The 182021-nt window shown below is 72.2% G+C and carries 192 protein-coding genes and 2 pseudogenes (1 of these 194 only partly in view); 124 read left to right on the top strand and 70 right to left on the bottom strand.

The features are described from left to right. Positions 1 to 600: 600 nt before the first annotated feature. The 8 genes from rpmH (at position 601) to DEJ22_RS15760 (ending at position 5631) form a co-directional block, all read left to right on the top strand. A complete protein-coding gene (gene rpmH / locus DEJ22_RS15795; RefSeq protein WP_019181680.1) occupies positions 601 to 738 on the top strand; it encodes a 50S ribosomal protein L34 in 138 nt (45 codons plus the stop codon). Between the two features lie 61 nt (positions 739 to 799). Continuing rightward, positions 800 to 1162 (top strand): ribonuclease P protein component, encoded by a 363-nt coding sequence (rnpA, locus tag DEJ22_RS15790; RefSeq protein ID WP_111228139.1) that lies wholly within the window; start codon positions 800 to 802, stop codon positions 1160 to 1162. Next, on the top strand, positions 1159 to 1554 hold the full coding sequence (gene yidD / locus DEJ22_RS15785; RefSeq protein ID WP_111228140.1) for a membrane protein insertion efficiency factor YidD: 396 nt from the start codon (positions 1159 to 1161) through the stop codon (positions 1552 to 1554). Before rnpA ends, yidD begins: the two co-directional genes overlap by 4 nt. A gap of 8 nt (positions 1555 to 1562) precedes the next feature. Then, a complete protein-coding gene (yidC, locus tag DEJ22_RS15780; RefSeq protein ID WP_111228185.1) occupies positions 1563 to 2525 on the top strand; it encodes a membrane protein insertase YidC in 963 nt (320 codons plus the stop codon). Then, positions 2526 to 3035, top strand: coding sequence for a Jag family protein (locus DEJ22_RS15775; protein ID WP_111228141.1), 510 nt, complete (start codon positions 2526 to 2528; stop codon positions 3033 to 3035). Then, a complete protein-coding gene (gene rsmG / locus DEJ22_RS15770) occupies positions 3032 to 3676 on the top strand; it encodes a 16S rRNA (guanine(527)-N(7))-methyltransferase RsmG (protein WP_111228142.1) in 645 nt (214 codons plus the stop codon). Before DEJ22_RS15775 ends, rsmG begins: the two co-directional genes overlap by 4 nt. A gap of 81 nt (positions 3677 to 3757) precedes the next feature. Next, on the top strand, positions 3758 to 4651 hold the full coding sequence (locus DEJ22_RS15765; RefSeq protein ID WP_284174742.1) for a ParA family protein: 894 nt from the start codon (positions 3758 to 3760) through the stop codon (positions 4649 to 4651). Then, complete coding sequence (locus tag DEJ22_RS15760; protein ID WP_111228144.1) at positions 4651 to 5631, top strand: ParB/RepB/Spo0J family partition protein; 981 nt, start codon at positions 4651 to 4653, stop codon at positions 5629 to 5631. Before DEJ22_RS15765 ends, DEJ22_RS15760 begins: the two co-directional genes overlap by 1 nt. Before the next feature lie 1452 nt (positions 5632 to 7083). On the opposite strand, the gene DEJ22_RS15755 is transcribed toward DEJ22_RS15760, so the two are convergent. The 6 genes from DEJ22_RS15755 to DEJ22_RS15730 form a co-directional block, all read right to left on the bottom strand. Beyond that, positions 7084 to 7548 (bottom strand): YdcF family protein, encoded by a 465-nt coding sequence (locus DEJ22_RS15755; protein ID WP_181430966.1) that lies wholly within the window; start codon positions 7546 to 7548, stop codon positions 7084 to 7086. A gap of 197 nt (positions 7549 to 7745) precedes the next feature. After that, positions 7746 to 8708, bottom strand: a complete 963-nt coding sequence (locus DEJ22_RS15750; protein WP_111228146.1) for a D-alanine--D-alanine ligase family protein — start codon at positions 8706 to 8708, stop codon at positions 7746 to 7748. Positions 8709 to 8748: 40 nt separating this feature from the next. Next, on the bottom strand, positions 8749 to 10053 hold the full coding sequence (locus DEJ22_RS15745) for an aminotransferase-like domain-containing protein (RefSeq protein WP_111228147.1): 1305 nt from the start codon (positions 10051 to 10053) through the stop codon (positions 8749 to 8751). Between the two features lie 190 nt (positions 10054 to 10243). After that, a complete protein-coding gene (gene trxA, locus DEJ22_RS15740) occupies positions 10244 to 10570 on the bottom strand; it encodes a thioredoxin (protein ID WP_022832611.1) in 327 nt (108 codons plus the stop codon). 84 nt (positions 10571 to 10654) lie between these two features. Beyond that, positions 10655 to 11653, bottom strand: coding sequence for a thioredoxin-disulfide reductase (gene trxB / locus DEJ22_RS15735; protein WP_111228148.1), 999 nt, complete (start codon positions 11651 to 11653; stop codon positions 10655 to 10657). Between the two features lie 89 nt (positions 11654 to 11742). Beyond that, the gene (locus DEJ22_RS15730) at positions 11743 to 15933 is read right to left on the bottom strand and encodes a DUF6049 family protein (RefSeq protein WP_111228149.1); all 4191 of its coding nucleotides are present in this window, start codon (positions 15931 to 15933) and stop codon (positions 11743 to 11745) included. Positions 15934 to 16057: 124 nt separating this feature from the next. Between DEJ22_RS15730 and DEJ22_RS15725 the strand changes: the two genes are divergently transcribed. The 7 genes from DEJ22_RS15725 (at position 16058) to DEJ22_RS15695 (ending at position 22953) form a co-directional block, all read left to right on the top strand. After that, a complete protein-coding gene (locus DEJ22_RS15725; protein ID WP_111228150.1) occupies positions 16058 to 17494 on the top strand; it encodes a CCA tRNA nucleotidyltransferase in 1437 nt (478 codons plus the stop codon). A 197-nt stretch (positions 17495 to 17691) separates the two neighbouring features. After that, complete coding sequence (rpsF, locus tag DEJ22_RS15720) at positions 17692 to 18063, top strand: 30S ribosomal protein S6 (protein ID WP_058728349.1); 372 nt, start codon at positions 17692 to 17694, stop codon at positions 18061 to 18063. A gap of 3 nt (positions 18064 to 18066) precedes the next feature. After that, entirely contained in the window at positions 18067 to 18648 is a 582-nt protein-coding gene (locus tag DEJ22_RS15715; protein WP_111228151.1) for a single-stranded DNA-binding protein, read from the top strand. A 50-nt stretch (positions 18649 to 18698) separates the two neighbouring features. Further along, positions 18699 to 18956 (top strand): 30S ribosomal protein S18, encoded by a 258-nt coding sequence (gene rpsR / locus DEJ22_RS15710; RefSeq protein ID WP_017887834.1) that lies wholly within the window; start codon positions 18699 to 18701, stop codon positions 18954 to 18956. Between the two features lie 14 nt (positions 18957 to 18970). Then, positions 18971 to 19423 carry a 50S ribosomal protein L9 gene (gene rplI / locus DEJ22_RS15705; protein ID WP_058728351.1) on the top strand — a complete coding sequence of 151 codons (453 nt, stop codon included), beginning with the start codon at positions 18971 to 18973 and terminating at the stop codon, positions 19421 to 19423. A 556-nt stretch (positions 19424 to 19979) separates the two neighbouring features. Further along, positions 19980 to 21344, top strand: a complete 1365-nt coding sequence (dnaB, locus tag DEJ22_RS15700; protein WP_411914184.1) for a replicative DNA helicase — start codon at positions 19980 to 19982, stop codon at positions 21342 to 21344. A gap of 358 nt (positions 21345 to 21702) precedes the next feature. Then, positions 21703 to 22953, top strand: a complete 1251-nt coding sequence (locus DEJ22_RS15695) for an APC family permease (RefSeq protein WP_111228152.1) — start codon at positions 21703 to 21705, stop codon at positions 22951 to 22953. Positions 22954 to 22978: 25 nt separating this feature from the next. On the opposite strand, the gene DEJ22_RS15690 is transcribed toward DEJ22_RS15695, so the two are convergent. Next, a complete protein-coding gene (locus DEJ22_RS15690) occupies positions 22979 to 24313 on the bottom strand; it encodes an FAD-dependent oxidoreductase (protein ID WP_111228153.1) in 1335 nt (444 codons plus the stop codon). A 16-nt stretch (positions 24314 to 24329) separates the two neighbouring features. Next, on the bottom strand, positions 24330 to 24743 hold the full coding sequence (locus tag DEJ22_RS15685; RefSeq protein WP_111228154.1) for an arsenate reductase ArsC: 414 nt from the start codon (positions 24741 to 24743) through the stop codon (positions 24330 to 24332). A 97-nt stretch (positions 24744 to 24840) separates the two neighbouring features. Between DEJ22_RS15685 and DEJ22_RS15680 the strand changes: the two genes are divergently transcribed. The 4 genes from DEJ22_RS15680 to DEJ22_RS15665 all read left to right on the top strand — a co-directional run bounded on the left by DEJ22_RS15680 (position 24841) and on the right by DEJ22_RS15665 (position 26982). Further along, positions 24841 to 25194 carry an ArsR/SmtB family transcription factor gene (locus DEJ22_RS15680; protein ID WP_111228155.1) on the top strand — a complete coding sequence of 118 codons (354 nt, stop codon included), beginning with the start codon at positions 24841 to 24843 and terminating at the stop codon, positions 25192 to 25194. A gap of 71 nt (positions 25195 to 25265) precedes the next feature. Then, positions 25266 to 25628, top strand: coding sequence for an ArsR/SmtB family transcription factor (locus DEJ22_RS15675; protein WP_111228187.1), 363 nt, complete (start codon positions 25266 to 25268; stop codon positions 25626 to 25628). A gap of 179 nt (positions 25629 to 25807) precedes the next feature. Beyond that, positions 25808 to 26674, top strand: a complete 867-nt coding sequence (locus DEJ22_RS15670) for a cation diffusion facilitator family transporter (protein ID WP_258379722.1) — start codon at positions 25808 to 25810, stop codon at positions 26672 to 26674. 20 nt (positions 26675 to 26694) lie between these two features. After that, positions 26695 to 26982 (top strand): antibiotic biosynthesis monooxygenase family protein, encoded by a 288-nt coding sequence (locus tag DEJ22_RS15665; protein WP_111228157.1) that lies wholly within the window; start codon positions 26695 to 26697, stop codon positions 26980 to 26982. A 59-nt stretch (positions 26983 to 27041) separates the two neighbouring features. Here the strand turns inward: DEJ22_RS15665 and DEJ22_RS15660 are convergent, their stop codons facing one another. Further along, a complete protein-coding gene (locus DEJ22_RS15660; RefSeq protein ID WP_111228158.1) occupies positions 27042 to 27542 on the bottom strand; it encodes a DUF4396 domain-containing protein in 501 nt (166 codons plus the stop codon). Between the two features lie 203 nt (positions 27543 to 27745). Between DEJ22_RS15660 and DEJ22_RS15655 the strand changes: the two genes are divergently transcribed. The 3 genes from DEJ22_RS15655 to DEJ22_RS15645 all read left to right on the top strand — a co-directional run bounded on the left by DEJ22_RS15655 (position 27746) and on the right by DEJ22_RS15645 (position 29999). Then, a complete protein-coding gene (locus DEJ22_RS15655; protein WP_111228159.1) occupies positions 27746 to 28201 on the top strand; it encodes a hypothetical protein in 456 nt (151 codons plus the stop codon). A gap of 108 nt (positions 28202 to 28309) precedes the next feature. Continuing rightward, positions 28310 to 28906: a DUF305 domain-containing protein gene (locus DEJ22_RS15650; RefSeq protein ID WP_111228160.1), complete on the top strand. Its 597-nt coding sequence runs from the start codon at positions 28310 to 28312 to the stop codon at positions 28904 to 28906. A 382-nt stretch (positions 28907 to 29288) separates the two neighbouring features. Then, positions 29289 to 29999, top strand: coding sequence for a M23 family metallopeptidase (locus DEJ22_RS15645; RefSeq protein WP_181430967.1), 711 nt, complete (start codon positions 29289 to 29291; stop codon positions 29997 to 29999). Positions 30000 to 30332: 333 nt separating this feature from the next. On the opposite strand, the gene DEJ22_RS15640 is transcribed toward DEJ22_RS15645, so the two are convergent. The 3 genes from DEJ22_RS15640 to DEJ22_RS15630 form a co-directional block, all read right to left on the bottom strand. Continuing rightward, positions 30333 to 30611 (bottom strand): hypothetical protein, encoded by a 279-nt coding sequence (locus DEJ22_RS15640; RefSeq protein ID WP_284174741.1) that lies wholly within the window; start codon positions 30609 to 30611, stop codon positions 30333 to 30335. Continuing rightward, positions 30584 to 30853, bottom strand: coding sequence for a hypothetical protein (locus tag DEJ22_RS15635; protein WP_146241805.1), 270 nt, complete (start codon positions 30851 to 30853; stop codon positions 30584 to 30586). The genes DEJ22_RS15640 and DEJ22_RS15635 overlap by 28 nt, the downstream gene beginning before the upstream one ends. A gap of 203 nt (positions 30854 to 31056) precedes the next feature. Next, complete coding sequence (locus DEJ22_RS15630) at positions 31057 to 31968, bottom strand: helix-turn-helix transcriptional regulator (RefSeq protein WP_111228164.1); 912 nt, start codon at positions 31966 to 31968, stop codon at positions 31057 to 31059. A gap of 138 nt (positions 31969 to 32106) precedes the next feature. Here DEJ22_RS15630 and DEJ22_RS15625 point away from each other — a divergent pair, with 138 nt between their 5' ends. From DEJ22_RS15625 to DEJ22_RS15610, 5 genes and pseudogenes are all read left to right on the top strand, one after another. Next, positions 32107 to 32847: an SDR family oxidoreductase gene (locus DEJ22_RS15625; protein ID WP_111228165.1), complete on the top strand. Its 741-nt coding sequence runs from the start codon at positions 32107 to 32109 to the stop codon at positions 32845 to 32847. A 92-nt stretch (positions 32848 to 32939) separates the two neighbouring features. Continuing rightward, a complete protein-coding gene (locus DEJ22_RS15620) occupies positions 32940 to 33080 on the top strand; it encodes an HTH domain-containing protein (protein WP_258379717.1) in 141 nt (46 codons plus the stop codon). Between the two features lie 186 nt (positions 33081 to 33266). Then, a pseudogene (locus tag DEJ22_RS15840) lies at positions 33267 to 33509 on the top strand (helix-turn-helix transcriptional regulator); the annotation flags it as partial. A 243-nt stretch (positions 33510 to 33752) separates the two neighbouring features. Beyond that, the gene (locus tag DEJ22_RS15615; RefSeq protein ID WP_111228166.1) at positions 33753 to 34127 is read left to right on the top strand and encodes a VOC family protein; all 375 of its coding nucleotides are present in this window, start codon (positions 33753 to 33755) and stop codon (positions 34125 to 34127) included. Positions 34128 to 34416: 289 nt separating this feature from the next. Beyond that, entirely contained in the window at positions 34417 to 35520 is a 1104-nt protein-coding gene (locus tag DEJ22_RS15610; protein ID WP_146241806.1) for a GAF domain-containing protein, read from the top strand. Positions 35521 to 35650: 130 nt separating this feature from the next. Here DEJ22_RS15610 and DEJ22_RS15605 read toward each other — a convergent pair whose 3' ends face one another. After that, positions 35651 to 36514 carry a 3-hydroxyacyl-CoA dehydrogenase family protein gene (locus tag DEJ22_RS15605; protein ID WP_111228168.1) on the bottom strand — a complete coding sequence of 288 codons (864 nt, stop codon included), beginning with the start codon at positions 36512 to 36514 and terminating at the stop codon, positions 35651 to 35653. A 109-nt stretch (positions 36515 to 36623) separates the two neighbouring features. Here DEJ22_RS15605 and DEJ22_RS15600 point away from each other — a divergent pair, with 109 nt between their 5' ends. The 3 genes from DEJ22_RS15600 to DEJ22_RS15590 are packed head-to-tail and all read left to right on the top strand — an operon-like array spanning position 36624 to position 38455. Then, the gene (locus DEJ22_RS15600) at positions 36624 to 37385 is read left to right on the top strand and encodes an acetoacetate decarboxylase (RefSeq protein ID WP_111228169.1); all 762 of its coding nucleotides are present in this window, start codon (positions 36624 to 36626) and stop codon (positions 37383 to 37385) included. A 9-nt stretch (positions 37386 to 37394) separates the two neighbouring features. Continuing rightward, positions 37395 to 38033: a TetR/AcrR family transcriptional regulator gene (locus DEJ22_RS15595; protein ID WP_111228170.1), complete on the top strand. Its 639-nt coding sequence runs from the start codon at positions 37395 to 37397 to the stop codon at positions 38031 to 38033. A gap of 59 nt (positions 38034 to 38092) precedes the next feature. Next, entirely contained in the window at positions 38093 to 38455 is a 363-nt protein-coding gene (locus DEJ22_RS15590) for a hypothetical protein (RefSeq protein ID WP_111228171.1), read from the top strand. Positions 38456 to 38460: 5 nt separating this feature from the next. Here the strand turns inward: DEJ22_RS15590 and DEJ22_RS15585 are convergent, their stop codons facing one another. Continuing rightward, entirely contained in the window at positions 38461 to 38628 is a 168-nt protein-coding gene (locus DEJ22_RS15585; protein WP_181430968.1) for a hypothetical protein, read from the bottom strand. A 163-nt stretch (positions 38629 to 38791) separates the two neighbouring features. Here DEJ22_RS15585 and DEJ22_RS15580 point away from each other — a divergent pair, with 163 nt between their 5' ends. Continuing rightward, on the top strand, positions 38792 to 39778 hold the full coding sequence (locus tag DEJ22_RS15580) for a helix-turn-helix transcriptional regulator (protein ID WP_111228172.1): 987 nt from the start codon (positions 38792 to 38794) through the stop codon (positions 39776 to 39778). A 30-nt stretch (positions 39779 to 39808) separates the two neighbouring features. Here the strand turns inward: DEJ22_RS15580 and DEJ22_RS15575 are convergent, their stop codons facing one another. From DEJ22_RS15575 to DEJ22_RS15560, 4 genes are all read right to left on the bottom strand, one after another. After that, positions 39809 to 40792: a TerC family protein gene (locus tag DEJ22_RS15575; protein ID WP_111228173.1), complete on the bottom strand. Its 984-nt coding sequence runs from the start codon at positions 40790 to 40792 to the stop codon at positions 39809 to 39811. 63 nt (positions 40793 to 40855) lie between these two features. Then, a complete protein-coding gene (locus DEJ22_RS15570; RefSeq protein ID WP_181430969.1) occupies positions 40856 to 41704 on the bottom strand; it encodes a hypothetical protein in 849 nt (282 codons plus the stop codon). Between the two features lie 79 nt (positions 41705 to 41783). Beyond that, positions 41784 to 42713 carry an NADP-dependent oxidoreductase gene (locus tag DEJ22_RS15565; protein ID WP_111228175.1) on the bottom strand — a complete coding sequence of 310 codons (930 nt, stop codon included), beginning with the start codon at positions 42711 to 42713 and terminating at the stop codon, positions 41784 to 41786. A gap of 159 nt (positions 42714 to 42872) precedes the next feature. Beyond that, positions 42873 to 43322, bottom strand: a complete 450-nt coding sequence (locus DEJ22_RS15560; RefSeq protein ID WP_284174740.1) for a MarR family winged helix-turn-helix transcriptional regulator — start codon at positions 43320 to 43322, stop codon at positions 42873 to 42875. Positions 43323 to 43485: 163 nt separating this feature from the next. Between DEJ22_RS15560 and DEJ22_RS15555 the strand changes: the two genes are divergently transcribed. From DEJ22_RS15555 to DEJ22_RS15505, 11 genes are all read left to right on the top strand, one after another. Beyond that, positions 43486 to 44151 carry a COG1361 family protein gene (locus DEJ22_RS15555; RefSeq protein ID WP_258379718.1) on the top strand — a complete coding sequence of 222 codons (666 nt, stop codon included), beginning with the start codon at positions 43486 to 43488 and terminating at the stop codon, positions 44149 to 44151. Positions 44152 to 44477: 326 nt separating this feature from the next. Continuing rightward, positions 44478 to 45359: a S26 family signal peptidase gene (locus tag DEJ22_RS15550; RefSeq protein WP_111228554.1), complete on the top strand. Its 882-nt coding sequence runs from the start codon at positions 44478 to 44480 to the stop codon at positions 45357 to 45359. Continuing rightward, the gene (locus tag DEJ22_RS15545) at positions 45356 to 46207 is read left to right on the top strand and encodes a LamG domain-containing protein (RefSeq protein ID WP_258379753.1); all 852 of its coding nucleotides are present in this window, start codon (positions 45356 to 45358) and stop codon (positions 46205 to 46207) included. The genes DEJ22_RS15550 and DEJ22_RS15545 overlap by 4 nt, the downstream gene beginning before the upstream one ends. A gap of 142 nt (positions 46208 to 46349) precedes the next feature. Next, complete coding sequence (locus DEJ22_RS15540; protein ID WP_181431004.1) at positions 46350 to 47564, top strand: sensor histidine kinase; 1215 nt, start codon at positions 46350 to 46352, stop codon at positions 47562 to 47564. Next, positions 47552 to 48214 carry a LuxR C-terminal-related transcriptional regulator gene (locus DEJ22_RS15535; RefSeq protein ID WP_111228556.1) on the top strand — a complete coding sequence of 221 codons (663 nt, stop codon included), beginning with the start codon at positions 47552 to 47554 and terminating at the stop codon, positions 48212 to 48214. Before DEJ22_RS15540 ends, DEJ22_RS15535 begins: the two co-directional genes overlap by 13 nt. A gap of 137 nt (positions 48215 to 48351) precedes the next feature. Further along, positions 48352 to 49059: a DUF4097 family beta strand repeat-containing protein gene (locus DEJ22_RS15530; protein ID WP_111227263.1), complete on the top strand. Its 708-nt coding sequence runs from the start codon at positions 48352 to 48354 to the stop codon at positions 49057 to 49059. A 166-nt stretch (positions 49060 to 49225) separates the two neighbouring features. Further along, the gene (locus DEJ22_RS15525; RefSeq protein ID WP_111227264.1) at positions 49226 to 49663 is read left to right on the top strand and encodes an ester cyclase; all 438 of its coding nucleotides are present in this window, start codon (positions 49226 to 49228) and stop codon (positions 49661 to 49663) included. Between the two features lie 79 nt (positions 49664 to 49742). Further along, the gene (locus DEJ22_RS15520) at positions 49743 to 50450 is read left to right on the top strand and encodes a copper resistance CopC family protein (protein WP_111227265.1); all 708 of its coding nucleotides are present in this window, start codon (positions 49743 to 49745) and stop codon (positions 50448 to 50450) included. Beyond that, positions 50447 to 51163: an NUDIX hydrolase gene (locus tag DEJ22_RS15515; protein ID WP_502862013.1), complete on the top strand. Its 717-nt coding sequence runs from the start codon at positions 50447 to 50449 to the stop codon at positions 51161 to 51163. The genes DEJ22_RS15520 and DEJ22_RS15515 overlap by 4 nt, the downstream gene beginning before the upstream one ends. Positions 51164 to 51190: 27 nt before the next feature. Next, complete coding sequence (locus DEJ22_RS15510; RefSeq protein ID WP_181430807.1) at positions 51191 to 51658, top strand: VanZ family protein; 468 nt, start codon at positions 51191 to 51193, stop codon at positions 51656 to 51658. Positions 51659 to 51680: 22 nt separating this feature from the next. Continuing rightward, positions 51681 to 52067, top strand: a complete 387-nt coding sequence (locus tag DEJ22_RS15505) for a DUF1304 domain-containing protein (RefSeq protein WP_111227267.1) — start codon at positions 51681 to 51683, stop codon at positions 52065 to 52067. Here DEJ22_RS15505 and DEJ22_RS15500 read toward each other — a convergent pair. The 3 genes from DEJ22_RS15500 to DEJ22_RS15490 all read right to left on the bottom strand — a co-directional run bounded on the left by DEJ22_RS15500 (position 52064) and on the right by DEJ22_RS15490 (position 53776). Continuing rightward, positions 52064 to 52465: an arsenate reductase ArsC gene (locus tag DEJ22_RS15500; protein ID WP_111227437.1), complete on the bottom strand. Its 402-nt coding sequence runs from the start codon at positions 52463 to 52465 to the stop codon at positions 52064 to 52066. The genes DEJ22_RS15505 and DEJ22_RS15500 overlap by 4 nt on opposite strands. A gap of 80 nt (positions 52466 to 52545) precedes the next feature. Continuing rightward, entirely contained in the window at positions 52546 to 53346 is an 801-nt protein-coding gene (locus tag DEJ22_RS15495; RefSeq protein ID WP_111227268.1) for a DNA-formamidopyrimidine glycosylase family protein, read from the bottom strand. 43 nt (positions 53347 to 53389) lie between these two features. Further along, entirely contained in the window at positions 53390 to 53776 is a 387-nt protein-coding gene (locus tag DEJ22_RS15490; protein WP_111227438.1) for a MerR family transcriptional regulator, read from the bottom strand. Between the two features lie 93 nt (positions 53777 to 53869). On the opposite strand from DEJ22_RS15490, the gene DEJ22_RS15485 reads away from it, so the two are divergent. Beyond that, entirely contained in the window at positions 53870 to 54571 is a 702-nt protein-coding gene (locus DEJ22_RS15485) for an SDR family oxidoreductase (protein ID WP_111227269.1), read from the top strand. Positions 54572 to 54642: 71 nt separating this feature from the next. On the opposite strand, the gene DEJ22_RS15480 is transcribed toward DEJ22_RS15485, so the two are convergent. Continuing rightward, on the bottom strand, positions 54643 to 56490 hold the full coding sequence (locus DEJ22_RS15480; RefSeq protein ID WP_111227270.1) for a BCCT family transporter: 1848 nt from the start codon (positions 56488 to 56490) through the stop codon (positions 54643 to 54645). Between the two features lie 94 nt (positions 56491 to 56584). Beyond that, a complete protein-coding gene (locus tag DEJ22_RS15475) occupies positions 56585 to 57229 on the bottom strand; it encodes an SDR family oxidoreductase (RefSeq protein WP_111227271.1) in 645 nt (214 codons plus the stop codon). A 97-nt stretch (positions 57230 to 57326) separates the two neighbouring features. On the opposite strand from DEJ22_RS15475, the gene DEJ22_RS15470 reads away from it, so the two are divergent. Both DEJ22_RS15470 and DEJ22_RS15465 read left to right on the top strand, forming a co-directional pair. Beyond that, a complete protein-coding gene (locus DEJ22_RS15470; RefSeq protein ID WP_111227272.1) occupies positions 57327 to 57812 on the top strand; it encodes a DUF4126 family protein in 486 nt (161 codons plus the stop codon). Positions 57813 to 57927: 115 nt separating this feature from the next. Then, the gene (locus DEJ22_RS15465) at positions 57928 to 58899 is read left to right on the top strand and encodes an NAD-dependent epimerase/dehydratase family protein (RefSeq protein ID WP_111227439.1); all 972 of its coding nucleotides are present in this window, start codon (positions 57928 to 57930) and stop codon (positions 58897 to 58899) included. A 10-nt stretch (positions 58900 to 58909) separates the two neighbouring features. On the opposite strand, the gene DEJ22_RS15460 is transcribed toward DEJ22_RS15465, so the two are convergent. Together DEJ22_RS15460 and DEJ22_RS15455 are read right to left on the bottom strand one after the other, a co-directional pair. Further along, positions 58910 to 60118 carry an MFS transporter gene (locus DEJ22_RS15460; protein WP_111227273.1) on the bottom strand — a complete coding sequence of 403 codons (1209 nt, stop codon included), beginning with the start codon at positions 60116 to 60118 and terminating at the stop codon, positions 58910 to 58912. A gap of 128 nt (positions 60119 to 60246) precedes the next feature. Further along, on the bottom strand, positions 60247 to 61398 hold the full coding sequence (locus DEJ22_RS15455) for a PQQ-dependent sugar dehydrogenase (RefSeq protein ID WP_111227274.1): 1152 nt from the start codon (positions 61396 to 61398) through the stop codon (positions 60247 to 60249). Between the two features lie 131 nt (positions 61399 to 61529). Here DEJ22_RS15455 and DEJ22_RS15450 point away from each other — a divergent pair, with 131 nt between their 5' ends. Further along, a complete protein-coding gene (locus DEJ22_RS15450) occupies positions 61530 to 62195 on the top strand; it encodes an SDR family NAD(P)-dependent oxidoreductase (RefSeq protein ID WP_111227275.1) in 666 nt (221 codons plus the stop codon). A gap of 1 nt (position 62196) precedes the next feature. Here DEJ22_RS15450 and DEJ22_RS15445 read toward each other — a convergent pair whose 3' ends face one another. The 6 genes from DEJ22_RS15445 to DEJ22_RS15420 all read right to left on the bottom strand — a co-directional run bounded on the left by DEJ22_RS15445 (position 62197) and on the right by DEJ22_RS15420 (position 66428). Next, positions 62197 to 62961 (bottom strand): SGNH/GDSL hydrolase family protein, encoded by a 765-nt coding sequence (locus DEJ22_RS15445; RefSeq protein ID WP_181430810.1) that lies wholly within the window; start codon positions 62959 to 62961, stop codon positions 62197 to 62199. A gap of 86 nt (positions 62962 to 63047) precedes the next feature. Beyond that, positions 63048 to 63689 (bottom strand): FtsE family protein, encoded by a 642-nt coding sequence (locus DEJ22_RS15440; RefSeq protein WP_181430813.1) that lies wholly within the window; start codon positions 63687 to 63689, stop codon positions 63048 to 63050. Positions 63690 to 63808: 119 nt separating this feature from the next. Further along, the gene (locus DEJ22_RS15435; RefSeq protein ID WP_111227277.1) at positions 63809 to 64690 is read right to left on the bottom strand and encodes an aldo/keto reductase; all 882 of its coding nucleotides are present in this window, start codon (positions 64688 to 64690) and stop codon (positions 63809 to 63811) included. Between the two features lie 195 nt (positions 64691 to 64885). Beyond that, positions 64886 to 65470 carry a YdeI/OmpD-associated family protein gene (locus DEJ22_RS15430; RefSeq protein ID WP_111227278.1) on the bottom strand — a complete coding sequence of 195 codons (585 nt, stop codon included), beginning with the start codon at positions 65468 to 65470 and terminating at the stop codon, positions 64886 to 64888. A gap of 43 nt (positions 65471 to 65513) precedes the next feature. Then, complete coding sequence (locus tag DEJ22_RS15425) at positions 65514 to 66059, bottom strand: acyl-CoA thioesterase (RefSeq protein WP_111227279.1); 546 nt, start codon at positions 66057 to 66059, stop codon at positions 65514 to 65516. Between the two features lie 135 nt (positions 66060 to 66194). Continuing rightward, positions 66195 to 66428, bottom strand: coding sequence for a hypothetical protein (locus DEJ22_RS15420; protein WP_111227280.1), 234 nt, complete (start codon positions 66426 to 66428; stop codon positions 66195 to 66197). Positions 66429 to 66524: 96 nt separating this feature from the next. Here DEJ22_RS15420 and DEJ22_RS15415 point away from each other — a divergent pair, with 96 nt between their 5' ends. Beyond that, positions 66525 to 67511, top strand: coding sequence for an aldo/keto reductase (locus DEJ22_RS15415; RefSeq protein ID WP_111227281.1), 987 nt, complete (start codon positions 66525 to 66527; stop codon positions 67509 to 67511). Between the two features lie 198 nt (positions 67512 to 67709). After that, a complete protein-coding gene (locus tag DEJ22_RS15410; RefSeq protein ID WP_258379625.1) occupies positions 67710 to 69113 on the top strand; it encodes a nucleobase:cation symporter-2 family protein in 1404 nt (467 codons plus the stop codon). A gap of 42 nt (positions 69114 to 69155) precedes the next feature. On the opposite strand, the gene uraH is transcribed toward DEJ22_RS15410, so the two are convergent. The 4 genes and pseudogenes from uraH to DEJ22_RS15390 all read right to left on the bottom strand — a co-directional run bounded on the left by uraH (position 69156) and on the right by DEJ22_RS15390 (position 71327). Beyond that, complete coding sequence (gene uraH / locus DEJ22_RS15405) at positions 69156 to 69482, bottom strand: hydroxyisourate hydrolase (protein WP_181430844.1); 327 nt, start codon at positions 69480 to 69482, stop codon at positions 69156 to 69158. A gap of 6 nt (positions 69483 to 69488) precedes the next feature. After that, a pseudogene (uraD, locus tag DEJ22_RS15400) lies at positions 69489 to 69953 on the bottom strand (2-oxo-4-hydroxy-4-carboxy-5-ureidoimidazoline decarboxylase); the annotation flags it as partial. A 45-nt stretch (positions 69954 to 69998) separates the two neighbouring features. Next, positions 69999 to 70481, bottom strand: a complete 483-nt coding sequence (locus tag DEJ22_RS15395; protein ID WP_111227282.1) for an FBP domain-containing protein — start codon at positions 70479 to 70481, stop codon at positions 69999 to 70001. 210 nt (positions 70482 to 70691) lie between these two features. Then, entirely contained in the window at positions 70692 to 71327 is a 636-nt protein-coding gene (locus DEJ22_RS15390; RefSeq protein WP_111227283.1) for an SAM-dependent methyltransferase, read from the bottom strand. Positions 71328 to 71374: 47 nt separating this feature from the next. Between DEJ22_RS15390 and DEJ22_RS15385 the strand changes: the two genes are divergently transcribed. After that, complete coding sequence (locus DEJ22_RS15385) at positions 71375 to 71626, top strand: hypothetical protein (RefSeq protein WP_111227284.1); 252 nt, start codon at positions 71375 to 71377, stop codon at positions 71624 to 71626. An 18-nt stretch (positions 71627 to 71644) separates the two neighbouring features. Here DEJ22_RS15385 and DEJ22_RS15380 read toward each other — a convergent pair whose 3' ends face one another. The 3 genes from DEJ22_RS15380 to DEJ22_RS15370 form a co-directional block, all read right to left on the bottom strand. Further along, positions 71645 to 72550, bottom strand: coding sequence for a helix-turn-helix transcriptional regulator (locus DEJ22_RS15380; RefSeq protein WP_181430815.1), 906 nt, complete (start codon positions 72548 to 72550; stop codon positions 71645 to 71647). Positions 72551 to 72788: 238 nt separating this feature from the next. Continuing rightward, positions 72789 to 74099: a hemolysin family protein gene (locus DEJ22_RS15375; protein ID WP_111227285.1), complete on the bottom strand. Its 1311-nt coding sequence runs from the start codon at positions 74097 to 74099 to the stop codon at positions 72789 to 72791. Between the two features lie 172 nt (positions 74100 to 74271). Beyond that, on the bottom strand, positions 74272 to 75336 hold the full coding sequence (locus DEJ22_RS15370) for a M23 family metallopeptidase (protein WP_111227286.1): 1065 nt from the start codon (positions 75334 to 75336) through the stop codon (positions 74272 to 74274). A 162-nt stretch (positions 75337 to 75498) separates the two neighbouring features. Here DEJ22_RS15370 and DEJ22_RS15365 point away from each other — a divergent pair, with 162 nt between their 5' ends. Both DEJ22_RS15365 and DEJ22_RS15360 read left to right on the top strand, forming a co-directional pair. Then, the gene (locus DEJ22_RS15365) at positions 75499 to 75987 is read left to right on the top strand and encodes a hypothetical protein (protein WP_111227287.1); all 489 of its coding nucleotides are present in this window, start codon (positions 75499 to 75501) and stop codon (positions 75985 to 75987) included. Positions 75988 to 76080: 93 nt separating this feature from the next. After that, entirely contained in the window at positions 76081 to 78291 is a 2211-nt protein-coding gene (locus DEJ22_RS15360; RefSeq protein WP_284174739.1) for an NADP-dependent isocitrate dehydrogenase, read from the top strand. Positions 78292 to 78511: 220 nt separating this feature from the next. Here the strand turns inward: DEJ22_RS15360 and DEJ22_RS15355 are convergent, their stop codons facing one another. After that, positions 78512 to 78964 (bottom strand): DUF3817 domain-containing protein, encoded by a 453-nt coding sequence (locus DEJ22_RS15355; RefSeq protein WP_111227441.1) that lies wholly within the window; start codon positions 78962 to 78964, stop codon positions 78512 to 78514. Positions 78965 to 79053: 89 nt separating this feature from the next. On the opposite strand from DEJ22_RS15355, the gene DEJ22_RS15350 reads away from it, so the two are divergent. Both DEJ22_RS15350 and DEJ22_RS15345 read left to right on the top strand, forming a co-directional pair. Then, positions 79054 to 79830: a ThuA domain-containing protein gene (locus DEJ22_RS15350; RefSeq protein WP_181430817.1), complete on the top strand. Its 777-nt coding sequence runs from the start codon at positions 79054 to 79056 to the stop codon at positions 79828 to 79830. Beyond that, positions 79827 to 80978: a SpoIIE family protein phosphatase gene (locus tag DEJ22_RS15345; RefSeq protein ID WP_111227288.1), complete on the top strand. Its 1152-nt coding sequence runs from the start codon at positions 79827 to 79829 to the stop codon at positions 80976 to 80978. The genes DEJ22_RS15350 and DEJ22_RS15345 overlap by 4 nt, the downstream gene beginning before the upstream one ends. Before the next feature lie 27 nt (positions 80979 to 81005). Here the strand turns inward: DEJ22_RS15345 and DEJ22_RS15340 are convergent, their stop codons facing one another. Beyond that, positions 81006 to 81437: a hypothetical protein gene (locus DEJ22_RS15340; protein WP_181430819.1), complete on the bottom strand. Its 432-nt coding sequence runs from the start codon at positions 81435 to 81437 to the stop codon at positions 81006 to 81008. A 79-nt stretch (positions 81438 to 81516) separates the two neighbouring features. Between DEJ22_RS15340 and DEJ22_RS15335 the strand changes: the two genes are divergently transcribed. The 8 genes from DEJ22_RS15335 to DEJ22_RS15300 all read left to right on the top strand — a co-directional run bounded on the left by DEJ22_RS15335 (position 81517) and on the right by DEJ22_RS15300 (position 88457). Continuing rightward, the gene (locus tag DEJ22_RS15335; RefSeq protein WP_181430821.1) at positions 81517 to 82182 is read left to right on the top strand and encodes a ScbR family autoregulator-binding transcription factor; all 666 of its coding nucleotides are present in this window, start codon (positions 81517 to 81519) and stop codon (positions 82180 to 82182) included. Between the two features lie 117 nt (positions 82183 to 82299). Next, complete coding sequence (locus DEJ22_RS15330; RefSeq protein WP_111227291.1) at positions 82300 to 83178, top strand: aminoglycoside phosphotransferase family protein; 879 nt, start codon at positions 82300 to 82302, stop codon at positions 83176 to 83178. Positions 83179 to 83236: 58 nt separating this feature from the next. After that, positions 83237 to 83872 (top strand): DUF6197 family protein, encoded by a 636-nt coding sequence (locus tag DEJ22_RS15325; protein WP_111227292.1) that lies wholly within the window; start codon positions 83237 to 83239, stop codon positions 83870 to 83872. Positions 83873 to 84079: 207 nt separating this feature from the next. Beyond that, the gene (locus DEJ22_RS15320; protein ID WP_111227293.1) at positions 84080 to 84727 is read left to right on the top strand and encodes an ABC transporter permease; all 648 of its coding nucleotides are present in this window, start codon (positions 84080 to 84082) and stop codon (positions 84725 to 84727) included. After that, entirely contained in the window at positions 84714 to 85991 is a 1278-nt protein-coding gene (locus DEJ22_RS15315; protein ID WP_111227294.1) for an ABC transporter ATP-binding protein, read from the top strand. The genes DEJ22_RS15320 and DEJ22_RS15315 overlap by 14 nt, the downstream gene beginning before the upstream one ends. Continuing rightward, complete coding sequence (locus DEJ22_RS15310) at positions 85988 to 86779, top strand: ABC transporter permease (protein WP_111227295.1); 792 nt, start codon at positions 85988 to 85990, stop codon at positions 86777 to 86779. Before DEJ22_RS15315 ends, DEJ22_RS15310 begins: the two co-directional genes overlap by 4 nt. Next, positions 86779 to 87795 (top strand): glycine betaine ABC transporter substrate-binding protein, encoded by a 1017-nt coding sequence (locus DEJ22_RS15305; protein WP_111227296.1) that lies wholly within the window; start codon positions 86779 to 86781, stop codon positions 87793 to 87795. Before DEJ22_RS15310 ends, DEJ22_RS15305 begins: the two co-directional genes overlap by 1 nt. Before the next feature lie 134 nt (positions 87796 to 87929). Beyond that, positions 87930 to 88457 carry a GNAT family N-acetyltransferase gene (locus DEJ22_RS15300; RefSeq protein ID WP_181430823.1) on the top strand — a complete coding sequence of 176 codons (528 nt, stop codon included), beginning with the start codon at positions 87930 to 87932 and terminating at the stop codon, positions 88455 to 88457. Positions 88458 to 88475: 18 nt separating this feature from the next. Here the strand turns inward: DEJ22_RS15300 and DEJ22_RS15295 are convergent, their stop codons facing one another. Next, positions 88476 to 88751: a hypothetical protein gene (locus tag DEJ22_RS15295; RefSeq protein ID WP_111227298.1), complete on the bottom strand. Its 276-nt coding sequence runs from the start codon at positions 88749 to 88751 to the stop codon at positions 88476 to 88478. A 100-nt stretch (positions 88752 to 88851) separates the two neighbouring features. Between DEJ22_RS15295 and DEJ22_RS15290 the strand changes: the two genes are divergently transcribed. Genes DEJ22_RS15290 through DEJ22_RS15280 form a run of 3 tightly spaced genes read left to right on the top strand, consistent with a single transcriptional unit; the run spans position 88852 to position 91467 of the window. Beyond that, positions 88852 to 89538, top strand: coding sequence for a hypothetical protein (locus DEJ22_RS15290; protein WP_111227299.1), 687 nt, complete (start codon positions 88852 to 88854; stop codon positions 89536 to 89538). A gap of 36 nt (positions 89539 to 89574) precedes the next feature. Further along, entirely contained in the window at positions 89575 to 91020 is a 1446-nt protein-coding gene (locus DEJ22_RS15285) for a phytoene desaturase family protein (protein WP_111227300.1), read from the top strand. A gap of 3 nt (positions 91021 to 91023) precedes the next feature. Beyond that, a complete protein-coding gene (locus tag DEJ22_RS15280; RefSeq protein ID WP_111227301.1) occupies positions 91024 to 91467 on the top strand; it encodes an SRPBCC family protein in 444 nt (147 codons plus the stop codon). Between the two features lie 52 nt (positions 91468 to 91519). Here the strand turns inward: DEJ22_RS15280 and DEJ22_RS15275 are convergent, their stop codons facing one another. Next, a complete protein-coding gene (locus DEJ22_RS15275; protein WP_111227302.1) occupies positions 91520 to 92338 on the bottom strand; it encodes a shikimate 5-dehydrogenase in 819 nt (272 codons plus the stop codon). An 87-nt stretch (positions 92339 to 92425) separates the two neighbouring features. Between DEJ22_RS15275 and DEJ22_RS15270 the strand changes: the two genes are divergently transcribed. Next, positions 92426 to 93799 carry an L-serine ammonia-lyase gene (locus DEJ22_RS15270; RefSeq protein ID WP_111227443.1) on the top strand — a complete coding sequence of 458 codons (1374 nt, stop codon included), beginning with the start codon at positions 92426 to 92428 and terminating at the stop codon, positions 93797 to 93799. Between the two features lie 18 nt (positions 93800 to 93817). Here DEJ22_RS15270 and DEJ22_RS15265 read toward each other — a convergent pair whose 3' ends face one another. Then, positions 93818 to 94039 carry a hypothetical protein gene (locus DEJ22_RS15265; protein WP_146241762.1) on the bottom strand — a complete coding sequence of 74 codons (222 nt, stop codon included), beginning with the start codon at positions 94037 to 94039 and terminating at the stop codon, positions 93818 to 93820. 101 nt (positions 94040 to 94140) lie between these two features. Between DEJ22_RS15265 and DEJ22_RS15260 the strand changes: the two genes are divergently transcribed. Continuing rightward, on the top strand, positions 94141 to 94389 hold the full coding sequence (locus DEJ22_RS15260; RefSeq protein ID WP_111227304.1) for a hypothetical protein: 249 nt from the start codon (positions 94141 to 94143) through the stop codon (positions 94387 to 94389). A 28-nt stretch (positions 94390 to 94417) separates the two neighbouring features. Here DEJ22_RS15260 and DEJ22_RS15255 read toward each other — a convergent pair whose 3' ends face one another. Genes DEJ22_RS15255 through DEJ22_RS15245 form a run of 3 tightly spaced genes read right to left on the bottom strand, consistent with a single transcriptional unit; the run spans position 94418 to position 97307 of the window. Then, positions 94418 to 95182, bottom strand: a complete 765-nt coding sequence (locus DEJ22_RS15255; protein ID WP_111227305.1) for an ABC transporter ATP-binding protein — start codon at positions 95180 to 95182, stop codon at positions 94418 to 94420. Next, positions 95179 to 96243 carry a FecCD family ABC transporter permease gene (locus DEJ22_RS15250; RefSeq protein WP_111227306.1) on the bottom strand — a complete coding sequence of 355 codons (1065 nt, stop codon included), beginning with the start codon at positions 96241 to 96243 and terminating at the stop codon, positions 95179 to 95181. The genes DEJ22_RS15255 and DEJ22_RS15250 overlap by 4 nt, the downstream gene beginning before the upstream one ends. Then, complete coding sequence (locus tag DEJ22_RS15245; protein ID WP_181430825.1) at positions 96240 to 97307, bottom strand: ABC transporter substrate-binding protein; 1068 nt, start codon at positions 97305 to 97307, stop codon at positions 96240 to 96242. The genes DEJ22_RS15250 and DEJ22_RS15245 overlap by 4 nt, the downstream gene beginning before the upstream one ends. 89 nt (positions 97308 to 97396) lie before the next feature. Here DEJ22_RS15245 and DEJ22_RS15240 point away from each other — a divergent pair, with 89 nt between their 5' ends. The 5 genes from DEJ22_RS15240 to DEJ22_RS15220 are packed head-to-tail and all read left to right on the top strand — an operon-like array spanning position 97397 to position 102272. Next, positions 97397 to 99082, top strand: coding sequence for a bifunctional 3'-5' exonuclease/DNA polymerase (locus tag DEJ22_RS15240; RefSeq protein ID WP_111227307.1), 1686 nt, complete (start codon positions 97397 to 97399; stop codon positions 99080 to 99082). A gap of 52 nt (positions 99083 to 99134) precedes the next feature. Then, on the top strand, positions 99135 to 100019 hold the full coding sequence (locus DEJ22_RS15235) for a phosphatase PAP2 family protein (protein ID WP_111227308.1): 885 nt from the start codon (positions 99135 to 99137) through the stop codon (positions 100017 to 100019). Between the two features lie 10 nt (positions 100020 to 100029). After that, entirely contained in the window at positions 100030 to 101736 is a 1707-nt protein-coding gene (locus DEJ22_RS15230) for a serine/threonine-protein kinase (RefSeq protein ID WP_111227309.1), read from the top strand. Positions 101737 to 101789: 53 nt separating this feature from the next. After that, positions 101790 to 102014, top strand: a complete 225-nt coding sequence (locus DEJ22_RS15225; RefSeq protein WP_146241763.1) for a hypothetical protein — start codon at positions 101790 to 101792, stop codon at positions 102012 to 102014. A 57-nt stretch (positions 102015 to 102071) separates the two neighbouring features. After that, positions 102072 to 102272, top strand: a complete 201-nt coding sequence (locus DEJ22_RS15220) for a hypothetical protein (protein ID WP_146241764.1) — start codon at positions 102072 to 102074, stop codon at positions 102270 to 102272. Positions 102273 to 102326: 54 nt separating this feature from the next. On the opposite strand, the gene DEJ22_RS15215 is transcribed toward DEJ22_RS15220, so the two are convergent. From DEJ22_RS15215 to DEJ22_RS15205, 3 genes are all read right to left on the bottom strand, one after another. Further along, positions 102327 to 103265 carry an aldo/keto reductase gene (locus DEJ22_RS15215; RefSeq protein WP_111227312.1) on the bottom strand — a complete coding sequence of 313 codons (939 nt, stop codon included), beginning with the start codon at positions 103263 to 103265 and terminating at the stop codon, positions 102327 to 102329. Between the two features lie 144 nt (positions 103266 to 103409). Beyond that, the gene (gene car / locus DEJ22_RS15210; RefSeq protein WP_111227313.1) at positions 103410 to 106760 is read right to left on the bottom strand and encodes a carboxylic acid reductase; all 3351 of its coding nucleotides are present in this window, start codon (positions 106758 to 106760) and stop codon (positions 103410 to 103412) included. A gap of 46 nt (positions 106761 to 106806) precedes the next feature. After that, a complete protein-coding gene (locus tag DEJ22_RS15205; RefSeq protein ID WP_258379626.1) occupies positions 106807 to 107418 on the bottom strand; it encodes a 4'-phosphopantetheinyl transferase family protein in 612 nt (203 codons plus the stop codon). Positions 107419 to 107689: 271 nt separating this feature from the next. On the opposite strand from DEJ22_RS15205, the gene DEJ22_RS15200 reads away from it, so the two are divergent. From DEJ22_RS15200 to DEJ22_RS15180, 5 genes are all read left to right on the top strand, one after another. Continuing rightward, the gene (locus DEJ22_RS15200; RefSeq protein WP_111227315.1) at positions 107690 to 108586 is read left to right on the top strand and encodes an O-methyltransferase; all 897 of its coding nucleotides are present in this window, start codon (positions 107690 to 107692) and stop codon (positions 108584 to 108586) included. Between the two features lie 166 nt (positions 108587 to 108752). Next, entirely contained in the window at positions 108753 to 109616 is an 864-nt protein-coding gene (locus tag DEJ22_RS15195; protein ID WP_111227316.1) for a diiron oxygenase, read from the top strand. Continuing rightward, entirely contained in the window at positions 109613 to 110137 is a 525-nt protein-coding gene (locus DEJ22_RS15190) for a GNAT family N-acetyltransferase (protein WP_111227317.1), read from the top strand. The genes DEJ22_RS15195 and DEJ22_RS15190 overlap by 4 nt, the downstream gene beginning before the upstream one ends. 83 nt (positions 110138 to 110220) lie before the next feature. Further along, a complete protein-coding gene (locus tag DEJ22_RS15185; RefSeq protein ID WP_146241765.1) occupies positions 110221 to 111366 on the top strand; it encodes a hypothetical protein in 1146 nt (381 codons plus the stop codon). Beyond that, positions 111363 to 111812: a gamma-glutamylcyclotransferase family protein gene (locus tag DEJ22_RS15180; RefSeq protein WP_111227319.1), complete on the top strand. Its 450-nt coding sequence runs from the start codon at positions 111363 to 111365 to the stop codon at positions 111810 to 111812. The genes DEJ22_RS15185 and DEJ22_RS15180 overlap by 4 nt, the downstream gene beginning before the upstream one ends. On the opposite strand, the gene DEJ22_RS15175 is transcribed toward DEJ22_RS15180, so the two are convergent. Continuing rightward, positions 111761 to 112417, bottom strand: coding sequence for an FMN-binding negative transcriptional regulator (locus tag DEJ22_RS15175; RefSeq protein ID WP_111227320.1), 657 nt, complete (start codon positions 112415 to 112417; stop codon positions 111761 to 111763). The genes DEJ22_RS15180 and DEJ22_RS15175 overlap by 52 nt on opposite strands. A gap of 3 nt (positions 112418 to 112420) precedes the next feature. Continuing rightward, a complete protein-coding gene (locus DEJ22_RS15170; protein WP_111227321.1) occupies positions 112421 to 113686 on the bottom strand; it encodes an ATP-grasp domain-containing protein in 1266 nt (421 codons plus the stop codon). 178 nt (positions 113687 to 113864) lie between these two features. Here DEJ22_RS15170 and DEJ22_RS15165 point away from each other — a divergent pair, with 178 nt between their 5' ends. Further along, a complete protein-coding gene (locus DEJ22_RS15165) occupies positions 113865 to 114839 on the top strand; it encodes a GNAT family N-acetyltransferase (RefSeq protein WP_181430827.1) in 975 nt (324 codons plus the stop codon). Further along, complete coding sequence (locus DEJ22_RS15160; protein WP_181430829.1) at positions 114836 to 116092, top strand: MFS transporter; 1257 nt, start codon at positions 114836 to 114838, stop codon at positions 116090 to 116092. The genes DEJ22_RS15165 and DEJ22_RS15160 overlap by 4 nt, the downstream gene beginning before the upstream one ends. Before the next feature lie 115 nt (positions 116093 to 116207). On the opposite strand, the gene DEJ22_RS15155 is transcribed toward DEJ22_RS15160, so the two are convergent. Continuing rightward, the gene (locus DEJ22_RS15155; protein WP_111227323.1) at positions 116208 to 116819 is read right to left on the bottom strand and encodes a CG0192-related protein; all 612 of its coding nucleotides are present in this window, start codon (positions 116817 to 116819) and stop codon (positions 116208 to 116210) included. A gap of 71 nt (positions 116820 to 116890) precedes the next feature. Next, entirely contained in the window at positions 116891 to 117646 is a 756-nt protein-coding gene (locus DEJ22_RS15150) for an SDR family NAD(P)-dependent oxidoreductase (RefSeq protein WP_111227324.1), read from the bottom strand. 34 nt (positions 117647 to 117680) lie between these two features. Here DEJ22_RS15150 and DEJ22_RS15145 point away from each other — a divergent pair, with 34 nt between their 5' ends. After that, positions 117681 to 118547: a putative RNA methyltransferase gene (locus DEJ22_RS15145; protein WP_111227325.1), complete on the top strand. Its 867-nt coding sequence runs from the start codon at positions 117681 to 117683 to the stop codon at positions 118545 to 118547. Positions 118548 to 118551: 4 nt separating this feature from the next. On the opposite strand, the gene DEJ22_RS15140 is transcribed toward DEJ22_RS15145, so the two are convergent. Next, complete coding sequence (locus DEJ22_RS15140; protein ID WP_111227326.1) at positions 118552 to 118971, bottom strand: VOC family protein; 420 nt, start codon at positions 118969 to 118971, stop codon at positions 118552 to 118554. A gap of 62 nt (positions 118972 to 119033) precedes the next feature. Here DEJ22_RS15140 and DEJ22_RS15135 point away from each other — a divergent pair, with 62 nt between their 5' ends. From DEJ22_RS15135 to DEJ22_RS15065, 15 genes are all read left to right on the top strand, one after another. Beyond that, complete coding sequence (locus DEJ22_RS15135) at positions 119034 to 119978, top strand: helix-turn-helix transcriptional regulator (RefSeq protein WP_111227446.1); 945 nt, start codon at positions 119034 to 119036, stop codon at positions 119976 to 119978. Positions 119979 to 120039: 61 nt separating this feature from the next. After that, positions 120040 to 120210: an RNA ligase family protein gene (locus DEJ22_RS15130; protein ID WP_181430831.1), complete on the top strand. Its 171-nt coding sequence runs from the start codon at positions 120040 to 120042 to the stop codon at positions 120208 to 120210. Continuing rightward, positions 120207 to 120296, top strand: coding sequence for a potassium-transporting ATPase subunit F (locus DEJ22_RS15125; protein ID WP_058729515.1), 90 nt, complete (start codon positions 120207 to 120209; stop codon positions 120294 to 120296). Before DEJ22_RS15130 ends, DEJ22_RS15125 begins: the two co-directional genes overlap by 4 nt. Next, positions 120296 to 121978 carry a potassium-transporting ATPase subunit KdpA gene (gene kdpA, locus DEJ22_RS15120; protein ID WP_111227327.1) on the top strand — a complete coding sequence of 561 codons (1683 nt, stop codon included), beginning with the start codon at positions 120296 to 120298 and terminating at the stop codon, positions 121976 to 121978. The genes DEJ22_RS15125 and kdpA overlap by 1 nt, the downstream gene beginning before the upstream one ends. Then, positions 121978 to 124107 (top strand): potassium-transporting ATPase subunit KdpB, encoded by a 2130-nt coding sequence (gene kdpB, locus DEJ22_RS15115; RefSeq protein ID WP_258379627.1) that lies wholly within the window; start codon positions 121978 to 121980, stop codon positions 124105 to 124107. Before kdpA ends, kdpB begins: the two co-directional genes overlap by 1 nt. Positions 124108 to 124110: 3 nt before the next feature. After that, a complete protein-coding gene (gene kdpC, locus DEJ22_RS15110; RefSeq protein ID WP_111227328.1) occupies positions 124111 to 124716 on the top strand; it encodes a potassium-transporting ATPase subunit KdpC in 606 nt (201 codons plus the stop codon). A gap of 130 nt (positions 124717 to 124846) precedes the next feature. Next, positions 124847 to 127339 carry an ATP-binding protein gene (locus DEJ22_RS15105; protein WP_111227329.1) on the top strand — a complete coding sequence of 831 codons (2493 nt, stop codon included), beginning with the start codon at positions 124847 to 124849 and terminating at the stop codon, positions 127337 to 127339. After that, entirely contained in the window at positions 127336 to 128037 is a 702-nt protein-coding gene (locus DEJ22_RS15100) for a response regulator (RefSeq protein ID WP_111227330.1), read from the top strand. Before DEJ22_RS15105 ends, DEJ22_RS15100 begins: the two co-directional genes overlap by 4 nt. A 45-nt stretch (positions 128038 to 128082) precedes the next feature. Further along, on the top strand, positions 128083 to 128760 hold the full coding sequence (locus tag DEJ22_RS15095; protein WP_111227331.1) for a response regulator transcription factor: 678 nt from the start codon (positions 128083 to 128085) through the stop codon (positions 128758 to 128760). Then, the gene (locus DEJ22_RS15090) at positions 128753 to 130102 is read left to right on the top strand and encodes a sensor histidine kinase (RefSeq protein WP_258379628.1); all 1350 of its coding nucleotides are present in this window, start codon (positions 128753 to 128755) and stop codon (positions 130100 to 130102) included. Before DEJ22_RS15095 ends, DEJ22_RS15090 begins: the two co-directional genes overlap by 8 nt. A 50-nt stretch (positions 130103 to 130152) precedes the next feature. Further along, a complete protein-coding gene (locus tag DEJ22_RS15085) occupies positions 130153 to 130791 on the top strand; it encodes a PepSY domain-containing protein (RefSeq protein ID WP_111227332.1) in 639 nt (212 codons plus the stop codon). A 43-nt stretch (positions 130792 to 130834) separates the two neighbouring features. Then, the gene (locus DEJ22_RS15080; RefSeq protein WP_258379629.1) at positions 130835 to 131320 is read left to right on the top strand and encodes a GNAT family N-acetyltransferase; all 486 of its coding nucleotides are present in this window, start codon (positions 130835 to 130837) and stop codon (positions 131318 to 131320) included. Between the two features lie 56 nt (positions 131321 to 131376). Then, positions 131377 to 133488 (top strand): glycosyltransferase family 39 protein, encoded by a 2112-nt coding sequence (locus DEJ22_RS15075; RefSeq protein WP_111227333.1) that lies wholly within the window; start codon positions 131377 to 131379, stop codon positions 133486 to 133488. A gap of 173 nt (positions 133489 to 133661) precedes the next feature. Further along, on the top strand, positions 133662 to 134747 hold the full coding sequence (locus tag DEJ22_RS15070) for a bifunctional GNAT family N-acetyltransferase/class I SAM-dependent methyltransferase (protein WP_181430832.1): 1086 nt from the start codon (positions 133662 to 133664) through the stop codon (positions 134745 to 134747). Further along, complete coding sequence (locus tag DEJ22_RS15065) at positions 134744 to 135466, top strand: alpha/beta hydrolase (RefSeq protein WP_181430834.1); 723 nt, start codon at positions 134744 to 134746, stop codon at positions 135464 to 135466. Before DEJ22_RS15070 ends, DEJ22_RS15065 begins: the two co-directional genes overlap by 4 nt. A gap of 75 nt (positions 135467 to 135541) precedes the next feature. Here the strand turns inward: DEJ22_RS15065 and DEJ22_RS15060 are convergent, their stop codons facing one another. Further along, entirely contained in the window at positions 135542 to 136897 is a 1356-nt protein-coding gene (locus DEJ22_RS15060; protein WP_111227451.1) for an APC family permease, read from the bottom strand. A gap of 253 nt (positions 136898 to 137150) precedes the next feature. Here DEJ22_RS15060 and DEJ22_RS15055 point away from each other — a divergent pair, with 253 nt between their 5' ends. The 3 genes from DEJ22_RS15055 to budC all read left to right on the top strand — a co-directional run bounded on the left by DEJ22_RS15055 (position 137151) and on the right by budC (position 141400). Beyond that, entirely contained in the window at positions 137151 to 137900 is a 750-nt protein-coding gene (locus DEJ22_RS15055) for an HAD family hydrolase (RefSeq protein ID WP_111227334.1), read from the top strand. Between the two features lie 44 nt (positions 137901 to 137944). Continuing rightward, positions 137945 to 140455, top strand: a complete 2511-nt coding sequence (locus DEJ22_RS15050) for a glycoside hydrolase family 65 protein (RefSeq protein ID WP_111227335.1) — start codon at positions 137945 to 137947, stop codon at positions 140453 to 140455. A gap of 177 nt (positions 140456 to 140632) precedes the next feature. Further along, entirely contained in the window at positions 140633 to 141400 is a 768-nt protein-coding gene (gene budC / locus DEJ22_RS15045) for a meso-2,3-butanediol dehydrogenase (RefSeq protein ID WP_111227336.1), read from the top strand. A 2-nt stretch (positions 141401 to 141402) separates the two neighbouring features. Here the strand turns inward: budC and DEJ22_RS15040 are convergent, their stop codons facing one another. Further along, the gene (locus tag DEJ22_RS15040) at positions 141403 to 141810 is read right to left on the bottom strand and encodes a VOC family protein (protein WP_111227337.1); all 408 of its coding nucleotides are present in this window, start codon (positions 141808 to 141810) and stop codon (positions 141403 to 141405) included. Next, positions 141807 to 142322 (bottom strand): DUF1697 domain-containing protein, encoded by a 516-nt coding sequence (locus tag DEJ22_RS15035; protein ID WP_111227338.1) that lies wholly within the window; start codon positions 142320 to 142322, stop codon positions 141807 to 141809. Before DEJ22_RS15035 ends, DEJ22_RS15040 begins: the two co-directional genes overlap by 4 nt. Before the next feature lie 97 nt (positions 142323 to 142419). Between DEJ22_RS15035 and DEJ22_RS15030 the strand changes: the two genes are divergently transcribed. From DEJ22_RS15030 to DEJ22_RS15010, 5 genes are read left to right on the top strand one after another with little or no spacing between them, the layout of a single operon-like run. After that, complete coding sequence (locus tag DEJ22_RS15030; protein ID WP_111227339.1) at positions 142420 to 142992, top strand: ArsR/SmtB family transcription factor; 573 nt, start codon at positions 142420 to 142422, stop codon at positions 142990 to 142992. Further along, positions 142989 to 144296, top strand: coding sequence for an MFS transporter (locus DEJ22_RS15025; RefSeq protein ID WP_111227340.1), 1308 nt, complete (start codon positions 142989 to 142991; stop codon positions 144294 to 144296). Before DEJ22_RS15030 ends, DEJ22_RS15025 begins: the two co-directional genes overlap by 4 nt. 9 nt (positions 144297 to 144305) lie before the next feature. After that, positions 144306 to 144770, top strand: a complete 465-nt coding sequence (locus tag DEJ22_RS15020; RefSeq protein WP_111227341.1) for a prevent-host-death protein — start codon at positions 144306 to 144308, stop codon at positions 144768 to 144770. 3 nt (positions 144771 to 144773) lie between these two features. Continuing rightward, on the top strand, positions 144774 to 145115 hold the full coding sequence (locus DEJ22_RS15015) for a hypothetical protein (protein WP_111227342.1): 342 nt from the start codon (positions 144774 to 144776) through the stop codon (positions 145113 to 145115). A 52-nt stretch (positions 145116 to 145167) separates the two neighbouring features. Continuing rightward, positions 145168 to 145647: a hypothetical protein gene (locus DEJ22_RS15010; protein WP_111227343.1), complete on the top strand. Its 480-nt coding sequence runs from the start codon at positions 145168 to 145170 to the stop codon at positions 145645 to 145647. Between the two features lie 140 nt (positions 145648 to 145787). On the opposite strand, the gene DEJ22_RS15005 is transcribed toward DEJ22_RS15010, so the two are convergent. Then, positions 145788 to 147260: an NCS2 family permease gene (locus DEJ22_RS15005; RefSeq protein ID WP_111227344.1), complete on the bottom strand. Its 1473-nt coding sequence runs from the start codon at positions 147258 to 147260 to the stop codon at positions 145788 to 145790. A 140-nt stretch (positions 147261 to 147400) separates the two neighbouring features. Here DEJ22_RS15005 and folE point away from each other — a divergent pair, with 140 nt between their 5' ends. The 5 genes from folE to DEJ22_RS14980 all read left to right on the top strand — a co-directional run bounded on the left by folE (position 147401) and on the right by DEJ22_RS14980 (position 150993). Beyond that, a complete protein-coding gene (folE, locus tag DEJ22_RS15000) occupies positions 147401 to 148024 on the top strand; it encodes a GTP cyclohydrolase I (RefSeq protein WP_258379630.1) in 624 nt (207 codons plus the stop codon). Continuing rightward, the gene (gene folP / locus DEJ22_RS14995) at positions 148021 to 148950 is read left to right on the top strand and encodes a dihydropteroate synthase (protein ID WP_111227345.1); all 930 of its coding nucleotides are present in this window, start codon (positions 148021 to 148023) and stop codon (positions 148948 to 148950) included. Before folE ends, folP begins: the two co-directional genes overlap by 4 nt. After that, positions 148947 to 149687, top strand: coding sequence for a pyrimidine reductase family protein (locus DEJ22_RS14990; RefSeq protein WP_111227346.1), 741 nt, complete (start codon positions 148947 to 148949; stop codon positions 149685 to 149687). The genes folP and DEJ22_RS14990 overlap by 4 nt, the downstream gene beginning before the upstream one ends. Positions 149688 to 149704: 17 nt before the next feature. Further along, positions 149705 to 150358, top strand: coding sequence for an HAD-IA family hydrolase (locus DEJ22_RS14985; RefSeq protein WP_111227347.1), 654 nt, complete (start codon positions 149705 to 149707; stop codon positions 150356 to 150358). Between the two features lie 89 nt (positions 150359 to 150447). Continuing rightward, the gene (locus DEJ22_RS14980; RefSeq protein ID WP_111227348.1) at positions 150448 to 150993 is read left to right on the top strand and encodes a type 1 glutamine amidotransferase domain-containing protein; all 546 of its coding nucleotides are present in this window, start codon (positions 150448 to 150450) and stop codon (positions 150991 to 150993) included. Positions 150994 to 151144: 151 nt separating this feature from the next. On the opposite strand, the gene DEJ22_RS14975 is transcribed toward DEJ22_RS14980, so the two are convergent. Further along, positions 151145 to 151642, bottom strand: a complete 498-nt coding sequence (locus DEJ22_RS14975) for a molybdenum cofactor biosysynthesis protein (protein WP_111227453.1) — start codon at positions 151640 to 151642, stop codon at positions 151145 to 151147. A gap of 338 nt (positions 151643 to 151980) precedes the next feature. On the opposite strand from DEJ22_RS14975, the gene DEJ22_RS14970 reads away from it, so the two are divergent. The 5 genes from DEJ22_RS14970 to DEJ22_RS14950 all read left to right on the top strand — a co-directional run bounded on the left by DEJ22_RS14970 (position 151981) and on the right by DEJ22_RS14950 (position 157757). Next, a complete protein-coding gene (locus DEJ22_RS14970) occupies positions 151981 to 153588 on the top strand; it encodes a DNA-3-methyladenine glycosylase 2 family protein (protein WP_502861980.1) in 1608 nt (535 codons plus the stop codon). Continuing rightward, positions 153585 to 154202: a methylated-DNA--[protein]-cysteine S-methyltransferase gene (locus tag DEJ22_RS14965; RefSeq protein ID WP_111227349.1), complete on the top strand. Its 618-nt coding sequence runs from the start codon at positions 153585 to 153587 to the stop codon at positions 154200 to 154202. Before DEJ22_RS14970 ends, DEJ22_RS14965 begins: the two co-directional genes overlap by 4 nt. A gap of 198 nt (positions 154203 to 154400) precedes the next feature. Further along, positions 154401 to 155249 (top strand): alpha/beta fold hydrolase, encoded by an 849-nt coding sequence (locus DEJ22_RS14960; RefSeq protein ID WP_111227350.1) that lies wholly within the window; start codon positions 154401 to 154403, stop codon positions 155247 to 155249. 47 nt (positions 155250 to 155296) lie between these two features. Further along, a complete protein-coding gene (locus DEJ22_RS14955; protein WP_111227351.1) occupies positions 155297 to 156166 on the top strand; it encodes a hypothetical protein in 870 nt (289 codons plus the stop codon). 115 nt (positions 156167 to 156281) lie between these two features. Then, the gene (locus DEJ22_RS14950) at positions 156282 to 157757 is read left to right on the top strand and encodes an APC family permease (RefSeq protein WP_111227352.1); all 1476 of its coding nucleotides are present in this window, start codon (positions 156282 to 156284) and stop codon (positions 157755 to 157757) included. Positions 157758 to 157855: 98 nt separating this feature from the next. Here the strand turns inward: DEJ22_RS14950 and DEJ22_RS14945 are convergent, their stop codons facing one another. After that, entirely contained in the window at positions 157856 to 158620 is a 765-nt protein-coding gene (locus tag DEJ22_RS14945) for a LysE/ArgO family amino acid transporter (RefSeq protein WP_258379631.1), read from the bottom strand. Positions 158621 to 158690: 70 nt separating this feature from the next. Between DEJ22_RS14945 and DEJ22_RS14940 the strand changes: the two genes are divergently transcribed. Continuing rightward, positions 158691 to 159611, top strand: a complete 921-nt coding sequence (locus DEJ22_RS14940; protein WP_220033775.1) for a LysR family transcriptional regulator ArgP — start codon at positions 158691 to 158693, stop codon at positions 159609 to 159611. Positions 159612 to 159657: 46 nt separating this feature from the next. On the opposite strand, the gene DEJ22_RS14935 is transcribed toward DEJ22_RS14940, so the two are convergent. Beyond that, positions 159658 to 160203: a TetR/AcrR family transcriptional regulator gene (locus DEJ22_RS14935; RefSeq protein ID WP_111227354.1), complete on the bottom strand. Its 546-nt coding sequence runs from the start codon at positions 160201 to 160203 to the stop codon at positions 159658 to 159660. Between the two features lie 131 nt (positions 160204 to 160334). On the opposite strand from DEJ22_RS14935, the gene DEJ22_RS14930 reads away from it, so the two are divergent. The 5 genes from DEJ22_RS14930 to DEJ22_RS14910 all read left to right on the top strand — a co-directional run bounded on the left by DEJ22_RS14930 (position 160335) and on the right by DEJ22_RS14910 (position 167165). Further along, positions 160335 to 161369: an aldo/keto reductase gene (locus tag DEJ22_RS14930; protein ID WP_111227355.1), complete on the top strand. Its 1035-nt coding sequence runs from the start codon at positions 160335 to 160337 to the stop codon at positions 161367 to 161369. 448 nt (positions 161370 to 161817) lie between these two features. Further along, the gene (locus DEJ22_RS14925; protein WP_258379632.1) at positions 161818 to 163731 is read left to right on the top strand and encodes a glycosyltransferase family 2 protein; all 1914 of its coding nucleotides are present in this window, start codon (positions 161818 to 161820) and stop codon (positions 163729 to 163731) included. Next, entirely contained in the window at positions 163728 to 164468 is a 741-nt protein-coding gene (locus DEJ22_RS14920) for an efflux RND transporter periplasmic adaptor subunit (RefSeq protein ID WP_111227356.1), read from the top strand. The genes DEJ22_RS14925 and DEJ22_RS14920 overlap by 4 nt, the downstream gene beginning before the upstream one ends. 3 nt (positions 164469 to 164471) lie before the next feature. Next, the gene (locus tag DEJ22_RS14915) at positions 164472 to 166535 is read left to right on the top strand and encodes a glycosyl hydrolase (RefSeq protein ID WP_111227357.1); all 2064 of its coding nucleotides are present in this window, start codon (positions 164472 to 164474) and stop codon (positions 166533 to 166535) included. A 132-nt stretch (positions 166536 to 166667) separates the two neighbouring features. Continuing rightward, positions 166668 to 167165 (top strand): hypothetical protein, encoded by a 498-nt coding sequence (locus DEJ22_RS14910; RefSeq protein ID WP_111227358.1) that lies wholly within the window; start codon positions 166668 to 166670, stop codon positions 167163 to 167165. 36 nt (positions 167166 to 167201) lie between these two features. Here DEJ22_RS14910 and DEJ22_RS14905 read toward each other — a convergent pair whose 3' ends face one another. Both DEJ22_RS14905 and DEJ22_RS14900 read right to left on the bottom strand, forming a co-directional pair. Continuing rightward, positions 167202 to 167981 (bottom strand): Fpg/Nei family DNA glycosylase, encoded by a 780-nt coding sequence (locus DEJ22_RS14905; RefSeq protein ID WP_111227359.1) that lies wholly within the window; start codon positions 167979 to 167981, stop codon positions 167202 to 167204. A 77-nt stretch (positions 167982 to 168058) separates the two neighbouring features. Continuing rightward, positions 168059 to 172801 carry an ATP-dependent helicase gene (locus DEJ22_RS14900; RefSeq protein WP_111227360.1) on the bottom strand — a complete coding sequence of 1581 codons (4743 nt, stop codon included), beginning with the start codon at positions 172799 to 172801 and terminating at the stop codon, positions 168059 to 168061. 150 nt (positions 172802 to 172951) lie between these two features. Between DEJ22_RS14900 and DEJ22_RS14895 the strand changes: the two genes are divergently transcribed. Together DEJ22_RS14895 and DEJ22_RS14890 are read left to right on the top strand one after the other, a co-directional pair. Further along, positions 172952 to 173623 (top strand): PadR family transcriptional regulator, encoded by a 672-nt coding sequence (locus DEJ22_RS14895; protein ID WP_111227361.1) that lies wholly within the window; start codon positions 172952 to 172954, stop codon positions 173621 to 173623. 335 nt (positions 173624 to 173958) lie between these two features. Beyond that, complete coding sequence (locus tag DEJ22_RS14890; RefSeq protein ID WP_111227362.1) at positions 173959 to 174501, top strand: NUDIX hydrolase family protein; 543 nt, start codon at positions 173959 to 173961, stop codon at positions 174499 to 174501. A gap of 80 nt (positions 174502 to 174581) precedes the next feature. Here DEJ22_RS14890 and DEJ22_RS14885 read toward each other — a convergent pair whose 3' ends face one another. Then, positions 174582 to 174782 carry a CsbD family protein gene (locus DEJ22_RS14885; protein ID WP_022903197.1) on the bottom strand — a complete coding sequence of 67 codons (201 nt, stop codon included), beginning with the start codon at positions 174780 to 174782 and terminating at the stop codon, positions 174582 to 174584. A gap of 208 nt (positions 174783 to 174990) precedes the next feature. Continuing rightward, positions 174991 to 176634 carry a DEAD/DEAH box helicase gene (locus DEJ22_RS14880; protein WP_111227363.1) on the bottom strand — a complete coding sequence of 548 codons (1644 nt, stop codon included), beginning with the start codon at positions 176632 to 176634 and terminating at the stop codon, positions 174991 to 174993. Positions 176635 to 176902: 268 nt separating this feature from the next. Between DEJ22_RS14880 and DEJ22_RS14875 the strand changes: the two genes are divergently transcribed. Further along, positions 176903 to 177751, top strand: a complete 849-nt coding sequence (locus tag DEJ22_RS14875; RefSeq protein WP_111227457.1) for an endo alpha-1,4 polygalactosaminidase — start codon at positions 176903 to 176905, stop codon at positions 177749 to 177751. Positions 177752 to 177821: 70 nt separating this feature from the next. Here the strand turns inward: DEJ22_RS14875 and DEJ22_RS14870 are convergent, their stop codons facing one another. Both DEJ22_RS14870 and DEJ22_RS14865 read right to left on the bottom strand, forming a co-directional pair. Next, positions 177822 to 178181: a GntR family transcriptional regulator gene (locus DEJ22_RS14870; protein ID WP_258379633.1), complete on the bottom strand. Its 360-nt coding sequence runs from the start codon at positions 178179 to 178181 to the stop codon at positions 177822 to 177824. A 52-nt stretch (positions 178182 to 178233) separates the two neighbouring features. After that, entirely contained in the window at positions 178234 to 178875 is a 642-nt protein-coding gene (locus tag DEJ22_RS14865) for a DUF1684 domain-containing protein (RefSeq protein ID WP_502861973.1), read from the bottom strand. 130 nt (positions 178876 to 179005) lie between these two features. On the opposite strand from DEJ22_RS14865, the gene DEJ22_RS14860 reads away from it, so the two are divergent. After that, positions 179006 to 179401, top strand: coding sequence for a DUF4333 domain-containing protein (locus DEJ22_RS14860; protein ID WP_181430836.1), 396 nt, complete (start codon positions 179006 to 179008; stop codon positions 179399 to 179401). A gap of 13 nt (positions 179402 to 179414) precedes the next feature. On the opposite strand, the gene DEJ22_RS14855 is transcribed toward DEJ22_RS14860, so the two are convergent. Together DEJ22_RS14855 and DEJ22_RS14850 are read right to left on the bottom strand one after the other, a co-directional pair. Further along, entirely contained in the window at positions 179415 to 179897 is a 483-nt protein-coding gene (locus tag DEJ22_RS14855) for a hypothetical protein (RefSeq protein ID WP_111227366.1), read from the bottom strand. Positions 179898 to 179958: 61 nt separating this feature from the next. Next, a complete protein-coding gene (locus DEJ22_RS14850) occupies positions 179959 to 180591 on the bottom strand; it encodes a GNAT family N-acetyltransferase (RefSeq protein ID WP_111227459.1) in 633 nt (210 codons plus the stop codon). Between the two features lie 116 nt (positions 180592 to 180707). Here DEJ22_RS14850 and DEJ22_RS14845 point away from each other — a divergent pair, with 116 nt between their 5' ends. Together DEJ22_RS14845 and DEJ22_RS14840 are read left to right on the top strand one after the other, a co-directional pair. Next, positions 180708 to 181319, top strand: coding sequence for a hypothetical protein (locus DEJ22_RS14845; protein ID WP_111227367.1), 612 nt, complete (start codon positions 180708 to 180710; stop codon positions 181317 to 181319). Between the two features lie 54 nt (positions 181320 to 181373). After that, on the top strand, positions 181374 to 181676 hold the full coding sequence (locus DEJ22_RS14840) for a DUF427 domain-containing protein (RefSeq protein WP_111227368.1): 303 nt from the start codon (positions 181374 to 181376) through the stop codon (positions 181674 to 181676). A 17-nt stretch (positions 181677 to 181693) separates the two neighbouring features. Here the strand turns inward: DEJ22_RS14840 and DEJ22_RS14835 are convergent, their stop codons facing one another. Continuing rightward, positions 181694 to 182021, bottom strand: partial view of an Nramp family divalent metal transporter gene (locus DEJ22_RS14835; protein WP_111227369.1) — the end only. The gene runs 998 nt beyond the window's last position; 328 of the gene's 1326 nt are visible here — the last part of the coding sequence; its start codon lies off the right edge, out of view; the stop codon is at positions 181694 to 181696.

The following is a 182021-nucleotide window of genomic DNA, read 5'->3' as shown; positions in this document are numbered from 1 at the left end:
GTCGCGCTCGTCTCCTGCTTCGCTGTCTCGTTCGGTGACTGGGTCGTCCGCTGTGTCGGTCGGGCTCGGGGTCACGGTGGTGTCGTGCCCCCGGGTCGTTCTGTCCGCTCCGGCGGTGCGGGGCGTGGGTCGGGCCGGGCCCGTCCTCCCGTGGGCGCTCAGAGCGCTCTCGGTCCTCCGCGCCGCTCGGACAGCGGTCGTGTCCGGACGGCACCGTCGTCGGTCCGGACCACCATCGTCCCGCGGAAGTGTTCCACAGGGTTGTCCACAGTCCTGTCCACGACGGCCCGGACAGGTGCGAGAGGGGGACTCCCCCGTCGCTCCGCGGAACGGGCCGATCGATCACCCCACTGTAAAGGGTCGGGGTGAGTCGTACCGAACGCACGTTTTCCCCAATGTGGATGATGATCGTGCGCCGGGGCCCCGGCAGCGCGGCCCGGGCGACCGTTTGACCTGCTCGCCGCTGTCACGTACCGTTAACCAGTTGACTGCGGCCACTTGGTCGCGCCCATCGCGTCGTTCGGCCTCGTCGAGCGGCTGTACAGACATACGTGTCGGTTCGCGCGGAGCCTCCTCCAGCGCAGCCGTGTGGAGATCATCATGAGCAAGCGCACCTTCCAGCCGAACAACCGTCGCCGCGCCAAGAAGCACGGCTTCCGCGCCCGCATGCGCACCCGCGCCGGCCGCGCCATCCTCGCCGCGCGCCGCAGCAAGGGCCGCACCGAGCTCAGCGCCTGATCGGGTCGCACCTGATCGGGTTCGTCCCGGTCCGGTCGTCGTCCGGAACCCGGTAGCGGTCGTGTTGGCACGCGCCAACCGCATCGTCCGCGGTGAGGACTACCGGTCCGTCGTGCGTCGTGGTCGCAGGAGCGCCACGGCGCACGTCGTCGTATCCGTGGTCCGACGCCCGCCGGGTGCCGAGCCGACCGCGGACGGTCCGACGCGGTTCGGGTTCATCGTCGCGAAGACGGTCGGCAACGCCGTGACCCGCAACGCGGTCCGGCGTCGACTCAAGGCCATCGCGCACGAGCTGCTGATCGAGGTCCCCACCGGCCACGACGTGGTCATCAGGGCCTTGCCAGCCGCAGCGCAGGCCGGATGGCCTACCCTGCTCGAAGACGTCTCGCGCTCCTTCGCGCGCGGGGTGGAGAAGGCAGCATGAACCGCATCCAGTGGACCCGGCTGGCGTTGAACCGACTGGCCTGGGTCGTCGCGTTGCTCCCGCGCAACGTGTGCGTCGTCGTGCTGCGTGCCTACCGGGCCGTCGTCTCTCCCCTGTACGGGAACGTCTGTCGCTACCACCCGTCGTGCTCACGGTACGCGCTCGAGGCCATCCAGCAGTACGGCGTCGTGCGCGGGTCGGCGATGGGGGCGTGGCGCATCGCCCGGTGCAACCCCTGGGCCGCCGGTGGCATCGACGACGTGCGCGAGCGCGACCGTCCGTACCGCCTGACCCGGTTCGGGTTCGTGCTCCCCCCGACCCAGCAGCACCCCCAGCCGTCCGGCGATGCCCGTCGTCCGGTCCTGCTCCCCCAGCGCACTCGAAAGGCGTGACCGTCCTCATGGACTTCATCGGAACGATCCTCTGGCCACTGAAGTGGGTGGTCTCGGCGATCCTCGTGGCCTTCCACTGGATCTTCGAGTCGATCGGCATGGACCCGTCGGCCGGCATCACCTGGGTGCTGTCGATCATCTTCCTGACCTTCGTGGTGCGCGCCGCGCTGATCCCGATCTTCGTGCGGCAGATCAAGTCGCAGCGACGGATGCTCGAGGTCGCGCCGCAGCTGAAGAAGATCCAGGACAAGTACAAGGGCAAGAAGGACCAGTTCTCGCGTGAGGCGATGAGCCGCGAGACCATGGCGCTCTACAAGGAGACCGGGACGAACCCGCTGAGCTCCTGCCTGCCGCTGCTCATCCAGATGCCGATCTTCTTCTCGCTGTACTCCGTGCTGCACGAGGCACAGATCAACAAGACGGGCATCGGCCTGCTCACGAACACCCTCGCGCAGGACTTCGGCAACGCCGCCCTGTTCGGGGCTCCCCTGCACGAGACCTTCACCAACGCCTCCGGGTGGGAGGTCCGCGTCATCGCCGGCGTCATGATCGTCGTGATGACCGCGTCGCAGTTCGTGACGCAGCTGCAGCTGGTGGCGAAGAACATGTCCCCGGAGACCAAGGCGTCCCCGATGTACCGGCAGCAGAAGATGATGCTGTACATCCTCCCGCTCGTCTTCGTGATCTCGGGTCTGAGCTTCCCCCTCGGTGTCATGTTCTACTGGCTCGCCTCGAACGTCTGGACGATGGCGCAGCAGTACTTCGTCATCCGCAGCATGCCGACGCCCGGTTCCGAGGCCGCCCTGGCCCGCGAGGCCCGCCTCGCCAAGAAGGCGCAGCGCCGTGGCACCCCGGTGCTGGCCGAGGCCGGTGCCGGTTCGGCCGCCGTCGAGGTCGAGCCCGTCCGGGTCACCACGCAGCGCCAGCAGCCCGTCGGCAAGAACCGCTCCAAGAAGAACGGGAAGAAGTAAGTGACCGAGCAGGACACCGAAGCCACCGTCGAGGCTCCCGTCGACGACGTCACCGTCGACGACGACGCTCGTGACGAGGCGGACATCGCCGCCGACTACATCGAGGAACTCCTCGACATCTGCGACCTGGACGGCGACATCGAGATCGAGGAGCGAGCTGGCCGCGTCTACCTCTCGGTGACCGACGAGGGCGGCGCCCTGCGCGTCCTGTCGAAGCCCGACACCGTGTCGGCGCTGCAGGAGCTCACGCGCATCGCCGTGCAGGCGGAGACGGGCGAGTTCAGCCGTCTCATCCTCGACGTGGGCGGCTCGCGTGACGCCCGCGCGACCGAGCTCCAGCGGCTCGTCGACACCGCCGTGGAGCGCATCGAGGCCGGTTCTGCCTCGGCGGCACTCCCCCCGATGTCGTCCTACGAGCGCAAGCTCGTGCACGACCTGGTCGCCGAGAAGGGCTTCCGCTCGGAGTCCGAGGGCGAGGGACGAGACCGGCACACGGTCGTCACGCGATGACCGACGCACCCGCGCCGGTTCTCGAGCAGGAACCGGCAGCTGCCGTCGCGCTGTTCGGGGACCGCATCGAGCTGGCTCGTTCGTTCACGGAGGACCTCGCCCGACGTGGCGAGGAGCTCGGCCTGATCGGCCCGCTCGAGCTGCCGCGCCTCTGGACTCGACACATCCTCAATTCTGCGCTGTTGGCGCCCCTCCTGGAGGCTGACGGTCGCGTTGCCGACGTCGGCTCCGGAGCGGGACTACCCGGCCTGGTGCTCGCCGTTGCGCGGCCTGACGTGTCCTTCACGCTCATCGAGCCGATGGAGCGGCGCTGTGACTGGTTGAACAGCGAGTCGGAGCGTCTCGGCCTCGAGAACGTCACCGTCCTCCGTGGCCGCGCCGAAGACGTGGCGGACGAGGTCGTGGTCGACCAGGTCACGGCACGCGCGGTGAGCGCGCTCTCGAAGCTCATCCCGCTCACGGTGCCGCTGGTTCGCTCGGGCGGGCAGTTGATCCTGATGAAGGGCGCGCGCGTCGGCGAGGAGATCGAGAAGGCGCGCAAGGTGATCCTGCGCAAGCGCCTGAGTGACGTCGAGGTCCTGGAGCTCGGGGACGGTGTGGTCGACGAGACCACGCGAGTCTTCCGGGCTACAGTTGACTGACGCTGCGGCTGGGCTCGGCTCCACCGAACACCACAAGCCCTTCGTTCCACGTGGAACATCGAACCGGGGAAGAGGCCTTCGTTGAGTTCATCGACCGACTACGACGCGTCGACGCCGCTTGCTCGCGAGATCGCTGACCTGAACCGTCGCCGTCGAGCGATCGCGACGCAGCAGTTCCCGCTGCCGCCGAGGACTCGAGTGTTCACGGTGTCGAACCAGAAGGGTGGCGTCGGCAAGACGACGACCACGGTGAACTTGGCCGCCGCGCTCGCGCACGGTGGTGCTCGGGTGCTCGTCATCGACCTCGATCCCCAGGGCAATGCCTCGACCGCGCTCGGCGTCGACCACCAGGCCGAGGTCACGAGCATCTACGACGTGATCGTGGACGAAGCACCGATCGCGGACGCCGTGCAGCGCTCCCCCGAGTCGGAGACCCTCTGGTGCGTACCCGCAACGATCCACCTCGCCGGCGCCGAGATCGAACTCGTCTCGCTGGTCGCCCGTGAGCAGCGGCTGCGCACCGCGCTCGACCAGTACCTGTCGTCGCTCGACGAGCCGTACCACTACGTCTTCATCGACTGCCCGCCGTCGCTGGGCCTCCTCACCATCAACGCGTTCGTCGCCGCGCAGGAGGTCCTGATCCCGATCCAGACCGAGTACTACGCGCTCGAGGGGCTCAGTCAGCTCCTGCGGAACATCGAGCTGATCGAGCGGCACCTCAACCCCAACCTCCGGGTGTCGACCATCCTGCTGACCATGTTCGACGGACGCACGAACCTGTCCAACCAGGTCGCAGCGGACGTTCGCGAACACTTCGGTGACCAGGTGTTGAACGCCGTGATCCCCCGATCGGTGCGGGTGAGCGAAGCACCGAGCTACGGGCAGAGTGTCGTGTCCTACGACGTCAACTCGTCCGGGTCGCTGTCCTACCTGGAGGCGGCCGCCGAGATCGCAGCACGAGGAGCGCAAGACTGATGGCACCCAAGCGGACCGGACTCGGACGAGGCATCGGCGCCCTGATCCCCACGGCGAGCGACCAGCAGGACCGGCCGGTCGACGTGTTCTTCCCCACGGGCGGCTCCCCTGCGTCCGCCCCGACCGCCGGCGGTTCCACAGCGGAGGACCTGGTCGCCGTCCCGGGTGCCCGTTTGGCGAACCTGAACCCGCTCGACGTGGTGCCCAACGCCCAGCAGCCGCGCAAGGAGTTCCGCGAGGAGGAGCTCCAGGAACTCGTGCACTCGATCCGCGAGATCGGCGTCCTGCAGCCGATCGTCGTTCGGCCGATCGCCGGCGCGACCGGAACCGACCCGCAGTACGAGCTCATCATGGGCGAGCGACGGCTCCGCGCCACCAAGGAGCTCGGCCTCCCGACCATCCCCGCGATCGTGAAGGACACTCCTGACGACGCGATGCTCCGCGACGCTCTGCTCGAGAACCTCCACCGGGCGCAGCTCAACCCGCTCGAGGAGGCTTCGGCGTACCAGCAGCTCCTCGCGGACTTCGGGATCACGCAGGAGCAGCTCGCGCAGCGGATCGGACGGTCGCGTCCGCAGATCACGAACACCATTCGTCTGCTCCGGCTCCCCTCCCCCGTGCAGCGGCGCGTTGCTGCCGGCGTGCTGTCGGCCGGCCACGCCCGAGCGATCCTGGCTGCACCTGATGCGGAAGCGATGGAGTACCTCGCCGAGAAGATCGTGAACGAGGACCTCTCCGTCCGCGCAGCAGAGGCGATCGCACAGCAGCTCGCGGCGAAGACGCCGGTCAAGCCGAAGGCGGAGCCATCGAAGCGCCAGGCCCACTTCAACGACCTCGCAGAACGCCTGGGTGATCGCCTGAACACCCGCGTGAAGATCGCAGTGGGGGCTCGGAAGAGCTCAGTGACGATCGACTTTGCGAACGGTGACGACCTCAACCGCATCCTCGGTGAGCTCGGTATTCGCGACATCGCTGAATAGGCCCTTCGTCGCTTGTCGCCTGGGCGGAGGGCCAGCAGCGCCTGAGCGCCCGTCTGAGGGCCGATCCGCCGTGCGGGCGATCGGGGGTGGTGCGGCGCGTGTTCCGGCGCCAGAGAGGCACTCAGGCGCTCCGAGACCTGTGCTGGGTGCGGATGTACGTCCCGATTCCGTGAAACCTCCTCTCGATCACGCCGTTCCACGTGAAACGTTTAGCCATCGCGGGTGGGGATGCATGACGGAAGTACGCGGGACTCTGTAGGACGCACAAGGCGGACGCGTGATCGCATCGTGGCGGCGCTGCGCTCGGGACGGTTGCGGACCTCGATCGTCGGGAGGCAACCCCCCGAGTAGCGCTCGTTCAGCTCCCTCGAATCGCGAGATGCACGGAGGACTGCCGGAGCAAGCGGGAACCGGACCCGGGAGTTCGCAGAACCCGGTGGCCGTCTGCGGCACCGCAATCGAGTAGCCCACTGACCACCGACGACACAGTCCTTTCGCCTGAGGAGGTGCGCCCGCGGTGCGATGACGGGCTCGTGGCGTTTCCGGAGGTCCGCCCTGCACGAGGGTGGCGCCCGGGCCCGTCGGCACCGGAGCGCAGGGCAGGTGCGGCGCGGGATGACGGCACTCGATTGCTTGCGGTCGGAACGATTCGCCGGTGACAGCAACCGCCCGCCCCCCATGGTCGGTCGACTGCCGACGGACGGCAGTCGACCGGACCTGCGCTCAGCGGTGCGGGCCGGGGCCGGCGGCGGCGGGCGCGTGGTTGTGGGGTCCGCGGGGTGGGCGCCGACGCACACGGCGGCATGAGCGTAATCACCGCTCCGGTCGACGGTGCACATCGGGCGGGCGATGCGACGCGATCCTGCCGACCTATCGGGCGCTTGGTCGAATCGTGGTGCACTGCAGAAGAGGCGATGGTCCCCGTCGGTGGGTTTCACACGCTCGCGAACTGCATGAGGGGGCCGTGCACGGTCGATCGGGGTACTGGGGACTCCGGAGGTGGTACGCGGCGCGCCGAACCTACGAGGTGAGGGCCGCGGCGACCGAGGCTACGGACGAGCGGGCACCTGCGGGATCGAACGGATGCTGTGATGCGCTCGTCCCCCCACGGGGAGGAGCGGAGTGCGGGACGGCCCAGATGAGGTTTCTCTCCACCAAGAGAGAACGAGGACGTCCCCGACGCCAGCGCTCCGACGACGTATGTGACGCGCTGGCGCACAGGACCAGCAGCCCGCGGCGGGATCCGGCTCCGCGTCCATCGGCGCTGTGTCCAGCCCGCGAACGAATCGGCGTGTGGCGGACGCCGCGGCGGAGCGCACCACCTGGGTTCATCATCGTCGACCTTTGGGTGATCGTGTCAGAGCGCCGATCGGCAACCAGCCCGCGTACGGCGCAGCGAAGGGGAATCGGAGCCGGTTCTCGGCGGGCAGCCCAACGAATCACTCGAGTGTTTCACGTGGAACGGCGGAGGCGGAGGAGCTTCCACAGCCCGACAGCAGCGAAGACCGGTTTCGCCCACACCATCTCGCCGACGCGGTAGTCGAACGAGGGCACCAGCAGCGCAGCCAGGGAGGGATCCAGGCGGCGGAGGTACTCGCGAGCCTTCGCGGCATGGAGCCCGTTCGAGCAGACTGCGACACGGTCGACCGTGGCGATGAGGGGCCGAGCGTTCGCGATGTTCTCCCACGTGGTGGTGCTCTCGCGATCCGTGCGGACCTCGCCGGTCCATCCGAGATCGCGCACCGCCGCCTCGAGCAGGTCCGCCTCTGGGACCGTTGCGCGCACCGCTCCCCCGCAGCAGACGATGACCACCACGTCGCCAATGGCTTCGTATCGCCGCGCGGTCCGAACGGCGATCCGCGCCCGCCATCGGTTCACGGCATTGGCTGTCGATCCCGCGTTCGAGAAGCCGAGCACGACGACGGCTGTCGTACCGTCTCCTCGCGGTGTCCCTTGGCCGTCCTGTCCTGGCCGCGGACCGAGGGCCTTCCGGGCGGACCTCGACGAGAGAGCGTGCGCCACTTCACCGAAGAGCACGGCCACGATGAGCGGCGACAAGATGACGAAGGGCAGTGTTCCACGTGGAACACTGCCCTTGCGCTGTCGCCGCATGCTCAGCTGCGGTGATCTCGGATGGCCTGCTCAGCGAGCTCCGCGTAGGTCCACCCCAGGTCGAATCCGGACGCACTGAGTGCCTGCGGCACGAGAGAGGTCTCGGTCAGTCCCGGAAGGACGTTGGCCTCGAGGAACCACGGCGTGCCCGCTGCATCGATGATCAGGTCGACGCGCGAGACGTGACGGAGGCCGAGTGCGGTGTGCGCCGCGACGGCGGCTTCGGACGCGGCGCGAGCGAATTCCTCGGATAGTCGAGCGGGGGTGAAGAAGGTGGTCTCCCCCGCGTTGTACCGGGCCTCGAACCCGTACGTTCCGCTCTTCGGCACGATCTCGACAGCGGCGAGAGCGACGGGGCCATCGCCCGTGTCGATGATGCCGACGGCAACCTCGGTCCCGCGGATGAGCTGCTCGACCACGACGTCGTCGCAGTACGTGTACGCCGTCACCATCGCACGCGGGAGGTCGTGGGCGTCTTCGACCAGGGTGACGCCTTGAGCACTCCCCCCACGCGCCGGCTTCACGGCGAGCGGAACGGGGTGCTCGGCGGCGATGGCGTCGAGGACACCGACCGCGCCGAGCTCACGGAAGACGTCGTGCGACAGCGTGACGGCCCGAGGCGTCCGGACACCAGCTCGGGCGACCAATGCCGAGGCTGTGGGCTTGTCCCATGCCAGCCGGGCAGACGTGGAACGTGAGCCGACGAACGGGATGTCCAGTGCCTCCAGGACGCCGCGCAGGGCACCGTCCTCACCGGAGGCGCCGTGCAGCGCTGGCCAGACGACGTCCGGCCGGGATTCCCGCAGTGCCGGCAGCAGCGAGGCGTCCGCGTCGCGGAGGTCCACCCGCCAGCCGTACCCGGTCAACGAGTCAGCGACGCGGCGGCCCGAGCGGAGTGAGATGTCGCGCTCGTGGGAGATCCCTCCCGCGACGACGACGACGTGACGACGGGTGAGCTCGGCCATGCGAGGGTCCTCCGGTGGAACTGAGCGGGAAAAGTGCTGGTCAGGAGACGTTGGGCGGCGGCGCGACCACCGAGGAACGCGACTCGGTGACCGCACTCGGGCGCGTGGCGTGCCCGAACGTCTCGAGCAGTTCGAGCTCGTCGTTGATCACGGTCGCGAGGCGCTTGACGCCGACGCGGATCTGCTCCGACGTGGGGTAGCAGAACGAGAGGCGGATGTTGCCACCACCGCGGCCGTCGGCGAAGAACGCCGTGCCGGGGGTGTAGGCGACGAGCTCCTTGACGGCGCGCGGGAGCATCCCCTTCGAGTCGAGTGACTCGGGGAGCGTCAGCCAGACGAAGAAGCCGCCGTTGGGCTTCGTCCACGACAGGTCGGGCAGGAACTCCCCCAGGGCGGACAGCATGGCGTCCCTGCGCTCCGCGTAGAGGCCCCGGAAGGTGTCGACCTGCCCCTTCCAGTCCGCGGCGTCCAGGTAGGCGTTCACGACGTACTGCCCGAAGGAGTTCGGCGCGAGGACCGCGGACTCGTTGGCCAGCACGAGCTTCTCACGGATGGCGTGCGGTGCGAGGGCCCAACCGACGCGGAACCCCGGCGCGAGGGTCTTCGAGAAGGAGCCGAGGTAGACCACGCCCTCGTCGTCGATCGAGCGGATCGCCTGCGGCGCGGGCTCGTCGAACCAGAGGAGCCCGTACGGGTTGTCCTCGAGCACGAGGATGCCGTTCGAGCGGCAGATGTCGAGCACCTCGATGCGACGCTCGCGGCTCATGGTGACCCCGGCCGGGTTGTGGAAGTTCGGGATCGTGTAGAGGAACTTGATCCGCTTGCCCTGGGTCCGGAGGTTCGCGATGGCCTCGCGCAGGGCCTCGGGCACCAGACCGTGCTCGTCGGTCGTGACGTGCACCGTCTCCGCCTGGTGCGAGCGGAAGACGCCGATGGCACCGACGTAGGACGGGGACTCGGCGAGCACGACGTCGCCCGGGTCGATGAAGAGCCGGGTGACGAGGTCGAGCGCGTGCTGCGAACCGGTGGTCACGACGACGTCCTCCGCGCTCGCGCGGATGCCCTCGAGGCTCATCACGTCGACGATGTGCTCGCGGAGGGAGCGGAGACCCTGTCCCCCGCCGTACTGGAGCGCCATGGCGGCGTCCTCGGTCATCACGCGGTCGATCGACCCGGTGACGAGCTCGCGCGGCAGCGCGGACACGTACGGCATGCCGCCGGCGAGCGAGACCACCTCGGGCCGCGATGCCACGGCGAACAGGGCTCGGACCTCGGAGGCGCTCAGCCCGGCGGTGCGCTGGGCGTAGGAGTCGTACCAGGGGTCGAGGCTGTTGCCGTTCGTCATCGTGTGCTCCGTTCAGTGGGACATTCCCGCCACACTACGACATCGGTCACCGGATCCGCGGTGGGAGGAGCGGGCCGATCCTGAAGCAGTGGCCCCGTTCCGCCCGTGTGCAGGGCGCCCGCGTCCCCAGGGACGAGGAACGGCCCCGCCCTCTGACGAGGAACGGGGCCGTTCGGCACTGCAGGTCGGACTACGCGAGGAACTCCGCGAGGTCCGCCTCGAGCGCGGGCTTCGGCTTGGCGCCGATGACGGTCTTGACGACCTCGCCGCCCTTGAACACCTTCATCGCCGGGATCGACGTGATCTGGTAGTTCATGGCCGACTGCGGGTTGTCGTCGACGTTGAGCTTGACGATCTCGATCTTGTCGGCGTGCTCCGCGGCGATCTGGTCGAGGATCGGGGAGACGGCGCGACACGGGCCGCACCACTCAGCCCAGAAGTCGACGAGGATGGTCTTGTCGGACTTGAGGACCTCGTCCGAGAAGGTGGCGTCGGTGACGGCCTTGGCGTTGGACATGTGTGCTCCTTCGAGAAGTTCAGTGGGTACAACGGCTGAGCCGCTGCGGTATTCCGGTGGGGCCGCTGGGGTGTTCGGGTGGGGTCAGACCCGGGCGGCCTCGACGTCGATGATCGCCGGGCCCTCCGGCGTGACGCCCTCGGCCTGGTCCACGATCGCGTCGTCGAGGTCGGCGAGGTACTTCTCCGCGTCGAGCGCCGCGACCGTTCCCGAACCGGCGGCGGTGATGGCCTGGCGGTAGGTCGGGTCGATGACGTCACCCGCGGCGAAGACACCCGGCAGGTTGGTCCGTGACGAGCGGCCCTGGACGGCGATGGTGCCCTCCGGCGCGATGTCGATCTGACCGTGGATGAGGTGCGTGCGCGGGTCGTTGCCGATCGCGATGAACAGGCCGTCGAGCGCGAGCTCCGACTCCTCGCCCGTCACGGTGTCCTGCAGGGTGACGCCGGTGACGGCGGACTCGCCCTGGATGCCCGTGACCTCCTTGTTCCACGCGAACTCGATCTTCGGGTCGTTCATCGCACGGTCCTGCATGATCTTCGACGCACGCAGGGTGTCCTTGCGGTGGATGACCGTGACCTTGTCGGCGAAGCGCGTGAGGAACGTCGCTTCCTCCATCGCGGAGTCGCCACCGCCGACGACGGCGATGTTCTTCTGCCGGAAGAAGAAGCCGTCGCACGTCGCGCACCAGCTGACGCCGTGGCCGGACAGCCGCTCCTCGTCAGCGAGACCCAGGTGGCGGTACGCCGAACCGGTCGCGTAGATCACCGCGAGGGCCTCGTACGTCTCGCCGGAGCCGACGGTGACCTTCTTGACCTCGCCGGTCAGGTCGACCGAGACCGCGTCGTCGTACAGGACCTCGGCGCCGAACTTCTCGGCCTGCTCCTGCATCTTGATCATGAGGTCCGGGCCCTGGATCCCCTCGGGGAAGCCCGGGAAGTTCTCGACCTCGGTGGTCTTGGTGAGCTCGCCGCCGGTCTCGACGCTCGACGCGACGATCAGGGGCTTGAGCTCTGCGCGCGCGGCGTAGATGCCGGCGGTGAACCCGGCGGGACCGGAACCGATGATGATGAGCTGGCGCATGCCTCGCTGCCCTTCCGTTGAGTGCTGACCGGGTCAACACATGGTACCGGCGGGACATTCCGCCCCACCGGTGAGCGGACAGCCGCCGGTCAGCGTCCGAGACGCCTGCGGAGCAGTGCGACCGCGTTGGCGATCTCGCCGTTCTTCGACACCACCAGGGCACCGAAGTACACGAGCGCCATCACGCCGCCGGCGAGAACGATCGTGACGAAGGCGCCGGTCCGGTCGGACATCGCGAAGCCGTCCGGCGAGAAGGTACCGAGGGCGTACACGACGGCCGCGCCGGCGACACCCGCGATGAGCGCCGCGATGACGAACTGCACGTGGGAGCGGGTGACCACGGGGCCCTCGATGCCGTTCAGGCGACGACGGACGAGCACGAGCGCGATGATCGTCTGCGCCGTGCCGGCGAGCGTCGTGCACGCCGCGATCGAGACGCCGACGATGCTCTGCGGGAACGTCGCGACGGCCAGGGCCCCGATGACGAAGAGCACCGACTGCACGCACTGCATGAGGAACGGCGTGCGGTGGTCGTGCATCGCCCAGAACACCCGCTGGATGATGAACAGCATGCTGAACAGGACCAGGCCGGGCATGTAGGCGAGGAGCACCGCGCCGATGGAGAGCGCCTGCTCGAAGGTGCCGGCGAACATGCGCCCGAACGGCACGGACACGACGATCAGCGCCACCGACGCGAACACCGTGAACAGTCCGACGATCCGCAGGGACAGCGACAGGTTGCGCCGGACGGCGTCGAGGTCGCCGCGGCCGGCGTCGTGACTCATCCGCGTGAAGTACGCCGTCGCGATCGACACCGCGAAGATCGAGTGCGGCAGCATGAACAGCAACCAGGCGTTCTGCAGCACCGCGTTGCCCGCGGCACCCGTGCCGAGCGACGCGACGCGCGACTGCACGATGCCCGCCAGCTGCGTGACGAGGATCATCGCGAACAGCCACCCGGCCGCGGTGCCGGTCGCCTTCAGGCCCACGCCCCGCCAGCGGAAGTCCGGGCGGAACGACAGGCCGGCTCGCTTCCAGAAGAACGGCAGGAACGCGGCCTGCGCGAAGACGCCGAGCGAGGCACTCCCCGCGAGCACCGCGATCTTGAGCGGCGTCCAGCCGTCGACCGAGGAGTTGACGTCCTGACCACCGAACATCGCGATGAACACGACGAGGCCGGCGATGGCGATGACGTTGTTGATGAGCGGTGCCCACGTGAAGGGGCCGAAGTACTGCTTGGCGTTGAGGACCTCGCCGAGGAGCGAGTACAGCGCGTAGAAGAGGATCTGCGGGAGGCACCAGAAGGCGAACGCCACCGCGAGGTCCGTCTGGGCCGGCGTGAAGCCCTTGCCGTCGCCGGTGGCCTGCTGGCTGTAGAGGGAGACGAGGAACGGCGCGAGGACCGTGGCGACGATCGTGATGACGACGAACACGGTGGCGCCGAGCGTCACGATCTTGTTGACGTAGGCTGCACCGCCGTCGCGGCTCTGCTGCATCGACCGCACGATCTGCGGGATGAGCACCGCGGAGAGCAGGCCTCCCGCGATGAGCGCGTAGATGTTGTTCGGGAGCTGGTTCGCGAGGGCGAAGGCGTCGGCGCCCGGCGAGTGCGCCTGGCCGATCGCGTACGCCAGCACGAAGGTCTTGCCGAAGCCGAGGACGCGCGAGAGCATCGTGCCCGCCGCGAGCATCGCGCTCGCCCGTCCGAGGTTCCGCTCGGCCGCGGGCTCCGCGTCGACGGCGGGCTGCTGCTGCGTGCTGATGATCGGCTCCTCGGCATCGGGGGTGGCGTCGCCCTGATCGTGTCGGCCGGCCTGGAGGCGCGGCTCGCCTCGGTCGGCCTCGGTCGCGTCCGCAGGACGCGCACCGTCCTGCTGCGGTGCGGCACGCGTGGGACCGGACGCGGCAGCGGTGCCGACCACCCCTGCGGCGGGTGCCGCCTGTGGGACGCGGGACGGGCCTCCCGACCGGGCGGTCGTGCGGGGGGCGTCGGGCTGGACCTCGAGCGGACGGTTCGGGTCGTCGTCGTCCTCGTCGTCGAGCTCACCGTTGCGACGGCGGATCCGCTTCCGGACGCTGCGGAAGATCCCGAAGCCGAAGATCGCGACCAGACCGATCGCGGCCACGGCGGTGATGACCGTCTCCCACTGCGCCTGCACGTTGAGCTCGACCGTGGTCGGCTGCGACACGGTGACCCCGGTCGGCGTGGTCAGGGACATGGTCAGGCTGACCGTGCCGTTCGCGACCGACCGCACCGGGACGGTCGTGCGGGCGGAGGACTGCGGCTGGAGCTTCACCTCGATGTCGTTCCGCACGACCTGCAGCGCCGAGCTCGACGGCTGGACGTTCAGGCGCACCGTGATCGGGTAGTCCGTGCGGTTGCGCACGGACACCGGCAGCGACGAGCGGTCCCCGAGCAGCGTCAGCGAGCTGGAGTCGGGGATGCTGACCTGGTCGGTGGTCTCGGTCCACGTCCGGACCTGCTTGTCGACGGCGGTGGTGAGGTCGTCGGTCTCGTCGCGCCATGCGTTGGACGACAGGGCGAGGAGCCGCAGCCGTGCGGGGGCGGTGACCGTCGTGGGGTCGTCGACCGCGGTTGCGAAGGCGGTGATGGCCCGCTCGCTCTCGACCAGACGGCGCAGCTGGTCGAGTCGTTCCGACCCGTCGTCCTCGGGCGCCAGCGTGAGGGAGCCGGCGGTGGCCTTCGCCGCGGTCGACAGGTCTGCCGGGGAGACCCAGGGCGTGCCCTCGAGCGCGTCGAGCGCGCTGCTCAGCATCGAGGAGTCGGTCGGCCACTCGCGGCCGAGGGTCAGGAGCACGGGGCTCTGTGCGCTGCCGGCACGGGCTGCCGTCGCGAGGGTCGCGGTGAGCTCGGCCACGGCCGCGTCGTGGTCGCGCTGGTCGGTGGCGTCGGCGGCGTCACGGAGCAGCGCCGACATCCCCTGGTCGGCGACGAGCACCTTCTGGTCGCCGATGCGCTCGGAGGCCGCGACGGTGGTGTCCGGGCCGGCCGAGGTGTTGCCGCTCGCGACGATCGTCGTGGTGGTGCCGGCCTTCGCCAGTGCGGGCAGGTCGTCCGTGGCCACGGTGTTCTCGACCGGCCAGGCGAGGTCGTCGATCGCGTAGGGGAAGTCCAGCAGGCTGGCGGTGGTCGGCAGTGTCGAGGTCGTGTCGTCGGTCTCGTCCTGGCCGGTCACGTCCTGCCCCGTGCCGTCCTGGCCCGCCCCGTCCTGGGCGCCGCCGGTCGCGTCGTCCGAGGGGGCCGGCGTCGCGTCCGAGGTCTTGTCCGGGGAAGCACCCGCGCTGGCGGAGGCCGTCGGCGTACCGGTCGCCGTCGGGGTCGGGGTCGGGGTGCTGGCGCCGGGGAAGTTCTGCTCCTCGACCTCCTGGTCGAGCGAGACCACGCCGGGGATGCCGTCCGCGCCGGCCTGGTGCAGCCCGGTGACGTCGGCGTCGGCGTACGGCAGCGCGAAGGTCTCGTTCCGGAGCCCCTCGAGTCGGTCGAGCCAGGTGCGTGCGCTGGACGGGGCGTTCTCGCCGAGCAGCCGGATCGAGGCGATGATCCTCGGGTCGACACCGACGGCGACGTTGTGGTCCACGGCGGCGTCGAGCTGCTGCGTGAGGGTGCCGTCCACCGAGGTTGCCGCCGCGAGGTCGTTCGCGCCGATCACACCGTCGACGGTGCTCGGCAGCGTGATCGGCATCGCGACCGAGACGCCTACGGGGCTCTGCTGGAAGTCCGGGTACCAGGTGATGGCGGACCGGGCGACGGCGACCGTGTCGCCGGCCGTGTACTCCGCGGCGATGCGGCGGGCGCCGAACGACGAGTACCCGCCGAGCGCGACGTTGCCGGGGACGATGGTCACCGTCTGCGTCACCGATCGGTGCGCCGGGACCGCGGGGACGTCGGCCGAGTCCATCGGGGCGCCCAGGTAACCGGTCGTGCTGGTGTCGCTCAACCAGTCGGAGAGGACGTCGCGCGTGCTCTCGGAGCGGAAGATGTCGAGCTCGACGGTGCCCGCGGGGACCTCGGCGTCGGTGTCGTTGGTGACCGTGACCGTGAGTTCGAGGTCCTCGTCGCGTCGGACGATGCCGCGGTCGGCCGGGGCGACCGAGACCGTGGTCTTCCCCGTCCCCCGCGCATCCGGCGCGACCGTGCTGGTGGTGGTCGTGCTCGCGGTGGCCGCGTGCACCGCGTCGTGCGCAGCAGGCGTGGCGACGAGGCCGATGGCGACGAGGGCCGTCGCGGCGGCGGCGAGCGTGGAGCGGAAGATCTGCATACAGGAGGGCCCGAGGGTCGGTTCCGGCCGAGCACGAGTGTATGAGGCACAGACGGGGACGATCCCGTGCGCGCTCGGGTTGTGCAGAACTCGTGGACGGTCATCTGGGAAGATGAGGTCCGTCATGCAGTCCGTTGCCCAGGCCGTCGAACGACTCGACGCACTCGCATCCACCGAGCCCGTCGCCCTCCTCGCTCGGGCGTTCGCCGACGCCGGACACGAGCTGGCCCTGGTCGGCGGTCCGGTGCGCGACGCGTTCCTCGGTCGCCCGGTCACCGACCTCGACTTCACGACCGACGCCCGGCCCGACGACGTCCTGCGCATCGTCGAGCCGATCGCGAGCGCCACCTGGGACGTCGGTCGGCAGTTCGGCACGATCGCCGCCCGGGTCGCCGGTGAGCAGGTGGAGGTCACCACCTACCGCAGCGACGTCTACGACGGTGCGACGCGCAAGCCCGAGGTCGCGTTCGGCGACACCATCGAGGACGACCTGCTCCGCCGCGACTTCACGGTCAACGCGATGGCGCTCCGACTCCCCCAGCGCGAGCTCGTCGACGTGCACGGCGGCGTCGAGGACCTGCTCGCCGAGCGGCTGCACACGCCGCAGGCCGCGCTCGTCTCGTTCCGCGACGACCCGCTCCGCATGATGCGCGCGGCCCGCTTCACCTCGCAGCTCGGGTTCACGGTGTCGGACGAGGTCCGCGACGCGATGGCCGAGCTCGCGGACTCGATCGGCATCGTCTCGGCCGAGCGGGTGCGCGACGAGCTCGTCAAGCTGCTGGACACGTCCGAGCCCGTCGCGGGCATCCGCCTGCTGGTGGACTCCGGGCTCGCCGAGCGCTTCTTGCCCGAGCTGCCGGCGATGCGGCTCGAGATCGACGAGCACCACCACCACAAGGACGTCTACGAGCACTCGCTCACGGTGCTGACCCAGGCGATCGGGTACGAGGCGGAGCGGCACCCGGGCGAGGCCCCGGACACCGTGCTGCGGCTCGCGGCGCTCCTGCACGACATCGGCAAGCCCGCGACCCGGAAGCTCGAGCCCGGCGGGGCCGTGAGCTTCCACCACCACGACCTGGTCGGCGCCAAGCTCGCGAAGAAGCGACTCCGCGCGCTGCGCTTCGACAACGACACCATCGCCGCGGTCTCGCGTCTGATCGAGCTGCACCTGCGGTTCTTCGGCTACACCGAGGGCGCGTGGACCGACTCCGCCGTCCGCCGCTACGTCCGCGACGCCGGCCCCCTGCTCGAGCGGCTCCACGAGCTCACCCGGTCGGACGTGACCACGCGCAATCGTCGGAAGGCCGACCGGCTCGGGTTTGCCTACGACGACCTCGAGGACCGCATCAAGGCGCTGGCCGACCAGGAGGAACTGGACTCGATCCGTCCGGACCTGACCGGTGACGACATCATGCGGATCCTCGGCATCCCGCCGGGCCGTGCGGTGGGCGAGGCGTACCGCTTCCTGCTCGAGGTCCGGATGGACGAGGGACCCCTCGGTCCGGAGGACGCCGAGCAGCGCCTGCGCGCCTGGTGGGCCGAGCGCGACGCGACGGCCTGAAGCCGGGAGACGCCGTCCGGCCCCGACGCGACCGCCTGACGGACGTCGGGTGCTCTCCACAGCCGGTGGCGCGCCTCCAGGCCGTGAGCTAGGCTAGTGGGGTTGTCCGCGCGCTCCTGCGTGTCCGGACACATGCATCAACCCTCCTGCTCCGGGAACCGCCCGGAGCCGCCGAGACCAAAGGAGGTGGGTTCCGCATGCACCAGTACGAACTGATGGCGATCCTCGACCCCGAGATCGACGAGCGCACCGTCGCTCCCAGCCTGGACAAGTTCCTCGCGGTCATCCGCAACGACGGTGGCACCGTCGACAACGTGGACGTCTGGGGCCGTCGTCGCCTGGCCTACGAGATCGCGAAGAAGTCCGAGGGCATCTACGCCGTCGTCGACTTCACCTCGACGCCCGAGGCCGCCAAGGAGCTCGACCGACAGCTCGGTCTCTCCGAGGCCGTGCTCCGCACGAAGGTCCTCCGCGCCGAAGAGGCGATCGCCCAGGTCGCCGCGCAGAAGCAGCGCGACGAGGCCCGTGCGGCCCGCAAGGCCGCGAACGCGACCGCGAGCGCCGAGTAAGTCATGGCCGGCGAAACCGTCATCACGGTGGTGGGCAACCTCACCGCGGATCCCGAGCTGCGCTACACGCAGAACGGGCTCGCGGTGGCGAACTTCACCATCGCATCCACCCCTCGCACGTTCGACCGTCAGGCGAACGAGTGGAAGGACGGCGACGCGCTGTTCCTCCGTGCGAGCGTGTGGCGCGAGTTCGCCGAGCACGTGGCGGGCTCGCTGACGAAGGGCTCGCGCGTCATCGCGCAGGGCCGTCTGCGTCAGCGCTCCTACCAGGACCGTGAGGGCCAGCAGCGCACGAGCATCGAGCTCGAGGTCGACGAGATCGGCCCGTCGCTCCGCTACGCGACCGCACAGGTCACCCGTGCTGCGGGTGGCTCCGGCGGCGGTCGTGGCCAGGTCGGGGGCGGCAACGCTTCCGGTGGTGGCCAGGGCGGCGGCAACGGCGGCGGCTGGAACGGCAACAGCAACGGCGGCGGTCAGTCGGACGCACCGTGGTCGCCCCAGGGCGGCCAGCAGGGCGGCAACGCACAGTCGAACGACGTGTGGAGCCAGCCCGGCGGCTCGTACGACGACGAGACCCCGTTCTGATCCTCAGCGGTCTGACGGACACACAACTTCTTCTTCTCTAAGGACAAACAATGGCTGGAAAGAGCACCGGCGACCGCCGGAAGCCTCGCGGCAAGGGCGGCAAGAACGCCGCTCCCGCGAAGTCGATCAAGGTCGGCGTCATCGACTACAAGGACGTCGCGACCCTTCGCAAGTTCATCTCGGAGCGTGGCAAGATCCGCGCCCGTCGCATCACCGGCGTCTCCGTCCAGGAGCAGCGCCTCATCGCCCGTGCCGTGAAGAACGCCCGTGAGATGGCGCTCCTCCCCTACGCCGGCTCCGGCCGCTGATCGGAGGACTTCCCATGTCGAAGCTCATCCTCACCCACGAGGTCTCCGGCCTCGGTTCCGCCGGTGACGTCGTCGACGTCAAGAACGGCTACGCCCGCAACTACCTCATCCCCCAGGGCTTCGCTGTCGCGTGGTCCAAGGGCGGCGAGAAGCAGGTCGAGTCGATCCGTGCGGCCCGTGCCGCTCGTGAGCTCGCCACCATCGAAGAGGCCCAGGACCTCAAGATGAAGCTCGAGAACGCGACCATCAAGCTGACCGTCAAGGCCGGCAAGGACGGCCGTCTGTTCGGCTCGGTCCGCCCGGCGGACGTCGCCGACGCGGTCCAGGCGCAGGGCGTCGGTTCGCTGGACAAGCGCAAGGTCGAGGTCCCCGCGACCATCAAGACCGTCGGTGACCACGAGGCCACCGTGCGTCTGCGCGAGGACATCACCGCGGTGATCTCCCTGCAGGTCGTCGCCGCCAAGTAAGGCTGCACGAACACCGTCGAAGGGCGGGTCTCCTCCGGGAGGCCCGCCCTTCGTCGTGCGCGGGCCGTCTCGTGCCGGGCGACGTCTCGTCCGTCGGTCTGGAGGCACGGCTCGCGTCGCACGCGCCGCCCGCGCTGGGTTGACTGGTTACCGCCGCGGCAGTGCCCGGTCTCCTGGGAGCAGCCCGAGAACGCTCCCCACAGGTGGGTCCCTTGTCAAGTCGTTCTACACAGTCGAAACGCCTGATTCCACAACCTTCAAGGTGTACTTGAACCACGGTTTTCCACACACGGTGTGGAACCGAAAAGCCCAGATCAAGCGGTCGAACGTGTGTTCGCTGCCAGACTTGTCCACATGATCGTCCACAGTTGTACACATGGGGGCTCGGCGTGTTCCGCAATGTCTCCACAGAGTTATCCACAGGCCTGTTTGCTGGGGATAACTCTGTCCCCGTAGCTTGGCCCAGCGACTCGGCGCCGTCGGGGGATGTCGGTCGTCCGGGGTAGGAATCGGGTGCGGGCTGCGGTCCGCACCGTTGACGACAAGAGGAGTCCGTGTGTCGATCGCGCATCTCGATCCGTCCCCGCAGGACATGGCCGACCGTGGGATGGAACGGACGCCGCCGCACGACCTGCTCGCGGAGCAGTCGACCATCGGCGGCATGCTGCTGTCGAAGGACGCCGTCGCCGACGTCATCGAGACCGCGCGCGGCGTCGACTTCTACATCCCGAAGCACGAGGTGATCTTCGACGCGATCCTGTCGCTCTACTCGCACGGCGAGCCGACCGACGTGATCGCCGTCACCGACGAGCTGACGAAGACCGGTCTGCTGTCCCGTGCGGGCGGCGCCGAGTACCTGCACAGCGTCACCAGCATGGTGCCGACCGCCGCGAACGCCGGCTACTACGCCGCGATCGTCGCCGAGAAGGCCGTCCTCCGCCGCCTCGTCGACGCCGGCACCCGTATCGTGCAGATGGGCTACGCGTCCGAGGGCGAGGTGACCGACCTGGTCAACAGCGCCCAGGCCGAGGTCTACAACGTCGCCGGCGGCGTGCAGACCGAGGACTACGTGCCGCTCACCGACGCCATCGGCGCCGCCATCGACGAGATCGAGGCCGCCAAGGGCCGTGACGGCCAGATGACCGGCGTCCCCACCGGGTTCAGCGGCCTCGACGCCCTGACGAACGGGTTCCACCCCGGACAGCTCATCATCGTCGCCGCGCGCCCCGCGCTCGGCAAGTCGACGCTCGCGCTCGACCTGTGCCGTGCGGCGGCGCTCAAGCACGACCAGACCGCCGCGTTCTTCTCGCTCGAGATGGGGCGCGCCGAGATCGCCATGCGTCTGCTCTCCGCCGAGTCGAGCGTGCCGCTGCAGAACATGCGCAAGGGCACCGTCGACTCCCGCGACTGGACCACGATCGCGCAGACCCGCGGGCGCATCAACGACGCACCGTTCTTCATCGACGACTCCCCTAACATGACCCTGGTCGAGATCCGGGCGAAGTGCCGTCGTCTCAAGCAGCAGCACAACCTGAAGCTCGTGGTCATCGACTACCTGCAGCTGATGACGTCCGGCAAGAAGGTCGAGAGCCGTCAGCAGGAGGTCTCGGAGTTCTCGCGTGCGCTCAAGCTGATGGCGAAGGAGCTCGGTGTGCCGGTCATCGCGCTGTCCCAGCTGAACCGTGGTCCCGAGCAGCGTGCCGACAAGAAGCCGATGATCTCGGACCTGCGTGAGTCCGGGTCGATCGAGCAGGACGCCGACATGGTCATCCTGCTGCACCGTGAGTCGGCGTACGAGAAGGACAACCCGCGGCAGGGTGAGGCGGACCTCATCGTGGCGAAGCACCGCAACGGGCCGACGGACACCATCACGGTGGCGTTCCACGGCATGTTCTCGCGGTTTGTCGACATGCCGCAGTAGGGCTCTGTTGTCGTCCGCCAGCTGACTTGTCCGACTGCCACCCAGCCTGTCTGAAATACGGATGTGGACCCGTTGTTTGGCAGCACCGAGCGGCAACGTGGACTAGCGCCCGGCTCAGCCTTCGTGCGTCGCGAGGCGTCCGTATGACGTGCGCGCACTGAGATTGTTCGCGGACCACCTATGTGAGACAGGGTTCGCTCCAGAGCAAAGCCGCAGGAGTCCGAAGCACCCGCAAGCGCCCCGGGGTCCACAGGCGGACCGTCTATTGAGACAGCGCTTGAAGAGCGTCAGATACCTCGACGTCACTCGGATTTGGTAGGACTTCTGGAATGGGCGAAACAGAGCAGGACGGCAGCGCGTGAGCCAGCAGGGGCGGCCGAGCGCGGGCACGCTCGCGCGTCGGCTCTCGCTCGGGGACGCAGTCGTGATCGGGCTCGGGTCGATGATCGGTGCGGGCATTTTCGCTTCGTTCAGTCCTGCGGCTGCTGCTGCGGGTGGTGGCCTGCTGGTTGGGTTGATGATCGCGGGGTTCATCGCGTTTTGCAACGCGACGTCGTCTGCGCAGCTCGCCGCGCAGTACCCGACCTCGGGCGGCTCGTACGTGTACGGGCGGAAACGGCTCGGGGAGTGGGCGGGCTTTTTTGCCGGCTGGTCGTTCGTGATCGGCAAGACCGCCAGTTCAGCGGCGATGGCGCTCACGTTCGCCACCTACGCCGTTCCCGCGCCCTGGGCGAAACCGGTCGCGATCCTCGCCGTGCTGGCCTTAACGGTCGTCAACACTCTTGGCATCACCCGCACCGCACTGCTGACCCGCATCCTCGTCACGGTGTCGCTGTTCGCCCTGACCGCCGCGGTCGTCATCGGTTTCACCCACACCGGCACCACCGCCGTGCAAGCCGGCCCGCCGGTCACCGCTCACGGGGTGCTGCAGTCAGCGGGGTTCCTCTTCTTCGCCTTCGCCGGCTACGCCCGCGTCGCGACGATGGGTGAGGAGGTCATCGACCCGGCACGGACGATCCCGCGGGCGATCACGACCGCGCTGACCATCGCCCTGGTCGTCTATGCCCTCGTCGCGACCTCCGCCCTCCACGCGCTCGGCTCGGCAGGACTCGCCGCGCTGAGCGCACCCCTCAGCGGTGTCGCCGGGCTCGCCGGTGGTCCGTGGACGGTCGTGATCCGGATCGGTGCAGCAGCGGCAGCGCTCGGTGCGTTGCTGGCGATGATCGCCGGAATCGGCCGGACGAGCCTCGCGATGGCGAGGAACCGGGACATCCCGGGATGGTTCGCCGCCGTCCACCCGCGGTTCAGCGTGCCGTACCGGGCGGAGATCACCCTCGGCGTGATCGTGTGCGTCCTGGTGGCGGTCACCGACCTCCGCGGTGCGATCGGGTTCTCTAGCTTCGGGGTGCTCCTGTACTACTTCATCGCCAACGCCTCCGCGTGGACCCAGGACAGGGCGCACCGCCGCTACCCGCGGTTCCTCGCGATCGCCGGTGCGATCGGGTGCGTCGTCCTGGTGGCAGCGCTCCCGGTGCCGTCGATCATCGCCGGCGTGATCGTCCTCGCCGTCGGGTTGCTCTACCGAGCAGTCCGGCTCCGCGTGCGCTGACCTCCGGCACAGGCGCCTCGGGCGCTCAGGAGCAGCAGGACCCTGACGAGGAGCCGCCGATGTCGGTGGAGGAGCCGCCGATGTCGGTGGAGCAAACGCCGGTCTCGGGGAGGACGAGCTGCACGTCCCGGGCGGCCTGGTGGTGGCCGGCGAGGTCCGCGGCGATGGAGCGGACCTGCTCGTAGCCGGTGAGGAGCAGGAATGTGGGGGCGCGGCCGTAGGACTTCATGCCGGCGATGAAGAAGTTCGGTTCCGGGTGAGCCAGCTCCGCGACGCCGTGCGGGGGGACGGAGCCGCAGGAGTGCAGGTTCGGGTCGATCAGTGGCGCGAGCGCCCGGGGCGCTTCGACGATGTCGTCGAGGCCGAGGCGGATCTCGCGGAGCATGTCGAGGTCGGGTCGGAACCCGGTCGCGTTCACGACGATGTCGACCGTCACCGCGAATGCCTCACCGGCACGGCGGCCGCCGACGGTGACCTGGTCGCCGTCGGGGCGGACGTCGTCGATTTCGAACGACGCGAGCTGCTCGACCTGCCCGGACTCGACGAGGCCGTGGACGTTGGAGCCGAGCTGCCCGCGGGCGGCGAGCCCGTCGGCGGCGTCTGCGCCGAGGCGTGCGGTGCCGGCGTTCCGGATCGCCCACAGCAGGGCCGTGCCTGGTTCGTCCTTCGCGAGGGCGGCGAGCTTGATGAGCGTGTTCGCGGCCGAGTGGCCGGCACCCACCACGAGGACCCGCTTCCCAGCGAACCGCGCCCGGTCAGCACCGAGCACGTCCGGGAGAGCGTGCACGACACTGTCGCCGAGGTCCGCTGCGGGTGTTAGGCCGGCGGCGGTCAACGGGTTCGGGGACGTGTACGTGCCGGAGGTGTCGACGATGGCGCGGGCGGTGACGTCCTCGACGCCGTCGGCGGTGTGGAGGCGGAGGAGGAACGGGGTGTCGGCGCGGCCGGTGGAGCGGGTGCGGTCCATGCCCTGCCGAGACACGGCGTCGACACGGACGCCGCACCGGATCACCGCTGCCAGCTCAGGCGTCTGGGCGAGGGGTTCGAGGTACTGGCTGACGAGGTCGTGGCCGGTCGGCAGCGAGGACCGGCGGGGCTCGGTCCAGCCGGTGGGTTCGAGGAGTCGGCGGGCGGCGTCGTCGATGACGTACCGCCACGGGGAGAACAGCCTGGTGTGACCCCACGCCCGGACGGATGTACCAACGGAGTCGCCGGCTTCGTAGACGACGACGGGGAGGCCCTGCTCGAGGAGGTGCGCGGCGGCTGCGAGCCCGACGGGGCCGGCGCCGATGACCGCGACGGGCAGTCCGGTCAGACGGTTCGCGTCAGCACGGGGCGGGACGGTGAGGGTGAGCGTCATGACGGTTGCCTCCTGGTCAGGCGGTCGGTTCGGGCAGCAGCTCGGCGAGGAGCGCGCTCACGCGGCGCTTGATGTCGTCGCGGATGGGCCGGACCTCGTCGATACCCTTCCCGGCGGGGTCGGTGAGTTCCCAGTCCTCGTACCGCTTGCCGGGGAAGATCGGGCACGCGTCGCCGCAGCCCATCGTGATGACAGCGTCCGATGCGCGGACGTCGTCGGTGAGCAGCAGCTGCGGGGTGTTGCCGGTGATGTCGATGCCTTCTTCGGCCATCGCTGCGACCGCGGTCGGGTTGATCTGGTTGCCGGGCTCGCTGCCGCCGGAGAGCACGCGGATGCGGTCCCCACCGATGGCCTTGGCGTATCCGGCGGCCATCTGGGAGCGGCCGGCGTTGTGGACGCAGACGAACAGGACAGTGGGCTGGTCGGACATCGGGCGTGCTCCTCGGGTCGTGGTGGGGCCAGCATGCACCGGAACATCGACACGCGTCAATATTGACGACTACCGATGTTCCGGCGATGATCGGTGCATGGCTACCGTCGAGCTGCTTCCCATCGAGGACGTCACCGCGTGCTGCGCGCCGCTCGCGAGCGCGCCACTCGACGCGGCCGGCGCTGACGCGCTCGCGCGGACGTTGAAGGCGATTGCCGACCCGGCACGGCTCCGGATCATCTCGATTGTCGCCGCGCACGGGGACACGGAGACGTGTGCCTGTGACCTGCAGGAACCGCTTGGGCTGTCGCAGCCGACGGTGTCACACCACACCAAGGTCCTCGTCGACGCCGGCATCCTCCACCGCGAGAAGCGCGGCACGTGGGCGTACTACTCACTCGTCCCGGGCGCACTCGCGACGCTCGCGCACCTTCTCAGTGGCCTGGACTAAGCCGATCGTCGGATAGCCCATCGGCTATCGAGACGCCTCATCGGCTCCGGTGCCTTGTGTATTATCTGCGTGTGTACGTAGACAAGCAGCCCTGCGGATTAAGTCCCGAGTCCGAGTACGTCGAACTCGCGGTAGAGGTGTTTGCCATGCTCGCGGACGCCACGCGCGTGAAGATCATCCTCGCGCTGCGCAGCGCTGAGGAGCTGTCCGTGAACCGGCTGGCCGAGGTCGTCGACAAGAGCGCTGCGGGCGTCTCGCAGCACCTGGCCAAGCTCCGTCTGGCACGGATGGTGTCGACCCGCCGGGAAGGGACCACCGTGTACTACCGGCTGACGGACGAGCACGCGTCGGAGCTGGTGATCGATGCCGTGAAGCAGGCCGAGCACGTCGTCGGTGCGGCACCGCACCACCGCGGGGAGCGGGAGAGCGCATGACCGGCCATGACCACGCGCCAGCACGCGCTGACCACGACCACCCCCACGGTCACGGTCATCCCCACGACCACGACCACGGTGAGCACGGCCACTCGCATCCGCACGGCGGCGTGAAGGGGTTCCTCTACGACCTGTTCGTGCCGCACACGCACGACTCCGCGGACTCGATCGACGACGCGATGGAAGCCAGCACCGCGGGCGTCCGCGCCCTGAAGATCAGCCTGTTCATCCTCCTGGCCACGACCGTGCTGCAGGCGGTGATCGTCGCGTTCACCGGGTCGATCGCGTTGCTCGCGGACACGATCCACAACTTCGCGGACGCGCTGACCGCGGTGCCGTTGTGGATCGCGTTCGTCCTCGGGCGCCGGATCGCGAACCGTCGGTACACCTACGGGTACGGCCGCGACGAAGACCTCGCGGGCATGTTCATTGTCTTCGTCGTCGCCCTCTCCGCCGTCATCGCGGGCTGGCAAGCCATCGACCGGTTCATCAACCCCCGGCCCATCGAGAACCCATGGCTGCTTGTCGCGGCCGGCCTCATCGGCTTCGCCGGCAACGAGGCAGTGGCGATCTACCGCATCCGGGTCGGGCAGAGGATCGGCTCCGCCGCCCTCGTCGCGGACGGTGTGCACGCGCGCCTCGACGGGTTCACGTCCCTGTCGGTGGTCCTCGGCGCGGTCGGCGTCCTGGTCGGGTTCCCGATTGCGGACCCGATCATCGGCCTGCTGATCTCCGTCTCGATCATGGTCCTGCTGTGGGGGACGGTGAAGTCGATCGGTGCCCGCCTCATGGACGCCATCGACCCCGCCCTCCTGAGCAGGGCCGAGCACGCCCTCGAACACACCACCGGCGTCGAGGGCGTCCGGAACCTCCGGCTCCGGTGGGTCGGCCACCGCCTCACCGGCTCCGCCACCGTCGAAGTCACCGCCACAACGCTGCACGACGCGGAACACATCGCCGAGCACGCGGCCGAGCACGTGCACGAAGCAATGCGCAACGTCGACGAGTTCACCGTCACGCCCGCCGCCCACGTACACCAGCACTGACCACCATCGAGAGGAACACCATGTCCGTCGTGAAGATCAACGCCATCACCGTCCCCGAGGGCAAGGGCTCCCACCTCGAAGCGCGCTTCGTCGGCCGGAACCACGACGTCGAGCAGCAGCCCGGCTTCGAGAGCTTCCAGCTCCTCCGCCCCACCGCCGGCGGAACCCGCTACTTCGTCGTCTCCATTTGGGCCGACGAGGACTCCTACCAGGCGTGGCGCACCGGGCAAGCCGGCGCACACCACGGCGGCAGCAACCCCGTCGCCACCGGCGCGGAACTCCTCGAGTTCGAGACCGTCACCCTCTGACGACGCACGGCAGGAAGCGTCGCCGAGCTGGTCATGCTCGGCGACGCCTCGTGCCGACCTCAGTGGTGGCCGTGGACGACGGCGTGTCCGAGTCCGCGGCTGATCATCCACCGGTTCACGGGGGTGGTGACCACGAACGCGAGGGCAAGGGACAGCGCCAGTGAGCCCCAGAACAAGAACTGGTTCAGCTGCGCGTCCATCGCTCCTGGGATCGCGACGATGACCGTGTTGTCGATGATCTCCATGACCGCGATCGAGACAGTGTCCGCCGCCAGCGCGACCTTGAACGCCGCCGCGAGCGTCAGACCCGACTTGATGACGCCGCGCATGGTGAGGGCGTAGCCGAAGATGAACGCGAGGACGATCGACAGGACGATGGTGCCGGCGTTGTGGAACCCGGCTGCGGTGCCGATCACCATGCCGAGGACTTCACCGATCGCGCAGCCGGTGAGGCAGTGCAGCGTCGCTTGCGCCGCCATCGACCATGTCGTCGTCCCGTGCCCGCCACCGTGGTCGGCGTGCTCGTGTCCGCTCATCTGGTGGTGCTCGTGCGTGTCCATGCTGCTCCGATCTGACGTGGCTGACGCCAACAGTTCACGTATACCCCCGGGGGGTACCATGCGCTGTAACGCGGAACCCTCCGCGGTGTTCCCGATCCGGCCGGTCGCGGCGGGTTCGGTGTGAATCCGGACACCGGGTTGCCGCCGACTGTTGGGGTACCGCACCATGGAAGCGCTCATCCGACCCGTCTGCTCGAAGACTGATGCTCACCACCACCGCCTCCCCGCGCCGCTGGCTGCTGTTGCAGGCCACGGCGACGCTGGCGTTGCTGCTGCTGGTCGGGTTCACGGTCCTGATGCACACGATGGCCGGACACACCGCTGGCCACGAGCACCCGATGGCTGCTCCCGCGGCCACCGCCGAGCACAGCCATGTCGCGGCTGCCAGCCACGGTGAGCACGCAGCTCCCGCGGCCGCGGTGATGACGGTCCTCACCGACGCCGGCTGTGACAGCGATCTGTGTGCGCTGATGTGCTCGCTGATGGGGATGGCGTGCGTGCTGACGATCGCCCTGTTCGCGTGGGCGCTGCTGCGCGCACGGACCGGCGGCATCCTCTCCCTGCTCGCGCGGCTGCTCGCGCTGGCCGATCGGCTGCCGCGCCGCTTCGCGGCACCGAAACCGCCGTCATTGACGGCGTTGCAGATCATCCGCATCTGATCCGCCCCCTGCGGGAACCCACCCTCAGGCGGTGGCTCCCGCATGCCCAGATCCGGGAGGCGTCCGCCTGCTCGGAACACCTGACGCATCCACGGGAACGGAAAGATCATGCACACCACACCCACCACGCGCACGCTCGCGATCGCTGCCGCGCTGACCCTCGGCCTCACCCTCGCCGGTTGCTCCATGAGCAACAACGGCTCCGACGCCAGCTCGTCGTCGTCGACGTCGGCGGCGTCGGCGCACAACAACCAGGACGTGATGTTCGCGCAGATGATGCTGCCGCACCACGAGCAGGCCGTCGAGATGAGCGACGTGCTCCTCGCCAAGGGCTCCGGCGTCGACGACCGTGTCACCGACCTGGCGAAGCAGATCAAGGCCGAGCAGTCCCCAGAGATCAACCAGCTCACCAACTGGCTCAAGGGTTGGGGTGAGCCGACCGAGTCGGAGCATTCCGGGATGGGGCACTCCATGTCCGGGATGATGTCCGACTCCGACATGAACGACCTCGACCAGGCGTCCGCGAAGGACGCCGCGAAGCTCTACCTCGAGCAGATGGTCCAGCACCACAACGGCGCCGTCGACATGGCCAAGACCGAAGTCGACAAGGGCAAGAACACCGACGCCGTCGCGATGGCGAAGTCGATCGTGTCGAGCCAGACCGAGCAGATCACCCAGATGCAGGACATGCTCGCGTCCCTCTAAACCCCGGCATGGGTCGCGGCGGGCTCCCCCCTTCCTGCCGCGGCTCACGACCGGCCCCCTCTTTTTCTCCCTACCCGAGTCGTGCTCGGGACACCCCACATCTCGGCCTGCCGACCACCACCACTCTTGGAGCCTGTCCGTGCCTCAGCAGCACCCCCAGACCCCCACCAGCCCCGCACCCCTGACGCGCCGCGAAGCCCTCGCCGCCGAACGCGCCGCCGCAACCCCGACCACCAGCCGCATCCGCCGCACGACGACCCCTGTCGCTACTCAACCGATGCCGCGGCCACTACCAACCGCGACGGTCGCGCCGGCAACGCCGGTACACTCGCTGCGATCACGCGTTCTCGCCGCAGTCCCGATCACCGGCGCCGCGGCCGCGATGGCACTGTTCACCGCTGCCGCAGCGCTGCCCGCGCAGGCAACGACCGGCCCCGCGGCCGTCGTGCCCGGTGTCGCTCCCGCCGCTACCGGGCAGAGCTTCACCGCCTCAGGGCTGGCTCTTGCGGTCGACCGCGACGGCTACACGATCACCAAGCCAGCCCCGAAGCCCGTCATCACCAAGACCACACCCGCTCCACGAACGACCTCGACCGGCTCCTCCGCGTCGACGAAGCAGAGCGTCCCCACGCCCACGGGCGGCACAATCGTGAACACGGGTACCGGCGACATTCGTTGGCCCATCGCCGGTACCATCACCATCAGCTCACCGTTCGGCCCACGCAGCGCACCTTGCGCTACCTGCTCATCCATCCACCAGGGCGTCGACCTCACTCCCGGTGCTGGCACCCCCATCGGAGCGATCGCTGCCGGCACCGTCCGCGTGTCAACGACGCACCCGGAGTACGGGCAGTACGTCATCATCGACCACCAGATCGACGGGCGTCTCGTGTCCACCCTCTACGCGCACATGATCTTCGGCTCCTCGCCACTGCGACCAGGCGACACGGTCGCGGTCGGGCAGCTCGTCGGACTCGTCGGCAACACCGGCGCGAGCACCGGCGCGCACCTGCACCTCCAAGTCATGCCCGGCGGCACCACGCCCATCAACCCGATCCCGTGGCTTACCGCCAATGCGGGGCGCACCCTGTAGGACACCAACTGGACTGGTCGAGCCCGATGGGCACAAGATGAGGTCAGGCAGGGGGAGCGTTGATGGGTACCAGGACCGGGAAGCGCGACGCCGATGGGGTGGAGCGCCGGATACAGTTCGCGGACGCTGCCTTGGCGCTGGCAGGTCACGAGGTGACTGACCCGACGTTGCGTGAGCTGAGTCGTCGCGTCGCCGCCGCCAGGATGAGTGCTGACGAGGCGATCGCTGCCGGCATGAAGCACCTCGACGCCCAGTGTCGGCGACCACCGTTCCGGTCGCCGACACTGATCGGGAGCCCTCGGCCGTCTCAGCCCTGGTGACGCAAGTGCCCCGCTACTCGCGGCGCGTCTGCGCCAGCGCTTCGAGCATATTGTCCGCATCGTTCGCCTGGGATTGCCCCTGCGACAGCAGAAGCCGCGCTTCGTTCAGCGCCTCGAAGGCCTCCTGATCGCCCTGCGCCGTGGCGTCGAGAATCAGATCCGTCAAAATCGAGTGCGCTTCGTCCCGATCGTCGTCGTTACCTGCAACGCTGTAGGCCCGAAGGGACCCGCTTGCTCGCGTCAGGTCCTCACCGCTGAGGGCCATCAGTCGAGGTCCGATCGTCGCGCCCACGCTGGGAACTCGCCGTTGAGGTCGGCCGCTAGACGTTCGAGCTGATCGACCTCAGCATCCGGCGCGATTTCGGCCAGCGCATCCTCCGTCTCGACGCGGGGGATCGTGGTCCAGTTGTAGCCGTCCGGTCCGTCGCGGTCGATGAACAGTCCAGCGTTGTTGGGGTCTACGAACGTCTCGCGGAACTTCGCGAGGACCTCAAGAGGACATCGCCGAGGATGAGAAGAAGGACAACGGCCCACCGGGGGTCGTACCGCTCTTGTTTCCCCCGATCGTTCCATCGCTCGCCCGAGCGGCCGTCGGTGGGCGTCCGCTGGCCCTTCGGTTGGGGACGACACGAACCCGGTGCGGCAAGCCGATCCTCGCGGCATGAGCGCCCTCCTGCTCGGGTACGTCCGCGTCTCCACCCGCGACGGAGCCACGCTGGTCATCGCGAAGTGGCTGGTCAGGACCCTCCGTGATGCGACGTCGGCCTCGGACTCGATCCGCGCGTGGACGCGTGAGGTTGCGGCTCCGCTGTCTCGGACCGCAGAGCAGGCTCGACAGATCCGACGAGCCCCGCGAGCAGCTGGAGCTTCTCGGCACTGTCACTGGCCGTGTCGGGGTAGTACACGACGAGCAGGAGCCCCTCCACCGGCAACTTGTCGCGGTGCATCCGCATCGCACCCACGACCGGGTGCTGGACGACCGTCGAGTTGCCGGTGAGCTGCCGCACGTCCTGCCGTGCCCAGAGCGTTCGGAACCGAGCGCTCGCCAGCGAGAGCTCGCCGACGATCTCCACGGCCCGGGCATCCGTGACGTCGTCGCCCACGACGTGCCGGAAGGATGCGACCGCGTCCGTGGTCGCGTTCTCCCAGTCGTCCTGGAACGCGCGCTCCTCGGCATCGAGGAACAGGGAGCGGAGCCGGTTCTGCCCCGGCCGTAGCCGCGGGGAGAAGACCTGCGCGAGGTCGTTCGCCGCGAGGACGTCGAAGTACCGGCCCTCGACGAACGCCGGGAGCTCGAGCGCTGCGAGGAGGTGGTGCAGCCGACCCGGTATCCGCTCGGCCGGTCGACGGCGCCTCGACCGTGTGCGGCGCGAACCGAGTGCGAGCAGGAACTCGGTCTCGACCTCGTCGAGCTGGAGGACCCGTGCGAGCGCCTCCAGGACCTGCGGGGACGGGTTCGTGTCGCGCCCGCGCTCGAGCCGCAGGTAGTAGTCACCGCTGATCCCGGCGAGCAGTGCCACCTCCTCGCGGCGGAGACCGGTCACCCGGCGGTTCGGACCGGTGGGCAGACCGACGTGCTCCGGCGTGACCAGACCGCGACGAGCCTGCAGGTACTCGCCGAGTCGGTTCTGCCCGGGGTCGCTCTCCATGCTGTCCACGGTACTGAGCACGTGCGTCGGGAGGGGGTGCCCCGCCAGCCCCCCGGACCAGCCGGGACCTCCCGGCGCCGTCGGCACGGCCGCACGATCGACCGGTACCGCTCGTGACGCACCACCAGGAAGGCTGACATGGACATCACCAACCGCACCGCCCTCGTCGTCGGAGGCACCTCCGGCATCGGACGCGGACTCGCTCGACGCCTCGCCGATGCCGGTTCGACCGTCGTCGTGGGTGGGCGCGACACCGGTCGCGTCGACGACCTCGAGACCGTCACCATCGACGTCACCGACCCCGGTTCGGTCAGCCGGGCGCGCGATGAGGTCCTCGCCGAGCACCCGGACCTCGACCTCGTCGTGACGATGTCCGGTGTCATGCTCTTCGAGGACCTCCGCGACCCGGCGCACTTCGCCCGGTCCGAGACGACGATCGACGTCAACCTGCTCGGGACGATCCGCGTCCTCGACGCGTTCACCCCGCACCTCCTGCAGCAGGGCCGCGGCGACCTCATCACCGTCACCTCCGGCATCGCGTTCATGCCGTTCCCGCTGATGGCCACCTACGGTGCATCGAAGGCCGCGGTGCACGCCTACAGCGAAGCACTCCGTCGGCACCTCGTCGGCACCGGCATCGGCGTGACCGAGCTGATCCCGCCCGCCGTCGCGACCGCCGGTCAGGAGCAGGTCAACCCGAACGCCCTCCCGCTCGAGGGGTTCCTCGACGAGGCCCTCGGACTCCTCACGCAGACCCCGACCCCGGATGAGATCGTCGTCGAGCGCGCACAGGCGCTCCGCTGGGCGGAACGCGACGGCACCTACGCGGAGTTGCTCGAGCAGCGTTCCCGACCGCTGAGCACCCTGCCGGGCCGGTGAGCGGACCGACGCCGGTGAGCGGACCGACGCCGGCGGCCGGGAGTGGGCGGACCGCGACGTGACTGCGGGGCGACCTGTCGGATGATGGGTCGGTGAACCGGACCGATCGTCTCTACGGGCTCGTGGAGGAGTTGCGCGCCGTGTCGCCGCGGCCGCGGAGTGCCCGCCGTCTCGCGGAACGGTTCGAGGTGTCCGTGCGCACGATCGAACGGGACCTCGCGGCACTGCAGTAGTCGGGCCTCCCGATCTGGGCGGAGCCCGGCCGGACCGGTGGGTACGTCATCGACGCGTCGGCGACGCTCGGACCCGCAGGCTTCACGCTGGACGAAGCCCTCGCGGTGCTGATCGGGCTCGGATCCCTCCGGCACGGTCCGTTCCGGCAGGCGGCCCGGACAGCAGCCCGCAAGGTGCTCGCGGTGATGCCCGACGGGGACGCCGCGCGCGCCACTGCGCTCGCCTCACGGGTGCACTTCCTGGAGGGCGACGAGGGCGATGAGGGCGGCGAGGACGACCCGGTCGTGCTTACTGCGTTCGCCGACGCGCTCCGTGCGGACCGCGTCGTGCGGCTCCGCTACCGGGACGCCAGCGGTGCGGAGTCCACCCGCGACGTCGAACCGTTGGGATCCATCGGCAAGGAAGGGCAGTGGTACCTGGTCGCGTGGTGCCGGCTCCGCGACGAGGTGCGCGCATTCCGGGGAGACCGGATGCTCTCGGTCGAGGTGACCGACGAGCGGCCCCGCAGCGTGCGCTCCGAGCCGAGGACCTCGCGATCCCCCACGGGCGGTTGCGGTCCGTCATCGACGACTGACACGCAGCGGAGCTCTTCCGGGAACACCGACAGGACGCTGTCGCGACCTCCGGTGAAGCTGGTGCACACACCCCGTCAGCTCCACCGGAGGAATCCCATGTCGTTCGCATCCATCCGCATCGTCACCGACGACCTCGACGGCCTCGTCGCCTTCTACGAGCGGGTCACCGGGCAGCAGGCCGAGCGTCCTGCACCGGTCTTCGCACAGTTCAGCGGCCCGGGCGTGACCCTCGCGATCGCGAGCACGGCGACCGTCGCCGTGCTCGACGGGGCGCTCCTCCCCGCGACGAACCGGTCCGTCGTGATCGAGTTCGAGGTCGCCGACGTCGACGCTGCGTTCGCGGCGCTCCAGCCCGCGCGGGAGGACGTCGTCCTCGGACCGACCACGATGCCGTGGGGCAACCGGTCCGCGCTCGTGCGCGACCCCGACGGCAACGTCGTCAACCTGTTCAGCAGGTCGGCGGCCCGCTGACCTCGGATCAGGCGGCCGTCGACCGGCGGAGCCGTGGAGGTCGCGCAGGTCGTCCTCGCACCGAGCCCGAGCCCGAGCCCGAGTCCGAGCCCCAGCCCCAGCCCGAGCCCGAGCCCGAGCCCGGCTGCGCATCAAACCGCCACCACGGACCGCAGTCAACCCCCAGCGCTGGGGCCGCACGTTCGATGAACCGCGGGGGAACAATTCGGGGACACCTGCCCCACGTGCTCCCGGGACCGCAGGTGATCCGGGAGCAGCTCCACCTCACCCAGGGATGTCGACGATGCCCATGCTGGAAGCCCCCCACCTGCCCACCCGTCCGTCCTCGACGCGGATCGTCACCGCGTCGGCGAGCGGCCCCGACCCGGACCGTGTCCTGGTCTTCGGGGACGCGGTCTTCGCACCCGGCCTCCCCCTGCACCCCGCTGCTCGACGGACGGCCCAGGCCCTGGCCGCCCGCACCGGACGCGGCGCCGACGTCACCGCCGTGCCCTGGTCGAGCTGGACCGGCCAGACCCTGGTCGCGGCCGGGAACGGGATCCACCTCGCCAACCACGACGTCGTGATGGTCTGCCTGTCCGGCAGCGTCGTCCACAGCCGCACGACGACCACCGCGGTCGTCGGCGCGGCCGAGGAGGCGCTCGTCCTGGTCGACCAGCTCCGGCCCCGGCTCGCACCGACCGCGGAGATCGTGCTCGCCCTCGCGCACGACGAGGACCGGACCGACCTCGTGGCAGCGCTCCACCGCGCACGTCCGGACCTGGTCGTCCTGCGGGTGGAGGCCGACGCGACCTCGGGCGTCCCGTCGTTCCTCCTCGAGGTCACGCAGCTGCTGCTGGAGCAGCAGCGCTCCCGTGCGGGGAGCCCGCAGTGGCTGCGCTCCACCCCGCAGCCCTTCGCACACCGCTACGACGCGATCCGTCGCCTCGGCATCGTGGACGCACCGGCCGACGCCGCGCTCGACCGGCTGGTCCAGCACATGACGGAGCTGTTCGGCACGAAGGGGGCCGCGATCACGTTCCTGCCGGAGGGACGGCAGTGGTCGGCGGCGAGCACCTGGATCCCGCGCGGGAGCCAGGCGCTGCAGGACTCCTTCTGCCGCTCGACCGTGCTGCGGTCCGGTGCGATGGTGATCGGGGACGCGTGGGACCCTGACCGCCCCCGGATCGCCCGGCGCGGGCGGATCCGCTTCTACGCGGGCCATCCGCTGGAGAGCGTGGACGGGACCAGGATCGGCGCGGTGTGCGTGTTCGACCCGACCCCGCGACGCGAGGACACGGTCGAGCTCGACCTGCTCCGGGACTTCGCCGTCCTGGCGCGCGACGCCCTGTACCGCCCCGAGGACTCCACCCGGTTCGGGTCCGGTGGAGCGCACCGCACGCCGGTGGCGTGACGGTTGCGGCGTCGGACGGGAGGCGCGGTGTCGGGTACCCCCGCGCCTCCCGTCCGACAGGCGGCCCGCCGGCCCGCCCGTCGGTCCAGCCGTGACGGTCCGTGCAGCCCTCGGGGCTGCACGTGGCCCGTCAGTGGTCGTAGGTGTAGAAGCCGCGGCCGGTCTTGACCCCGAGGTGGCCGGCGTCGACGTACTCGTGCAGGAGCTTCCGCGGGCCCTCGGGCAGGTGCGGGTCCTCTGCGGCGTAGTGGTCCTCGATGTCGAGCACGACGTCGAGGCCGACCTGGTCCATCATCCGGAACGGGCCGGCGGGTGCGCCGGAGTTCACCTGGAACATCGCGTCGACGTCCTCGGGCGTGGAGACGCCGTCGGCGACGACGGCCAGCGACTCCCGCTTGATGGCGGCCCAGATGCGGTTGAAGATGAAGCCGGTCGACTCCCGGTGCGCGACGAACGGGAAGACGCCGTAGCGGGGCAGCTGCTCCTGCAGGAAGGCCAGGACCGCCGGGTCGGTCTGGCCGTCGCTCATCAGGTCGACGGCGTTCTGCCGGGGCGGCATGTAGAAGTGCATGTTCAGCACCCGCTCGGGGTGCTCGACCTCGTCGATCATCAGGCGTGACGCGTACGACGACGAGTTGCTCGCGAGGATCGTGTCCGCGGCGACGGCTCGGTCGAGCTGCCCGAAGACCGTCGTCTTCAGTTCGAGGCGCTCGGGGATCGCCTCGACGACCAGCCACGCACCGTCGACCGCGGTCGTGAGGTCGTCGTCACCGCGGACCGTGCCCGCGACGGCGCCCTGGCGCGAGGCGACGACCTCCGGCAGGGTCTGCTCGACGTACGCCACCGCGTCGGAGCGGACCTGCTCGGACAGGTCGTACACCCGGGTGTCCGCGCCACCGCTGGCGAACATCAGGGCGATGCGGCGGCCGAGCGTGCCACCCCCGATCACGGTGACCGGACGGGACTGGACGTCCTGGGGCAGCTGGAAGGTCATGCCGGTTCCTCTCGTGGAGACGTGGTCCGGGAACCGGGCTTGTGTGCTCGATCCCGCCGATGCAAACTGTACTCAGTACGATCCGTATCGCAACCGGAAGGTCGACACCATGACTCCGCTCGAAGCACTGCAGCGCGGCACCACCCCGCTCGCCGCCCCCGTCTACCCGCTGCGCGCGACCCGGTTCACCGACCGCGAGTACCTGAACGTCGTGTACCGCACCGACCCCGACGCACTCCGCGCGGTCGTCCCGGAGCCGCTCGTGGTCGAGGAGCCCCTCGTGCGGTTCGAGGTCATGAAGATGGGCGAGGTCGACGGGTACGGCCCCTACGTCGAGTCCGGTCAGGCGATCCAGGTCACCCTCGACGGCGAGCACGGTGAGTACCTGCACGCGATGTACCTCGACAACTTCGCCGCGACCGTCTCCGGCCGTGAGCTCAGCGCCTACCCGAAGGTGCTCGGCACCCCGCGGCTCCGCGTCGACGAGGGCGCTCTCGTCGGCACCCTCGACCGCGGCACCGAGCGGGTCGCGACGGCGACGATGGCGTACGAGTGGGAGCCGCTCGACCACGAGGAAGCGAGGGCGCAGATCGCCGTCCCGACGTTCATGGTCAAGCTCGTGCCGGACGTCTTCACCCAGGGCCTCCGCGCGGCGCACCTGGTCCGCACCGAGATCACCGACCTCACGGTCAAGGAGGCCTGGACCGGCCCCGCCCGGCTGCAGTTGTTCGCGCACGCCCTGGCACCCATGGCGGACCTGCCCGTGCTCGAGGTCGTCAGTGCCTCGCACATCGTCACCGACCTGACCCTCGCACCCGTCCGGCCCGTCCACGACTACCTCGCCGCACTGGACACGCAGGCGACTCAGTAGCGTGACCACATGAGCACCCCAGCCCCGGATCGGCCGGTCCGACGCCGCAGCAGCACCCGCGCACAGCTCGTCGCCGCCGCCGAGGCCGTGTTCGACGAGACCGGCACCACCGCGGTGAGCGTCGAGGCGATCGTGACCCGGGCCGGGTTCACCCGTGGGGCGTTCTACTCGAACTTCCGCAGTGTCGACGAGCTCTTCTTCGCCGTCTACGAGCAGCAGGCCGCCCTGGTCTCCGAGCTCCTCGGCGGCATGCTCGACGACGCCCGGGCCGCCGAGCACCCCTCGCTCGACGACGTCGTCCGCGGTGTGGTCGGGGGGCTCCCGCCGGAGGAGAAGTGGTACGCCATCCGCTCGGTCCTCATCACCCGCGCCCGCCACGACGAGACCGTCAACCGGTTGCTGCGCGAGCACACGGACCACTTCCACGACACCCTGCAGCCGCTCCTGGTCGGCAGCCTCGCGCGCATCGGGCTCCGGCCCACCGTCGACCCGGCGCTCTTCACGCGCGCGGTGGTCGCGGCGCACGTGGGTGCCGTGAGCCAGAGCGTCCTGCACGACGACACCGAGCAGGTCCGGGTCACCGCGGTCGAGGGCTGCATCCTCGGTCTCACCGAACCGCTCCCGGAGGAGTCCCGCGCCGTCCGGTGAACTCCCCTGCCGCGGCCCCGTGGGCGTGCTGGTCGACCCGGACGACCTACCCTGGACCGATGCTCTCCCGACGTGACGCCGCCATCCGGCTCGACATCCCCCTCGAGATGGCGGCCCGCCACGGCGTCCCGTCGCACATCAGCGAGGCCGACCTCGCGGCGCTCGAGCAGGACCCGCCCGCCTGGCTCGCCCAGTCCCGCGCGAACCGGACCGGCGCGAAGAAGGTCTGGGCGCACCTCGAGTGCGCCGTGTGCGGCGCCTCCGAGCAGGAGCGGCCGAAGAAGTGGTGGCCGGACTGGACCCTGCTCGTGTGCGACGACCACGACCTGGACGAGGCACCGCGCCCCGCGGCCGGGACCACCCGGCACCAGGTGCACGGTGTCGGCAGTCGCTTCATCGCACTCGTCGACGAGCCCTCCTGACGGACTCAGTCGTCGAGCGTCAGGTCGTCCCACTCGAACGTCGTCGCGCGTCCTGACGCCCGGTCCCGGCGGAGGACGGCGCAGGCCACCGAGGCGAGCGGCGCGCTGCCCTCCACCGGCCACGCCTCCTGGTCGGCGCCCTGCGGGTCGGTCCTGGTCAGCGCCGTCGTCATGCGTCCACGGTACGGCCGGCGCAGTGGGACGGACGGGAGGCGCAGATCACCGCCTCCGGTCGGCTCACGCCGCGTGATCCGGACTTCTTCCTTCCCCGGACGCGCTGCTCCTCCGTAGCATCCGGTCACCGCCCCGGGGGACCAGGAGATCAGGAGGCCCACTGTGTCGAACGTGCGCACGCTCGGGACGGAGTCCGGCCCGTGGCGACCGGAGGTCCGGCTCGAGGCGGCGGGCACGACCCCGGACGAGGCGATGGCCACACTGCCGGGGATGTACGCGGGCAACCACTGGCACAGCACGACCACGGACGGACCGTACTCGTACCGCTACACCGCGGTCGGTGACGCGGCGCTGACCCTCCGGCGCTCGCAGGTGCACGGGTTCCTCCGCGGTGAGGTGCACGTCGGCGGGGACGACTACGTCGTGCACTGGCTCACGGCCGGCTCGATCGTCCTCGACACCCTCGGTGACCCGCTCCCCCTGCCGTCGATGCGGCCGGCCCTGTCCCCGGACGGCCACGAGCTCGTCTTCGAGGCGACCGACTTCGACGCGCGCCTGGTCCACCTCGACCGCACGCTCGTCCACGACGTGGCGAGCGAACGGGCCGGCACGGCGGTCCGGTCCCTGTGCCTCGACGTCGGGAGGCGTCCCGACCCCACCGCCCTCACGGCGTGGCGGGACGCCCTGACGGCGGCGACGGCCGTCCTCACCGACGCGGAGCCGGCGCCCCTGGCCTGGCACGAGGCGACGCGGTCGGTCGCGGCGGCGTTCCTCTCGCTCTTCCCGCCGCAGGAGGAGGAGCTGCCCCCGGAACTGCTCCGGCCGAGGAGCGCGCGGATCCGTGCCGCGGTCGAGTTCGTCCACGCCCACGCGGGAGAACCCCTGACCGTGGAGCAGATCGCCGCTGCCGCCGGGCTGAGCGTCCGGAGCACGCAGGAGGGGTTCCGACGGCTGCTCGGCGTGACGCCGATGACGTACGTGCACGAGCTGCGGTTGCGCCGTGTCCGTGCCGAACTGCTGGTCGCCGCACCCGGATCGGCGACCGTCTCGGCGATCGCCCGACGGTGGGGGTTCTTCCACCTCGGTCGGTTCTCGGGCACGTACCGGCAGCGCTTCGGCGAGACGCCGAAGGAGACGCTCCGCAGGTGAGCGTGCGGGTGGACGCCCCGGCGGGTCGGGTCAGCGCTGGCCGACCGTGCTGTCGTGCCGCATCCGCACCAGGCTCGCCCCGGTCGCACCCGCCATCGCGACGAGGATCACCACGAGTGACACCCACGTGGGGATCTCCGGCGCCCACGAGAAGCCCTCGCCGCCGTTGACGAACGGCAGCTCGTTCTCGTGCAGGGCGTGCAGGACGAGCTTGACGCCGATGAACGCGAGGATGAGCGCGATCCCGTACTTCAGGTAGACCAGGCGCTCGAGCAGCCCGCCGAGCAGGAAGTACAGCTGCCGGAGGCCCATCAGGGCGAAGACGTTCGCGGTGAAGACGATGAACGCGCTCTCGGTGATGCCGAAGATCGCCGGGATCGAGTCGAGCGCGAAGAGCAGGTCGGTGGTGCCGATCGCGATGAGGACGATGAGCAGCGGCGTGAAGTGCCGGGCCCCGTCGTGGGTCACCCGGAACTTCATGCCGTCGAACTCGTCCGTGATCCGGACGCGTCGGCGGAGCAGTCGGACGAGCGCGCTGTCCTGCTGTTCCTCGTCGTCGTCCTCGCGGAGCTGCTGGATCGCGGTCCAGATCAGCCACGCCCCGAACAGGTAGAAGATCCAGGTGAAGTCCTCGATGAGCTGGGCGCCCACCAGGATGAACACCCCGCGCAGCACCAGGGCGATGATGATGCCGAGCATCAGCACCTCCTGCTGGATCGCCTTCGGCACGCTGAACCGGGCCATGATGATGACGAAGACGAACAGGTTGTCGATGCTCAGGCTGTACTCGGTGAGCCAGCCGGCGACGAACTGCCCCGCGGCGTCCCCGCCCGCGAACACGAGCATGAGCACGGCGAAGACGAGCGCCAGCCCGACGTAGACGCCCACCCACGCCCCGGACTCCCGCAGGCTCGGCACGTGCGGTCGGCGGGCGACGATGAGCAGGTCGACGACCAGGATCGCGACGAGCGCGATGATGGAGCCGACCTCGAAGACGACGGGGAGCTGGGGCATCGTTCCAGTCTGGGGCATCACGGACCCGGTCGGTTCGCGTCTGTGCGCTGCGCGCCGGTCTGCTCACTCCCGGACGCAGTGCGTCCAGACCGTGACCTCCACGCTGGAGTGTCCCTCGTCGTCCGGCCCGTAGCGGTCGTGCAGCCGGACGGTGCCTTCCGTGGTGCGCACGACGACGCCGTCCGGTTCGCCGGTCTGGTCGTCGGACGTCCGGTCGACGGACCACCCGGCGTCCTCCGCGGTCCGGACCACCGCGTCGATCGTGTCCGCGAGGTCTGCCACGTCGAAACCGGGGTTGCTGACCACGGTCCACTCGACACCGTCGTGCCCGACCGAGAGTCGGCAGTCCGTGCGGTACCAGTCGTCCTGCTCGATGTGCCAGTCCGTCGATGCCCCGTCCCGCACGTCGACCCTGGCGTCGGGCAACGCCTGCACGGTCCGTGTGTACACGTCCTCGAGCACGCGCTGCATGTCCTCCCGCTGCTGCCGCTCGGCCGCCGGGGCCCGGTCGAGGTCCGCCGCGTACTGCCGGGCGTCCGGCAGGTACCGTCCGAGGATCGCCGGGACGAGGAGCACGGTCACGAGGAGTCCGGTGCAGCCGGCCACCAGGGCCCCGGCGAAGCGACGCGACCGCGTGCGGACGCAGACGACGGCGAGGGCCACCGCTCCGGCGAGGGGGAGCAGGCCGCCGACGACGAGTGCGGCGACGACGTTGCGGAGGAACTCGGGGGCGGTGGCCGGGTCGGTGAAGGTCGAGTGCAGGCTGAAGCCGGCGATCATCAGGAACGACGTGACCGCGAGCACCGGGCCGGCGACGGTGAGCAGGATCGACCAGCCCCGAGTCCGTGCTGGTCGTGGGCCTGCCCAGTCCGGTCTGCGCTGCTCCAGCTCGTCGCGCACGTCGTCACGCACGTCGTCACGATCGTCCGCCATGACCCCCCCGATCACTCCCACCCAACCGTAGTCGGCCACGTCGGCGGCGGTCCGGCGCTCAGACCGTCACGACGACCTTCCCGGCGATCCGCCCGGCCTCGGCCTCGGCGTGCAGCGCGGGCAGCTCGTCGAGGGTGATCCGCCGGGCGACCTCGACGTGGAGCTCCCCCGCGTCGACCAGCGAGACGAGCTCGGCCAAGCGCTGTCGATCGGGCCGGACGAACACGGTGGCCGCGCGGACGCCGCGGTCGTCGTCGCCGGGCGTCGCCATGAACGCCGTGGTGCTCACGACCGCGCCGCCGTCGCGCACGAGCGAGACGAGTCGCGCGAACACCTCGGGCTCGATCGGCGCGAGGTTGAGCAGCACGTCGACCTGCTCGTCGACCGCTGCGTGCAGGTCGGTGGTGGTGTGGTCGACGACCTGGTCGGCCCCCGCCGCCCGCACCGCCCCGGCGCTGCGCGGGCTGGCGGTGGCGACGACGTGCACGCCGAGGCGCTTCGCGAGCTGCACCGCGTACTTCCCGACGACGCCACCGGCGCCGTTGACCAGCAGCCGCTGCCCGGCGGTCAGGTGGCCGTCGTCGACGAGGGCCTGCCAGGCGGTGAGGGCGACCGACGGCAGTGCGGCAGCGTCGGTGAGCGGGAGGCTCGTGGGTGCGGCGACCAGGGCCCCGGCCGGTGCGACGACGTACTCCGCCGCCCCACCGTCCCGCTCCATGGGCAGGAACCCGACCACCGCGTCACCCACGGCGAGGTCCGGGACGCCCGCACCGATCGCGTCGACCGTGCCGGAGACGTCGTACCCGGGGACGTGCGGCAGGACCACGGGGATCGGGAGGAACCCGCCGCGCATCCCCCCGTCCGCCGCGTTGTACGCGGAGGCGGCGACTCGCACCCGCACCTGCCCGGCGCCCGGCTCGGGACGCTCGACGTCCTCGATGCGCAGGACCTCGGGTCCGCCGACCTTATGGAACCGTACTGCCTTCATGGTGTGCCCCTTCGTCTTGTGCTTCGAGTTCGAAGCATCTGACGATCACGCTACACTTGCTTCGGATTCGAAGCAACAGGCGGACGCAGAAACGGACGGGAGGCGCGTGGCGGACCCGCCACGCGCCTCCCGTCCGCCCGTCGGTCCGGGCTCGGCCTCCTACTCGCGCTCGCCGACCGTGTCGGCCGCCTGCTCGTACAGGCCCGTCGCCAGGGCGTTGAGCACCTGGTGGAGCTCGCCGCCGTGCGCGCTGTCGACGGCACGCAGCATCGCGCCGTAGCGCGCGCGGTAGTCCTCGACCACGGCCTCCCCCGGCGGGAGCAGGCGCAGCAGGGAGCCCCGTCGGTCCGAGGGGTTCGGCGCGCGCTCGAGCAGGCCGGCGCTCGTCATGCGGTCGATCATGTTCGTCACCGCGCCGGAGGTCAGTCCGAGGTACCCGGCGACCTCGGTCGGCGTCGAGTACCCGGTGTCGCTCACGAGCACGAGCGCGCGGAGGGCGTTCTCGTGGATGCCGGCGCGGGCGCTCAGCTGCCCGACCAGGCTCGTGTTCGCGCGGACGACCGCAGCGAACGCCGCCATGAGGTCGGCGTCGTCGGTGGTGGGGGCCACGGGACCTGCTTCCGTCGAAAGGGGGACACGGGCCGTCCCCCGCTCTGGGGTAAGTATACGAGTGGTCAAATTGGTGAACCGCTGACTATCTTGATCATTGAAGCAAGTGAGCCCGAGCCACTTGCTCCCGATCTTCCACCCGAGTCCGAACCACCACCGAACGATGAGGTACACCGTGTCCACCAAGCTCCGCACCTCCGCGCTGACGCGGATCCGTTTCGCCCCCGTGGCACTCCTCGCCGGCATCTTCGCCGCCGTCCTGCTGTCGCTGTCCCTCACCGGCACCCTCTCCGGGTTCGCGGCGAGCATCACCAACTCGAACAACACCGCCGCGACCGGCACCCTGGTCATGCAGGAGCAGAACGCCGGCGCGACCGTCACCTGTCTGAGCACCGACGGCGGCTCGGTCTCGACGAACTCGGCGACCTGCTCGACGATCAACAAGTTCGGTGGCAGCACGACGATGACGCCGGGCAACACCGTGAACACCGCGATCTCGATCAAGAACACCGGCACGGCCAACGCCGCGACCTTCACGCTCACCCCGGGCGCGACCTGCACGCAGTCGGCGAACGGCACCCAGAACGGCACCGCCACCGACCTGTGCGCGAAGATGAACCTCGTCATCACCTCGGGGTCGACCACCGTCTTCAGCGGCACGCTCGCCAGCTTCAAGGGCGCAGCGGCCTCGGCCTTCACCATGCCCCAGGCGCCCGCCGCCGGTGCGACCGTCCCGTTCAACTTCGCGGTGACCCTCGACCCGTCCGCCGGCAACACGTACCAGGGCCTCGCGGCCTCGGTCCCGATGACCTGGACCTTCACCGCCTGATCCGCGGCCACTGCTCCGGCGGGACGTGCTGACCCCGTCCCGCCGGTGTCCACCTCCATCACCTCGAGTCCCCCGAACCGACGTCTCCCGACCGGCCTCCCCCCTTCCGGCCGGGCGACGTCCCCCACGACGCGCCTCCCGACCGGCTTCCCCCCTTCCGGCCGGGCGACGTCCACCGGGCGGCGGCGCTCGATCGTCCCCCCACGACCGAGCGCCGCCACCCCTCCCACGCACGAACCAGCACCACCCCGCACCACCCCGCCGGACCCGACCGGCCCAGCACCCCCGCCGCCCCACCGAGGCGGCCGACCCCGCCGGAGCAGCAGATGAGCCAGACCACAGCGATCCCGCTCAGCGGCACGCTGGACCGGCCGTTCCTGCGCGGTCGCGCGGTCAGCCGCTCCGAGACCGTCCTCGCCTGGTCGGTCGCCGCGATCGCAGCCGTCCTGCTCGCCGCCGCGGTCCTGTTCCTCTCCGCCGGCGGTCGCTGGTTCGTCGTCGAGACCCCCTCGATGGGCGAGGCCGCCCCCGTCGGGACCCTCGTGCTCGACCTGCCGGTCGACGTGGCCACGCTCCGAGTCGGCGACATCGTCTCCTTCGAGACCGACGCGAACCCGGGCGTCGTCTACACGCACCGCATCATCGCGATCGACGCCGAGGGTCTGCACACCCGCGGCGACATCAACGGCGCCACCGACCCGTGGACGCTGACGCAGCACGAGGTCATCGGCACCCCCGCACTCCTGGTCCCGCACCTGGGCTGGCTGTTCCGCGCCGCCCCGATCCTGCTCGGCGGCACCCTGCTGATCTGGACCCTCACGAGCGCCTTCACCGACCGCGTGACCCGTACCTGCCTGCGCATCGCCGGTGGTGCCCTCACCACCGCGTACGCCGCGTTCGTCCTGAAGCCGTTCGTCAACGTGACCACGATCACCAACACCTCGAGCCCGCACGGCGTCGAGGCGACGATCGTCTCGTCCGGCATCTTCCCCGTCCGGGTCGACGCGCACGGCGGCACCACCGTGCACCTGGTCGACGGCGAGGTCGGTCGGGTCGTCGTCCACGAGCTCACGGAGAACGGCCACTACCAGCTGACGTCGAACATCGACCTCGACCCGGTCGGCTGGGCCGCGCTCATCGCCGTCTGCCTCGTCCCCCTCGTGCTCTGCCTGGCCGTCGGCCGCGTCGAACCGGTGCGTGCCTCGTGACCGCCCGCACGCTCCGCGACGGCCGGGTCGTCGCCGTCCTGCTCGTCGTCGCGCTCGCCGTGGTGGTCCTGCTCAACCAGTTCGCGCCCACCCGGTCCGCCTACAGCGCGACGGTGACGAACCCGACCAACTCCGCGGCCACCGCGCCGTACTTCACCTGCGCCGCTGCCGCCCGCGCCGACGCTGCGGGCGCCCTGTTCGCGTACGACCTCGACGAGGCATCGGGCTCGCGCACCGCGGCGGACTCGTCCGGCAAGGGCAACGCCGGCACCTACCAGGGCACCATGACCGCGACCGCGAACCCCGGAGCCTGCGCCCGCGACGGCGGTCCGGCCTACACGCTGAACGGCTCGAACAGCTTCGTCTCGACGCCACGCTCGTACGCGAACCCCACGACCTTCAGCGAGGAGGTCTGGTTCCGCACGACCGTGGCCGGCGGGCTGCTCATCGGCTTCGGCAGCAACCAGGTCGCCACCTCGGGGCAGCACGACCGCCAGATCTACCTCAACACCTCGGGGCAGCTCGTCTTCGGCACGTACAACAACACGACCCAGGTGATCACCTCGCCGAAGGCCGTCACCGACGGAGCGTGGCACCACGTCGTGTCGACCATGTCGCCGACGAACGGCATGCGCCTGTACCTCGACGGCACGCTCGTCGCCTCGAACACCGCGTTCAGGACGCCGGAGAACGCCACGGGCTACTTCCGCATCGGGTACGACACCATCAGCGGGTGGCCCGGTGCTCCGGCCAACTACTGGTTCACCGGCTCGATGCGGTACGCCGCCGTCTACTCGACGGAACTGTCCGCGACGCAGGTCGCGAACCACCACGCCGCCGGTCGCTGACGGACCGGCACGACGGACGGGAGGCACGGGGCGGGGCCGCCACGAGCCTCCCGTCCGTCCGTGCGCGGGTGGGGGAAACCCCCACCCGATCGTGCGGCCACCACCGTCGAGGGCTGCTCGCGTCCGCCCCTACTGTGAAGCCGTGCAGAAAGCGACCGCCCTCTGGAGCTCCGCAGTGGACCTCCTCCTCGACGCGTTCCTCGGGTTCGTCTGGCTCGTGCTCGTCGTCACGCTCCTCGCCACCTCGATCGGCAGCATCCCCGCGGCCGGTGTGGGGGTGCTGCTCCTGGTGGGCACCACCCTGACCGCCCGGTGGGTCGCCGAGGTCGAGCGCCGCCGCGCAGCGGCCCTCCACGACGTCGAGATCCCCCGCCCGGTCCGCCGGGCGACCCGCGTCACCGGGCCCTGGCGCCCCGTGGTGCAGGCGTTCGTCGACCTCGCCGACCCGGTGACCTGGCGGGCACTGGCGCACCACCTGGTGTCCCTCGTGCTCGGCTGGGGCTTCCTCGGGATCGTGACGCTCGCACCGTTCCTCGTGACGACGGCCCGGACCGGTTCGGTGCCGGGGCTGCGCTGGCTCCCCGGTGGCACGGTCGGCGGAGTCCTCGCCGGCGCGGTGCTCCTCGTGCTGACGGTGCTGTACGTGTGGGGCGCCGGCAGTCTCGACCGGGTGCTCGCGCCGCTGCTCCTCGGTTCGAGCCGGACCGCGGCGCTGCAGGACCGCATCGACCGTCTCACGGACGCCCGGCAGGGTGCGGTCGACGCCGCCACGACCGAACGGCTCCGCATCGAGCGGGACCTGCACGACGGCGTGCAGCCCCGGCTCGTGGCACTCGCGATGACCCTCGGCATGGCGCGGTCGCGGTTCGACAGCGACCCCGCGGCGACCCGGCAGCTCCTCGACCAGGCGCACCGTGACGCGAAGGACTCGATCACCGAGCTCCGACAGCTCGCCCGGGGCATCCACCCGGCGATCCTCACCGACCGAGGTCTCGACGCCGCACTGTCCGCCGTCGCAGCGCGCAACGCGGTCCCGACGACCGTCGACGTCGCACTCGACGCCCGCCCGCGGCCCGAGGTCGAGGCCGTCCTGTACTTCGCCGTCGCCGAGGCGCTCACGAACGTCGCGAAGCACTCCGGTGCGACGCGGTGCTCCGTCACCGTCGACCAGGTGCCCGGCGGCATCCGGACCGTGGTGTGGGACGACGGGGTCGGCGGTGCCGGCACCGACGGGCACCCCGGAGGCGGCCTGAGCGGGATGCGCGACCGCGTCCGCGCCGCGGGCGGCACCCTGCTGATCGAGAGCCCCGTCGGCGGCCCGACCCGAGTGACCGTGGAGGTCCCGTGCGCATCGTGATCGCCGAGGACGCCGTCCTCCTCCGTGCCGGACTCGTCCGCCTGCTGACCGACGCCGGACACGAGGTGACGGCGGCCGTCGACACCGCTCCGGCCCTGCTCGCCGCCGTCGCCGCGGACCGCCCCGACCTGGTGATCGTCGACGTCCGGATGCCCCCGACCTTCACCGACGAGGGGGTGCGGGCCGCCGTCCTCATCCGTGCGCAGCACCCCGGGGTCGCGGTGCTCGTGCTCTCCCAGTACGTCGAGGAACGCTACGCCGCCGACCTCATCACGAGCGACACGGCCGGACTCGGGTACCTGCTCAAGGACCGCGTGGTCGAGGTGGACGAGTTCCTCGGCGACGTCGCCCGGGTCGGGTCCGGCGGGACGGTCTTCGACCCCGAGGTGGTCGCGCAGATCCTCGCCCGCTCGCGCCGTACGGACGGCATCGACACCCTGACCCCGCGGGAGCTCCAGGTCCTGCAGCTCATGGCCGAGGGGCGCTCGAACAGCGCGGTCGGCGCCGAGCTGCACATCACCGAGAGCTCGGTCGAGAAGCACGTGTCCGCCGTGTTCACGAAGCTCGGCGTCCCCGCCGAGGGTACCGGCAACCGCCGCGTGCTCGCCGTGCTCCGCTACCTGTCCGAAGCCGCCGGTCGCGGCCGCTGACCGCACGCCCATCCCGCACGCCCATCCCGCACCAGCACCCGAAGGAACGAGGTCCCCGTGACGACGACCGCCCCATCCCCCAGCACCACGCCCCCGCCCGCTCCCCGGCGCCCCGCACCCTGCGGACCGTCCTGCTCGTGGTCGGCTCCGTGCTGCTCGTCGCGCTGCTCGCCCTCGTCGTCGTGCAGTCCGTCGCCGCTGCCGACCGCCAGGACCACTCACGGACGAGCGCCGTCGACGAGCCCGTCGACGGCATCCGGATCGAGACCGGGGCGACCGACGTCCGTGTCGAGCGGGCCGCCGTCGACCGTCCGGAGATCGTCTTCGTCGCCGGTGACACCCGGCTCCGTGAGCGGCACGCGGTCCGCGACGGCGTGCTCGACCTCACGGTCGCCGGGCCCGCCTGGAGCATCGTCGACCTGTCCGTCGGCGTCCGGCAGGGTGCCCACCTGACCGTGCGGGTCCCCGAGGACACCCCGGACGACCTGCCGATCGAGGTCAGCGCCACCGCCGGTGACGTGCTGCTCGCGGGCAGCTGGGGCGACGTCGCACTGACGAGCACCGCCGGTGACGTCACGCTCGACGGCCGGGCGGACACCCTGACGGTCGAGGCGACCTCGGGCGACGTGGACCTCGCACTCAGCGCGGCACCGCGGAGCATCTCGGTCGAGACGACCTCCGGTGACCAGGAGGTCCGCCTGCCGGACGGCGACTACCAGATCACCGCCGAGGCGACCGTCGGCGACGTCGACAACGAGCTCGGCACCGACCCCGGTGCCGAGCAGCGGTACCGGTTCTCGGCGGTCGCGGGTGACATCGAGATCGAGCGCGGGCCCGGTCGCTGACGGGACGACGAGCCGGACGGGAGGCGCGTGGCGGGGCCGCCACGCGCCTCCCGTCCGGCACCGGCGTCGTTCGCCGACCGGACAGCGTGTACCTCGGACGTCCCGGTGCCTCCGGGGTGGTCGGCGTAGTCAGGACGCTCACCGTCCGACCACGGGAGGAACCCACATGACCAAGGACGCGAATGCCGCCACGCAGGAGAAGCTCGGCGGGATCCTCGAAGCCCGCGACTGGAGCCGCATGCAAGAGGCCTGGCACGAGGACGTCGTGGACCACGACCCCGCACCCGGCCAGGCACCCGGGCTCGCCGGCATCGTCGACTTCTGGACCGAGTTCACGACCGCGTTCCCCGACGTGACGCTCGAGGCGGACCCGCTCGTCGTGACCGACGACTTCACCACAGCGGTCTTCACCATCCGCGGCACCCACACCGGGCCGTTCCAGGGCCACGAGCCGACCGGCCGGACGTTCACGGTCCGCGGCATCCAGGTGTCGAAGTTCGTCGACGGCAGGATCGCCGAGCGCTGGGGCTCGACGGACCAGAAGGGCATCGAGGAGCAGCTGCAGCTCGGCTCGTCGGACGTGCGGTTCGTCAGCCAGGACTGACCGGACCGCTCTCCGGGACGCCCCGGGTACGCTCGGAGCGTCCGGTACCAGCCGGGTCAGCAGCCGATGAAAGGCACCCGTGCGTCTCCGAGCCCTCCTCGCCACCGTCGTCGTCGGAGCGCTCGCACCGATCGTGCTGCTCGCCGGCCCGGCGTCCGCGCACGACTCCCTGGTGTCCGCCGACCCGGCCGCCGACTCGAGCGTCTCCGGTGACGTCGACCACGTCACCCTGACGCTCTCCGAGCCGCCGTTGTCGGGACTGCAGACCGGCATCGTCATCAGCGTCACCGACGGCGCCGGATCCGAACGCACCACCGGGGACGTGCGGGTCGAGGGCACCACCATCGCGAAGGACGTCGACCTCGCGGCCGCCGGCACCTACCGCGTGCAGTGGCGCAGCGTCTCGGTCGACGGACACCCGATCTCCGGCGAGTACCGCTTCACGTCGACGGGCGCGACCGCGACCCCGAGCGCGAGCACGACTCCGGACGCCGGGGCGACGGAGCCCGCAGCGCCGTCCGCCACCGCGACGGCGGACGCCGCGACCGGGACCCCCGACGAGGTGTCCGCGACGCAGGCGGCCGCCGCCCCGGTGGACCACCGACACCACACGATCCTGCTGCTGATCGTCGCGCTGGTCGTCGTCGGGTTCGCCGGTGTCGTCGGTGTCCGCGCCCTGCTGGCCCGTCGGAACGGCGTTCCCGTGGAGGGAACGGACATCGAGGACGGCACCGACGACACGAGCACCGGCGAGCCCGGCACGGACGAGGGCGGCACGCGCCGGTGACCCGGGTGGGCCAGACGCCGTCGGCCGACGCTGCTCGTGCGGCGCTCGCCGCCGTCGCCGGTCCCGGAGCCGCCCCGCTGGTCCCCGCCGTCCCGAGCACCGCAGACCCCCGCGCGGCGGCCGTGCTCATGCTCTTCGGCGTCCTCGACGGCACCCCGAGCGCACGCCCCGCCGTCGCCGACGCCGTGCACCGCGACCTCGACGTGCTGCTGCTCGCCCGGGCGTCGACCCTCCGCTCGCACCCGGGCGAGATCGCCTTCCCCGGCGGGCGCATCGACCCCGGCGACGTGGACGCGCCCGCGGCGGCCCTGCGCGAGGCCCGTGAGGAGACCGGGCTCGACCCCAGCGGTGTCGAGGTCCTCGGCACCCTGCCCGCCGTGCCGCTCGCGCACTCGAACCACCTGGTGCGGCCCGTGCTCGGCTGGTGGCGCGAACCGACGCCCGTGCGGGTCGTCGACGAGCGGGAGTCCGCGGCGGTCTTCCGGACGCCCGTGGCCGACCTGCTCGACCCGGCGAACCGCGGCGTGACCGTGCTGCGCCGCGGCGGCCGGGAGTGGCGGGGACCGGCCTTCACGGTACGGTCGGACCAGGGCGTGCACACGCTCTGGGGGTTCACCGCGATGCTCCTCGACGCGCTCTTCGACCGGCTCGGCTGGACGGAGCCCTGGGACGCCGCGCACGAGCTGCCCCTCCCCGCGCACCGAAGGGCCTGACCCCTGCTCTCCACCCTGCTCGTCCAGGTGCCGTGGCTCGTCTCCGGCGTGCTCGTCGCGGTCGTCGTCGTCGCCCCCTTCGTCGGGGTCCTGCTGGCGCGGGCTCCGAGGACCACCACGGTGCTCGCCGTCCTGGCGCTGGTCGCCGTGCTCGGGGCCACCCTGTACCCGGAGGACACGCCCTCGGCAGCGGTCGGGTGCTCGGCCGGGCTGCCGTACCTGGCACCGACCGCCGTCGAGTCGATCGCGAACGTGCTGCTCTTCGTCCCGGTCGTGTTCCTGGCGGGGCTGCGCACCGCCCGCCCGCTGCTGACGGCGGCCGCCGGGATCGGCCTGTCGGCGGGCATCGAGGCGGCGCAGGCGTTCGTGCTCGGCATCGGTCGGGCCTGCGACACGAGCGACCTGGTCGCGAACGCGATCGGCGCGGTGGTCGGCGGTCTGCTCGCGGCCGCAGCGCTCGGGCTCGCGCGGCGCCGGGCGATGCGACGGCGCTGACCGGGCGTCGTAGGGTCGGGGCATGACCGTCGTCGCCCTGGTGCTCGCCGCCCTCGCCGCGCTCCTGCACGTGTACATCTTCGTGCTCGAGTCCGTCCTCTGGACCACCCCCCGCGCACGGAACACCTTCGGCACCTCGGAGCAGGAGGCCGCCGCGACCCGCTCGCTCGCGTTCAACCAGGGCTTCTACAACCTGTTCCTCGCCGTGCTCGTCCTGGTCGGGATCGTCGTCGTCGCCGCGGGCGGCACCGCGGTGGGCGTGACGCTCGTCGTCGCTGGCACCGCGAGCATGCTCGGCGCCGCCCTGGTGCTGTTCACCAGCGATGCCACGAAGCGCCGTGCCGCGACCACGCAGGGCGCGCTGCCGCTCCTCGCGCTGGTCGTCCTGGGGATCGGCGCGCTGGTCTAGACGAGCTCGGCGAGCAGCGCCTCCACCCGCCGCCGGACCTCGTCGCGCACCGGGCGCACCTGCTCGATCGGCAGGCCGGCCGGGTCGGTGAGCGCCCAGTCCTCGTAGCGCTTGCCGGGGAACACGGGGCAGGCGTCGCCGCAGCCCATCGTCACGACGACGTCGGCCTGGCGCACCGCGTCGGTGGTCAGGACGGCGGGCTGCTCCCCCGCGATGTCGATGCCCTCCTCGGCCATCGCCTGCACCGCGACGGCGTTGATCCGGTCCGCGGGCTCCGACCCTGCCGAGAACACGTCGACGCGGTCGCCGGCCAGGTGCCGCAGCCACCCGGCGGCCATCTGCGAGCGGCCGGCGTTGTGGACGCAGACGAACAGGACAGCGGGCTTCTGGTCGGTCACGGTCGACTCCTGGGGACGTCGGGACGGGGCACCGCCATCCTGCCGCACCGGGGTGAACAACACGGGAGGCCGCCGGACGGTCAGCCCGCCGCGGGCTGACAGCGGGGGCACCACCAGACCCGGCGGGGCGCCGAGCCGACCACCTCGACGTCGTCGCGGGCGCGGACACGGGTGCCGCACCGCAGGCACGGCCGACCGGCCCGACCGACGACCCAGTGCCGCTCGCCGCGGCGGAGGACGCCCGTCGTCACCTGGTACGCGTCGGGTGTCGTCGCCGAGTGGCGGAGCATCCGCTGCGCGGTGTCGAGCAGGGCCCCGACGTCGACGGTGCCGATCGGCCGGTCCGGGTGCAGCCCCCGGACGAAGCCGAGTTCGTTCGCCCAGAGGTTGCCGAGTCCGGCCACGCGGCGCTGGTCGAGCAGGACCGTGCGGACGGGTAGGTCCGGGTCGGCGGTGCAGCGGTGGACGGCCTCGTCACGGTCGAAGTCGTCGTGGAGCAGGTCCGGGCCGAGGTGCCCGACCGCCAGGTGTTCGTCGTGTGTGGGGAGCAGCTCCACCACGGGCAACGCGATCCCCCACACGGTGCGGCCGTCCTCGAGGGCCATGCGCACCCGGGCGTCCTGCGCGGCGCGCACCGGCAGACGCTTCCCCGCGCCCGTCGTGGTCCACGAGCCGGTCATCCGCATGTGGGTGTGGAGCGTCCTGCCGTCGTCGAACCGGGTGAGCAGGTGCTTGCCGTGCGTGGCGTGGGCGAGGATGCGTCGGCCGCCGAGCGGGGTGCCGGCGTCGGCGCCGCCCCGGAGCTCGCCACGGGTGACCAGGGCGCCGTCGACGGCGCGGAGTCGTGCTGCCAGGCGGTGGACGGAGTCACCCTCGGGCATGGGGTCACGCTAGGCGGCGCCACCGACAGCGTCCGCGCGCTCCTCAGGCTGCGGCCGCGTGCTCCCGCAGTGCCGGGCAGTGTTCCGGCGTCGGGTGCTCGGAGATCGCGATGACCTCGTCGAGCCGGTCCCGCGCGGCCTCGAGGTCGGCGAGCTGCGCGGTGATCCGGTCGCGCTCGGCCACCAGGAGCGCGAAGGACTCCGGCGTCGCGACGCCCGCGTCCACGCACGGCAGCAGCTGCACGATGGTCCGGCTCGGGAGTCCGGCGGCGAAGAGCTGCTGCACGAGCTGCACCCGCTCGACGGACGCGTCGGCGTACGACCGCTGGCCGCCGGCCGTCCGCTCCGCCGTGAGCAGCCCCTGCTCCTCGTAGTACCGCAGCGAGCGAACGCTCGCCCCGGTCGCCGCCGCGAGGTCGCCGATCCGCATGTCGTCTCCGATCCGCACTTGCACCTGACACCGATGTGAGGTCCTACCGTAGCCGAGCCGCAGCGGGAAGCGCCCGCGCGGCAGGAGGACACCATGGACATCGCCGGATCCGTCGCACTCGTCACCGGGTCGAACCGCGGCATCGGTCGCCACTTCGTCACGCAGCTCCTCGAGCGCGGCGCATCGAAGGTCTACGCGACCGCCCGCCGCCCCGAGCTCGTGGACGTCGAGGGCGTCGAGGTGCTGCCGCTCGACATCACCGACGAGGCCTCCGTCGCGGCAGCAGCCGCCGCCGCAGAGGACGTCACGCTGCTCGTCAACAACGCGGGGATCTCGGCGGGCGGCTCGCTCCTGCGCGACGACCTCACCGACGCCCACCGGCTGCTCGACACCCACCTCTGGGGCACCCTGTCGATGCTGCGGGCCTTCGCGCCGGTCATCGAGCGCAACGGCGGCGGCGCGGTCGTGAACGTGCTGTCCGCGCTGTCGTGGTTCGCCCACCCGGGCGCCGGAGGGTACGCGGTGGCGAAGGCCGCGGAGTGGAACATGACGAACGCCGTCCGGCTCGAGCTGCAGGGCACCGGGATCACGGTCCAGGGACTGCACCTCGGTGCGGCCGACACCGACATGATGGCCGGGTACGACGGCGACATGACCGACCCGGCCGACGTCGTCCGGGCGTCCCTCGACGGCGTGCAGCAGGGGCTCGCCGAGGTCGTGGTCGACGAGTGGAGCGCCATGGTCAAGGCATCGCTCCAGCAGTCGCCGGACGTGCTCGCCGCGCAGCTCGGCTGACGGGCGGGGCAGACGGACGGGAGGCGCGGTGCCAGCCGGCACCGCGCCTCCCGTCCGTCAACCCGGCCGCGTCAGGACCCGGGGCGCTCCTCAGCGCGATCCCCGGGCGTCTCCGTCGGCGTCGGGTCGAGGGTCGCGTCGATGCCGGGGTCCGGCGAGACCGTCTGCGTGTGCACCGGGAAGGCGTCCGGCGAGGTGCTGACGCCGCCCACGGTCGACGCCGGGCGGCCGCGCCCGCCGCGGATCCGGCGCACCAGGTCCCAGGGACGGCCGGACTGGCGCTGCTCCGGGGCATCGACCTCGAGACCGTAGTACGCGCCGACGTGCTCGAGGAGGACTTCGCGCTCGGCCTTGTCGTACGCCCGACGTTCCCGGTTGAAGGCGATCACGGTGGACCAGCAGACCATGAGCAGCACGACGCTGAAGGGCAGCGCGGTGGTGATCGCCGCGGTCTTCAAGGCGTTCAGCCCGCCGGTGAGGAGCAGTGCGACGGCGAGCAGTGCGGCCACGACCGCGAAGAACACGCGGAGCCAGTTCTTCGGCTCGATGTCGCCGCCCGACGCGATCATCGCCATCACCAGCGACCCCGAGTCCGAGGACGTCACGAAGAACACGCCGATGAGCAGGATCGCACCGAACGTGAGCACCACGCCGGCGGGCAGGTCGGCGAGCAGCGTGAACAGCGACCCCTCGACGTCGACCGAGCCGTCCGCGCCGACGAGACCACCGGCACCGTCGGTCTCCCGGTGGATCGCCGCGCCGCCGAGCACGGCGAACCACAGGAAGGTCAGGGCGGTCGGGACGAGCAGCACGCCGAACACGAACTCACGGACGGTGCGGCCACGCGAGATCCGGGCGATGAAGATGCCCACGAAGGGGGCCCACGACATCCACCAGCCCCAGTAGAACGTCGTCCAGGCGCCCTGCCACTCCTCACCGGCGGTCCCCTGCTGCGCGGTCACGTTGAAGGACAGGCCGACCACGTTCTGCAGGTAGGCGCCGATCGACTGCACGAAGTCGCGCAGCAGGAACTGCGTGGGACCGACGATCAGGATGAAGAGCAGCAGTGCCGCCGCGAGGATGAGGTTGAAGTTCGACAGGATCTTCATGCCCTTGGTCACACCGGTGACCAGGGAGACGATCGTCACCGCGGTGATCACCGCGATGATGGCGATCTGGCTGACCGTGCTGCTCTCCGCGAGTCCGGCGCTCTCGAGGCCGGCGCCGATCTGGATGACGCCGAGGCCGAGCGAGGTCGCGACGCCGAACAACGTGCCGATCAGGGCGATCACGTCGATGAGGTTGCCCCAGCCGCCGCGGACCCGACGTCCGAGGAGCGGTTCGAGGGCCCAGCGGATCGAGACCGGGCGGCCACGGCGGTGGATCGCGTAGGCGAGCGCAAGACCGAGGACGACGTAGATGGCCCAGGCGTGCAGGCCCCAGTGCAGGAAGGTCTGGGTCATCGCCTGCTGGGCGAGCTGGTTCTCGGTGCCCGTGACCCCGGGCCGGGGCGATGCGAAGTGGCTGAGTGGCTCGGAGACGCCGTAGAAGACGAGCCCGATGCCCATGCCGGCGGCGAAGAGCAGGGCGAACCACGAGCCGGTGGAGAACTCGGGCTCGTCCTGGTCCTTGCCGAGTTTGATGTCGCCGTACTTCGAGAAGCCGACGAACAGCGAGAACCCGACGAAGAACGCCGCGATGAGCACGTAGTACCAGCTGAAGTTGCGGACGATGCCGCTCTGCAGGGCGTTGAAGACGGCCTCGGCGGAGGACGGTGCGACGAGGGTCCACGCGACGAAGCCGAGCACGATCACGGCGGCCGGCCAGAAGACCCAGCGGGCGAGTTCCGGGGTGGTGCGGACGGGCTCTCCGGGGTGGAGCTGGTCGGCGGCGGGTTCGGGTGGTCTCGTCGTGGCCATCCGTCCATGGTGCCCGAGATGCTGTACCAGCGTTCAGGTACTCGACCTGGGGCACGGCCGGCGACGGTCTTCCTCCGCCGCCGACACCCGCCCGCTACCGCTGCTGCAGGAAGTCGGCGATCGCCGTGTCGCCGCCGTTGAACCGGATGGTCCGACCGGCGGTCGACGGGTCCTCGAGCACGTCCGCCACCACGTGGGCCACGTCCCCGCGCGGCACCTGCGACGACGAGCCGTCCCAGTCGACGGAACCGGTCGGCTCGTCGTCGGTCAGGGTGCTCGGCGCGACGACCGTCCACTGCAGCCCGGAGTCGCGGAGCACGGCGTCGGCGATCATCTTCGACTGCGCGTACGCGAAGAAGTCCTGGTCCTGCGGGATCCCGTGGTCGAGCTTCGAGCCCGACCAGGAGACCATCACGTACCGGTCGACACCGGCCTGCGCCGCGCCCTGCACGGACAGCACGGCCGCGTCGCGGTCGATCGCCCACGTGCGGTCCGCGGAGCCGCCGCCGGCACCCGCCGACCAGACGACGGCGTCGTGCCCGCGGATCAGGTCCGCGAAGTCGGTGAGGGACTGCTCCTGCACGTCGGCGACCCGGGGCTCGCCGCCGTGCGCACGCACCTCGTCCTGCTGGTCCGGGTTCCGGATCACCGAGGTCACGCGGTGCCCCCGGTCGGTGAGGATGCGGGTGGCCAGGAGTGCGACCTTGCCGTGGCCGCCGAACAGGATGATGTCACTCATGCGGCGGACGCTACGCGGGACGGCTCCGAGGCCCGCGGACGTCTGCGTCCCCCGAGCGGCAGGCGAGTACCGTCCGACCTGACACGACGGGAGAACCATGAGCAAGCAGCACGAGCAGCACACACTGGTCCGCACCCTGGCACTCGGGGTCCTCAGCGGCGGACGGAGCGGCACCCCGCTCGCCGTCCTCGCCCTGAACCACGACAACAAGGCCCTCAAGGGCGACTGGCAGCAGTGGAAGGCCTTCAGCACGCCGCTCGGCCGCGGGCTGCTCGTCGCCTCGGCGATCGGCGAACTCATCGGCGACAAGTCACCGAAGGTCCCCGCCCGCATCTCGCCGCTCGGCCTGGTCGGCCGCGTCAGCGCCGGTGCGCTCGCCGGCGCCGCGCTCGGCACGACGGGTCGCCGCGACCTGCGGATCGAGGGCGCGATCCTCGGCGGCGTCGGTGCGATCGTCGGCAGCTTCGCCGGCTGGGCCGCCCGCAAGCTGCTCAGCGGCGCCGGTCTGCCGGACGCCGTCGGCGCGCTCGGCGAGGACGCGGCCGTCATCGTGGGCTCCGTGAAGGCGGTCGGCAGCGTCTGACGCGACCACCTGACGGACGGGAGGCACGGGTCGGCGACGATCCGTGCCTCCCGTCGCGTCAAGGGGTACCGACGGTGCCTGCCGCGCCCGGTGGGACGCGCCTAGCGTGGCCACCATGGACATCGTCGTCATCGGAGCCACCGGCCACATCGGCACCTTCCTGGTCCCCCGCCTCGTGCGGGCCGGGCACCGCGTCACCGTCGTGACGCGCGGCACCAGCACCCCGTACGCGGACGCTCCCGAGTGGGCGCAGGTCGAGCGGGTCACCGCCGACCGCGAGCAGGAGGACCGCGACGGCACCTTCGGTGACCGGATCGCCGCGCTCGGCGCCGACGCCGTCGTCGACCTCGTCTGCTTCACCCTCGAGTCCGCGGAGCAGCTCGTCCGAGGGCTCCGCGGCAGCGGCACCCACCTCGTGCACTGCGGCTCGATCTGGCGTGCCGGCGTCTCGCACGTCCTGCCGATCACCGAGGAGACCGCGACGCCGCCGTTCGGCGAGTACGGCACGCAGAAGGACGTGATCGCCCGGATGCTCCTGCAGGAAACCGCCGACGGTGGTGTCGTCACGACGTCGATCCACCCCGGACACATCAGCGGCCCGGGCTGGATGCCGATCGGACCGCTCGGCAACCTCGACCCGTCGGTGATCACGCGGCTGGCCACCGGCGAGACCGTCGAGGTCCCGGGCCTCGGCGCGGAGTCGATGGCGCACGTGCACGCCGACGACGTCGCGCAGCTCTTCCAGCTCGCGGTCCAGCAGCGAGACGCCGCCGCGGGGCAGGACTTCTTCGCGACGGCGCCGACCGCGCTGACCGTGCGCGGGTACGCCCACCTGATCGCGTCCTGGGCCGGCCGGGAGGCACGGCTCGAATGCGTCAGCTGGGACCGGTTCCGCGGCACCTCGGCTCCGGAGCACGCCGACGCCAGCTGGGAGCACCTGTCCCGCAGTCAGGTGTTCAGCACCGAGAAGCCACAGCGGGTCCTCGGCTACGCGCCGACGTTCACCGCGGAGGAGACGGTCCGCGACGCCCTGCGCTGGCAGGTCGAGCACGGCGGGATCGACGTGCCGGAGTCGTTCCGCCCCTGAGCCCGCGGCATCAGGCCGACGCGGTGCGCCCCGGGAGCGCGAGCGCCCCACGACGGTGCACGGCCCAGACCGTCGTCGCGAAGCCCATGAGCACGGCGGAACCGACCGTCACGGCGGTCCACCCGCCCGCGTTCCAGAGCACGCCGGCGACCGCCGACCCGACCGCACCACCGGCGAAGTTCCCGGTCACGAACGCCGTGTTCAGCCGGCTCCGTGCCGCTGGGTCGATCGCGAACAGCCGCGTCTGGTTGAGCACGTTCGCGGCCTGCACACCGACGTCGAGCAGCAGCACCGCGACGAGCACGACCACGATCGACCGCGCCCCCAGGCCGGCGATCACCAGCGACACGAGCACCAGCACGAGCGCAGCACCCGTGACCGGGACCGACCAGCCGCGGTCGTGCAGCCGCCCGACCCGCTGGGCGGCGACGGCCCCGGCGAGCCCGACCAGGCCGACGGCGCCGATCGCGGTGGTCGAGTACCCGAAGGGTGCGCCGCTGAGCAGGAACGTCAGCGCGGTCCAGAACATCGTGAACACGGCGAACACCGACGCGCTGATGACCAGCGTCACGCGGACCGCCCGGTGTGCCCGCACGACGCCGACCACCGACGCGATGAGGTGCGGGTACCGCACCCGCTCGCGCCGCGGCAGACGCGGGACCGCCCGCGCGAGCAGGACGGCCAGCACGACCGCGACCACCGCGGCGAGGACGTACACGCTCCGCCATCCGGCGACCTCCGCGACGAGCCCGCTGACCGTGCGGGACAGCAGGATGCCGGTGAGCACGCCGGCCGCGATCGTCCCGACCACCCGACCGCGTGACGCCGGGTCGGCGAGGTCGCCCGCGAGCGGGATGAGGAGCTGCCCGGCGACCGTCGTGGCGCCGACCAGCGCGAGCGCGACGAGCAGGGTGGCGAACCCCGGGGCGAGCGCGGCGGCGAGCAGCGCGACGGCGGAGGCCGCGAGCACGCCCGGGACCAGGCGACGCCGGTCGACCACGTCGCCGAGCGGCACGAGCAGCAGGATCCCGAGCGCGTAGCCGACCTGCGTCAACGTGACGAGGAGCCCCGCGGAGGCGGACGAGGTCCCGAGGTCGGCGGCGATGTCGTCGAGCAGCGGTTGCGCCCAGTACAGGTTGCCGACCGCCGCACCGCCCGCCACGGCGAAGAGCAGCGTCCGACCACGCGTCATCGTCGCCGGAGGGGTCTGCCCGTTCATCGACGCAGGGTCGCGTCGGCTCCGTGTCCGGGGGCCCTTCGCGCGCGATTGGTGGCTTCGTGTCGGCGGCTCATGGGCCCCACGGTACGAGAGCGGTGGTGCGGGGAAGAGGAGCTACCGGGACTCCGTCAGCGCACGGTGGTGAGCGGTACGGACAGGATCCGGTCGTCACCGTCGCGGGGGTCGCCGCGGCCGTCGGTGTTGTTCGTCACGAACCAGAGCGTGTCGTCGGGGCCGGGCAGCACCGTGCGGATGCGACCCTGCTCGCCCTGGAAGTACACGGTCGAGCTCGAGGGGTCGGACACCGGGACGGCGCGGACGGACTCGCCCCTGAGGTTCGCGACGAAGACGGTGTCGTCGATCACGGTCAGTCCGCTCGGCGAGGCCTCGTCCGTCGACCACTGCTGCACGGGGTCGACGAAGCCGCGGTCCTCGCCGCCGGTGCCCTCGACCTCGGGCCAGCCGTGGTTCGCCCCGGGCTCGATGACGTTGAGCTCGTCCCAGCGGTCCTCACCGAACTCCGCCGCGAACATCGTGCCGTCGTCGGCCCAGCCCATGCCCTGCACGTTCCGGTGTCCGAGGGACCAGACCGGGGAGCCGTCGAACGGGTTGTCGTCCGGCACCTCGCCGTCCGGGGTCAGCCGCAGGATCTTGCCCGCCAGGGAGTCGCGGTCCTGCGCCTCGGACCGGTTGCCCGCGTCACCGACGCTCGCGTAGAGCATGTCGTCCGGGCCGAAGGCGATCCGCCCGCCGTCGTGGAAGGTGTTCGCGGGGAGCCCGTCGATCACGGTGGTCGCCTCGCCGAGCCGGTACGAGCCGGTGTCCCCGGTCAGCTCGTAGCGCTCGATCCGGTTGCCGTCGTCGGCGGTCGAGTAGACGAACAGGTCGTCATCGTGCAGCGCGAGGCCGAGGAGTCCGCCCTCGCCGCCGTGCCGGACTCCGTCGACGGTCCCGACCTCCCGCGTCGAACCGTCCGCCCGCAGTTCGAGGATCCGCGCCGAGTCCCGTTCGCTGACGAACGCGTCGCCGTCGTCACCGACCGGGACGACCGACCAGGGCGCATCGAGGCCGGAGACGACGTCCGTGGTCCGGCCGTCCGGTGCGAGCTGCCCTGCCGCGAGGTCGGCCGGCGGGCTCGCGGTGCTGCCCTGCCCGGCGGAGTCGTCCGGACCGCTCACCGCCCGGTCGTCGGAACAGGCGGTCAGGCCGAGGGCGGCCACGACGGCCAGTCCGACGGCGGACCAGGTACGACGGCTGCGGCGTGTGCGGGTGGTGTCCACGGTGTTCCTCCCGGGTCGAGCCCCGAGTCCACACGGCCCCGTCGGGAAACGGCTGGGGGTTCCCGGCGGAACCCCTCACCGCTGCGCACCCCGGCCTAGCGTCGGTGCCACACCCACGGAAGGACCACCGCATGACCACCATCGCCATCGTCGGCGCCGGCAAGGGCCTGGGGCTCGCCGTCGCGGACCGCTTCGGCCGCGAGGGCTTCGACATCGCCCTGATCTCCCGCAACCAGGACCGGCTCGACTCGCTCGCCGCCGAGCTCCGGTCGTCCGGGTACCGCGCGCAGGGCTTCGCCGCGAACGTCCGCGACGGGGACTCGCTCCGTGCCGCGCTCGAGGCCGCGACCGAGCAGCTCGGCCCGATCGAGGTGCTGCAGTACAGCCCGCTGCCCGCGAAGGAGTACATGCGCCCGGTGCTCGAGACCACCGCCGAGGACCTCGTCGGACCGATCGAGTTCTCGGTCTACGGCTCGGTGAACGCCGTGCGCCAGGTGCTCCCGGGCATGCGGGCGATCGGGACGGGCACGATCCTGTTCGTCAACGGGGGCAGCGCGGTCCGTCCCGGCGCGCGGGTCACCGGTACCTCGGTCGCCTTCGCGGGTGAGAGCGCCTACGCGCAGCTCCTCCACGACGCGGTCGCCGACGAGCACGTGCACGTCGGCCAGCTGATCATCCCGTTCGGCATCGACGACGGGCAGGACGGTCACTCGTCGGCCGCGGTCGCCGAGCGGCTCTGGACGATCCACACCGAGCGCGGCGCGTTCCGGACGTACGCCGAGCCGCTGCCGGAGTGACCTAGCGTGCGGTCTGCTCGATCGCCTGGGCCATCGCCGCAGCGACCGAGCGGTTCGCCTCGGCCGTCGGGTGGATGCCGTCCGGTGTCGTCCCGGGCAGGTACGCCCCGTCGGCTGCCCGGAGCGACCGGAACGGGTCGACGAACGCCCACCCGTGTGCGTCGGCGTCCGCGTGGAGCGCGTCGGTCAGCACGAGCTGACCGGAGCGGCGATCGGCACCCCAGCGGCTCCACGTCCAGTCGGACGGCGGTCCGGCGACGACGAGCACCCGTGCCGCGCCGACCCTGCGGACGATCGCGCCGACGTCCGCGATGGTGCGGTCGAGGGGGACCGCCTGGTTGACGTCGTTCGTCCCGACCTCGACCACGAGCACGCGCGCCTGCGGGACCGGGCCGATCTCGGCGAGCACCTGATCGGCGCGGTACCCGCTGTGGGCGTAGCCGCCGACGGCGTGCAACCGGTCGTCGGACTCGAGCTGGTGCAGCCACGAGTCGGGCCGGGCGGTGATGGAGTCGCCGGCGTACGCGAACGGCACGGCGTCCGACAGTGCCGGGGTGTCCAGTGCGCCGGAGACCACCTGGTCCGGCGTCCGCGGGCGAGCGAGGTCCGTCGTGCCGCGCTCGACGCGGGTGTCGGTCGTTGCGGCGACGGGGCGGTCCTCTGCGCTCGCCGTGTGGGGCGACGCGACGACGAAGACGCCGGCGCCGGCGATGCAGACTGCGGAGACGATGCTCGCGACGAGGGCGAGGCGGGTGGTGCGGGACACGGGTACAGGTGTCCCGCGGATCGACGTCGAGCACCAGTGCGCCCAGCTGGGGAACCGCCGCCGTGGCTGAGGGTCCTCGCCGGAGCTCACAGCTGCACGGCGGGGACGACGACGAGACGATCGGCCCAGGTCGGGCGGACGAGCGCTGTGGTCCGGGCCAGGACGGCCACGCCGTCCTCGGCGAGCCGACGCAGCAGGGTGACGTGCAGGAGGTCGCGCGGGTCGTCGGCCAGGACGAGCAGTCGGTCCCCGACGACGCTCCGTGCGAGGGCGACTCCCCGCTGTTCGTCCGCGAGCAGGTCGTCCGGGAAGGCGTCCGCACGGTGCTCGAGACCGACTCGTCGGAGGGCGGCCGACGCGGCGTCCCGTGCGGCGGCTCCGTCCCACCCGTCGAGCTCCAGCGGCAGGGCGGCGTTCGCGAGGGCCGTGAGCGAGGGCACCAGTCGGTGGTCGGTGCTCGCGGTCCCGACGACCCGGCGTCGCAAAGCCGCGGCGTGGGGCTCGGGGAGCCCGTCGAACACACGGTCGCCCACCCGGCTCGCTGTCGCTGCAGCGGTCAGGGCGGCCTCGGACCCGTCCCCGCAGACCGCGAGCACCTCCCCCGCACGCACGGCGACGGCGGTACCGCCGACGGCAGCGCGGACCGTGTCCACGGTGCCGTCGGCCGCTCCGCCGCCGTCGTGCATGCCGCGCACGGCACGTGCCGTCGCGGCCACCTCTCCTGCCATGTCCACCCCCCCGGTCTGTCCACAGGACGCAACCAGTGTGCAACGCCGAGGTGGCGCAGCGCGACCACCGTTGCCGAGTCGTGATCGGCGGCGACCGTGCGTCGAGGTCGGTCAGCGGGTCACTCCCCCAGCTTCGACAGCTCCGCGAACTCCTCGTCGGTCAGCTCGATCGTCGCGCCCTGCAGGTTGTCCTCGAGGTGGTCCACGCTCGACGTCCCCGGGATCGGCAGCATCACGGGCGAGCGCTCGAGCAGCCATGCGAGCGCGAGCTGCGCCGGCGTCGCACCCTTGCGCTGCGCGATCTCGGTGAGCGGCGAGTCCGCACCGGTCAGGCCACCGGTCGCGAGCGGGAACCACGGGATGAAGCCGATGCCCTGCTCCTCGGACCAGTCGAGGAGCTCCTCGGCGTCGCGCTTCTGCAGGTTGTAGAGGTTCTGCACGGAGACGATCGTGGCGATCTCCTGCGCGGCCTTCACCTCGTCGACGGAGACCTCGGAGAGGCCGATGTGGCGGATCTTGCCCTCGTCCTGCAGCTTCTTGAGCTCACCGACCTGGTCCTCGAGGGGCACCTTCGGGTCGATGCGGTGCAGCTGGAACAGGTCGATGCGCTCGAGGCCGAGGCGGCGGAGGCTCATCTCGGCCTCCTGGCGGAGGTACTCCGGACGGCCGACCGGCGGCCACTCGTTCGGGCCGGTGCGGGTCAGGCCGGCCTTGGTCGCGATGACGATGTCGTCGCCGTACGGGTGCAGCGCCTCACGGAGCAGCTCCTCGGCGACGTACGGGCCGTACGAGTCGGCGGTGTCGAAGAAGTCGACGCCGAGCTCGACGGCGCGCTTGAGCACACGGACGGCCTCGTCGTGGTCCTTCGGCGGACCCCAGACGCCCGGGCCGGTGAGCTGCATGGTGCCGTAGCCGAGGCGGTGGACCTCGAGGTCGCCGCCGATGCGGAACGTGCCCGAGGCGGCGGCAGGACGGTTCGTGGTGTCGGTACCAGTGGTCATGCCCCCGGTCTACGCCCGTGGTGTGACCCGTTGCTGGATCGCTGTCCCCCTCGCGCGCGCACCGGACGCGGCCGGCGCATCGAACCACGTTCCCGACGTCGAACCAGCCGCGCGCCCTGGTTCGACGTCGGAAAGCTGGTTCGACGCACCGCGGCCATGCGTCGCCGCCACCTGCCGCGGCCCGGGTACGTAGGGTCAGCGCCGCGGGCGCGGGTAGGGGGTCTCGCCGCGCGCGAGCCCGGCGACGAGCTTCGCGATCCGGTTCGCCCGCGCGGTGTCGCTCGGTGCGGTGGCGACCCGGTGCAGCACGGCGTACCGGTTCGTGGCGTCGAGTCCGGCGAACAGGGCGGCTGCCGCCGGCTCGGCGTCCAGTGCGGTCCGCAGGTCGTCGGGCACGGTGGCGGTCGCGGCGCCGGCGTAGGCGCGGTCCCACCGGCCGTCGCCCTTCGCCCGGTCGACCTCGGCGCGACCACGGGCTCGCATGCGTCCGGCGTCCTCGAGCGCCGCGACCAGCCCGATGTTCCGCTGCGACCAGAGCGACGCCCGGCGGCGCGGGGTGAACCGCTGCCGGAAGGTCGCCGTGTCCCGGCCGCGCTTCTGTCCGTCGATCCACCCGGAGCACAGGGCCTCGTCGAGCGCCTGGTCGTAGGTCAGCGAGGTCGGCTCCGTGGTGCCCTTCTTGGCCAGCACCAGCCAGACGCCGTCGGGGTCGTCCTCGTGCGCGTCGAGCCAGGCGCGCCAGGCTGCCGCGTCGGTCAGCACCAGGTCGTCGTCGTCCACGTGGTCATCGTAGGACGGACCGTCCGCGCCGAGCGCTGCGTCGTCAGCGGGCCCCGCCGCTGCTGATCCGCACCGCGTCGGCCCACTCGTGCACCCAGCCCGGCAGCGTGAGGTCACGCGGGGCCCCTCCCGCCGCGGCCACCAGCTCCTCCGGGGTCACCTGACCGCCCGCGCGCCGCAGGAACCGGGCCTGCACCACCGCCCGCGCGACGACGGCACCCTGGCGGACGAAGGTCTGCTCCATGTACACGGCCCGCTCGTCGACGCCGAGCACCTTCGTCAGCAGCGTGAAGCGCTGTCCGAGCGTCAGGGAGCGCTTGTACGTGATGGTCTGCGCGGCGACGACGGCGTACCAGCCGCGACGCGACGCCTCCTGCCAGAAGCCGGACCGCGCCAGCAGGTCGTACCGGCCGAGGTCGAGCATCGACAGGTACTTGCCGTTGTTCACGTGGCGCAGGGGGTCGAGGTCCGTCGGTGCGACGCGGAACGGCGTGCGCGCCTCGTCCCAGAGCGAGGGTCGGCGTCCCGGTAGTGCGGCGGCCAGCCGGACGCGCAGGGTGAGCAGGAGCAGCCGCAGGTACAGGTTCACGAGCCGATCACACCAGTGTCCCGACGGGGCGGTCGAGTGCGTTGGAGGAACCGCACCGTCCGCGCGGTGCCGAGTGCAACAGCATGCAGCCGACCCTCCAACCGAGCGAGCCGCTGGACGACGGCTCGGATCCGGTCAGCCCGGGAACGCGCCGCCCGCTCCGCTCGTGCCGGGGTGGGCGGACTTCGCGAGCCCCTCGGTGACGGCGTGCGCTGCCGAAGCATCGGACATCGCGCGCTCCCCGACGCGCGGGTCGACGGGTTCCAGGTGCGCCATCGCCCGGCGGCGACGGGCGTTCTGCACCTCGAGCACGACGAGCAGCGCGGCGACGGCCACGACGACCCCGATGACGATCCAGACCACGGTCATGACGTTCCCCTTCCGTCGGCGGACGCTGTCCGTGCCCTCAGCGTAGCCGTGCCGGTACCTCCCTGACGAGGGGCAGCCAGGAGTAGACCTGCAGGCATGCAGACACGCACGCTCGCAGACCTCGAGGTCGGCTCCGTCGGCCTCGGCACCATGGGCATGAGCGCCTTCTACACGGGCGCCGGCTCCGACGACGACGAGTCGATCCGCACCATCCACCGCGCGATCGACCTCGGCGTCACCCTCTTCGACACCGCCGAGGCCTACGGCCCGTACACGAACGAGGAACTCCTCCGTCGCGCCCTCGGCGACCGCCGCGACCAGGTCGTCATCGCCACCAAGTTCGGCCTCTACCGGCACGAGGCAGGGGAGCAGACCCCCGCGCAGCAGCGCGGCATCTCCAGCGCTCCCGAGTCCGTGCGCGAGGCCCTCGAAGGGTCCCTCCGTCGGCTCGGCACCGACCACATCGACCTGTACTACCAGCACCGCGTCGACCCGGCGATCCCGATCGAGGACGTCGTCGGCCAGCTCGCCGGCTTCGTGCAGGAGGGCAAGATCCGTCACATCGGGCTCTCCGAGGCGAGCGCCGCGACGATCCGCAAGGCCCACGCCGTGCACCCGATCACCGCGCTCCAGAGCGAGTACTCACTGTGGACGCGCGACCCGGAGGGCGAGGTGCTCGACACCCTCCGCGAGCTCGGCATCGGCCTGGTGCCCTACTCGCCGCTCGGCCGCGGGTTCCTGACCGGTACGATCACGAAGCCGTCCGACCTGGACGAGGACGACTTCCGCCGGCAGAACCCCCGGTTCGCGGAGCAGGCGTTCGCCGAGAACATGAAGATCGTCGACGCCGTGCAGGAGATCGCCGACGAGGTCGGCGCGACGCCCGGGCAGGTGGCGCTCGCCTGGCTGCTCGCGCAGGGCGACGACGTGGTGCCGATCCCCGGCACGAAGCGGGTCACCCGGCTCGAGGAGAACGTGGCCGCGGCCGACGTGACGCTCTCCCCCGACCAGATCGAGCGCCTGTCGGCACTGCCCGTGCCGACCGGCGACCGGTACCCGGACATGTCGTCCATCGGTCGCTGACGCGACCAGGTGGCGGACGGGAGGCGCGGTGCCAGCTGGCGCCGCGCCTCCCGTCCGTCGCGGCGGCAGCGGTCGCACCGGAACGTGCGTTCCGGGGCAGGGGTGCGTGACGCGCGCGACCCGTGCTCGTCACGGGGTGGAAACAGGGGCTCCCTAGCGTCGAGGTGACACGTGACCGGCGACGCGACGGGGGCACCCATGACCAGCACGAGGACACCACGGACCACCACCGGACCGGACGGGGTGGACACCGTCCCACCGCTCGCCAGGCTGCTGCCGCTCGGCCTGCAGCACGTCCTGGCGATGTACGCGGGTGCCGTCGCCGTGCCGCTCATCGTCGGCGGGGCACTCGGGTTCGACCGCGCAGACCTGGCGTTCCTCATCAGCGCCGACCTGTTCGTCGCCGGACTGGCCACGATCGTGCAGTCGGTCGGCTTCTGGCGGTTCGGGGTCCGGCTGCCGCTCGTGCAGGGCGTGACCTTCGCCGCCGTCGGTCCGATGATCGCGATCGGCTCGGCGCACGGCATCACGGCGGTCTACGGGGCGACGATCGCCTGCGGGGTGTTCATGGTGCTCGTCGCCCCGTGGTTCTCGCACCTCGTCCGGCTGTTCCCGCCGATCGTCACGGGCACCGTGATCCTCATCATCGGCGTCTCGCTCACGAGCGTCGCCGCCGGCTGGATCACCGACGGTGGGAAGGACGGCGCTGCCGATCCGCTCGACGTCGCCTTCGCAGCCGGGGTGCTGCTGGCGATCGTGCTCGTCGAGCGCTTCGCGCCGCGTGGACTCGCGCGGGTGTCGGTGCTGCTCGGGCTCGCGCTCGGCACCGTGGCGGCGCTGTTCGTCCCCGGGATGGTCGACGGCTCCGGCATCGGCGACGCCGCCTGGTTCGCGGTCGTCACGCCGTTCCACTTCGGCCTGCCGACGTTCGACCTCGCCTCGATCGTGTCGATGCTCGTCGTCGGGCTGGTCATCATGACCGAGACCACGGGCGACATGGTGGCGGTCGGTGAGGTCGTCGACCGTCCGGTGTCGAAGCGGACCCTCGCGGACGGACTGCGGGCCGACGGACTCGGCACCGTCGTCGGCGGGGTGTTCAACACCTTCCCGTACACGGCGTTCGCGCAGAACGTCGGGCTGGTGGCGCTCACCGGTGTGCGTTCCCGGTACGTCGCGACGGCCGCGGGCGGCATCCTCGTCGTGCTCGGCCTCGTGCCGAAGGTCGCGGCCGTCGTCGAGGCGGTGCCGCACGCGGTGCTCGGCGGTGCCGGCGTGGCGCTGTTCGGCATGGTCGCGGCGAGCGGCATCCGGACGCTGTCGAAGGTGCGGTTCGACAACCGGAACGTCCTCGTCGTGGCGATCCCGCTCGCGATCGCCCTGCTGCCCACCGTGGCACCCGAGATCTACGGGGCGTTCCCGACGTGGTTCACGCTCGTGTTCGACTCGGGCATCTCGTCCGGGGCGGTCGCGGCGATCCTGCTCAACCTGCTGCTCGGGTCACGTGGCCTGCGGGAGCGGTACGGTGCCGACCCCGTGGCGGGCTCGTACGACGCGGTGCGCTCGACGGCCCCGGTCGCCACGGTGCCCGACGGCCGGTCCTGACGCGCGGCTGCGCCGGTCGCGCCCGGCCGCGCGGCCGGGCGGTCAGCTGCCGCGGTAGGTGCTGTGGGCGAAGGGGCTGAGCAGCAGCGGCACGTGCAGGTGCTCGGTCCCGGTCACCGTGAACGCCACGACGACGTACGGGTGGAACGTCGGCACGCCGGCCGCCCGGTGGTGGGCTCCGGTGTCGAACCGGAGCTCCAGGTCACCGCGGGGCAGCACGTCGGGACCGAGCCCGGCACGGCCGTCCGCGTCCGTCTCCCCCGTGGCCAGGACCTCGCCGTCGGGGGTCCGCAGGGTCACCGCGACGCCGGCCGCGGGGGTCCCGGTACGGGCGTCGAGCACGTGCGTGGTGAGGTGCGGGACGCTCAACGTGGCACGGATCCGGTGCACGGCGATGTCGGCCAGGGCAGCGGTGGCCTCGGCGACCTCTGCGTCCGGGTCGCCCGCGAGCCGCCGTTCGAGCTCGGTGAGCAGCTCCTCGGGCGTCCGCCCGGCTGCGCGCACGAGGAACACGCGGCCGAACCGCTCCTCGTAGGCGGCGTTCCCGCGGGCGATCGCCGCCGCGACCCCGTCCTCGGCGGTCGCCATCGCCCCCTGCTCGCGGGCCGACGACGCCTCGGTGGTGCGCTCGCCGATGCGGGGGTGCTCGGCGAGGGCGGTGTCGAGGTCCGCGGCGGTCCACCCCGCCGCGGCCTCGGTCGCTGCCGCGATCAGTGCCGGCACGGTGCGGAACGGCCGGGCGGCCACCAGGGCGTCGGCCCACGCGGGCACCGCTGCCCAGTGCAGGGCGGTGCGGCGGGCGTCGTCGGCAGGGGCGGAGTCGAAGTCGCGGAGGTCCACCCGCCACACCCTAGGGACCGCGCGTTACGCCGGCGTTTCCGCGCCTCAGAGCTCGGCGGCGAACGAGGCCGCGCGCAGCTGCAGGTCCTCGATCCGCCGGGTCCGGGCGGCCTCGACGTCGTGTCCCTCGTACGCCGGTGGCACCGGCCGCCGGACGTTCCGCGAGCACTGGAAGTCCTGGCACACGAGCGTGCCGACGGTGTTGCCGTTCCGACCAGCCTTGCCCGAGCGCTTCGCCGAGTAGAAGACGACGTCGTTCGGCAGCGTGACGTCCTGGCACCACGAGCACTGCGCCCGTGCACGCGGCGACGCCTCGGCCTGCCGGAACAGGATGCCGACGAGGTCGCCCTCGAGCGTCGGGACGACGGCGTACGCGCGGCGGGGGGTCTTCGGGTCGCGCCACCCGAGGAAGTCGAGCGACTCCCAGTCGAGCGTCTCGAGGTCGGTGGGCAGCGTCAGGTCCGCGACCTCCTTGCGGGAGGCGTTGACGAAGGACGAACGGATGGTCTTCTCGCTGATGGGCAGCACGGTGTGGTCGCTCTCGACAGGGCCCGGGCGCGGGGACGCGCCGCACGGGCGGAGGTGTGGTCAGGGTTCGACGAACGCGGCCGTGCCGGACGGCACAGCCGGGGGCGTCACGCCCTGATGCCGGCGCTCTGTGCGCCGACCACCTCCTGCTGACTCACGGCTCCAGCCTACGACTGCGTGTCAAGCCGGGCGTGTCGAGCGTGGTCGGGGTCAGGGCCGGTGCAGGAGGACGACCGACCCGTCGAGCATCGGCTGCCGACGGAGCGTCCCGAACCGGGCGTCCCACTCGCCCGATGCGAGCGCGTTGCGCAGGGCGGCGACCGAGCGGCGGGCGGTCAGGTCGTCGACCAGGCGCCAGGCGGGATCGGCGGCGCGGACGTCGGCGTCGAGCAGCCGTTCCGGTCGCGCGTAGTAGCCCTCCCCGAAGCCGTCCACGCAGGTGAAGGGCACCGGCAGGCGCACGACCTCGGCGGACGGACCGACGAGCGCCGCGAGCTGCTCGACCGCGGGCAGCGTGTCGGCCTCGGCGGCGACCACCTCGGGCGCGTACTCGGCGAGCCAGCCGGCGCGGAGGCGGTCCGGGTCGCGACCGAGCACGACCGACCAGCCGTCCTCGGGCACCGGGGCACGCTCGAGCGCCGCGGTCGTCGGGAACGTCAGCAGCGTCGCGTCCGCGGTGCCGTCGCCGACCGGCTGCCGGTCCCCGGGGACGTACGAGACCGGGCCCGACCGGAGCTCCCGCACGGTCGGCGCACTGCCGAGGGCCTTCGCGACCGCACGGAGGAAGGACGGCTCGGCACGGCGGTGTCGCCGCAGGAGCGCCGCGGTGTCCTCGTCCACCGGCATCCTCGTCACCGCCCCACCCTACGGACGCTCCCTGCTAGCGTCGTCGCATGCTCTCCGGGGGATTCGCCGTCGTCAGCCTCGTCTACCTGGCGGTGGTCGTGCTGCTGCTCGTGCTCGTCGTCGCGCTCATCGTGCTCGTCTTCGCCGCGGTCCGGGTGCTGCGGCTGACCGCGACCGAGAAGGAGCTGCGCATCGACCGGCTCCGCGTCGACTCGCTGGTCGACACGCTCGGGAGCGACGACGACGGCACCGATGACACGGCCGCCTCGGGTCGTCCCTCGGGTCCGTCCGCCTCCTGACAGCGACCCGCCCGGCGCTCAGTCGTCCTGCTCGGCCTCGCCCGCGCGCACCGCGGCGAGCCGCTCAGACCGTTCCGTCGCGGCCCAGGTGCCGAGGAGCGCCAGTGACCGCTCGGACTCGCTGCCCGGCTCCGCCGAGTACGTGAACATCGTCAGGCCCGGGTCGGCGACGAGCTCGAGCGCCTCGAAGTCGAGCTGCAGCTCGCCGACGATCGGGTGTGCGATGCGCTTGCCGCCGCGGCGGTGCATCCGCACGTCGTGCGCAGCCCACCAGCCGCGGAACTCCTCGCTCCGGGTCGAGAGCTCGCCGACCAGGGTCACCAGGCCCGGCTCGCACGGGTTCGCGACGGCCGCTGCGCGCAGGACGGCGACCGCCTCGCGCGCGGTGGTGGACCAGTCCGGGAAGAACTCGCGCGCGGCCGGGTCGAGGAACGTGAAGCGTGCGGTGTTCACCGGGCGCCCCGGGCCCGCGAACATCGGCGCGTACAGTGCCCGGCCGAGCTCGTTCGTCGCGACGACGTCGCCGCGCTCGTTCCGCACCCAGGCGGGCGCGCCGGTGATCGCGTCGAGCAGGCGCTGCACGCCCGGTCGGACACGCGTCGGCACGTTCCGGTGCATCACCTTGACGCCGGCGTTGGCCAGGCGGGCGAGGTCGAACAGGTGCACCCGCTCGTCCTCGTCGAGCTGCAGGGCACCGGCGAGACCCTCGAGCACGCTGTCCGAGACGCCCTTGAGCGAACCGCGCTCGAGCCGCGTGTAGTAGTCGACGCTGACGCCGGCGAGCATCGCGACCTCGTGCCGACGCAGCCCGGGCACCCGACGCACACCACCGCCGAACGACGGCATCCCGACCTCGTCGGGGGTGAGCCGTGCCCGTCGGGAGGACAGGAAGTCACGGATCTCGTTGCGCACGTCGATACCCATGCGACGAGCGTACGTCGCGCGACCGGTCCGGAGACAGGCTCCCGCGGTACCCGCCACAGCGCCGGGGGAGCGAGACGCCGCCGGAGGAGCGAGGCGCCGCCGGAACCGGCGGCGTCTCGAGGATCGCGGGGCGTCTCGCACTGCGGGACAGGCGGGACCGGCGGGCACTGCGGAACTGGCGACGGACGGGAGGCGCGGTGCGGGCCGGCACCACGCCTCCCGTCCGGTGGGGACGCGGCTAGGAGACGGGCGGGGCGGTCTCTGCGGGCTCGGCAGCCGACGTCGGTTGCGCGGTGATCCGCACCCGCGCGACGCGGTGCCCGTCCATCGCGGTGACCTCGAGCCGGTGCGCACGGACGTCGACGACGTCGCCGATCTCCGGCACCCGGTCGAGGTGCACCTGCACGAGCCCACCGACGGTCTCGTAGTCGCCGTCCGGCAGCTGCGGGCCGCCGTCGGCGGCGAGGTCCTCGAGCACGGTCGCACCGTCGATGCCGTCGGACCGGGCCGCGGACGCGTCGTACTCGGCTGTGTCCCACTCGTCGCGGATGCGGCCGACCAGGTCCTCGAGCAGCGCCTCGAGCGTGACCATGCCGGCGCTGCCGCCGTACTCATCGACGACGAGCGCGATCTGGTGGCCGTCGTTGCGCATGTCGGCGATGGCGCTCGACAGCGACTTCGTCTCCGGCAGCGCGAGCACCGGGCGGACCAGGGTCGACACGGCGGCGGTCGGATCGGTCGGCCGGAGCAGGTCGCGCAGGTGCACGAAGCCGGCGACGTCGTCGCGCGAGCCCCCGGTCACGAGGTACCGGGTGTGGCCCTCGTCGATGGCGTGGTCGGTCGCGTCGGCGATGGACAGCGACGCGTCGATGGTGGCGACGTCGTACCAGGGGCGCATCGATTCGCGGAGGATCCGGTCGCCGGCGTCGAGGGCGCTCCGGGCGATCCGACGGCCCTGGGCGTCGATGCCGTCGTGCTCGTCGACCAAGCCGCGGAGCTCCTCGGTGCTCATCGACGCACTGCGGGCGTCCGGATCCCCACCGAGCAGGCGCACGACGGCGTCCGTGGTTCTCGAGAGCACCCAGATCACCGGGCGCATGAGCGTCGCGAAGCGGTCGAGCGTCGGTGCGACGGCCATCGAGAAGCCCTCGGCGCGCTGCAGGGCGAGCCGCTTCGGCACGAGTTCACCGAAGACGAGCGACAGGTAGGCGATGACGAGGGTCATGAGCACGAGCGCGACCGCCTCGGCGGCACCCTGGTCGAGTCCCGTGCCCGTGAGCAGCGGGGCGATGTCGGGTGCGATCGACGAGGCGCCGTAGGCCGCCGAGAAGAACCCGGCGACCGTGACGCCGATCTGCACGGCGGAGAGGAAGCGGTTCGGGTCACGGCCGAGCGCCGCGACCCGGGCGCCGCGGGACCCGCGACGTTCGAGCTGCTGCAGCTGGGACTCGCGGAGCGAGACGAGGGCGATCTCGGCGGCAGCGAAGACACCGCCGACCAGCACGAAGAGGATGACGAGCCCGAAGGCGATCCAGGTGTCGGCGTCCATCAGCGGGACACAGCCGGGGATCGACGACGGGCGGGCGGTCTGTGGTGATCGTCCATGCTGTGATCCTGCACAGGTTCGCTGGGACGCCGCCGCAGCCGTGCTGCACAGGTGCTGTGGGCCGGGGCCCGCGGTACGGGGCGTCAGTGGCGCCGACACCCGCTGGGTGCTCGGATCAGATCGTGAGCGAGCGGCCGATCCGGGCCTCGAGCCAGGCCTCGGGGTCGATCGGGGTCACGCCGTCCATGAGGACCTCGAGGTGCAGGTGCGCACCCGTCGAGACCCCGGAGGACCCGACGCTGCCGATGAACTGGCCGGCCTCGACGGTGTCACCGGCCCGCAGCGGCGACGATCCGGGGATCATGTGCCCGTAGAGGGTCGAGACCCGGCGGCCCTCGATCACGTGGTCGATGATCACGGTCGTGCCGTACGAGAAGTACGTGCCGGAGACCCGGACCTTGCCCGCAGCGACGGCACCGATCGGCGCGCCCATGCCCGGGTTGAAGTCGAGGCCCTGGTGGAGCGAGGAGCACGCGCCGCACGGAGCGGAGCGGTACCCGAAGCCGGAGCTCATGCGCACGGGGCCCGGGAACGGCGAGCGGACCTCGCCGCCGTACGACACCGCGCCCTCGGCGCCACCGTCACCGGCGACGACGACCTGCTGCCCGCCGCCGACCGTGAAGTCGTCGCGGTCGAGGGCGGCCGCCGTGACGGCCTGGGTGACCGCGTAGTCCTGGGTGCGGACCTGCGGCGCGAGCGTGGACGTCGCGAGCGAGGTGCCGGCGCTGGCGTGCGCGGGCATCGCCGAGGCGGCGAACATGGCGAGCGCCGCCACTGCGCTGGTCAGCGTGATGCGGCTGGCGCGGTGCGACCGGGCCGGACGAGCACCACGTGCCGACGGTGCCGCGGCGGCCGGCAGCGCGGCACTCGGGCGACGGACGACCCGGGTGATCCGGGCGTCGACGTGCTCCGTGGTGGCACGGGCCTGGGTCGCGCGTCGACCACCCCGCGCGGTGACGGGGACGGTGTGCGGCGCGGGAGCCTGCGTCGCCGCGTGCTCAGGAGCGGGGGAGGCGGCGGCGGCCGGGAGGACCGCGTCCGAGCGGGAGGGACGGGGAGCGCGGGAGCGGCGGGCCGGCTTCCCGGCCGCGGCGCGTTCGGCCTCGAGGGCCGCGCGACGGGACAGGTGCACGACCGGGGTCTCCGGCTGCTGCTGGTCGGTGTCGTGTGTCGTCGTCATGGCCGCAGACCATTCTGCACGAGTCTGTCGCTTTGTACAGGGGTGATCGTGATCTTCCCGTTACCTCCCGGCTGGCAGTCCGCTGACGCGACAGCTCCACTGCGTGCCCGCTGGGTGTCGGGTCGGTAGTGTCCGAGTCCAGCGACCGGAAGGACCTGCACCATGGCCCGAACGCCGCGGGAACGGCACGAGCCCATCGACCTCGCGACCGCCGAGGTCGTGCTCGCCGGCACGCAGGAGCTGCTCCCCGTGCTCCGCGCCTCGGCCGTGCGCGCGGGCGTCGATGCAGCGCGGATGCGGGTCGTGGGGGTCGACGACCTGCCCGATCCGCACGAGCACGCGGACGCCGACCTTGCGGTGATCGCGATCCGCCGCCCCGGCGACGACCCGGCGTTCCACCGGGCGCAGGAGGCCGCCGAGCGCATCGCACCGCTGCTCGCGCCGAACGCGGTGCGGATCGTCATCACGGTCTCCGGCGTCACCCGTCTCGCGCCGCGGGTCGAGCGGACCCTGACGTCCGAGGTGCTGTACCAGATCGGTCTCGCCTCGGCCCGCTCGGGGTTCCGGCGTCCCTTCCGGAGCCTGCGGACCCGCCTCGGCACCGCGGGCCTGCGGGCAGCCGGGGTGCGGGTGTTCCGGATCTCCGTCTGAACCCGCCACGAGCAGGTATCTTGATGTCGAGACATCTCGCGCCGCGAGTAGCGTGGACCTACCGACGGCATGAACAAGGGAGTACCCGCCAGCATGGCCAAGATCATCTACACGCTCACGGACGAGGCACCGTTCCTCGCGACCCACTCGTTCCTCCCCGTCGTCGAGGCCTTCGCGCGCACAGCGGGCGTCGACGTCGAGACCCGCGACATCTCGCTCTCCGGCCGGATCATCGCCCAGTTCCCGGAGCGGCTCAGTGACGAGCAGCGCCTGGACGACGCCCTGGCCGAGCTCGGGGACCTGGCGACGACGCCGGAGGCGAACATCATCAAGCTGCCGAACATCTCGGCGTCGATCCCCCAGCTCAAGGCCGCGATCAAGGAACTGCAGGCCCAGGGCTACGACCTGCCCGCCTACCCGGACGAGCCGACGACGGACGAGGAGCGCGACGTCCGCGCCCGCTACGACCGCGTCAAGGGCAGCGCCGTCAACCCGGTGCTGCGCGAGGGCAACTCCGACCGCCGCGCGCCGCTGTCGGTCAAGAACTACGCGAAGAAGCACCCGCACCGCATGGGCGCCTGGAGCGCCGACTCGCGGACGAACGTCGTGACGATGGGCAAGGACGACTTCCGCTCGAACGAGCAGTCGTGGATCGCGCCCGCCGACGACACCCTGACGATCGAGTTCGTGGCCGCCGACGGCACCACCACCGTGCTCAAGCAGTCGATCCCCGTCCTCGCGGGCGAGGTCGTCGACGGCACCGTGCTGCACGTCCGCGCCCTCGAGGCCTTCCTGCAGGACCAGATCGCCGCCGCCCAGGAGCAGGGCGTCCTGTTCTCGGTGCACCTCAAGGCCACGATGATGAAGGTCTCCGACCCGATCATCTTCGGCCACGTCATCCGCGCGTTCTTCCCGACCGTGTTCGAGCGCTTCGGGGCCGACCTGGCAGCCGCCGGGCTCAACCCGAACGACGGCCTCGGCTCGTTCCTCGCCGGGCTCGACAGCGTGCCGAACGGGCCTGCGATCAAGCAGGCGTTCGCGGACGGTCTCGACGCCGGCCCCGAGCTCGCGATGGTCGACTCCGACAAGGGCATCACGAACCTGCACGTCCCGAGCGACGTCATCGTCGACGCCTCGATGCCGGCGATGATCCGCACCTCCGGCCACATGTGGGGCCCGGACGGCGAGGAGCACGACACCCTCGCGGTGATCCCGGACTCGAGCTACGCCGGCATCTACCAGGCCGTCATCGAGGACTGCCGCGCGAACGGCGCCTTCGACCCGTCGACGATGGGCTCCGTGCCGAACGTCGGGCTCATGGCGCAGAAGGCGGAGGAGTACGGCTCGCACGACAAGACCTTCGAGCTGCCCGGCGACGGGAAGGTCCGCGTCGTCACGAGCTCCGGCGAGACGGTCATCGAGCACGACGTCGAGCAGGGTGACATCTGGCGTGCCTGCCAGACCAAGGACGTGGCGATCCGCGACTGGGTGAAGCTCGCCGTCACGCGTGCCCGTGCGACCGGTTCGCCCGCCGTGTTCTGGCTCGACGAGACCCGGGCGCACGACGCGAACCTCATCGGTCTCGTGCGGACGTACCTCGGCGACCACGACACCGACGGGCTGCAGATCGAGATCCTGGCCCCGGAGGACGCCATGCGCTTCTCGCTCGAGCGCATCCGCCGCGGCGAGGACACCATCTCGGTCACGGGCAACGTCCTCCGCGACTACCTCACCGACCTGTTCCCGATCATGGAGCTCGGCACCTCGGCGAAGATGCTCTCCGTCGTCCCGCTCCTGGGCGGCGGCGGCCTGTTCGAGACCGGTGCCGGCGGTTCGGCGCCGAAGCACGTGCAGCAGCTCGTCGAGCAGGACTACCTGCGCTGGGACTCGCTCGGCGAGTTCCTGGCACTCGCGGTGTCGTTCGAGCACCTGGCCGGGGTCACCGGCAACGCGCGGGCGAAGGTCCTCGCGGACACGCTCGACCGCGCCACGGGCACGTTCCTCGACGAGGACAAGTCGCCCGGTCGCAAGCTCGGCTCGATCGACAACCGTGGCAGCCACTTCTACCTGGCGAAGTACTGGGCCGACGAGCTGGCCCGCCAGACCGAGGACGCCGAGCTCGCGGCGGCGTTCCAGGGTCTGGCGTCGACGCTCGACGAGCAGGAGTCGACGATCGTCGACGAGCTGGTCGCCGTCCAGGGCAAGCCGGCCGACATCGGTGGGTACTACCGCCCGGACACGGCGAAGACGAACGCCGTGATGCGTCCGTCGGCCACCTTCAACGAGGCGCTCGCCGCCCTGTAGGCGACGGTACGACGGACGGGAGGCGCGGTGCCGGCTGGCACCGCGCCTCCCGTCCGTCGTGTGGTCGCGTCCCGCCCGCCGGTCCGCCCCGCCGGCCCCTTCCCGTTCTGTTCTGGTCGCAGGACATGCCGTCGCGGCCGGAGGTGAGCGGCAAGTCGTGCGACCGGAACGACCGCGGGCGGCAAGCCGTGCGACCGGAGTGGCCGAGGGTGGCGGAGCGTCAGCCCTTCGGCACCGGGGGACCGATGACCAGCAGGGCGGAGAACACGAGCGCCACGGCCACGACACCGATGCCGGCCGCCAGCGCCGGCCGACGCACCACGAAGAAGAGCAGGCGGTCCCGGACGCCCGACCGGCCGTCCGGCGAGCGGCGCCAGGGCCCGTCGAGCATGCCGCGGCGAGCGACCCCGACCTCGAACGGCACCGTGGCGTACGGCACGACGGCACTCACCCACCCGAGCACGAGCGCGCCCACGGACCAGCGCTGGTTCACGGCGACGACGGTGGTCACCACGAGGTACGCCAGGAACACGAACCCGTGGATGCTCCCGCCGATCCGCACGCCCCACTCGCCGGCGTCCAGCCCGTACTTGAGCACCATCCCCGCGATGAGCAGCGTCCAGGTCACGAGTTCGGCCACCGCGGCGGCGCGGAACAGGGAGCGAGGGGTCATGCCGACATGGTCGCGCACCCGTCCGGGAGAACCCCCGACACACCGCCTGTCGTATCGATTCGACCAGGGGAGCGGGTAGCGTCGGGGGCATGTCAGCGCCGACCGAGAGCCGTCCCCTGAACATCGTCGTCTGGAACGAGAACGTGCACGAGAGCCGCGGCGACGCGACCGTGCTCGGTCACTACCCCGACGGCATGCACACCGTGATCGCCGCAGCGCTCCGCGAGCACCACCCGGAGGCCTCGGTTGGCACCGCCACGCTGCAGGAGCCCGAGCACGGACTGACGGTCGAGCGACTGGCCGCGACCGACGTGCTGTTCTGGTGGGGCCACGTGGCGCACCAGGACGTCTCGGACGAGGTCGTCACCCGCGTCGTCGAAGCCGTCCACGCCGGCATGGGTCTCGTCGTCCTGCACTCGGGGCACTACTCGAAGCCGTTCACGCGCCTGATGGGAACGACCTGCTCCCTGAAGTGGCGCAACGACGGGGAGCGCGAGCTCGTCTGGACGATCGCGCCCGAACACCCGATCGCCGCCGGGGTGCCGCACCCGATCGTCATCGACCGCCAGGAGATGTACGGCGAGTACTTCGACATCCCCCGTCCTGACGAGGAGGTCTTCCTGTCGACCTTCGCCGGCGGCGAGGTGTTCCGCTCCGGCGTCGCGTACCGTCGCGGCCTCGGCCGGGTCTTCTACTTCTCGCCGGGCGACCAGGAGTACCCCGTGTACCACCACGCCGACGTCCAGCGGGTGCTGGCGAACGCCGCAGCCTGGGCCGCCCCGACCGCCGAGCGCCGTCAGCTCACCGCCGACCCCCACCCGCGGGACTGGTTCCTCAGCCAGGGTGCGGGTACACAGGAGGGGTGACCAACCATCTCGACGGTGCGGACCGCCGCACCGCGGTGATCGAGGCGCTCGAGGTACTCGGATCAGGGCCCGAGGAGCGCTTCGACCGCATCACCCGCATGACCCACGAGGCGTTCGGCGTCCCGCTGACCTTCCCCAACCTCGTCCACCACGACCTCGTCACCACGCAGTCCACGTACGGGTTCCAGCAGGGGACGAGCGTGCCCGCGAGCGAGCAGTTCTGCGCGACCACGGTGCTGACGCCCGGACCGATGGTGATCCCGGACACGGCGCTCGACGTCCGGTTCGCCCACACGCCGGCCGTGACCGAGTACGGGGTCCGCTTCTACGCGGGCGCTCCGCTCACCATGCCGGACGGCACCCGCGTCGGCACGCTGTGCGTGATGGACGCCCAGCCGCGCGAGTTCTCGGACGAGGACCTCGCGCTCCTCGGCGACCTCGCGCGCTGGGCGGAGCGCGAGCTCGGCCACGTGATCGAGCGCGGCCGGGTGCAGCGGGTGCTCGCCGGCCTGGTGCCCGACCCCGTCACGGTGCCCGGGGCGTCGCTCGACGGTGTCGTGGTGCCGGACGAGGACGGCGGCGACCTGGTCGACTGGCGGGTCGCCGCGGACGGCTCGGTGCACGTCACCGTCGGCACGGTGACCGCGGCGGGGCGTGCGTCGGCGCTCCTCGCGGCCTCGGTGCGCGCCGCCGTCGTCGCCCGGACGGACGTCCCGCTCCGCGACGCGGTCGCCGGCCTGGAGGCGCAGCTCACCCCCGACCTGACGACCGCGGGAGCCGTCGGGTCACTCCTGCACCTGCGGTTCGACCCGACGTCGGGTCACGCCGAGTGGGTGGACGCCGGCCACGGCCCGGCGCTGCTCGTCCGCGCCGACGGCTCCGTGACCCCGCTGCGCTCGACCGACCTGCCGATCGGCCTGCAGCCCGCCGGGGTCGCCCGCACCGTCGGCGCGATCGACCTCGCGCCCGGTGACCGTGTCGTGCTCGTGACGGACGGCGCCCTGACCCTCGAGGGGGTCCGCGACGCGGCGGGGCTCGCGGGTCTGGCCGCAGGGCACCCGGACGACCTCGTCGACCACGTCCGGACGCTCGTGCCGGCCGGCGGTGCCCCGGCCGACGTCTCGCTGGCGGTGCTCACCCGGCGCTGACCAGCGGGGCCGGTGCCGGTGCCCGGGTCAGCGTCCGCGCGGCGCCGGTCGACCCGTGGCGGCGGCGACCAGCAGCGTCGCCAGGAGCCCGAAGCCGGCGAGCTCCACCCCGAGCCCCGCGGTCTTCCAGTAGGCACTGGCGACGACCTGCGGCTGCGTGATCGCGTCGGGCCACCACGGGTCGAGGAACGGGACCGTCCCGGGGAACGGGTCGAGACCGAGGACGACGAGCCCGCCGAGCAGCAGCAGGACGCCGAGGCCCGCCATCGCCCCGCGGGACCGGTGCAGCATCCGGACGACGAGCGCGGCGGCCATGCCGACCATGCCGAGCACGGCCACCAGGAAGGCGATGACGACGACGGGCTGCGGTGCGAGCGCGACCCAGTCGAGCACGGCGATCGGCAGCAGCAGCCACCGCCCCGCCCGTACCCAGCGCTGCGGGTTCCGCCATCCGTCCATGCCCGTCACCGTACGACAGCGCTCGGGGGGTCCCCTGAGGGCCTCCTCCGCGCGGGGCCGCCTGGCTAGCATCGACCGCATGGCGCAGGACGGCCGGATCAGGCAGGAACGAGCGGTCGCGACCCGTGCGGCCCTCATCGAGGCGGCGGCTGCCGAGTTCGACGAGCGCGGCTACGTGGGGGCGTCGATGGACGGTGTCGCCGAGCGCGCCGGCATGACCAAGGGCGCGCTGTACTTCCACTTCCGGTCGAAGGCCGACATCGCGAGCGCCGTGATCGCGCGCCAGGACGAGATCTCCCGGCACTACGCGGAGGTCGCCGCCACCCGGTCGACGTCGCCACTCGAGTCCCTCATGTGGATGTCGCAGGGCGTCGCGACCCAGATGGCCGAGGAGGTCGTGGTCCGCGCGGGGCTCCGGCTCGCCGCGGACCCGAACGCTCGACACATCCCGCGCGAGCACCCGTTCGAGCGCTGGGTCGAGCACACGGCGGACATCGTGCGCCGGGCGATCGACGCCGGCGAGGTCGACCCGTCGTGGGACCCGGTGCTCGTCGGACACGTGGTGAGCCCGGCGGTCGCGGGCGTGCAGATGGTGTCGGACATGCTGCACGACCGCGCCGACCTGTACGAGCGGTTGCAGGAGCTCTGGACGATGCTCCTGTCGGCGATGGCCACCGAGCGGACCCGTGCCGAGGTGCCGCGACTCGTGGCGATCATCCGGCCTCAGGACCCCGCGGACGTCTGAGCGACGCGGGTCCCCCCAGGGACACCCACGTCGCTGTGCTTGGAGGATACCAAGGAGTACGTTTCCGGAGCAGCCCCTCTTCGTGGGGATCGGCGAGGACGTCGCTACCCTGTCCCGATGGGCACCCCGCAGGCCGAGTTCCACGTCGACGTCGACCTCGTCGCCGCACTGCTGCGGGACCAGCACCCGGACCTCGCGGACCTGCCGCTGCGGGTCGTCGCGAACGGGTGGGACAACGTCATCGTCCGGGCGGGCGAGCACCTGGCCGTCCGGCTGCCCCGACGTGCCGCCGCTGCGGAGCTCGTCGAGCACGAGCAGCGGTGGCTGCCGTCGATCGCCGCCCGGGTCGGTGCCGTCGCGCCGGTGCCCGAGCCCGTCCGCACCGGCCGCCCCGCCCTCGGCTACCCGTGGGCCTGGAGCGTCGTGCCCTGGCTGCCGGGCCGTCCCGCGGGCGAGCACCCGCAGGGGGAGCGGGTGGCGGGGGACATCGCGGCGTTCCTCGGCCGCCTGCACGTCCCGGCCCCGGCGGACGCCCCGGTGAACCCGGTCCGCGCCGTCCCGCTCGCCGCCCGGAGCGAGGCGGTGCGCACGCGACTGGCGACCGCGGACGTGCCCCGTGCCGTGGAGGCGGCCGCGCTCTGGCGGACCGCGGCCGCCGCGCCCACGTACGCCGGGCCTCCCGTCTGGGTGCACGGCGACCTGCACCCGTTCAACCTGCTCGTGGAGCCGTCGCCGCTCGGCGACCGGCGGCTGTCGGCCGTCGTCGACTTCGGCGACGTGACCGCGGGGGACCCCGCTGTCGACCTGGCGACCCGCTGGCTGACGCTCGACGGTGCCGGCCGCCGGACGTTCGCGGAGCTCGTGGCCGCGGACGACGCCACCTGGTCGCGCGCCCGTGGGTGGGCGGTCGCCGTCGCGTCCGCGCTGGCGACGACCGACGACGACGCCTTCCGGACGGTCGCGGCCCGCGCGTTGGACGCGGTGCTGGACGACTGAGCCCACCCGGGCTTATCGTTCCCTCACCTGTCCGTGCACTGGAGATCGGAGGGGCCTGATGACCCTCGAGTTCCGCGTCCCGCACGACGTCGACACCGACGCCGCTCCCGCCACGTCCGCCCGCTCCGCCGCCGGCGTCGCGCCCTCGGGCCGGGCCGGTCTGGGTGGCCTGCTCGACCGCCTCGCCGCCCGCCGGGCAGCGGCCCGCGACCGACGACTCGTCGCGCACCTGCACGAACTCGACGACCTCCAACGACTGCTGACGAACGCGCGCGGGGTGGTCGAACGCGGGTGGATCCAGCACTCGTGGTTCGCGTACCTCGACGAGCACGGTCGGCTCCGGAAGGCGTCGAGCGCTGCCGCGATGGACGTGCAGGGCAGACCCCTGGTCGCCGCCTGCATCGTCGGTGCCGTCGTGTCGGCCGCGGGCGGCCCGCAGGTCGTGCACTCGCAGCAGGTGCAGCGGGCGCTCGACTTGGTCTGGCACGCCCTCGCCGCCGACGAGGGGCAGCCGGTCGTGTGGTGCCCCGCCCCGGACATCCGGATGGCCCGCGTCCGCGACCTGACGACCTGGAACGACGGACCGTCCCGGACCGCTGCCGAGGTGTCGTCGCTGCTGCTCACGGCCGAGCGGGTCGCCGTGCACGAGTCCGAGCGCGTGGCCGCGCGACGGCGGCCGGAGGGTGCCCGGTAGCCGACACCGGCTCGGTATCGTTACCGTTCTCCCAGGTGAGCGGCCGTACTGCATCCCTGACCGGGGGTTTCCGGCTGACGGGATCCGCAGGAAACGGATGATCCGTGTGCATCGAGTTCGCCACGCGCAGTGCTCCTGCGTACGGTCGGTGAGGTTCGAGCCCCGATCTGTGGGGCGTTCGGCCGACCAGGGAGGAGCGCCCCAGCCGTGTTCCAGTACGTCGTGGAGCGATGGGACCAGATCTGGTTCTCGTCGTGGCAGCACCTGTCACTGGTGGTCCAGTGCACCGTGCTCGCCACGCTCATCGCCGTGGTGCTCGCCGCACTCGTCTACCGCAGTCCGCTGCTGACCTCGATCGCGAACGGGGTGTCCGCCATCGGGCTGACGCTGCCGTCGTTCGCCGTGATCGGCCTGCTGATCGTGCCGCTCGGCTTCGGTGTCGTGCCGTCCGTCGTCACGGTCGTGTTCTTCGCCACCCTGCCGATCCTGCGGAACGCGGTGGTCGGACTCGCCGAGATCCCGCCGACCGTCGTCGAGTCGGCGCGGGGGATCGGCATGAGCCGGATGCGCACGCTCCTGCAGGTCGAGCTCCCGATGGCGTGGCCGATCATCCTCAGCGGTGTCCGGGTGTCGGCGCAGATGGTGATGGGCATCGCCGCGATCGCCGCGTACGCGCTCGGCCCGGGGCTCGGCGGTTTCATCTTCTCCGGGCTGTCCCGGCTCGGCGGCGCGAACGCCCTGAACTCCGTCGTCGTCGGCGTGGTCGGGGTCGTCCTGCTCGCGTTCGTCCTCGACCTGCTCCTCATCGGCCTCGGCCGCCTGACCACCCCGAGAGGTATCCGTGTCCAGCACTGACCACGCCACCATCACCGCCCCCCAGGGCGACGTCACCGGCCGCAGCATCCTGCTCGACGAGGTCACCAAGCGGTACCCGGGCCAGCAGAAGCCCGCCGTCGACGGCATCACCCTCGAGATCCCGGCCGGCAAGGTCGTCATGCTCGTCGGCCCGTCCGGCTGCGGCAAGACCACCACGCTGAAGATGATCAACCGGCTCATCGAGCCGACCGAGGGGCGCATCGTCGTCGGCGACGAGGACGTCACCGGCATCGACGGTGACGAGCTCCGTCGCCGCATGGGCTACGTGATCCAGGCCGGCGGGCTCTTCCCGCACATGACGGTCGCGGCGAACATCGCGATCGTGCCGAAGATGCTCGGCTGGTCGAAGGAGAAGATCGCCGCTCGCGTCGACGAGCTCCTCGACCTGGTGTCGCTCGACCCGGACACCTACCGCGACCGCTTCCCCCGCGAGCTCTCCGGTGGGCAGCAGCAGCGCGTCGGTGTCGCCCGAGCGCTCGCCGCGGACCCGCCCGTCCTGCTCATGGACGAGCCGTTCGGCGCCGTCGACCCGATCACCCGCCAGCGGCTGCAGGACGAGCTCCTGCGGATCCAGGAGGAGCTGCACAAGACGATCGTCATCGTCACGCACGACTTCGACGAGGCCGTGAAGCTCGGCGACTGGATCGTGATCTTCACCGAGGGCGCGCACATCGTGCAGTACGACACCCCGGAGCGGATCCTGGCGGAACCGGCCAACGAGTTCGTCGAGAACTTCATCGGCTCGGGCGCCGGCCTCAAGCAGCTGACGCTCAACCGCGTGCGCGACGTCGAACTCGCCCCGGCCGTGACGTGCTCCGCGGGCGAGGAGACCCGGGCCGTGCTGCAGCGCATGGACGAGGCCGGCGGGCACCAGCACGCCGTGGTCGTCGACCGCCGCCAGCGCCCCGTGCAGTGGCCGTCGCGACGACAGCTCGAGCGCCTGACCCGGGTGGCCGAGGGCACCGACCCGGACCTGCCCGTCGTCGGTGAGGCCGCGACGCTGAACGACGCGCTCGACACCATGCTCGTCTCGAGTGCCGGCGCCGCCCTCGTGACCGGCCGTGGCGAGGCGTTCCGCGGGGTCATCACCGTCGAGACGGTCATGGACGCGATCACGCGGTCGCGCGCCGCGGCCGCGACGGGCCTCGCGCACGCTCCGGTCGGGACGAACACGAACCCGATCGAGACGCTGCCGTCGTCGCCCGCGACCCCGACGGTCGCCACGTCCGGGGAGGACCTGTGACCGCCGTCGCGACCGACGCCCCCGCGCCCGCCCCCGCCGCAGCCGGCCCGGGCACCGCGCAGCGCACCCCGTGGAAGGGCCTGCTCGTCCAGCCGATCGCGATCCTGGTGGTCCTCGCCGCCTGGGTCGTCTGGCTGAACACCGCCGACCTCTCCGCCACCGAGCGCTCGACCCTGAACCCGTCGGGGATCCTCGAGCTCACCGGGCAGCACCTCGTCCTGACGCTCCAGGCCACCGTGCTCGTGCTCGTGATCGGCATCCCGCTCGGGATCCTGCTCACCCGCGGCCCGTTCCGGCGGGCGAGCACCACCGTCATCGCCGTCGCCAACTTCGGCCAGGCGGCGCCCGCGGTCGGGCTCATCGTGCTGCTCGCGGCGTGGCTCGGGCTGAACAGCTGGTCCGCCGTCGTCGCGCTCGTGCTGTACGCGATCCTGCCGGTCCTGCGGAACACCATGCTCGGCGTGCAGAGCGTCGACAGCCGCCTGGTCGAGGCCGGGCGGGGCATGGGCATGAGCGCCCTCAGCGTGCTGCTGAAGGTCGAGCTGCCCCTGGCCGTGCCGGTCATGCTGTCCGGCATCCGGACCGCGCTGGTGCTGCTCGTGGGCACCGCCAGCCTGGCGACCTTCGTCGGTGCGGGCGGCCTCGGCCTCCTCATCACCACGGGCGTGAACCTGTTCCTGCCGAAGGTGCTCGTGTCCGGCGCCCTCCTGGTGGCGCTCCTCGCCCTGACCATCGACTGGATCGGCCGCGTGGTCGAGACCGTCGCACGACCGAAGGGACTCCGCTGATGCGTGCCTCCCGTCCGTCCACCCGGCGCCGTGTCGTCGCTGCGGCCGCCGTCGCGGGGGCGAGCGCCCTCGTCCTGAGCGGTTGCGGCCTCCAGCCGGCGGCGTCCTTCGTGCCGGGGGCCGCGCCCGGTTCCATCGAGCGGATCGACGACCTGCCCGACGACGCGCACCTGACCGTCACGTCGAAGAACTTCACCGAGCAGCTCGTGCTCGGGAAGATCGCCGTCCTCGCCGCGAAGGCCGCGGGCTTCGACGTCACGGACGAGACGAACGTGCCGGGGTCGGTCGCCGTCCGCGAGCTCATGACGTCGCACGCCGCCGACTTCACGTACGAGTACACGGGGACCGCCTGGCTGACCTTCATGGCGCACGAGCAGGGGATCCCGGACAAGACCGAGCAGTGGCAGGCGGTCCGCGACGAGGACGCCGGCAACGGCCTGACCTGGCTCGAGCCCGCGCCGATGAACAACACGTACGCCTTCGCCGTGCGCGAGGAGGCCGTGTCCGAGCTGGACGACGTGCAGACGCTCTCCGACATCACGAAGCTGCCGGTGGACCAGCGCACGTTCTGTGTCGAGTCGGAGTTCAACTCGCGCGCCGACGGCTTCAAGCCGATGCTGGAGAAGTACGGGCTCGAGCTCGGCGGTTCGGGGGAGAACGCCGTGCCGACGTCGAACGTCAGCATCCTCGACACCGGCACCGTCTACACGGCGACCGACCGCGGCAAGTGCAACTTCGGCGAGGTCTTCACCACCGACGGCCGCATCAAGTCGCTCGGGTTGAGCGTGCTCGAGGACGACCGCGGGTTCTTCCCCGCGTACAACGTCGCCCCGGTGATCGACTCGGAGACGCTCGAGGAGTACCCGCAGCTCCGCGACGTGTACGACCAGATCTCGCCGGCACTCACCGACGAGGTGCTGCAGGAGCTCAACCGCCAGGTGGACGTCGAGGGGCGCGAGCCCGCCGACGTGGCCTTCGAGTGGATGGTCGACGAGGGCTTCATCACGGCACCCTGAGCGGAGCCGACGGGCGGACGGGAGGCGCGGTGCCGGTGGGTACCGCGCCTCCCGTCCGTCACGACACGCGGGACCGGGCCGGTGCGCCCTGCTGCGGCGGACGGCGGCACGGTTGCGTGCATAGTGTCGGATGCGTGACGGCTTCGGGACGGGACCTCGGCGACGGGTGCACGCTCACCCTGCGCGACCTGAGCACCGTCGACGCTGTGCACGCCCTCGTCCAGCGCAACCTCGGACGACTCCGCGCGGCCGAGCCGTGGGCGTGGGCGTCGGTCTCGCGTGAGTCGCTCGTGCTGCACACCGAGCAGCTCCTCGCGCAGTACGCGATGGACCGTTCCGTGCCGTGCGTCATCCGCGCCGACGACCGGGTGGTGGGGTGCGCGTCCCTCGCGCTCGACGCCTACCTGGGGCAGGCGTCCCTCGGCTACTGGATCGACGCGGAGCACGAGGGCCGGGGGATCGTCCGCCGCGCGGCCACCGCCCTCGTGGACGTCGCGTGGGAACGGGGGAGCGCCCGCGTCGAGATCCGGACCGGGGTCGACAACGTGCGGAGTCGCGGGCTCGCGGAGCGGCTCGGCTTCCGGCACGAGGGCACGCTGCGCGCAGCGCTGCCGCTCGGACCCCGACGCGTGGACGTGGCTGTGTACGGCCTGGTGGGCTGACGGGTGGTCGCCGCGGCGTCAGCGGCCCTGCGTCACGCCCGTCCAGACCGCAGCCGCGCCGCCGACCACGAACAGCGCACCGACCAGGACCCAGACCGCCAGCGCCACCAGGTTGAGGAGGATGCCCCACCCCGCCCGGCCGCGTGCCGCGGGCTCGCGGCCGCGGGAGGCGATCCCGAGGCACAGGCCGACGACCGGCGCGAAGAACGTCCAACCGGCGAGCAGCGAGCAGATCCCGAGCACGAGGCTCGCGGTGCCGAGACCGGTCCGAGGGGTGGGCTGCACGGTGGTCATGCACTCGACGCTACGGGCTCGGCGCGCCGAGGGCGTCCCTCCGGGGCGTGACCCGGGGTCCTCCTGCAGACGGACGGTCGGACGCCGGTATCGTCGGAGCATGGCCCTGTTCGGACGACGCAACAAGCACGACGTGCGCGACCGCCCCGTGAGCCAGGTGGAGCTGAAGCGGGCGGTCGACGAGGGCTTCCTCATCGCGAAGGCAGCGGTGACGGTCGCGGTCGCGAACCGGATCATCACCAACGCGCTGCGCGACCAGGGGTACTTCGACCACGCCGTGATCGCCGACGCCACGCGCCAGGAACTGCACCGCATGGCGGAGGAGCAGCGCGGCGACGCCGCCCGCATGCGGGAGATCCGGGCGACGTCGAGCAAGCAGCGGGGGCGCTCGCGGCACCAGCACGACTACAAGCGCGGTGACGACCTCAAGCTCCGCACGCGCGAGGCGACGTACGAGCAGCTCGCCACGATGCTCGACCGGCGTCGCGACGACCAGGGCTTCGTCGACGGCATCGTGCTGCAGGCCCGGGCCCGAGCCTGGGACGACATCGGGACGACCGTCGTCGGGCGGCTGGGATGGGCGCAGCGTCCCACCGAGGACTACGAGATCGGGCGCGACGAACGCCTGCAGCAGATGCTCGACGAGGACTTCGCCGCGCTGCTCGCCGAGCACCCGGCGGGCGCCGAGGCCCCGGTCACGACGCCTGCCGACGCCGACGAACCGGACGAGGGCGACGGCCCCGAGGACGGCACCGACCCCGCCGACCCGGACACCGCTCGCCCCTGACCGCCTGCGGGGGTGCCGGTCCCTAGGCTCGTGCACATGGTGGATGCGGTGGTCGTCGGTGCCGGACCGAACGGGCTCGCGGCAGCGGTGACGCTCGCGCGGGCCGGTCTGTCGGTCGAGGTCGTCGAGCGGAACGACACGATCGGCGGCGGTGCGCGTACGGCACAGCTGACGCTGCCCGGCTTCCACCACGACGTCTGCTCCGCCGTGCACCCGATGGCGCTGCAGTCCGAGTTCTTCCGGCTGTTCCGCATGGAGGAACGGATCGAGCTCCGGCTGCCCGAGGTGCAGTACGGCCACCCGCTCGACCGTGGCCGCGCCGGCATCGCCTACCGGGACCTCGAGCGCACCGCGGAGGCCATCGGGATCGACGGCCCGGCGTTCCGGAACCTGATGCGGCCCCTCTCCGCGCACGCCGACCAGGTCGCCGACTTCGCCACCGACGCGCTCCTGCACGTCCCGCGGCACCCGCTCACCGTGCTGCGCTTCGGGCTCCGCGCGCTCGAGCAGGGCAGTGCGGCCTGGAACGCCCGGTTCCGTGACGAGGTCGCGCCGGCGATGGTGTCCGGTGTCGCGGCGCACTCGATCCAGCACATGCCGTCGTTGTCGACCGCCGCGGCGGCCCTGTCGCTCGGCTCGTACGCGCACGCCCGCGGCTGGCCGGTGCCGATCGGGGGCAGCCAGGCGATCGTCGACGCGCTCGCCGCCGACCTGGTCGCGCACGGCGGCACGATCGAGACCGGTCGCGAGGTCCGTTCCCTCGGTGACCTCACCCCGGCGAAGGCGGTGCTGTTCGACACGAGCGTGCCGGGCATGCTGCAGATCGCCGGGAAGCAGATCCCCACCCCGAAGCGGGGCGCACTGCGCCGCTTCCGGTTCGGCAACGCGGCGGCGAAGGTCGACTTCGCGCTGTCCGACCCGGTGCCGTGGACGAACGCCGAGCTGCGGAAGGCCGGCACCGTGCACATCGGCGGCACCCGGGCCGAGATCGCCGAGGCCGAGCGGGCGGTCGCGCGCGGGCAGCACGCCGAGCGTCCCTACGTGCTCGGTTCCGAGCCGACCGTGGTCGACCCGGGCCGCGCGCCGCGGGGCAAGCACGTCTTCTGGGCCTACGCGCACGTGCCGGCCGGTTCGGACGTCGACCCGACGGACGCGGTCGTGCGGCAGATCGAGCGCTTCGCCCCCGGGTTCCGCGACACGATCCTGCAGTCGAGCAGCCGCACGGCCGTGCAGATGGGGGAGTACAACCCGAACTACGTCGGCGGCGACATCGCCGCCGGGGCCGCGAGCTTCTGGCAGCTCGTCAAGCGGCCCGTCCTGTCGTCCGACCCGTGGCGGATGGGCGGCGGCATGTACCTGTGCTCGGAGGCGTCCGCGCCCGGCCCGGGTGTGCACGGCATGGCGGGCTGGCACGCGGCCCGCAGCGCGCTGACGCACACCTTCGGCCTGTCCGAGCACGTCGATCTCGCACCGGAGGACTGAACCGTGGCCAAGAACGTCCGCATCATGCACTGCAGCCCGGAGGCCGTCTTCGACGTGCTCCGCGACGGCTGGCTCTACCCGACCTGGGTCGTCGGCGCCTCGCGCATGCGCGGCCAGGACCCGGGGTGGCCCGCCGTGGGTACCGAGCTGCACCACTCGTTCGGCATCTGGCCGTTCCTCATCAACGACACGACGACCGCGCTCGAGCTGGACGAGCCCCGTCGGCTCGTCATCCAGGCGAAGGGCTGGCCCGTCGGCGAGGCCCGGGTCGAGGTCGAGGTGGAGCCGCACCCGCGCGGGTGCCGCGTGACCCTCCGGGAGAACCCCGTGCGGGGACCGGGATCGCTCGTCCCCGGCTTCGTCGCGCAGCCCGGCATCTGGATCCGCAACAACGAGAGCATCCGGCGGCTCCGCTGGGTGGCGGAGGGCCGAGCGGGCACCCACTAGACGGTCTGGAGGATCGTGGCGGCGCCGCCACGATCCTCCGGAGGGTCAGGGGTCACTCCGCGCGGCTGAACTCGCTCGCGCGTCGGACCTGGTCGTCGGTCAGGCCGACGCCGGTGTAGCGCTCGAACTGCCGCGCTGCCTGCAGGGCGATGACCTCGGCCCCGGTGAGGACGCGCTTCCCGGCGGCCCGACCGGCCCGCACGAGCGGCGTCTCGGAGGGGAACGCGACGACGTCGAACACCGTGGACGCGGCATCGATGCGGTCCTGCTCGAAGGCGAGTGCGTCCTCGTCCGCGCCGCGCATGCCGAGCGGGGTGACGTTCACCAGGACGTCGGCCTCCGGTGCCTCCTGCTCGGTGGCGACCCAGTCGAAGCCGTACTGCTCGGCGAGTGCGGGACCGCTCCCCGTGTTGCGCGCGACGACGGTGAGCCGGTCGAACCCGGCGCCGCGGAAGGCCGCGGTCACCGCCTTCGCCATGCCGCCGGAGCCGCGGAGCACGACCCGGGCGGACGGGTCGACCCGGTGGGTGTCGAGCAGGGCGGCGACGGCCTCGTAGTCGGTGTTCGAGGCGGTGAGCACGCCGTCGTCGTTCACCACGGTGTTGATCGACTGGATCGCGGCGGCGGAGTCCTCGACGACGTCGACGAGGGGGATGATCGCCTCCTTGAAGGGCATCGACACCGAGCAGCCCCGGATCCCCAGTGCGCGGATGCCGGTAACGGCTCCGGGCAGGTCGGTCGTCGTGAACGCCTTGTACGCGAAGTTCAGCCCGAGCTCGTCGTACAGGAAGTTGTGGAAGCGCGTGCCGATGTTGCTCGGCCGTGCCGCGAGCGAGATGCAGACCTGCATGTCCTTGTTGAGGATGGGCATGGCACGAGTCTCCCACGCCCTCGCCGATGGAGCGGTCCACATCGGCCTCCACTGAGCCGCGCCGTCCGGACGGGTTAGTGTGGCGTGGTGCCGGTCTCCGTCTTCGATCTGTTCAGCGTCGGGATCGGCCCGTCGAGTTCCCACACCGTCGGGCCGATGCGTGCCGGCGCGGCCTTCGCCGCCGGACTCGCCGGGGCTCCCGTCACCGGGATCGACGTCCACCTGTACGGATCACTGGCGTCCACCGGGCAGGGGCACGGCACACTCGGTGCGGTCCTCGCGGGGCTGATGGGTTCCGACCCCGAGACCGTCGACCCGGACGCGATGGCGGCCTCGCTCGACGAGCTCGAGCGGACCGGCGCGCTGCGGCTCGCGGGTGGTTCCACCGTGCCCTTCCGGCAGGACGACATCGTCCTGCACCCGCTCACCATGCTCCCTCGGCACCCGAACGCGATGCGGCTGCGCGCGACCGACGCGTCCGGCTCGGTCCTCGCCGAGGAGACCTACTACTCGATCGGTGGCGGCTTCGTCACGACCGACACCGAGGGCGTGGTGGCCGAGGCCGCGATCCCCGTCGACGACGCCGTCCCGTACCCGTTCTCCAGCGGCGCCGAGCTCCTGGCGTCGTGCGCCGCCGCCGGACTGCCCGTGAGCGGCATCGCGATGGCGAACGAGACCGCCACCCGGAGCGAGGACGCGGTCCGCGCCGGGCTCCTGCACGTGCACGCGGTCATGCGGGAGAGCGTCGACCGCAGCATCCGCCGCACCGGCACGTTGCCCGGGGGACTGACGGTCCGACGTCGGGCCGCGGACTGGCACGAGCAGCTCACCCGCGACGACCCGCACCACGACCCGCTCTTCGCGATGGAGTGGGTGAACCTCACCGCGATGGCGGTCAACGAGGAGAACGCCACCGGGGGACGCGTCGTGACCGCGCCGACCAACGGTGCCGCCGGGATCATCCCCGCCGTGCTCTTCTACGCGCTGACGTACGTCTCCGAGGTCGCGCCGGAGGACCGCGACGACGCCGTGGTCCGGTTCCTGCTCACCGCCGGGGCGATCGGCTCGATCTACAAGGAGCGCGCGTCGATCTCCGGCGCCGAGGTCGGCTGCCAGGGCGAGGTCGGCTCCGCGGCGTCGATGGCCGCGGCCGGGCTCGCCGAGGTCCTCGGCGGGACGCCCGAGCAGGTCGAGAACGCCGCCGAGATCGCCATGGAGCACAACCTCGGCCTGACCTGCGACCCGATCGGCGGCCTGGTGCAGATCCCCTGCATCGAACGCAACGCGATCGCCGCGAACAAGGCGATCAACGCCGCCCGCATGGCGCTCCGGGGCGACGGCGTGCACCACGTCTCGCTCGACCAGGTCGTCGAGACCATGCGGCAGACGGGCGCCGACATGTCCTCGAAGTACAAGGAGACCGCGATGGGCGGTCTGGCGGTCAACGTCCCGCTCTGCTGAGCGGGACGCGAGGACCGGTCAGCCGACCTGCATCTCGAGCGGGATCGCCCGCGGTGCCACGTGGTGCTGCCCGTCCTCGGCGCGGACGACGAGGGATGGACGGCCGTGCGCGTCGAGCACGTCGACCGCCGTCCCCGAGACGAGCCGACCGCGGTCCTCGTAGCGCACGACGGCGTGCATCGGGACGTCGTCCGGCGCCACCGATCGCCACCGCGGTGCTCCTGCGTGTTCCGTTGCCATGCGGGACATCATGGCGGTTGTCCACTTCGCGCACGAATCGGCGAGCAGGTCTCAGCTGCTCCGCCGGGTGCTGTGAGGACCTCGCGGGTACCGTCGGGGCCATGAGCGAGACCGACCACGACCAGCTCGACGACGGGGTCGACATGTCCTTCGAGGAGCGTCGGCAGGACACGTTCCGCCGGATGTCCGGCTCGGACGAGCACGACGCCGACCCCAGGGTCGAGGTGTCCGAGGGCGAGGACGGTGACGTCCGGATCGACGTCGCCGACTCCGCCGCCGTCCGTCCCGGGGACGCGGGCGGTACCGACCCCCGGACCGACGAGGCGCAGGACCCGCACCGGGACCACTGACCGCTCCCGCCGGTGAACGGGTCGGCGGTCAGAACGGGTCGAAGAGCAGCGCGACGCGGCCGGTGTCCGGACGCGTCGTCCGTCGGGCTCGCACGCCGTAGACGTCCGCGACGAGGTCCTCGGTCAGCACGTCCTCCGGGCTCCCGGCCGCGACGGCCCGCCCCGCGGCGAGCACCAGGACCGTGTCGCAGTACGCAGCTGCGAGGTTCAGGTCGTGGAGCGCCACGACCGTCGTCACCGGGAGCTCGGCCACCAGCCGGAGGAGTTCGAGCTGGTGCTTGATGTCGAGGTGGTTGGTCGGTTCGTCCATGAGGAGCTCGGTCGGCTCCTGCGCCAGCGCTCGGGCGATCTGCGCGCGCTGCCGCTCGCCGCCGGAGAGCCGGTGCCACGACGCGTCGGCCCGGTCGGAGAGTCCGACCTGCCGGAGCGCCCCGTCGACCGCGTCGGCGTCGCGCGTCCGGTCGCCGCCGAGCACGGTGCGGTGCGGGATGCGCCCGAGCTCCACGACGTCGCGCACGGTGAGCGCGGCGTCCGTCTCCGCGTGCTGGGTGACCGTTGCGATCCGACGGGCGACCGTCCGCCGGGACTGCGTCGCGAGCGGCACGCCGTCGAGTTCCACGGCACCGGTGTCCGGTCGCGCCGCGCCCTGCAGGAGCCGGATCAACGAGGACTTCCCGGACCCGTTCGGTCCGAGCAGCCCGACGGTGGTGCCGGGGGCCGGCCGCAGCGAGACCCCGTCGACGACCAGGCGGCCGCCACGGCTCCAGCCGACGTCGCGAGCGGTGACGGTCACGAGCGCGACCGCCGGTGGACCAGGAGCGCGACGAACGCCGGCACCCCGACGATCGCCGTGCCGACGCCGACCGGGAGCGCGGTGGGCTGGAACGCGACCCGCGAGAACGTGTCCACCCACGTCATGAACAGGGCGCCGAGGACGATCGTGACCGGGACCACCCGTGCGTGGCGTTCCCCGACGAGCAACCGAGCGGCGTGCGGCAGGACGAGCCCGACGAAGCCCACGGCACCGGCGATGCTCACGAGGACCGCGGTGAGCAGGGCGGTGGCGACGAGCAGGAGCACCCGGGTGCGCTGCACGTGCACGCCGAGCGACGCAGCGACGTCGTCCCCGAACGCGAAGGCGTCGAGGGTCCGGGCAGCGCCGAGCGTGACGACGGCTCCGGCGGCCACCGTGACGACGGCGAGCCAGACCTGCGGCCACCGCATGCCCTCGAGGGAGCCGAGCAGCCAGAACATGACCCCCCGGGTCGCGTCGGCGTCCGCGAAGGCGAAGACGACGAGTGACGTCACGGCGGAGAAGAGGTGGGTGCTCGCGACGCCCGCGAGGACGATCCCCTGCGGGCCGCTCGAGGTGTACCGCGTCAGCAGCATCACGAACGCGAACGCGACGAGTGCGCCCACGAACGCGCCGGACGACAAGCCGAGCGTGCCACCCCCGATGCCGAGCACGCCGACCAGCACCGCGCCGGTGGAGGCACCGGACGAGACACCGAGGACGAACGGGTCGGCCAGTGGGTTGCGGAGCATCGCCTGCAGCACGACGCCGCACAGCCCGAGACCGGCCCCACATGCCGCTGCGACGAGCGCGCGGGGGAGTCGTTCCTGCCACACGATCGCATCGTCGGTGACCGTCACGGGGATCTGCGCGGACGCGAGGTGGTTGAGCAGGACGTCGCGCACGTTGACGAGGGAGACGTCGGCGGGTCCGAGTGTCGACGCCGCCCCGATGGACAGGGTGACGGCGAGGACGCCGAGCGCCACGGCCGAGGCGATCGCGACACCGCGCCCGACGCGTGTCGTGCCACGCCAGGGGACCCTGCGCGCGACGAGGCTCACGAGTCGTCCCCGTGCTCGGCGCGCCAGTCCGCCAGCTTCTCGAGGCCGTCGACGAACCGGATGGACGGGTTGAGCTCCGCGCCGTGCAACGCGACGAACCGGTGGTGCCGGACCGCGTCGAGGTCCTTCGTCAGCGGGTCGTGCTCGAGGAACGCGACCTTGTCGGCGAGCCGGTCACCGGGGAACCGGTCACGCTGCAGGTCGCCGAGGACGATCACCTCGGGGTCCGCTGCGACGACCTGCTCCCACCCGACCGCCGGCCAGTCGTCACGCGAGGTCGCGAACACGTTGCGGAGTCCGGTCTGCTCGGCGAGGAGCGCAGCGGATCCGAGCCCGCCGGCGACGTACGGGGTCTTGGTGTCGGCGAACCAGAAGAACGCGCGCTGCCCGCCGAAGTCGGTGGAGCCGGTCGCCGCCGCAGCCCGCTCGCGCAGGTCGGCGACGAGCGCGTCACCGCGGCTCTGCACGTCGAAGAGCGTCGCGAGCTCGTGGATCTCCTGGTACAGCGCGTCCACGGTCAGGGCGTTCGTCCGCTTGCCGCCGCCGTTGATGCTGACGTCGCCGTCGCAGTCCGTCGGTGACAGGTACGAACCGGTGCCGGTCTCCGCGAGCCGCTCGCGGGTGGCCACACCGCCCTGCCCGTAGTGCCGCCCGAACGAGGCCGTGACGAAGTCGGGCCGCGCGCCGAGCAGGACCTCGTAGCTCGGGGCGTCGTCCGACAGCCGCGGCACGCGCTCGGCGTCGGCGGCCAGACGCGGCAGGACCGGATCCGTCCACGACGCCGTGCCCACCATGCGGTCGGCGAGCCCGAGGGAGAGCAGGATCTCGGTCGAGTTCTGGTCGAGCGACACGATCCGACGTGGAGCCTCGTCGACGGTCACCTCGTGGCCGCAGTTCTGCAGGGTGACCGGGTAGGTCGTGGTGCCCTCGCCCGCGGGAGGCCCGTCCGACGCCTGCGGGACGGCCTCGGACGCACCACAGCCGGTCAGGACGACGAGCAGGGCTGCGGCGAGCCCGCCGGCGAGGGTCGATCGACGACGGAGCGGGGAGAGCGGGAACGGCACGAAGGGAAGGCTAACCTAAGTCGAACACGGGTGACGCGTCACGCACCGGCCGTGGCCCCGCCGACGGTGGTGCACGGCATGATCGTCGGGTGCACCTCGTCCTCCACCGCGTCGACGGCGGCGTCACCGCGACGCCCCTGACCGACGCGGGGGAGCCGCTGGGCGACCCGACCCGCCTGGACGAGCCGCGCCTCCCGGCCTTCGTCGCCGCGCACGATGGACCGGACGTGCGCTGGGTGTGGGACGACACCGCCCGGTGGTACCCGGCCGTCCTCGCGGCCGGTGGCCGCGTCGGCCGCTGCACCGACCTGCGGCTCTGCCGCCGCATCCTGCGCGGGGCGCTCGCCAGCCGAGGTTCGGCGCTCGCCGCCGCCCCGCCGGACGCCTGGGACGGACCCGGCCAGGAGGCCCGCCCCACCCGACCGACGCAGGCCCGGCTGTTCGACGACGCACTGTTCGCCGTCGCGCCCGTCGACGACGTCGCCGACCCCGTCGAGGAGTTCCGCCGACAGCTCGACGCGATCGCCACCTCGACGACGCCGGGGGCGCTGCGCCTGCTGACGACCGCGGAGTCCGCGGGAGCACTCGTCGCCGCCGAGATCCTGCACGCCGGGCTGCCCTGGCGCGCGGACGTGCACGAGCGGTTGCTCGAGGAGGCCCTCGGCCCGCGCGTCCCGGCCGGGGTCCGACCCCGCCGGCTCGAGGAGCTCGCCGTGGAGATCCGCGCACACCTCGGCGACCCCGGGCTCAACCCGGACTCGCCCGCCGACGTCCTGCGGTCGCTCCGAGCAGCCGGACTCATGGTGTCGTCGACACGCAAGTGGGAGCTGCGGGAGATCGAGCACCCCGTCATCGCCCCGCTCCTCGAGTACAAGCAGCGCTCCCGGCTGCTCACCGCGAACGGTTGGGCCTGGCTCGACGAGTGGGTGCAGGACGGGCGGTTCCACCCGAAGTACGTCGTCGGTGGCGTCGTGACCGGGCGGTGGGCGGCCGACGGCGGCGGTGCCATGCAGCTGCCGAAGACGGTCCGCAGTGCGGTGGTCGCCGACGACGGGTGGGCCTTCGTGGTGGCGGACGCGGCGCAGCTCGAACCGCGGGTCCTCGCCGCGATGGCGGGGGACCGGGCGATGGCCACCGCGGGCGACGGGCGCGACCTGTACGACGGCGTGGTGGCCTCCGGCGCCGTGGAGACCCGGCAGCAGGCGAAGGGCGCGATGCTCGGCGCGATGTACGGCGCCACGCAGGGTGACGCCGGGCGGCTCGTGCCACGCCTGGCACGGGCGTTCCCGGCGGCGCTCGGGCTGGTCGACCGCGCCGCTCGTGCGGGGGAGCGCGGGGAACCCGTCACGACCCTGCTCGGGCGGACGTCGCCGGTCCCCGACGAGACCTGGTCCGCCGCCCGCAACCGCGCGTGGTCGGTGGACGGCACCCCGGCGCAGCAGCGGGCGGTCGAGGCGCAGGCCCGGAGCTGGGGACGCTTCACGCGGAACTTCGTCGTCCAGGGGACGGCCGCCGAGTGGGCGCTGGCGTGGATGGGGTCGCTGCGCACGCGGCTGGCCGCACGGTTCCCCGGGCCGGTGACGGACGGACCGCACCTGGTGTTCTTCGTGCACGACGAGATCGTGGTGCACACGCCGGTGGAGCACGCGGCGTTCGTCGCCGAGCAGGTGCGGGCGGCGGCGGCCGACGCCGGACGGCTGCTGTTCCGCGACTTCCCCGTGGTGTTCCCGCTGACCGTGTCCACGGTGCACGACTACGGGGCCGCGAAGGACTGAGCCCGTCCGCACGGTCCGGGCGCTCGCAGCGTCGACCGGGCAGGGTGGGTCGATGGAGCGACACCACGACGAGGAGCCCGCGGCGGCCGAGCGGGTCGACCGCGCTGAACGGTCGGCGGTGGCGGAGGACCGCCACGTCGGTGACCTCGACCTCACCTCGTGGCGGTCACGGGCCGGCCACACGGTCGCCGAGGGCTGGGCGGCGCTGGGCCGGCGCTACGGTGCGCTCCCGCTGCTCGTCCTGACCCTGCTCGTCGGCGTCGGGATCGCCGCGACCGCGACCTGGGCGGCGTCCGAGGTGTACGACGCCGTGCGGGCGTCCGACGACGTCGCCGTGCTCGACCGCCCCGTCCTGGACTGGATGCTCACCCTGCGCTCACCATTCGCCGACCGGGCGGTCACCTGGTGGACCGACATCGCCGGCACGATCGGGATGCCGATCGTCGCCGTCTGCTTCCTGATCGGCTTCACGGTGCAGCGTCGCGCCTGGACGCCGCTCGTGCTGCTCGTCGCCGCGAGCGGCGGATCGCTGCTCATGACGATCGCCGGCAAGGACCTGATCGGACGGGCCCGTCCGCCGCTGTCCGACGCGGTGCTGCCGTACGAGCACTCGCCGTCGTTCCCGTCCGGTCACACGCTCAACGCCACCGTGGTCGTCGGCACCATCGTCTACCTGCTCATCCTCCGCCAGTCGGGCACCGTCACCCGGGTCTGGACGATCGTGGTCGGCACGCTGTTCGTGCTGTCGATCGGCGTCTCGCGGGTGTTCCTCGGGCACCACTGGACGACCGACGTGCTCGCCGCGTGGGCCCTCGGACTGGCGTGGCTCGCGCTCGTGGTCACGGCGCACCGGCTCTACCTGACGGCGCTGCACCGCGGCGCCGAACCGGTCCGTCGCGGTGCCGACCCGGCACGCCCGGTCAGGTCGTCACGGTAGGTTCACCGGCATGGCAGATCGGGTCTTCGGCGGCAGGTACCGCGTCACCGGCACGCTCGGACACGGTGGCATGGCATCGGTCTACCGCGCCGTCGACGAGCAGCTCGGCCGCGAGGTCGCCGTCAAGGTCTTCCGGATCGGCGCCGTCGACAACGGCGAGCGCGCCCGGGCAGAGGCCGAGATCCACACCCTCGCCGCGCTCCGCAGCCCGTCGCTCGTGACCCTGTACGACGCCGCGCTCGACGACGTCGACGGTGATTCGTACCTCGTCATGGAACTCGTGCCGGGCAGCGACCTCGACACCCGCCTGCGCGAGGGACCGCTCGACACCACCACGACCGCGCGCGTCGGTGCCCAGGTGGCCGAGGGGCTCGCGGCCGTGCACGCGCAGGGCATCGTGCACCGCGACGTGAAGCCGGCGAACGTGCTGCTCGAGAGCGACGGCGAACACGTCAAGCTCGCCGACTTCGGCATCGCCCTGCTGCGTGACGCCGCGCGCGTGACCGGTACCGGCACCGTCATCGGCACCGCCGCCTACATCTCCCCGGAACAGGTCCTCGGCCGCGAGGTCACCGGCCAGGCGGACGTCTACGCCCTCGGGCTCGTGCTGCTGCAGTGCCTGACCGGCGAGCGACCGTTCCCCGGCAGCGCCGTCGAGTCCGCCACGGCACGGCTCACGCGGGACCCCGAGATCGACCAGCACCTGCCCACCGCGTGGCGGACGCTCCTGCACGTCATGACCGCGCAGGACCCGGGCGAGCGGCCGACGGCTGCCGAGGCCGCGCGACGCCTCCGTGCGCTCGAACGTGACGGCACCGCCCCCGCGACGCAGCTGCTGCCCGGCAGCCCGGGCTCGCTGACCCGCGCGGCGGGTGGTGCCGCGGGTGCGGCGGCCGGTGTCGCGGGTGCGGCGCTCGGTGCCGGCGGACCCGACGCGGCCCACGCCGACCAGGCGACCCAGGCGATGCCGACGGCAGCGGACTCCGACGACGGCGCGGACGCCGCGACGCGTGCGTACGACCGGACCGCCCCGTTCGCCCAGCCCGGTGCAGGGTCGGGCGGGCAGGACGACGTCGCGACGACGGTCCTCGGCGCGCAGCGTGGCGGCGGAGCCGCGGGGGCCGCTGCCGGTGGTGGCGCCGCCATCGGCGGGGCTGCGGCGGGTGGCGCCGCAGCACGCGGCGCGGGCGGTGCCGGCCGAGCCGGAGCGGACACCGACGAGTCGAAGCGCCGTCGCGGGCCGATCATCGCGGCGGTGGTCGTCGCACTCCTCGTCCTCGCCGGGATCGGTGTCGCGCTGTTCGCCCTGGACCGCGGCGACGAGACGCCGGCGCCGACCGGGACGAGCGAACCGTCCACCCCGACCGACGAGCAGTCCGGCGAGACGGAGCAGCAGCCGAGCGAGCCCGCGGAGGAGCCCAGCGAGCCCGCGCAGGAGCCGAGCCAGGAGCAGCAGCCGAGCGAGCCGGCGCAGGAGCCGAGCCAGCCCGCGGAGGAGCCGAGCCAGCCCGCCGACGATCCGAGCGTCGGACCCCAGCCGGGCGGGCCCGCCTCGAACCCGGTCGAGGCGCCCCAGGGCGGCAACGGCAACGGCAACGGCAACGGTCCCGGCAGCAACAGCGGCAAGGGCAAGGGAGCCGGCACAACGGACACGACGGTCGACACCACGGTCGGTTCCCTGACGGAAGGACCGGCGAAGGGCCCCGGTCGCGGCTGACGGACAGCGTTGACCGCGCGTTCACCCGACGGGAGCACGCTCGGGTCATGTCGATGAGCACACCGTTCGATCCCCAGCAGTCCGGCGCCGACGTCCCCGTGGACGGGAGCGACGAGACCGAGGTCGAGATCGAGGAGGACCGCGGCGCCGACGTCGGCCCCGACTCGGTCGACCCGAGCACCTCGCCGGTCTCCCACGAGGACGAGGACGAGGCGGGCGGCGGCCCCGTCTTCCGCCGACCGCAGGCGGGCGACCGTCTGCACCCCGACGACCTCTGACGCTGACCACCGACGGCTGACACCGGGCTGCCAGCCGCGGGCGGCATGCTCGTGCGCATGTCGTTCGCGAACGCGTGGGACCCGTCGAAGGGTCGCGCCATCCCAGAGGACCAGGTCAGCGAGGACGGGCTCGCGCTCGACGAGGAGACCGCCGCCGAGCTCGGCATCTCGTTCGACGTGGTCGGAGGTGCCTCGTCGGACCCGACCCGGGTATCGCCCGTCGACGTCCACGTGCCGAGCGCCCCGACCGCCGAGTAGCCCCCGCCCGCCGGGGCGGGCGGGGGCCGGTCCCCTCGGCTGCTCCGTCCGCGGTCAGGGGACGGTGTGCCCCGCCGCGGTCAGGACGCGGTACCACTCCTCGCGCGAGAGCTCGACGTCGGACCCGGCGGCCGAGTCCCGCACGCGCTGCGGGTTGGTCGTGCCCAGGACGACCTGGAAGTGCGCGGGGTGCCGGGTGATCCAGGCGACGGCGATGCCCGTCGGGGTGACGCCGTGCGCCGATGCGAGCTCCTCGAGCACGTCGTTCAGCTCGGCGTACTGCTCGCGGTCGCCGAGGAAGACGCCGTCGAAGAAGCCCTTCTGGAACGGGGACCAGGCCTGCAGCGTCACGTCGTTCAGACGCGCGTGGTTGAGGATGTCGTTGTCGCGGTCGATCGACTGGTCGAGTCCGGCCATGTTCGCCGTCAGTCCCTGGGTGATGACGTTGGCGTGGGTGATGCTCAGCTGCACCTGGTTGAAGGCGAGCGGCTGCCGCACCGACTTCTTGAGCAGCTCGACCTGACCGGGGGTGTGGTTCGAGACCCCGAAGTGGTGCACCTTCCCTGCGGCGTGCAGCTCGTCGAACGCCCGGGCGACCTCCTCGGGTTCCACGAGGGCGTCGGGCCGGTGCAGGAGCAGCACGTCCACGTAGTCGGTCCGCAGCGCCTCGAGGGACTCGTGCACGGACTCGATGATGTGGTCGTACGAGAAGTCGAAGTACGCGCCGTGCGGCGTCGGGCGGATGCCGACCTTGGTCTGCAGCTGGATCTCGGCGCGCTCGGACGGCGACAGGGTGACGGCAGAACCGAACCGCTGCTCGCACCCGTGCCAGACGCCGTACACGGCGGCGTGGTCGAACATCGTGACGCCCGCGTCGCGTGATGCGGCGTAGAGCTCGCGGATGTCCTCGTCGCTCATGTCGTTGATCCGCATGAGGCCGACGACGACGTCGGACGCGGTGAGGTCGGTCTGTGGCAACTCCAGTGTCTTCACGCGCTCGATCCTGCCAGCAGCGCACCCGGCGCAGACAGGCCCTGCCGGTGCCCGTCGGGGCGGGTCCGGCAGGGGCGTCCGGCGTGAGCGGGTGACGGACGGGAGGCGCGGTGCCGGACCGGCACCGAGCCTCCCGTCCGGTGCTCAGCGCGTGGGCGACGCGGCCGGGCCGAGCAGACCGAGGAACGCCAGGTCGTCCGCCACCTTGGTGATGAGTGCGTGGTCGAGCGACGGGACGTCCGGCGACCCCAGCGGGCGCACCGCCCGCACGGCCGTCGAGAACGCGTCGGCGGGGATCGCGGACCCGGCGTGCGGGGCCTCCGGAACCGCGAAGGCGTGCAGCAGTGGCAGCACCGAGCGTGCGCGGTCCTCGTCCGGCATCGCCTCGAGCGCCGACCGGAACCGGTCGACCCACTCGGCGTGGTCCTCGACGCGCTCGATCGCGTGCCCGTCCTCGACCAGCCAGTCGACGAAGGTGTCGAGCGAGACGCCGTCGTCGTGCGGGTTGACGACGTTGAACGTCCGGTGGCCGTCGATCACCGACGCGCCGATCGCATCGATCGCCGCGGCGGTGAAGTCGGCGGGCAGACCGTCGTAGTGCGAGCGCTGGACCCGACCGTCCTCGGTCCGCTGCACGAAGGACACGGGCGCCAACCCGGTGGCGAGCACGCTCCAGACCAGGCGGGTGAACACGTCGGGCAGGTTCACCTGGCCGCGCCAACGCGGGTGCGCCAGGACCATGTCGGAGCGGAACACCGCGACCGGGACCCCGTGCTGTTCGTGGGCCTCGCGGAGCAGCACCTCGCTGGCCCACTTGCTCGCGCCGTACCCGTTCGCGTACTCGTCGGCGACCGTCCACTCGGGGATGGTCGTCCGGACGTCCGCCTGCTCGTCGAGTGCTGTGGGGGCACCGGGGGCGACGTCCTCGGTCGCACTCGGACGGGCTCCGCCGGCGACTGCGACGCTCGACACGAAGGTGACAGGGACGCTCCCGGCGGCGATCGCGAGCCGGACGACCTCGGCGGTCCCGACGACGTTCGGCCCGAAGAGCGCGGTGTACGGCAGGACGTGGTTCACCAGGGCGGCGGCGTGCGCGACGAGGTCCACTCGTGCGGCGAGGTCCTCCCACCGCGGTCCCTCGAGGCCGAGCAGGTGCTCGCTGACGTCGCCGGCGAGTACCTCGAGCGACCCCGAGAGCTCGGCGAACCGGTCGGCGAACGCCGGGTCGGCCGCGAACGCGGCGTCCAGTCGACGACGGGCAGCGGCGTCGTCCGACCCACGCACGACGCAGACGAGCGTGCCGCCCACCGGTGCGAGCCGCTCGAGCCAGTCCATCGCGGTGAAGCGGCCGAGGTAGCCGTTCGCGCCGGTGAGCAGGACGGTGCGGGGCCTGTCCGCGGCGGCGCGGGATGCGCGTGCGACGGACTCGGGGACCGTACCGAGCAGGCGGTCGACGCGCAGGTCCGACGCCCGCAGCACCGTCGGGTCGGCGCCGTGCACGCGGGCGACGGTCGGGCGGTCGTCGGCGGCCGAGCGCTCGACGTACGCGGCCACCGCGGCGAGGTCGTTCGTCGGGTCGGTGATGACGCCGACGGGCACCTCGGTCTCGAACACGTCCTCGAGGACCCCGGAGAAGGTCAGGGCCGACAGGGAGTCACCGCCGAGGTCCGAGAACCGGGCGGCCGATGCGGCCTCGGTGCTGACCTCGGCTCCGAGCAGGTCACGGGCGGCACGGACGACGGTGTCGACGGTCGGTTCGTCGCCGACGTGCTCGCGCAGCGTCGCGACGAGCGTGCCGCTCTGCTGCTCGGCGACGGCGTCGTAGAGCGCGGCGAACCGGTCCCCGTAGCGGGCGGTGACCCGGGGACGGAGGAGCTTCCGGGCGTCGGAGAGCATGCCGTTGTCGACCGTGAAGGGGTCCGGCTCGACGACGAGTGCCCGCGGCACCTCGTACGGGGCGAGGTCGTGCGCGCGGGCGGTGCGCTGCAGGGCGGCGAGCAGGTCGCCCTCGGTGGCCTGCGGGTCGGCGGGCACGACGACGGCGACGAGGAACGCGTGCCGGCTGTCCCCGTGCAGGGCGATCTGCCGGACCTCCGGCGTCCCACCGTAGGTCGCCTCGAGGGCCGACACCGCGACGAACTCGCCCTGCGAGAGCTTGATGACGTTGTTCCGGCGGTCGAGGTACTCGTACGTGTCCGGACCGGTCTGCGCCATCACGTCGCCGGTCCGGTAGAACCCGTCCTCGTCGAACACCGCGGCGGTGACGTCCGGGCGACGGAAGTACCCGGGGATCACCGCGGTGCTCCGCACGAGCAACTCGCCGCGCGGGTGCGGTCGGTCGGTGGTGCGGTACCCGAGCTCGGGGACGTCGACGATCTTGTGCTCGGTGACCGGCGGCTGCTGCACCACGCCGTCGCGCAGGATGCTGCCCGCCTCGGTCGAGCCGTACAGGTCGTGCAGTGGGACGCCGAGGCACTCCTCGAGGTACGTGCGGAGCTCGGGCGTGAGCGGTGCGCTGGCGCAGACGGCCTGCCCGACGCGGCCGCCGAAGGCACGCGTCCGGAGGTCGTCCTGCACCTGTGCACGCACGGCCGCTGCGTCGGTGGCGCCGGCCGTTCCCCCGGCTCCCGCCGCTCCGACGGCTCCCGCCGCGAGCCGGCGCTGCTCCTCGCGGGCACCCTCCTGGCGGACCATCTCGGCGATCCGCGGGACGAGGACGAGCTCGGTCGGCGCGTAGACCCGGAGGTCCTCGAACAGGGCCGACAGGTCGGTCGAGGTCGCCAGTGCCACGGTCCCGCCGCGGCCGAGCGTGGCGAGCAGCGCCGCGCGACCGGTCAGGTGGCTGAGCGGCAGGTAGGCGTACCCGACGGTCACGGCGTCCGGGTGGTCCGGTGGCAGTGCGTGCCAGAGCCGCTCGACCATCGACCGCGTGTACATCGCACCCTTCGGGGTCCCGGTGCTGCCCGAGGTGTAGAGCAGCAGGGCGAGCGGGTCCTCGTCGGGCGCCGGTCGCCACGGGATCGGCTGCGGCAGGTCGCGGCCGCGGGCCACGAGGTCGGCGAGCGTCGGCAGCGCTGCCGCGTCGTCCGTGTCGAGCACGAGGGTGCGGACCTCGGCGGCGGCCGCGTCGGTGACCGCCCGGGCGGTCGCGGCCTGGTCGGCGGTGACGCCCAGCCACACCGGCGTCGTCTCGTCGACGATCGCGCGGAGCTGCTCGACGGGCGCGCTGGACTGCAGCGGCACGCTCACCGCGCCGAGCACCGAGCACGCGAGCTCGAGCGTCACGACGTCGGCGCTCGGCGGACCGAGCACCGCGATCCGGTCGCCCGGCGACACGGTCTCGCCGAGCACCGCCGCGAGTGCCCGCGCACGGTCCTGGAGTTCCCGGAAGCTCGTGTCGGTGACGGCCTCGCCGTCCCGCTGTCGGAGCGCCGGTCGGTCGGCGTACCGGTCGAACACCGCCTCGACGGAGGTGTCCTCGTCCTGCTGCACCATGGTGGTTCCTTTCTCGTTCGTCCGACGCGCCCCCGCGCGCCGCGTCTCAGCGCGCGGCGAGCACGATGCCCGCCCGCGCCGTCCCCCGGTCCACTGCCCACCGCCCGGTCGCCGTGAAGGCCGTCCCGCGACGTGCCCGGGCCGTGAAGCTCCCGTCCTGGCGCAGTTCGACGTGGGCGCCGTCGATGCCGAACCAGCCGTCGTGCGCCGACGAGCGGGCCTTCGCGACGGCCTCGGCCGCGGCGAGCAGGACGCTGTCCGGACTCTCAACCCCGGATCGCCGGAGCGCGGCGAGACCCTGTGCGACACGGACGTCCGAGACGTCCGCGATGCGCTGGAGCACCCCCGACGGCAGGGGTCGAGCCGGGGTGGCGTCGATGCCGATGCCGGCGTGCTCGTCGCGCCGGGCGACCGCGCAGGCACGCACACCGTGGCAGTGGGTGATCGTGCCGACGACGCCGTCGGGCCACCGGGGGGCGCCGTTCCGGCTCGTGGGCAGCGAGGTCACGGGGGCGCCGATCGCCGTCAGGGCGCGGCGGGCGAGCACGCGGCCGGTCCGGAACTCGGCGCGGCGTGCCGGGACGGCGTGGGCGACGGCCGCGCGTTCCTCGTCGGTGAGTGTGCCGCTCAGGTCGTGGTCGACGGCGGCGACGATCACCGAGGCAGGGAGCAGCCCCGCCAGTCCGTCCCGCCTCGAAGTTGCATATTGCAATCACACGCCGGGAAGCTCCGAGTCCCCCGAACGGGGCACGCGGCGAAGGGAGTTGACCGGCGTCGTTGCCAGCATCGCTACCGTGCCCGTCCGGAGCCGGGCCCGTCCGGGTCCGCGATCTGCTCCTGCACGGAGGCAACCCGGCGAAGTGGTCCGAAGTTGCTGACTGCACTGTGGTCTCGCGTAGGGTGGTCCGTGTTCTGCACGAGGGGGATTCTTGAGCACCACGACGACCGGGGCGTCTGCCCACCAGATCATCACCGCAGCGCTTCGCGGGGTGGATCAGTACGAGGAGCAGAGACTGCTCGATCCCCGGGGCTACTCGCGCTGGGTCGAGAGCCGCTCGCCCGACGAGTTCGGTCTCAACCGCGACCAACTGAGCCTGTCGACCCGGTTCCCCGCGGACGAGGAGACGTTCGTCGACGACGCGCTGGCGGCGCTCCGACGAGCCGGTCTCGTGGCTGCCGTCGACTACCCGAAGTCTGCGTTCGAGGACTTCCGGTCACGAGTGGACAGCGGCTGGGACCACGGGGGCCGCACGACGTACATCTTTCCGGAGGAAGCGCGACTGCTCTACGCCCTCGCGCACATCGTCGGCGGTCGACACTGGTTGTTCGGCGGCAGCTACTACGGCTACTGGGCCATCTGGGCTGCGCCGGGTGTCGCTGCCCACGGAGGGTCGCTGACGCTCGTCGACATCGACGAGGACGTCACCGCCCTCGCCGCGTCGAACTTCGCCGAGCTGGTACCGTCGGCCGACGTCCGGTTCTCGAGCGCGGACGCCACGGAACCGCTCGCTGCCGACGAGAGTGTGGACGTCTTCGTGCTCGACGCCGAGGGGCCGAAGGACCACCCCGATCCCGAACTCCGTGACAAGGCCATCTACGCGCCGATCATGCGCGCGAACACCCCCGTCCTGCGTCCCGGTGGTCTGCTCGTGGCGCACAACATGCTCCTGGACGACCACAGCGACTGCGCCTACTTCGCGGAGAAGGTCGCCCACAACCGTCGGCAGTACGCCGACTTCGAAGCGCACCTGACGGACGCCTACGACACCCGGTTGCACATCGAGAGTTCCGAGGGCGTGGGCGTCTACCGACGCGCAGGACACTGACGTGTGCGGCACCGTCGGCCTCTTCGCCGATTGCCCCCTGGCGCAGACCTGCGCCATCAGCCAGCTGGCCAGAGCAGGTTCGGCCGCGGACCCTGCACCCGAGCCGTTCCGGTCTCCGTTCGAGCCGTGGTACGAGCGCAGCGCGGTCAGGGGTGCTCCTCGTCGCGTGCTCGCACCGGTCGACCGGACGCAGGCGATGTTCTCTCCCGACCTGGTGCCCCTCCTGCAGGACGAGCGCGTCCGTGCGCGCGGGGAGGACGTCGTCCGCAGGGCGACGATCCACCAGGCACTGCGCTACCTCGAGTTCACGTCGGTCCTCGAAGCGCGGGTGGTGAACGACGTGGTGCGCGACATCATGTTCCTCGAAGCGGGCGTTGCGCTGCCGCAGACGATGGTCCGCGATGCCCACCGGATCTACACGGACGAGGCGTACCACGCGCAGTTCAGCTTCGAGCTGGCCGCGCAGATCTCCGAGCTGACCGGAGTCCAGCACGACCGCTCAGTGGTGCCGTACTTCATCCGACGGCTCCGACGGATCAAGACGGGGTTGGAACCGTCGCTGCACCGGCTCGTCGACCACTTGTTCGTCTTCGTGTCCGAGACCCTCATCACCGGATCGTTGAGCGCAGCGGCCCAGGACCCACGCGTGGCGCTCGCGGTCCGCGAGACGATGCGGGACCACGCGCGTGACGAGGGCAGGCACCACTCCTACTTCGCCGCGTACTTCGCGCGCCTCTGGGCGGCGCTCCCGGCCGAGGTGCGAGTGCAGATCGGCCCGGTGGTCCCCGACCTGATCGACGCGTTCCTGGCGCCGGACGTGACCCTTGCCAGCGTCGAGCTCGCGTCGTACGGCTTCGACGTCGACGAGGCGGACGACATCATCGCGGGGGTCGTGCGACGAGCGCACGGGGGAGCGGGCCGAACGCGGATGGCCGCTCGGACGCTGCAGTACCTCCGCGAGGCAGGTGCGGACGAGATCGACTCCGCGACGACCGCCCGGTACGAGGAAATGGGGATGGGACGATCATGACACTGCACATCCGGCCGACCGAGGAGGGCGACCTTCCCGCCCTCACCGCCATCTACAACCATGCCGTCGAGCAGACGCTCACGACGCTCGACACCGACCCGAAGTCGCTCGAGCAGATGGCTCGGTGGTTGGCGGACCACGACGGGGAGCGCTACTGCGCCGTGACGGCAGTCGACGACGGAGCGATAGTCGGGTACGCCTCGCTCTCGCCGTTCGCCCCGAGGGGCGGCTACCTCGCGAGTGCCGAGGTCTCGACCTACGTCGCACCTGAGGCGCAGGGCAGGGGGGTCGGCGCCCGGCTGACTCGCTTCGTCACCGACGAGGCCGTCCGACGCGGCTTCACGACCGTGCTCGGGATGCTCACCGCGAACAACCATGCCTCCCAGCGCATGATCGAACGGATCGGCTACGAGCCCTCCGGCGCTTGGAGCGCGATCGGGGTGAAGCACGGCGTGCTGATCGACATGCTCATGTTCCAGTACCGGATCCCCCAGAACGAAGCGGGGTTCGAGCGCCTGTGACCGTCCGGTGGCAGCCGCTCGACGGTGATCCTCACCTGCCGATCGCCTATCGGGAGGTCTGGGGGCCGAGAACGCTCCCCGGTGTGGTCGTGCTCGATCCCGAGGACGCTGCGCTCCTCCACGAGGCCGTCCCGGAGGTCCTCGACGCGCTGCTCGCTCTGCCGGAGGAGCTGATGGGCGGTGACGTCCGACGGTACGCGACCGCGCTCGGTCTCCGCGGAGCACGACGTGACTTCCTCGTCGCCGTGGGCGACATGCCGAGGGAACGGTACGGCCGAGCAGATCTCTACGCCACCGACGACGGGTGGAAGCTCCTCGAGTTCAACGTGGCCAGCGACCTCGGCGGACTCGACCGGAGCATCGCCTCGACGGCCGCGGGCGAGCTGTGCACGGCGCTCCGTCCGGAGGCGATCGACACCCTGTCGCTCGTGGCCGAGGCGCTCCGGCGGCGTTCCGCGGCGATCGGCAGGACCATGTCCAGCATCGCGATCGTCGTGGGGAGTGACTGTTCGCCGAGCATCGAGCGCATGCTGCACTCACTGCGAGCGGGGCTGGTCGAGGCGAGCGGGGTCCGTGTCGAGGTGCTCCCGCTCACCGCGCTCTCCGTCATCGGGGGCCAGGTCTCCGGAATCGACGGGCCGATCGACGTCGTCCTGCGGTACTTCACCGTCGAGCATGCGCTCTCCCCGGTCGACGGCGAGATCGTCCGGACGCTGGTGCAGGGAGCACGGGAGGGGCGACACGTCCTCTGGAGCTCGCCCAACAGCTCGCTGTTCTCCAACAAGGCTGCCTTGAGCGTGCTCTCCCGTGCGCTCGACTCGGGACGCTCGACCCTGCGTGACGCTGCGCGCCACCTCCTCGTGCCGAGCCATCCGGTCGCCGGTGCACCGTCCGGGCCCGACGGTTTCGGAGACGGGGACTGGATCCTCAAGGAAGCGACCGCAGCGGCCGGCGGAGGAACGGTCTGCTCGTGGGAGGTCGATGCACCGACGTGGGCGGCGGCCCTCGCCGACGCGGACGGGTCTGCGGTCGTGCAGCGTCGCGTCACCCCGCGGGCGGTGGACGTCTGCGGGATCGCGTACAACGTCGTCATCGGCATGTTCGTGGTCGACGGCGTCCCTGCGGGTTTCGATGCGCGCTGCGCCCCAGCCGGTTCCGGGGACGTCGTGGGTTGGGCGTCGAACGAGCGCACGCGGGTCGCGCCGGTCATCGTCAGGGGTGGCTCGTGAGCCGGTGGCGGACGGCGGAGGACCGGCCGCTGTTCGTGTACGGGTCCCTGCAGTTCCCCTCGGTCCACGGCATGGTCCTCGGACGCGCTCCGTCGTTCGAGGACCACGAGTTGCGCGGGTGGGCAGCCGTGCGTCTTGAGGGACGAGCGTTCCCTGCGCTGCTGCCTTCGCCGACGCACACGACGGGAGGTCGCCTGTTCGTCGACCTCACCCCGCACGATCGCGCCGTCCTCGACTCGTTCGAGGGTCCGTTCTACGACCTCGCCATCGTGCGGCTGTCCGACGGGACCGAGGCAGCGACGTACGTCGCGAACGAACAGGCCCCGTTGCTCCTGGAGGACGGCGCGACCACAGCGTGGTCGGCCGAGGTGTTCCGGCGCGACGGGCTCCGAGACTACGAGGCGCGGCTGCGTGTCTGGCTCTCCCGCGCGGACGACTCGGCATGATGACGAGCCATCTCGTCCGCGAGGGCGCGGTTCTGGTACGGTCCGTCGGCACGGAGCTGTTCGATGACGTTCGTGACGACGTCACCCGGCTTGTTTTGGCTGAACTTCACGCGCGCGTCTGAACGATCGACCCGGAGTCGGAACCCGACGGTGCCGGTCGCCGCCCGCCGAGCCAGCGACGGATCGATCGCGAGGCTCCGCGGTTCGTCGACGTGCTGTTCGAACGTGTCGACGAGGAGCTCGAGCGCCCGGTAGTTCTCGTCTTCGTCGAGCACCTCGGGGACACCCCAGAGGTGTGCCGTGGCGTGGTTCCAGGTCGGCACGAAGGCGCCGGCCGGGTACCAGCTCGGGGACACGTAGCCGTGGGGTCCCTGCACGACGACGAGCACCTCGCCCTCGCCGAGACGAAGCGAGACCTCGTCCGGACGCCCCACGTGGCCGAGCAGGACGATGCCGTCCTGCTCTCGTTCGTCGAGCAGGATCGGGTAGTGGCTCGCCACGAGACCGGCATCGGTGTGCGCGATGATGGTCGCCCAGGGGTTGCGGCGGATCAGGCGGCGGATCTCGTCGGACGAGTCCTCGATGAAGTGGGGGGTGTGACGCACGGTTCATGCCTCCGTTGTGTCGAGCAGGACGGTGAGCGCGCTCTCCGCAGCGCGGGCGGCACGGTCGGCTTCTGCGGGTGTGGGAGCAGCGAACTGGACGAGACCGACGACCTGGACGTTGCTCGTGGGTTCGGCCATGGCCGCGCCGGGCGACAGGTACTCCTCGAAACGGACGAAGCCCGGGCGCCGTCCGACGTCGTCGAGGCCCTTCGTACCGGCGTACCGGCCCGCCGAGCGCGGCACGAGGTACCGTGAGGCGGCGCCTGCTGCTCGGCTGGGCGTGAGGTCCGTCGGCAGTCCCGCGTGCAGTCGCATGGTCTGGAGCTGGAGGTCGATGCCCGTCGCGTGCTCGACCAGGTCCCCGATCGCGGCACCGGCCATGCGTGCGTTCACCTCGACGAGTACCGCACCCCGAGCGGTCACGCAGACCTCGACGTGGGACGGCCCGAAGTCGAACCCGATGGCGTCGAGCGCTGCGTTCGCCACCGCGATGCACTCATCGGTGATCCGCGGCGGGAGCAGTGACGGGAAGGTCTCACCGTTCTCGATGAAGTACGGGTGACCGGTGCTCCCCTTGTCGGTGACTCCGATCGTGTGCCGGTGACCCGAGCCGTCGTCGAAGGACTCGACGCTGACCTCGATGCCAGCGAGGTACTCCTCGGCGAGCGCACCACGAGCGCGCCGTTGCCCGCGCATGTCGGTTCCCGATCCCATCAGTGCAGTCAGGTGTGCCTCGGCCTCGGCCTCGGTGGCGCACAGGCGCACGCCGATGCTCGCAGCCTCCGAGACGGGTTTCAGCACGAGTGGCCACCCGAGCGTCGCGCCCACCCGAGCGAGGGAGGACGGGTCGTCCACGTACTCGGCACCGGGTACCGGGACACCCTGTTGCCGACAGTGCTCGATGGTCAGTCGCTTGTCCCGGGCGCGGTCGGCTGCCTGTACGTCGAGTCCGCGGACCCCGAGCCGAGCCGCGATCCGTGCCGCGGTCGGGACGAAGTAGTCGATGGCCGAGAACACGCCAATCACCGTGCGCCCGGCCCAGGCGGTCGCGACGGTCTCGATGCAGTGCTCCTGGTCGGCGGTGTCCACCGTGAGGACGTCGTCGACGACGGCGTCGAAGACTGCCACGTCGTCGGCGGTCCGCCGGTACAGAGCAGGGTCCCGACAGACGAGCTGTGTCGAGAACCCGAGCGCCTTCGCGTTCCGGAGCGGCTTCATGCCGAACGACCCCCGGCCGGACTCGACGAACAGGATCGTGCCCGTGTGCATCAGTCGGAACCCCCGTTTCACTGCGTCCCGTCCCGGACGGCACCGCTGCTACCGTGAAGCCGGGGGAGGAGATTCCACGATGATACGGATCTACGAGAGCGCTGACCAACTCGATGCCTCGGCATGGGACTCGATGGCAGGGGATGTCGATGTCGCTCTGTCCCACGCCGGGCTCCGCTTGGCCGAGCAGACGGCCGGTGTCGAGATGCGGTACGTCATCGCGACGGCCGACGACGGTTCGTGGTCCGGCGGGTTGCCCGTCGCGCTCGCGACGTCTGCGTCGCGCTGGGTGCTCGGACGGCCCGACGCGCTGCTCGAACGGGCACGACGGGAAGGTGAGCCCGGAGCGGGAGCGGTACTCGAGCGGTTCGGCGGATCGCCCGAGGCCGTGATGCCCTCGCTCCTGGTCGGGGGCCGGCACATGGGCAACAGCGGGATCCTGCTCGCCGAAGATGCTCCTGCGGAGACGGCAGCGGCGCTGCTGGCTGCCGCCGACGAGCTCGCCGCCGCGTTCGGAGCGCGGTCATCGAGCGCGGTGTTCGTCGGTGACGGGGACGGTCCGCTCATCGGCGCGCTGGAAGCTGCGGGCTACGCGCCGTTCGGCGAGAACCGGTACAGCAGCATGACGCTCCCGTCCGGTGGCTTCGACGGCTGGCTCGCGACGTTCGCGAAGAAGAAGCGATGGAAGATCCGCGACGAGCGTCGTCGGATCGCGTCTGCCGGGTTCCGGTCGAGGCTGGTCCCGCTCGCGGAGGCCGATCTCGGTCGACTGGCGCACCTCGAGACGCAGCTCTTGCGGAAGTACGGGCACGAATGGAAGCCGGAACACTCGGTTCCGACCTTCGAACGGGTGGCGGCCGTCTTCGGCAGCGACGCGCACGTGTCGATCGTCGAACGCGGCAGCGAGGTGGCCGGGTTCGTCATCCTGTTGCGTCTGGGCTCGAGGTGGAGTGCTCGACAGGTCGGCTTCGACTACGAGGCCCAGGGCGACCTCCCCTTGTACTTCGAGACGCTCTTCTACGCTCCCGTCGACTCGGCTCACCCCCTCGGCATCGGGCGGATCGACTACGGCCTCGGGAGTGAGGACGCGAAGGTGTCACGCGGTTGCGTCGCCGTGACGCAGCGCACGTGGGTGAAGGGTCAGCCGACGTGACACGCCAGCTGCCGTCACCACGCCTGGCCACCTTCGCTGTCGCGGGCACGATCAAAGCCGCCGGGACGGGCTTCTACTACCCGTTCTCGCTCCTGTTCTTCGCGACCGTGCTCGACACCACCTACTCGGAGATCGGGGCGGTCCTGACGATCGCCGGCCTCGTGGCGCTCCCACTCCTGCCCGCGGTCGGACGGGTCGTCGACCGCACGGGCGGGAGGGTCGCCCTCGTCACGTCCCTGCTCCTCCGAGCCGCGACGTTCGTCGTGCTCGTGGTCGCGCCGAGCTTCGCGGTCTTCATCGGGGTGGCCGTGATCAATGCGCTCGCCGCTCGCGTCGACGCGGTCGCGACACAGCTGCTCTGCGCCGAGCTACCGGAGGACGGTGGCGCCTTCCCTCGGTGGCTCGCCGTGTACCGCTCGACGTTCAACCTCGGGTTCGGGCTCGGGACGATCGCCGCGGGCCTGCTCCTCTCGGTGGACAGAGGGGTCGTGGGCAACATCGGGTTCGTCGTCGCCGCCGGTTTCTCGGTCGCGGCCGTCATGTACGCGTTCCTCAGGCCAGTCCGGGACGCTCCGGATCCGGCCCCGTCATCCGAGGGCGACCCACCGGAGGGATCGCGGCGCACGCTCGACCGGCGGTACGTCGTCCTGACGGTCGTCTCCAGTGTGACCTCCGCCGCAGGACTGTTCATCGAGTCCGCAACAGCGCCGTACCTCCTCGCGCACACATCGGCTCCCGCATGGCTCGCCGGTGTGCTGATCGCCCTGAACACCGTGCTCCTCGCCACACTGTTCGTGCCGATGGAAGCCGCCATCAGTCGTCGACGGCAGATCCGGATGCTGCGGCTCTCGTGCGTGCTCATCGTCCTGGGGTTCGTCGCACTGCCCGCCGTCGGTACCGGTGCCGCCCTTCCGGTGTGGGTGGTCGTCACGATCCTCGTCCTCGGGTTCATCGTCTACTCGGCGGGCGAGCTCGTGTCCACGCAGGTGCTCGGGGTGCTGCTCACAGCGCTCCCCGCCCCGGCTCGGCGCGGGTCCGCCCTCAGCTTCGGCCAGCTCGTCAGCGGAGCGGTCGCCGCAGTGGTGCCGTGGGTCGTCGGACTCGTCCTCGACGCGAACACCATCGCATTGTGGACGGTGGTGCTCGTGCCGATGATCGCGACGATCGCAGTCACGTACGTGCAGACCTTGCGAACGACGCTCGACGAGCCGGTCGACCTGATCATCGCACCGCCGCGACGAGCGTCGATCTGACGCGGGTAGCCGCGGAGTGAGCACGCCGACCGGGGTCCACGACGTGTTCGGCAGTTAGTTCTTCCCTCCGGTCTCTCCCGAGTCGCCCAGGGGCGCCGGAGTGCCCGTGCGTCGTTCAGGCGGGCAGCACGGCGACGACGGCCGAGCGGTCGCCCCACGTCGCGGTGAGGGTCTCGCCGTCCGGCACGGGGAGGCCGATCACCCGCAGCACCACGAGGTCGCCGTGACCGGTGCGCACCGTCGTCTCGGCACCGTCGGTCCTGGCGTCGACCGTGGTCACCGTGGGGGAGTCGGGCGCCGAGCCACTGCCCGTGGCCGTGCCCTCCTTGTCGAACCGTCCGGAGCCGTCCGCGCGCTCGAGTTCCGCCTCGTGACCGCCGGTGGCGATCGCGCGGCGCAGGACGTCGGCGTAGACCGGGTCACCCACCGCGTCGTACACCCAGCGTCGTCCGAGCACGGAGTGGTCCATCTCGGTGACGAGGTGCGCGTGGGCACCGTCGAGCGGGGCCCCGCGGTACGTCAGCGGCGTGTGCAGGAGCCGGCCCTCGGGCGTCCGCACGATGATCTCCTCGACGCCGACCTCGCCCTCGGGGTCGTCGAAGCGGAAGCGGGTGACGACCTCGACCGGGGCACCGGCGGTGAGCCCGCTCCACGGCTGCGCGGGCAGCCAGGCGGCGAGGGCCTCGGCCTTGGACGGTCGGAGTGCTGCGCGGTGGATGACGGCCATGCACCGACGCTACCGAGCAGACCTCGACTCCTGCCGCGGGCCCGCCGCTCGGAGGGCAGTGCACCGGGGGGTCAGTGCACGGAGAAGCCGCCGTCGACCGCGATCGACTGGCCGGTGACGTACGCGGAGCCCGGTCCGGCCAGGAACACCGCCGCGGCGGCGAAGTCCGACGGTTCGCCGTTCCGCCCGACCAGCGTCCGCGCGGCGAGCGCGGCGACCCGCTCGGGGTCGGACGACAGTCGTCGGTTGAGGGCGGTCTGCACGAAGCCGGGGACCAGGACGTTCGACGTGACCCCGCTGCCCGACCAGGCCTCCGCCTGGGAGCGGGCCAGTGCCTCCAGGCCGGCCTTCGACACCCCGTAGGCGCCGCTCGCGGCGAAGGGGCGGTGCGCCTGCTGCGAGCTGATCCCGATGATGCGGCCGTACCCGCGCGCGGCCATGCCGGGCGCGAGCCGCTGGCCGAGGACGAAGGGCGCGTCGAGGTTGACGGCCATCGTCGCGTCCCACGTGGTCTCGTCGAGGTCCGGCATCGGCGGCCGCAGGTTGATGCCGGCCGAGTTGACGAGGACGTCCACCTCGCCGACGGCGTCCGCGAGCGCGTGGGCGCCCGCCCGGGTCGACAGGTCGGCGACGACGCCCGTGGCCGACCCACCGCGGTCGGCGATCGTCGCGACGGTCTCGTCGATCGCGTCCCGCGTGCGCGCCGCGACCAGCACGTGGGCACCCGCGTCTGCGAGGGCGAGCGCGATCGCCCGACCGATGCCGGAGCTGCCCCCAGTGACCAGTGCGCGGCGGCCGTCCAGGCCGAAGAGCTGCTCCAGTGCCATCCGACCAGGCTACCGACGCCCGTACGCTGGGTCGGTGCGCGACGACCTGCTCCCCGTGCTCGCCTGCCCCGTCTGCGCCGAGCCCCTCGCCCGTGTCCACGGCGGACAGGTCGGGTGCGCGACCGGCCACCGCTTCGACGAGGCGAAGCAGGGGCACCTCACGTTGCTGCCCGCGAAGCGCCGCGCCCTGACCGCGGACACCCCGGAGATGGTCGACGCGCGGATCCGGTTCCTCGGCCGCGGGCACTACGCGCCGGTCGAGCGGGCGCTCGCCGCGCTGGTGGCTGCCACGGAGGCGCCGGGCGTCGTCCTCGACGTCGGCGCCGGACCCGGCACCTACCTGGCGCACGCGCTGGACGCGGACGGGCCGGACGGGAGGCCCGGGCCGGCACCCGCGGGACCCGTCTCCGCCCGCCTCGGGGTGGCGCTGGACCTGTCCGCGGTCGCGATCCGACGAGCGGCCCGCGTGCACCCGCGGGCGGGAGCGGTCGTCGGCGACGTGACCGAGCGCCTCCCGGTCGTCGACGACACGGCGGCCGTGGTGCTCGACGTCTTCGCCCCGCGCAACCAGCGGGAGTACGCCCGGGTGCTGCACCCGGACGGCGTGCTCGCCGTGGTGACCCCGCGGACCGGGCACCTGGCCGAGCTGGCGGAGGCGACCATCGCGGTCGACCCCGAGAAGGAGCGGCGGCTGCGGGATTCGCTCGAGCCGACGTTCGCGCTGCGGGGGTCCGAGGACCTGACGTGGACGATGGACCTGTCCGCGGAGGACGTCCACGACGTGGTGCACATGGGGCCGAGTCACCACCACGTCGATCCGCACCGGGTGTTCGCACCGACGACCGTGACGGCGGCCGTGACGGTCAGCACGTGGACGGTCGCCGGACCGCCCACGCGCTGACGGCTCAGGCCTGCGGCGCTGCCACGTCGAGCTGCCACACCACGCCGAACCGGTCGCGGAGCTGCCCGGCGAGCGGTGCCCACGGGGTCGGAGCGAGCGGCTGGCGCACCTCGGCGCCCTCGGACAGCGCCTCCCAGTAGCGGGTGACCTCGTCCGCGTCGTCGCCGTGCACGAAGACGTAGAAGGCGTTCGTGCCCTGGTCGTACGGCTGATCCGGCCAGACGTCGAACGCCATGATCCGGAAGCCGGCGTCGGTCGTGACCTGACCGAACACGATCCGGTCCGCCCAGGCGGGGTCCTGCGACGCGCCCATCTGGCCGTAGGTGGCTGCGGCGACGGTGCCGCCGAAGACCGTCGCGTAGTGGTCCAGTGCCTCGCGGGCCTGTCCGTCGAAGTTGATGTGGGTCGTGGTCTCGATGCTCATGGGTCGAGTGTCGACGGTGTTGCGGTCAGATCGTGGCCGCTTCTCCGACGAGGATGGACCTCGTGTCCGGACCGTCCTCGCGCATGCTCGCGCTGCTCTCGCTGCTGCAGGTGCACCGGGAGTGGACGGGCGACGAGCTCGCCGGTCGGCTGACCGTCAGCCCCAGGACGCTCCGCCGCGACGTCGACCGGCTCCGCGAGCTCGGCTACCGCATCGACTCCGTCCGGGGCCCGGCGGGCGGCTACCGGCTCGCTGCCGGGTCGGACCTGCCGCCGCTGCTGTTCGACGACGAGCAGGCGGTGGCGATCGCCCTGGCGCTCGCGGTCGCTCCGGCGTCCGGTGCGGACATCGCCGAGTCGGCCGTCCGCGCGCTGGCCACCGTCCGGCAGGTGATGCCCGACCGGCTCCGGCAGCGCGTCGACCTGGTGGACGCGGTCGTGGGGTCGTCCGGCCCGCGGGTCGACCCGGACGTGCTGGTGGCGGTCAGCGAGGCGGTGCACCGGCACGAGGTGCTCCGCTTCGGGTACGGCGCGGACGATCGTCCCCGCAAGGTCGAGCCGCACGCGGTGGTCGCCCGGCACGGCCGGTGGTACCTGCTCGCGTGGGACCCCGAGCACGAGGACTGGCGCACCTACCGCGTCGACCGGATCGCGCCGAGGATGCGGACGCGACTCCCGTTCGCGCCGCGGGCGGTGCCGGGCGGGGACGCGGCAGCCTTCGTGGCGGCCCGGTTCAAGGGAGCTGACCGCGACGACGTGTGGCCGTGCAGCGGCTCGGTCCTGCTCAGCGCTCCCGACGCCGCGCGGGTCGCGCCCTTCCTGCCCGAGGACGCCGTGCTCGAGGATCCCGTCGACGACCGCCGACGGCTGACGCTCGGGTCCTGGTCGTGGGACGGGCTCGCCGGGGTGGTCGCCGGACTGACGGTGCCGTTCGTGGTCGAGGGGCCGGAGGAACTGCGGGCCGCCGTCCGCCGATCGGCGGAGCGGTTGCGCGAGGCCGTGCGTTAGGGCGGTGCATGCGTCCGTCAGGACGGCGTGAGGATTCCGTGAGGACCGGCCTGGAGGCACGGTGCCGGAACCAGCATCGGTTGCGCACCACACGTGGTGTGGTCCGCGCCACCCGGCGTCGGACCCGCAGCAACCAACGGAGTCCTTCGTGTTCGACGTCTTCGTCGTCGCCGGTGTCCTCGCCGTGTTCGGTGTCGTGGCACTCATCGCCAAGGGGGTGGAGCGGCTGTGATCGTCGTCACCATCGCCGCCGCCGTCCTCGGCATCGCCTCGGTCGTCTACCTCGTGTGGGCGCTCGTGCACCCGGAGCGGTTCTGATGAGCGCTGCCGACACCTGGGCCGGTATCGCCCAGGTCGCCACCCTCGTCCTGCTCCTGGTGGTCGCGTACCGCCCGGTCGGTGACTGGATGGCGCGTGTCTACACGCCCACGGGGCACGCCCGCATCGAGCGCGGGGTGTACCGCGTCATCGGGGTCGACCCGGACGCCGAGCAGTCCTGGCCCGCGTACCTGCGCGGCGTGCTGCTCTTCAGCGCTGTCGGGCTCCTGCTCGTCTACCTGCTGCAGCGCATCCAGGTCGTGCTGCCCGGAGACCTCGGACTCCCGAACGTCGGCCCGGCGCTCGCGTTCAACACCGCGGCGTCCTTCGTCGCGAACACCAACTGGCAGTCCTACTCGCCCGAGGCCACCGTCGGGTACTCCGTGCAGATGGCGGGCCTGGCGGTGCAGAACTTCCTGTCCGCCGCGGTCGGTCTCGCGGTCGCGGTCGCCCTGGTGCGCGGCTTCGCCCGTCGGAAGAGCGGCACGCTCGGCAACGTCTGGGTCGACGTCGTGCGCGGCACCGGTCGCCTGCTGCTCCCCGGCGCGTTCGTCTTCGCGATCGTCCTGGTCGCCGGCGGCGTCGTGCAGTCGTGGGGCACCGGGACGGACGTCACGACCCTCGTGGGCGGCTCGCAGCACATCCCCGACGGCTTCGTCGCGTCGCAGGAGGCGATCAAGGAACTCGGCACGAACGGCGGCGGCTACTTCAACGCGAACTCGTCCCACCCGTTCGAGAACCCGCAGGCGTGGACGAACCTGGTCGAGGTCTTCCTCATGCTGGTCATCCCGTTCTCACTGCCCCGCACCTTCGGGCGCCTCGTCGGTGACGACCGCCAGGGGTACGCGATCCTCGCCGTGATGGGCGCGATCTTCCTCGTGTCGCTCTCGGTGATGTCCATCGCCGAGCTCGCCGGTGGCGGCAGCGCCACGCAGGCCGCCGGTGCGGCGATGGAGGGCAAGGAGATGCGCTTCGGCGTCCTCGGCACCACGCTCTTCGGCACGACCTCGACCGCCACGTCGACCGGTGCGGTGAACGGCATGTTCGACAGCTTCACGCCGATCGGCGGGATGATGGCGCTCCTCAACATGATGCTGGGCGAGATCAGCCCGGGCGGCGTCGGCTCCGGCCTGTACGGCATGCTCGTGCTCGCGGTCATCACGGTGTTCATCGGCGGGCTGCTCGTCGGTCGTACGCCGGAGTACCTCGGCAAGAAGATCCGCGCCCGCGAGATGACCTTCGCCGCGCTGTACATCCTCGTCACGCCGACCCTGGTGCTGCTCGGCACCGGTCTGTCGCTCGTGATCCCGGGCGTCCGCGAGCAGGTCCTCGGCACGAGCATCTTCAACCCGGGCAACCACGGGCTCTCCGAACTGCTCTACGCCTTCACCTCGGGTGCGAACAACAACGGTTCGGCGTTCGGCGGCCTGACCGCGAACACGACCTGGATGAACTCGGCGCTCGGCGTGGTGATGCTGCTCGGCCGGTTCGTGCCGATCGCGCTCGTCCTCGCGCTCGCCGGGTCGCTCGCGGCGCAGGACAAGGTGCCCGCGACCGTCGGGACGCTGCCGACCCACCGGCCGCTGTTCGTCGGCCTGCTCGGGGGCGTGGCCGTGATCGTCACCGCCCTCACCTACTTCCCGGTCCTCGCCCTCGGCCCGCTCGCCGAGGCCCTCTCCTGATGGGAACCGAACCCGTGTCCACCCCGACCTCCCAGTCCACCGTGACCACCGAGACGGGGGCGAGCCGTGCCTCCCGTCCGGTGAGCCGGTCGTCCGCCTTCGGACCGCGGCAGCTCGCCGCCGGTCTGCCCGGCGCGTTCCGCAAGCTCGATCCGCGCCTGATGTCGCGGAACCCCGTGATGTTCATCGTCGAGGTCGGGGCGGCGCTCACGACCGTCACGGCGTTCGTCGAGCCGTCGGTCTTCACCGCCGCGATCGCGGTGTGGCTCTGGCTCACCGTCGTGTTCGCCAACCTGGCCGAGGCCGTCGCCGAGGGCCGGGGCAAGGCCCAGGCCGACACCCTGCGCAAGACGCGGTCGACGACCAGCGCGCGCCGCGTGCTCCGCTGGGACGCATCCGACCCTGCCGCACTCGGCAACGACACCGAGGACATCGCCTCGGTCGACCTCGCCAAAGGCGACGTCGTGGTCGTCGTCGCCGGCGAGGTGATCCCCGGTGACGGCGACGTCGTCGAGGGCATCGCCAGCGTCGACGAGTCGGCGGTCACCGGTGAGTCGGCGCCCGTCATCCGCGAGTCCGGTGGTGACCGCAGCGCCGTCACCGGTGGCACCCGCGTGCTGTCGGACCGCATCGTGGTCCGCATCACCTCCACGCCCGGCGAGACCTTCATCGACCGGATGATCCGGCTCGTCGAGGGTGCGGCGCGACAGAAGACGCCCAACGAGATCGCACTGAACATCCTGCTCGCGTCGCTGTCGATCGTCTTCGTGATCGTCTGCCTGACGATGCAGCCCATCGCCGGACTCGTCGGCGCGACCGTCAGCGTGCCGGTGCTCATCGCGCTGCTCGTCTGCCTCATCCCGACCACCATCGGCGCGCTGCTCTCCGCGATCGGCATCGCCGGCATGGACCGGCTCGTGCAGCACAACGTCCTGGCGATGTCCGGCCGCGCGGTCGAAGCCGCCGGGGACATCACGACGCTGCTGCTCGACAAGACCGGCACGATCACCTACGGCAACCGCCAGGCATCGCGCGTGGTGCCGGTGCCGGGCATCCCCGAGCGCACGCTGCTCGAGGCCGCCGCGCTCTCGAGCGCCGCCGACAGCACCCCTGAGGGCCGCTCGATCGTCACGCTCGCCGAGCAGGACGGCATCACGCCCGGCAACCCGGCGGGTGCGGTCGAGGTGCCCTTCACGGCGCAGACCCGCATGTCCGGGCTCGACCTGGCCGACGGCTCGCAGATCCGCAAGGGTGCGGCGGCCGCCGTGCTCGCCTGGGCGGGGTCGACCGACGCCGCCGTCGTCGCCGCGATCGACACCGCGGTCGCCGAGATCTCCGACCAGGGCGGGACGCCGCTCGTCGTCGGCCGCCGCTCGGCCTCGGGCTCGGTCGCCCTGCTCGGGGTCGTGCACCTGAAGGACGTCGTGAAGGACGGCATGGCCGAGCGCTTCGCGGAGCTGCGGTCGATGGGCATCCGCACGGTGATGATCACCGGCGACAACCCCCGCACCGCCGCTGCGATCGCCGCCGAGGCGGGCGTGGACGACTTCCTCGCCGAGGCGACGCCCGAGGACAAGCTCGCCTACATCCGCAAGGAGCAGGAGGGCGGCAACCTCGTCGCGATGACCGGTGACGGCACGAACGACGCCCCGGCGCTCGCGCAGGCGGACGTCGGCGTGGCGATGAACACCGGCACGACCGCTGCCAAGGAGGCCGGCAACATGGTCGACCTCGACTCCGACCCGACGAAGCTCATCGACGTCGTGCGGATCGGCAAGCAGCTGCTCATCACCCGCGGTGCGCTCACCACGTTCTCGATCGCCAACGACGTCGCGAAGTACTTCGCGATCATCCCGGCGATGTTCCAGGCGGCGTTCCCCGGGCTGGCGGCGCTGAACATCATGGGGCTGCACAGCCCGTCGTCGGCGATCCTGTCCGCCGTCGTGTTCAACGCGCTCGTCATCGTCGCGCTCATCCCGCTCTCGCTGCGGGGCGTGCGCTACCGGGCGGCCTCGGCGTCGTCCGTCCTCGGACGCAACCTGCTCGTCTACGGGCTCGGCGGCGTCCTCGTCCCCTTCATCGGCATCAAGCTGATCGACCTCGTGGTCGGTCTCATCCCGGGGTTCTAGACCATGGCTTCCTCATCTCGTTCCTTCTTCCGCTCCACCGGTGTGGCCGTCCGCCTCGCCTTGCTGTCCACCGTCGTCCTCGGCATCGCCTACCCGCTCGCGGTGTGGGGCGTCGGCCAGGCCGCGTTCCACGACCAGGCGAACGGCTCGATGGTCACCGACTCCTCCGGAAAGGTCGTGGGCTCATCGCTCATCGGGCAGTCCTTCACGGGCGACCAGGCCGACCGCTGGTTCCAGTCGCGTCCGAGCGCCGCGGGCGAGGACGGCTACGACGCGAACGCCTCGTCCGGCTCGAACCTCGGGCCGAACAACCCCGACCTGCTGCAGAGCATCGAGGATCGCCGCGCCGCCGTGGCGAAGGCCGACGGGGTCAGTGCCGCCGAGGTACCCGCGGACGCGGTCACGGCCTCGGGCTCCGGCCTCGACCCGGACATCAGCCCCGAGTACGCGCTGCAGCAGGTGTCCCGGGTGGCCGACGCCCGGGGCCTGTCGGAGTCGACGGTCCGCGCGCTCGTCGAGCAGCACACCGAGTCCCGGCAGGCCGGGTTCCTCGGCGAGCCGGTCGTGAACGTGCTCGAGCTGAACCTGGCGCTGGCCGCCGCACGCTGACCCCGACCCGGCCCGCGGATCGAACCACGAATCCGACGTCGAACCAGGCGCTGCACCTGGTTCGACGTCGGGAACGTGGTTCGACACCCGACGGGACCCACACCAGCACGAACAGCGAGAGGATGAGCACGTGAAGCGCGGGAAACTCCGGGTGCTGCTCGGCGCCGCTCCGGGCGTCGGCAAGACGTACACGATGCTCGAGGAGGGCCACCGCCTCCGAGCCGAGGGCCGGGACGTCGTCGTCGCCGTCGTCGAGACCCACGAACGTGCCGCCACCGCAGCCCTGGTCGACGGCCTCGAGCTGGTGCCCCGCCGTGTCGTCGAGCACCGCGGCGTCGCGCTCGACGACATGGACCTCGACGCGGTCGTGGCCCGCGCTCCCGACGTCGCCCTCGTCGACGAGCTCGCCCACACCAACGCCCCGGGCAGCCCCAACGAGAAGCGCTGGCAGGACGTCGAGGTGCTCCTCGCCGCCGGCATCAGCGTCATCTCGACGGTGAACATCCAGCACATGCAGTCCCTCGGGGACGTCGTCCGCGAGATCACCGGCACGGTGCAGCGCGAGACCGTCCCCGATGCCGTGGTCCGCGCCGCCGACCAGATCGAGGTCGTCGACCTGTCCCCGGCGTCCCTGCGCGAACGGCTCTCGGACGGGCTCGTCTACCCGGCCGCCCGCATCGACGCCGCGCTCTCGAACTACTTCCGCCTGGGCAACCTGACCGCCCTGCGGGAGATCGCCCTGCTCTGGCTCGCCGACGAGGTCGACGACGCGCTCAAGGCCTACCGCGCCGAGCACGGCATCGACCACCGGTGGGAGACCCGCGAGCGGGTGCTCGTCGCGTTGACCGGCGGTCCCGAGGGCGAGACCCTGCTGCGCCGCGGCGCCCGCATCGCCGCCCGCAGCGCCGGCGGCGAACTCGCCGCCGTGCACGTCACCACGAACGACGGGCTGCGCGAACGGCACCCCGGCGCGCTCGGCAAGCAGCGGACGCTGCTCGAGCAGCTCGGCGGGACGTACCACCAGGTGGTCGGGGACGACGTGCCGAGCACCCTCGTGCGCTTCGCGAAGTCGGTCGACGCGACCCAGATCGTGATCGGCGTCAGCCGCCGCAGCCGACTCGCCGCCGCGCTCACCGGCCCGGGCATCGGCAACACGGTCGTCCGCGAGTCCGGCGACATCGACGTGCACGTCGTCACGCACGAGCGCGCGGGAGGTGGGTTCGCCCTGCCGAAGCTCGGCGGCAGCCTGTCCCGCGGGCGGATCGCCGCCGCGTTCGCGGTCTCGCTGCTGCTCGGACCGCTGCTGACCTGGCTGCTCTCGCTCGGCAGCGACCCGGACTCGATCACGGTCGACGTGCTGTCCTACCAGCTGCTCGTGCTCGTCGTCGCGCTCACCGGTGGGATGTGGCCGGCGGTCTTCACCGCGGTGCTGTCCGGGCTGAGCCTCGACTACTTCTTCGTGCAACCCCTCTACATGGTCACCGTCCAGCAGCCGTGGCACCTGGTGGCACTCGTCATGTACGTGATCAGCGCGGTCCTGGTCAGCTTCGTGGTCGACCGGTCCGCCCGTCGCAGCCGTGCGGCTCGTCGTGCGGCGGCCGAGTCGGGGCTCCTCGTCGGCATCGCCGGCAGCGTCCTCCGCGGCGACGACGCCCTGCAGGCACTGCTCGACCGCACCCGCGAGGCGTTCGGCTTCACCGGCGTGCGGATCCGGCAGGGCGACGAGGTCCCGGCCACGTCCGGGACCTTCGCCGACGGACCGGACGCGACCACGAGCCTCCCGTCCGGCGCCGTCCTCGAGTTCGCGGGCGCACCCGACGACCCGACCCAGCGCCGGCTGCTGCGCGTCGTCGAGCAGCAGCTCGACGCCGCGGTCGAGCACCGGCGGCTCACCCGCACCGCGGTCGACGCGGAGCGGATCGCCGCCGCCGACCGCGTCCGGAGCGCCATCCTCGCTGCCGTCGGTCACGACGTGCGCCGGCCGATCGCAGCGGCTTCCGCCGCCGTGCAGACGCTGCGGGCGTCCGACATCCAGCTGTCGGCACCCGACCGGGAGGCACTGCTCGCCACCGCCGACGAGAGCCTCGGTCAGCTGGCGGTGCTGCTGGCCGACCTGCTCGACGTCAGCCGGGTGCAGGCCGGGGTGCTCGCCGTCACCCCCGTGCCCACCGCGCTCGAGACGGTGGTCGCCCCCGCGCTCGACGAGCTCGAACTCGGGCCGGACGACGTCGACCTCGACCTGCCCGCCGACCTGCCGCCCGTCCTCGCCGACCCGGTGCTGCTGCAGCGCGTCGTCGTGAACCTGCTCGCGAACGCCCAGCGGTACGCGCCGGACGGCACCCGTGTCCGGGTGGCGGCGAGCGCCTTCGGCGGCGGGGTCGAACTCCGCGTCGCCGACCGCGGCCCCGGCATCCCCGAGGACCGCCGCGACGAGGTGTTCCAGCCCTTCCAACGGCTCGGCGACACCGACAACGAGACCGGACTCGGACTCGGACTGGCCCTCGCCCGCGGGTTCACCGAGGGCATGGGCGGCACCATCGAGGTCGACGACACCCCGGGCGGCGGCCTCACCGTCGTCGTGCGGCTGCCGATCGCCGGACACCTGGGAGTGGATGTCAAGTGAGCACCAAGGTCCTCATCGCCGACGACGACGCGCAACTCGTCCGTGCCCTGTCCGTCACGCTCGCCGCACGCGGGTACGACGTCGCGACCGCCCGGGACGGCCGGGCCGCCATCGACGCGGTGATCACCGAGCGCCCCGACATCGTGATGCTCGACCTCGGCATGCCCCGACTCGACGGCATCGGCGTGCTCGAGGGCATCCGCGCGTGGTCGCAGGTCCCGGTGCTCGTGCTCTCCGGGCGGACCGACTCGTCCGACAAGGTCGACGCGCTCGACGCCGGCGCCGACGACTACGTCACGAAGCCGTTCCAGATGGACGAGCTGCTCGCCCGACTGCGGGCGCTCGGGCGTCGGCAGGCGACGGCCGCGGCGACCGCGGGGGTCACGCCGACGGTGACGATCGGCGAGCTCGTCGTGGACCTCGTCGCGAAGCAGGTCACCCCGCCGACCGGCCCCGCGATCCGGCTCACCCCGACCGAGTGGCGGCTGCTCGAGGTCCTCGTCACGAACCCCGGTCGGCTGATGACCCGCGAGATGCTCCTGACCGAGGTCTGGGGCCCGACGCACGGCAACGACTCGGGGTACCTGCGGCTCTACATGGCGCAGTTGCGGCGGAAGCTCGAGCCGGAGCCGTCGCACCCGCGGTACCTGGTGACCGAGTCGGGCATGGGGTACCGGTTCGACCCGAGCGGGTCCTGACCCTCGCTTCAGCGCCGGTTCAGGCCGTCGCGCCATGCTCGGACGATGCGGGTGCTGGTGGTCGACGACGAGGTCCGGCTCGCCGACGGCATCCGCACCGGGCTGCAGGCCGAGGGGTTCGCGGTCGACGTCGCGCACGACGGGGTCGACGGGCTCTGGTACGCCCGTGAGCACACGTACGACGCGATCGTCCTCGACCTGATGATGCCCGCTCTGAGCGGGTGGAAGGTCTGCGAGACGCTGCGTGCCGAGCAGGACTGGACCCCCGTGCTGATGCTCACCGCGAAGGACGGCGAGTGGGACCAGGTCGACGCGCTCGACGCCGGCGCCGACGACTACGTGACCAAACCGTTCTCGTTCCCGGTGCTCGTCGCCCGGATCCGTGCGCTCGTCCGCAGGGGGTCCCGGGAACGCCCCACGGTCCTCCGGGCCGGCGACCTGCGGCTGGACCCGGCCGAGCGGCGCGTCTGGCGGGGCGAGGTCCTGCTCGACCTGACGAGCCGGGAGTTCGCGGTCCTCGAGTACCTGATGCGGCACCCCGGGCAGGTGCTCGGCAAGCGCGAGGTCATCGCGAACGTCTGGGACGACGACTTCGCGGGGGACCCGAACATCGTCGAGGTGTACGTCGGGCACCTCCGCCGGAAGGTCGACCGACCGTTCGGACGCTCCGCGATCGAGACCGTCCGCGGGGCCGGGTACCGCCTCGCCGCCGACGGTGGCTGAGCGGGCGGACCGGCCGCGCAGGTCGACGTCGATCCGGGCACGCGCGACGGGAGGCGCGGCGGTCGTCGTGCTCGTCGCCCTCGTGCTCGGCGCGGTCGCGTTCGTCGCCGTGCTGCGCGGGTCGCTCACGGACGGTGTGCGGTCAGCGGCCGAGCAGACCCTCGACGGCCTCGCCGCCCGCGTCGAGACGGACGGTGCAGCCGCCGTCCGCGCCGAGGACGACGACGTGCTCGCCCAGCTGCAGGACGGCGACGGTCGGGTGCTCGCGCGCACCGACGACGGCCCGGACGGCCCGCTCGCCGTCGACGAGGAGGCCCGGTACGGGCACGACGGGGAGCGGTGGCTCCTCGTCGCGGACGACGTCGACCTGCCCGGGGGCGGTGACGCCGTCCTCGTCGTCGGCGCCCCGCTCGAGGACGCCGAGGACGCCGTCCGCACCGTGACCGTACTGCTCGTCGTCGCCGTGCCGGTCGTCGTCGCCCTGATGTCCCTCGTGACCTGGTTCGTCGTCGGTCGGGCGTTGCGTCCCGTCGACCGGATGCGTCGCGAGGTCGACGAAGTCGAGGGCTCGAACCTGCACGCGCGGGTCGCCGAGCCCGGGACCGGGGACGAGGTCGACCGGCTCGCCTGGACGATGAACCGCATGCTCGCCCGTCTGGAGGCGTCGCAGCAGGCACAGGCGCAGTTCGTCTCCGATGCGTCGCACGAACTCCGGTCCCCGCTCGCGACGATCCGGCAGCACGCCGAGGTCGCCCGTGCGCACCCCGAGGTCACCGACACGGCCCGGCTCGCCGAGGTCGTCCTCGACGAGGGCGCGCGGCTGCAGGACCTCGTCGAGTCGCTCCTGTTGCTCACCCGCGTCGACGAACGCGGTCGCGAGCGTGACCGGGCCGTGGACCTCGACGACCTGGTGTTCGCCGAGGCGTCACGCACGCGGGCGACGAGCGCCGTCCCCGTGCACGTCGACGTGTCCGCGGTGCACCCCGCCCGTGTGCGCGGTGACGAACGGCTGCTCGGTCGGGTCGTGCGGAACCTCGTCGACAACGCCGTCCGGCACGCCGCACGGCGGGTCGACGTCGGGCTCGGGACCGCCGACGCCGTGGTGGTCCTGACGGTGGACGACGACGGGCACGGCATCCCGGAAGCCGACCGGTCGCGTGTGTTCGACCGGTTCGTCCGCCTCGACGAGGGCCGAGCGCGGGACGCCGGCGGCTCGGGGTTGGGGCTGGCCATCGTCGCCGCGGTCGTGCGGGCACACGGTGGGAGCGTGGCCGTGTCGACGGCACCGAGTGGGGGAGCGCGCTTCACGGTCCGGGTGCCCGCCGAGCCGGACCCGGCGTAGCCCCAGGTCGCTTCAGGCCTGCTTCAGCGGTCGGTCCGCAGGGTGGTCGCATGCAGACCACCACGAAGACCACCGTCCGCCGCACGGCCCTCCTCGCCGCGCTCCCGCTCGTGGGCGCCCTCGCGCTCGCCGGCTGCGCCTCCGACGACGACGGCCGCGACGATGCGCCGGCCGCTGCCGCCTCCGGCCCGTCGGTGTCGACGGACGCGTCGACGGGCGCCGGTGCGACCACGGGGACGAGCGCTGCCGCCTCGAACGACGCCCTGGCCGCCGCCGCTGCCACCGCCCGCGACGCCGTCGGCTCGGGCACCGTCACCTCGATCGAGCAGGAGGCCGGCGGGACCTCGTGGGAGGTCCTCGTCGTGACCCCGGACGGGAACGAGCAGGAGGTCCACGTGGCCGCGGACGGGGAGCGCACCACCGCGGGTCCGACGAAGGAGGCCTCGGACGCCGACGACGTCGCGGAGAACCGGCGCTTCGTCGATGCCGCTGACCTGACCGTCGAACAGGCCGCCTCGACGCTGACGGACACCGTCGCCGGGACGGTGACCGAGCTCGGGCTCGACGACCACGCCGGTGCGGTCGTCTGGGAGGGTGACGTGATCGACGGCCCGGGGACGAAGCACAGCGTCCGCATCGACGCCGGCAGCGGCAAGGTCGTGACGAACACGGTCGACACCGACGACTGAGCAGCGGCCGACGCCGACCGGCCGGCGCCGTAGGCTCGGCGTCGTGGACGACGAACGGATCCGCCCCGCTCCTGTCCGACCGGAGGACGTCGACGAGGTCCGCGCGTTCCTGTCGGCGTGCGACCTGACCGTCGCAGGGCTGTCCGACCCCGGGGTCCGTCTCTGGACGGTCCGTGATGCGGCCGGCGCCGTCGTCGGCACGACCGGCTACGAGACCGGGCCGGACGGGAGGCACGCCCTCCTCCGCAGCGTCGCCGTCGGACCGGCGCTGCGCGGCTCGGGCCGCGGGGCGGCGCTCGCCCGGTTCGCGATGGCCGAGGCGGCTGCTGGCGGGGCACGGCGGGCCTGGTTGTTCAGCCGCCGGTCCGGCCCCTTCTGGCAGGGGCTCGGCTTCGTGCCGGCCGACCGCGTGGAACTCGCGACGGTGCTCGCCGGGACGACCCAGGTCGAGCTGTTCCGGACGACCGGGCAGCTCGGACGCGAGGTCGCCTGGAGCCGGCCGCTGGCCTCGCTGGTCCCGGTCCCTTAGGGGCGTCCAAGGCTGCGCCGACGATCCGCGCACGTGGGGGTCGCACGCTCAGGGGCATGACCGAGACGATCCCCGCCGAGCGACCGCGCCTCCTGCCGCCACCGACAGCACGATCACGCGCCCTCCGCGAGCGCCTGGCGGGGTTGGTCCGCGGTCGCGCGGAGGCCGCGCGGTGGGAGCGCCCGGCCTTCCTCGGGCTGCTGCTGATGACCGGCGTGCTCTACGTCGTGAACCTCGGCGTGAACGGCTGGGCGAACGCGTTCTACTCCGCGGCCGTGCAGGCGGGCAGCCAGAGCTGGGAAGCATTCTTCTACGGCTCCTCCGACGCCGCGAACGCGATCACGGTCGACAAGCCGCCGGCGTTCCTCTGGGTGATCGGCATCTCCGTCCGGCTGTTCGGGCTGAACTCGTGGTCGATCCTCGTGCCGCAGGCGCTCATGGGCGTCGCGTCGGTGGCGATCCTGTACCGGATCGTCCGGCGCCGGTTCTCGGCCGGCGCAGCGCTGACGGCAGGTGCGGTCCTCGCGACCACTCCGGTCGCGACCCTGATGTTCCGCTACGACAACCCGGACGCCCTGCTCGTGCTGCTCACCGTCGGGGCGATCGCCCTGACGCTGCGCGGGATCGAGTCCGGGCGGATGCGGTGGGTGGTCTGGGCCGGTGTGCTCGTCGGGCTCGGGTTCCTGACGAAGCAGCTGCAGGCGTTCCTCGTGCTGCCACCCCTGGTCGGGGTGTACCTCGTCGCGTCACCCCGCCCCGTGCTCCGGCGGATCGGGCACCTGCTCGCCGCGGCGCTCGCCGTGGTGGTCTCCGCCGGGTGGTGGGTCGCGATCGTCGAGCTCGTGCCGGCCTCGGCGCGGCCGTACGTCGGCGGGTCGCAGACGAACAGCTTCCTCGAGCTGACCTTCGGCTACAACGGCCTCGGCCGCGTCACGGGCGACGAGACGGGGAGCGTCGTGCCGGGCGGGACGACGGGTGCGGGGTCGTGGGGCTCGACCGGTCTCACCCGGCTGTTCGGCTCGGAGTTCGGCACGCAGGTGACCTGGCTGCTGCCGACCGCGCTCGTGCTGCTCGTCGTGTCCCTCGTCGCGGTCGGGGTCCGTCGGCGTCGTGACCCGCGGTTCGCGACCGTCCTGGTGCTCGGTGGCTCCCTGCTCGTCACCGGCCTGGTGTTCAGCTTCATGGGCGGGATCTTCCACCCGTACTACACGGTCGCACTCGCCCCGTACATCGCGGGCCTGGTCGGCATCGGCGCCGGGCTCCTGTGGCAGCGCCGGGCGGTGCTCGCGTGGCGCGTCGTCAGCGCCGGGGTGGTCGCGCTCTCCGGGGCGTGGTCGTTCGCGCTGCTGTCCCAGGCGTCGTCGTGGCAGCCGTGGATCCGCTGGGTCGTGCTCGTCGCGGCCGTCGTCGGGACCGTCCTCGTGCTGCTGCCGCCGCGCGGTCGGGGACTCACGGGGGCGACGGTCGCGACCGTGCTCGTCGCGGCTCTGCTCGGGCCGACGGCGTTCTCGGTGCAGACCACCACGGTCGGGCACACCGGTGCGCTTCCGTCGGCCGGCCCGAGCGTCACGTCGAGCGGGTTCGGCGGTGGTCGCGGTGGCATGCCCGGTGGCCAGGGCGGACCCGGTGGCCAGGGCGGACCCGTTGGTCAGGCAGCGCCCGGTGGTCAGGGCGGCCCCGGCGGAGCACCGGGCGGCCAGACCGGCCAGAACGCGACCGGGCAGAACACGAACGGGCAGGGCGCTGCCGGTCCGGGTGCCGCGAGCGGCACCGACGGCGGCGGGAACGCCCCCGGCGGCGGCACGAACCTGATCGGCGGCTCGACCGAGGTGTCCGACGAGGTCGTCACCGCGCTGTCCGCGGACGCCGACGACCACACCTGGGCTGCGGCGACCGTCGGGTCGAACAGCGCCGCCACGTACCAGCTCGCGACGGGCGACCCCGTGATGGCGATCGGCGGCTACAACGGCACGGACCCGGCACCGACCCTTTCGGAGTTCCGGGCCCTCGTCGCCGCGTGGAAGGTGCACTGGTTCATCGGCGGCAGCACGAGCACCAGCGGCAGCGGGAGCGACGCCGCAGCCGAGATCGCCGAGTGGGTCGCCGCCCACTACGAGGCGACCACGGTCGACGGTGTCACGATGTACGACCTCACGCCGGCGTCCTGAGGGCCGTCCGCGAGTTCCGCCCGGCCCGCCCCACCTCGCCCCGGCGCGTCCCGGCGCGTCGGTGGAGCAGAAGACGTCGAGTGTCCCGGTCACATCCGACGTCTTCTGCTCCACGGACGGAACGGGCACGCACGGGCACGAGCACGAGCACGACCGGGCGGTACCGTCGACCCGTGACGATCGAGCTGCGCCGGGTGACCGCCGAGGACTTGGCCGTCTGGCGCCCGGTCCGCCTCGCTGCCCTCGCCGACGCTCCGGAGGCCTTCGGCTCCCGCCTCGAGGACTGGCAGGACGCGCCGGAACACCGCTGGCGCACACGCCTGTCCCTGCCGGGAGCGGTCGACCTGCTCGCGGTCGAGGACGGCGACGTCGTGGGGATGGCGAGCGGTGTCCCCGACCCGGACGACCCCGCGCTGGCCGAGCTGATCTCGATGTGGGTCGCGCCGGGTGCCCGCGGCCGGGGGCTCGTCGCGCTGCTCGTCGACGAGATCGCCCGGTTGCTCGCCGCGCAGGGGATCGAGCACCTCGAGCTCGCCGTGATGCCGGACAACGACCGCGCCCGTCAGGCCTACGAGCGGATCGGCTTCACCGCGACGGACACCCCCGGCGATCGGCTCCCGGACGGTCGGCACGAGACCGTGATGCGCCGCGAGCTCACCGCCGAGCGAACGCTCCTCGCGTACGAGCGCGGTGCCGACCGCTACACGGAGCGGACCGACGACCACCGCGCGGTGCTCGTCGACGACCTGCTCGCCCTCGTGCCCGTCGGCGCGCACGTCCTCGAACTCGGCTCCGGGCCCGGTCGGGACGCGGACGCGCTCGAGGCGGCTGGCCTCCGTGTCGACCGCACCGACGGCACCACGGCGTTCGTCGACCGGCTCCGCGCCGCCGGCCACGCGGCCCGCGTGCTCGACGTCCGCTGCGACGGCTGGGGCGGCCCCTACGACGCCGTCTTCGCGAACGCCGTCCTGCTGCACGTCGCGCGGGCGGACACCGTGGCCGTGCTCGAGCGCGCGCGCCGGGCGGTCCGTCCCGGTGGCGTGCTCGCCGCGACGGTGAAGCGGGGTGACGGCGACGGCTGGAGCGACCGGAAGCTCGCCCACCCCCGCTGGTGCACCTACTGGGACGAGGACACGCTCGCTGCCGCCGTCACGCGCGCCGGGTGGGCTGCCGTCCACGTGCGGGAGACGACCCGCCCCGGCGCGGAGGAGCGCTGGCTGACCGTGACGGCCCGCCGGCCGGAGGAGGACCGACCGTGAACCGAGCACTCCGTTGGACCGCCTGGGTCGTCACCGTGGTGGTGCTGCTCGCGGTGGTGTTCCTCGTGTACGCGAACATCGTCATGCAGGGCACCCGGGGCGCCGCGCTGCAGGTGTGGCGCGACGACCGCGTCGCCGTGCGCGATGCCGGTGACAGCGTCGTGATGACCCCGACCGGCTCCGGCGACGGGAAGGGCATCGTCTTCATCCCGGGCGCGAAGGTCGACCCGTACGCGTACATGGCGACCTTCCGGCAGGTCGTCGCGTCCGGCACCACGGTCGTCATCACGAAGCCGACGCTCAACCTCGCGTTCTTCGACACCCGCCCGCTGTCGACCTTCGAGGCGCACGCGCCCGGTGTCCGCACCTGGGCGGTCGGCGGCCACTCGCTCGGCGGGGTCCGGGCGTGCCAGCTCGCGCAGGACGCTGACGGCCTGCTGCTGCTCGGCAGCTACTGCGCGGACGACATCGCGCGCTCGTACATCCAGGTCCTCAGCGTCTCCGGCTCGCGTGACGGCCTGTCCACGCCGGAGAAGGTCGCCGCCGCCCGGCACCTCCTGCCGTCCACGGCCACCGTGACCGAGATCGAGGGGGCGAACCACGCCGACTTCGGCGCCTACGGCGACCAGCCGGGCGACCGCACCGCCACGATCTCGCGCGAGGACGCACGGGCGCAGATCAGCGCGGCCGTCGAGGACTGGCTGCGGTCGCTGGGCTGACGTGACCAGACGACGCACTGGAGGCGCGACACCAGCTGGTGTCGCGCCTCCAGTCCGTCGGATGGCCCGAGCCCGTCAGTGGATGCGTCCCGCCTCGTGGTCGCGTCCGTTCCGGCGGCCCGTGGCGCGGGCGATGAAGTAGAGCACCACGCCGACGGCCAGCAGCAGGGCGGCGTAGAGCCAGACCTGCCCGCTCTGCTGGGTCAGGAGCAGGATGCAGGACGCCACCCCGAGCACGGGCACCCACGTCCACACGCGGAAGTGGTCGTGCTCGACCTTGTCCTTCCGCAGCACCAGCACTGCGATGTTCGTGCTGATGAACACGAAGAGCAGCAGGAGCACGACGGTCTCGGCGAGCGTGCCGACGTCGCCGACCAGCGTCAGGGCCATCGCGACGACGGTGGTCGCGACGATGGCGACCCACGGCGTCTTCCGGTTGGGGAGCACCTTGGCGAGCACGGCGGGCAGGAGGCGCTGCTCGGCCATGCCGTAGGTCACGCGGCTCGACATGATCATGGTGAGGAGCGCGCCGTTCGCGACGGCGACCAGGGCGATGATGCTGAACACCCAGTCGGGGATCGGCACGCCCGTGGCCGAGACGACGGCCAGCAGCGGACCGCTCGACTCCGAGAGCTCCGAGGCGGGCAGGGCGATCGAGCTCGCGAGCGCGACGAGCACGTAGACGACGCCGGCGGTGGCCAGGGCGCCGAAGAGTGCTCGGGGGTAGACGCGGCGGGGCTCGCGGACCTCCTCGGCGATGTTCGCCGAGGTCTCGAAGCCGACGAACGAGTAGTAAGCGACGATCGCGGCGCTCAGGGTCGCGAGCGCGGGGTTCGCCTCGGCGGGGAAGGCGCCGATGCGCGAGACGTCGCCGCCTCCGCCGCCGAGCATGACCGCGACCACGACGATGACGATGACCAGGCCGGAGACCTCGATGATCGTCATGACGACGTTGCTCTTCAGCGAGTCCGAGATGCCGCGGGCGTTCAGGCATGCGATGAGCGCGAGGAACACGATGGCGGTCGGCACCGGCGGCAGGTCCACGAACGTGCCGAGGTAGTCGCCGGCGAACGCCAGGGACAGGCCGGCTGCGCTCGTGACCCCGGCGGCGAGCATGCTGAAGCCCACGAGGAACGACACGATCGGCGTCTTGTACGCCCGCTCGGCGAACACCGCGGCGCCGCCGGCCTTCGGGTACTTCGTGACGAGTTCGGCGTACGAGCCCGCGGTCAGCAGGGCCAGGAGCAGCGCGAGGACCAGCGGTGCCCACAGCGCGCCGCCGACGTCCTTCGACAGGGTGCCCATGAGGGCGTAGATCCCGGCGCCGAGCACGTCGCCGAGGATGAAGAGGAACAGGAGCGGGCCGGTGATCGCCTGCTTGAGCTTGGAGCCCGAGCCGTTCTGCGGGGGAGCGCTGGTGTCGCTGGTCATGGTGGTGCCTTCCGTCGCGCCCAGCGTCACGACGATCGGCTCCCAGGATTCTCGGATCATCCGCTGCGCGCGGAGTCCGATGTGACTCGGTGCTCGGTCCTGCACGGACGACGACTCCGTGAACTCTCTCCACAGCACTCCGGCGAGCCTGAGTGCTGGCGCTGGAGCGGTCCTAGACTCGCCTGGAACGACCGAGCGCGACTCCCGTGGTCCGCACCGGACCCACCACCCACACCAGTCCACGGAGGATGCCATGACGACGCCGGACCGGCGCTCACCTGCGCGACTCGCCGACACGCGAGCGCTCCTGTTCGACCTGGACGGTGTCCTCACCCCGACCGCCGACGTGCACATGCGTGCGTGGAGTCGGCTCTTCACCCCGTTCCTGGCCGAGCACGGCGCTGCGCCGTACACGGAGCAGGACTACTTCGACCACATCGACGGCAAGCCCCGGTACGACGGCGTCCGCTCGCTGCTCGCCTCGCGGGGCATCGACCTGCCGCAGGGCACGCCGGACGACGCTCCGGGCAGCGACACCGTCTGCGCGCTCGGGAACCGGAAGAACGCCGAGTTCACGGCTGAGCTCACCGAGCACGGCGTCGAGCCGTACCCGGGGTCGCTCCGCTTCCTGGTCGCGGCGATCGCCGCGGGCATGCAGGTCGCCGTCGTGTCCAGCTCGGCGAACGCGACCCAGGTGCTCCGCACGGCCGGCATCCTCGACCACTTCCCGGTCGTGGTGGACGGCCTGGTCGCGCGGCAGGACGGCCTGACCGGCAAGCCGGCGCCGGACACCTACCTCGACGCGGCCGGCCGCTTCGGGCTCGCCCCGGCCGAGTGCGTCGTGGTCGAGGACGCCACCAGTGGCGTCGAAGCGGGCCGGAACGGCGCCTTCGGCCTGGTGGTCGGCGTCGACCGTGGCGCCGGTGCCGACGCGCTGCGCGAGCACGGGGCCGACGTCGTCGTGCGCGACCTCGCCGAGCTCGTCGACCAGCTCCCGGCCTGACGGCCCCCGAGACACCCACACCTCCCTCCCACGGAGCACACCGCATGAACCCCATCACCTCGGATCCCCTCGACCGCGTCCGCTACCCGATCGACGAGTGGGCGCTCGTCGAGACCGAGTACACCCCGGACGAGCAGGGCGTCGCGGAGACCAACTTCGCCGTCGGCAACGGCTACCTCGGCCTGCGCGGCAACCTCGACGAGGGCCGCGGCGGCGTGCAGTACGGCACGTACGTCAACGGCTTCCACGAGACCTGGCCGATCCGGCACGCCGAGGACGCCTTCGGATTCGCGAAGACCGGCCAGACGATCATCAACGCGCCCGACGCCAAGGTGATCCGGCTCTACGTCGACGACGAGCCGCTCGTGCTGGCCGAAGCGGACATCCTCCGGCACACCCGGCGGCTCGAGTTCCGCGGCGGGTACCTGTACCGCGAGACCGAGTGGTCGACGCCCTCGGGCAAGCGCGTCCTGATCCGCTCGCGCCGCCTCGTCTCGTTCACCGACCGCCACCTCGCGGTCATCGACTACGAGGTCACCGTGCTCGACGGGGACGCCTCGATCCTGCTGTCCAGCCAGACCCTCAACCGGCAGGACGTGCAGGACGAGTACCACGCCGGCATGCGGGCGGCGGCGAACGCCTTCGACCCGCGCAAGGCCGAGGCGTTCACCGAGCGCGTGCTCGAACCGAAGCTCAAGCGGAGCACCGGCGGTCGGTCGCTCCTGGGGTACCAGGCGTCCAGCTCGGGCATGACGATCTGCGTCGGGGTGGAGCACCACCTGGAGACCGAGAACAGCTGGGACGAGGCCTCGTCGATCGACGACGACCTCGCCAAGCACGTCTACCGCGTGCAGGCCCGAGCCGGGGTGCCGATCCGGCTCGTGAAGCACATGGTCTACCACACGTCCCGCGGCGTGCCGGCCCGTGAGCTCGCGGACCGCTGCGACCGCACGCTCGACCGTGCCCGCGCCGAGACGGTGGACGAGACCTTCGCGAAGCAGCGTGCGTGGATGGACGACTACTGGACGCGCAGCGACGTCGAGATCCCGGGACAGCCCGCGATCCAGCAGGCGGTCCGGTGGAACCTGTTCATGCTCGCGCAGGCGACGGCCCGCACGGACGGGCACGGGATCGCGGCGAAGGGCGTCACCGGTTCCGGGTACGGCGGCCACTACTTCTGGGACATGGAGATCTACGTCCTGCCGTTCCTGTCGTACACGGCGCCGATCGTCGCCCGGAACGCCCTGCGCTTCCGCTACAACATGCTCGACGCGGCGCGGTCCCGTGCCCGTGAGCTCAACCAGCGCGGAGCACTGTTCCCGTGGCGGACGATCAACGGCGAGGAGTCGAGCGCGTACTACGCCGCCGGCACCGCGCAGTACCACATCGACGCGGACATCGCCCACGCGCTCATGCAGTACGTGCGGGCGTCCGGGGACACCGACTTCCTCAAGCGTGGCGCGATCGACATCCTCGTCGAGACCGCCCGGCTGTGGTCGGACCTGGGGTTCTGGCGGTCGAACGGCGACAAGAAGTTCCACATCGACGGCGTGACGGGGCCCGACGAGTACACGACCGTCGTCGACGACAACCTCTACACGAACGTCATGGCGCGGGCGAACCTCTGGTTCGCGGTCAACGCCTGCCGCCAGCTCGCGGTGGACGACCCCGAGGAGTACGGCCGCATGGTCCGGCGCACCGGGCTGGTCGACGACGAGCTGACCGAGTGGGAGCACGCGGCCGAGTCGATGGAGATCCCGTTCGACCCGCACCGTGGCATCCACCCGCAGGACGCCCAGTTCCTCGACAAGGAGCTCTGGGACCTCGAGAACACCCCGGAGTCGAAGCGGCCGCTGCTGCTGCACTACCACCCGCTGGTCATCTACCGGTTCCAGGTGCTCAAGCAGGCCGACGTCGTGCTCGCGCTGTTCCTGCAGGGGCACGAGTTCACCGCGGCCGAGAAGCGTCGTGACTTCGACTACTACGACGCGCTCACCACCGGCGACTCGACGCTCTCCGCGGTCGTGCAGTCGATCATGGCGGCGGAGGTCGGGTACCACGACCTCGCGGCGCAGTACTTCCTGACGGCGCTGTACGTCGACCTCGCCGACCTGCACGGCAACACCTCCGACGGGGTGCACATCGCGTCCACCGGCGGCATCTGGGGCGCGCTGGTCAACGGCTTCGGCGGCATGCGCGACCACGGCGGGCGCATGACCTTCAACCCGCGACTGCCCATGGACTGGGAGCGGCTGACCTACCGCATCCAGGTCCACGGTTCGCGCATCCGGGTCGATCTGGAAGAAGAGTCGATGACCTTCACGGTGGAGACCGGCGAGGGGTTCACGGCATGGGTGCACAACCAGCAGTGGGACGTCACGGCCGGTGCGCCGACGGTCGTGCCGCTGCCGCACCACGGCCCCCGCATGACCGGACACGCCCCGACCACGAGCGACATCCAGGGCACGCTCCGCGCGGACGGATCGGTCATCACCGCGTCGATCCCGATGATCTCCCTCGACCGGAACTTCGACGTGGACGAGACCACCGCCTGACGGTCCGGCCGGGAGGCACGGTGCGGGTCCGCCCCGCACCGTGCCTCCTCCGGTCCGCCGGTGCACACCCGCCTCCGGCTGCACGCGTGTCCAGCCGGGTGCGGGCACCGTGGCGTCCGTGCCCCCGGGCCGACGGCGTCTCCTGCGGCACGTGCAGTGCAACGAGAGGAGACAGGCATGGACAAGCGGTTCGAGGGCAAGGTCGCGATCGTCACCGGGGCGGGCTCGGGCATCGGCGAGGCTACCGCGCGGGCGTTCGCCGACGAGGGCGCGGACGTCCTGCTGGTCGACAGCGTCGAGGACAAGGTGCGGGCGGTCGCGGACAGCCTGCCCACCGGTCGCGCCGTCGCGCTGCAGGCCGACGTCGCCGATCCGGCGGCCTGGGAGACGATCGTCTCGGACGCGGTCGACCGGTGGGACCGGATCGACGTGCTCGTGAACAACGCGGGGACGTTCACCTCCGGGGACATCACCGACATCGAGCCGGACGAGTGGCGCCGCGTCATCGACACCGACCTGTCGAGCGTGTTCTACGGCACGCGGGCGGCACTGCCGTTCCTGCGTGAGACGAAGGGCTCCGTCGTGAACACCTCGTCGGTCTCCGGCGAGGACGCGGACTGGCGCATGAGCCCGTACAACGCGGCGAAGGGCGGCGTCTCGAACTTCACGAAGGCGGCGGCGCTCGACAACGGGCAGTTCGGCGTCCGGGTGAACGCGGTGGCGCCGGGACTCATCTGGACGGACATGACGCAGCAGCAGGCCGAGGACGAGGAGCTCCAGCACGCCTTCGCCGAGCGGGTGTCACTCGGCCGTGGCGGTCGGCCGGAGGAGGTCGCCGCAGCGGTCCTGTTCCTGGCCAGCGACGCCGCGTCCTACATCACGGGGGCGATCCTGCCGGTCGACGGCGGGACGACCGCGAGCAACGGGCAGCCGGCACAGGCCTGACGTCAGCCGTCGCGGAGGTCGGGCTCGTCGGCGACGAGCTCGACCTTCACGCGTTCGCCGTCCTCGAGGAACGCGGCGTGGTGCTCCGGACCTCCGGCGAACGGGTGGCGGTCCTCGTAGAGGCGGCGCCACCCGTTCGCGGGCGCGTCCTCCCACAGCGCCTGCACGTCGACCGTGGTGCCGGCGTGGAATGCGAGGTGGGACAGGCCGGGGAGTCTCCGGTCGTGCTGTCCGTCCAAGGGTGCGCGCTCCAGGACGAGGTAGGTGCTCCCCAGCCGCCAGCTCCGCCCGTCGGGCCAGTCCTGGAACGGCTCGTACCCGAGCGAGCCGAGCAGCCAGCCCCACGCCCGCGTCGCGACGTCGAGGTCCGCGACCCGGAGCTCGACGTGGTGCAGGGCGCCGCGGGTCACCGGAGCCTCCGGAGCGTGTTCACGTTGCGGGTCGTCGTCGTGCGCCGGAAGCGCGCAGCACCCGCCCGCTTCGCGAACACCGTGTCCGTGCTCGACCCCTTCGGGCAGGACCAGTACACGACGCCGTTGCCGGGGGCCACCCGCTCCACGGCGTCGTCCGTGTCGACGTCCGCGACCAGGTCGTCGAGCGCGGTGTCCACGGAGCCGAAGACGACGTAGTCGTGTCGGTCAGGAGCGGAGTCGAAGGGGAAGCCGTCGACGATCGCAGCGAGCCGTCGGTGCGGCACCAGGACGATCCAGGCGTCGTAGCCGAACCGGTCCCGCAGGGCCTGCTCGATCGTGGCCTGCACGTCCGACGCGTCGCTCGGCGCGGTGAACACGACGTTGCCGGACGCGAGGACCGTCCGGACGTCGGTGTAGCCGAGGTCAGCGAACAGCGCCGCGAGGTCCGCGTTCCGGATCGTGATCCCGTTGACGTTCACCCCGCGCAGCAGCGCGACCCACCTGGCCATGCCGGAACCGTAGCGTGCCCGTCGGGAGTGGGGCGAGCCTCCCGACCGGTCCGCAAGAAACGTTGCGCAACGTTCCTTGTGCAACTAGGGTCGAGCCATGGACGTGCAGCGACTCGACGACGCGGCGCACATGCGCGCGCTCGCCCACCCCACTCGACTCCGGCTTGTCGGGTTGCTCCGGACCGGTGGCCCACAGACGGCCGCCATGCTCGGCGACCAGGTCGACGAGGCACCGGGGACGATCAGCTACCACTGCAAGCGGCTGGCCGACGCCGGCTTCATCGAGCCCGCCCCGGAGCTCGGCACGGACCGGCGGGAGCGCTGGTGGCGGGCGGTGGCGCAGCACACGTCGTGGAACCTCGCGGACGGGTTCGACGACCCCGAGCGGATGGTCGCCGGCGTCGCGCTCGATCACGCCGTCGCGCAGGCGTACGCCGACGAGTACCGCGCGTTCATCGACCACGTGCCGGCGCTCGGGCGCGAATGGGTCGCGGCCTCGCACAGCAGCGACCGCGCCCTCCGCCTCACGGTGGACGAGCTGCGCGCCCTCGGGGCGGAGCTGCAGGGCGTCCTCGACCGGTGGGAGGCGCGGAGCGTGGAACACGAGCCCGGTGACGGGTCCGAGCGTGTGACCGCGGTCGTCCAGAGTTACCGCTCGGCGCGCCCGTGAACGCGCACTGGCGGCTGCGGTCCCTGCTCGCGGTGCAGGTCGTCTCGCGGACGGGCAACGTCGCGACGACGATCGCGGTGCCCTTCGTCGTGCTCTCGCGCGGCGGGTCGGCGACGGACGTCGGCATCGCGGCGTTCGCGGCGACGGTCCCGATCGTGCTCGGCGGAGCCTTCGGTGGCGTGCTCGTCGAGCGCTTCGGGTACGTCCGGTCGAGCGTGGTGTCCGACCTGGTCAGCGCCGCGACGCTCGTCGCGATCCCGCTCCTGGCGTGGACCGTCGGGCTGCCGGCCTGGGGGCTGCTCGTGCTCGTGTTCCTCGGTGGCCTGTTCGACACCCCGGGCGAGTCCGGCCGCCGGGTGCTGCTCCCGGGGCTCGCCACGGCTGCGGGGATCCCGCTCGAGCGTGCCGTGGGGCACTTCGAGGCGTCGGTCCGGTTCTCCGTGCTGCTCGGGGCGCCCGCTGCCGGCCTGCTCGTCGGGGCGGTCGGGCCGCTGCTGGCGCTCGCGGTCACGGCCGGTGTCTTCGCGGCGGCGGCGGTGCTCGCTGCGCTGACGCTCCGAGGTGCGATGGTGCACCCGGAGCCGGACGCAGCACCCGCCGAACCATCCGCCGGGTACTGGCGGGACCTGGCGTCCGGTCTCCGCTTCTGCGCGCGCGACCCGCTCTTCCGGCTCGTGATCGCACTCGTCCTCGTGACGAACCTGCTCGACGCGGCCCGCTCCACGGCGCTGCTCCCGCTCTACGCGGACCGGGTGCTCGACGGCGCGCAGGCGCTCGGCGTCGTCAGCGGGACCTTCGGCGGGGCGGCCTTCGTCGGGTCGCTCGCGTTCGGGTACGTGGCGCACCGGGTACCTCGGCGGATCACCTTCGTGGTCTGCTTCGTCCTCGCCGGTGGGCCGTCGCTCGTGGTGCCCGCGCTCGGCCTCGGGCTGCCGTGGGTGCTCGGCGCGTGCGTGCTCTCCGGCTTCGCCGCGGGCGCGCTCAACCCGATCCTCGGGGCGGTCGAACTCGAGCGGATCCCGTCGCACATGCGGGCACGGGTGTTCGGGCTGCTCTCCGCCGGGTCGTGGGCGGGCATTCCCCTCGGTGGGCTGGCCGGCGGCGTCGTGGCAGACGCGATCGGGGTCACGGCGACGTTCGGGGTGGTCGCGGTCGTCTACACGGTCGTGACGCTCTCGCCGCTGCTCGGCGGGTCGTGGCGGCTCATGGAGCGGCGGGCCCCGACCGAGTCCGGCCGTCCTGACGAGCGTGACGGGCAGGGTGGGGGCGAGGGCGCCCTTGTGTTCAGAACAGGTTCTGAATAGTGTGGTCACATGACGTTGCTCACCGCACCCAGGACCCGACGCTCCGTGCAGTCCTCGGATCTGTCCCGGCACGCGAAGGACGTCTTCGCCGCTGCCGAGATCGAGCCGCTCGAAGTGACGCGACGTGACGGAGCAGCGCTCGTCCTGACGACGAAGGAACGATCCGACGAGGACGAAGCGGTGCTCGACATCGCGGCGCAGCTGATCGCCGCAGTCACGATGAACGAACAGCTCCCACTGCGCGAACGGCTCGCGATCCCGTACCCGTGGATCGGCATGCTCAGTCGAGAGGACCAAGAGCGCTGCGCGCGCGAGATCGTCGAGGTCGCCCGCGGGTCCTTCGCCCTCCGGCAACCCCGGAGGCTCCTGCTCGAGATGCAGGCCTGGCGGAACACTGCCGAGGCGATCGCCGCGGGTTGGGACGCCTCCGAGTCCGCCGCGCTCGACGAGCCCGTCCGGGTCGACCGTCCCTGAACCGTGGCGCGCCGTTCCGCCGTACCGCGGCCCCTCCGGACCACCGAGTACACGATCGTGCTCGTCACACGATCGGCGGAGCAGGGGTGGCGTGACGTCGTCGCGACCCAGCGCAACGCCGTCTCGGCGGCCTGGGACCGACTGACCGCCGACCCGTTAGCCGAAGACCTCGCCTGTCACGCACTCCGCGGGGAGCTGAGCACGGTGACGCACTCCGGGCGCGACTGGGTCCGTCGGCAACTCGAACTCAAGCGCGGCGCGCGCATCTGGTTCACGGTCGACGAGGACACCCGGACCGTGCACGTCCTCGCGGTCCACACGCACCATCCGAACGCGACCAAGTAGGGGGACGGGCTTGCTCGGAGCAGCCCGAGGAGCCCTCCGGTAGACGAGGAGCATGACGGACGAGCGCAACGCCGACGGGCGAGCAGCAGACGGACAGGGCCCGGACGACGCACACGTGGTGCCCGAGGGGGTGTCCGAGGCCACGGTCGAGGCCCTCGGCACGCTGTCGGCGGCGCTCGAGGTGCTCGAGCACGCCCGGGGCCTGCTCTACGGGTTCCACCGACTGACGGGCACGGCCGACCTCAACCTCGGCGAGGCGGTGGAACAGCTGCGGAAGGCCGGGCACACCGAGCTCGCGGAGCGGATCGACACCGAGCTGGTGGGGCGGAACGTGATCGACGGGCGGTGGACGTTCCAGATCGTCGAGGACTACGACGACAACTACTACGCCCTCGCCAAGGAACTCGAGCAGACCGCGCGCGACCAGCTCGTCGGCGGGAAGCGCCACCTGTACGAGGCGAGCATGAAGGAAGACCGGCGCACCCCGGGCCGACGCCGCCACGAGGCGAAGCCGGCCGACCTGCGGGACTGACCCCGCGCCTCCCGGCCGACGCTGGCCGGACGCGTCGGGCCTCCCCGACCGCGAAAGCGACAGATCCCGGCGAAGCGTTCGCCGGGATCTGTCGCTTTCGCGGAACGGAGCGGGACGCACCCGCGCGGAGAGCGCCGCCGCTACCCGACGCCGAGCAGCGCCTCCAGCGGCCCGCGCGCGAAGTACAGCAGGAAGCCCGCGGCCACCACGTACAGCAGCCACGAGACCTCGCGCCCGCGGCCGGACAGCAGCTTGATGAGCACCCAGCTGATGAAGCCCGCGCCGATGCCGTTCGCGATCGAGTAGGTCAGCGGCATCACGACGATGGTCAGGAACGCCGGCAGCGCGGCGCCGAAGTCCGTCCAGTCGATGTCCTTCACCTGCGCCACCATGAGCGCACCGACGACGACGAGTCCGGCGGCCGCGACCTCGAGCGGAACGACCTGGGTCAGCGGCGTGAGGAACATCGACGCCAGGAACAGCAGGCCGGTGACGACGGAGGCCATGCCCGTGCGGGCGCCCTCGCCGATGCCCGACGCCGAGTCGATGAAGACGGTGTTCGACGACACCGAGGCGCCACCGCCGGCGATCGCACCGGCACCCTCGACGACGAGCGCCGACTTGAGCCGGGGGAACGTGCCGTCCGGGTGCGCGACGCCGGCGGCCTTGGCGAGCCCGGTCATCGTGCCCATCGCGTCGAAGAAGTTCGTGAAGACCAGGGTGAAGACGAGCATCGACGCGGCGATCGGGCCGATGCGGGTGAAGGCGCCCACGACGTCCGCGTGCCCGACGAGCGACAGGTCCGGCACGGCGAAGAGCGCGCTCGGCAGCCCCGGGGCGTTGAGGTTCCACCCGGTGGGCGAGTCGACCGACGTCGGCACCCGGAAGACCGCCTGCAGGACGATCGCGACGATCGTCGTGCCGACGATGCCGATGAGCAGCGCACCCTTCACCCGGCGGGCCATGAGCGTGCCGATGAGGACGAGGCCGATCAGGAACACGATCGTCGGCAGGGCCCCGACGGAGCCGTCCTCGCCGAGCTGCAGCGGCGGCGAGGCGATCTTCGTGGTGCGGACGAACCCGGAGTCGACGAGACCGATGAAGGCGATGAACAGACCGATGCCGACCGTGATCGCGGCCTTGAGCTGCGCGGGCACGGCGGTGAAGATCATCGTCCGGATGCCGGTCAGCGCCAGGATGACGATGACGACGCCGTTGATGACGACGAGACCCATCGCCTCGGCCCAGGTCACCTGGTGCACGACGCTCACGGCGAGGAACGAGTTGATGCCGAGACCCGCCGCGATGCCGAACGGCAGGTTCGCGATGAGCCCCATGGCGATCGTCATGACACCGGCGACGAGTCCGGTCGCGGCGGCGACCTGCGCGTTCTGCAGCCAGCCGCCGACGACGTCCTGCGGTGCCTGGTCCTGGCTGAACCCGCCGAGGATCAGCGGGTTGAGGATGACGATGTACGCCATCGTCACGAAGGAGACGAGGCCACCGCGGATCTCACGGGGGATGCTCGACCCGCGCTGCGTGATCGAGAAGAAGCGGTCGAGGCCGGACGCGAAGCGGTTCCGGGGCGGGGTGTCGGTCTGCTGGGCGCTCACCGAACGAGTTTACAGAACGCTGGGAGCGCGGCGGGTCGCCCTGGTACCGCCCGGCCGGGAGGCACGGCGCACCTCGACGGGGTACGGCGCGGTCGACAGGTGGCCGCGTTCTGCGGCCAGCAACGGTGTTGGATGAGAGCGTGAACGAACGTCTGGACCGCGCGCGGATCGAAGCCGCCGTGCGCGAGCTCCTCCTCGCCGTCGGCGACGACCCCGACCGCCCCGAGCTCGAACGGACCCCCGCCCGCGTCGCGGACTCGTACGCCGAGTTCTTCGCCGGCATGGGCGTCGACGCCACCGCGATCGCCCGCGACGGAGCCGTGCACTCGGAGGACGGCGAGCGCGGCCAGCTCGTGGTCGTCCGCGACGTGCGCTTCCGCTCGATGTGCGAGCACCACCTGCTGCCCTTCATCGGGGTCGCACACCTGGCGTACGCGCCGGGCGAGCAGCTCATCGGCCTCGGGACCCTGTCGCGCGTGCTGGACGCCGTGGCCTCGCGCCCGCAGCTGCAGGAGCGGCTCGGGGAGCAGGTCGCGGCGGCCGTCACCGAGGGGCTCGACGCCGCGGGGGTGCTCGTCGTGCTCGACGCGACCCACCAGTGCGTGACCGCGCGGGGCGAGCGGCAGTCCGGTTCGTCGACGGTCACCGTCGCGGCGACCGGCACGCTGGCCGAGGCGGCGGGGCGGGCCGAGGCGATCGCGCTCATCGGTGCGGGCGTCGGCGCTGCTGGAGCGGCTGGGGCCGACCACGGGGCGGACGCATGACGAGCGAGTCGCGGGCAACGCGCCTCCCGGCTGCACCCGGCTGGGTGGTGCCGGACCTGCGCGACCCGGTCCGCACCATCGGTCGGCGCACGTTCGACTTCGACCACCGCGTCGCCGTCATGGCGATCGTGAACCGCACGCCGGACTCGTTCCACGACAAGGGCGCGACGTTCGCGCTCGACCGCGCCGTCGAGGCCGCCGTCCGGGCTGCCGAGCAGGGGGCGGACTGGGTGGACATCGGCGGCGTGAAGTTCGCGCCGGGTCCGGAGCTGTCCGCAGCCGACGAGGTCGACCGCGTGCTGCCCGTCGTGTCCCAGCTCGCCGAGCAGTCCGACGTCGTGATCTCGGTCGACACCTTCCGGCCCGAGGTCGCCGCGGCGACGATCGCCGCGGGCGCCAGCGTCGTCAACGACACCACCGGCCTGTCGGACCCACGGATGGCGTCCGTCGTCGCCGACTCCGACGCGACCATCGTCATCACGCACTCGATCGCGCCGCCGCGGCAGGAGTTGCCGACGCCACCGACGTACGACGACGTGACCGTCTCCGTCGTCGAGTTCCTGCGCGAGCGGGTCGACCGGGCGCTCGCCGCGGGCATCCCCGAGTCGCGGATCGTCGTCGACCCCGGGCACGACCTCAACAAGAACACCCTGCACACGCTCGAGCTGACCCGGCGCCTGCCCGAGGTGGTCGCGCTCGGGTTCCCGGTGCTCGCGGCGGTGTCGAACAAGGACTTCGTGGGGGAGTCCCTCGGACGTCCCCGTGGCTCGCGCCTGCCCGGCTCGCTCGCCGCGGCCACGGTCAGCGCGATGCTCGGGGCCCGGATCGTCCGGATGCACGACGTCGTCGAGAGCGTCGACGCGATGCGCATGGTCGAGGCGGTCCTCGGCTGGCGCGAACCCGTGGAAGCGAGGCACAACACGTGACCGTCCTGCCCCCGTCCGTCGCGGACCTGTCCGACGACGAGCTGCTCGACCTGTACACCGCGGGCGTCCCCGACGGCCCGTGGCTGCGGGTGAACTTCGTCGCGACGCTCGACGGGTCCGCCTCGGCGTCCGGGCGCACCGGCTCCCTCGGCGGGGACGACGACCTCCGCGTGTTCGACCTGCTCCGACGGGTGGCCGACGTGGTGCTCGTCGCCGCAGGGACCGTGCGTGACGAGGAGTACGGGCCGATGGTGCTGCACGACGCGGACGTCGCGTGGCGTCGGGCGCACGGGCTGCCCGACCACCCGGTCTTCGCGATCGTCACGAACTCGGGGTCGGTGGACGCGTCCTCGCGGGTGTTCACCGAGGCGCCCGTGCGGCCGGTCGTGCTGACGTCCGGGTCGGGGGCGTCGTCCCCGTCGGGGCGGGCGCTCGCGGACGTCGCCGACGTGGTGGAGTGCGGTTCCGCTTCTGTGGACGTGGGTGCGGTGCGCTCTGCGCTCGCGTCGCGTGGGCTCGACCGCATCCACTGCGAGGGTGGTCCGTCGTTCCTCGGGGCGCTCGTCGCCGCCGACGCAGTGGACGAGCTGACGCTGACGATCGACCCGACGCTCGAGGGCGGGGAGGGGCCCCGGATCGCGACCGGGTCCTCGCCGGAGCTGCGGCGGATGCGGCCCGCGCACGTGCTGCTCGGCGACGGCGGCGTGCTGCTGACCCGGTGGGTGCGCGACCGGTAGCGGCTAGGGTCGGACCCGTGATCGACGTCGTGGTGTCCGGGGTGCTGTTCGACATGGACGGGACGCTCGTCGACTCGACCGCCGTGGTCGAGGACGCGTGGAGCCGCTTCGGCGCAGAGCACGGCATCGATCCCGCCGAGATCCTCGGTTTCTCGCACGGTCGGCAGACGATCGACACCGTGCAGCGGTTCCTGCCGCACCTGTCCCCCGACGAGCAGCGCGTGATCGTCGACACGATGATCGCCGCCGAGATCGGGTACACCGAGGGCATCGTCGAGGTCCCCGGGGCCGCCGCCTTCGTGCAGCGGCTGCTCGACGCCGGCGTGCCGGTCGCCCTCGTCACGAGTGCGCCGCGCGAGCTCGCGGTGGAGCGCATGCGGGCCGCCGGGGTCCCCGTGCCCGAGGCCCTCGTGCCCTCCGAGGACGCCGAGCGCAGCAAACCGCACCCCGAGGGCTACCTGCGCGGTGCCGCCCTGCTCGGGGTGTCGCCCGAGCGGTGCCTGGCGTTCGAGGACGCCCCCGCCGGGGTCGAGGCCGCCGTCGCCTCGGGTGCGACGACCGTCGTCGTCGGGACGCTCGAGGCGCCGGTCACCGAGGGCCTGCCACGCATCACCGGGTACGACGGCGTCGAGGTCGTGCGCGAGGGGTCCGCTTTCCGCATCCGGGGCTGAACGTCGGCTCCGGACTGCGAACGTCCCCAGGCCGTCCGGACGACCGTGGACCTCGCGCCGGGAGACCCCCGGCAGTGGAAGGAGCGACCATGGCAGCCCTCGACGGCAAGAAGATCCTCGTCATCGCGACGAACTACGGCGTGGAGCAGGACGAGATCGTCGTCCCCACCGACCAGCTCCGCGAGCGCGGTGCGGACGTCACCGTGGCGGCGCAGGAGTCCGGCTCGATCCAGACCCTCGTCGGCGACAAGGACCCGGGTCAGTCGGTGTCCGTCGACACCACCATCGGCAGTGTCAGCGGCGCGGGTGACTACGACGCGCTCGTCGTCCCCGGCGGCACCATCAATGCGGACACCATCCGCCAGGACACGGACGCGGTCGCGCTCGTCAAGGCCTTCGCCGAGGCCGGCAAGCCCGTCGCCGCGATCTGCCACGGCCCGTGGACCCTCATCGAGGCCGGTGTCCTGTCCGGGAAGACGATCACGTCGTTCCCCTCGCTGCAGACCGACGTGCGCAACGCCGGCGCCGAGTGGGTCGACCAGGAGGTCCAGGTCGACGGCGGCCTCATCACCTCGCGCAACCCCGGCGACCTGCCGGCGTTCGTCGACGCGATCGAGCAGGCACTGACCGCCTGACTCCTCTCGCACGACGCAACGTGGGCGGTTGCTCGCAGCGGTACATCGCTGTGCGCAACCGCCCACGTTGCGTCTCGCGGGCAGGCGCGGGACGGGCAGGCGCGGGACGGGCAGGGGCGGGAACGGCGGGACCGGCGGGAGCGCCTTCCCGTCAGCGCGCGACCGGGCGGGCCGTGCGGAGGACCGCCGGGCCGAGGGTGATCACGCCGTCGGACTCCGGGTCGCAGCGGACCCCGCCCAGCCCGCGCATCGCCCGGAAGGCGCCGGGAGCCACCTCGTGGTCCATCCACGCGCACGGGTTCGCCGGTCGGTACCCGCGGAAGCGCACCGGGCCGTCCGATCCCGGGCTCTCGAGCGTGAACGGCTCGCCCCGGAGCGCCTCCACGTCGGCGCCCCGCAGGTACACGTTGCGCCGGGTCGCCGCCGGGTCGACGGAGACGCCGAGCGCCCCTGCGACGGCGTCGAGCCCCTCGAGGCCGATCACCGTCACGCTCGCGTGCACGTGCGCCCGAGCGGCGAAGTAGCGGTCCCCGACGATGCCGAGTCCTGCGCGGAGCTCGATCCGGTCGCGGAGTTCCGGTCCGTCCGCCGGCAGGGCACCGTCCGCCGGTCGCCCCTCGTACCGGTGGCGCGGGGAGACGAGCAGCATCGCGACCTCGACGTCGGTGCGGTACGGCAGGTCGACGGGGCCGGCCACGTCGTCCACGGAGGTCACGGCGCCAAGGCTAGTCGTGCCTCCCGGCCGGCCCGGTGGTGCTCGCGCGGTGCAGCACCGGCCCGCGAGACGCCGGCGATCCCGCGAGACGCCGGCGATCCCGCGAGACGCCGCCGGAACCCGCGGCGTCTCGACACTCGGCCGGTGTCCCGCCCCGACGCCGGTGTCCCGCCGTGACGCCGGTGTCCCGCCCCGACGCCGGTGCCACGTACCCCCGCTGCCGTGTCCGATTCCCGCCAGTACCTGTCGGATGCCCGTGTCAGGCTGACCGCGTGACGATCCCCGCACCACGCAGCGAGCAGCCGGCGCAGCAGCCTGCCGAGCAGCACGACGAACTGCACGCGGAGCGGTACCGCGCCGTCGCCTCGCGCGACGCCCGCTTCGACGGCCAGTTCGTCACCGCCGTGCACTCGACCGGCATCTACTGCCGCCCGAGCTGCCCAGCCCGCACCCCGCGCGCCGAGGGGGTCACGTTCCACCGGACGAGTGCCGCCGCGCACCTCGCGGGCTTCCGCGCCTGCAAGCGCTGCCTGCCCGAGGCGACCCCCGGCAGCCCGGAGTGGGACGTCCGCGAGGACGTCGCCGGCCGCGCGGTCCGTCTCGTCCTCGACGGCGTGGTCGAGCGTGAGGGGGTCCCGGGCCTGGCCGCCCGCGTCGGGTACTCGGAACGGCAGCTCAACCGGATCATGACCGAGGAGCTCGGCGCCGGACCGAAGGCACTCAGCCGGGCACACCGTGCGCAGACGGCCCGGACGCTCCTCACGTCGTCCGACCTGCCCGTCGCCGACGTCGCGTTCGCCGCGGGGTTCTCGAGCGTCCGGCAGTTCAACGACACCGTCCGCGAGGTCTTCGCCCTCACCCCCTCGGAGCTCCGTGCGCGGCGGCGTGCGGCACCCGCCGCCGACGACGGCTGGCTGCACGTCCACCTGCCCGCCCGTGCGCCGTTCGACCTGCAGGGACTCCTCGACTGGCACGCGCTCCACGCGCTGACCGGCCTCGAACACGTCGAGCGTGACGCGACGGGCCGCGTCACGGCCTACGGTCGCCTGCTCGCCCTGCCGGGAGGCCCGGCCCGCTTCACCGCCTCGGCCCCCGTCCCCGGCGCGGCCGGGGCGGGCGCGGGGCGCGTCGGGCTCGCCCTGCGCGTCCGGCTCACCGCCCTCTCCGACCTGCCGACGCTCGTGGCGCGGGTCCGTGCCCTGTTCGACCTCGACGCCGACCCCGAGGCGGTCGATGCGGTGCTCGGCGCCGACCCCGTGCTCGCGTCCGCGGTCGGACGGGTGCCGGGGATCCGTCTGCCCGGCGCCGTCGACGCGCACGAGATCGTCTTCCGGACGCTCATCGGGCAGCAGGTCTCGGTGGCCGCCGCACGGACGGCGCAGACCCGACTCGTCGCAGCCCTGGGCGCACCGGTCGACCCTTCCCTGGCCGACGGCGGCCTCCTGTTCCCCACCGCCGAGACGATCGCCGCCCGCGGGCACGAGGTCCTGCGGGGCCCGGCCGCTCGGGTGGACACGGTCCTGCGGGTCGCCGGAGCGCTCGCCGACGGGTCGCTCGTGGTCGACGGCGGGCAGTCGCTCGCCGAGCTCCGGGCGGGGCTCCTGGCGGTGAAGGGCATCGGGCCGTGGACCGCCGACTACGTCGCCCTGCGTGTGCGGCACCACCCGGACGTGTTCCTGCACAGCGACCTCGCGGTGCGGAACGGTGCACAGGAGCTCGGTCTGCCCGGTGGGGCGCGCGAGCTCTCCCTACGGTCGGAGCAGGTGGCGCCGTGGCGGAGCTACCTGACGATGCACTGCTGGCGTCCGATCGTCGACCGCGCGAGCGCGACGGCCGAGGCGGCGGCTGCCACCACGAACCACCAGGAGGACGACCGATGACCGACACGACGCCCACGTCGACCGCTGCAGCTGCGTCCGCGCCCGCCGCTGCGCCCGCCCCCGTACCCGCCGATGCACGCACGAGCACCACCGCGCCCACGGCCACGCCCGCGACCATCCAGACGCTCGGCACCCCCGACGGGCCGTTCACCGTGCTCGAGGACACGGAGGGTCGGGTCGTCGCCTCGGGGTGGACCGACGACCCCGCCCAGCTGCTCGCGCGGCTCGCCGACCGACACCGGCCCGGACGGGTGACGGCCGGTCGGGTGCGGGCGGCCGGCGCGGTCGAGGCGTACTACGCGGGCGAGGTCGAGGCTGCGATGCAGGTCCCGGTGCGCCAGTACGGCACCGAGCTCTTCACCGAGGGGTGGCGGCAGCTCCGCGCGATCCCGTCGGGCACGGTCCTGACCTACACCGAGCTCGCGGCGGCGATGGGGCGACCCGGAGCCGTCCGTGCGGCGGCGAGCGTCTGCGCACGGAACGCTCCGGCGCTGTTCGTGCCCTGCCACCGGGTCCTCCGGTCCGACGGCACGCTCGGCGGGTTCGCCTGGGGACTCGACGTGAAGCGTGCCCTGCTCGAGCGCGAGGCGGTCGGGGTCACCGCGCTCGTCTGACCCGCGTCGGGCCCGGGACGGGCGCGACACGACCGGACGGGGGCGGGTACGACGGGGCAGGTGCACAGGGAACGTGGAGCGCTCCCCCTGGTTGCGGGTGGTGACGCCCACGGCGTGGACTGTCATGCTCTGGGTACCGACCCGCACGGTCCGCCCCGAGGACCCGACGCAGCGCCGTCGCACCCCTCGTGAGGACCCATGCACGCAGACCAGCACGCACCGCCCGGCGGGCACGGCGACCACGTCGACCGCACCGTGGTGTCGGCCGACGGCACGCCCATCGCGGTCGCCGAGGCCGGAGCCGGTCCGGCCCTGGTCGTGCTCGGCGGTGCCTGGGACCACCACGGCACCCCGGCGGTCGACAAGGTCGTCGCGGCACTCCGTGACGGCTACCGGGTCGTCACGTACGACCGGCGCGGCCGCGGTGCGAGCGGTGACACGGCCCCGTGGTCGATCGAGCGTGAGGTCGAGGACCTCGCGGCGGTCACCGCGTCGATCGACGGGCCCGTGGACGCCCTCGGCACGTGCATCGGCGCCGGCGTGGTGCTGCGCGGCCTCGCCGCGGGCCTGCCGTTCGGTCGCGCGGTGCTCTGGGAGCCGCCGTACCGCGCAACGGTCGACCCGCACGGCGACGACGTGCTGTTCGCCGACTTCCTCGACGGGCACGTCGCCGCCGGTCGTCGGGCGCAGGCGGTCCGGGCGTTCCTCGCGCAGGTGCTCGGCGTGCCGATCCCGTACATCACCGCCGCACGGTTGAAGCCGGGTCTGTGGCGGGCACTCCTCGCCGACGCGCACGTGCTGTCCCGTGACGTCCGGGTGCTCAACGGGTTGTCCGTGCCCGAGCGCGTAGCCGCCTCGATCGGCGTGCCGGTCCTCGTCGCGTCGGGCGACGGCGGGCCGGAGTGGATGCGCGGGGCCGCGCTCGCGCTGGCCGACGCCGTTCCCGGGTCGCGGCACCTCGTCGTGCCCGGACAGGCACACGTGCCGGACCCGCGGGTGCTCCGGCAGCTGGTCGACCGGTTCTCCGGGGTCCGCGCGAGCGAGTGACGCCGGGGGCCGACGGACAGGCATCGCAGGTGCGAGAGGATGGGCACGTGACTGCTCCCCGCCTCGGCCTGCTGCTCGACGTCGACGGACCCATCGCCAGCCCGGTGACCCGGACGATCGCCATCCCGTCGATCGTGTCGGACCTCGTCGCGCTCGCCGCCGAGGGGATCCCGATCGTCTTCAACACCGGCCGCAGCGACGCCTTCATCCGGCAGGAGGTCGTCGAGCCGCTCCTCGCCGGCGGGCTCGCGGCCGGCGGACGGGTGCACGCGGTGTGCGAGAAGGGCGCCGTCTGGTGCTCGGTCGGCCCGCAGTACGAGGGCGGGACGAGCGAGCTCGTCATCGCCGAGGACCTCGCGCTGCCGCAGGACTTCGCCGACGAGATGCGCGACCTGGTCCGTGCCGAGTACGCGGACCTGGTGTTCTTCGACGAGACCAAGCACGCGATGGTGTCGATCGAGCAGCGGGTCGACGTGCCGAACGCCGCGTACCTGGCGCGGCAGGCGGAGTTCGACGCGAAGGCGGTGGCGGCCCTCCAGCGCCGCGGGCTCGGGGTCCGTCGGCTCGACGACGTCCGCCCCGACGCGGACGGCGCCGTGCAGTGGCGGGTCGACCCCACGATCATCTCGACCGACGTCGAGTCGGACCGCTCGGGCAAGGACATGGGCGCCGAGCGTGCCCTCGAGCTGCTCGCCCTCGACGGCGAGCTCCCGCGCACGTGGCGGACGGTCGGCGACTCGCGGAGCGACTACGCGATGGCGGACTGGCTGCACGCGAACGGGCACGACGTCGCGCACGTCGACGTGCGGCCCGCCGACGGGGTGCCGGAGACGCCGTACCCGGTGCTCACCGCGCCCGAAGGCGTCATCCACGACGAGGCCGGCGCGCGCTTCCTGGCGGAGTGGCGCCGGGCCTGACCCGCGCCTCCCGTCCGGACGGCTGCCCGTCCGTCTGGGCCGGCACTGTTTGCGAGCCGGGGTGGTACACCAGTACCCTCACGGGGTCCACCGCCAGCCGTTGACGGGAACCCCCATGGCATCACCGCTCCGCATCAAGTCGATCGAGGCCTCCCTCGCCGACTCCGAGGAGAAGGGCCGCTCGCTCAAGCGGTCGCTCAAGACGTTCGACATCGCCGCGATGGGCATCGCGGTCGCCGTCGGCGCCGGCATCTTCTCCGTCGGCGCGAACGCCGCCGCGAACTTCGCCGGTCCGAGCGTCATCATCTCGTTCCTGCTCGCCGCCGTCACCTGCGGCCTGGCGATCATGTGCTACGCCGAGTTCGCGTCCACGATCCCGGTCGCGGGTTCCGCCTACACCTTCACGTACGCCACGATGGGCGAGCTGCTCGCGTGGATCGTCGGGTGGGACCTCATCCTCGAGACGCTCACCGCGAGCGCCGTGATCGCGAAGTACTGGGGCATCTACCTGAGCACCGCGTTCGGCGTGTTCGGCATCGACGTCCCGGACACGATCCAGCTCGGTCCGATCGGGTTCACGTGGGGGCCGGTCCTCATCGTGGGCGTCTTCACGCTGCTGCTCGCGTTCGGCACGCGACTGTCCTCCCGTGTCTCCGCCGTCATCACGATCATCAAGGTCGCGATCGTCGTCTTCGTCATCGTCGCCGGTGCGTTCTTCGTCAAGGCCGCGAACTTCGCTCCGTTCGTCCCACCGGCGGAGCCGTCCAAGGGTGCCGAGGGCGGCGTCCTGACGCAGTCGCTCGTGTCCTTCGTGACCGGTCAGGCCCCGGCGCAGTACGGCGTCTTCGGGCTGCTCGCAGCGGCCTCGCTCGTGTTCTTCGCGTTCATCGGCTTCGACGTCGTGGCGACGAGCGCCGAGGAGACCGAGAACCCGCAGAAGACCCTGCCGCGCGGCATCTTCATCGGGCTCGGCATCGTCACGATGCTCTACATCGGCGTCAGCATCGTCATCACCGGCATGGTGTCGTACCAGCGGCTCGCCGACGAGGAGGCGCCGTCCCTCGCCTCGGCGTTCGACATCGTCGGCCTGCCCTGGGCTGCCGGCATCATCGCGATCGGTTCGCTCATCGGCCTGACCACCGTGGTGATGGTCCTGCTGCTCGGCCTCTCGCGCATCGTCTTCTCGATGAGCCGCGACGGCCTGCTGCCCCGCTGGTTCTCGAAGACGAACCCGAAGACGCAGACGCCGGTGCGCGTGCAGGTCGTCGCCGGTGTCGTCGTCGCGTTCATTGCCGGGTTCACCGCCGTCGAGCGTCTCGAGGGCATGATCAACATCGGCACGCTCTCGGCGTTCGTGCTCGTGTCGATCGGCATCGTGGTGCTGCGCAAGACCCGTCCGGACGCACCGCGCGCCTTCCGGGTGCCGTGGGTGCCGGTGCTGCCGATCATCTCCGCGGTGCTGTGCTTCTGGCTCATGCTCAACCTCGAGGTCGAGACCTGGCTGCGCTTCATCGCGTGGCTCGCGATCGGGTTCGCGATCTACTTCGGCTACAGCCGTCGGCACAGCCGGGTGGGCAAGGGCCTGCAGTAGCGGCGGCCGTACGCACGACGGGAAGCACCTCGCGCCACGGATCGCCGTGGCGCAAGGTGCTTCCGTTCTGCCGGCGCACCCGGCGCCGCGCTGCGCGCCTACGCCCCGACCGCGAGCGCGATCCCGAAGGACAGCATCACGACGGCGACGAGCCCGTCGAACACCCGCCAGGTGAGCGGCTTCGCGAAGAGCGGTCGGAGCAGCCGCCCACCGAAGCCGAGCGCGCCGAACCAGAGGCAGCTCGCCGCGACCGCGCCGACGGTCCACCACCAGCGGTCGTCGACGCCCTGCTGGTTCGCGACCGACCCGAGGAACACGAGCGTGTCGAGGTACACGTGCGGGTTGGCCCACGTGAAGACGAGCATGGTCGCCACCGCCGTCCGCATCGTCGGTGCGCTCCGGTCGGGAGGCGCGGTGCGCGTCCGCCCCGCCGCGGTCGCCGTGCGCGTGGTCGCGGCCACCGCCGCAGTCGCCTCCGTGCCCGCGGTCGCGGCCACCGCCGTGGCCGACGCCGGGCCGGCTACCCCGTCGTCGTCCGCGGCCCGCTCGACGCGCATCGCCTCGCCCGAGGGGCGGATCGCCCGCCGGGCCGCCAGCACCCCGTACGTCACGAGGAACGCCGCCCCGACGAACCGCACCACGGCGAGTGCCACCGGGAACCGTTCGACGACGACGCCCACGCCGAGCACGCCCGCGACGATGAGCACCGCGTCCGACACCGCGCAGACGACGACCGCCGCCGCGACGACCCGGACGGGCGCGCTCACTGCCAGGCGGAGCAGGTAGGTGTTCTGCACGCCGATCGCGACGATGAGGGCGAGCCCGGTGCCGAGGCCGGCCAGCAGGGGGAGGAGAGCGGTCACGACTGCGACGCTACGGACCCACTTGCCTGCAGTCCAGCTCAGGTTCCTGCAGCACCGTAAGCTCGGCTGCATGTTGCGACTCCAGCGGGACCACCTCGAGACGCTCCTGGCGGCGGTCGACCACGGCACCCTCGACGCCGCAGCCAGGGCGCTCGCGATCACCCCGTCGGCGGTCTCGCAGCGCATCAAGGCGATGGAGCAGCAGCTCGGCCGGGTGCTCCTCCAGCGCACCACCCCGGTGGCGCCGACCGCCGACGGTGAGGTCGTGCTCCGCCACGCCCGCCAGGCGCGGCTGCTCGACGACGAGACCGCGCGGGCGCTCGGAGCGGTCGGGGACGACGACGCCCCGGTCGTGCCATCGATCCCGCTCGCGGTCAACGCCGACTCCCTGGGCACGTGGTTCCTCGACGCGCTCGCCGTGGTCCGGACGGACACCGAGGTGGTGTTCGACCTGCACCGCGAGGACCAGGACCGCACTGCCGAGCTCCTCCGTGCCGGCACCGTCATGGCGGCGGTCACGGCGGAGTCGGACCCGGTGCAGGGGTGCTCGTCGGTGCCGCTCGGCATCGACCGCTACCGGGCCGTGGCATCGCCGGCGTTCGTGGGCCGGTACCTCGCGGGCGCCGACACCGAGCGGCGGATGACGACCCGGCTCGACGCGGTGCCGCTCGTCGACTACGACCGCGACGACGACCTGCAGCAGGGGTACCTCCGGCGGGTCCTCGGCCACGCGCCGCGCGGACCGCGCCACTTCGTGCCGACCTCCGCCGACTTCGCCAGGGCGGTGTCGCTCGGCTTCGGGTGGGGGATGCTGCCCGAGGCCCAGTGCCTCGAGGGGCTGCGGAGCGGCGCACTCGTCGAGCTCACCCCGGGTCGACGCGCGGACGTGGCGCTCTGGTGGCAGCGGTGGAACCTGGCGTCCCCGCTGCTCGAGCGGGTGACCGACGCCGTCCTGGCCACCGCGCGGGAGCGGCTGCACCGACCTGGCTGAATCGCGGCCGGTGGTTCGGGTGCGCTGTCGTCGCGGAGCGTCCCGCTCAGGCGGTCGCCCGCCAACGCAGCCCGTCGACGAGCAGCGCGACCAGGTGCTGGCTCTCCTCGGTCGTCGGTGCTCCGTGGCACAGGTCCGCGACGGCCCGGAGCAGCTGCGTCGCATCGAGGTCGTTGCGGATCGTCCCCGCTGCCGAGGCCGCGTCGAGCAGCCCCGTGAGTGCTCCGCCGAGTCGACCGATGAACCAGGGGTGCAGGCCCTCGAACGCCGGGTCGCCGGACTGCAGGGCCGCTGCGAGTCCGCGCTTCGTGGCGACGAAACCGGTGAAGCGCTGGAGCCAGAGCGCGAGCGCCTCGTCCGGCTCGTGGTCCGCGCTGAGCTGCTCGGCGGCGTCCGCGCACTCCTCGACGGCATGCTGGAACACCGCGACCACCAGGTCGGAGCGCTGCGGGAAGTGCCGGTAGAGCGTGCCGACACCGACTCCGGCGAGGTCGGCGACCACCTTCGCGGGAGCATCGACACCCTGGTCGGCGAAGACCTGGCGGGCGGCGTCGACGAGGGCGTCGAGGTTGCGTCGGGCGTCGGCGCGCACGGTTCCTCCGCAGGGGTCGAGGATGGGCTTGCGGAAACGGAAAGCCGTTCCGTATGCTTCCGGAAGAGCGTTCCGCTTCGGTCCAGGGTACGGCACCGCCCACCGGGACGCCACCGACAGGAGGCACAACCATGCAGTACCGCACCCTCGGCCGCACCGGCATCCAGGTCAGCCCCTTCGCGCTCGGCGCCATGATGCTCGGCACCGACGGCCGCATCGGCAACGGCGACGAGCAGGACTCGATCCGCATCGTCCACCGCGCGCTCGACGCCGGCATCAACCTCATCGACACCGCGGACCGGTACTCGCAGGGCGGGTCCGAGGTGCTCGTCGGGAAGGCGATCAAGGGACGCCGCGACGACGTCGTCCTCGCCACGAAGTTCAACGGCCCGATGGGCGACGACCCGAACCGTCGGGGGAACTCCCGCCGCTGGATCACCACCGCGGTCGAGGACTCGCTCCGACGCCTGCAGACCGATCACATCGACCTGTACCAGGCGCACCGCCCGGACGACACCGTCGACCTCGAGGAGACCCTGTCCGCGCTGACGGACCTCGTCCGGAGCGGCAAGGTGCGCGCGATCGGCTCGTCGGACTTCCCCGCCTCGATGCAGGTCGAGGCGCAGTGGACGTCGGAACGCCGCGGGCTCGAGCGGTTCCGTTCCGAGCAGCCCACGTACTCGATCCTCAGTCGGGGCATCGAGCGCGAGGTCCTGCCCGTCGCGCAGCGCTACGGCATGGGCGCGCTGGTCTGGAGCCCGCTCGCCGGCGGCATGCTCACCGGCCGCTTCCGCAGGGGGCAGGACAACGACCTGTCGCGCGCCGGGATGTTCCGCCACGACCAGGACGACCGGCGGATCGAAGCGGTGGAGCAGGTCGTCGCGCTGGCCGAGGAGACGGGCACGGCGACGACCCACCTCGCGCTCGCCTTCGCCATCGCCCACCCCGGCGTGACGAGCGCGCTCATCGGACCGCGGTCGGTGGAGCAGCTCGACGACCTGCTCGCAGCAGCCGACGTGGCGCTCTCCGACGAGGTGCTCGACCGGATCGACGCCATCGTGCCCCCGGGCACCGACGTGACGCGACTCGACCAGCAGTACCAGCCGCCGGCGCTCCTCGACCCCGCACTGCGCCGTCGGCCCCTGGCCCAGCGTTCGGCCGCCTGACCACTCGTCGGGCAACCCGGCCCACGGCCGACCCCCGCAAGACGCAACCCGGGCGGTTGCTCGCAGCGCAGTACCGCTGCGAGCAACCGCCCGGGTTGCGTTCTGCAGCGGAGCGGACGCACGCCCCGCAGCCGAGCTTGCGGGAAACCGCAAGAAGCGGCGGACACCTGCGGAGTTCACCGGACCGACACACGAGCGCGTCCACCCGGACGTAGTGTCGCAGGCGACCGACGGCACGGGCCGTCGCCGCACGACCGCTCCCGACACACCGAACACCGCGACCGCACCCTCGTTCGCGATCTCCCCGGCGCAGGATCCCTGGTCCCTCGCCGAGCCGGACCCCCGAAGGTCCGGCCCATGTCGCCACAGTCGCCGACGTCCGTCTCGCGACCCGTCGGCGTCCCCGCCTGCGGGCCGCGAGCTTCTCCCGACCCGACAGGAGACCGCCTTGTCCGCACCCACGGACGTCCGACGCTCGCGCCCGGACGCCAGCACACCGCCTTCCCGACGGAGCACTCCGCCCCGGTCGCCCGACGTGGCGCACCTGTCGCCCGCCCCCGACGCCGAGCAGCAACCACTGCAGCAGCGCACCGTGCGCGACCGGGGGCGGCGACGCCGGCCGTCCCTGCAGGTCCCGGACGTCCGGCCCCGGTCGGAGAGCCGCGCGCACAGCCCGGTGATGGTGCTCATCGTGCTCGTGGCGACCCTCGGCGTCATGGCGTACGCGGTGTTCCTCCTCGACCCGGCGAACCGCGGCGACTTCCTGCCGTACGGCCTCGTGATCGTGGCCGAGAGCGTGCTGGTCGGCCAGGCGCTCCTGTCGATGTGGACGATCCTGTCCGGCGGTGCGGACCCGCGCGACTTCGCGTTCCACCACACCCAGGACACCCTGTTCGACCGCGACGCCGTCGCCCGTGACGGCCTCACCGACCAGCCGCACCGGTGGCCCATGCACGTGCGGGGACGCCGGGTCGAGGTCGACGTGTTCATCACCGTCTACGGCGAGGAGCTGTCGACGATCGCGGCCACCGTCCGCGCGGCCGTCGCGATGCGCGGCGAGCACCGCACGTGGGTGCTCGACGACGGCCGGAGCGACGAGGTCCAGGCGCTCGCCGCCCAGCTCGGCGCCCGGTACGTCCGCCGTCTGTCGTCGCACGGCGCCAAGGCCGGCAACATCAACCACGCCCTGACCCTGGCGAAGGGCGACTACTACGCGGTGTTCGACGCCGACTTCGTACCCGAGCCGGAGTTCCTGTTCGAGACGGTGCCGTTCTTCGCGGACGACACCATCGCCTTCGTGCAGACGCCGCAGACCTACGGCAACCTGCACAACCTCGTGTCCCGCGGCGCCGGCTACATGCAGACGGTGTTCTACAAGTTCATCCAGCCCGGGCGCAACCGCTTCAACGCGGCCTTCTGCGTCGGCACGAACGTCATCTTCCGCCGCAGTGCGATCGACGACATCGGCGGCATGCACACCGACTCGAAGTCCGAGGACGTCTGGACCAGCCTGATGCTGCACGAGCGCGGGTGGAAGTCCGTGTTCATCCCGATGACCCTGGCCGTCGGCGACGCCCCGGAGACCATCGAGGGCTTCACGAAGCAGCAGCTGCGGTGGGCCACCGGCGGGTTCGAGATCCTGCTCACGCACTTCCCGTTCAACCCGAAGCACCGGCTCACGATGGACCAGCGCCTGCAGTACCTGGTCACGGCGAGCTTCTACCTGACGGGCATCGTCCCCGGCCTGCTGCTCCTGGTGCCGCCGCTCGAGATCTTCTTCGACCTGCGTCCGATGAACCTGTCGATCGGTGCCGGCGAGTGGGTACTGTTCTACCTCGGCTTCTACCTCATGCAGGTGGTGCTGGCGTTCTACGCGCTCGGCTCGTTCCGCTACGAGACGCTGCTGCTCGCGGCGGTGTCGTTCCCGATCTACGCGAGCGCCCTCTGGAACGTCGTCTGCGGGAAGGAGCAGGCCTGGCACGTCACCGGTGCGGACCGCGGACGGACACCGTCGCCGTTCAACTTCATCGTGCCGCAGGTGCTCGTGTTCGTCTTCCTCTCCCTGACGAGCGTGGTGGCCGTGTGGCGTGACACCGGCAACGGGCAGTTCACGCTCGCGACCGCCTGGAACACCACGAACACGCTGGTCTTCCTCGCCTTCATCGTCGCCGCGTTCCGCGAGCAGGCACGCAACCGCGCCGCCGACCGCGATCGGGGCCGGGGCGAGGCGGTCCGACCGACCGCACCACTGGCGCAGGCCCCGGCCAGCCCCGTCCGGACGACCGTCGTCCGACCCGACACCCTCGAACCCCAGCGCGCCGCGATCGCCGGCGTCGCGACGCAGGACGGACCCCGCGCATGACCTGGACCAACCGACTCCGACTGTTCGGCGGCCTCGTGGTCGTCCTGGTGATCGTCGCCGCGTGCACGCTCGTCTTCAACCAGCGCCAGAGCGCCGTCGCGAGCACCTCGGCGGCGATCGCCGCGCAGGAGTACGCCGTGGGCACCGACTACGGCGGCACCGTCACCGAGGAGTACGTCGAGGAGGGCGACACCGTCTCCAAGGGCGAGAAGCTCCTGCAGGTGCAGAGCCTCCAGCTGGCGCAGGACATCCGCAAGGGCGTCGTCGGCGCGGACACCCGGACCAGCGCGTACGACATCGGCCGCGACGGCCTCATCACCTTCAAGGCCGAGGTCTCCGGCACGGTCGCCAAGGTCGACGTGAAGACCGGCGGCTACGTGCAGGCGGGCTCCGAGCTCGGCACGATCCACAAGCAGGACAGCCTCTTCGTCACCTCGAACTTCACGGTCACCGCACGCGACTACGGGCGCATCCGGAACGGTGCCGAGGTCGAGCTGCGCCTACCGGACGACCGCACCATCACCGGGACGGTCAAGAGCGTCAGCGTGCAGACGAACGACGACGGACAGGCGAGGACCACGGTCGACGTCGAGAGCCCCGAGCTCTCCGCCTCGCCGTCGTCCGGCATCACCAGCCCGGGCACGCCCGTCGACGCCACGCTGCACCTGCGCGACGACGGACAGCTCGCCGGTGTCACCGACGCGGTCCGCGACTTCTCGCGGCAGATCGGTCTGTAGCCGGTGCGTCGCCCGCTCCGGACCGCAGGCCGCCCTGCGGGGCCACGCCGTGCCTCCCGTCCGCTCCTGCTCGTCCCGGTCCTGACCGTCGTCGCCCTGCTGGCGACGGCGTGCACCGGGCCGGGAGGAACGCCCCGCCAGACACCGTCGGCGACCGCCACCGACACGGCGGCCCAGGCACGCGCGGTCACCGCCCTGGGCGACGTCGCGTCGTCGACGGTCGGCACGATGCGCCTGGCCGACGGACTGACGCCGCCGACGAACCGCTGGTTCTCCGGCCTGGTGTTCGGCGACGCCCCGCAGCCGGTGTTCCCGACACCGATCTCGTGGCAGGTCACCGGGCGCGGGTTCGCCGCCGGTCTGCCGGACGTCTCCGCGACCGAGCGGACGATCGCCGGCGGGGCGGTACCGCAGGTCGGGTTCGACCTCGGCGCCACCAGCACCCTCGTGTCGGCGTACGACGCGGTCTCGGTGACCGTCGAGCACCGCGCCGGCGGGGAGGTCCTCGGGCACTCCGTGCTCGCCGAGGGGTCACCCCTGGTGACGTACACGGCCGCCCGTGACGAGACCCTCTCGGCCACCGTGCCGCTCACCGCGACCGGCGAGGGCACCGCGACGATGTCCGGCGGCGGACGGACCTGGCAGGTCGTCGTCCGCGACGGCTCGGTCTCCGCCTCGGGCGTGACCCTGCGCCGCGGTGGGTCGGTGGTGCTCCTGCCGACGCCCGACGGGGCGTCGTCGTCCCAGGTCACCCGGCTCGTCGAGGCAGCGCGGCCGCTCTCCGGCACGTCCCTTGGGCGCAGCGCGTCCGACGGATCCCAGCGGACCACGCTGTCGTACGACTTCGCCGACGGAGCCGGCGTGCTCGTGCCGCAGCCCGGTCAGGGGACGACCGGTCTCTCCTGCACCGGCCTGCGCTACGCCACGATCACGGGCGCGGCCCCCGTGTGCACCGGGAAGGCCCTGCGGTTCGCGGTCGACACCGTGAACCCGTCGGACCGGCTCGACCTGTCCGGCCTGACGTCCGCGCAGCGCGCCACGCTCGCCGCCCAGGTGCGACAGGACGCCGGGCGCGTCGACGCCTCGTCGTACGCCGCGGACACGTACGGCGGGGGGAAGGACCTGTACCGCGTCGCGTCGCTGTACCGACTCGCCGTGGCGCTCGGGCTCGACGACCAGGCGGTGGCGCTGAAGACCTCGGTCGTCGGCGAGCTCGACCAGTGGTTCGACCCGGCGGGGTGCGGCGGTCGTACCGCGCGCTGCTTCGCCTACGACCCCGAGGTGCGCGGGCTCGTCGGGCAGCAGGCCTCGTTCGGCTCCGACGAGTTCAACGACCACCACTTCCACTACGGGTACGTCCTGTCCGCCGCCGCGATGGTCGCCGACGGCGACCGGTCGCTCGTCCGGAAGTGGCGGACGGTCGCCGACCTGGTCGCCGCCGACATCGCCTCGCCCACCGCGACCGCGTCGTTCCCCGCCCTGCGCGTCTACGACCCCTACGCGCAGCACTCGTGGGCGTCCGGGTACTCGCCGTTCGCCGACGGCAACAACCAGGAGTCGTCGTCCGAGGCGGTGTCGGCCTGGAACGGCGTCGCCCGCTGGGGCGCGGTCTCCGGTTCGTCGTCGCTCGAGGCGACCGGCACGTGGCTGCTCTCGAACGAGGCGGCATCGGCGCAGCGGGACGTCCTCGACCCCGACCTGTCGGCGTTCCCGGGCTTCACACACCGGATCGTGTCGCTCACCTGGGGCGGCAAGCGGGACCACGCGACGTGGTTCAGCGCGGCCGCGGCGGCACCGGCGGGCATCGAGCTCATCCCGATGCCGGCGATGGCCGGGCAGTACGTCGACGCGGGCGGACGGCAGCAGATCCGACGGGTGCTCGCCGAGGCGGTGCCGGACGGCCGGTACGACGTGCAGTTCGGGGACTACCTGCTCATGTACCGCGCCCTCGGGGGTGGGGCCGACGCGGCCGCGGCACTGCGCGACGCGGAGGACCTGCCGGACGCGGTGATCGACTCGGCGAACACGCGGTCGTACCTGCTCGCGTGGATCATGACCCGGTCCTGAGGCACCGCCACCGTCCACGCGGCGCGTCCTGCCTGCCCGCCGGGCGCGTCCTGCCCGCCCGCAGCCCCCGGGGCGTTCGCTTCGCGGACGCCCTGGGGGTCCGCACGGGCACGGCGGCATACCGTCGACGGCATGACCACGCGAGCCAAGACCGCCACGGCGCTGCTCGGCGCTGCCACCCTCGCCTTCCTCCTGACGGCCTGCGACCCGGGCGGCGCGCAGAACATCGACCCCGTCGGCAAGGTCCCCGGTGACCAGGAGCAGTCGCGGTCCGCGGAGTGCGCGGTCGCGTCGAGCAAGGCCGTCGACGCCATCGGCACCGCAGTCGGTCCGCACGACACCACCGAGTTCGCGAACGTCGCCGAGGGGGACGGCGGCTGGTACCTCGCGGCCTCGATCGTGCCCTCGGACAGCAAGGACGCCAACGACGACGAGCTGACGATCTGGGCGACCACCACCGACCCGACGGCGGACGACTGGGACGGCACGATCTACGCCGTGAACGACAACGCCAAGGACGCGACCTCGGACGAGTCGAAGTCGGCCTCGCCGGCGCCGAGCTCCTTCAGCGCGGACTCCGACGCCGCGAAGCGTGCCGAGAGCTGCGCGGTCGAGGCCGCCGACCGCTGACACCGGCGTGGGCAGCCGGCCTGCTGCCGGTGCCGCTCAGCTCTGGCAGCGCGGGCACCAGTAGGTGTCCCGCAGCGTGAGCTCGGAGTCGCCGAGCTCACCACGCCGGATGGGCGTCCCGCACCGCAGGCAGGGCTTGCCGGCGCGTCCGTAGACCCAGAAGCGCCGACCGGGCCGGTCGACCCCGGTCGTGACCCGGTTGCTGCGGTCGCGGTTGATCGTGATGAGCCGGCTGGCCAGGGCGATCACCCGAGCCGGGTCCTGCACCTGTCCCACCGGTCGGGTGGGCAGGACGCCGCGCAGGAAGCACAGCTCGTTCCGGTACACGTTCCCGAGGCCCGCGAGCACCCGCTGGTCGAGCAGCGCCAGGCCGACCGGCCGGTCCGGGTCGGCGGTCAGGTTGGCGAGCGCGACGTCGGCGTCCCAGTCCGGGCCGAGCAGGTCGGGACCGAGGTGTCCGACGACCTCGGACTCCTGGTCGCGCGGCACGACCTCGAGCACGCCCAGCGTGAACCCGACGGTCGAGACGTCGTCGGCGTCGAGCACCACCCGGGCCTGGTGGGCCGGACGTCGCCACCGCTCACCGGGTGCGTAGACGTCCCACCGGCCCTCCATCTTCAGGTGGGAGTGCACGGTGAGGTCGCCGATCCGGTGCAGCAGGTGCTTGCCGCGGGGGACGACCTCGTCGACGGTCCGGCCGACGAGGTCGAGGGTCGCGAAGGCGGGCACGCGGAAGTCCGAGCCGGTCAGGACCTTGCCCGCGAGCGCGGTGTGCAGGCGCCGGGCGGCGCGGAAGACGGTGTCACCCTCGGGCACGGAGCGCCTCCCGTGTTGCGCTGGTGCCCGTCCTGCGGCCCGGCGTGCTGCAGCCCTGCCGGGAGGCCCTGGTCGCCTCAGACACGCAGCCGCAGTCCCTGCGGGGTCGCCGTGAACCCCGCCTCGCGCAGCGCCGACCCGAGCGGGGTCTCGAGCACGAAGTCACCGTCCACCCGCTCCACCGCGAGCTTCCGGAGTCCGCTCCGCACCGTGGCCGCGATCGAGCGCGCGGCGACGGCGAGGTCCGCCGGGTCGTCGGTGAAGGTCAGCACCGACTTGCCCCCGCGCTCGACGTAGACCGCGAGCCGTCCGTCGACGGTCGTCACGAGCGCACCCGCCTTGCGGCCGGGACGGTGCCCGCGGCCGGTGGTCGTCGCGGCGCGTGCCGTGCCCTCGTCCGCACCGTCGGAGCCGGAGCCCGCGCCGGGCCCGGCGTCTGCCGGGGTGTCGTCGGACGGCCAGGGCAGTGCGGCGCCGTACGGGTTGGCGGGATCGGTCGCCGCGAGCGTCAGTGCCTGGCGCTCGCGGTCCGGGTCGGCGCGTTCGTCGTCGTCGAGGTCACGGGCGTACGTGCGGAGACGGTCGACCGTCGGGCTCGTCGCGAACTGCGCCGCCCCGAGCCCCTCGACGAAGTACCCGCGCCGCGCACGCCCCGACTCCTCGAACCGGCTGAGGACCCGGTAGACACCGGCGAACCCGCCGCGGACGCCCTCGACCTGCACCGCGCCGCGCGTCACGACGCCGTACCGCTCGAGCAGCTGCTCCGCGGTCGCGGCTGCGCGCAGCGTCGAGTCGGACTCGGCGAGCGGCAGGATCGACCAGCGACCGCCCACCGACGGCGGACCGGACTGCGACGGCAGCGTCGGACGTCGCCGTCCCCGGTACGCGCGGGCACGGGGTGCGCTGGTGCTCTTCGCCTTGCCGCCGAGCATCGACCGCAGCGGCGCGAACGTGTCGTTCGTGATCTGTCCGGCCCACACGAGGTCCCACAGGGCGGTCGTCAGCGCCTGGTCGTCCGTGCTGCCGACGGCCTGCCCGAGCTGCCGGAAGAAGTACGCACCACCGCCGGCCAGCGCCCCGAGGACGTCGCGCTGCAGCTCGGTGGTCTCGCCGCCGTCGGGCTCGGCCAGGGTCGTCGACGCCGTCTCCGCCAGGTGCAGCCGCACCCACCCGTCGTTGCCCGGCAGCGTCCCGCCGCCGGACCACAGGACCTCACCGGTCGCGGTGAGCTCGTCGAGCATGCTCGTCGAGTAGTCGGTCACACGGGACGGCAGCACGAGGGTCTCCCATGCGCTCGCGGGCAGGGCGACGCCGGCGAGCTGGTCGATGACCTGCAGGACGCCGTCCACGCCGCGCAGACCACCGCGGGTACCGGGGGCCTGGACGTGCTGCCACGCGGGCAGGAACCGGGCGAGGGCGTCCGGCGACACCGGCTCGACCTCGTGCCGCAGGGCCGCGAGCGACTTCGTCCGGATGCGCCGCAGCACCTCGGCGTCGCACCACTCGGCACCCTGGCGGTCCGGACGGAACTCGCCCTCGACCACGCGACGGTCGGCGACCAGGCGGCGCAGGGTGTCCAGCACGACGGCGACGCCGAGTCCGAGGCGCCCGGCGGCCTCCTGCGCGGAGAACGGCCCGTGCGACCGGGCGTACCGGCCGACGAGGTCACCGAGCGGGTCGGCAACCGGCTCGACGAAGGCCGTCGGCACGCCGATCGGGAGCGGGACCCCGAGGGCGTCGCGCAGGCGGGAGGCGTCCTCGATGACCGACCAGCGCGTCGCACCGCCCTGCGTGAACGACAGCACGCGGCGGTCGCGCTCGAGCGTCTCGAGCGCGGTCCGGACGGTGTCGGCCGCGCCGTCGGGGTCGTCGACCCCCGCGTCCGCCACCCAGCTGCGGGCGACGAGCTCGGGCAGCTCGAGGGCACCGACGAGCCGGAGCACGTCGACGAGCCCCTCGGCGTCACGCGCGCGACGGTCGGGAGAGAGCCGCTGCAGGTCACGCTCGACGGACGCGATGACGTCGGGGTCGAGGAGCTCCCGCAGCTCCGCCCGGCCGAGCAGCTCGCCGAGCAGGGTGGAGTCGAGCGACAGGGCCGCCGCGCGACGTTCCGCCAGGGGCGAGTCGCCCTCGTACATGAACGCCGCGACGTAGCCGAACAGGATCGACCGGGCGAACGGGGACGGCTGCTCCGTCTCGCGCTCGACCAGCCGGATGCGACGCTCGGCGATCTGGTCCGAGATCCCGAGCAGCGCCGGCACGTCGTAGACGTCCTGCAGGACCTCGCGCACGGTCTCGAGCACGATCGGGAACGTCGGGTACTCCCGCGCGACCTCGAGCAGCTGCGACGCCCGCTGGCGCTGCTGCCACAGCGGGGACCGCTGCCCGGGGTTCCGGCGGGGCAGGAGCAGTGCCCGCGCCGCGCACTCGCGGAACCGGGCCGCGAAGAGTGCGGACCCGCCGACCTCGTCGGTGACGAGCGCTTCGAGGTCGTCGCGCTCGAACACGAACAGGTCGGCGCCGGGCGGCTCGGCGTCGGTCTCGGGGATCCGGACCACGATGCCGTCGTCGGCCGCCATCGCGTCGCCGTCGATGCCGTGCCGCTCACGCAGCCGGGCGCCGACCGCCAGCGCCCACGGCGCGTGCACCTGCATGCCGTACGGCGAGTGCAGGATGAGTCGCCAGTCGCCGAGTTCGTCGCGGAACCGCTCGACCACGAGCGTGGTGTCGTTCGGGACGTGGCCGGTCGCCGCGCGCTGGTCGCGCAGGAAGGTGAGCAGGTTCGTCACCGCGCGCTCGTCCAGCCCGCCGGCGGCGACGCGGGTGCGGGCGTCGTCGTCGGAGGCGGCGTCCACCTCGCGCACGAACGCCCCCGTGGCGCGTCCGAGCTCGGCGGGGCGCCCGATGCCGTCGCCCTTCCAGAACGGCACGCGGCCGGGTTGTCCGAACGCCGGGCTGACGATCACCCGGTCGTGCGTGATCTCCTCGATGCGCCAGCTCGTGGCGCCGAGCGCGAAGACGTCGCCGACGCGGGACTCGTAGACCATCTCCTCGTCGAGCTCGCCGACGCGGCTGGCCTTCTCGCCCACCATGAACACGCCGAACATGCCGCGGTCGGGGATCGTGCCGCCGCTCGTCACCGCGAGCCGCTGCGCACCCGGACGCCCGGTGAGGGTGCCGTGCACGCGGTCCCACACCAGGCGCGGTCGGAGTTCGGCGAACTCGTCGCTGGGGTAGCGACCGGTCACCAGGTCGAGCGTCGCCTCGAACGCCGAGCGCGGCAGCGAGCTGAACGGGGCGCTCCGGCGGACGAGCTCGAACCAGTGCTCGACCTCGACGGTGTCGACGGACCCCGCGGCGACGGTGTGCTGCGCGAGGACGTCGAGGGGGTTCGCGGGCACCGAGATCGACTCGATCTGCCCGGAGACCATGCGCTCGACGGTGACCGCGCTGTTCACCAGGTCGGCGCGGTGCTTCGGGAAGAGCACGCCACGGGAGATCTCGCCGACCTGGTGCCCGGCGCGACCGACGCGCTGCAGACCGCTCGCCACGGACGGCGGCGCCTCGACCTGCACGACGAGGTCGACCTCGCCCATGTCGATGCCGAGCTCGAGCGAGCTCGTGGCGACGACGCAGCGGAGCCGACCGGACTTCAGGTCGTCCTCGATGATCGCCCGCTGGTCCTTCGACACGGAACCGTGGTGGGCGCGTGCGAGCACGGGCACCGTCGGGTCGGAGCCGCCGCCCTCGGTCTGCCCGGACGGCCCGATCAGCTGGGCCGGTGGACGCTTCGGTTGCGCCACCGGTGCGTGCGCGGACGCCCGGCCGGGGGACTGGGTCACCGGGGCCGCTGCGGCGACCGCGTCGACCGTCGCAGGGGCCTCGACGGCCGCGAGCACGCGCTCCTCGTGGATCTCGTTGAGCCGGGCGGTGAGTCGTTCGGCGAGCCGCCGCGAGTTCGCGAACACGATCGTCGAGCGGTGCTCCTCGATGAGGTCGACGACCCGTTCCTCGACGTGGGGCCAGATCGAGCCGTTCGTCGGGGACTCGGTGGCGTCCGCGCCGACCGGCGGGGCACCGAGCTCGGTCATGTCGTCGACCGGTACCACCACGCGCAGGTCGAAGGTCTTCTGCGCCGGCGGGGCGATGATCGAGACCGGCGCGCGGCCGCCGAGGAACCGCGCGACCTCTTCTGCCGGGCGGACCGTCGCGGACAGGCCGATGCGCTGCACGGGCTTCTCGAGCAGGTCGTCGAGCCGCTCGAGCGACACCGCCAGGTGCGCCCCGCGCTTCGTCGACGCGACCGCGTGGACCTCGTCCACGATGACCGTGTCGACGTTCACCAGGGTCTCGCGTGCCTGCGATGTCAGCATGAGGTACAGCGACTCGGGCGTGGTGATGAGGATGTCCGGGGGCTGCCGGAGCAGCCGCTGCCGGTCGGACGAGGGGGTGTCGCCGCTCCGGACGCCCACCGTGACCTCGGGCGGTTCCGTCCCGAGCCGCCGGGCGGTCTGCGTGATGCCGACGAGCGGGCTCCGCAGGTTCCGCTCGACGTCGACGCCGAGTGCCTTGAGCGGCGAGACGTACAGCACGCGGGTCCGTTGCTTCGCGGGCGGACGGTCGGTCGCGCTGATCAACCGGTCGATCGACCACAGGAACGACGCCAGGGTCTTGCCGGAGCCCGTCGGGGCGATCACGAGGGCGTGCTGTCCGGTGGAGATCGCGTCCCAGGCACCGGCCTGGGCGGCGGTGGGTGCGGGGAACGCGCCACGGAACCACTCCGCGGTCGCGGGGGAGAAGCGCTCGAGGACGTCCGTCATGGTCCGTCCCATCCTGCCCGTCGCCACCGACAGCGGGCCGGGTGGCGGACCTGCTTGACATCACGACCAATAGCGATCTATCGTTGAGCCATCGCGATAGGGACAGGATCGATCGCGAGCGCACTTCACCACCGACAGGAAGGAGTCATCATGCGCCCCTCGTACGATGACCTCGACAGCACCACGCCCCGCCGCGGCCCCCGCGGCACCGGGCCGCGCGGCCCCCGCTTCGGCGGCGCGCGGCAGCACCACGGTCACGGCTTCCCCGGCCGCGACCGTGGCGACCACGACCACGGCGGACGCGGCGGCTTCGGCCCCGGGTTCGGCGGTCGCGGCTTCGGCCCCGGGTTCGGGCCCGGATTCGGCGGCGGTCCCGGCCGCGAACGCCGTCGTCGCGGCGACGTCCGCCTCGCGATCCTCGGCCTGCTCGCCGAGGGTCCGCAGAACGGCTACGCCGTGATCAAGACCATCGCCGAACGCACGGACGGCGCCTGGAAGCCGAGCCCCGGCTCGGTCTACCCGACGTTCCAGCAGCTCGTCGACGAGGACCTCGTCGTCTCGACCGGCGACGGCCGCAAGACGCTCTTCGAGCTCACCGACGCCGGCCGTGCCGAGGCCGAGGCGAAGGCGGACGAGATCGCCACCGCGTTCGCGGCCGCACCGGGCATGCCCGACACGCAGCGCGAGTTCGTCGAGGCCCTCCGCAAGGCCATGGGGGTGCTCCACATGTACCGCACCAGTGCCTCCGACGAGCAGACGAAGGCCGCGACGGCGAAGGTCGACCAGCTCCGCAAGGACCTGCTGCAGATCCTCGCCGAGTAGCGGCGAGCGGTCCGCGCGACCCGGCGACGGACGGGAGGCGCGTGGCGGGCCCGGCACGCGCCTCCCGTCCGCCAGTCGGTCACCCGGACTCCTCCGCGAACGCGACGGTCTGCCGCATGCCGTCCGCGGCGGACCGTCGCCGTCGCGTACCCGTCGTGGGTCCGTTCGTCAGGACGCGCCGGCGAACGCGGCGACGTCGGCGAGCTCCTCGGCGGAGACCGCGTGCGGCAGACCGGCGTACGACGATGTCCGCATCGATCACGTGGACGACGCTGGCGATCCCCGTCGACCGCGCCTTCCGCCGAACTCGCCGGGGCGACTGGTAGACACGGTGCATGGCCTCGCTGCGCACCCCCGATCCCGACTCCGGCTGGCTGTCCGACGAGGAACTCGCGAACATCCGTCGTCGGCTGCCCATCTGCTACGTCGAGGCACTCCCCGTCCGCACCGACGGCCTCGGTGTCGTGACCGAGGTCGGCGTGCTGCTCCGTGTCGCGCCGAGCGGCTCGATCGCCCGCACGCTCGTCTCCGGTCGGGTGATGTTCGGCGAGTCGATCCGGACCGCGCTCTTCCGGCACCTGGAGAAGGACCTCGGCCCGATGGCCTTCCCGCAGCTCCCCGCGAGCCCGACGCCCTTCACCGTCGCCGAGTACTTCCCGCTGCCCGGTGCCTCGGTGTACACCGATGAGCGGCAGCACGCGATCTCGCTGGCCTACGTCGTCCCGGTGACCGGCACCTGCGACCCGCGCCAGGACGCCCTCGAGCTGACGTGGATGAGCCCGATCGAGGCAGCCTCCGACGCCGTCGCCGAGGAGATGGAGGGCGGCCGCGGCGCACTTCTGCGGGCCGGTCTCGCGTCGGTCGGCGCGCTGCACTGACCCGCGGTCCGTCCCGAGCACGACGAAGCCCCCGGAACCGTGTGGTTCCGGGGGCTTCGCAGCTCGGTCGTGGACCGGCTTCAGTGCTTCTCGTCGCGGAGGCTGTCCGCGACGCCGTGCGCCGCGTCCTTCACGTCGTCGACACCCTGCTTGGCCGACGCCTTGGCCTGGTCGGTCTGACCCTCGGCCTTCAGCTTGTCGTTGCCGGTCAGGTTGCCGACACCCTCCTTGACCTTGCCGACGAGCTTCTCGCCGGTGTGGTTCTCTTCGCTGCCAGCCATGTGGTCTCCTTCCGACGACGGACGATTCCCCGTCGGCCGCTCACGCGACCGTCGGTGCAGGAGAACCTACGCGCAGGTCGCCCCATCGCTCCCACTGGACGTCCAGGTTCCCGAACGTGGACGCGGAAGCGACAGATCCCCGCCGGACTTCGACGGGGATCTGTCGCTCTCGCGCACCACTCAGCGATGAGCGGGCGGGAGTGGGAGGTCAGTGGCGGTCGGCCGCACCCGCCGGGCGCGAGACGCGACGCGAGCCCTGCCGACGACGCGCACCACCGGACTCACCGGCACCGCTGCGGCCGGCCGCGTAGCCACCCTCGGACGACCAGACCGGCGCCGACCCACCGCGCACGACGTCGCTCGAGGCTCGACGGCTGCCACCGGAGCGGCGCTGCCCACCCGCGGCGGTACCCGCACCCGCGGCGGTACCCGCACCCGCGCCGGCACCCTGGCCACCGCGACGCTGCCCGCCGCCGGCCTGCTCGGCGCGACCACCACGACGCCCACCGGTGGACCCGGTGGCGGGGGCGGCCTGTGCGGACTGCCCCGCGCCTCCCGAACGGCCACCGCGACCACGGCGGCGACCGGCGGTGTCACCCGCGGACTCGGCAGCACGCGGCTGCCGCTGGCGCTGCTGCTGGGCGGGCTGCTCCGGGGCCACGTGGCGGATCGGGGCGACCTCGCCGACGAGCTCGGTGACGGCCGGCGAGGTCGCGGTGACCTGCTGCGGGGTGACCTTGATCGCCGCGGCACGCATCATCTGTGCGACGTCGCGGCGCTCGGCCGGCAGCGTCACGGTGACGACGTCGCCCGACGAACCGGCACGCGCGGTGCGGCCCGAGCGGTGCAGGTACGCCTTGTGCTCGGTCGGCGGGTCGACGTGCACGACGAGCTCGACGTGGTCGACGTGCACGCCACGGGCGGCGACGTCGGTGGCGACGAGCACGAGGGCCTCGCCGGACGAGAACTTCGCGAGGTTGCGCTCCCGGGCGCCCTGCGACAGGTTGCCCTGCAGGTCGACCGCCGGGATGCCCTGGCTGGTGAGCTGCTTCGCCAGGCGCTTCGCGTGGTGCTTCGTGCGCATGAACAGGATGCGACGGCCGGTGCCCGAGGCGAGGACGCGGACGAGGTCCTTCTTGGCGTCGGCGTCGGCGACCTCGAACAGGTGGTGCGTCATGGCCTCGACCGGGCTGGTCTCGTCGTCGACCGAGTGCATCACCGGGTCGTGCAGGAACTTCTTGACGAGCTTGTCCACGCCGTTGTCGAGCGTGGCCGAGAACAGCAGGCGCTGGCCCTGCTCCGGCGTCGCCTGCATGATCTTCGTCACGCCGGGCAGGAAGCCCATGTCGGCCATGTGGTCGGCCTCGTCGAGGACGGTGACCTCGATGTCGCCGAGGCTCACGTGCCCCTGCTGCATGAGGTCGGCGAGGCGACCCGGGCAGGCGACGACCACGTCGACACCGCCGCGGAGCGCGTCGACCTGCCGACCCTGGCCGACACCGCCGAAGATCGTCGTGGTGTTGAGCCCCATCGACTTCGCGAGCGGCGCGAGGGTCGCGTCGATCTGGGTCGCGAGCTCACGGGTCGGTGCGAGCACGAGGGCGCGCGGGCGACCGGCGCGGCGGGGACGGCGGCTCGCGGCGAGACGGGCGGCCAGCGGGATCGCGAACGCGATCGTCTTGCCGGAGCCGGTGCGGCCGCGGCCGAGCACGTCCTTGCCCTGCAGGGAGTCGGGCAGCGTGTCGGCCTGGATCGGGAACGCGGTCTCCTTGCCCTGCTGGGCGAGGGACTGGACCATCGGCGCCGGGACGCCGAGGTCGGAGAAACGGATGTCGGAAGGAGTGGCGGTCATCGTGACCTTTCGAGCCGGCACGTGCCGGCCGTGGGCGCGCTCGGGTTCGGCGCGCGGGCGGGACCCCGCGTCAGCGGTGCTGACACGGTCGCCGCAGCAGAGAGCCTGGCACCGGATGGTGGTGCGCGATCATCGACCGGATGAGGGTCGGGAGTCGGGGGCGTCCGTACGACGCACGAGGCGATCGGCGCCTCGAGTACCCCCAGCATAGCGTGCGACCCCCGGATCACGGCAGGAGCGTTCGCCGACCGCGTGCGATGATCCCGTGGTGCGCACCCGTTCCGTCCTGCTGACCACCGCGATCGCCCTGGTGGTCGTCCTCGGCAGCGCCGGGTGTGCCGACGCAGCGGCGCCCGCGGCGACACGCGCCGCGTCGACCGAGACCTACCGGAACCTGCCCACGGCGGGGCGTCCGGACTACCAGCTCGGCGGTGGCTACACACCTGCGAGCGGCGTGACGATCGTCGAACGGGACAGCACCGACCGCCCGGCCGCCGGCACGTACTCGGTCTGCTACGTCAACGGCTTCCAGACACAGCCGGGGGCGCTCGCCGGGTGGGAGCGCCGCGCGCCGTCGGCACTCCTGCGCGACGGCTCCGGGAAGCTCGTCGCCGACCCGGGCTGGCCGGACGAGGTGCTCCTCGACACCCGGACCGCCGCGAAGCGCGCCGCGATCACGAAGGAGCTCACGACGTCGGTCGCGCGGTGCGCCGACCGCGGGTTCGACGCCGTCGAGTTCGACAACCTCGACTCGTGGACGCGGTCCGGCGGACGCCTGACCCGCTCCGGGAACCTCGCGCTCGCGGCGTCGCTCGTCCGGATCGGGCACGAGCGCGGTCTCGCCGTCGGGCAGAAGAACACGCCGCAGCTCGGGAAGGCCGGTCGGCAGTCGACGGGCTTCGACTTCGTCGTCGCCGAGGAGTGCGTGCAGTACGACGAGTGCGCGGCCTACACGGCGGTCTACGGGGAGCGCGTGGTCGACATCGAGTACTCCGACACCCTCGGCCGCTCGTGGGCGTCGGTGTGCGGGCTGCGGGACCGTCCCGCGATGACGATCCTGCGGGACCGCGACCTGGTCACCCCGGACGACGACGCGTACGTCTTCGAGCACTGCTGACGGCGCGACGGTCGGCCGGGAGGCACCGGTCGCCTCGCCCACGCCCCTCGCCCGGGTGCGGGTGGGCGCCTCAGGCGGGCCAGGCCTCGCGGAGCGCGGTCGCCGCCTGGTCGGCGGACAGCCCCGCCTCGTGGGCCGCGACCGCCAGGGCACGAGCCGCCTCGGCGACCGCGTCGGGCACCGCTGCCGGCCGGATCACCCGGGTACCGGCACCGCGAGCGGTGTGCACGAGCCCTGCCTCCTCGAGCAGCTGGTACGCCTTCGCGACCGTCCCGGTCGCGAGCCCGAGCTCCTCGGCGAGGGCACGCACGCTCGGCAGGCGCTCGCCGTCCACCAGGTAGCCGGCGGCGATCTGCGCCGCGATCTGCGAACGCACCTGCTCGAACGGCGGCACCCGGCCGCCGGCGTCGAGTGCCACGAGTCCCGTCATGCGATCCACCCTTGCGTCCTGTCCGTCCCGTGTCCGTCGTGCGTGCGTGGTGTCAGAAGTCGTACTGCTCGCCGACCGGGATCGGCACGGCGACGGTGTTGCCCGGCGGGGCGAGCGGGCAGGCCCACGCCGGGTCGTACGCGCACGAGGGGTTGTACGCGAAGTTGAAGTCGAGGACGAGCTCGCCGTCGTCGCCCCCGAGGTCCGCACCCTTGATCGTGTCGAGCAGGTACCGGCCGCCGCCGTACGTGCCGCGGGCCCTGCCGGCGCTGGCGTCCTTCACCGGCACGAAGATGCCACCCGCGTACCCGCCGTGCGACCACACGTCGAGCGTGCCGATGCCCGGCAGTCGGACGACGCCGAGCCGGTCGAAGTGCACGGTGCCGTCGGTGCCGGTCTCGACGTCCATCGCCCGGGGCTCCGCCGGCTCGACGCGGGCGCGGAAGCGCCACTCGGGGTCGTAGTCCGGCACCGGCAGCGCCTCGAAGTCGCGGGCGTCCTCGTCGAGCAGCGGACTCGCCGGGTGTTCGCCGAACATCGCGTCGCGGGTCTCGCGCCACATCGCGTGCGCGGTCTCGGGATCGGCCGTCGCCCGCACCCGCCGGTACAGGTCGAACGTCATCCGCCGCCAGTCCACGGTGGCGAGCGTGCTGTGCACGCGGTCCTGGGCCCTCGGCTCCTGCGTCTGGCTCACGGTGTGAGGGTACGCCCGGCGGCTCCGGACCCGCCAGCGACCGGCCGTCGCTGTGGATGAGTGCCTGCGAGCCGTCCGGTGGTGCCCCTGGCAGACTGGGCGGGTAGCGACCGACGAGGGGACGGGCGACGTGATCAGAGGAACGACGACCCGGCGGACCGCCGCCCGACGGACGGCGGCTGGAGGGACGGCGCCACGGGTCGCGAGCACGATCGCCTCGTGCGCGACGGGTCTGGCGCTCGTGACGGTGCTGGCCGGGTGCACTGCCTCGGCCTCGGCGAACCGGACGGTGTCGCCCCCGCGGTTCGAGAGCGCGGTGGCCGACGCCCTCGAGCGCGAGGTGGGTCAGCGTCCGCTGGTCGACTGCGGTGTGGACCCGATCGACCTGGTCGAGGGGAACACCGTGCACTGCGAGATCGGCGCCGAGGGTGACGCGACCGTGTACGACTCCGCCGTCGAGGTGCGCGACGTCGACGGCTCGGACTACGCCGTCCACGTGCAGGTGGACGAGCAGCCGAAGTCCTGACGGACGGCGCGCGTCAGCTGCCGGGACGTCGCCAGGACGGGGCGAGCTGCCGCATCCGCAGTGCCCGCCACTGCCAGATGACCCACATGCCCGGCCACAGCGCGGCGCCGAGGAGCGCCGGGCGCATCCGGTAGGTCAGGCGGTCGAGCAGCAGGGTCCGGCCGTCCCCGAGGTCGACGGTGGCCATCCGGTGCCGCATCGTCATGCGCCCGAACAGTCCCGAGGCCCCGCCGCCGTCGTCACGCTGCACCGGGACGCCGTCGACCTCGTACAGGTGGATGTCCACGTGGGTGTCACCGCTCGGCACGACGCCGAACGCGTCCGCCGTGATCGGGTGCGGCACCCCGGGGGTCCAGCGCTCCGGCAGGCCCTCGGGCGACCGCGAGCGGTAGACGAGGAACGGCTTCGTGACCGCGACCATCACGGACGGCGACAGCAGGGCGTCACGGACGGCGTCGACGGGGGCGTCGAGGACGATGCGGAGACCGACGTGCATGCGCCGGACCGTACGCGGACGTGCTGTGCGGTCCGTGCCGTGTGGGGGACGGCGGGACGGCTCAGGCGTGCCGGGCCGCGCGACGGCGGGCACCCTCGGCGCGGTCGCGGGTGCGGAGCCGTCCGGTGAGCGCGAGACGCACGGTCGGCCACTCGGCCGCGGTGATCGAGAAGACCACGGTGTCGCGGAGCGTGCCGTCGCGACCGATCGAGTGGCTGCGGAGGACGCCGTCCTGCTTCGCGCCGAGCGACGCGATGGCCGCGCGCGACTGGTGGTTGTGCCAGTGCGTCCGGAACTCCACCGCGATGCACGTCCACGCGTCGAAGGCGTGCGACAGCAGGAGCATCTTCGCCTCGGTGTTGATGCCGGTGCGCTGGGCGGCGCGAGCGAGGAAGGTGTACCCGATCTCGACGCGACGGTTCGCCGTGTCGATGTTCGCGAACGTCGTGGCACCGACCACCCGTCCGGTCGGGCGGTCGCGGATCGCGAACGGCACCATCCGGCCCGCCTCGTGCTCGCCGAGCCGGCGCTCGATCTCGGCGTCCACCCGGTCGGGGGCGGGCACCGAGGTGTACCAGGTGCGCCAGAGGTCCCCGTCCGACACCGCCGCCCGCAGGTCGTCCGCGTGCTCGGCCGCCAGGGGCTCGAGGGTGACGCGGTCGCCGGTCAGGGTGGGGACGGTGGCGATCTCCATGATCACCGATCCTACGGTCGCGAGAGCGTCGGGAGGGCCGCCCGGACCGCACCTGTGGAGACGGACAGGCACCCGGCCGGAGTTCGGCGGGGGTGCGCCGCGGCTATCGTGGTCCGGTGGCAGCACGCACCCAGGAGCAGTACCAGGTCCGGTTCGCGTGGGGGAGTGCGGGTGCGTCCCGCATCGCGCACGACACCCACCTCGTCGTGTGGGTCGACGTGCTGCCGGACGCGCACGACGCGGCCCGCGGTGCCGACCCCGTGTCGCGCGGGCGGGCGGCGGCCGCCCTGCTGCCGGACGGTCCGGAGGTCGTGCTCGGCCACCTCGGCAACGCGACGGCCGTCGCGGAGCGGGTGACGGGCCTCCAGGCCGCACGCGGGGACCGTTGCGTCGTCGCGGTCGTCGCCGCCGGACGTGCGACGGACGGTGCCGGTGCCGTGGCGGACGCGGCGGGCGAGCCGGTCGACACTGCGGAGGTGCCGGAGCAGGCCGTCGAGGACCTGCTCGCGGCCGGCGCGGTCGTCGATGCGCTCGTGTCGGTCGGCATCGACCACACGTCGCCCGAGGCGGCCGTCGCCTGCGCCGCCTGGACCGGGCTCCGGCGCGCGGCGAAGCACCTGGTCAGCGCGGCCGAGGGTGCCGCCGACCTGGACCGCGGGACGGTCCAGGCGGCGCTCGCCGCGGGGCCCGACCTGGTCGTCCTGCGGGAATCGAGCGCGCCGGCGTAGCGTTCCCGAACGCAGGCGCCGCCAGGGCGCCGCTGATCGCAAGGAGCACACGTCATGAAGGCAGTCGTCGGCGACACCGTGATCGCGGAGGCCCCGCAGGAGGACCTCGTCCAGATCGAGGGCAACTGGTACTTCCCGCCGGCCAGCGTGAAGCCGGAGTACTTCTCGGAGAGCGACACCCAGTACCACTGCCCGTGGAAGGGCGACACGCAGTACTACACCGTCACGGTCGACGGTCAGGAACTGCCGGACCGCGCGTGGTCCTACCCGACGCCCATCCCGTCGTCGTTCGACCGGGTCGGCAAGGACTACTCGGGCTACTACGCCTTCTGGAAGGACGTCCGCGTCGTCGACTGACGACGGACCCCGTCGGCTCAGCCGGCCACCGTCAGCACCACGAGCGCCACGTTGAGGGCGACGATCACCAGCGCGATGACCCCCGCCACGACGCGGGTGGTCATCGCGTTGACGTCTGCGCCCATGATGCTGCGGCGCGACGTGTAGACGACGAGCGGCACGATCGCGAAGGCGATGCCGAAGCTCAGCACGACCTGGCTGAGGACGAGCAGCGTCGTCGGGTCGGCCCCGAACGCCAGCAGCGCGACGGCGGGCAGCAGCGTCACGAGGCGGCGCACCACGACCGGGATGCGGACGTGCAGCAGGCCGTGCATGATCTCCGCGCCGGCCATGCAGCCGACCGAC

Origin of the sequence: Curtobacterium sp. MCSS17_007, assembly GCF_003234175.2 — a bacterium.
GTDB lineage: Bacteria > Actinomycetota > Actinomycetes > Actinomycetales > Microbacteriaceae > Curtobacterium.
Note: the sequence above shows the minus strand (reverse complement) of the source record. Positions and strands in the feature narration are given on the sequence as shown.

What these genes read in the sequence shown, in the direction of transcription:
- rpmH (WP_019181680.1), top strand. Translation starts at nt 601, where the DNA reads ATGAGCAAGCGCACCTTCCAGCCGAACAACCGTCGCCGCGCCAAGAAG.
- yidD (WP_111228140.1), top strand. Translation starts at nt 1,159, where the DNA reads ATGAACCGCATCCAGTGGACCCGGCTGGCGTTGAACCGACTGGCCTGG.
- yidC (WP_111228185.1), top strand. Translation starts at nt 1,563, where the DNA reads ATGGACTTCATCGGAACGATCCTCTGGCCACTGAAGTGGGTGGTCTCG.
- rsmG (WP_111228142.1), top strand. Translation starts at nt 3,032, where the DNA reads ATGACCGACGCACCCGCGCCGGTTCTCGAGCAGGAACCGGCAGCTGCC.
- DEJ22_RS15760 (WP_111228144.1), top strand. Translation starts at nt 4,651, where the DNA reads ATGGCACCCAAGCGGACCGGACTCGGACGAGGCATCGGCGCCCTGATC.
- DEJ22_RS15750 (WP_111228146.1), bottom strand. Translation starts at nt 8,708, where the DNA reads ATGGCCGAGCTCACCCGTCGTCACGTCGTCGTCGTCGCGGGAGGGATC.
- DEJ22_RS15745 (WP_111228147.1), bottom strand. Translation starts at nt 10,053, where the DNA reads ATGACGAACGGCAACAGCCTCGACCCCTGGTACGACTCCTACGCCCAG.
- trxA (WP_022832611.1), bottom strand. Translation starts at nt 10,570, where the DNA reads ATGTCCAACGCCAAGGCCGTCACCGACGCCACCTTCTCGGACGAGGTC.
- trxB (WP_111228148.1), bottom strand. Translation starts at nt 11,653, where the DNA reads ATGCGCCAGCTCATCATCATCGGTTCCGGTCCCGCCGGGTTCACCGCC.
- DEJ22_RS15730 (WP_111228149.1), bottom strand. Translation starts at nt 15,933, where the DNA reads ATGCAGATCTTCCGCTCCACGCTCGCCGCCGCCGCGACGGCCCTCGTC.
- DEJ22_RS15725 (WP_111228150.1), top strand. Translation starts at nt 16,058, where the DNA reads ATGCAGTCCGTTGCCCAGGCCGTCGAACGACTCGACGCACTCGCATCC.
- rpsF (WP_058728349.1), top strand. Translation starts at nt 17,692, where the DNA reads ATGCACCAGTACGAACTGATGGCGATCCTCGACCCCGAGATCGACGAG.
- DEJ22_RS15715 (WP_111228151.1), top strand. Translation starts at nt 18,067, where the DNA reads ATGGCCGGCGAAACCGTCATCACGGTGGTGGGCAACCTCACCGCGGAT.
- rpsR (WP_017887834.1), top strand. Translation starts at nt 18,699, where the DNA reads ATGGCTGGAAAGAGCACCGGCGACCGCCGGAAGCCTCGCGGCAAGGGC.
- rplI (WP_058728351.1), top strand. Translation starts at nt 18,971, where the DNA reads ATGTCGAAGCTCATCCTCACCCACGAGGTCTCCGGCCTCGGTTCCGCC.
- DEJ22_RS15690 (WP_111228153.1), bottom strand. Translation starts at nt 24,313, where the DNA reads ATGACGCTCACCCTCACCGTCCCGCCCCGTGCTGACGCGAACCGTCTG.
- DEJ22_RS15685 (WP_111228154.1), bottom strand. Translation starts at nt 24,743, where the DNA reads ATGTCCGACCAGCCCACTGTCCTGTTCGTCTGCGTCCACAACGCCGGC.
- DEJ22_RS15680 (WP_111228155.1), top strand. Translation starts at nt 24,841, where the DNA reads ATGGCTACCGTCGAGCTGCTTCCCATCGAGGACGTCACCGCGTGCTGC.
- DEJ22_RS15670 (WP_258379722.1), top strand. Translation starts at nt 25,808, where the DNA reads ATGGAAGCCAGCACCGCGGGCGTCCGCGCCCTGAAGATCAGCCTGTTC.
- DEJ22_RS15665 (WP_111228157.1), top strand. Translation starts at nt 26,695, where the DNA reads ATGTCCGTCGTGAAGATCAACGCCATCACCGTCCCCGAGGGCAAGGGC.
- DEJ22_RS15660 (WP_111228158.1), bottom strand. Translation starts at nt 27,542, where the DNA reads ATGGACACGCACGAGCACCACCAGATGAGCGGACACGAGCACGCCGAC.
- DEJ22_RS15655 (WP_111228159.1), top strand. Translation starts at nt 27,746, where the DNA reads ATGCTCACCACCACCGCCTCCCCGCGCCGCTGGCTGCTGTTGCAGGCC.
- DEJ22_RS15650 (WP_111228160.1), top strand. Translation starts at nt 28,310, where the DNA reads ATGCACACCACACCCACCACGCGCACGCTCGCGATCGCTGCCGCGCTG.
- DEJ22_RS15645 (WP_181430967.1), top strand. Translation starts at nt 29,289, where the DNA reads ATGGCACTGTTCACCGCTGCCGCAGCGCTGCCCGCGCAGGCAACGACC.
- DEJ22_RS15630 (WP_111228164.1), bottom strand. Translation starts at nt 31,968, where the DNA reads ATGGAGAGCGACCCCGGGCAGAACCGACTCGGCGAGTACCTGCAGGCT.
- DEJ22_RS15625 (WP_111228165.1), top strand. Translation starts at nt 32,107, where the DNA reads ATGGACATCACCAACCGCACCGCCCTCGTCGTCGGAGGCACCTCCGGC.
- DEJ22_RS15615 (WP_111228166.1), top strand. Translation starts at nt 33,753, where the DNA reads ATGTCGTTCGCATCCATCCGCATCGTCACCGACGACCTCGACGGCCTC.
- DEJ22_RS15610 (WP_146241806.1), top strand. Translation starts at nt 34,417, where the DNA reads ATGCTGGAAGCCCCCCACCTGCCCACCCGTCCGTCCTCGACGCGGATC.
- DEJ22_RS15605 (WP_111228168.1), bottom strand. Translation starts at nt 36,514, where the DNA reads ATGACCTTCCAGCTGCCCCAGGACGTCCAGTCCCGTCCGGTCACCGTG.
- DEJ22_RS15600 (WP_111228169.1), top strand. Translation starts at nt 36,624, where the DNA reads ATGACTCCGCTCGAAGCACTGCAGCGCGGCACCACCCCGCTCGCCGCC.
- DEJ22_RS15595 (WP_111228170.1), top strand. Translation starts at nt 37,395, where the DNA reads ATGAGCACCCCAGCCCCGGATCGGCCGGTCCGACGCCGCAGCAGCACC.
- DEJ22_RS15590 (WP_111228171.1), top strand. Translation starts at nt 38,093, where the DNA reads ATGCTCTCCCGACGTGACGCCGCCATCCGGCTCGACATCCCCCTCGAG.
- DEJ22_RS15585 (WP_181430968.1), bottom strand. Translation starts at nt 38,628, where the DNA reads ATGACGACGGCGCTGACCAGGACCGACCCGCAGGGCGCCGACCAGGAG.
- DEJ22_RS15575 (WP_111228173.1), bottom strand. Translation starts at nt 40,792, where the DNA reads ATGCCCCAGCTCCCCGTCGTCTTCGAGGTCGGCTCCATCATCGCGCTC.
- DEJ22_RS15565 (WP_111228175.1), bottom strand. Translation starts at nt 42,713, where the DNA reads ATGAAGGCAGTACGGTTCCATAAGGTCGGCGGACCCGAGGTCCTGCGC.
- DEJ22_RS15555 (WP_258379718.1), top strand. Translation starts at nt 43,486, where the DNA reads ATGAGGTACACCGTGTCCACCAAGCTCCGCACCTCCGCGCTGACGCGG.
- DEJ22_RS15550 (WP_111228554.1), top strand. Translation starts at nt 44,478, where the DNA reads ATGAGCCAGACCACAGCGATCCCGCTCAGCGGCACGCTGGACCGGCCG.
- DEJ22_RS15525 (WP_111227264.1), top strand. Translation starts at nt 49,226, where the DNA reads ATGACCAAGGACGCGAATGCCGCCACGCAGGAGAAGCTCGGCGGGATC.
- DEJ22_RS15505 (WP_111227267.1), top strand. Translation starts at nt 51,681, where the DNA reads ATGACCGTCGTCGCCCTGGTGCTCGCCGCCCTCGCCGCGCTCCTGCAC.
- DEJ22_RS15495 (WP_111227268.1), bottom strand. Translation starts at nt 53,346, where the DNA reads ATGCCCGAGGGTGACTCCGTCCACCGCCTGGCAGCACGACTCCGCGCC.
- DEJ22_RS15490 (WP_111227438.1), bottom strand. Translation starts at nt 53,776, where the DNA reads ATGCGGATCGGCGACCTCGCGGCGGCGACCGGGGCGAGCGTTCGCTCG.
- DEJ22_RS15485 (WP_111227269.1), top strand. Translation starts at nt 53,870, where the DNA reads ATGGACATCGCCGGATCCGTCGCACTCGTCACCGGGTCGAACCGCGGC.
- DEJ22_RS15480 (WP_111227270.1), bottom strand. Translation starts at nt 56,490, where the DNA reads ATGGCCACGACGAGACCACCCGAACCCGCCGCCGACCAGCTCCACCCC.
- DEJ22_RS15475 (WP_111227271.1), bottom strand. Translation starts at nt 57,229, where the DNA reads ATGAGTGACATCATCCTGTTCGGCGGCCACGGCAAGGTCGCACTCCTG.
- DEJ22_RS15470 (WP_111227272.1), top strand. Translation starts at nt 57,327, where the DNA reads ATGAGCAAGCAGCACGAGCAGCACACACTGGTCCGCACCCTGGCACTC.
- DEJ22_RS15465 (WP_111227439.1), top strand. Translation starts at nt 57,928, where the DNA reads ATGGACATCGTCGTCATCGGAGCCACCGGCCACATCGGCACCTTCCTG.
- DEJ22_RS15460 (WP_111227273.1), bottom strand. Translation starts at nt 60,118, where the DNA reads ATGAACGGGCAGACCCCTCCGGCGACGATGACGCGTGGTCGGACGCTG.
- DEJ22_RS15450 (WP_111227275.1), top strand. Translation starts at nt 61,530, where the DNA reads ATGACCACCATCGCCATCGTCGGCGCCGGCAAGGGCCTGGGGCTCGCC.
- DEJ22_RS15440 (WP_181430813.1), bottom strand. Translation starts at nt 63,689, where the DNA reads ATGGCAGGAGAGGTGGCCGCGACGGCACGTGCCGTGCGCGGCATGCAC.
- DEJ22_RS15435 (WP_111227277.1), bottom strand. Translation starts at nt 64,690, where the DNA reads ATGACCACTGGTACCGACACCACGAACCGTCCTGCCGCCGCCTCGGGC.
- DEJ22_RS15420 (WP_111227280.1), bottom strand. Translation starts at nt 66,428, where the DNA reads ATGACCGTGGTCTGGATCGTCATCGGGGTCGTCGTGGCCGTCGCCGCG.
- DEJ22_RS15415 (WP_111227281.1), top strand. Translation starts at nt 66,525, where the DNA reads ATGCAGACACGCACGCTCGCAGACCTCGAGGTCGGCTCCGTCGGCCTC.
- DEJ22_RS15410 (WP_258379625.1), top strand. Translation starts at nt 67,710, where the DNA reads ATGACCAGCACGAGGACACCACGGACCACCACCGGACCGGACGGGGTG.
- DEJ22_RS15390 (WP_111227283.1), bottom strand. Translation starts at nt 71,327, where the DNA reads ATGCCGGTGGACGAGGACACCGCGGCGCTCCTGCGGCGACACCGCCGT.
- DEJ22_RS15385 (WP_111227284.1), top strand. Translation starts at nt 71,375, where the DNA reads ATGCTCTCCGGGGGATTCGCCGTCGTCAGCCTCGTCTACCTGGCGGTG.
- DEJ22_RS15380 (WP_181430815.1), bottom strand. Translation starts at nt 72,550, where the DNA reads ATGGGTATCGACGTGCGCAACGAGATCCGTGACTTCCTGTCCTCCCGA.
- DEJ22_RS15375 (WP_111227285.1), bottom strand. Translation starts at nt 74,099, where the DNA reads ATGGACGCCGACACCTGGATCGCCTTCGGGCTCGTCATCCTCTTCGTG.
- DEJ22_RS15370 (WP_111227286.1), bottom strand. Translation starts at nt 75,336, where the DNA reads ATGACGACGACACACGACACCGACCAGCAGCAGCCGGAGACCCCGGTC.
- DEJ22_RS15365 (WP_111227287.1), top strand. Translation starts at nt 75,499, where the DNA reads ATGGCCCGAACGCCGCGGGAACGGCACGAGCCCATCGACCTCGCGACC.
- DEJ22_RS15360 (WP_284174739.1), top strand. Translation starts at nt 76,081, where the DNA reads ATGGCCAAGATCATCTACACGCTCACGGACGAGGCACCGTTCCTCGCG.
- DEJ22_RS15355 (WP_111227441.1), bottom strand. Translation starts at nt 78,964, where the DNA reads ATGACCCCTCGCTCCCTGTTCCGCGCCGCCGCGGTGGCCGAACTCGTG.
- DEJ22_RS15350 (WP_181430817.1), top strand. Translation starts at nt 79,054, where the DNA reads ATGTCAGCGCCGACCGAGAGCCGTCCCCTGAACATCGTCGTCTGGAAC.
- DEJ22_RS15340 (WP_181430819.1), bottom strand. Translation starts at nt 81,437, where the DNA reads ATGGACGGATGGCGGAACCCGCAGCGCTGGGTACGGGCGGGGCGGTGG.
- DEJ22_RS15335 (WP_181430821.1), top strand. Translation starts at nt 81,517, where the DNA reads ATGGCGCAGGACGGCCGGATCAGGCAGGAACGAGCGGTCGCGACCCGT.
- DEJ22_RS15330 (WP_111227291.1), top strand. Translation starts at nt 82,300, where the DNA reads ATGGGCACCCCGCAGGCCGAGTTCCACGTCGACGTCGACCTCGTCGCC.
- DEJ22_RS15325 (WP_111227292.1), top strand. Translation starts at nt 83,237, where the DNA reads ATGACCCTCGAGTTCCGCGTCCCGCACGACGTCGACACCGACGCCGCT.
- DEJ22_RS15305 (WP_111227296.1), top strand. Translation starts at nt 86,779, where the DNA reads ATGCGTGCCTCCCGTCCGTCCACCCGGCGCCGTGTCGTCGCTGCGGCC.
- DEJ22_RS15295 (WP_111227298.1), bottom strand. Translation starts at nt 88,751, where the DNA reads ATGACCACCGTGCAGCCCACCCCTCGGACCGGTCTCGGCACCGCGAGC.
- DEJ22_RS15290 (WP_111227299.1), top strand. Translation starts at nt 88,852, where the DNA reads ATGGCCCTGTTCGGACGACGCAACAAGCACGACGTGCGCGACCGCCCC.
- DEJ22_RS15285 (WP_111227300.1), top strand. Translation starts at nt 89,575, where the DNA reads ATGGTGGATGCGGTGGTCGTCGGTGCCGGACCGAACGGGCTCGCGGCA.
- DEJ22_RS15275 (WP_111227302.1), bottom strand. Translation starts at nt 92,338, where the DNA reads ATGCCCATCCTCAACAAGGACATGCAGGTCTGCATCTCGCTCGCGGCA.
- DEJ22_RS15265 (WP_146241762.1), bottom strand. Translation starts at nt 94,039, where the DNA reads ATGGCAACGGAACACGCAGGAGCACCGCGGTGGCGATCGGTGGCGCCG.
- DEJ22_RS15260 (WP_111227304.1), top strand. Translation starts at nt 94,141, where the DNA reads ATGAGCGAGACCGACCACGACCAGCTCGACGACGGGGTCGACATGTCC.
- DEJ22_RS15235 (WP_111227308.1), top strand. Translation starts at nt 99,135, where the DNA reads ATGGAGCGACACCACGACGAGGAGCCCGCGGCGGCCGAGCGGGTCGAC.
- DEJ22_RS15230 (WP_111227309.1), top strand. Translation starts at nt 100,030, where the DNA reads ATGGCAGATCGGGTCTTCGGCGGCAGGTACCGCGTCACCGGCACGCTC.
- DEJ22_RS15225 (WP_146241763.1), top strand. Translation starts at nt 101,790, where the DNA reads ATGAGCACACCGTTCGATCCCCAGCAGTCCGGCGCCGACGTCCCCGTG.
- DEJ22_RS15220 (WP_146241764.1), top strand. Translation starts at nt 102,072, where the DNA reads ATGTCGTTCGCGAACGCGTGGGACCCGTCGAAGGGTCGCGCCATCCCA.
- car (WP_111227313.1), bottom strand. Translation starts at nt 106,760, where the DNA reads ATGGTGCAGCAGGACGAGGACACCTCCGTCGAGGCGGTGTTCGACCGG.
- DEJ22_RS15190 (WP_111227317.1), top strand. Translation starts at nt 109,613, where the DNA reads ATGACACTGCACATCCGGCCGACCGAGGAGGGCGACCTTCCCGCCCTC.
- DEJ22_RS15170 (WP_111227321.1), bottom strand. Translation starts at nt 113,686, where the DNA reads ATGCACACGGGCACGATCCTGTTCGTCGAGTCCGGCCGGGGGTCGTTC.
- DEJ22_RS15155 (WP_111227323.1), bottom strand. Translation starts at nt 116,819, where the DNA reads ATGGCCGTCATCCACCGCGCAGCACTCCGACCGTCCAAGGCCGAGGCC.
- DEJ22_RS15150 (WP_111227324.1), bottom strand. Translation starts at nt 117,646, where the DNA reads ATGGCACTGGAGCAGCTCTTCGGCCTGGACGGCCGCCGCGCACTGGTC.
- DEJ22_RS15140 (WP_111227326.1), bottom strand. Translation starts at nt 118,971, where the DNA reads ATGAGCATCGAGACCACGACCCACATCAACTTCGACGGACAGGCCCGC.
- kdpA (WP_111227327.1), top strand. Translation starts at nt 120,296, where the DNA reads ATGAGCGCTGCCGACACCTGGGCCGGTATCGCCCAGGTCGCCACCCTC.
- kdpB (WP_258379627.1), top strand. Translation starts at nt 121,978, where the DNA reads ATGGGAACCGAACCCGTGTCCACCCCGACCTCCCAGTCCACCGTGACC.
- kdpC (WP_111227328.1), top strand. Translation starts at nt 124,111, where the DNA reads ATGGCTTCCTCATCTCGTTCCTTCTTCCGCTCCACCGGTGTGGCCGTC.
- DEJ22_RS15095 (WP_111227331.1), top strand. Translation starts at nt 128,083, where the DNA reads ATGCGGGTGCTGGTGGTCGACGACGAGGTCCGGCTCGCCGACGGCATC.
- DEJ22_RS15085 (WP_111227332.1), top strand. Translation starts at nt 130,153, where the DNA reads ATGCAGACCACCACGAAGACCACCGTCCGCCGCACGGCCCTCCTCGCC.
- DEJ22_RS15075 (WP_111227333.1), top strand. Translation starts at nt 131,377, where the DNA reads ATGACCGAGACGATCCCCGCCGAGCGACCGCGCCTCCTGCCGCCACCG.
- DEJ22_RS15060 (WP_111227451.1), bottom strand. Translation starts at nt 136,897, where the DNA reads ATGACCAGCGACACCAGCGCTCCCCCGCAGAACGGCTCGGGCTCCAAG.
- DEJ22_RS15055 (WP_111227334.1), top strand. Translation starts at nt 137,151, where the DNA reads ATGACGACGCCGGACCGGCGCTCACCTGCGCGACTCGCCGACACGCGA.
- DEJ22_RS15050 (WP_111227335.1), top strand. Translation starts at nt 137,945, where the DNA reads ATGAACCCCATCACCTCGGATCCCCTCGACCGCGTCCGCTACCCGATC.
- budC (WP_111227336.1), top strand. Translation starts at nt 140,633, where the DNA reads ATGGACAAGCGGTTCGAGGGCAAGGTCGCGATCGTCACCGGGGCGGGC.
- DEJ22_RS15035 (WP_111227338.1), bottom strand. Translation starts at nt 142,322, where the DNA reads ATGGCCAGGTGGGTCGCGCTGCTGCGCGGGGTGAACGTCAACGGGATC.
- DEJ22_RS15030 (WP_111227339.1), top strand. Translation starts at nt 142,420, where the DNA reads ATGGACGTGCAGCGACTCGACGACGCGGCGCACATGCGCGCGCTCGCC.
- DEJ22_RS15020 (WP_111227341.1), top strand. Translation starts at nt 144,306, where the DNA reads ATGACGTTGCTCACCGCACCCAGGACCCGACGCTCCGTGCAGTCCTCG.
- DEJ22_RS15010 (WP_111227343.1), top strand. Translation starts at nt 145,168, where the DNA reads ATGACGGACGAGCGCAACGCCGACGGGCGAGCAGCAGACGGACAGGGC.
- folP (WP_111227345.1), top strand. Translation starts at nt 148,021, where the DNA reads ATGACGAGCGAGTCGCGGGCAACGCGCCTCCCGGCTGCACCCGGCTGG.
- DEJ22_RS14980 (WP_111227348.1), top strand. Translation starts at nt 150,448, where the DNA reads ATGGCAGCCCTCGACGGCAAGAAGATCCTCGTCATCGCGACGAACTAC.
- DEJ22_RS14975 (WP_111227453.1), bottom strand. Translation starts at nt 151,642, where the DNA reads ATGCTGCTCGTCTCCCCGCGCCACCGGTACGAGGGGCGACCGGCGGAC.
- DEJ22_RS14965 (WP_111227349.1), top strand. Translation starts at nt 153,585, where the DNA reads ATGACCGACACGACGCCCACGTCGACCGCTGCAGCTGCGTCCGCGCCC.
- DEJ22_RS14960 (WP_111227350.1), top strand. Translation starts at nt 154,401, where the DNA reads ATGCACGCAGACCAGCACGCACCGCCCGGCGGGCACGGCGACCACGTC.
- DEJ22_RS14950 (WP_111227352.1), top strand. Translation starts at nt 156,282, where the DNA reads ATGGCATCACCGCTCCGCATCAAGTCGATCGAGGCCTCCCTCGCCGAC.
- DEJ22_RS14940 (WP_220033775.1), top strand. Translation starts at nt 158,691, where the DNA reads ATGTTGCGACTCCAGCGGGACCACCTCGAGACGCTCCTGGCGGCGGTC.
- DEJ22_RS14930 (WP_111227355.1), top strand. Translation starts at nt 160,335, where the DNA reads ATGCAGTACCGCACCCTCGGCCGCACCGGCATCCAGGTCAGCCCCTTC.
- DEJ22_RS14920 (WP_111227356.1), top strand. Translation starts at nt 163,728, where the DNA reads ATGACCTGGACCAACCGACTCCGACTGTTCGGCGGCCTCGTGGTCGTC.
- DEJ22_RS14910 (WP_111227358.1), top strand. Translation starts at nt 166,668, where the DNA reads ATGACCACGCGAGCCAAGACCGCCACGGCGCTGCTCGGCGCTGCCACC.
- DEJ22_RS14900 (WP_111227360.1), bottom strand. Translation starts at nt 172,801, where the DNA reads ATGACGGACGTCCTCGAGCGCTTCTCCCCCGCGACCGCGGAGTGGTTC.
- DEJ22_RS14895 (WP_111227361.1), top strand. Translation starts at nt 172,952, where the DNA reads ATGCGCCCCTCGTACGATGACCTCGACAGCACCACGCCCCGCCGCGGC.
- DEJ22_RS14890 (WP_111227362.1), top strand. Translation starts at nt 173,959, where the DNA reads ATGGCCTCGCTGCGCACCCCCGATCCCGACTCCGGCTGGCTGTCCGAC.
- DEJ22_RS14885 (WP_022903197.1), bottom strand. Translation starts at nt 174,782, where the DNA reads ATGGCTGGCAGCGAAGAGAACCACACCGGCGAGAAGCTCGTCGGCAAG.
- DEJ22_RS14880 (WP_111227363.1), bottom strand. Translation starts at nt 176,634, where the DNA reads ATGACCGCCACTCCTTCCGACATCCGTTTCTCCGACCTCGGCGTCCCG.
- DEJ22_RS14870 (WP_258379633.1), bottom strand. Translation starts at nt 178,181, where the DNA reads ATGACGGGACTCGTGGCACTCGACGCCGGCGGCCGGGTGCCGCCGTTC.
- DEJ22_RS14855 (WP_111227366.1), bottom strand. Translation starts at nt 179,897, where the DNA reads ATGCACGTCGGTCTCCGCATCGTCCTCGACGCCCCCGTCGACGCCGTC.
- DEJ22_RS14850 (WP_111227459.1), bottom strand. Translation starts at nt 180,591, where the DNA reads ATGGAGATCGCCACCGTCCCCACCCTGACCGGCGACCGCGTCACCCTC.
- DEJ22_RS14840 (WP_111227368.1), top strand. Translation starts at nt 181,374, where the DNA reads ATGAAGGCAGTCGTCGGCGACACCGTGATCGCGGAGGCCCCGCAGGAG.